Here is a 192,048-nt window from a genome sequence, read left to right as displayed (position 1 = left end):
GAAGAGAAACCCCGCGTCGCTACGCTCCGATGGGTGGCAGCCTTGCTCCGGTCCGAGTGGCAGGCTTCACGTGGAATGGGTGGCAACCTTCAGCGGTTTACGCACTCACTCATAAAGGCAAGGTTTGCCTTCCGACAGTCCAGTGCGTTGCCGCTGTGGACACGTACCTTCTGTCCTGGCTTTGCTCCCATGACGGCCCGCTGGAGGGTGACCAGCGTTTCATGTCCTAGCTCATTGATATGAGACCGACGGGCGTAAACTCGTCCATATCCATTGCTGTTCCTGCACCACGTCTGTCCGTAATCCCTTTTGATTCTCGGCCAATCCTCAGGGTCGACCATTGCGGTTTGTCCTCCAGTCAGAGGAATGAGCACAACAGGATTTCCAAGGAATTGCCCTTCAGTAACAGGCCTATGTTTTGTGCGGGGATTTGGTTTCATATATGGCTCCTAGAAGTAGTTGACCACCACCCCGACGAACGAGACCGCCTGAGAAGTCGGCTGACGCCTCCTGAGGCTGTCTGACGGCCACACAGAGGCGCATCAGCCGAAGACGGCCAATGGGTCGGGGTAGTCGGTTTAGGTTTCAGTTCGGGCGCTTCTCGGCCCTTTGTCGGAAGGTAGCGGTGAGCTACTGGCTATCGTTGGAGGTGCTGACGGGGCGGACTGGATGGAGGGGGCACTGGGTAACGCGACAGTCTGTTACCTGCTGTCGCCACGTTCCGGGCTCTCCGGGGTCATAAAGACACCCTGCACATGTGGCATTGATGTTCCCCCGTAAGCCAGGCTTGGACTGTTCACGGTGGATAATGTCTTGTCTCGTCCGGCGTCCCTTGGGAGTTCTGCTCATCGTGGCTGCTCTCCTTTCGTGGTCTCGGTCTTTTTTCCCTTGGATCCGCAGTGACGGCAAAGCGCCAGGAGTTCACCATCGGCGGATGTGTCAGCGTCCTTCACGGCCAAAAGGCCCAAGGCTCGGGCAATCACGCTGATGCTGTACTGAATTCCTGAGCTATCCCTCAGGCGCTCCTGGATCGTCTTCATTGCTTCGTAGGTTTTGGGACAGTACGACACCGGGTACACAACGCGCTGCCGGTGCAAACGCACATTTTTGGTAATGGACATGGGCCTAGTAGATTCAGCCTCTCGTTGGTTGAGCATCTGGTCTCCGTTGTTTGTAAGGTGATAGAAAAAACAGCTAATCAGAAACAGACCGGTTGAATCTCGCCGGTCTTCTCTACTGGGACCGACCCAAAGTAACTAGTTGATTCTCCGGAGGGTGTGAGGCGAGCCGGACACTGTTCCTCTTATTGGGGCTACCCAAACGATCCCTTATGTCCCAAGATCTCCAGAGGTGCTTGTCTGAGCGCAATCCTTACGCTGTCGTAGTAATTAGATAAAACACTATTAATTCAGAATAGGACGTGATTTCCTGCGGTCTCCCACAATGAATCAACGAAGGAGAACCAGTAGTGTTTTTGGAATTGCATTTTGGTCAATGGTTTGAGGTAGAGATTTCTGGCGGGCTGGCGGTGAGTTCCGTCTATCTGAAAGTGGGGCGGAAGGACTGGCATATCCTGCGGGAAGGGGCCAAACTCTCGTTGGACGGCTGAGCCCAAGAGCGGGGGCATTGCGCCCCCTCTGTCATGTCTACGCGCCTTTGACTGCACGGGCGATGGTTGACCGGGATACTCCGATGAAGCGCCCAATTTCAGTCCATGAATGCCCCTTATCTATCATGTCCCGGATGTTCTGGTGACGCTCTCGGTCTACAGGGCGACCTCGATACTTCCCTTTCGCTTTGGCCTTGGCGATCCCTTGGGCCTGTCGCCGCCTCCTGTCTGTGAAGTCCTTACGCGCGATGGCTGCCAGCATGTCCAGCATCATTCCGTTGATGGCTCCCATCATCCGGGTGGTCATTTCGTCATCGTTTTCGTTAGTCAGCATATGAGAGGTCGGTAGGTCCAGAGCAACTACTCGGACGCCTCTGTTTGAGATTTCCTGCCGAAGATAGTCCCAGTCACTGGCGTTGAGCCTGCTCAGTCTGTCCACTTGCTCAACGAGCAGAATGTCTCCTTTCTGGCAATCGGAGAGCAGCCGGAACAGTTCTGGTCTCTTGAGGCTAGCGCCGGATTCGTTCTCTACGTAATAGGAAGCAATCGTTAGACCCTGTTTCTCGGCAAACTCCTCCAGGTCGGCTCGGGCGCGGCTGGCGTCTTGTTCCTTCGTTGAGGCCCTGAGGTATGCGCGGACAAACATAGATACTACTCCTTCGGTTCGCTTTGGATGGTTTCATAATAGTGGTCTCGTTTGAGTTGTCAAACCCATTTATCGAACCATCTAAAACAACCAAGGAACGTGGTTTCGTTGACACATACCAGAAAAGAACCAGAGCAAACTACGAAACTATTGCTATGCTGAGTCGTGAAGTGAAATCAATTCAGACATTTAGGAGTCGAAGTCAAATGTTTGGAGCCCTGCGCCTACGACGCAAACCCGTAACACCCTCGGAGGACATCACTCTCGTTCTCTATCGTCTTGGTAAAAGGTCTATAAAACCCGGAGCGGCCACTAGCCTGATGCTCCCGACGTTGGTGGTATCGACCCAAATCAGTTTGGTTAAAGCCTATGGCCTACAGCCTGAAGCCGGGAGCGTATTTGAGATGCTCAATGAAGCTATGGATAACAAAGATGACGCTTCCGCGATTGAAGTGGGGGAGGCGTTAAAGCGGGAATTCTTGGATGCGAAGGGTACATACGAGCTAACTCATAAAGTCCTGACTGCTTACCAGCCATCGCTGGCCCAACACTTTCCCAAACCCACTTCGGGTAGACCTGGGGGCCTTAGGGCTTTCGCAAATGACCTTAACGCTGCACTGCCTTACTTTGTGCCACGGGCTGGTTGACCCACCCCGTGGGGGAAGCCAGATAATTCCCTAGTATCAAATACCCCCTCAAAAATCTCTGGCGAATTTTACAAAAGGGGCCCCGATGGGCACCTACTCGTGCTTCTCTTGCCTGAGGGGGGCGATCGGGAAAGAGAGTTTCTCGATAGCTTCAGAAAGAGTTTCTATAGAGGCTGTTGCCCTGTATCGACCCGCTGTCATTCCGTCGCTTTCATGTCCGACGACATCACCGACAATAGAGGGCGGAATGCCGTATTCGTTCTGGAGCCTAGTGGCTACCGTATGGCGGAAGCTGTGGAAGACCTCTTTGTGCTTTTCGGTTATACCCTGCTCCCGTAGAAACCGACCGAACCACTTTGAAGGGTTGTGGCCGAAGTTCGGAGCGCTGCTTGTTTTGGCCTCGGGGAAAAGCCGAGGCTGGCCTTTCTGTTTGGCTCGCTTTGCAAAGTCCACAAAGCCCAGCGTTATTAACTTGGAATGGATTGGCGTCATTCGTTCGCTGGCGGCAGTCTTTAGAGGACCAGCATGCGGCGTGAAGTGGATGCAGGGGATGTCATTGTGCGACGTAATATCCTGGGGCCGTAATTGGGCGAGTTCGGTGATACGGGCCCCGGTATAGAGGCCGAGGAGAGGGAGCCAGTATTGGTAGGCCTTAGTGAAGGCGTCTGGCCGGAATACATCAGGATGAAACAGCTTTTTTAACTGGTCGTCGGTAAAGGGGCTTCTTTCTGCTGACTTTCGCTTCTTGCCTCTCTCAGACAGGTTTTGAGCTGGATTCCGAGAGATATACTCAGAGTTTTCGCACCAGTTGAAGAAGGTGGACACGCGGGTGATGAACTTCTTTATGGTGTTTTCGCTGACCGTTTCCGGTGGGTTCATGGCGACGATTTCTAGTGCCGATTTGCCCTTGAATTCTTTCTTCTTGTTTCGGTTAGGCGGGAGCCGTTTGTAATTGCTGTAGGTCTCTACCGCAGAGGCACGGGAGACTTCCGAGCAGGGCACGTCTCCGTGAAGTTCTACAAAGCTACTCAGGGACGTACGGTATTCCTCAAGCGAGCGCGGCTGAACACCTTTGGCCTCGGCTTCTCTGAGGTATTCCTCGACAAGAGCGCTGAGCGGCTTTGCTGCGGCTTGCCTTTCCTGCTTTATGGCGGATTCCTTTGGCGCCGATGACTGCGGCCCAAGTGGTGGTCTGGGGGCGCCGCTCATTAAGGCCAACTGATAGTCGTTAAGAGTCAGTCCAATCTCCTGCATTCGACGGAGGAACAGCGAGAACGCAGGGCTGTCTTCCCTGTAGGTTACGCCCTCGTAGTCAAGAAACAGTCTGGCCACTCTTGCCTGAGCCTCTGTTCGATGCTCAAAGTAATCTGCCTTTGGGATGTCGAACGCTATCTCATGGGCCCTGACTCGATCCAGCTTTGCCTCTCGACTCATCGGCGGCAGAGTGGCCTCCGTCTCTTCGATTTCTTCGCGCACCTCCTGTGCCCACTTTGCAAGCAGACTTTCGATGTTGTCGCGAGATAACTTCATTAAATCAGGCTCTTGTACAACTGTTGAAACGAGACGCTCAAAGGATACCAGAAACACACGAGCGCGTTTCCTGGCCAAGGCCAAGCTACGTGTCTTGAGTGAGCGTTTAATTTCCCAACCGAAAAGAGGGCGCAGCGTTTGCGGTAAAGCGTACCTGAAATAGTAACCAGAGTTGCGGAGCTGTAGGTAATGGGGGGAGCTAGAACGAATCATGGCTTAGAGACCTTTGGGCCAATGGTTTGTACCACCAGTCCCTAAAATCATCTAAGCCATTGATTGTGTTGCAATTTGGTGGAGACGGCGGGAATTGAACCCGCGTCCGCCAGTGCTCTGCCTTGAGATCTACATGTTTAGTGTCCTTCTATTCGTTTAACCCTATGCGACCCGAAGGTCAGGGTGCACAGGGCGAGCTCTTTGGATCTTAGCCTTTAACCAGTGAGCTCTGGTTAAAGGAGCAGCCTGTTAAGCTATGACGTCCTGATATACCCGTTTACAGGCACCCGGGTCAGGACGACCAGCGGCTTACGCCGCCAGTGCGTAGTTGTCGTCGTTTGCGACTATTGCGTGCAGCTTTGGATTAACGAGATTCGCTGCCATCTCGACATGCACCCAAGGGTTCGCCACCGGCGTCGAAGCCATGTCGTCCCCTTGCTTTTAGTATATGGGGCCGAACCCACACACTTCAAGGTGTTTTACTTTTATCTATTCAGCCGGTGTTGTGCTCTCGCAGTATACGCTGCTTCTGGCGGTTCCAGTCCCGCTCTTTCTCCGTGGCCCGTTTGTCGAACAGCTTCTTGCCCTTCACCAGCGCGATTTCGCATTTGACCTTGTTCTTCTTCCAGTAAAGCGCCAGGGGAACGCAGGTATGGCCAGCCTGATTGACCTTGCCCATCAGCCTGGCAATTTCCTTGGCGTGCAGCAGCAGCTTGCGATTGCGGGTCGGGTCCGCAATCACATGGGTCGATGCCGTATTCAGCGGCGTAATCTGCGCGTTGAACAGAAAGGCCTCTCCATCCCGGAACAGAATATAGGCCTCGGTGATCTGGCCCTTGCCGGCACGCAGGGACTTGACCTCCCAGCCCAGTAACTGGACGCCGGCTTCAATGCGTTCCTCGATGTGGTATTCATGCCGGGCCTTCTTGTTGAGGGCAATGGTGCCCCCGGAATTCGCCGGTTTCTTTTTGCTCATGAAGTCTTTCCGTTGGACATTCGTGTCACTGGCATTTCGTCTGGTGGGTACGGAACACTATGATGGGGGCGATCCGGTCGCAGACAAGAGGCGAATTGTAACCCAGGTCCCGATATTGGGTCACCCGTCCGGGGAACGGCACCGGATTTCAGCTACAATTGGGGCACTTACCAGAACAGGGATTCGAATGCCGACACCGCTGAACACGACCTTGGGGCTCTGGAATGGGCGGAGCACCTTTTTCTGGGCTGCTGCCGCCGCCACCATCGGGCTGGGCAACCTGTGGTATTTTCCGTGGCTCGCCACCCACTTCGGGGGCGGCTATTTCGTTCTGATGTACCTGGCTTTCCTGCTGCTGGTTACCTTGCCATTGATTATGGCGGAAAGCGCCCTTGGGCGGCATTCCCGTCACAATATTGCTCTTGCCATGAGAACAGAGGCAGAGGCCCGCCGGCTATCGCCCCGTTGGCGCTGGGTGGGTCGTGTCAGTGTGTTGTCGGGGTTCCTGGTGCTCTCCATCACTCTGGTCATCGGGTCCATCTGCCTCGCCTATGTATTTTACGGGGCCTTGGGGCAGTTCGCCGGGGCAACACCGCGCTCCATGAGCCATGAGCTCGGTCAGCTGGTGGAGAGTCCCCATGAATACCAGGGGTTCATGGCCTGGCATCTGCTGTTTGTGGCGCTGGTAGGTGTGATCGCAATCAGGCCGGGCCTGGTTGAGCGCGCCTTTCGCTTGGTCATGCCGATTTTTCTCGTATTGCTGTCGGTGCTGCTGGTCTGGAGTTACGGGCAGGGTGTTGCCTCCGACTCACTGGACGCGGTGATGGGGTTCCGGTGGCAGGATGTTGGTTTTCAAAGTGTATGGTTTGCCCTGTCCCATGCCTTCTATACGTTGGGCATCGGACTGGGTGTGTGGACGGTACTTGGTGCGCTGATGGCGCCGGGGTCGCCCCTCAAGCGGTCTGTATTAGCGGTAGCGTTACTTGACACGGTTGTTGGTGTCGTGGCCGGGGTGGTGATCTATGGCATCGCTCAAACGATGGCAAATGTCAGTGATGCACGGGGATTCGAGCTCGTTTTCATTGCACTTCCGGTCGGCCTTGGCGGATTCGAGTATCATCAACTCCTTTCCACAGCGGTGTTTGCGGTGATTTTGCTCGTGGCGTGGAGCTCGGCGCTTGTGCTGGTCGAGGCCGTTGTCGCCTGGTTGAGGGAGTGGATGGTGTCGCCCCGGCCAGTGTCGGTCCTGCTGGTGTTGGTGTGTGCCTGGCTGGCGGGGCTGATTACCTTGTTCTCCTTCAATATCTGGTCCGACGTGCAGTTTGCCGGGCTGACCCCGTTCCGCTGGATTGAACTGATCACCAGTGGTTTGCTGATTCCACTGGTTGCTGCGGCACTTGCGGTTTTCCTGGGCTGGCAGGCGCCAGTGGCCTACCTGTCGGAGTTGCTGGGAGATACTCGGGAATGGCTTGCAGGCCTGTGGCATTTTGCCTTGCGTTACCTGTTGCCGCTGGTTGTGGTCGCCATTGGTCTGAGTTATTCGGTGGCATCGTTACAGCCGATGTGCAAGAACGCCAATATGATCTGGTGCGATCAGCCTGCTCACGAAGTGACCGGTGGCGACGAGAGTGGACGTGGTGGAGAGGTCGATAAAAGCCGCCCGGAACAGCGGGGCCCTGGCCGGGCGGAGGATTTTTGAACCGGTCAGGGCCGCAACGAAAGCTCAAATCAGATATTATGGAGGGCAGTGATCAGCGACAGGAACCCGACTATTCATGGCCCATAAGATCGATAGAAGTGCACTGGTAATGCACTCCGCGGAACGCATGTTCGCTCTGGTGGACGATATCGCGAGCTATCCGGATTTCCTTCCCTGGTGCGCCGGGTCGGAAATTCACGAGCGGACCGATGCCGAGGTGCTGGCGTCACTGGAGGTGGCCAAGGGGGGCGTAAAACATCGTCTGACCACCCGGAACCGGCTGGTGTCGCATGAGCGAATCGAGATGATGCTGGTAGACGGTCCCTTCAGGGATCTGGGAGGATGCTGGTATTTCAGGCCTCTTGACAGCAATGCCTGCAAGGTCATTCTGCAGCTGGATTTCGAGTTTTCGGGCCCGTTGGCCAGAATGACGTTTGGGCCGGTGTTTAATCAGGCGGCCAGCACCATGGTGGAGGCCTTCTGCCGCAGGGCGAATGAAATTTACGCACAAACCACGGTGGCGCGCTGATGTGGGTTGAAGTCGCCTACGCAACGCCGGAGCGTCAGGAGATTGTTCCGGTACAGGTAGAAGATGGGGCCAGCGTGCTGGATGCGGTTCGCCGCTCCGGTATTGAAACCCTGTTCCCGGGGCTCGATCCTGAAAACGTGGATATGGGCATATTCGGTAAGGTAGTAAAAGCACCGGCCGAGCACAGGTTGCGGGAGGGTGATCGTGTTGAGCTCTATCGCCCGCTCAAGATCGACCCCAAGCAGGCCCGGATGAACCGGGCCCGAAAGAAAAAGGATGCAGTCTGAGTCAGCTGGCAATCAGTAGGCGGGCTGTTCGTCCAGTAGCTGCTTCTCCAGGTGGGTGTAGGTATCCCCGTCGTAATGGACGACCACTTTCTGCTTGCGGATATCTCCGCCAGCTTCCTGGAAAGTGTAAACGTAGTACTCTACTGAAGTGTCTGCTGCGTTCAGCGTCAGGGGCGTTCCAAGAGCGGAATGCACCTGGGAGCGGGACATGCCGGGTTCAAGTTGGGCAATCGCCTCTTCGGTAACGATGTTCCCCTGCTGGACATTGATTTTGTAAACGCCAGGGAATACGCAGCCGGCAACCAGTGCCAGCAGCAGAACAGGTACAACTTTTTGAATCAGGTGCATCAGGGACGGATGTCCTTTTGGCCGGGAATGAAACGGTTTATCAGTCAAAATATGGCGGTATAATACCGGAAGCACTGAACACACCAAAGAGCGAAGAGCATTATGTCATCGGAAAACGCCGAACTGCGCAAAGTGGGGCTTAAGGTCACGCTGCCTCGGGTAAAGATCTTCAACATCCTGGAAACGGCAGAAGAACATCATCTGAGCGCTGAAGATGTCTACAAGAAGTTGCTGGATCAGGGCGACGATGTCGGGCTTGCAACGGTTTACCGGGTGCTGACCCAGTTTGAAGCGGCCGGTTTGGTGTTGCGGCATAATTTTGAAGGCGGTCACGCCGTCTTTGAAATGGCCGGGGATGACCACCACGATCACATGGTCTGCACACAGACCGGCGAGGTCATTGAGTTTGTGGATGAGGTGATTGAAGAGCGACAGAAAAAAATCGCCGAAGAACGTGGCTATGAAATTGTGGATCACAGTCTGATCCTGTACGTGAAGCCCAGAAAGAACTCCTGACAAGCTTCCTCCGCGCGGTCGTCTACCGGTCCGCGTCTCTGCGCATTCCCGGTAACGGGCCACTCGCACGCCCAAAAAAAGAGCGCCGGGGCGGCGCTCGAAAAGCTCTCTGGTGAGAAGGGAGTCGGTGAGAGCTGGTAAAACTCCGGTGGGTCCTTCAGTGGTGGGTGGCTTGCCCCTTGGTGTACATCTCCCGGGCGTGGGCCAGAGTCTGTTCCGTCATATCCACGCCGCCCAGCATACGCGCCACTTCGCTGATGCGCCCCTGATCATTGAGTATTTCGATCTTCGAGAAGGTAGCGTCCGCTTCGCTGAGCTTGCTGACGAACAGGTGCTCGTGACTTTGTGCAGCCACCTGCGGCAGATGGGTAACACAGATAATCTGACCGCTTTCTCCCAGTGTGCGGAGAAGTCGGCCAACGACTTCTGCCGTGCCGCCGCCAATGCCCACGTCCACCTCGTCGAACACCAGGGTTGGCGTGGTGGAGGTCTGGGCTACTACCACCTGGATTGCCAGGCTGATCCGCGACAGCTCACCGCCGGAAGCCACCTTCGCCAGGGGGCGTGCCGGCTGGCCGGGATTGGCACTGATCAGGAATTCAATGTCCTCATTGCCCGTTGCGCTGGGGCTCTCGTCCCGGGTGTCCAGCTGGCTGATGAACTGCATGGTGGGCATGCCCAGCTCCGTCAGTTCTTCCCCGACGCGCTGGTCCAGGGTGGCGGCGCCTTCGCGCCGGGCCTGTGACAGCTTGTCCGCGACGCTCTGGTAGGCCTTTCGGTAATTCTCCACGTCTGCTTCCAGTTGCTCCAGGCTGCTCCCGCTACCGTCCAGTTCGGCCAGCTCCTCCCCCAGGCGCTGGTGCAGTTGCGGTAACTCTTCCGGCTGGATGCGGTGCTTCCGCGCCAGCTGATAAATCGCACTGAGACGATCTTCCACTTCCTGCAGGCGCTCCGGGTCTGCCTCGTAATCCTCTACAAAGTGGACAAGATTGCTGCCCGCTTCGGATAGCTGGATCTGGGCCTCGTTCAGCATCTGAATGGTGTCGGCCAGTGCCGGTACTTCTACAGGTAACTGTTCAAGCTGCTGCAGGGCCTGGCGAACCATGTCGGCGGCACTGGTTTCATCCTCGGAACAGAGCATGGCGGCGTGGTGACTGTGCTGGCGTACGGTTTCCGCATGGCTGAGCTGTTCCTGTTCCTGCTCCAGCCGTGACTGTTCGTCTTCCTCCAGGGCCAGGCGGTCCAGCTCTTCCACCTGATAGCGCAATAATTGCAGGCGGGCTTCGGTCTCATCGGCGTTCTGCTGGCGGCTGATCAGACGTTCCCGGGCTTGATGCCACTGTTTCCAGGCGAGCCGGGTCTTGATGGCCAGGTCTTCAGAGCCGGAAAATTCGTCCAGCAGACGCCGGTGGGTATCCTTTTTCAGCAGCGACTGATGCTGGTGCTGGCTGTGGATGTCCATCAGGTGGGCACCCAGTTCTTTTAACTGGTTCAGGGGGCAGGGCTGTCCGTTGATATAGGCGCGGGAGCGACCATCCCGGCTAATCACGCGTCGCAGGATGCAGTCATTGCCATCATCCAGGTCCTGATCCTCCAGCCACTCCCGGGCCTGTGGGGTGCGGGCTATATCAAATGCGGCGGTAATATCCGCGCGCTTGGCGCCATGGCGTACAGCGCTGGCATCGCCACGGCCTCCCATGGCCAGCCCGAGCGCATCCAGTACGATGGACTTGCCGGCACCGGTCTCCCCGGTCAGCGCGGTCATGCCTTTCTGGAACTGGAGTTCTACCCTTTCAGCAATCGCGTAATTGGAAACCGTGAGTTGAGTCAGCATGTGGTGTCTCCCTGAGTCACAAATACTGTTCAAGAATACAGTACATGTGAATATATACAGTAAAAAAGCTGACTGCAAATTCAGGAAGTTCTTTTTGTGACGTTTTTGTGGTTGAAAGCGATTATTTGGGCCCCATATCGGTTGGCAAGTTTCCATCAATATTGGTCAATGGCGCGGCCAGCCGCGCATACAGAAACAAGCGGGAGTAGCTGATGAGCGCTGACGAGAATCGCAACGAAAAGGTCGATGAGGAGCTGAAAGCGGAGGAGCGTGCTGGTGAGCCCATCGCCGAGAACCAGGAAGGTGAGACCTCCGCTGCGGAAGAAGATGCTGATTCCATGGAGGCCCGCGTGCAGGAGCTGCAGGAACAGGTACTGAGAAGTCAGGCCGAGATGCAGAATGTGCGCCGGCGTGCGGAAATCGACGTTGAGAAAGCTCGCAAGTTCGCCCTGGAGCGGTTTGTAAAGGAGCTTCTGCCGGTTGCGGACAGTCTGGAAAAGGCCGTGGAAAGCACCGAGAACCAGCAGAGCTCTGATGAGGTGGTCACGTCCATTCGTGAGGGTGTGGAAATGACCCTGGATCTCTTCATGAAGAGTCTGGCCAAGTTCAACGTCCAGCCGCTCAACCCGGTGGGTGAGCCGTTCGACCCGCAAATGCATGAGGCCATGTCCATGGTGTCAGCACCGGATGCGGAGCCCAACTCCGTCGTTGCGGTCATGCAGAAGGGCTACACCCTTAATGAGCGCCTGGTTCGCCCGGCCATGGTGATGGTTGCCAAGGCCGAGGATGCGCCAAAAATCGACGAGCAGGCTTGAAAAGTCGACGTCGGAGCCAATATAGGCAGGTAACAGTCGAAATGCCGTTCCCATCCGGACCGGCAAGGAATCGGACAAACCCGGATCTGCCACATCCGGACTGAACAGCTAACTGGAGTGATTTCATGAGCAAGATTATCGGTATTGACCTGGGCACGACCAACTCCTGTGTTGCCATCATGGATGGTGACAAGGTCAAGGTTATCGAAAACGCCGAGGGCGATCGCACCACGCCTTCCATTATCGCCTACACCGAAGATGGCGAAACACTGGTTGGCCAGTCCGCAAAGCGTCAGGCGGTCACCAATCCCCACAACACCCTGTACGCCATCAAGCGTCTGATTGGCCGTCGCTTTGAAGACGATGTCGTGCAGAAAGACATCAAGATGGTGCCGTACAAGATCACCAATGCGGACAATGGTGATGCCTGGGTTGAGGTGAAAGGCGAGAAGATGGCGCCGCCGCAAGTCTCGGCGGAAGTCCTGAAGAAAATGAAGAAAACCGCCGAAGACTACCTCGGCGAGAAGGTGACCGAGGCGGTTATCACCGTACCGGCCTACTTCAACGACAGCCAGCGCCAGGCCACCAAGGATGCCGGCAAGATCGCCGGTCTGGAAGTGAAGCGGATCATCAACGAGCCCACCGCTGCCGCGCTGGCTTACGGTATGGACAAGCAAAGCGGTGACCGCACGGTAGCCGTTTATGACCTGGGTGGTGGTACCTTCGACCTGTCCATCATCGAGATTGCCGACGTGGACGGCGAGCACCAGTTCGAGGTTCTGGCCACCAACGGTGATACCTTCCTGGGCGGTGAGGACTTCGACCTGAAAATCATCGAATACCTCGCTGACCAGTTCAAGAAAGACAGCGGTATTGACCTGCGCGGTGACTCCCTGGCCATGCAGCGCCTGAAGGAAGCCGGTGAAAAGGCCAAGATCGAGCTGTCCAGCAGCCAGCAGACCGACGTTAACCTGCCGTACATTACGGCCGATGCGTCCGGTCCCAAGCACATGAACGTCAAGCTGACACGCGCCAAGCTGGAGTCGCTGGTGGAAGAGCTGGTGGAGCGCAGCCTCGAGCCCTGCAAGACGGCCCTGAAAGACGCCGGCCTGTCCGCCAATGAGGTGGACGAGGTTATCCTGGTGGGTGGTCAGACCCGCATGCCGATGGTTCAGGAAAAAGTGAAGAACTTCTTCGGCAAGGAAGCGCGGAAAGACGTCAACCCGGACGAAGCCGTGGCCATTGGTGCCGCCATCCAGGGTGCGGTGCTCTCCGGCGACGTCAAAGATGTGCTGCTGCTGGACGTGACTCCGCTGACCCTGGGTATCGAGACCATGGGCGGTGTCGCCACGCCGCTGATCGACAAGAACACCACGATCCCGACCAAGAAGTCCCAGACCTTCTCCACGGCTGAGGACAACCAGACCGCAGTGACCATCCATGTGGTTCAGGGTGAGCGCAAGCAGGCGTCCCAGAACAAGTCACTGGGCCGTTTCGACCTGGCGGACATTCCGCCGGCACCTCGTGGTGTGCCCCAGATTGAAGTCACCTTCGATATCGACGCCAACGGTATCCTGAACGTGTCTGCCAAGGACAAGGCTACCGGCAAGGAGCAGTCCATCGTGATCAAGGCTTCCTCTGGCCTTAACGATGATGAAATCGAGAAGATGGTCAGCGACGCGGAGGCCAATGCCGAGGAAGATCGCAAGTTCGAGGAACTGGTCCAGGCTCGCAACCAGGGCGACGCCATGGTGCACACCGTGCGCAAGACCCTGAACGACGCCGGTGACAAGGTTACCGACAGCGAGAAAGAAAACATCGAAGCCGCCATCAAGGAGCTCGAGGAAGCACTGGAAGGTTCCAACAAGGAAGACATCGAAGCCAAGACCCAGAAGCTGACCGAAGTGTCTGGCGAGCTGGCCCAGAAGATGTACGCTGACCAGGGCGAGCAGGCCCAGCAGGCTGGCGGGGAAGAGCAGGCCAGCGGCAGCTCCGACGACGCGGTTGATGCGGAGTTCGAGGAAGTGAAAGACGACGACAAGCGTTAAGCGATAACGTCGTTGCAGTAAGAGCGCGGGGGTACGCCCCCGCGTTTTCTGCGTTTCAGAGCAGCGGGTTTCTGCGTAGCCAGAAGCCGGAATCAGTTTGGAGGCAGTGCGTTGGATGACGTACTGGCTCCCGGCACAGACAGGATTTTCAACAGGGTTTTCCAGCATGGCCAAACGTGACTACTACGAAGTACTCGGGGTATCCCGGGATACGGACGAGAAGGAGATCAAGCGGGCCTATCGCAAGCTCGCCATGAAGTACCATCCGGACCGTAACCCGGACGACGCTGAAGCCGAGGCGAAGTTTAAGGAGGCCACGGAAGCCTACGACGTGCTGATGGACGCCAACAAGCGCGCTGCCTATGACCAGTTCGGCCATGCCGGTGTGGACAACCAGGCCGGTGGTGGCGGATTCGGTGGTGGCGGTGCCAGCTTCTCGGACATCTTCGGGGATGTGTTCGGTGACATCTTCGGTGGCGGCGGCCGCGGTCGCAGCAATCGGGGTGCCGACCTGCGCTACACCCTTGAGCTGGACCTGGAAGAGGCGGTCCATGGCACTACGGTCAAGATTCGCGTGCCAGGGCATGTCGAATGCGACCTTTGCGAAGGTAGTGGCGCCGCGAAAGGCTCGCGGGCCGAAACCTGTGGCACCTGCAAGGGTATGGGGCAGGTGCGCATGCAGCAGGGCTTCTTTACGGTGCAGCAGGCGTGTCCCACCTGCCGTGGCAGCGGTCAGATCATCAAGAACCCCTGCAGCAAGTGCCACGGCGCCGGTCGCCTGCAGGAGGAGAAGACCCTTTCGGTCAAGGTGCCGCCCGGCGTGGATACCGGTGACCGTATCCGGTTGTCCGGCGAAGGCGAGATGGGTATTGATGGTGGTCCGGCTGGTGACCTGTATGTCCAGGTTGCGGTGCGTGAACACTCCATCTTTACCCGTGATGGCCGCAATCTCTATTGTGAAGTGCCCATCAGCATTGTGGATGCCGCCATGGGTGGCGAACTGGAAGTGCCGACCCTGGATGGTCGCGTAAAACTCAAGATTCCGCCCGAAACCCAGACCGGCAAGCTGTTCCGGTTGCGTAACAAGGGGGTTACCCCGGTTCGTGGCGGTCCGGCGGGCGATCTGCTTTGCCGGGTGATGGTGGAGACACCGGTGAATCTCACCAAAAAACAGAAGGACCTGCTGGCGCAGTTCCAGGAAACCCTGGACGGTAATAACGGCAACAATCACGCGCCCCGGAAAACCTCCTGGTTTGAAGGTGTGAAGAGCTTCTTCGACGAAATGAAATTCTGAGGTCTGCCATGACACGGATTGCGGTAACCGGTGCGGCCGGGCGAATGGGTAAGGTGCTGATCGAGGCCATCGACGAGGCGGATGACCTTACCCTGGGCGCCGCCATTGTTCATCCTGAAAGCTCCCTGATAGGTGCGGATGCTGGTGAAATGGCGGGTATCGGCAGGAACGGTGTGGCCCTGGCCGGTAATCTGGGCGATGTTAAAGATGCCTTTGATCTGTTGATTGACTTCACCTTTCCGGATCTGACGCTGGAGAACCTGGAGTTCTGCAGTCAGAACGGCAAATCAGTCATTATCGGAACCACCGGCATGACGGATGCCGAAAAGGAGCAGGTGGCGATCGCGGCAGACAGGGTGCCCGTGGTGTTTGCGCCTAATATGAGCGTCGGTATCAATGTGATGCTTGACCTGTTGCACAAGGCCGCTTCGGTTCTCGGTGATGACTACGATGTGGAGATCATCGAAACCCATCACCGGCACAAGAAAGACGCGCCTTCCGGCACCGCGCTGCGGCTGGGTGAAGTGGTCGCTGATGCTCTCGGGCGTGACCTGAAAGAGTGCGCGGTCTACGGCCGGGAAGGCTTTACCGGAGAGCGCCCGCAAAAGGAAATCGGCTTTGAGACCATTCGCGGCGGTGATGTGGTGGGGGATCACACCGTGCTCTTTGCCACCATGGGTGAGCGTATCGAACTCACCCACAAGGCCAGCAGCCGCATGACCTTCGCCAAGGGCGCCATCCGCGCCACCCGCTGGCTGCAGGGAAAGCCAGCGGGGCTGTACGATATGCAGGATGTTCTGGGGCTTAAAGACTGATTTTTGCCACGGACACTCACAGACCCACACGGACAAGGATAAAAGCTTTCCTGTCCATTCTTTGTCCGTGAGAGTCTGTGAGTGTCCGTGGCTAATGGATTTTCCTTTTTTTCAGTTCTTCATTCCGTGTTATTCCGTGGCAAATAGTCCTTTTACATGGACACAGATCGGCGAATTTCCTACAATAAGGCGGTTTAACTGCACCAAGCGTAGCCTGAAGACACAGCCCGCCCGGAACAAAGGATGATTCCCGAGGGCGGATACAAAAGCGGGACGGGGCAACACCCCCTCTCGCTTTTTTGCGACCTGAATTTGCGCTTGCGTACCCGTTCGCCCAAACGAACCCGATTGAGGATACACGCCTTGAGTACACCAGCCATCCTTGCACTCGCAGACGGAAGCCTGTTTCACGGAGTCGCCATTGGCGCCGACGGCGAAACCAGTGGTGAGGTGGTTTTCAACACCGCCATGACCGGCTATCAGGAAATCCTCACGGATCCCTCTTACGCCCGTCAGATTGTCACGCTGACCTATCCTCATATTGGAAACACCGGTGTCAATGACGAGGATGTGGAGTCAGACCACATCCAGGCCGCTGGTCTTATCATTCGTGACCTGCCGCTGATGGCCAGCAACTGGCGCAGCCAGAGAACGCTGTCGGATTACCTGCGGGAAAGCGGCAAGATCGGCATTGCCGGCATTGACACCCGCCGCCTGACCCGAATCCTGCGGGACAAGGGTTCCCAGAACGGCGCCATTGTTGCCGGTGAGGATGCCACACCAGAGCGGGCGCTGGAGTTGGCAAAAGCATTCCCCGGACTGAAGGGCATGGACCTGGCCAAGGAAGTGTGCCGCAAGGACACCTGGACCTGGGATGAAACCGAGTGGGTCCTGGGCGAGGGATACGGCAAGCGCACGGAAAGCCGCTTCAAGGTGGTGGCCTGGGATTATGGGGTCAAGAAGAACATCCTGCGCATGCTGGCCAGCCGCGGTTGCGATCTGACCATTGTGCCGGCCGAGACGCCCGCCTCCGAGGTGCTGGCCATGAAGCCGGACGGTGTCTTCCTGTCCAACGGTCCCGGCGACCCGGAGCCCTGCGACTATGCCATCACCGCTATCCGCGAAGTGCTGGAAACCGATATCCCGGTGTTTGGTATCTGTCTGGGGCACCAATTGCTGGCGCTGGCCAGTGGCGCGAAAAGCCTGAAGATGGGCCATGGCCACCATGGGGCCAACCACCCGGTGCAGAATATCCAGGACGGCACGGTGATGATCACCAGTCAGAACCATGGGTTCGCGGTGGACGAGACCACCCTGCCGAACAATGTGGAAGCGACCCACAAGTCCCTGTTCGACGGCACGCTCCAGGGTATCCGACGTACCGACAAGCCGGCGTTCAGCTTCCAGGGTCACCCGGAGGCCAGCCCTGGCCCCCATGATGTGGCCCCGCTGTTTGACCAGTTTATCCGGCTGATGGAAGCACGTACCGCATAAGCGGACGCCCGACACAGCGTTGCCGAAAGGCCCTATGAATCTGAATTTTGCTGACAGGTTGACTGAGAAATGCCAAAGCGGACCGACATCAAGAGCATCCTGATCCTGGGCGCTGGCCCTATTGTGATTGGCCAGGCGTGTGAGTTTGACTATTCCGGTGCACAGGCCTGTAAGGCCCTGCGGGAAGAGGGGTACCGGGTGATCCTGGTGAACTCCAACCCCGCCACCATCATGACCGATCCGGCCATGGCCGATGCCACCTACATCGAGCCGATCACCTGGCGCACGGTCGAGAAGATTATCGAGAAGGAGCAGCCAGATGCCCTGCTTCCCACCATGGGCGGGCAGACCGCGCTGAACTGCGCCCTTGATCTGGAAAAGCACGGTATCCTGGATAAGCATGGCGTCGAGATGATCGGCGCCAATGCCGACACCATCGACAAGGCGGAAGACCGTGACCGGTTCGACAAGGCCATGCGGAAAATCGGCCTGGAATGCCCCAAGGCGACCATCGCCCACTCCATGGCGGAAGCGTGGGCCGTAGCTGACGAGATTGGCTTCCCGTGCATTATTCGTCCGTCGTTCACCATGGGTGGCTCCGGCGGCGGCATCGCCTATAACCGGGATGAGTTCGAAGAAATCTGTACCCGGGGGCTGGACCTGTCGCCGACAAACGAGCTGCTGATCGACGAGTCCCTGATCGGCTGGAAGGAATACGAGATGGAGGTCGTTCGTGACAAGAACGATAACTGCATCATCGTCTGCGCCATCGAGAACTTTGATGCCATGGGCGTGCATACCGGTGACTCGATCACCGTGGCACCGGCCCAGACCCTGACGGACAAGGAATATCAGATCATGCGGAACGCCTCCCTGGCGGTTCTGCGTGAAATCGGTGTGGAAACGGGCGGTTCCAACGTGCAGTTCGGTGTCAATCCGGATAACGGCCGCATGGTGGTTATCGAGATGAACCCGCGGGTGTCCCGTTCCTCCGCGTTGGCATCCAAGGCTACCGGTTTCCCGATCGCCAAGGTGGCGGCCAAGCTGGCAGTCGGTTACACCCTGGACGAGCTGCAGAACGACATTACCGGTGGTATCACGCCGGCGTCCTTTGAGCCCAGCATTGACTATGTCGTTACCAAGATTCCCCGGTTCACCTTTGAGAAGTTCCCCCAGGCCGATGCCCGCCTGACCACCCAGATGAAGTCCGTGGGTGAGGTGATGGCCATTGGCCGTACTTTCCAGGAGTCGGTGCAGAAGGCCATGCGTGGCCTGGAAGTGGGTTCAGAAGGTTTCGAGGAGAAGGTCGACCTGGACAGCACCAGTGGCCGCGAAACCCTGATCAAGGAGCTGAATGTGCCCGGGGCCGATCGCCTCTGGTTTATCGGCGAAGCCTTCCGTGCCGGCATGACCGTGGACGAAGTGTTCCGTCACACCAAGGTAGACCCCTGGTACCTGGTCCAGATTGAGGATCTGATCCGCGAGGAAGCGGCCCTGAAAACCGCCGGCAAAGCGGATATCGACCGGGACACCCTGTTCCGCCTCAAGCGCAAGGGCTTTTCGGACGGTCGCCTGGCCAAGCTGCTGGGTATCTCCGAGGTCTCCCTGCGCAAGCTTCGCCATGATCTGGACGTGCGCCCGGTGTACAAGCGCGTGGACACCTGTGCCGCCGAGTTCGCCTCCTCTACGGCCTACATGTACTCCACCTATGAGGAAGAATGCGAGGCTGAGCCGTCCGATCGTGAAAAGATCGTGGTGATCGGTGGCGGCCCTAACCGGATAGGGCAGGGTATCGAATTCGATTACTGCTGTGTTCATGCCGCCCTGGCCATGCGCGAGGATGGTTACGAAACCATCATGATCAACTGCAACCCCGAGACCGTGTCCACGGACTACGACACCAGCGACCGGCTCTATTTCGAGCCCATTACTCTGGAAGATGTGCTGGAGATCGTCTACAAGGAAAAGCCAAAGGGTGTCATCGTGCAGTATGGCGGCCAGACGCCCCTGAAGTTGTCCCGTGGTCTCGAGGCCGCCGGTGTGCCCATCATCGGTACCAGTCCGGATGCCATTGACCGGGCTGAAGACCGTGAGCGTTTCCAGCAGATGATCACCCGCCTGGGCCTGAAGCAACCGGAGAATGCCACCGTGCGCAGCCACGAGGAAGGTATTCTGGTGGCCCGCGAGATTGGCTATCCATTGGTGGTGCGTCCATCCTATGTGCTGGGTGGGCGTGCCATGGAAATCGTCTATAACGAAGAAGAGCTTGTGCGCTATATGCGCGATGCCGTGCTGGTCTCCAACGACAGTCCGGTGCTGCTGGACCACTTCCTTAACGCTGCCATCGAGGTCGACATTGATGCGATCAGCGACGGCCAGGACGTGGTTATCGGGGGCATCATGCAGCATATCGAACAGGCCGGCGTGCACTCCGGTGATTCTGCCTGTTCGCTGCCACCGTACACCCTGCCAAAAGACGTCCAGGACGAGATGCGGGACGCGGTCAGGAAGATGGCCCTCGAGCTCGACGTCATTGGTCTGATGAACGTACAGCTGGCCTGGCAGGATGGCGAAATCTATGTCATCGAAGTCAATCCACGGGCCTCCCGGACCGTGCCGTTTGTCTCCAAGGCTGTGGGCGTGTCTCTGGCCAAGGTGGCGGCCCGCTGCATGGCCGGTCGCAGTCTGAAGGAGCAGGGCTTCACCCAGGAGATCGTGCCGACTTACTTCTCGGTGAAAGAGTCGGTGTTCCCGTTCAACAAGTTCCCGGCGGTGGATCCCATCCTGGGCCCGGAAATGAAGTCCACCGGCGAAGTCATGGGTATTGGCGATAGCTTCGACGAAGCCTTTGCCAAGGCTGCCCTGGCCGCCGGTGAGCGACTGCCGGCCAAGGGTACGGCGTTCATCTCCGTGCGTGAGGTAGACAAGGCCGGTGTGCTCAGGCTGGCGAAAGACCTGGTGGAAGCGGGCTTCAGCCTGGTGGCTACTACGGGTACCGCAAAAGTGATCAGCGATGCCGGCCTTGAGGTCGATCGGGTCAACAAGGTGGGCGAGGGTCGCCCGCATATTGTCGATGCTATCAAGAACGGCAAGGTACAACTGATCATCAACACCACCGAGGGCCGCAAGGCCATCGCCGACTCGGCCCAGATCCGTCAGTCGGCGCTGCAGCACAAGGTGACCTATACGACCACGCTGGCGGGGGGTGAAGCCTTCTGTCGCGCTATCAAATTCGGACCCGAGCGGACGGTTCGCCGTCTGCAGGAACTGCATTCAGGAAAGTGACTATGACGACTCGAGTACCCATGACCATCAGTGGCGAAGCAAGCCTGAGGGAAGAGCTTCGGCAGCTCAAGTCCGTCGAGCGCCCCAAGGTGATCGAAGCCATCGCGGATGCCCGTGAGCACGGCGATCTCAAGGAAAACGCCGAGTATCACGCAGCCCGTGAACAGCAGGGCTTCATTGAAGGGCGTATCCAGGAAATCGAGAGCAAGCTTTCGGCTGCCCAGGTCATTGACGTGACCAGCATCGAGAACACCGGCAAGGTGATCTTTGGTACCACCGTGCACCTACTCAACGTGGAAACCGAGGAGCAGGTGACCTACAAGATCGTCGGTGAGGACGAGGCCGACATCAAAGGCGGCAAGATTTCCATCTCCTCACCCATAGCCCGGGCACTTGTGGGCAAGAGTGAGGGGGATGTTGTTGCCATACGCGTGCCTTCCGGCACCGTGGAGTACGAAATCGAGGAAGTAGAGCATATCTGAGGCCCCTAAAGCCCCTCTCCCTTGAGGGGAGAGGGGTTGGGGTGAGGGTGGAGACCGCAAACGTTGCAGCACGACGCTTTTCACCCTCTCCCTGGCCCTCTCCCCACAAGGGAGAGGGAAGGCATGTCGCGAGCAATGTGCAGGTTTCTTGTGAGGGTGGTGACATTGTCAATCCAGCAGCGTTTTGATCTTGAATTCTCTTCTTTCAATTACTCCTGTGCCGCCCCGGCGAGAGGGGTTTGACGTTTCCTGAATCCTGGGGCGGTGGTGTTTCGGACTTGTCATGCAGCAGCATCCCGATCTTCCGGTCGATGCCTTCCAGGGCATCGGCAATACGGCTCAGGGTATTGCTCATTTCGCCAGTGCCGCTGGCTGGTGTGGATGTAGGTGGCTCGAAATCCGCCGAGCTGGTACTGGTCGGAATGGGAGGCTTCTTCCCGGGGTCCGGCGCATCACCCATCAGGTCCTTGCGGATCTCCTTCAGGTCTCGCTGGTCCAGCACGTGCCGCTCTTCCGAGAAGGCGCACATCATCAAACCGTCGCAGAGCTTGTTGATCACCCTGGGGATGCCGCCACTCATGGTGAAGATCTCGTGCACCATGTCTTCGTCGAACAGGGGCGCGCCCTTGTGGCCAGCCACCAGCAGACGATAGTCGATGTACTCGCCGGTTTCTTTTTCCGACAGGCCGTCCAGGTGGAAAAACAGCTTTACACGCTGCGATAGCTGCTGGATTTTGTGGATGTGGTCCTTCAGCTCTGGCTGGCCGAGCAGAATTACCCGCATGGCGGGGCCGCCAAGTCCTTCCAGGCCGGCCAGCATGCGGATGTCTTCCAGATTTTCCTTGGTAAGGTTCTGGGCCTCGTCCACGGCCAGTACGACCGGCGTGCCCCGGTCAGCCATCATCTGCAGGTAGTCCATGATGCCAAACAGCATGGTCACCTTACTGTCCATTTCCGTCTTGATGCCCGCCTGGTGAACCAGTAGCCGGAAAAAATCGTCGGACTTCAGGTTGGTGTAGGACACATGCAGCAGTTTCAGGTTGCCGTCCAGGCTGCGGATGGTCTTCTTGAGCAGGGTGGTCTTGCCGGAGCCGATTTCGCCACTGATAACCACAAAGCCCTCGGGGCTCCAGATGGCGGAGTTCATGTACACGAACGCCCGGGAATGCTGCTGGCTCATGTAGACAAAATCGTCTTCCGGCGTCATCCGGAAGGGGTGGCGGCGTAATCTGAAGTGCTCGAGATACATGGTGCTCGTCCCTGGTGGTCGGTCAAGACGAAAGTGATCAGGCCAGTCGAATCATTTCGTTCTGGTGAAGTTTGATGCGGTCTGGCTTATATTCCTCGTAGCTCTGGCTTACCGTGCCAAAGCGGAAGTCCCCCAGCAAGCGCTCGAGACGACCGTAACATTTGTCCAGGTTGGTGTAATGACGGAAGCGCGAGAACCAACTGGCATTATCGTATCTGGGCTGGTCCGGGTCGATTTCCCAGGGATGTAGATAAAACATCTGGGGCTGGGTGTCGCCGGCGCTGGCCAGACGGAACAGGTGCCGGAACAAGGGGTAAGGGAACTGGCGGAAATAGCCGCCGCCAGCCGCCGGAATCGTCATGCGGAACAGCCTGGCCGTGGTCAGCGGGAACTCCCGCAGCGCCGTGCCATTACTGGTCTGGATGGTGTAGGGGGTCTTGGGGGAATCCGGTATGCCGTAACGATCATGATGGATCGGGAATATGCTGGAATCCCACGTGAAACCCAGCTCGGCCAGTATATCCAGAGCCCACAACGAATCCCGGGTAATGGAGTAGCTGGCGGCGCGGTAGCCGGTCACCGGCTGCTGGATGATGTCTTCCAGAATCGCCTTGGATTTTCGGGTTTCCTCGGTGAATACCGCCGGGGTCTGATCATAGACCAGCTGGTGGCTGTATCCATGGGAGGCGATCTCATGGCCATGATCGGCGAGCTTGCGAACCAGTTGAGGGTAGCGTTCCGCAACCCAGCCCAGCACAAAGAACGTGCACTTGACCTGTTGCAGGTCAAACAACTCCAGCAGGCGCTCGGTGTTGCGCTCAACGCGGGATGGCAGGTGTCCCCAGTCTTCCTGCGAGATCACCTTTGACAGTGCGGCAACATGGAAATAGTCTTCCACATCGACACTCAGTGCGTGAAGTGTCTTCCCCCTGGTGCCTTTCGCTCCGGGGTCTGACTGAAGTGGTTCCGTCATGGGAGGCTCCGTTCTCCGTGTCCCTGAATGCTTTTGTGGAATCTGTCCGGATTTCCGATCCGTTCAAATAGTAGCGTTAGCGTACCAGCTTGTCATCGCCAATGGGCCCGACATTACGAACATTGTCGCACGACAGTGTAAATAGTTGTAAAATTACGTTACGAATTGATACACGGCGTCTTGAGATTGTCACTGGTCGAGCGCAGAATGAATTTCAGGAAATAAAGCTCTCACGCGTCGTCTGACAGATTCGGTTTGCTGCGGGTCGACCGGTATGCGTTCACGTTTGCGGTGGCCCATCGAGTTTTATAGAGACGACAAGGATGTTCGGTGTGTCCTATATACGCATCAGAAAACACTATCTGCATGTTCCATACTTGGTGCTCGGCGCCCTGGAATTTGCCGTGCTCTTTGGCACGTTCTACCTGCTGGGGTTCGTGCTGGATCAGCTGGGCGCGAACGATGCTGATTTACGAACCGGTGCGGCTTCCGCGCTGTTGTTTGCCCTTGTCATGAGCTGTGGCACCCTCGCTATGGGTGTTTATTTCGCCATGGTGAGGGAAGGCTTTGCCTCCATGTTTTTCCGCACGCTGGTGGCGTTCTGCTTTCTCGGCGGCCTGGCCCTGACCATTCTCTACATGGTTCTTCCCAACGTCAGTCCCGGCAGCGACAAGCTTTTCTGGGCTGTACTGCTCGCTATTTTGCTGGTGACCATAATCAGGCAGTTGTTCCTGAAGGTGGTGGATTCCGACCAGCTGGCTCGCAGGGTCGTGATTTTCGGCGGCGGCGAGTTTGCAGAATCGCTGATGTCCGACTATCAGAATAACCTCAAGGCGTCAGGGATTCGCATCATGGGTTGCATTCCCGACTCCGCGAATCCGAGGGTGGACAGTCGGCACCATCTGCCGGCGCCTACCGATTTTTTCAAATTCTGTCAGCAGAACCGCATTTCGGAGATCGTGATTGCCCAGCAGGAGCGCCGCAAGAGTGAAGGTGGGCAGTTGCCGGTTGATGCGTTTATGGAGTGCAAGCTGCGCGGGATCGAGGTCACCGATGCGGTAGCCTTTTACGAAAGGGAACTGAAAAAGGCGCGCCTGGAACTGCTGCACCCTTCCTGGATTCTGCTGTCTGATGGCTTTAAGGCTTCCAAATCACGGGACTTCACCAAGCGGGCGGTGGACTTGCTGATCAGTCTCGCGCTGGCAGTGCTGCTGGCTCCAGTCATGATATTGACCGCGCTGGCCGTTGTACTTGAGAGTGGCTGGCCTATTCTCTATAGCCAGGACCGGGTCGGCGCGCGGGGAAAGGTATTCCGGATCTACAAGTTCCGCAGTATGCGTCAGGACGCGGAGAAAGATGGCAAGGCCCGCTGGGCTTCCGCTAACGACAGTCGAGTGACTAAAGTGGGGGCCTTTATCCGGAATACCCGTCTGGATGAGCTGCCCCAGCTGTGGAACGTGATCAAGGGGGAGATGAGCTTTGTCGGCCCCCGACCGGAAAGGCCTGAATTTGTCGAGCAGTTGAAAGAACAGGTGCCTTTCTACAATACCCGGCATTATGTGAAGCCGGGGCTTATGGGGTGGGCCCAGCTGAATTACCCGTATGGAGCGTCGATCGAAGACGCCCGGGGCAAGCTGGAATACGACCTGTATTATTCGAAAAACCACAGCATCGTGATGGATCTGCTGATTATGATTCAGACCGTTGAGGTGGTTCTACTGGGCAAAGGGGTGCGATAAACGATATGGATACCACGCGGATCAATACGCTGCATACTGTGATTCTGGTTATGCTGGTCAGCTTTCTGACGGCTTGTGCCGGCGTACCGGAAGGCGGTAACAACCCACCGGTAACCACGACGGAACCGGAGCCTTATCGCATTGGTGTCGGTGACACTGTGTCAGTTCATGTCTGGCGGAACCCGGAGCTGACCCAGACAATTGTAGTGCGGCCCGACGGCAATATTTCCATGCCGCTGATGGGTGATGTGGTCGCCGAAGGGCTGAAACCGGAAGAGCTGGCGGATGAAATCAGCGCCGGGTTGAGCGAGGTCATCCGCAGCCCGGAGGTCACGGTGATGGTCAACAGCCCGGTGAGTGCGGAATACCGGAACCGGGTACGCATTACCGGGCAGGTCGGGCAGCCCATTTCGGTGGCTTACCGTCAGGGCATGACCGTGCTTGACCTGGTTCTGGAAGCGGGCGGCCTGACGCCGTTTGCGGCCGGTGATCGCGCCGTCATACACCGCCATACCGGTGAAGAATACGAGAGCTTTGCCCTGGATCTGGAGTCGATCCTGGAGGATGGCGATATGCGAACCAACTACACCGTCCAGCCTGGTGATGTGGTCAGTGTGCCCCGCAAGACCCTGCTGCGCGGAGAGCTCTGATGGACTGGCGGTACATTCTCGATATGATCAATGCGGTAAAGCTTGAGCTTTACCGCTATCGGGTGCTGGCCGCCATCATCTTCATGTGTGTGACGGCCGGCGTACTCGGCCTGGGCTATGTGACGCCAAAGACCTACACATCCGAAGCGCTGTTGTATGCGGATTCTTCAACCATTCTGAAACCCCTGCTGCATGGCAGCGCCGAAGTGACGCCCATTGACCGGATCAACGAGGCCCGGGAGATGCTGCAGAGCCGCTCCTATCTGGAGCAGGTGGCGTTTGACGCCGGCCTGCTCAATGGGGGCGAGGATGACGTCCAGAAAAACAGTGTGATCAACAGACTTCGCAATGCCCTCAATATGAGGGTGTCCAACCGCAACTTCATCGAACTCAGTTACAGCAGTGGCAGTCCGGATCAGTCCTTCCGCCTGCTCAGTTCGGCCCTGAATCGCTTTGTCGAGCGCACATCCAGCAAGAAGCGTTCAGAAAGCGCCGGTGCCTACGAGTTCATCGACGCTCAGGTGAAAACCTACAAACGGCAGCTGGAGGAAGCCGAGGAACGCCTGAAGGAGTTCCGGGCCAACAACCAGGATGGCACCCAATCCAATGTACAGTCCCGAATTGAGCGCCTGCGTAGTGATATCGAAAACCTGAAGCTGGAAATCCAGCAGAGTGAGCAGGAGGTTGAACTGACCACCGCCCAGCTCAAGGAGGAGCAACCTTACCGGTCTGTGAGCACGGGCGGCAGCATGTCAGAGGTTGATCGGAAGATTGCACAGCTGGAGGACACACTGTCTGAGTTGAGGCTGAAGTATCACGATACCCATCCGGACATTGTCTCTGTGAAGGGTCAGTTGGAGGACCTGCGGGCGCGTAAGGCCAGCGGGGATGTGGGGCGGCGCAGTGGCGGTTCCAGTGAAGTGATTGAAAACCCGGTTTATGAGCAGTTGCGACTCAAGCTCACGGAGGCACAGACCGATCTTGAGGTTCAGCGCAAGCGACTCACCTCCCTTGAGCGGATGCTGGAAGAGACGTTTGAGCGTGCCGAGCGGGTGGCAGAAAACCAGGCCGAACTGTCTGAACTCACCCGTGATTACGATGTGACCAAGGGCGTGTATGAAGACATGCTGCAGCGTCGTGAGAAGGCACGCCTGTCCATGACCCTCGACGCGCAGGGAGAGGGCGTCAGCTACCGCATTCAGGAACCGGCTTCCTATCCAACGCAATGGGATGGCCTGCAGTTGTATGAGGTAGGGATGGCCGGCCCTTTCCTGGGCGGCACCATGGTGCTGGGGCTGCTGGTCGCCCTGGTCATGTTCGATAACCGGGTTCGTTCAAGCCGAACACTGCTGACGCAACTTCCGGACAACATTCCGGTGCTGGCCTCAATCCCCCACTATTCCAGCACCTGGAAGGAGCGCCTGCTACGCAAGGACATGATATGGGTCGCCGGTCTACTGGTCCTGTTCATGGGCGTCTATCTGGCCATACTGGTGTTCAGTATTCTGGGTGTGACGCCGGCACAGATCATTGACACATTAACCGGGTCCGGCATCGGTCAGGGTGGTTAGATTTCATGGATAGCAACAAGCTCTATAATGCGCTGTTAAAGACCCAGGAACGCCACCGGGCGGAACGGGCAGCCCATGCCAGGCCTGATGATTCAGGCGATGTCGCTGAAGAAGCCACCCAGGAAAGTGTCGCCAATGATGCTACGCCAGACTTTGTGTATGCACGGCGTGAGAGTCCTGTTGAGCCTGCCGGTGAACGGCCCTTCTCGGAACCCGGCACCGACTGGACACTGGTGGAGGAGCGCGAGGCGAAACACACACCGTCCGTTTACGACTCGTCGGTATCCCTGGACCTGATCAACAATCCCCGCCCATGGACGCTGGAAGACCTGAGGGAGCGCAAGATCATCTACCCGGGCATGGCCAATAAGGCCATTCTCGATGCTTTCCGGGAAGTGAGGATCAAGCTGAGGGACCAGGCCGGCGCCGTCAATTTCTCGGTTCTGGTGTCTTCCATCGGCAAGGAGGACAACTCGGTAATGACCGCGTTTAACCTGGCAGCTACGTTTGCCATGGATGCGCAGAGTTCGGCCCTGCTGGTGGACTGCAACCCCTGGGACAGCGACCTTGATCACCTGGTGTCCTCCCCCGTCAATCTGGGGGTCACCGATTTTGTGGCGGACAAGTCTCTCAAGGTGCGGGACATCATCTATCCCAGTGGGTTGGATCGTCTCAGTGTTGTGCCCGCGGGAACAAAGTCGGCTGCCGCCGTGGAGCTGTTCTCCGCCGTCAGGATGCGGGATCTCATGGGGGAGCTGAAAAGCCGGTATCCGGACCGTTTCCTCATCATCAATGCGCCGCCCCTCAAGGCCAGTACCGAAGCGCAGATACTGGTGCGGTACGCCAATCAGGTTGTGCTGAGCGTGCCCTTCGGCACGGTAACGCCGGATGACATCGTCAGTTCGGTCGAAACGCTCGGGTCGGAGAAGTTCTCCGGCCTGATATTCCAGCAATGAGGTGGGCCATGGAAGACGCTTTTGCCACCAGACGGTGTGCAGGCCATGTTGTCATCCCGCTGGTGCTGTTGATGGCGCCGGCACAGGCACTCCATGCCGCAGAGAGCAGCTACACGGCCACAACGACCCTGTTTTCCGACCTGACTCATTCGGAGTATGAATCGGACAGTGATACCCGCGCGGGTGCCGGAATCCGGGGAGACATCGGCGCCGACCTGACCTCCGGCGCTCATAGCCTGATCGGTCGCTACGGAGCGACCCTTGAGACCAAGCGTGGTAGAGGGAGCAGGGGTGATGACGACAATTTCTCGCTTCGCGGCTCCTCCCGCTATAACTATTTTCAGCCAGGTAGTCGTTTTGACTTCAATGCCGGGCATTCGGTGCGCTCCGTGCGCAATGACACCGGCTTCCGTCTGGATGATTCCAGTTACGATACCCAGAACGCCCTCAATGCCGGGGCGGGCATCAACTTCTACCCTGGCGAGGTCACCACCTTTCGTATTGCCGGTCAGGGCGGGAGAACCTGGCAAGACGGCGACGGGCCGGATAGCGAGTCCGTCAGCGCCGATGCTACCCTCAGCCGCCAGGTATCAGAGCAGAGCTCGGTATTCCTGATAGCCAGCCGAACCTGGGAAGAGGAAGAAGACGCCGACGAGATCATCCTGGATTCGGCATCGGTTGGCATGGAGTCACGGTTGCATAACGGTACTTTCAGCCTGTCGGCCGGGGTATCCAGGGCCGAGAGTGACGACTTCGAGAACGACGCGGTCATCGGTTCTCTCGCGCGCACTTGGGATACCTCCCTCACCAACACCCGCTTCAGTTACGACCGGACCCAGAGCAGTAATATTCTGGACCAGTCTTTCGATTTCGTGATTCCGGAGCTGGGTATCGAGGATGAATTTTCAATCCGTTACCAGGGTGTCACCGTGCGGGATCAGCTGTCGCTGACCCACAATACCCGTCGCATCTGTGACCTGTGCACCATCAATCTGATTGCGCAGCTCGCCAAAGAAGAAGAGGTGACGAACGAACAGGAAACCTGGGAATACCTGGCGGGAGCCGGACTTTCACTGGCCGTAACGGAGCGTAAATCTGTCGATTTTGACTACCTGTGGCAGGGCGATGCGTTAGACGAACGGGGAACCATAGACGACGAGTTGCACCGGTTCATCGTCACCTACCGGCATGAGTTGACTGAGCTGGCATCCTGGGGAACCTCCTTTGAAGCCGCAATGACCCGGGGCTTTACCGATGAAGAACGCTATCAGGCAAAGCTGTTCCTTACTCTGGGTTGGGACGGAATGAATCGAGACGGAACCGGGCAGGGGCGGTAGCCAAAGAAGCATCACCAGAACAAGAACAGGGAAGACGCTGTGTTTGAGAACCGCAAAACCATAGATCTGCCCTCGGATATGCCACCCCAGCTCATGGTGGTGATTGATACCGAGGAAGAATTTGACTGGAACGCCGACCCGGACCCGAAATCCACCGCCGTAACGGCCATGGACCATATCCACCGTGCCCAGGACATTTTCAACGAGTACGGTATCGTGCCCTGCTACGTGGTGGATTATTCCATTGCGAGCCAGGAGCGCAGCGTCGCCCCCCTGAAGTCGTTTCTGAGCGCCGGGCAGTGCGAGATTGGCGCCCACCTGCATCCCTGGGTGAACCCCCCGGTGGAGGAAACCCTGTCACGTTCCAACATGTATCCGGGCAACCTGCCCGAGGCCCTTGAACGCCGCAAACTGACGGAGTTGCGGGACACCATCACCGACGCCTTTGGCGCCCGCCCCCAGATCTACAAGGCGGGGCGTTACGGCTATGGCCCCAATACCACGGCAATCCTCAACGACCTGGGGTTCGATATTGACCTGTCGGTGTGCCCACCCCTGGACGCACGGGGTGATGGCGGGCCGGACTACCGGTATTACGATGCCTGGCCATTCTGGTACGGGCCTGACTCGGGTCGGTTGCTGGAGCTGCCGGTTACCGGCGGTTTCGTGGGCGTAGCGGGCAGGCTGTCGCCCCCGGTATTCGATCTGGCCATGGCTTTCCGCAAGCTCAAGGCGCCCGGCATACTGTCACGGCTTGGTATTGTGGACCGGTTAATGTTGTCGCCGGAAGGCTTCCGGCCGGCGGAGCATATCAAGCTGACCCGTGACCTTTACCGCCGAGGCGTCCGCACTTTCACCTGGAGCTTTCACAGCCCCAGCGTGGTTCCGGGCCACACCAGTTATGTGCAGGATGAGCAGCAGCTGAGAGCCTTCCTCGACTCGTTCCGGCAATTCTTTGATTTCTTTTTTAACGAATTGGGTGGTGAAGCATCGTCTCCCACCCGGCTAAAGACGCTGATGGAGAAGTTTGCATGAAAGTGCTTGGTATTTCGCCACTGGACAAGGACTCAACGGTCTCAATTGTAGAAGATGGCCAGATCCTGTTTGCCGCTGGCGAGGAGCGTTTCTCCCGGGTGAAGCAGCAGGACGGTTTCCCGCAGCTTGCCTTGGAAAAGGCCCTGGAATACACGGGCAGCAAGATGAGCGATTTTGATCTGGTGTGCTACCCGTTCCTGACCTGGGAGAACGAGGCCAAGCTTTTCAACAAGAATCTGGAGGACGAGCGCGAATTTATCAGGCGTTTCGAGCCCGCCGACCTGAACCGTCAGATCAAGGATGCCCTGGGCCGGGTGCCGGATCGTAACGAGCCAATTCATGGGCTTGAGCATCCAAACACCATTATGGAAAAGGGCTTCCTGCACAGCTCCTATTACTCCATGGCCGGGGCCCAGCGGCTCGCCTCCAACAATGCGGCCCTGAAAGGCTCCCGTCATTGGGGGGAGGAGGCAACCGAATCCTTCCGCAAGTGGGAAAAGGCGCTGGAGAGCGGACTGCAGCAGATGGGATGGGACAAACCCGTCAAGCGGATGGATCACCACCTGTCCCACGCCGCTAACAGCTATCTGGCCAGCGGTTTTGACCGGGCACTCTGTATCACACTGGATGGCTATGGTTCGGGGCTGGCCGGTTCCGCCAGCGAAGCCCGGGACGGCAAGATCCACCGTCTCCATGGCATCAGCTACCCCAACTCCCTGGGCACGCTGTATGAACACGTAACCTCCAGCCTCGGCTTCAAACCCAGCCGGCATGAGGGCAAGATTGTTGGGCTGGCGTCCTATGGCGACCCGGCCATTCTGGGCGATATCCTGCTTGGCAGGATCGAGCAGAAGCCGGGGGATTACCAGATCTATGAAGCCAACAATGTATTTTTCTCCCGTTATCTGGCTTCCAAGTTCCCGAAAATCGACGTGGCAGCGGCCTATCAGTATGCCCTGGAAGTGGTAGCCACCAACTACGTCCGGTACTGGGTGGAAAAAACCGGCATCGACACGGTGGTCCTGTCTGGCGGTGTCACCGCCAACGTCAAGCTGAACCAGCGCATCTTCGAGATTGAAGGCGTCAACAACATCTTTGTCTACCCCAACATGGGTGATGGCGGCTGTGGCACCGGCGCGGCGCTTTACCACGGTTGGCCGGGGGGCGTGAAAGAGTCCATTACCAGCACCTACCTGGGCCCTGACTACAGCGAACAGGAAATCGAGGCAGCGCTGCAGGCGGAAGGCCTGTCGTATACCCGCCCCAATAACCTGGCGGCGGATGTGGCCGCCCTGATCCATGGTGGTGATGTTGTTGCCCGCTTCGATGGCCGCATGGAATACGGCCCCCGGGCCCTGGGCAACCGGTCGATCCTCTACCACGCCAGCGAGCCGGAAGTGAATCAGTGGCTGAACAAGCGCCTGGGCCGCACGGAGTTCATGCCGTTTGCACCGGTCACCCTCTACGAGGCCCGTGAGAAGTGCTACCACGGCATTCGTGGTGCCGAGCACAGTGCCGAGTTCATGACGGTTACCTTCGACTGCACCGACTTCATGCGGGAAAACTGCCCCGCAGCGGTGCATGTGGACGGCACGGCGAGGCCGCAACTGATTCGCCGTGAAGTGAACCCCGGCTATTACGATATCCTCAAGGAATACGAGAAAATCAGCGGTGTTCCCAGCCTGATCAATACCAGCTTCAACATGCATGAAGAGCCGATCGTGAATACACCGGAAGATGCGGTCAGGGCCTTTGTCCAGGGGGCGCTGGATTATCTGGCCATCGGCCCCTTCCTGGTCAAGCAGCCGAACCCGGCACACTGACCTATTTTTTACGGCGGGCGGAGCAGGACGCTGATGACAGCAGGCAAGCTGGAGGTTAGCCAACAGGCGGTCACTGACCCGGAACAGCTTCGGGCGGAGTGGGAGGACCTGGAGAGCCGGTCCGCGCCCACCGTATTCCTGTCGTGGCAATGGCTGGGGCACTGGCTTGACGTATATAAGCCTGACGCGACGGTACTGCGCGTTACGGAAGACGGTCGGTTGATAGGGCTGGGCATGGTGGTAGGCTCCGATGAGCGCCGCCATGGACTGCTGCGGTCCCGTTGCCTGCGGCTGCACCAAACCGGGCGCAAGGTGCTTGACCAGATCTGGATTGAGTACAATCGCTTCCTGGCGGAGCACGGTCGTGACCGGGACGTGTCGGCGGCCTGCCTGACCTTCCTTGAACGCCAATACGATGCCTGGGACGAGTTCGTGGTGGGCGCCATAGATGCCGATGAGGCGGAGTTCTACGCCCGGACCATGGGTCTACATAAACACATCCGGTGGCAGGCCCCGTGTTATGGCGTGGACCTTGATCAGCTTCGGCGCAGTGGCAAACATTACCTGGATTCCCTGTCACGCAACACCCGGTACCAGATCAACCGGGCCCATCGACTGTATGAGGAGCGGGGGCCGGTAGAACTGGTGCGACCAGACAATGTGGATGAAGCGCTTGCCGTGTTCGACAGCATAGGCCCTCGCCACCTGGAGCGGTGGGGCAGTGGACCGGATCAGAGCGGTTTCGCCAACCCCGACTTTGTTCGCTTCCATCGTTCGCTGATCCGCAGCCAGTGGGCCGAGGGTGGCGTGGATCTGGTATCGGTAAGGGCCGGGGACGATGTGATTGCCTCGTTCTACAATCTGCTTCACAACCAGGTGGTGTACTTCTATCTCGGTGGCATGATGCTGGAGACCGACAACAAGCTGAAACCGGGGCTGCTCGGGCACAGTCTGTGCATCGAGGATTACCGTCAGCACGGTTTTCACTACTACGACTTCATGGGGGGCGACGAGCGTTACAAGTCGAACCTTGGCCAATGCCACCGACAGCTCGTTCAGGTCGCCCTGCAAAGGCCCCGATTCAAGCTGAAGCTGGAGAATGCCCTGCGGGACGCAAAACACCACTGGCTGGGTGAGCCGGGGGCCGACTATGGGCGTTGAGGAGCGGTTTATGTCGAGGACAGACGATGTCGACGTAGTCTCGACAGGTCTCAGGGAGGCCCGTGCGGCTGGCTGGGACGACTATGTCAGTCGCCACCCGGAAGGAACCGGGTACCATCAGTTGGCCTGGCTTGAGAGCATTGCGTCGGCCTACGGACACCGGGTCTGGTGCCTGATGGCCATGTCGCCCGGCGGGAACCTGTCCGGGGTGATGCCGGTATGCGAGTTCCGGGTGCCACTGACGGGGGCGCGTTGGATATCATTGCCCTATTGTGACCTGGGCGGGCCCCTCGCCAGCAGTGAGACGGCTGCATCGGCCCTGAGGGAACGTGCGCTGGATCTGGTGAAACGATACAGCGGCAAAGGATTGTGCCTGCGTCTACCGGGAGGGGCGGTTGACCCCCAGTCAGAATCAAACCTGGCCAAGGTGAGCATGCTGTGTGAGTTGCCCGACAGCAGTGAGGCCCTGTTTCGCAGTTACAAGCCCAAGCTCCGGAGCCAGATCCGCAAGGCCGAGAAGAACGGCCTTCGAGCCGAGGTTACCTCAGGGAAAGAGGCTGTCTGGCTGTTCTACCAGGTGTTTGCCGATAACATGCATCGCCTGGGGTCACCGGTCCATAGCCTGCGCTGGTTTCAGGATTTGCAGCAAGCATTCGGGGACCGGCTCAAGGTTGGCCTGGTGTATTTCGAGGAAAAGGTTATCGGCGCCGGTATTATCCTGGTCAATGGCGCCAGGGCCAGCATCCCCTGGGCATCCACACTGGCGGAATTTAATCGCCTGGCGCCGAACATGCTTCTGTACTGGACGCTGCTTGCCCATGTAACAGATGCCGGTTGCCGGATATTCGATTTCGGCCGCTCCACCCCCGGAGAGGGCACCTATCGCTTCAAGAAGCAATGGGGCGCGGTGCCCCATGAGCTGCAATGGCTGGATTTGAGCCCTGACGGCGAACCGATGACCCAAAAAGTGGCATCGGGACAAGAGAGCAAGCTGAGGGCAATGGTCGAATCGGCCTGGCAGCGGTTACCGCTATCCGTGGCTAACCTGCTGGGGCCGCAGGTAAGGAAGTACATCAGTTTATGATCACGCTGCTGATACTGGTCACCCTGGTTTGCCTGCTGGTCCCCGCTTATGTCTATGCGGGGTACCCCTGTGCCTTGTGGTTGCTGACCCTGGGGCGTACAGGGGCAACCCATCGAGTCTGGGAAACCCATCCTCACGTGGCATTGATCATTTCGTGCTACAACGAGGCCCCCGTTATCCGTGACAAGCTCGAGAATGCCCTTAAGCTGGATTACCCCAAGGACAAACTCACCATTGTGGTGGTATCCGACGGCTCCGATGATGGCACCGACGATATTGTCCAGGAGTATGCTCTGGTGGGGGTGAAGCTGATCCGCCAGGAGGGGCGGCTGGGCAAGACCATGGGGCTAAACCTGGCAATGGAGCAGTTGTCCTCGGATGTCACGGTGTTCAGTGACGCCAATGCCCTCTACGCACCAGACGCCATCAGCAAACTGGTGCGTAACTTCGCCGATGAGCAGGTGGGTTACGTGGTGGGAGCTGCCCTGTATACGGACCAGGGCTCCGGCGCCAGTGCCCATAACGAGAACCTCTACTGGCGATACGAGCTGGCCATCAAGGCTATGGAGTCGCGGCTGCACTCCGTGGTGGGGGGCGACGGCGCCATCTATGCCATCCGCTCGCACCTGTGGCAGCCTCTGGACCAGAAAGACATCAACGACTTCGTCAATCCCCTGCAGATAATCGCGAAAGGCTACCGGGGCATCTTCGAGCCTGAAGCCCGCTGTTACGAGGAAACCGCAGGCGATTTCGGCCGGGAAATCGCCCGCAAGGAACGGATCGTTAACCGCAGCATCCGTGGCCTGATGCGGGTCAAGGCCACCATGAACCCGCTCAGGGTGGGCATCTTCGCGTGGGAAGTGATATCCCACAAGCTGCTGAGGTGGTTGATCCCTCTGTTCCTGCTGATTGGCGCCGTCGGCAGCCTGTTACTGGCCTTGGCGGGCTACGGTTTTTTTCAACTGGTCGCCGCCGGCGTTCTTTTGTTGCTGGCATTGGCCGGGGCGGGGCACCTGGCTACTGACAAGAATGCTTTGCCGGTGTGGATCTCGGTGCCCTATTACTTCGTTATGGTGAACCTGTATTCCCTGAGAGGGATAGCAAAAGCGGTTCGCGGTGAGACACAGGTGACCTGGAGCAGTGCCAGGCCGGGGCAGGACTGATGTCGAAGATTGCGCTGTTGTTCCTGATGGTGTTTGCGGCTGGGGTTGTGGCCACGTTTTTCTACAGCGGGGCATCTGCCTTTCTTGTCTATCAGCTGGTGTATTTTCTGAACCCGGACAGTCGGTGGTGGTCGGCCGAAATCCCAGGTTTGAGTTATTCATTTATCAGCGCTGTTCTCATGCTGGTGGCAGTGGGGTTGAAGTTTCGCCAGTACTCAGAATTGAGTCCGTGGCGAGAGCAGCCGATTTTCAAGTGGGCAATAGGTATCGTCATTCTGTACTACCTGGTGGGGCTCATCGCAATCAGACCGGAAGTTCATTTTAGCGTTACGTTCAACTACCTGAAGCTCGTCATTATCGTCATGGTTGCCTACAAGCTGGTGAACACGCGCACCTTGCTGGATTTCGCGCTTTGGGCATATGTCATCGGAGCGACCTACATTGGTTACCTGGCGACTAGTTATGGCAGAGGAAGCGGAGGTCGGGTAGAGGGTATCGGCATGGTCGACTCGCCAGACGCCAACGACACAGCTGCGGCCCTGGTGCCTGCCGGGGCGATATTGCTCTACTTTTTCTGGATGGGCAACAAGAAGGTCAAACTGGCCTGTATTTTCTGCGGTGCTCTCATCGCAAACGGTCTGGTGCTGATCAACAGTCGTGGTGCGTTTCTGGGTATTGCCAGTAGCGCCGGCCTTTACCTGATTTATATGACCTTCTCGAAATACCGGCGGAAGGGGCAGCGAGCCGTAGCAATTTTCACGGTGATACTGGGGATCAGCGGTGGCCTCTACGTCGCTGACGACACCTTCTGGGAACGCATGTCCACGTTGAAGAATGTCGAGGATCAGGAGACCAGTGGCTCCAGCCGGGTCAATTTCTGGATTGCAGCGCTGGACATGTCGGCTGAGCACCCATTCGGGCTTGGCGTGGACGGGTTCAATATGCTTGCTGAGCTATACGTACCGCAGGAATATCTCTCTGGCACGGTGTACAAGAGTGTCCACAGCATGTGGATGCAGGGGCTGACAGAGGTGGGCTGGCTTGGCCTGATCTTCCTCTTGGCCATGCTGCTCTCCCTGTGGCGGCTGAGCCGGCGGGCCAAGCAATGGGTTCTGGATCAGGGCGAAAACGAGGCGTATTTCAAGTTGTTGGCCCTGGAATGTGCTCTGTTCGGGTACCTGGTGGCAGGCAGCTTTATTAACCGGTTCCGGGCGGAAATTCTCTACTGGATGATTGTCTTCCTGGCTATCGGTATCAATGTGTATTTTCTGCAGAAAGTCCGCGGGCAGAAGCAAGCCCGTGGTATTGCTGTTGGCAGGCGGGGCCGGTCTCTGCGGAATAGTAAGGGAGTATCAGTTTGAAATCGCCACTCAGAGTATTGCAGTTTATTACGCCGGCCGGTTTCTACGGCGCGGAGCGCTGGGTATTGGCCCTTGCGAGAAATGTTGATGCCGAGGCGGTTGTGTGCGATCTGGCGGTAACCCGGGAGGGGCCTGAACAAGACCTCACCCTCGCGGAATTCTATCCCACGGATCAGGGCCAGCAGATCCATTACCTGGAGATGAGTGGCCGCTTCGACTTCCGGGCCATAAGGCAACTTTGCAAGGTTATACGCGACCGCAACATCGATGTTATCCATACCCACGGCTATAAGTCCGACATTATGGGGTTGATCGCCGCTCGTCGCTCGGGGATCGCATGTATCAGTACGCCTCACGGTTTTCCGGGCAATACCGGCTGGAAAATGGGCGCATTCATTCGGATGGGAACTCACAGCCTACGTTATTTCGATCGCGTAGTTCCTCTCTCTGAAGAGTTGATGTCGGATGTGGAACGATTTGGTGTGCCATTGGCTAAGACGTGTTTTGTGCGCAATGGGGTCGACCTGACAGAGATCGACGACGCTCTGGAGACCAGAGAAAAGGCAAGAATGTCTGAAAATAGTCGGACGGTCGGCTTTATTGGCCAAATGATCCCTCGTAAGGGACTCGCAGATCTGTTGGCCATATTCGATGGATTGTTCCGCAACGATGCAAGTCTGTCTTTGCGGCTGGTAGGCGATGGCAACCAGCGAGCATACCTTGAAGATATAGCCAGCTCCCTGAACAGCCGGGAAGCGATCTCTTTCCTGGGGTTCCGTAGTGACAGGCTTGAATTGTTGGCGAGTATGGATGTGTTCGTCATGACCTCCTCTCTGGAGGGCATTCCACGCTGCCTCATGGAAGCCATGGCGGTTGGGGTGCCGGTAGTGGCCTATGATATCCCAGGCGTAGATCAGTTGGTCACCCATGGTGAAACCGGCATGCTGGCTCCACTCGGAGATAAGGTTGCCCTGCAACGTTGTTGTCAGCAAGTGCTGGAAGACCAGAACCTGGCCAACACATTAGCCGTTAATGGTCGCCGGCTGGTTGAAGAAAAATACTCAGCCGCCCGCATGGCCAGGGAGTACGAAAGCCTGTTCAACGAACTGGTGTCAGGTTCCGGTAAGTCGCTTGCCGGGTCCGGGCAGGTGAGCTGATTATGTGTGGTATTGCAGGTTTCCTGAGAACGCCAGTCACACCCCAGCGGGAAGCCCATCAGGCCTGGGCAGAAGCGATGGGGCAGGCCATCATACACCGGGGGCCCGATGCCGGTGATACCTGGCTGGACGACCATATTGCCCTGTCGCACCGCCGGCTCAGCATTCTTGATCTGAGTGAGGCCGGAAACCAGCCTATGGTCTCTGCCAGCGGGCGCTATGTCATCGCGTTCAATGGCGAGATCTACAATTATCAGGCGCTAAAAGCGGATCTGGAGCAACAGGGGCAGACCTTCCGGACCCGTACGGATACCGAAGTCCTGCTGACCCTGTACGAGCTTCATGGGCCGGATTGTCTGGCTTTCCTGAATGGGATGTTTGCCATTGCCATCTGGGATCGTCAGACACACCAGCTCTTCCTGGCCCGGGATCGCCTGGGCAAAAAACCCCTGTACTACTACGAATGTGACGGCCAATTTGCCTTTGCGTCCGAGATCAAGGCCCTGTTACCGGCGCCTTTTGTCCGAAAAGACATTCGCCATGATGCCATCCGGGACTACTTCGCCTACCAGTACATACCGGACCCCAAGACCATCTACCGGCATGTCTACAAGTTACCGCCGGGTTTCTGGATGCTCATCGACGGCAGTCGCGCTAAACAGTCCCGATACTGGGATGTCAGCTTCGCGGATCAGTCATCCAGGTCCGAGACGGAACTCGCTGAGGGGCTGCATGAACTGATTGATGATGCCGTAAGACTGCGCATGGTCAGCGATGTTCCCCTGGGGGCCTTCCTCAGTGGTGGGGTGGATTCCAGCGCTGTGGTCGGCCTGATGGCAGGACACTCGGATCGGCCGGTGACAACCTGTTCCATTGGATTCGATTCCAGCCGGTTTGATGAAGTGCAATGGGCCCGGCAGGTGGCTGAACAGTTCGGCACGGACCATCACGAATTCACGGTTCGTGAAAACGTGGCGGACAGCCTTGAGGATATTGCGCGCTACTTCGACGAGCCCTTCGCCGATCCTTCGTTTGTGCCGACTTATTTTGTCTCGCAACTGGCTCGCCAGAAAGTCACTGTAGCGCTGGCCGGCGATGGCGGCGATGAAAACTTTGCAGGGTACAGCAAGTACAATACGGATCAGACAGAAAACAGGTTGCGTTCACTCTTCCCTGGCCCGCTTCGTCGGGCTTTGTTTCCGGCTCTGGCCAGAATGGGGTCTGGCTTACCTGGCCCGTTCCGAAAAGCTGGCTCGCTGCTGGATACCCTGTCGGTGGAAGCCGATGAGGGCTTTTATCGCACCAACTGTTTCTTCCGACCCGCGCTCTGGGATGAGCTGGCCATCGGTGAACTCGAACGGGAAACCCGCAGTTACGACCCAGGTGAGCAGACCCGCGAACTGTATCGGCGCGCGGATGCCGGCGATCACCTCTCCCGGATACTCTACACCGATATCAAGAGCTACCTGCCCGGCGATATTCTGGTCAAGGTCGATCGTATGAGCATGGCCAATTCGCTGGAAACCCGTGCTCCGCTGCTTGATTACCGGGTAGTGGAATACGCCGCCAGCATCCCGTCAGCGCTCAAGCTATGTGGTACGGAGAAAAAGCACATCCTGAAAAAGGCATTTGATAGGATGTTGACGGAAGACATCCTGTATCGGAAGAAAATGGGCTTCTCCGTGCCGCTTGCACAGTGGTTATGCCAGGAACTGAAACCGTTGGCCGCCCGGATGTTCACGGCCACCGACAGCGTGTTGGCCAACTGGTTCGACATGGGCGGCATCCAGCGACTCTGGCAGAGCCATCTTGGCGGGAATTACCGCTATACACAGGAACTCTGGAGCCTGCTGTCGTTCGGGTTGTGGTGCCAGCAATGGATGGAGTCATGAGATGACTGGGAATGTACGTCGTTCGGCAGTAAATCTGGTTGTCATCCTGATGCTGGTTCTGGGGCTGGTACTGCTCGGCCTTAACCTTTACGGCCTGACCCAGCCGCTTCGCAAGCCTGGTCTTGGGGTTGCAGATCAAGAGCTGTTGCGGTTCGTACCAGACCAGGTCTGGGACTACGAGACCAGTCTGTCTGCTATTGACGCATTGGCCGGCGCTGAAGGTGATATGTCGCTGGCGGAGCAGGCCAATGACGTCGTTCACCAGAGTCTTGTGCATGTGAAGTGGACTGATGTAGACCCGGTGGCTTACCGGCAACTGGTGCCGCCCTGGGAAAACGTATTCCTCTGGGCGGTTGGCAGATTCTCCGGCCTGCCCCAATTCGAGCGTTACCATTACGCCGACTATCGCCGAAGTATCGAGCGGGGCATCGGCATTTGCGGTGACGCGTCTATCGTATTATCCAGCGTGCTCGAGCGGTACAGCGTGGAGAGCGACATCATTTCGTTCCGCGGACATGTGATTGTTGAATACGAAAACCCGCAAGGGCAGAAACGGCTGCTGGACCCCGACTTTGGCGTGGTGATCGACCGGTCGCTGGATGAGCTTAAAGCTGATCCGGAGGTTGTCGGCCCGATCTATCTTGAAGCTGGATACGGCGCTCAGGAAGTCGATGACCTGGTATCCATCTATTCCGGCGACTATGCAATATTCGACGACGCCTACGGGTTTATGTCCAGGCGCTATCTGTTCGAAAAGACCACCTATATCCTTAAGTGGGCGTTGCCGCCGCTTTTGATTCTGCCCGCTATTGCTCTCTGGTTCTGGCGCCGTCGGCGGGGAAGCGCCAGGCGATGACAGTAAATGAAACACCATTACCTGCGATCCGGGTATTACACGTGACCTTCAACATGGCGTTCGGTGGTACCGAAGCGGTCATCCGTGAGCTGACCGCCTGGGATGATGGCGGGCGCATCCACCACCAGGTGGTCTGTATCGACGGTATCGTTGGTGCCATTGGCGAGCAGTTGCGTGAGCGTGGCACGAAAGTGGATTCTGTTTTGCGTCGCCCGGGCTTTGATACCCGGTTGATTGGCTCCCTGCGGGCGATGATCCGCGCGGAACACATCGATATCGTCCACTGCCATCAGTACACCCCCTGGGTGTACGGCTGCCTGGCGAGTATTGGCACCTCCGCCAGGGTGGTCTTCACGGAGCATGGTCGATTTCACCCGGACCGATATCGCTACAAGGCCATCATCATCAACCGGATTCTCGCCGCTATGACCCGACAGATTGTGGCCATATCCGCTGCGACGCGAGAGGCTCTGGTCCGCTATGAATTCCTGCCGCGCCGGCGCATTGACGTGATCTATAACGGCATCAATGCATTGGAGGTGGATGAGCAAGAGGTCTGGCAGTTGCGGGACGAGCTTGACCTGTCGCCTGATCTGTTTGTTTTGGGCACCGTCGCACGCCTGGACCCTGTAAAGAACCAGGCGATGATGCTGGAGGCGTTCGCAAAGGTGAATCGTAGGCATCCTGACACCAGGCTGGTCATCGTCGGAGACGGGCCGGAACGGGAATCGCTGGAGCAGAAGGCATCAGCTCTGGGTATTAAAGATGTGGTGATCTTTACCGGGTTTTCCACCACGCCGGGCCTTTATCTCGCGTTGATGGATCTGTTTCTTCTGTCTTCAGACACCGAGGGAACGTCCATGACCCTGTTGGAAGCCATGAGCCTGGGGCTGCCGGTCGTGGCAACCGGGGCCGGAGGCACGCCGGAAATTGTCGAGCACGGTGTTACCGGGCTGCTAACACCCGTGGGCGACCGTGATGCATTCGCCGGCAGTATCGAGATCCTGTTGGCGAACCCGGACCAGATAGAGGAAAAAGGCCAAGCGGGGCGAGCGAAGTTCGTCCAACAGTATTCTGTGGAATCCATGGCGGTAGAGTATATGGATCGCTATCTGAGGACGCTTGCCAGGCCACTTCTCCCTAAGAGAGGGGCCAATGTCTAGAATACGAAAGGCGTTACTCCACTCATCAATATCGCAATACGGCGTCAAGCTGATCGGCCTGGTGACCATGATGGTCGTTGCCCGGCTGCTCACACCCGAGGAGCTGGGCGTGTTTGCTATCGCCAGCGGGATCGTCATGTTACTGAGCGAGTTCAAACTGCTTGGGGCTGCAGACTATCTGATCCGGGAAAGGGAGTTATCGGAAGACAAGATCCGTCGTGCGCTGGGCCTGACAATCCTTATTTCATGGGGGCTCGGCATAGTCATTATCTTGTCTGGCCCCTGGGTAGGCGACTTTTACAACATCCCCTCCCTGGATACGCTTTTTTATATCCTCTCTATCAGCCTGTTCCTGGGGCCATTCATGAGCATACCAGTGGCCCTGGCAAACCGGGAATTCAACTTCCGGATCGTACTTCACATAAACTTTGCTGGCGCTATTGTCTCGTTGGTGGCAACGGTGGTCCTGATCCAGTTGGGCTTTGGTTATTACTCACTGGCCTGGGCAATTGTTGTTCGCATTACCGTCGAGCTTCTGATTGTCGTCGCCAGTCCAACCGTTCCCGTCTACTGGCGCCCGGAATTCCGAAGTATCCGGGATATTGCCGCCTTTGGTGTGTTTACCTCCACCGCAAATATGGTCAAGAGGGCCATTAAGACGGTTCCGGACATGGTCATTGGCAAGATGGGCACCACGACACAGGTAGGTTTGTTCTCCAGGGGGCTGGGGTTCGTGGACTTTCTGGCCAGTACATTGTTTATGGGTGTATCACCGGTCGTACTGCCTTTTCTTTCAGAAACACGGCGTGAAGGGGGCGATGTCATCCATGCATATACCCGGGCATCGCTGCTTCTGGGAGCGATGGTGTGGCCGGTACTGGCGGTCGCTGCCATCGCAAGTCTGCCTACCATTCGCCTGTTTTTTGGTTCTCAATGGGATGAGGCGGCTCCGGTGGCATCCTTTATGGCAATCTGGATGATCCTGAGAACCACTCATAATCTTTCCAGTAACCTTCTGGTGGCAACGGGCCATGAGAGGATTACCCTTCTGAAAGAGACCATCTTGCTATTACTGGCCATACCCCTCGTGATTGTCACGTTCCCACTTGGCCTTAAAGCTATTGCTATGGGGTTCGTGGGCTTGGGAGTTGTTGAGGTGCTGCTGATTAGCTGGATCCTGAAGTGGGCTCTGGGCCTGCAGGTATTACATTTTTATCGGCAGTTAATTCCGAATGTGGTGGTGTCTGTTACATGTGGGCTGGCAACCTGGGGATTGTCGTTTCTGGTGTCATTCGACGCCGAATCGCCGTGGCTGCCCGTGGGCGCTATTGCGTTGTGCCTTCCCGTAGTCTGGCTCGGCAGCCTCTTTATCGTCAGGCATCCGTTGGCTGATGAGTTGCTGATGCTAGTCCGCCGCCCCAGTCACCGAACGCAATAACCCAGTACAGGTATCAGGCGAGTACACGCCAAGACAGGTTGAAGGAGCTATGAGAAAAGTTCTGCTGATTTCTGAAATTTTTCCCCCTGTCCATGGCGGCAGCGGTCGATGGTTCTGGGAGATCTACCGGCGCTTCCCTGTGGGTACGATAGAAGTTCTCACCAACGACGTGAGCGGCGGCAGCGATACTGACAAGGGCTTTCCGCACCCCGTACACCGGCTCGCCGGAATGGCTGCCCCATCCTGGGGAGTCCGCTCTCTGGAAGGACTGAAATACTACTACCGCCTCTGGAAGAAGCTTGATGCTCTGGTTCGTGAGGGGGAGATCGCCCAGGTTCATTGTGGCCGGGTCATACCGGAGGGCATGCCGGCGCTTTTCAACAAATTTCGCCGGGGAGTCCCTTACACCTGCTATGTCCATGGAGAAGATGTGGAAGTGGCGCGAACAAGTCGGGAGATTACGCTGTTGACCCGCCTGGTCTTGCGGCATGCAGAGCGAATCGTGGCCAATAGTGAAAATACCGCGAACATCCTCAGGAAATGGTGGGATATTCAGGACCATCGCCTGATCGTCATGACGCCCGGGGTTGATGTAGAGCGATTTGTTCCAACGGACTCAACCCGACCTGATCATTGGTCAGGTCAGAGCGTCATTCTGACTGTCGGGCGACTTCAGCAAAGGAAAGGCCAGGATATGATGATCCAGGCATTACCGGTGATAAGAGAGGCGATACCCAATGTCCTTTACTGTGTGGTTGGCGGTGGAGCAGAGGAAGGTCGTCTGCGCGAACTGACAGCGTCACTTGGAATAACCGATCATGTCGAGTTTGCCGGCGAAATGACTGACGATCAGATGCTGGCATGTTACCAGGGTTGTGATTTGTTCGCGTTACCCAACCGAAGGGTGCACAACGACGATGAAGGGTTCGGCATGGTGCTATTGGAAGCACAGAGCTGCGGCAAACCTGTATTGGCAGGGAATGCCGGGGGTACCCGGGAAACACTGACCGAGGAGACGGGGGTTATTGTCGACTGTACCAGTCCCGAGCCATTGGCAAGTGCCGTTATTGAGCTTTTGCAGGATGATAAGAGACTGGGGCGGATGGGGTTGGCTGGCCGCGAGCATGCGGCCCAGCGGTTCTCATGGAAAGGGCTGGCAGAGCAGGCCATGGCTAGACTGGCCTGATTGCTCCGTAAATTATGTGTTGAATATTCACCAGAGGGAATGCGTTGTGGGTGAAACGATCTCAGTGGCAATGCCGGTGTTTAACCGTGCCGAATGGATAGGGCAGACTCTGGATCATATATTCAACCAGACTGTGCCTGTTGATGAGGTTGTTCTGTGTGATGATGGATCGACCGACGATCTTGATGCAGCGCTGGCACCCTTCCGGGACCGTGTTACTCTGTTGCGAATTGAAAACAGTGGCCCCGCCATTGCCAGGAAAACCGCTATCGAACACGCAACTGGCGACTGGATTGCCTTGTGTGACAGTGATGACTTCTGGGAAAGCCATCATATTGAAAACTTCGTGAACGCCCATCGTACCTATCCCGAGAGTGATCTTTATTTTTCCAACTTTAGACAGTCGGACCAGCCAGGCATAACCAAATTTCAGCAGGCTCCTGCAGGATGGTTGAAGGATCTTTCGAAGTGCCCCGACCATCAGGGTGCCGCCTATATTTTATGCCGCCATCCCTTTCTTCAATCATTGCTTGAGTTCCAGGCGTGCTTCCAGTCTTGTCTGATCTTCCGAAAGTCGCTCTATACTGACATCGGCGGTATCAAACCATATGTCTCCCGGTGGCGCTCTGAAGACTTCCATCTAACGGCCAGAATGGCTGCGCGAGCGTTCGCGGTCACCAATACGGAAGCGACGGTACTAATCAATAAACACCCTGATAACTTCTCTTCAGAGTACATCCGAAACCTGGAGGGGGAAGTGAATATTCTTACAGATATCATGGACCAGAGACTGGTTCCCCAATCCTCGCTGAAAATCATCGCTAACACGATAATCAACTATAAGCGAAGACTATTTCGAGCATATTACTGGTCTGGACAGTATGGGGAAGCAGTGAATATCTCCCGGCGGATTTCCTTTGGTCATCTAAACTTGCGAGATTATGTGCGTCTAACGTATTCGTATGTCCTAAGCACATGGAAGAGATCATGAAAGAAAATCTCCCACTGGCCGCAAATAAAATCAGCCTAGAGCCGAAGCCTTTTTTTAGCATTATAATGCCCTGCTTTAACTCTGAGGCCTTCCTGGAACAGAGCATTCAATCGGTGCTGGCTCAAAGTGAGAAAGACTTTGAGCTGATTATAGTTGACGACGGGTCGACGGATAATTCAGTCGATATCGTTCAGGAACTCGCTGCCACTGACACCCGGATACGGTTGTCGAAAAACCAGGGCAAGTCAGGTGCATCCGGTGCTAGAAACAGAGCGGCGGATTTGGCACGAGGGGAATGGCTTTGCTTTCTGGATAGTGATGATAAGTATACAACGTTCGCTTTAGGCCAAAGAAAGAAAGCGATTTCGAAGCTACCCGAGTGTCAGTTTTTTAGTTCGAATTTTTTTATATGGTGGGCCGCTGACAAAAAGGTGCTGCCACAAACCGTTAACAACCCATCGTGGTTCCAGTACTTTCAAGGTGGCAAGGAATCTGGCGTTAAAATATTGGATCAGGATGTTGTTCCTGTCTTTATAAAACACCCATTAGCATGGACCGGTGGGGTAACCATCACTAAGTCGCTATTTGAAAGGCTTGGTGGCTTCGATGAGGAATTGATAAGGGGAGAAGATGATCATTTGTGGATCAGGGCGTCGAGGGTAAGTTCATTGGTAGGCCTTATCGAAAGAGCCGATGCTTATTATCGGCAACGTCCAGGCAGCCTATCTCTGGGAAGTGCCTCACTGTCACCCTATACTTTGAAAATGATCAAGAAGTTAATGGATGACCCTCTGTTTGATGACTACAGACTTTTGCTAAAAGAAAAACTCGACCTTGAGGCATACTTGTTATCACTACACTTTCGGGAGTGCGGAGACAGGTTGTCGGCCTTGAGATTTGCGCTCGAAAGCTGGCTGGCTTCGTCGTTTTCTTATAGAAGATTTCGAAACCTAATCGGGGCGGCATTGCTTCGATAGTCACGAAAAGTCAATCTGAGAGGGTTAAATGTCTATATTTTATTATGATGGATTTTCGAGAGATGGAAGTGGCTCAAATTTTGGAGATGATATTAATCCGTTTTTAATGGCCAGGTTGCTCGATCATAGGATCGTAGAAAATAAAAATTTATGTGTGATGGGTGTGGGGACTTTGTTAAATGATGAAAATATAAAGAATCTGAGTAGGTTCTCCAAGAAGATAGTATTCTCTACGGGTGCAGGATATGGCGGTCTCACTTTAGAGCTTGATTCAACCTGGGATGTAGTGTGTGTGAGGGGTGAAGGGACAGCTCGTACTCTTGGAGTCGATTATGAAAAAGCCATCTGTGACGGAGCAGTACTTCTATCGAACTATTTTGATGTTGTGCCAGAATCCTGTAGAGTAAGAAAAGTCACCTTTATTCCCCACATTAAAACTCATCGATTAGCCGGTAAGGTCTTGTGTCAGGTTGCGGAAAGCCTTGGTATAAATTATCTGTCCCCCGATATTAACCAAATTGATTTTATTGAGCAGGTTTCCCAGTCCAGGCGTGTTATAACGGAAGCAATGCACGGTGCTATACTTGCAGACACTATGAGAGTGCCTTGGCTTCCTGTTCATTTCTTTGAACATAATCAGTTTAAATGGGAGGACTGGTTTCGGTCTGTTAGTCTTGACTACTATACTAATGCCATCAATTTTTCGATCTGGAACCCACCAGGAAGTGTAATAAAAAGGGCTATTAAGGCCCCCTATCAAGGCTTAAAAGCCTGGGGAGTGTCCGAAAGAATGAAAGAATGGTTGACGACAGGTGAGTTTGTCCTTAGCAAAGACAGTGTGCTTTATGAGAAAAAGCGACAATTAGGTGAAAGGGTTGATTATATAAATGAAAAGTACGCCGTTAGTTAGCGTTATAATGCCGGCTTTCAATTCCGAGTGCTATATTGGGGCCAGTGTCGAGTCGGTTTTATCGCAAGATTTTGATAATTTTGAACTGATCATCGTTGACGATGGCTCTACCGACAAGACAAAGTTAGTAATAGATGAGGTCATTGGAGATGATTCTCGAGTTCGCGTGCTGTCCAATGGTGGCTCAAAAGGTGTCAGTGGTGCAAGAAACACTGGAATCGCTGAGGCTAAAGGAGATTGGATAGCGTTTCTTGATAGCGATGATCTTTGGTGCAAAGAATCATTGAGACGGCGGGTTCAGACTGCTGAGCGGTATGGAGATTGCGAAGTAATTACTTCCGACTACAATATATGGTATCCTGGTGAGATTGGTCGAGAGTACCCCATAAGTTGTCATAATAGTGTTTGGAGAAAATATTTATCTGAAGCCAACTCCAGCGGGGCTTGTCTGGTCTTTCGAAAACCTGTTGAGGTCTTTATAGAGTCCACTCTAACGCATACTTCTGTGATCATGGTTAAATCAAGTTTATTGAGGTCGTTGGGAGGATTTGATGAGTCTTTGAAAACCTATGAAGATGTGTTTCTCTGGTTAAAACTGGCAGCATATTCAAGAGGCATCGTTTATATTCCATTTGTTGGTGCTAAATACCGTCAAAGGGATGGTAGCTTGACACATTCTGGTGAGCCCGAGGCTAAAGCTGCAGCTGTTGTGTTTGGAAAGTTGCTGAGAGACCCCGCTTTCTACGAATATAGAGAAGTCCTTCAAAAAAATATTAACCATCATTTGTTGCTTAGCACTTATTGGTATCGGAATAATGGGCATAAAATCAAGGCAATAATGTCTGCACTGCATAGCGTGTTTAACAACCCCGGGGATCGGCGTGCGCTGAGGAACTTGTTGGCAAGCCTTCTTCTTCGTTGATTTGGTTGTATAATCCAATGATGTTTCGGTAAGAGCTGCGGGCAGGGAATTGTACGATATGGCTCAAATAAAGTATCTGGCTCAGTTAGACGGGCTTCGTGCATTAGCTGTACTGGCAGTCATCGTGTTCCACTCGCGGGCCGACTGGTTACCGGGTGGATATGTGGGCGTCGATGTGTTCTTCTTCCTGTCAGGCTTCCTGATTACCCAGATTGTCGTCCGGAGCCTCACTTCGGGCAAGTTCTCCTACCTGGACTTCATCGCTGGACGTTTACGGCGATTGTTTCCTGCCTACGCAGTCATGGTCTGCGCCTGTCTTCTGGTGGCGCCATTGATTCTCTTGCCCGGGGAGTTTGAGCGCCTTGCCGAAACGGCCCTGGCATCGCTACTGTTCCTTTCCAATATCTTCTTTTACCAGAACCTAGGGTATTTCGACGCGGCTGCGGAGCATCAGTTGCTTCTCCACACATGGTCCCTGGCGGTAGAGTGGCAGTTCTACTTGGCCTTCCCCTTGGTGCTTTGGGCTGCACATCGGCTTTCCGGTCGTGTTGTTCCGGCGCTTGTCGTATTGGCAATCGCCAGTCTGATGTTCAATCTCGTGGTGACGCCGGTTAACTCCCAGTTCACGTTTTTTATGTTCCCTCCCAGGGCCTGGGAACTGATCGCTGGCGGTTTGCTGGGGCTCGCATACATGAACCGAAAGCTGATGGGCCGTGAGCGAACAGGCTGGACAGTGGCCGGTGTATTGCTTCTGGCCGCTTCTGTGGCTTTGTTTGATGAGACCACGCTCTTTCCGGGGATTGCCGCAACCCTCCCGACCCTCGCAACCGGCATCCTGGTGTTCAATACCGTCAGGGGAGAAGGTGGGCTGCTTACGTCGCTGTTGTCTTCCAGGCTCCTTGTCCTGATTGGGCAAATGTCCTATTCCCTTTATCTATGGCACTGGCCAGTGCTGTTGTATGCGCGTTTCTACTTTGGTGACCATCTTGCCGTATCCCAGCTCCTGCTCTGCTGGACCATAACGATCGGGCTTTCCTACCTTTCATGGCGATGGGTTGAGTCAGCCCTGCGCCGGCATCGCTGGTGGTCGCTGCAATGGCGGGCCTATGCCGGTGCCGTGGCCATGTCTCTCCCGGTTGCGGTGGGTGCCGGTATGGTGATGCTGAACGACGGTTATGGGCGCCGGTTGCCGGATCAAGCGCGCGAGCTGGTCAACATCGTAAAATGGCCGGATGTAGGGCGGTGTTCAACGGACTACAAAGAGGACCAGTATCACGACTGTACGCTTGGATCAGGATTGGAGCCGGCGACAATCCTTATATGGGGCGACTCTCATGCACAAACGCTAATCTGGGCAGTGACCGAAATCGCTGAACAACGAGATATCAACATCCGTCATGTAACAAAGGGCGGTTGCCCTCCTGTTTTCTATGGGGTCGTGCCCTCAACAGGGATTGATAAGGATGCATGCCTGAGTGCCCAGAAGGCTGCCTGGAGGATTATCGATTCTGACCCGAGCGTTTCTACCGTGCTGATATCAGCGCGGTGGCCTCTCTACGAAGGAGCCTCAATGATGACGGCAGAGACGCAACCGGTAAAACGTTTCGAAGGCGCTCTCTCAGAGACAATAAATGCACTGCTGCAGCGGGATCTCAATGTTATTTTGGTTGATAGCTTGCCGGAACCGGGATTCGACGTTTCCAACGTCCTGGCAAGAAGGGCTCTGCTTGAGCAATCAGTACCTGACAGTTTTCAGGATCAACGGCCACCTTTTAAAAGCCTGGATTTCATCAAGAGCATCAGTGACTCGAGGTTTTCCGTATTGCGGTTGAACAACGTCCTCTGCAGCGCGGGCCATTGCCCGATTTCGGAAGGCGGAGAAGTTCTCTACTTCGATGGCGATCATCTTGCCAGAGCCGGCGCCAGTAAGCTTGCTGCCCCCATTGAGAACGCACTTTTCCCTGATCGGATTGAGGCAGGCATCAGTGAAGCTTTGCCTGCCCGGGAATAGTTTGTCTCTCTCAGAACCCTGTGCATTGAGAGGTTATCTATAAGAACAAACCCATCTAAAGCGCGACTCGCTGTGTACCGAATTTATGCCAAGCTTCAGTATATGGATGGCTCTTGCGGTTTTTCGGTTCCCGATGGAGGTTACAACTATGTTCAAAGCGGGCTTGGTCATATCAGTAATGGGGGGAGCGCTCATCGTTTCGGGATGTGCAACCCGGCCTGCTGATGAACCGTTGGATGACCTGGATCCAACAGCCGCCGGACCCGGTGCCGGGGAAATCATTGTTGATAATGAGGATGCATCTTTTTTTATTGACGGGCCCTGGGTGACGTCGACCTCAACAGGGGGCTATCTTGGTGACAGCTACCATGTGATTGCCAGAGGGACAGGAGAGAACTCGGCTGTATGGAATCTGGAAACTATCGCGACATACGATATATATGCCAGGTGGACTGCATACTCGAACCGGGCCAGTAATGCTGAATATCTTATACATTATATTGATGATACGAGGTCATCTGCCATCGATGTCGTTACCGTAAATCAACGTACAGACGGTGGGCAGTGGGTAAAGCTGGGCACCTACCGTCTGTCTTCGCTCACCGGTCGTGTGGAACTTACCGATGCAGCTAACGGATACGTGGTAGCGGATGCCATCCGTTTTGTACCGGTAGAGGCTGTTGAAACCGTGGATACGGACGGTGATGGCATGGGTGACGCTTTTGAGCAGCAATATGGTCTTAATGTAAACGATCCATCTGACGCGCTTGAGGATCTTGACGGTGATGGACTGACAAACCTTGAGGAGCACGACCTGGGAACCGACCCGACGTTCTGGGATACAGATGGCGATGGCATCGGCGATAGCTATGAAGTCAGTTATGGGCTGGATCCGCTTGTCGATGATGCATCGCTGGACGCCGATGGTGACGGGTTCACCAATCTGGAAGAGTTTGATGCCGGCTCAGGAGCAAATGATGCCGCAAGTGTGCCGGGGGCCGGGCCTTTGATCACATGGAATGCGCCGATCGAACGTCTCGACGGCTCACAGCTTGACGCGGGTGCCATCGCTTATTACGAGGTTGAGTATCGGCCGATTATGGAAGAGGCTGGGGTGATTGTCGACGACGCCTCTGGATACTTTGAGATGGTCGGGGCGAGTATAGCTCCCTCTTCACACACACCGGGTTATCTGGGCGAAGGCTATCACCCGATTCCGGAAGGTGCAGGAAACGTTTATGCTCGCTGGAATTTTTTTGAACTGCAGCCCGGAATTACCTACCAGGTTGAGTCACGATGGTCAGCGGCCCGGAACCGTTCAACCAATGCTAAATACCGGGTGCGTTTTGCGGGTGATGCTGGCGAGCAGATCGTTGAAGGCGCGCCGGTTGACCAGACTCAAAATGGTGGCCAATGGGTAGAAGTGGCAGAGTTCACGCCAACCGACGGCAATGCAGCCGTGGAGCTGCCCAGCTCTCCAGACGGCTATGTGATTGCCGATGCGGTTCGTCTGACACCTGACCCTGAGGCCCTTAGTGCGGTGTTGTCCGTGGAACCGGTGAACCCGACGCCCGGATCCGAACAAAGCATCAGGCTTGAACAGGAGCTGCAAGGCGGCCAATGGGTGTTTAGAGTGCGGGCGGTAGATGAGAAAGGTGTCGCCAGTGAGTACAGCGAGCCTTTGAGTGTGTCATTTCCGTAAGGCTGAGTTTTAATGATTCGTGACTTGGAACCGCTATAATGCGCGACCTTAATACGATTTTGATTTCAGAAGGAATGGGTATGAATCTTTATCGCAGTTTACTAGTTCGGTTCGGTATTGCTTTTTTCTTTTGTGGGCCACTAACTGCTGGCGCAGAAGTGATATTTCAAGAAGACTTTGATTCTCAGTCCGATTTTACAAGTACGATGCATACTTTGGAAAAGGCCCAAAGAGTGACAACTGGCCATATCCTACCTGAGGGGTGGAACGCGCTCTATCAAGGAACGCAGTGGTCGCCTGAAACCGGTTACCCGGATAATCACGCCTCATTGGAAATACTGGCTCGAAATGCCGATAAAGCCTATGGTGGCCAAGGCAAGTCAGCAGTAATGTGGCGTGAATCTTATTCACTGGGGTGGAGAAACTGGGCCTCTGATAGTCAGCTCATGAAATATCTGGAAGCCGGTTATGACGAGCTCTATGTTGAGTTCGACATCAGTTTTTCCGAGAACTTTTACGGTCGAAATAACGCTTCAAACTACGCATCAAAGCTGTTCAGGATCGGGAGCTGGACCGGTGAAGGTAGTGAGTTTAATGGTGCCGCAGGAGAACTAGGGCCGGTAGTCATCTGGGATTATAAGCGTGATGCCTATGGTCTTCGTAACGTTATTTCCTTTCGGGGAGGGCCTTACGGAGAATATTATTATTTTAAAGATCAGTATGCTACAGATGTTTCATGGAGTTTTTCCTCTGACTTGCGAGGAATGGCAGTGGGAGGGGGAGATCCCGAACTTTACGCGGTGGATGGTGAAACGCCACTGGTTTCCATGAAGGCTTCGAGCGTCACCCATGATGATGTTTTTGGACCTCCTGGAAAGTGGACCAAAGTGGCATTCTACGTAAAGTTGAACTCCCAGCCCGGCATAGCCGATGGTGTTTTTCGTCAATGGATAAATGGTGAAAGAATAGTCAACAAAGAAAATGTGCCTTGGATATTAGCTAACGACCAAAACAAGATGGCGAAATGGAACTATTTTGCGATTGGTGGGAACGACTATTTTCAACCCTATGATAACTCAGTCAGGTTTGAGGACTGGTATGCGTTTGATAATGTTGTAGTGTTGAACAACATGCCCGGAAGCGTTCCGGTAGGGGATGAAGCTCCAGAAACTGGCGCAGGCGGGAGCGTTGCTCCCTCCAGTGATATGGCACCAGCGCCACCGTCAAACCTTTCAGTCCAGTGAAGTTGGAGTGAGCATCAATTGATTCGGCGCTTGGTCAGTTGATGCTTAATTTGATTTTCCTTTGTTACGGATTAACGGCTTTAAAAGTCCAATCGATCTTGCGACGAGGTAAAGAAAGTCCAAGAAAGCGATCCCTAGGCTATCTTTAAGAGACCGGGGCGTGAATCTTGTCAGAAATAATCGTTTTAATGATAGCGTCATGCTGAGTGCTGCCATAGACGTCAAGCCAAGGACTGCGAACTGAATCTGACTTGAAAGGATGCCAAATAAACTCGTGAAAGAGCTCAATATAAAAAAGACTATGATCCAGAAAGTGTAGTCTCTTATGGAAGATTTAATAAACAGAAGATAGTTCTCCGAGTGCCAGACCTGCCTTCTTAAAAAATCCCCTATTGTCTGAGGGTTTCCTAGATGGACTACCGAAAGGTCCTGGCTTATATTTACGGTCTTGCCTTGTCGACGAAACTTATCTGATAAATCAGAATCCTCGCCGGACGTCATTTCTTCGTTAAATCCGCCGACTGATTTAAAGTCGACCGAGCGGACAAAGATACACCCGCCAAGCAGGTCTGGTTGTATTCTTGGATGGTTTGGGTTTTCAAGTAGCCATAAACGTTCCACCCAATTAGCGTGTTCTCTCGTTTTGTAGGGGCCTCCAAAAATACAATTCTTATTTTCCGACAACCGCCTAATGCCTCGATACACCCAATCACGGTCAACAAGGCAGTCGGCATCAACAAATATTATGATGTCCGAAGTAGACTCTTTTACGCCCCGATTGCGGACAGCCCCTACATTGCCATTTGTGAGAGTCAGCACTTTATCGGCGTATCTATGGGCTATCTGAGGGGTACGGTCTGATGATGCATTGTCGACAACAATGATTTCAATCAGGTTGCTAGGGTAATCCGATTGGCGTAATGATATCAACGTTTGTTCTATGTATTGTTCTTCATTGAATGCGGGGATTACTATTGATACAGACGGTAGCATTTCCATCGAATTGACTGTGCCTTATATTTTTCCGGTGAGCTTTTTGATAATAAATTGTGTTTTGAGTTTCCGGTTTCCTTTGAAGAAATCTCTAAAAAACTTAATCAACTTTCTCTTTTGTTCGCCCCTCATGTCTCGACCAAGGTCGTATAGTTTGAGAGTATTGTTAAGCTCAACTGGTGATCCGGATGGGACTGGACGACCGCCGTCTTCAGAAATTGTGACTGGCCAAATGCGACAAGTCGTGATCTCGGTTTTGCTCAGCTCTATGTCCAGTATTCCTGATTTAAGCAATCGCCAATCCCAGAAAAGATCAAATACAAAGTTGCCTAGGGAGGGGGCTGCAACAAAATTGCCATTCTTCCACAACTCATAGAAAAGGTGAGGATGGGACCCAATCACACCCCTGACCCCGGCTTTGTAAAGCTCATTAATAATTCTTTTTTGGTACGCTAAAGTGCCAGTAGATGACTCGAGGCCCCAATGCAACATAACGAAGAGGTGGTCTACGGAACTCACGCCTTCTCTGGTTCGGTCGAAAAATTTATCGTCCAGCTTTTGATAGCATTTTTGTGAAATATCAGTATTGTCTGGTACGTCGGAGGCGGCTAGAAAGCCTACAGTTTGTGAGCCGATTATTACTTTAGTCAATTCTTGGTTATTGATACCAATGGGCGCTATTCCTAAACGTCTTAGATTTATAACTGTTTCTTCAAATCCCTCAGCTCCATGTTGTACGGTGTGGTTGTTCGCTAGTTGTAAAATGCTAAATCCAGCTTCTGAAAGGTAATTCGCGTGTTTGGGAGCCGCCCTAAGCACAGCACTTTCCACCAGTCCAGGTATGTACCCGTGATCGGTAATCGATGCTTCGAGGTTGCCGGCTACCAGATCCGCTTGTGATAGAATGTCCTTCACGCCGGAAAATATATCGGAATTATCTAGATAGCTTCTGGGGCCGTGTCCGAATGCCGTGTAGTATTCGCCTAGATTAATATCACCTACGAACATTATTCTCATAGCTAGCTCTTACCGTCTAATTGCTGCACGACACTGCGGAATTTGCCATTCTTGCCTCTTGGAATGCTGTCGACTAGCTGGATGGTTAATTTCAATTGTGACGCGGTTCTGTCTTGAAAATTTCTAGTCAGGGTGTCTAGTTGGGTGTTTGAAGGAGCGCTTTCGAATACTGCTTTAATCGTACAATGATCGGGAGACGATTGGATTATCTGGGCCTCAATCAGCCCTTGCACCCCTTTGAAAATGTGATCAAGGCGGCCTAGGCATCGTCCATCTGGCATCTTTATATAGTCGTCAACTCTTCCGGTGACTTGTTTAATCGTATGGCATGTTGGGCTGGTTGAGGAGCGTTTGATGGCTACGCCTGAGTCACCGATTTCATACCTCAATAAAGGCATGATCTTATTGGACAGAGTATTAGCTATTAGTCTTCCATCGAAAGCCGGTTCATTATTGATGTCCACTATTTCGGTTATGCCGATGATAGGGTTGAGACGGTAGTCATGGCCGTTCTCCTGTCCCGCAAAAAGGACATACTCTGCCGTGCCATAATAATCATATACCGGACAATTAAATACTGTCTCAATTTTTTCTCTTTGCCAGGATAATAGTGTTTCGGAATTAGTTATTATCACCGTTGGGGTGAAGCTAGGGCGGGTGTCTGTCTTTTGGTAATGGGACGCCAAGTCGGAGATTGCCGATGGGTAGCCAATGATCTCCCTCGGCCTCAGGTGGTTCAAGGCATCCTTGTACCAAGGGAATGTGCCGTCATTAAGGTGATAGCTAGAGAAGAGAGTCTGATTCTCAGCTCTATTGTAACGGGCAAATGGTGGCTTCATTCTGTCGGCCCGCTGGATCATTCTACCCGCGAACGTCGCTCTAGGAGCACCAAAGGGGACGCCATGAAATTCTTCATGGTCAACGACAAGCGCCATGGCCAGCTTATAGGTGTATTCATCAACCTCTAGGGCCAGCGGAGTTCCGGTGCTGCCACTGGTGTGCTGAACGATATAGGGTCGGCCCTCGGTCGATCGAAAAGAGTCGATGTTTTTCCTCAGTGTTGCTTTGGTCAATATAGGAAGTTTTTGGACGTCCTTTATGTTCGTAAAGTCGTTCTCGTGGAGACCATACTCGGCGAATAAGCGTTGGTAATATGGCACTGTGTGTCGGCAGTGAGTGATCATGTTGTGCAGTTGTTCTGCCTGCCATGCCTCAGTTTCCTGTTGACTCCAGGTTCTTGAATGTCTCAGGAGCTCGCGAATGTCTTCGAAAACACCAGCGTAGCGCTTCCGATAAAGCCTATAGCCGTAGGCAGAAACCAGCACGTTTTGCAGCCATACTGGTGAACTGTTGTAGATTTGTTCCTGAAGCGACGCCATCAGTGCAGTTCCTCTGGTACTGTTGAGGTCTTTTGCTCTGTAAACCTTTTACGAATCAGTCGGGCCGGGTTGCCGGCGACGATGACACCGGATCCCACCGAGCTGGTTACGACGCTACCTGCGGCAACGATGCTATGGTCCCCGGTCGGAGCCATGACAACGGCCGAATTTCCGATCCAGCAATCAGCGCCAATGGCGATTTTTTCAAATTCTCCGCCTTGTTCCTGTATTGGCGTGTCGGTGTCATTGAACGAATGCTGCCGACTACCACTGAGAATATGAACACCACTCCCAATCAGCGTATTTTCCCCAATCCGGCACATACCAATATTGCACTGCGGCCCGATATAGACCCCCCGGCCAATACTGGTATCGCGATGGGACAGGATGGTCAGGAAACCGACCGAGATCTCATCGGATGTGTCCGGGCAGGCCAGTCTGTAAAAGGCGGCGCGCAGGTAGACGCCGGCCTTGCCGGGGATCAGGCTGAGCAGTTGTGAAAAAGAAGTAAAACATTTGTCGGAACCACTCAGGGTGCAGATGGCCAGAAACAGTCCAAACAGCGGCAGGGCCAGCCCCAGGAACAGCCGTTTTACAGATCGCTTGATTGCCTTGCGCAGGTTCATTATCGGTCGAGCCTCGCTTCCAGCCAGGCCTTTTCCCGCCGGGGACGAAAATGGAGTAAGCCCTTCATCAGGCGGGCAACGATCTGGCCCACAAGGCTCCCCCAGCCCAGGAGAGGGGCTTGGTAAGTGGTGCTGGAACGACTCTGTTCTGCATGGCGTTGCTCTTTATCGGGCACTTCCAGGTGCTGGGGGCCGTAGTTCTGCAGCAGTATGATCTGCAACCGGGTCAGGCTGCGTTCGGGGCTGGTTTGAAGTGCTGTTGTTACATAATCCAGCCATTCCCGGGCTTTGGCCTGATAGTCCGGCGCTTTATGGGGATCCTCCTGGGCTGCCTGGAACATCAGCATGGCTTTGCGGACATCCTGTGCTGTCCAGGTATCGTTGGCGAACTCCAGCTCTGACGTGTCCGACAGGAAGGGCCTTTCATGGTTAAGCATCCATTCCGTATAGTGGAGGAAGCTGTCCCTGGCGTAGCGCCATTGGCTGTCTCGCGCGCCGATTTCTTCCTTGATGTGAAGATATCGGGCGATGCTTGCCAGTAGAATCAGGTACGACCACCCGATCTCGGTATCCAGAAGATCCCGCTTCTCTATGTCGTCAGCGGGATGAATGGTTTGTCGTATGACGGACTCGGCCCGTGTCAGCCACCCATTCGACGGCTCCAGCAGGTGGGCATCCAGAAGAGCGGTAATATAGTTACCGGTGCCCCGTGTAAACGGAAAACGGTGGGGAGATACCTGATCGCCCCGAAGCATGGCTCTGAGCTTTGGTAGCTCCTGTTTTTTCAACGCCAGGACTTCGGCCAGCAGCCCGCGCTGGCCCTGATGCAGGGTTTCCATCCAGTTCGTCAGTTTCAGCACGGCGTCCCGGGATGCGGGATTGCCCGTCAGCCAGTAGTGGTAAAGGTGCCCGGTAGTGTAACAATGCTCCGCCGCCGGGCCACCACCAAGTTGGCCGGGTGTCGAGCTGGAGTTGTTGTGGCGCGTGAAGGTCCGGTGCGTACAGGTATGGGCGTCCAGGTAATGGTCGGTATGCCAGAACAGGCCGTTGTTGTACTCAGCCCGGTCTTCGTCGGTGTGATAGATGTCTATATCCACCACGTGGCGGGCCAGGTCGTCCATCAGCTCAAACCAGCGGGTATCACCCGAGTAGGCGAACTGCCGGGCAAACCCGTAGATGCCGTCGTACTGGTTGTTGTAATGGGTGTTAAACGGCGTTTCTCCGGGTTCCTGGTAAAGGGTTTCATGATCCGCAAACAGGTCGCCAAAGTTACGCCAGCCAAACTCGTCGATGACTTCGCGCTTGGCGAAGAAATTGGATGCACCTTCCAGTCCTTCCTGTATCAGATTATCCAGCGCCGTCGTGGTCTGGTCGGCGCGGAACCACTGGAATGCCGCAGTGCGTTCGTAATGTTCGGCCGACAGCACCGGAACCAGGGGAGAGTGGGTCCATTGCAGGTCGCTCAGGGTTTTGCCCAGGCCTAGAACGATGCGAAGCGTTTTTCGCTCGCCGCCTTGCAGTTCATAGGGTTCCGGTGCGTATGCAGGGAACAGGAAGGCCTTGTGAGAGTTTCGGCCGATCTCAAGGGCGCTCGGAAAGTTCTGCCAGAAGTGGGGCATACTGGTGGTCACGAACTTACCATTGGCCAGTTCAGCCTGCATGACTGGCGCGGCCCTGTCACCGCTTTCGAGGGTGTTTTCTCCCTGGCGCAGTCGGTACCCACGATAGCGTGGCAGGGTCTGGCCCTGGGCGTTGACGTGGTTGCGGGAGCTCCAGTGCTCGCCACCGCTGGATTCCTGGTGGAGAACGACCAGTGAGTCCGGGGGCAATTGCTTTGTGGGGGTACCCGGCGCCAGGGACAGGTCAACGCCACGGATGGGCTGGCCGGTGGTCTCCAGGAACATCGCCGTGAAATGAATCGAGCCCGGGTCGCCCAGATCCCAGAGGCCACCGGGGTGTCGCGCCCGCTTCGGGTTGTGGATGGTATTGTCCACCAGGCAGAGGCCATCCGGGTAAAGGGTCACCTGGCAGTTAAAACGGACCAGCCTTGTGCCACTGGCATCCAGCCACCAACCACTTGAGGCGACACAGCATGAGACGGCCCCGTTTGAGATAACGGACCAGCTACCGTCCATGGAGGCTGTACAGCGGGTGGAACCATTATCCTCCAGGTGGAGCGCGTGTTCGCTAAGGAGCGTCCCATTGCCAGCGCAAACCTTCCAGGCTGGCGCGGTCTGATCAAGAACAATGATGTTGTCCTCGAACGCGATCTTCAGGGCATGGTCTTCCGAGGAAATATCGGCGGCGGGCCTGGAGTGGTCGCCACTGTCTTTTACGACAAACAGCTCCAGCGGTGATCCGGGCTGGGCCTGGGGTGAAATCTGCGTCTCTATACAAGCCCAGCGGATGGATTCGTCTGGCCACTTGGCCAGCGATGAAAACTGGGCCGGTAAGGTGTTTCCTTCAGCGCTCTGAAGCGCAAGATCGGATACGTCGGAAATGATGCCGCCCGGAAGCGGAACGCCGAAACGAAGGGGCTCACCGGTTCTTGGGAGGCTCAATCTTTCCCTGAGCTTGATCTTGATTGGTTCCATAGCGGGTAGATACTGCTCAATTCCATCTGGTACGTCAGGATAGCGTGTCCGCAGCACAACATAAAGCCACAGACACGCCGAAAAGACCCTGTTTTACAATCACCCATGCGGTTTTATGCAGGCTCTGGTTCAGCCCGCTTTCATCACGCCGACAAGCTTCCGCTTGACGCGCTGTGCAATGCCCGGATCGGTGGATGGGAACAGCTCCGAACCGGACTGGCAATCCTGCAGATAACGCTCCAGCCATTCCTTGTTAAGGGTGTTGGATTGCTTCTCCGTGGCTTCCTGCGCGGGAAACTGATCCGGTGAGACCTCGACGCCCATGAAATCCGCAACGCGCTGGATGGCTGCGTGGGGATCGCTGCGCACTTCCTCAAAACTCATGTGGATGTAACGGCATCCCCGTGACGCCAGAACATAGCGCCAGGCAGCGTTGTCTCTCAGGGTTTCCCTTAGGCAGTGGTCGATATCCTCGAAATCGTATTGCGGGTCGGTAGTGGTGGCCTGCATACCCGCGAACCATACGCCGGTCTGTCTCGCAATGGAGTAGGAAACCGCCTGCTTGAGATGATTATTCCGGGTGAGAATGACGAAATGAGGGTTCGGGAAATCCTTCAGCACCTGGTCAATCCCGCCCACGACGTCGAGGTGCGAGTAATGCAGCTTCATGCTGAATACGCCGTTGGGTGACGTCCGGAGTGCTTTCAGATTCTGGAAAATCGCCCTGGTGTCCTCCTCTTCGAACCGTTGCTTCCATTTGCGCAGGTTCCTGTGATTGGCATATTCCAGGGGGAAGCCGAACGCTCCCGTCTCATAGAGCTGATAGCCCAGCATGTGGCTGCCGCATCTGGGGGTTGAGGCCACCACCAGGGTTTTTTCAATCGGTGTATTGGCAGGGAAGTCATGCTGTTCGGAAAACTGGTCCTCGTGAAGGTGTCTCTGCATGGTCCGTCATCCTCGTCTGTTGAGATTCCTTGGTCTTTATATTCCATAGGCGGCCATCCTGAGGTGAGAGTGCCCTGGGCCGAAGTCTTGCTCAGCTCGAACGAGCCCTGATCATTGTCCTCATGGTGTGATGGAGCTGTTGCCACTCCTCGCTCCTTCGCAGCAGCCCATAGCCAGTGAGCCAGGACAGGGCTGCAGTGGATACTATAAAAAACGAGCCGGTTATAAGGAATGCCACCACAGCATGCATGTCCGCCGTATCAATACGGAAGGCAAGCCAGCCAGCCGCAGCACTACTGGTGATGGCGGGGAAGCACAGCCAGGCCACTCTGAGGATGCTGAAGCCTACCCAGCTCCTGAGTATTGCCAGAAGCGCAACGGTTGTGAAGACGGCAAGCACGCCTCTCGCCCAGGCCATATTCTCGAGCCCGGCCCGCCCGAAATAAAACAGAATAGCGATGATCATCGAGGTGGATACCAGGTCGAAAAAGAAAAGGGCGCGCACACGGCCCATGGCAATAACGGCATCACTGAGCAGTGCGAACAGGCAGAAAGTGAAGAAAAACAGGGAAAAGGGCCTCAGTAACGGGCCGTATTCTGTCCATTGCTCACCCAGAAGAGTCAGAACAATGAGTTCCGGGAACAGGAAAATATACAGGGCCAGTGGCGTCAGCACCGAAATCATCAACGCAAGGCTCAGCTGAACCCGGTAGGCCAGTGCCTCGGGGCGGGATTTTACCTCGGCAATCGCCGCCAGGAGCGGCTCGCTCATGGGAATGATGGCTGACAAGGCCGGCAGCAGACTCACTTCCCGAACCAGGTTATAACCCCCCAGTTGTGTTGTACCGAAGAACCGCGAGACCAGCAGGTTATCAATCTGCGACCGGGTAAAGCCTATCAGTCCCCGCATCAGCAGCCACTGCGAAAATCCCCATTGCTGGCGAAACCGGCTGAGCGTCCAGCGGGGCCGATGCTGGTCCACCCGGTAGGAGCCTGCCGCCAGTATGGCGGCTGACACCAGGTTGCCTGTGATAATCGCCCAGTGGCTGGGCTCGATGAAGGCAATGGTGATAACGGTGATGAATGACAGCCCTTTCTGCCAGAGGGTCAGGCGGAATAGGGGGCGGTAGTTGATCTCCCGAGCCAGTCGCATCATGCCCGGCGTTTTCAGGGCCCGGATCGGCAACGCCAGGGAGGCCACCGCAAGGGCCCAGGTCAGGGCTGGTTCCTCGAACCAGGCAGCCAGGGCGGGCGCGCTGCCGATGACCAGTACGGCGATGCCGGACTTGATCAGTATGTCCATGCTCCACGCGGTGTTGAGGTCTTCATCGTCCAGGGTTTGCTTCTGGACGATGTATTGCTGGTTGCCGGTCTCCACCAGCAGTTCAAAGAACTGCAGGGCAATGGTGACCAGGGCGATAATGCCGAAATGTTCCGGGGCCAGCAGCCGGGCGAGGATCAGCGTACTGATGATACCCAGGCCCCGCTGGACAAGCTGAATGCTCAGTAGCAGGCCGGCGCTTTTCAGTACCTTGAGGCTGGCCGACATTTCAGTGGGGAGGCTCCAGGGTTGTCGTGTTCATCAGGTTCAGAACCCGCTCGATGGCGCTGTCGCAACTGCGCGGGCTGCAGGGGCTTTGTGCGGTAACCAGTGCGAAGCGGTTCTCTCCAGCCAGGGTGGCGGGTATCTGTAGTAACTTGGCTGAGCGGTAACTGTCCGTGGTGTAAGTGCCGACATGATAGCGCTCCCCCACGGCGACCTGCCGCCTGCCGAGCAGGTTCTGATATATTCGCACGCCGTTGTCTGCGTTCCTTTCGGTCAGGAACCATTGCTCCCCATCCACTCTTGGTGGCAGATAGGGTACCAGCTTTTCGTCGCGGCCAGCTTTCAATGCCTGGGCGACGGATATCCAGCCGCCCGGGCCGATACGCCATACCTGATGTTCGAGGTTTTCCGGCAGCGACAGTGAGACCGGTAGCTGTTCAGCCTCGGATGGCGTTCCCTGGGGTAGCGTGACCGCCCAGGGTTCCGAGCTGCCGGCGCGGGAATGTGCCAGGCTGATACCCACCGGGCCCAGAAGGAAGGCAGCGACCACAACGGCAAACCCCTTTTTGCCCGGCAGCCGTGGGCCGGGGCCTTCCGGTGGCCCCTGGCGGCGTCTGACCGGTGCGAGCAGCATAACCGGGATGATAAAAGCCGCGTAAATCAACCAGCCGAAGGTTTCATGGTCTTCCACCAGGCTGCTTTCCATGTTGCTCTGGTAGGCGATGACCACCAGGGCGGTTATTCGTACCCAGTTGACAAGCAGGGCGACGACGGCGCCGGTGGCAATGGCGGCCAGCCAGCCTTTCCAGCGAAAATCATTCAGAATGGCGGTGATCATGGCCAGCAGGATGGAAATGGCAAAATACCGGATGCCCGAGCAGCCATCGGCAATAACCAGTCGTCCGTAAGGCAGCGAGATATGGGCTCCCTCGATCAGCGCGGTGATGCCAAGGGCGGATACGGCGCGTGTAACGACAGCGGTTGCCAGTGACACCAGCAGCGGGACGAAATCAGACCATACAGGTAGCGAGAGGCTGAACAGCAGTACGTAGGGCAGATAACGCAGTGCCGGTGAGAATCCCATCAGGGCCCATGACAGTGAGAGCAGGCCGGCCGGCAGCATCAGGTAGGTCAGCGTGTCGATGCGCACGAGCTCCAGCAGGGCCCACAGTGCTACGACGATAATCAGGGCAAAGCTGCCAATGATCGAATAGCCGGAGGAGGCGTTTGCGGGCTGGCGCGGGGGGTGGATCAGCAGTAAACCGATAAAAATGAGGAACGTCGGCAGCCCGTGGGCCAGCACCTGTTCCCACTTCAGCCATTCGCCGACCAGGCGTAGCCAGGTTGGCCAGAACAGCACGATGCCAATGGCCGTGACAATCAGGTAGGGCCTTGAGTGGGGTATCTGGTCTAGCGTCTTCCGTAACATCATCTGCCCAACTGCAATCTGATGGTTATGTTGATCCAAGCCCCTCTAACTCTATCGAAAAATTGCGTATGTTGCTGATCATTTTGAGTGACGTGAGAGAAGGGTCTGATTCAAGTGCCAGGCATGGCACTCCGGGCGTTCCTGAGGGCTGTCAGTAAATTTTACATGTCGCAAAAGAAAAGCCGGGCAAGCCCGGCTTTTCATTGCTTCCATGCAGCCCGAATGGGCTTGAATCAGGCGCTGCGGCGACGTGCTGCGCCGAGGCCTACCAGGCCAAGGCCCAGGAGAGCCAGGGTGCCGGGTTCGGGCACTGGCATAACCGATTCAACCATGACTACTAGATCATTGAAGTCCTGATCGGAATTGGCGTAGAGGAGGTCTTCCCAAGCCAGGATGAACTCATTGTCGGTCCACAAACCGCCTGCAAAACCGGCAATCTGTACATCGTCTGTGTTCGTGCCTTGATAGGCTACCATCTGGTCCGATCCGTCTGTATTCAGGCTGCTGTCTGAATAGAAGACTGGCTCATTCGCGGGGTTGGTTTCGGAACCAAGGTAATAGCCGAAATTCGTGGTAGAGAAGGTACCCGAACTTACGCCGTTAACACGAACCGTTCCGTCAAGCAGGAATGACAGGGTGACTTGAGAATTCGCCGCGTCACTGTCAGCCCCGGAAAAAAGCTCGACGTAGTTGCTGTGGTTGTTTCGCTCGTAAATGCCGAAGGTGTTGCTTGCACTATTTCCGGCGATTTCGATCACGAATGTCGACACACTGCCGCCAGTTGCTGTGATGTCCCAGTAACTATCCAGGCCATCATCCAGGTAATCGTTGTAGACATCTACAGAGGAGGGGCCGCCTGTCGTAATGCCATCCAGAACAGACTGCAGGTTCGGGTTGCCTGGGTCATCGCTGGTGGCGCTGACCAGGGAAGCCTGTGCTGAAAAGGCTGCAGCTGACAGGCCGGCCAGCAAGGCTAGTGATTTGAGTTTCATCGTAATTCTCCGGTTGTTTTGCTCTAAATCCATGTAGTGCTCATGCAACCAGGCTGTCTCCGAGAGATCCTTGGCTTTCCGTCCCACCCTCGCGAATGGTTTGGCTCTTCACCGGGTTGAGATCCCGGACTGCAATTCAACATGCTATTATCGTGCCCACTTCAATAATGTATATAAAACAAATAGATGGGTGTGGCGCTGTTGGTGAGATGTAAATTTTGCCGACATTGGATGCGTGAATTCACATCACGCTTGTGCGGTCGATACCTGGCGTGGCAATGAAAGTGTAAGCGTAGCGCGGGATGACAGGTTTGTAGCGGGATCGGCGGGTGTCAAAGATATCGACACCCGCTCGTGTGAGGGGGAGGAACTACTGGTCGTTGGCCTGTTTGATCGAGTCCAGGTGTTGCTGGATTTCGGCATTCTCCGGTGCCAGTGCCAGCGCTTTTTCCATGGCGGTCAATGCTTCCTGATTTCGCCCCGCCAGATGAAGAATCCAGCCGTAGGTATCAAGGATTGCGGCATTGTCGGGTGCCAGCTCGTTAGCCCGGGAGGCCAGGGATATGGCCCGTTGCTGATCCTCTTCCCGTAGCAGCCATGCCAGATTGTTCATGGCTATGGCGTTGTCGGGGCGCTGTTCCAGGGCGGCTTCGTAGCTGGCAATGGCGGCCTGCACGTCACCGTTGGACATCTGATATTCGGCCAGGGTCAGTTGTGCCGTGGTGCTCGATGGGGCCGCGGAAACCCAGGCCTGGGCGAGTTCTCCAACACGCTCCGGTGAGTGCTGTTTGGCGAGGCTGTTCAGAGTCGGCATCAGCTCCAGGCTTTTGGTCTCCTCCCATCGTTTCAACAGGTAGTCAAACGCGGCTTTTTCGCCCTCGGTGGCAGTAATCAGCCTTGCCCTGGTCAGGTCGATGGAGGGCTGCTCGCCAAAGGAGCTTTCCAGTTCTTCCAGGCCGGCCAGGGCCTCCTCGTGATTGCCCTCGGCTGCGGAAACACGTATCGGGATCAACGCGAACGCCAGGCTGTCCGGGCGCAGGGACGCTGCTTCCGCCGCCTTGGCTCGAGCTGTTGGCCAGTCTTCCTGCCTGGCGGCCTGTTCCGCCTCTGCTACCAGCAGTTGGCCCCGTACGATCCGGCTCTGCTCCGTTTGGGCGTCCTCAGGGACGCGGTCGAGGATCTGGCGGGTGTCGGTCAGTCGCCCCTGTTGAAGTCGGATCTGGGCTGCAAGTGTGTGGGCATTGGCGGCCAGGCCATCAGTCCCCGCTGCGATTTCATTCAACCAGGTTGCTACCTCGTCGGGCGTACGGCCACGGGCGTAGATTCGGCCGGCAGCCTGCAGAAGGCCTACATTGGCTGGTTGCAGGCGAGCGGCACGCATCAGTGTGTCGACTGCCTTGTCGTTTTGGCCCTGATCCTGATAGATGGCGCTAAGGGCAATCAGCGCCAGGACATTTTCCGGTTCCCCGCTGGTCTGTTTTTCCAGACGGGTTTGTGCCGATTCCGTGTCGCCCAATCGATGTTCGGTCATGGCCGCCAGAGTGACGGCGCGAGGATTATCGGCAAAGCCATTGATCAGCGACTCGGCAACTTCCCCGGCCTCGCTCTCGCGGTCGGTGCTCAGCAACAGTGACAGGTAATATTGCGTGACCGACCAGTCGGTCGGTGTTTCGGTGAAGGCAACCCGCATCTGCGCCAGGGCCTGCTCCGCGTTATCTTCCGTCATGTAGTGGCGGGCCAGGGCAAGGCGCAGGCGCGAGCGGGAGCGGTCCAGTTCCAGTGCCTTGCTCAGGCTGGCGACACCCGCGTCCTTCTGGCCAGGCAGCGACAGGGCAAGAAGCCCATGCATGGCCAGCAGGTCGGTATCTTTGGGGCGTGCCTCGATGGCCCGGGACAGGGTATTGAGGGCCTCCTCGCGCTTGCCGGTATCAATCTGCGCAATGGTCGCTGCCCGGAGCAGGGCAGTAGGCGTGGTTTCGGCATCCACGTTTTCCACCAGCAGCGACTGGGCGTCGTCAGAGCGTCCCTGGTGAAGGCTGAGGGCGCCCAGCATCATGGCAACCCGCTCATTGTCCGGGTTTTGCTGAAGTAATTCCTCGAGGGTGGTGCGGGCGGTATCCAGCTCTCCGCGGTTGATGGCCTCGATGGCGGCTTCCGCGCGCTCCCGGGTGTCCGAGCTGGTGTTGTCAGCCAGGATCTTGTTGTAAACCTGCGCTTCGGTGATGCGTCCCTGTTCTGTCAGGCTGCGGGAGAGCAGGGTAAGGATCTGTCGCCTGATTGGCAGGAAAATATCGGAGGTGGGCAGGCTGCCCGTTGCCTCGGTGAGTGCCTCGGTGCTCTCGTTTACGGCGCCCATGCGGTAATGGGCAAGGCCGGTGAGGTAGAGGATTCTGGCATTGTTGCCGTGCTCGTCCGACCAGCCGGTCAGTTCATTGATGGCGGCATTGGGTTCATTCTCCGCAAGCAGGGCCCTGGCCAGGGCGGCGGTGATGTCCGGATTGGCCGGGTCTTTCTTGCGCAATTCCCGCAACTCCCGGATGGCCTCTTCATTATTGCCGGCCAGGCTTTTGCTCTCTGCCAATAGTAGTTGGTATTGCAGCTTTTCTGCGTCGGAATCGGGGGAGAAACCATCCAGTGCCTCGCGGGCGGAAAGGTGCTTGTTCTGGAGGATGTAACCCCGGGCGAGGGGAATGGCAACCTGCTGGCGATGGTCCTCCAGCCAGGGTTCCAGCAACTCTGTGGATTGTTCGCCAGCGCCAATGTCATTGTAGATACTGGCCAGTATCACGACATGCTCGACGTTGCCGGGATCCTTCTGTACGGCGTTGCGAACCTCCAACATGGCCGAGCGGTACTGCCCCTGATCGGAGTAGGTCTCGGCCCTGGAAATGTGGCCGGCGGCCTCGGAGCTGGATTCGTCCGAGCTGCTGCAGCCCGCGGCCAACAGGACCAGGGATGAAGCGACGGAGGTGGCAAGGAGCCGGAGTGCATTGTTCATTGTTTCGGTCCTTCGAAGAAAAGCTGATTGGTTTTTAACCGTATCCTAGCGCCTTCGTAATCTTTTGGACAGGCAGTTTTTTTGGCGCAGGACAGGTTGTTTCAGGTCGCTGACGGCATCAGGGCCGGGTTAGCCGTTTCGAGCGAGGTTGCTCAGCTTGGCGTTGGGCTGTTTGGCCCTGCGCATGACAATGGCAATCTTGCCAATGGTCTGGACCAGTTCCGCACCTGACCGGGAGCAGAGTTCCGCAATGGCTTCACCGCGGGCGTCGCGATCGTTACTGGCCACCTTGACCTTGATCAGTTCGTGGTCGTCCAGCGCGCGGTCGAGTTCCTGCATCAGGCCTTCTGTCAGGCCCTTGTCGCCAATGATGATGATCGGCTTGAGGTTGTGGGCGATTGCCCGGTATTCGCGACGCTGGGCAGCGGAAAGGCTCATGGTGATGAAATCTCTTGATGGGTGTGATTGAAAGATCGTGTAGCGAAAGCGCTGTAGGTCGGGAGAAATTGTTGCTCCGGGACCGTATAATAAGGAAATGATAACAGACAACCCCGCCATTGGGAGAGACACCTGTCTGAAGGGTGTCCATAAGAGGAGGCACGTTGGCACGTTCGAAATCCAGTGACCGCTGGCTCAAGGAACATTTTGACGATGTATGGGTCAAGAAGTCACAGCAGGATGGCTACCGGTCCCGGGCAAGCTACAAGCTTGTGGAGCTGGATCAGAAGGATCGCCTGTTCCGGCCTGGCCAGACAGTTGTGGACCTGGGGGCTGCTCCCGGCGGATGGACGCAGGTTGCTGTGGAAAGGGTTGGTGACAAGGGTGTTGTCGTTGCCAGCGACATTCTGCCCATGGACCCGGTGGCCGGCGTGGCGTTTGTTCAGGGGGATTTTACCGAGCAGTCGGTATTCGATGAACTGATGGCCATACTGGATGGGCGCCCGGTGGATGTTGTGATTTCCGATATGGCCCCCAACATGAGTGGTAACCCTGCAACGGATATTCCCCGCGCGATGGCGCTGGTGGAGTTGGCGTTGGATATGGCAAAGCAGGTATTGCGCCCGGGCGGCGTGTTCGTCGCCAAGGTATTCCAGGGGGAGGGCTTTGACGCGTTGCTGGCGGATATGAGGGAATCCTTCTCCTCCGTTGTCAGCCGCAAGCCGGACTCATCCCGCGCCCGGTCCCGTGAGATCTACCAGGTGTGCAGGGGTTTTCGCGGATGACCGGTTTCTGGTGGTAGGGCGTACAATTAGTGTAAGGTTACTGATAACAGGCTGCTGTGGGTCTTCCCCCCGGTTGCCCTGCAATTCACAGGTGATGACCCTTGAACGATATGGCTAAAAATCTGGTTTTGTGGCTGATTATTGCAGCCGTACTGCTGATGGTGTTTCAGAATTTCTCTCCGACCACCACGCAACAGCAGGTAAATTATACCGAATTCGTCCAGATGGTGGAGCAGGGCCAGGTGCGCCAGGTGACCATCGACGGGTTGACCATTCAGGGGCAGCGCAGCGACGGCTCCCGGTTCGAGACGGTGCGTCCGCCGATTCCGGACAACCGGCTGATGGACGACCTGTTCCAGCATGACGTGGAAATTATCGGCAAGGAGCCCGAGCGTCAGAGTCTGTGGACTCAGTTGCTGGTGGCAGCCTTCCCGATCCTGATCATCATTGCCCTGTTCGTGTTCTTCATGCGTCAGATGCAGGGCGGCGGTGGCGGCAAGGGCCCCATGTCCTTCGGCAAGTCCAAGGCCCGCCTGATGAGTGAAGACCAGATCAAGACGACCTTCGGTGACGTTGCCGGTTGCGACGAAGCCAAGGAAGACGTCAAGGAGCTGGTGGACTTCCTGCGGGATCCCAGCAAGTTCCAGCGTCTGGGTGGCCGGATTCCCAAGGGTGTGCTGATGGTGGGCCCTCCGGGTACCGGTAAGACCCTGCTCGCCAAGGCGATTGCCGGCGAGGCCAAGGTGCCCTTCTTTACGATTTCCGGTTCCGACTTCGTGGAAATGTTCGTGGGTGTTGGCGCCTCCCGGGTGCGGGACATGTTCGAGCAGGCCAAGAAGCAGAGCCCGTGCATCATCTTTATTGACGAGATTGATGCCGTCGGTCGCCATCGTGGTGCCGGCATGGGTGGCGGTCACGACGAGCGCGAGCAGACCCTGAACCAGCTTCTGGTGGAAATGGACGGCTTTGAGGGCAACGAAGGCGTTATCGTCATCGCGGCCACCAACCGTCCGGACGTGCTGGACCCGGCGCTGCTGCGCCCCGGTCGTTTTGACCGCCAGGTGGTAGTGAGCCTGCCCGACATCATCGGCCGTGAGCAGATCCTCAAGGTGCACATGAAGAAGGTGCCGCTGGCGGATGGTATCGAACCGGGCGTTATTGCCCGCGGCACGCCCGGCTTCTCCGGTGCTGACCTGGCCAACCTGGTGAACGAGGCTGCCCTGTTTGCGGCCCGTCGCAACCAGCGCCTGGTGACCATGGAAGAGCTGGAGCTGGCCAAGGACAAGATCATGATGGGCGCCGAGCGCAAGTCCATGGTCATGAACGAAAAGGAAAAGCTCAATACGGCTTACCACGAGTCTGGCCATGCCATCGTGGGGCGGCTGATGCCCGAGCATGATCCGGTCTACAAGGTGAGTATTATTCCCCGTGGCCGTGCCCTGGGTGTGACCATGTTCCTGCCGGAAGAGGACAAGTACAGCCACTCCAAGCGGTTCCTGATCAGCTCGATCTGCAGTCTGTTTGGTGGTCGTATCGCCGAGGAGCTGACCCTGGGCTTTGAGGGAGTCACCACTGGTGCATCCAACGACATCGAGCGCGCCACGCAGCTGGCCCGTAACATGGTGACCAAGTGGGGGCTGTCCGAGAAACTGGGACCGCTGCAGTACGACACCGAAAGCGAGGAGCCCTTCCTGGGCCGCAGTGCCGGGCAGAGCCATACGGTCTATTCACCGGAAACCGCGCAGCGTATTGATGAGGAAGTACGCAACATCATCGACACCTGTTATGAAAAGGCCAAGCAGATTCTGGTGGAAAACCGGGAAAAGCTGGACCTGATGGCGGAAGCGCTGATGAAGTACGAAACCATCGACCGCTTCCAGATCGATGACATTATGGAAGGCCGTCCACCCCGCCCGCCCAAGGGTTGGGGCGATGATGGCCGGCCCGGTGGCGGAGTGACCGTCGATCAGCCGGAAACCGGCACTCTGTCGGACAACGATGGCAGGGACAGTGATGGCGCCGGGCACCCGGCTGGCGAGCACTGATCCGGGTTGCCGGTCAGCCCAAAAAAGGAACGCCGTCCCCCGGGGCGGCGTTTTTGTTTCTATAGAGTGCGCAAAATCTGGCGCATGCTTACCAGGACACGACTTTTTCAGGCAGGTTTGTAATGCATATATCATTTGCGGGGCGTGAGCTCGATATGGCACGTAGCCAGGTTATGGGCATTCTGAACGTGACGCCGGACTCCTTCTCTGATGGTGGTCAGTACAACTCCGTCGACATGGCAGTTCAGCGGGCCCGGCAGATGGTGTCGGATGGCGCGGTGTTCGTGGACGTGGGAGGGGAGTCCACCCGCCCGGGCGCTGCCCCCGTATCCGAGCAGGAAGAGCTCGATCGCGTCTGTCCGGTCGTGGAGGCCATTGCCCGGGATGTGGATGCAGTGATCTCCGTGGATACCAGTACGCCATCGGTGATGCGGGAGGCCGCACGGCTGGGTGCCGGGCTGATCAACGATGTCAGGGCGCTGGAGCGGGAGGGCGCTGTCAGCGCGGCGATTGAAACCGGGCTGCCGGTCTGCCTGATGCATATGCAGGGGGCTCCCGATACCATGCAGGCCAACCCGGAATACCGGCACGTGATCAGGGATGTTGCCACCTATCTCATGGACCGGGTGCGGGATTGTGAGTTGGCGGGACTCCCGGCGGAAAAGGTTTTGTTGGACCCGGGGTTTGGTTTCGGCAAAACACTGGAGCACAATCTGCAACTGCTGGCGGCACTGGAGCAGTTGAAAGTGCTGGGTTACCCTTTGCTGGTGGGTATGTCGCGAAAGACCATGCTTGGTGACATTACCGGGCGTGAGGTCAGTGAGCGCTTGCCCGCAAGCCTGGCCGCCGCCACAATAGCGGCCCTCAAAGGCGCTTCGGTGATACGTGTCCATGATGTGCGTGAAACCGTGGATGCGGTGAAGGTGGTTGAGGCAATGCGGGCGCAGGGCTAATAAAACAGTTCTTTACAGGAGCAGTATTCGATGACGGACAGCAAGTCGCCGGTGGAGCGCAAGTACTTTGGCACCGATGGAATTCGCGGGCGTGTAGGGCAGGCGCCGATTACCCCTGATTTCATGTTGCGGCTTGGCTGGGCAGCCGGGCAGGCTTTCCGGCAGGACGGTCAGCCTAATAGTGTGATAATCGGCAAGGACACCCGGCTTTCAGGCTATATGTTCGAGTCCGCCCTGGAGGCCGGTTTGTCCGCGGCCGGGGTCGACGTAAAGTTGCTGGGGCCAATGCCAACACCCGCCATTGCCTACCTGACCCGCACCTTCCGCGCCTGCGCCGGAATTGTCATCAGTGCTTCCCACAATCCCCATTACGATAACGGCATCAAGTTTTTCTCTGGCGACGGCACCAAGCTGGATGACAGTCTCGAGGCGGAGATAGAGCGCTGGCTGGAGCTTCCCGTGTCCGTTTGCGAGTCCGCCGACCTGGGCAAGGCTTCAAGAGTGGATGATGCGCCTGGTCGTTATGTGGAGTTCTGCAAGAGCACCGTTCCCAATGAGTTCTCGTTGGAGGGCATGCACATCGTGCTGGATTGTGCCCATGGTGCCACTTACCACGTGGCCCCCAAGGTGTTCCGGGAGCTGGGAGCCCGGGTCTCCGTGATCGGGGGTGATCCCGATGGTCTGAACATTAACCTGGGCGTGGGTTCCACTCATCTCGAGGCGCTCAGGGAGGCAGTTCTGCAGCAGGGTGCGGACCTTGGGATAGCGTTCGACGGTGACGGTGACCGCGTGTTGATGGTCGATCGTGACGGCACCGGCATTGACGGCGACGAGCTGATCTACATCATTGCCGCCCAGCGTAAACGGGCTGGCACACTCCATGGTGGCGTGGTGGGTACCCTGATGACCAACCTGGGGGTCGAGCTGGCGTTACAGGATCAGGGCATTCCCTTCGAGCGGGCCAAGGTTGGTGACCGATACGTGATGGAGCGGCTCCTGCAGCGTGGCTGGCTGTTGGGTGGCGAGGGTTCCGGGCATCTGGTGATTCGCGATTGCACCACCACCGGTGACGGTATTGTCTCGGCGCTTCAGGTGTTGCTGGCATGCTGGCGTGCGGATCAGCCCATCAGTGAGTTGCGCCGGGGTATGACCAAGTTGCCCCAGACCATGATCAATGTGCGGGTAGATGAGCGTTTCGACCCCATGTCCCGGGAGGATATTGTGAACGCGGTGCGGCGCGCTGAAGATCATCTGGGGGCTGCCGGACGGATTCTGATGCGAGCGTCCGGCACCGAGCCGCTGATCCGTGTGATGGCGGAAGGGGAGGATGCCGTTGCCATTGAGCGGATTGCCGAGGAGCTGGCAGAGGTGGTGCGTCACTCCCGGGCTTGATTTTCTATAGCCACGGTAGGGCGCAAAAAGGTCCCTCTTGAACCGTCCCGGACGCTGCTGTATAGTTCGCGCTCGTTTCTGGACGGCCCTCAACTTTGATGATGGATTGTCATGCGAAAGCAGATCGTTGCCGCTAACTGGAAAATGAACGGCTCAAGTGAGCTGGTTCACCAGCTGGTGCCGGCCGTCAAAGAATCGGTGGCATCGCTTGATAATGCTGTCGAGGTTGTTATTATGCCTCCCTCGCTTTTTGTGAGTGGAGTCAAGGCTGAGCTTGCGGGCTCGCCGGTTGCCTTCGGCGTGCAGAACGTCGGCCGCTGGAAAAGCGGTGCCTATACCGGCGAACTGTCAGCCGGGATGGCCGCAGATGTAGGCTGTCACTATGCCCTGGTAGGGCATTCCGAGCGTCGGCAGCTGTTTGGCGAGACCGACGAGATCGTTGCCGAAAAGGTGGCGAGGGTTCTCGAAAGCGGTCTGACCGTGATGCTCTGTGTAGGGGAAGCCCTGGAAGAGCGGGAAGCCGGAAACGCCGAGGCTGTAGTCTGCCGGCAGGTCGAGTCGGCCCTGGTCGGGCTGGATGCAGCGAAAGCGCAATACGTCGTGGTGGCCTATGAGCCGGTCTGGGCGATTGGTACGGGCAAGACTGCCACGGCTGACGACGCACAGACGATGCACAAGGCATTGCGAGCCAGGCTCTCCGATATGGGGTTGCCGGCAAATGAGATGTCGCTGCTTTACGGCGGCAGTGTAAAGCCGGATAATGCGGGCGCGCTTTTTGCCCAGCCGGATATTGATGGAGGCCTGATTGGCGGGGCTTCCCTGAAAGCAGACGATTTTATCGAGATTTGTCGGGCGGCAGTGGCGTAAGACCGGGCAGAATCACATGAATACTTCAGTCATCCGATGACTGTGCATGGTTACAGAGAGCAGATATGGACTGGATGGAAACACTGGTTGTCGTCGTGCACGTCGTGATTGCCGTGGCACTGGTCGGTCTGATCCTTATCCAGCAGGGCAAGGGTGCGGACGCAGGTGCTGCCTTTGGCGGTGGCGGGGCGTCCCAGACAGTGTTCGGGAGTCAGGGTAGCGGTAACTTCCTGACCCGGGTCACCAGCATTCTTGCTCTGGTGTTCTTTGTGACAAGTTTTTCGCTGGCGATTTTCGCCAAGCAGCGCGCTGAAGTGGCCGGTCAGGCTGGTGTTCCCGTAGTGGAGCAGGTCCAGGAATCGGAGTCAGCAGGGCAGGCTGCCGGGGAAGAGGGCGAGAGCCCGAGCCTCAGCGAGGAAGAGAGCGGTGATGGCAATGCTATCCCCGAGCTCGAGTGAGTTTTTGCCGAAGTGGTGGAACTGGTAGACACGCTATCTTGAGGGGGTAGTGGCGTAAGCCGTGCCGGTTCGAGTCCGGCCTTCGGCACCATACACAGAAACGGCTTGGAGTCGTGTACCCCAAGCCGTTTTTTTTGGTCAGTCCTTGACCATGATCGCACGGGTCCTTATACTCCGGCGATTATTGAAGCGGTCTGACGCGATGTGTTTTTTGTTCACGTCAGGTCGTGGTGACAGGCCAGGTGTCTGTCGGCGGAATACCGCTGCGGTTTCCGCGATTACTTGCAACAAAAAGCCCCACAGGCAGGTAGTTCCGGTGCAAGCGTGCACGGGCTGTCTGAGCAGGCGGGGCTTTTTGATTAAGGGGCCTGGCGTGTCGGGCCCTGGTGCATGAAAAGGGCTGCCAGACAGCCCTTTTTTTGTTTTTGTGGTCTGTAAATTGTCATCGCCCGGGACCTGCGGGCGGATTATTAGGGAGTCTCAACGGACTTGTCTGCAAAGCTGAACAAACTTGATGAAATCCTCCGTCCGGTGGTGGAGGGGCTCGGTTACGAACTCTGGGGCATTGAATTTCGCTCCCAGGGTCGTCATTCGATACTGAGACTGTTTATTGATGACCAGAACGATGGCATCAGTGTGGAAGACTGCGAAAAGGTCAGTCGGCAGGTCAGCGGTGTTCTGGACGTCGAGGATCCGATTCAGAACGAGTACACCCTCGAAGTATCGTCGCCGGGAATGGACCGCCCCCTGTTCCGTCTGGAACAGTTTGAAGACTGGGCGGGGCATCATGTCAGCATCCGGCTGCGCATGGCCTTCGAGGGTCGCCGCAAGTTTCAGGGTGTCCTCAAGGGTATTGAAGGCACAGACGTGGTGGTTGTGGTGGACGACCACGAATACCTGCTGCCGTTCGAGAGTATTGATAAAGCCAATATTGTGCCGGTTTTCGAGTAAGGCCGGATGACTGCAAGTCTGAGAATTTTAAGGGCAGGGCATTTCAATGAGTAAAGAAATCCTGATGGTGGTTGAGGCCGTTTCCAACGAAAAGGGCGTCGAGAAAGACGTTATTTTCGAAGCCATCGAGCTGGCACTGGCAACCGCGGCCAAGAAGCGCTTCGACGATGAAGAGGCCGATATTCGTGTGGCCATTGATCGCCGCACCGGAGAATACGAAACCTTCCGCCGCTGGCTGGTGGTGGACAATGATGCCGTTCCCGCACTTGGCACCGAGCTGACGCTGCAGGAAGCGGAGGAAATTGACACCAACCTCAAGCCCGGTGATATCCACGAAGAGAAGGTCGAATCCGAGAGCTTCGGCCGCATCGGCGCCCAGGCAGCGAAGCAGATCATCTTCCAGAAGGTCCGCGAAGCCGAGCGTATGCGCATCGTGGACAGCTACCGCGACCGTGTTGGCGAGCTGATTTCCGGCACCGTCAAGAAGGTGACCCGCGACAACGTCATCATCGATCTTGGCCAGAACGCCGAGGCGCTCCTGCCCCGGGACGAGCTGATTCCCCGCGAAACCTTCCGCATGGGTGACCGTGTGCGTTCCCTGCTGCAGGATATCCGCACCGATCATCGTGGCCCGCAACTGATGCTCAGTCGTACTGACCCGCAGATGCTGATCGAGCTGTTCCGCATCGAGGTGCCGGAAATTGCCGAAGACCTGATTGAAATCCGTGGTGCTGCCCGTGACCCGGGTTCCCGTGCCAAGATTGCCGTCAAGACCAATGACCGTCGGATTGATCCGGTAGGCGCCTGCGTGGGCATGCGTGGCTCCCGGGTGCAGGCGGTATCCAACGAGCTGGCGGGCGAGCGCGTTGACATCGTGCTGTGGGATGACAATCCCGCGCAACTGGTGATTAATGCCATGGCGCCGGCGGAAGTCGCCTCCATCGTCATGGACGAGGATAACCACACCATGGAGGTTGCTGTAGCCGAGGATAACCTGGCTCAGGCCATTGGTCGCAACGGCCAGAACGTCCGCCTGGCCAGTGAGCTGACCGGCTGGACCCTGAACGTGATGACCGAGGAAGAGGCCGGTGAGCGCCAGGAGCAGGAACACAACCGCCTGCTCAACCACTTCATGGAGAACCTGGATGTGGACGACGAGTTTGCCGGCGTCCTCATAGAAGAAGGCTTTACCTCCCTCGAGGAAGTCGCCTATGTTCCCATGGAAGAGATGCTGGCGATGGAAGGCTTTGATGAGGATACCGTCACCGAGCTTCGTCGCCGTGCCAAGGATGTTCTGTTGAACAAGGCCCTGGCCAGTGAAGAGGCCCTGGAGGGCAACGAACCGCAGGAGGATCTTCTGGAAATGGACGGCATGGACCGTACCCTGGCATTCAAGCTGGCGGGTATGGGCGTACGTTCCATGGAGGACCTCGCCGAGCAGTCTGTTGATGATCTGCTCGAAATCGAAGGTATGGATGAAGAGCGTGCTGGTCAGTTGATCATGACGGCGCGTGCCCCCTGGTTTGAAGACCAGGCTTAATCGGGAGGAGGACCAGTATGGCAGAAGTAACCGTTAAACAACTGGCCGATGATGTAGGCGCTCCCGTGGATCGTTTGCTGCGTCAGATCGTGGAAGCCGGCCTTAAGGCCCGTTCCGAAAATGACTCCGTGACCAGCGATGAGAAGCAGCAGTTGCTGGCCTATCTGCGCAAGAACCACGGCGAGGCCGAGGCTGAACCTAAAAAGATTACCCTCAAGCGCAAAACCACCACTACCCTGAAAACCGGTAGTGGCGCGCGTGGTGGCAAGACCGTCAATGTTGAGGTCCGTAAGCGTCGCACTTATATGAAGCGTGCCGAACTGCAGCCTGAACCGGAGCAGCCGTCGGCTCCGCCGGCCGAGGAGAAGCCGGAACCGGCACCTCAGTCAGCGGCCGAGCAGGCGCCTGCCGAGGAGCAGAAGCCCGCGGCCGAAACCACACCGGCCACTGAAGGTACGCCGGAAACCGGTCCGATTGCCGTTGGTCAGGAAGACGCTCAGGAAGAGACCAACAAGGCAGTCAAGCCGGAGAATACCGCAGCGGAAGAAGACATGCCGATGCCGCCGCCTGATCCTGAAACCGCAAAGGATAAGGAGCGCAAGGCCAAGAAGAAGAAAAAGGAAGTCCGCGAACGTTCCGACGAGGCGGATGAAGGCAAGCCGAAGAAGAAGTCCGCGGGTCATCGCGGACCTCGCAGTCGCCCGGTCGACGAGCCCATCGTGATCTCGGAAGACGAGGAAGACACCACGCTGCGCAAGCCGCTGCGGGCGAAAAAGAAACCCAAAGACAAAAGGCATGGCTTCGAGAAGCCAACCAAACCGATGGTCAGAGAAGTCGAAATTCCCGAAACGATTACCGTTGGTGATCTCGCTCAGCGCATGGCCGTCAAGGCAGCCGATGTGATCAAGACCCTGATGGGTATGGGCGTGATGGCTACTATTAACCAGGCCCTGGATCAGGAAACCGCTGTACTGGTAACCCAGGAGCTCGGCCACAAGCCCAGAACCGTGAGCGAGGATGCCTTCGAGGAAGAGGTGATCAGCGAGATCACCGCTGAGAGCGAAGGTGAGAAGACCCGCCGCGCGCCTGTGGTGAGTGTCATGGGGCACGTTGACCATGGCAAGACGTCGCTGCTCGACTATATCCGTCGCACCAAGGTTGCGTCCGGCGAATCCGGTGGTATTACCCAGCATATCGGTGCCTACCATGTGGAAACCGACCACGGCATGGTGTCGTTCCTGGATACGCCGGGTCACGCGGCGTTTACCGCCATGCGTGCCCGCGGCGCCCAGTGTACCGACATCGTTATCCTGGTTGTGGCCGCCGATGATGGCGTAATGCCGCAGACCAAGGAAGCCGTGGACCACGCCCGTTCCGCCGGTGTGCCCCTGGTGATTGCCATCAACAAGATGGACAAGGAAGAGGCCGATCCGGACCGTATCAAGAACGAGCTGGCCGGTATGGACGTGATTCCGGAAGACTGGGGTGGCGACGTGCAGTTCGTGCCCGTGTCTGCCCACACCGGTGATGGCATCGATAACCTGCTGGAAGCGGTACTGCTGCAGGCCGAGATCCTTGAGCTGGAAGCCGTCGAGGACGCACCGGCCAAGGGTGTTGTGGTGGAATCATCCCTGGAGCGGGGCCGTGGTTCTGTCGCCACGGTGCTGGTCCAGAACGGCACCCTGCGCCAGGGCGAGATGGTTGTTGCCGGTGCCTGGTACGGTAAGGTGCGTGCCATGACCGACGAAGCCGGCAAGCAGGTCAAGCAGGCGGGGCCGTCTATCCCCGTGGAGATCCTGGGCCTGAACGGTACCCCGGATGCCGGTGACGAGTTCTTTGTCGTGGCCGATGAGCGCAAGGCGAAAGAGCTGGCCGAGTTCCGCCAGAGCCGTGAGCGTGAGCAGCGGCTGCACCGTCAGCAGGCGGCCAAGCTGGAGAACCTGTTCGAGAATATGGGCAAGGACGAGGTCAAAACCCTCAATGTGGTCCTCAAGACTGACGTTCGTGGCTCCCTGGAAGCGATCAGCAAGGCGCTGATGGACCTGGGTAACGACGAAGTCCAGGTCAAGATTGTGTCCTCCGGTGTGGGTGGTATCGCGGAAACCGATGTCAGCCTGGCAGTGGCCTCCAATGCCGTGGTGTTCGGTTTCAACGTTCGTGCGGATACCTCGGCCAAGCGCCTGGTGGAGCAGGAAGGTGTCGACCTGCGCTACTACAGCATCATCTACAACCTGATTGATGACGTGAAAGCGGCCCTGACCGGTATGCTGGCGCCGGAGTATCGTGAAGACATCATCGGTATCGCCGACGTCCGCGAGGTCTTCCGCTCGCCGAAGTTCGGCCAGGTGGCCGGCTGTATGGTGGTGGAAGGTACCGTCTACCGGAACAAGCCGATCCGCGTACTGCGTGACAACGTGGTGATCTTTGAGGGCGAGCTGGAATCCCTGCGTCGCTACAAGGATGACGTGCCGGAAGTTCGCAACGGTATGGAATGTGGTATCGGTGTGAAAGGCTACGACGTGAAAGTGGGCGACCAGATCGAGGTGTTTGATCGGGTTCGTGTTGAACGCAAGCTGGAATCCACAGGTTCATAATGCCGAAAGAGTTCAGTCGTCTTGACCGCATTGGTGACCAGATCCAGCGTGAGCTGTCACAGATTATCATGCGGGAGGTCAAGGACCCCCGCGTGGGCATGGTCACCATCAATGCGGTGCGCGTCAGTAAGGACCTCGGCTATGCCGATATTTACGTGTCCATGCTGAGTACCGAGGAGCTGACAGAGGAGTCCGGCGAAGTGCAGGATTCCCTGAAGGTGCTGCGCAATGCCTCCGGTTTTCTCCGGGGGCAACTCGGTCGTGCCATGAAGCTGCGGGTCATCCCCCAGCTTCGTTTCCATTTTGACACCCTCCAGGGCCAGAGTCGCCGTATCGACAGCCTGATCGACCAGGCTGTGGGCAAGAAGCCCGCGGTGCGTCAGGACGACGACAGCGATCGGGAGTCCTGAGGCTTGGCTCGCAGACGCAAAGGCCGTAACGTCAATGGCATCCTGGTGATCGACAAGCCGCCGGGTGTCACTTCCAATGGTATTCTCCAGCAGGTCAAGCGCCTCTACGGGGCGGCGAAAGCCGGCCACACAGGCGCCCTTGACCCGTTGGCGACCGGTGTGTTGCCCTTGTGTTTCGGAGAGGCTACCAAGTTCTCCCAACTGATGCTGGACAGCGACAAGGCCTACATTGCTACCGCCAGGCTTGGTATCCGCACGGAAACCGCCGACAGTGAGGGCGCCGTGGTCTCCGAAAGGCCGGTGCCGGAAGGGCTGACAGAGGCCGATGTCGAGGCGGTACTGGAGCGTTTCCGCGGCGATATCGAGCAAGTCCCTTCCATGTACTCGGCTCTCAAGCACAAGGGGCGGCCACTGTACGAGTATGCCCGTGAGGGCATCGAGGTGGAGCGACCCGCACGACCGGTCACCATCTATGAGCTGACACTGCTGGCGGTTCGCCCGAACGAGCTGGATCTGGCGGTAAAGTGCACCAAGGGCACCTATATCCGCAACCTGGCGGAGGACATCGGCGAGGCTCTGGGATGTGGTGCCCATATCACAGCGCTCCGGCGTACCCTGGCATCGGGGTTCTCGCTGGATGATGCCCATCAGGTGGCGGATCTGGAGCAGAAACGGGAACAGGGCGAATCCCTGGATGGCCTGCTGGTGGCGCCGGATGCGGCGCTGACCATGTTCCCGGAGCTGGTCCTGGAAGGGCAAAATTTACAGTCGATATTGAACGGACAACCCGTTAGAATATCGGGTCAAACCTTGACCGGTCCGGTCCGGCTGTACGGTGAAAACCGTTTTGTCGGGCTCGGTGAAGGTCAGCCGGAAGGCGCGGATGCAACCCTGGTTGTGCCCCGTCGTCTGGTCTCAAGCAGTTGATGGGGTAACAGCCATCGCTGCCTAGCCGGGCTGCAGAGATGCGCGGTTCGGCCGGATGATTTCAGGCATCGCACATAATGAGGTGATTTATGGCACTTTCAGCCGAGGAAAAAGCACAGATCGTCAAGGACTACCAGCAAGCAGGCAGCGACACAGGTTCCCCTGAAGTTCAGGTGGCCCTGCTCAGTGCCAACATCGACAAGCTGCAGGACCATTTCAAGGCCAACAAGCAGGATCACCATTCCCGCCGCGGTCTGATTCGTATGGTTAACCAGCGTCGTAAGCTGCTGGACTATCTCAAGCGCAAGAACGCCGACCGTTACCTGGAGCTGATCCAGCGCCTTGGTCTGCGTCGCTAAGCTAGCAGCCTGTCAGACGACCTGCCGGCCGACGCCTTCCTGGTGTCGGCCTGTGCTCCGGTGGCTGGGGCTGGTTACGGCCAGTGCCTGTCATCGGGGTATGCCTTTTTCCACCCGAACCGGTACCAGAACCGGTTGTTACGTCACTACCGAAGTGCTACTGCTGTCATGACCGAGAGCGCAGATAGCAGGTTGTTGAAAGGCCCGCCGGCATGGTCCCGGGTTTTTGCAACAGCCTGTTCGCTTTCAGGTAGCAGGGTTCCGGAAACGCGTAATTCTGGTCTGGTGCAAGCAGATTCCAACAGACATCAGGAGTTATTGTGATTCCAGAAGCAACCAAGAAATCCTTTGAGCTGGGCGGCAAGACCGTCACCCTCGAAACGGGTCGTATTGCCCGTCAGGCCACCGGCTCCGTGCTGGTGACCATCGATGACATTTCCGTGCTGGGTACCGTGGTTGGCGCCAAAGAGGCCAAGCCGGGTCAGCCGTTCTTTCCGCTGACCGTCAACTACTTCGAGAAGACCTACGCTGTAGGCAAGATCCCGGGTGGTTTCTTCAAGCGGGAGGGCCGTCCCTCCGAGAAGGAAACCCTGACTTCCCGCCTGATCGATCGCCCCATTCGTCCGCTGTTCCCCAACGGGTACATGAACGAAACTCAGGTGATCCTCACGGTCATGTCTTCCAGCAAGACCCAGGATCCGGACATTGCCGCCATGCTGGCAGCCTCTGCCGCCCTGTCGATTTCCGGCATTCCTTTTGATGGCCCGATCGGCGCTTCCCGCGTTGGCTTCACCCACGAGCGTGGCTATTTCCTGAACCCGACCTTTGAAGAGCTGGAATCCTCCCAGCTGGACATGGTCGTTGCCGGCACAGAAGATGCCGTGCTGATGGTCGAGTCCGAGGCCAAGGGCCTCAACGAGGACCAGATGCTGGGCGGCGTACTCTTCGCCCACCAGGAAATGCAGTCTGCGGTTACCGCCATCAAGGAGTTTGCCGCACAGGTTGGCAAGCCACGCTGGGAATGGCAGCCGGCGGCTGAAAACACCGACCTTCTCAACGCCATCCAGGATGGCTTCGGCAGCGCCATTGCTGACGCCTACGCCATCCGCGACAAGATGGAGCGTTACGCCAAGCTCAAGGAAGTGAAGGACGCCGCCGTCGAGAAACTGGCTGGTGAAGAGGAAGGCCAGCCGGCTGAAGACGAAGTGAAGAAGTACTTCGGCAAGGTCGAGAAGAACGTGGTTCGCCAGCAGGTTATTGAAGGCAAGCCCCGTATTGACGGCCGCGACAACAAGACCGTTCGCCCCATCAGCATCGAAGTGGGCGTGCTGCCCAGCACCCACGGCTCGGCGCTGTTCACCCGTGGCGAAACCCAGGCCATCGTGACCACCACCCTGGGTACCGCCCGGGACATGCAGATCATTGATGCCCTGGAAGGTGAGCGTAAGGACCCGTTCCTGTTCCACTACAACTTCCCTCCATACTCCGTGGGCGAAGCTGGCCGTGTGGGTACCCCGGGTCGTCGTGAGGTTGGCCATGGTCGTCTCGCCAAGCGTGGCGTAGCGGCTGTCATGCCGACCATTGAGGAGTTCCCGTACACCATTCGTGCCGTGTCCGAGATCACCGAGTCCAACGGTTCCAGTTCCATGGCATCCGTCTGTGGTTCCTCCCTGGCACTGATGGATGCCGGTGTGCCGATCAAGGCGCCTGTAGCAGGTATAGCCATGGGTCTGGTCAAGGAAGGTGAGCAGTTCGCCGTTCTGACCGACATCCTGGGTGACGAGGATCACCTGGGCGACATGGACTTCAAGGTAGCTGGTACCTCCGAGGGCATTACCGCCCTGCAGATGGATATCAAGATCCAGGGTATTACCGACGAGATCATGGAAATTGCTCTGGAGCAGGCTCACGAAGCCCGTCTGCATATCCTGGGTGAAATGGCCAAGGTCATCGCCAAGCCCCGTGCCGAGCTGTCCGAGCGTGCCCCGAGCATCACCACCATCAAGATTCATCCGGACAAGATCCGCGATGTGATCGGCAAGGGCGGCGCCACCATTCGTTCCATCTGTGACGAGACCGGTGCCTCCATCGATCTGGACGACGATGGCAACGTGAAGATCTACGCCGATACCCAGATTGCTGCCCAGGCGGCGGTCAACCGGGTCAAGGAAATCACTGCCGAGATCGAAGTGGGTGCCATCTACCGTGGCAAGGTCGAGCGCATCATGGAATTCGGTGCCTTCGTCAACATCCTGCCCGGCAAGGACGGCCTGGTGCACATCTCACAGATTTCCGACCAGCGTGTCGAGAACGTCACCGACGTGCTCAGCGAAGGTCAGGTGGTCACCGTCAAGGTGCTGGATGTGGACAACCGTGGCCGCGTCAAGCTGTCCATGAAGGAAGTGAAAGAGGGCGAGCAGCCCACTGACTTCGGCTAAGCACGATCGAAGTCAGAAAAAGCCGCCCCGGGAGACCGGGGCGGCTTTTTTGTGTCTGGGAGGACCACGAACCATCCGCCCATAAAAAAGGCAGCCCGCGGGCTGCCTGTTCGCTGGATGCGAGGGTGTGGCCTTATCAGCCGTTGCCCTTGCGCATCTGCTCGTACTCGTCCTCGAAGAAGAACTTCTCTTCGCCGAACGCCGGTTCCAGCTCATGCAGCCAGGTGGCGGTGTCGCTGTACTTGGCGAAGAAGGGGCGCTGTACCCAGTCCGGGTTGCGGCCCTGCAGGAAGCGCAGTACGAACACCTTCTCGCCCTTGATCTCGGCGATGCCCTGGATCTCCACCTTACCGGGGCCAGCACTCATGGACGGTCCGCGGGCGGTACGGCCGAGGCCGGAGACCTGCTTCATGGCTTCCCGGTAGACCTCGTAGGCCTTTGCCAGGGGCACCTCGAAGTAGTTCTTGGCACCGGTGTCCCGCTCCACAAACATGTAGTAGGGGATGATGCCCAGCTGGACCTGCTTCTTCCACAGCTTGGCCCAGGCGTCGGCATCGTCGTTGACGTGCTTGATCAGCGGGCCCTGAGCGCGGATTTCAGCGCCGGTGGCACGGATGCGGCGGATGGCCTCTTCCGAGATCTCGGTGGTGATCTCCTGCCAGTGGTTGTAGTGGGCCATCAGGGCCACGTGTTTGCCGGCGTCTACCAATCTGGCGAACAGCTCGATCAGCTCGTCGGCGTCCTTGTCGGTAACAAACCGGTACGGCCAGAAGGTCAGTGCCTTGGTGCCGATGCGAATGGTCTGGATATGATCGAACTCCGGCTGCAGCAGCGGTTCCAGGTACTGCACCAGGTTCCTGGTTTTCATCACCATGGGATCGCCGCCGGTCATCAGCAGGTCACTGACCTCGGTGTGCTGTGCCAGGTAGCCGTGCAACTGATCGGCATCACTGCTCGCAATCTTCAGGTCCTTGTCACCCACAAACTGGGCCCAGCGGAAGCAGAAGGTGCAGTACGAGTGGCAGGTCTGGCCCTGTGCCGGGAAGAACAGCACCGTTTCCCGGTACTTGTGCTGCAACCCTTCCAAAGGCACCCCGTCCAGGGTGGGCAGGTTCATTTCCATCTGGCCGGCGGGATGCGGATTCAGTTCATCGCGGATTTCCTTGGCGACTTTCTGGATCAGCTTCTTGTCGGCGCCTTCCCGGTGCAATTCGGCCATGCGCTCGAAGTGCTCGTCCTTCAGCATGCCCTTCTGGGGGAATACCAGCTGGTACAGGGGATCATTGGGCACCTGGTCCCAGTTGATCAGTTCGTTGATGACGTACTCGTTCACACGGAAGGGCAGCACGCTGGCTACCACTTTCATTTCGAAAAGAGTCTCTTCAGGGAGATTCTGGATAACGTCGATCTTGTCGAGTTGACGGTCGGTGTAGACCTGGAAACGACGCTCTTCGAACTCGACGGCCGGTATCCGGTTTGGAAAGGTGACGATGGAATTCATGAATCGCCCTCTGTCTGGTGAAATTGCCAGTGGCTGACCGGATGGTATCAACCACCACTGCTCAAAAATCAGGCAGGCGAGTATACCGGAAAGGAAGAACATTTTCAGGTCTAATCAAAAAAATGAGCGAAAGCGGGTCGGGCGTCGTTGTTAATACCGCTCCTTTGTGAGGGATGGCGGCATTTTGGATCATAATCGGCGTAGTTGATGGCGTTTGTGCCCTGAATCCCCACCAACATCAATCGCAGGCAGATATTTAGTGCCTAAAGCTTTCTCTGGGCCGTTTATGGACGCCGAATAAACGATTGTTAAGGGGGCTGACGGGTTCGTCTTTGGTCGAGTTGTGATGGTGGTCGCAAGTTGGCAACATGCCTTCTATAGTATTGACTGTCCTCTGAAAATTTCCGGGCCACAGTGGCTCCGGGTGATTCGCCACAAGCTTGCGGCCGGAGAAGACGGCTAACCTGATCTATGATTTGTGGTGACAGTTTCCCCCAGGCGGGCGTGATTCAGCGCCGGCACCAGTTTGGCGGCACCCAGGCCGCACCATCATAGAAACGGAGGGTTCGATGTACCAGGACGAAGACCCCACTGAAACCAGCGAATGGCTGGATGCGCTGGAATCCCTGATTGAGTACGAGGGTGTGGAGCGCGCCAAGTATATCCTGGAGCGTCTTTCAGAACGGGCCAGCCGGGAAGGCACCGAGCTGCCATATTCGATCACCACCCCGTTCCGGAACACGATTCCTTTGCGGGACGAGGCCCGCATGCCGGGCGACCTGTTCATGGAGCGGCGGATCCGCTCGCTGATCCGCTGGAACGCGCTGGCGATGGTGCTCCGGGCCAACAAGCGCCCCGGTGAACTCGGCGGTCACGTATCGACGTTTTCCTCTGCGGCCACGCTTTATGATGTGGGCTTCAATTACTTTTTCCATGCCGGTGATGAAAACCGTGGCGCGGACCTTGTGTACTTCCAGGGGCACGCCTCACCAGGCGTCTACGCCCGCTCCTATCTGGAAGGGCGCTTTGATGAGAAGCAACTGGACAAGTACCGCGAGGAAGTCGGCGGTGAAGGGCTCTCCTCCTACCCCCACCCCTGGCTGATGCCGGATTACTGGCAGTTTCCCACGGTGTCCATGGGGCTTGGGCCAATCCAGGCCATTTACCAGGCCCACGTCATGAAATACCTGCACAGCCGCGAGCTGATCGACATGGGCGATCGCAAGGTGTGGTGCTTCGTGGGCGACGGTGAGTGTGATGAACCCGAGACACTTGGTTCCATTTCCAAGGCCGGCCGTGAGAAGCTCGACAATCTGGTGTTCGTGGTCAACTGCAACCTGCAACGCCTGGATGGGCCGGTAAGGGGCAACGGCAAGATTATCCAGGAACTGGAAGGCATCTTCCGGGGCGCTGACTGGAACGTTATCAAGGTGGTCTGGGGTCGCATGTGGGACCCGCTGTTCGAGAAAGACGAAGACGGCGTGATGCAGAAAGCCATGGACGAACTGGTGGACGGCGAGCTGCAGAACTACATCAGCCAGGGGCCGGCATACACCCGCAAGGAGTTCTTCGGAAAATACCCGGAACTGTCGAAACTGGCGGAAGACCTCACGGATGAGGATATCAAGAAGCTCAACCGTGGTGGTCACGACCCTTACAAGGTGTATGCCGCATACCAGCGGGCCGCCAGGGAAGCGAACGGCAAGCCGACGGTGATCCTGGCCCATACCATCAAGGGCTATGGTTTCGGCGCCGCCGGGGAAGGGCAGAACACAGCCCACTCCCTGAAGAAGCTGGACAAGGATGCACTCAAGGCCTTCCGCGACCGCTTCGGTATTCCCCTGAAAGACGACGAACTGGAGGATGTGCCTTACTACCGGCCAGCACCGGACAGTCCTGAACTGGTCTACATGAACAAGCGCCGGCAGGAACTGGGTGGATTCTACCCCAGACGTCGCAAGGACACGCAGCCCCTGAAGGTGCCCGAACTGGACGTGTTCAAAACCGTTCTGGAGGGCTCTGGCGACCGGGAAGTGTCCAGCACCATGACTTTTGTGCGCCTGCTGAATGCCCTGGTGAAGGACAAGCGGGTGGGCAAGCGGGTTGTGCCCATCGTTCCTGATGAGGCCCGCACCTTTGGCATGGAAGGCATGTTCCGTCAATTGGGCATTTATACCGCCGAAGGCCAGAAGTACGTGCCCGAGGACCGGGACCAGATCATGTACTACCGTGAGGACAAGAAAGGGCAGATCCTCCAGGAAGGCATCAGTGAAGCCGGCTCCATGGCCGCCTGGATGGCTGCTGCCACCTCCTACAGCCATAATGACTTCCCGCTGATACCGTTCTACATCTTCTACTCCATGTTCGGCTACCAGCGGGTCGGCGACCTGGTCTGGGCCTCTGGTGACATGCAGGCCCGGGGCTTCCTTATCGGTGGCACGGCCGGGCGCACCACCCTCAACGGCGAAGGTCTGCAGCATCAGGACGGCCACAGTCATGTGCTGTTCAACGTGGTGCCCAACTGCCGCAGCTACGACCCCGCCTTCGGCTACGAAATGGCTGTGGTGATCCAGCGCGGTATCAAGGAAATGTTCGAGGACAACCGCAACGTCTTCTACTACCTCACCATCGAGAACGAGAACTACCACCAGCCCGCCATGCCCAAGACCAAAGGGCTGGCGGATCAGATCATCAAGGGGATGTACAAGCTCGAGTCGGTGGAAACCAAGGGCCGCAAGAAGGGGCCCCGGGTCCAGCTGCTGGGTTCCGGCGCCATCCTCAACGAGGTCCGGGCCGCAGCGCAGTTATTGAAAGACGACTGGGGTGTGGCCAGTGACGTGTGGAGTGTGACCAGCTACAACGAGCTGGCCCGTGACGGCATGCATGTGGAACGGTGGAACCACCTGCACCCGGATGACACCCAGAAGAAACCCTACGTCACCCAGTGCCTGGAAAAACAGCAGGGGCCGGTGGTGTCGTCCACTGACTATATCAAGCTGCACTCGGAACAGCTTCGGGCGTACATCCCCAAGACCTACATGACTCTTGGTACTGATGGCTTCGGCCGCAGCGATACCCGCGAGCGTCTGCGTCACTTCTTCGAGATCGACCGTTACTATGTGACCGTCAACGCCCTCTCCGCACTGGCAAAAGACGGCGAACTCAAGAGCGACCAGGTGTTGGAGGCCATGCGCAAGTACGGCATCGACCGCAACAAACCCAACCCGGTGGGCAGCTGAGGAGGCCGCAATGAGTGAGCAGGACATCAAGGTTCCCGATCTCGGCGGCGCGGACGAAGTCGAGGTTATCGAAGTACTGGTCAGCAAGGGGGATACGGTCGAGGAAGAAGATCCCATCCTGACTGTGGAGTCGGACAAGGCCTCCGTGGAGCTACCGGCTCCCTACGCCGGCAAGATCACCAAACTCTCTGTAAAGGTGGGCGACAAGCTCAGCGAGGGCGATGTGGTGGGTTCCATCGACACCGATGGTGCCGGTGGTGGTGAGGATGAGGACGACAGCGAGGAAGAGAAGGACAAGGCTGACAAGGGAAAAGACGCTGATAAGGAGTCTGAGGAGAAAGAAGCCACGTCCGATGAAGACCAGGATGATAAGAAGGAAGAAAAGGACAGCGACGCCGGCAAACAGAAATCATCCGGCAAGAAGGGAGGCGGCAGCCGCAAGGAAACGGTCAAGGTGCCGGCCCTGGACGGTTTCGAGGATGTGCCGGTCATCGACATCAACGTCAGTGAGGGGGATGAGGTCGACGAAGAGGACCCGCTGGTCACCGTGGAATCCGACAAGGCCACCATGGAGCTTCCGTCACCCTACGCCGGCAAGATCGGCAAGATCCTGGTGAAGGAGGGGGACAAGCTCTCCGAGGGTGATGACCTTCTGGAAATGACCGTGCAGGAAGACGGTGGCGATGACGGGGAGGAAGAGACCGAGGCCGATACGGGCGGCAAATCAGGTAGCGAAAAGGACGATAAAGCCTCGAAGGTAAAGCGCGAGGGCAAGTCCGAAAAAGACGACAAGGACGCGGAAGCATCGACCTCCGAAGACAGCCAGGGCGACAGCACCTATCAGGTGCCGTCACCGGGCGCCCGGGTTCACGCTGGACCGGCGGTGCGCAAGGTGGCCCGGGAGCTGGGCGCCGATCTGACCAAGGTCAAACCCTCCGGCCCGAAGGACCGCATTCTCAAGGAGGATGTGGAAGGCTATATCCGCCAGAACCTGAAGAAAGCCCAGGAGGGCGGTTCGGTGGAGGGCGCCGGTATTCCCGGTATCAAGCTGCCGGACTTCAGTCAGTTTGGCGAGGTGGAACGGGAGTCCATGTCCCGCATGATGACGGCGACCGCCACCAATATGCAGAAGAGCTGGCTCAACGTACCCCACGTTACCCAGTTCGATGACGCCGACATCACCGAGATGGAGGCCTTTCGCAAGGGCCAGAAGCAGGCCGGCGAGAAGAAAGGGGTCAAACTCACGCCATTGCCCTTCATCCTCAAGGCCTGTGCCGCGGCGCTGGCGGAACTACCCCAGTTCAACGTGTCCCTGGATATGGCGCGCAAGGAAGTGGTGCGCAAGAAGTATATTCATATCGGCATTGCCGTGGACACCCCCCACGGCCTGATGGTGCCGGTGATCCGGGATGTGGACCAGAAGGGCTTGTGGCAGCTGGCGGAGGAAGCCCAGGAACTGGCGGACAAGGCCCGGGAGAAGAAGCTCAAGCCCGCGGAAATGCAGGGTTCCTGTTTCTCCATCACCAGTCTGGGGGGTATCGGCGGCACAGCTTTCACACCCATCGTGAACACCCCGGAGGTGGCTATCCTGGGCGTCTCGAAGGCGTCCATGAAACCGGTATGGGACGGCGAGGCCTTCCAGCCCCGGCTGATGCTGCCGCTGTCACTGTCCTATGACCACCGGGCAGTGAACGGCGCCGATGCGGCCCGGTTTACCAACCTGCTGGCGCGGTTGCTCGGGGATATTCGGCAGTTGTTGCTGTAGCAACGCAAAACCCTGGCGGCGAGCATTCCCTCTCCCTTGAAGGGAGAGGGCCAGGGTGAGGGCGGTCGAACAGCGAAGTCGTCGGCCCCACCCTCACCCCAACCCCTCTCCCCTCAAGGGAGAGGGGCTTCTTAACGAAAACACCCCCGGAAAGGGGGCGTTGGTTTCAGGCAGGATAATCAGAAGCTGTACTGTGATGCGAACATGATACGCTGGGCATCTTCGCTGCCGCCACCTTCCAGCTCCGACTGGAAGTAGCCATACTCAACGCCCAGCATGACGTTCTCAATGGGATGCCACTGATAGTTGACGAAGGCGTTGTCGTTGGTTTCAACCCGGGCGTTGGCTGAGCCGGAACCAAGATCGCTCTCGTAGTCATCCCAGTCCATCTTGACCAGGCCATAGCCAGCATTCAGTGTGCCTGCGCCGACATCCATGGATGCGCCAATAGTGCCCCCATAGCCCTGGATGGTTTCCAGGCTGTCGCCATCCCGGTACGCATCCTGGCCACCGAAGCCGCTGTCACCTGAGCGATACAGATAGCCGTTGGCGCCCTCGGTTGCGTTGAGTACAGCGTGCAGGGTGAAGGCATCCGTAATGGAAACATCCGTAGCGACATAGCCGGCCATGCCGACGGCGTCATCATCGTCACCGCCGCTGCCCTCGTCATAGGACAGATACTGCAGCAGTGCGCCTGCACTGAACATGACACTGGGGGTCAGAGCGCTCTCGTAGCGAGCGGTAGCCACAGGGAGGGTTTGCTTCTCGTCGCCGCCCACGCTCTGGAAATTCGGATCTTCCAGGGAGAATGACCAGGGGCCATTGGTGTACCGGACCTGCGCAGCCCGGTCCTGAATGCCAGCAAGGCCGGCCAGGCCGTCAAAGTCCAGGGTGGGGGTCCAGCCGACGAAGCTGGTGTAGTTGGACCAGTTGCGACCAGCCATCCAGTTGCCATATTCACCGTAGGCTCGCAGCAGGCGGAACTCGCCACCACGGAAATCGCCCTCCACGGTGACGCTCATGCCATTTTCATGGGTAGCCGTGACACCGAGCCGGGACTGCTGGGCGTCGGCATCAAAGTGACCGTCTCTACCATTATCATTATCAAAGAGGTAAGGGAAATGACCGGCCTGGGTATCAAGGCCGATGTCCTGATCAATGTCGTATACCGCATTCAGTCGAGCGTAGCCGTACACGTCGAGCATGACGTCACCGGCCTCAAACTCGACGGCGGCGGCCTGGCTCGATGCGAAGCCCAGCGCTACTGCAGCAGACGTCAAGCCAATAGCTCTGGCGAGTACATTCTTCTTCATGTTCGTCCTCTCTCTGTTGCGTTATGGGTGGTTGTTGATGTTCCCTCGCGATTCTTATGAACACTGCAATAACGTGGCAAATAAGTAACGAAACTGCAATGTCAATAGGCGATTATCGAGCGTTTTTTAATCAAATTATCGGAAGTGATCTTAATTATATGTATTGTATGGCTACAGTACGCGGGTTGCTTACGACTTACGTATAGTATTGGCATGGCAACCCGAAACCCTGCAGAGGGCATTCTGAATTCCACCACCTTCGCCTTCCTGGATCTGGAGACCACAGGCGGATCTGCTGGCCATGATCGCATTACCGAAATCGGCATTCGCTTCTGGCGTAATGGCGAGGTGGTGGATGAGTGGCAGACCCTGCTCAATCCCCGCATGCGCATCCCGCCCTTTATCGAACGCCTGACTGGCATTAGCAACGACATGGTGGCAGACGCGCCCGAGTTTGCCGAGGTGGCGGATGAGCTGGAAGCGCGACTGAAGGGCACCATATTCGTCGCCCATAACGCCCGCTTTGACTATGGTTTCGTCAAGGCCGAATTCCGCCGCCTGGCTCGCCCCTTTGCCGCCAGGGTGCTGTGCACCGTCAAGCTCTCCCGGCGCCTCTACCCGCAAGACAAACGCCATAACATGGACGCCCTGATCCAGCGCCACGGCCTGGGCGCCGTGCAGCGACATCGGGCCATGGGTGACGTTGCCGCGATGATGGAATTCTTCAGCCATGCCCTGTGGGAGCACGGCGCGGACAGTGTGAACGAGGCTGTCCGGACCCTGCTGCAACGCCCCAGCGTGCCCTCCCACATGCCGCCGGATGTGCTCGATGAGGTGCCGGCGGTGCCCGGCGTCTACCGTTTCTATGGCGAGAACGAGGTGCTGCTGTACGTAGGCAAGAGCACCAACATTGCCCAGCGGGTGGCCTCCCACTTTTCCGGTGATCACAACTCTGGCAAGGGCATCCGGTTGTCGGAAAGCATGCGTCGCCTGGAGTGGACCGAGACCGCCGGTGAACTGGGGGCATTACTACTGGAACTGAAGCAGATCAAGACTTTGCACCCCATGTACAACCGCCGCTCCCGGCCTGCCAAGACCCTATGGAGCATCGAACTCACCGCAAACGACCAGGGCTATCTGCAGGCCAGGCTTGTCCGGCAGATCGAACCCCATCGCCTTGGCGACTATTACGGCCTGTTTCGCAGCAAGCGGGATGCCCAGCGTGCCCTCACCGGCATCGCCGGCAAGAACGAGCTCTGCAACAAGCTGCTGGATCTGGAGCCGGCGGAGCAGAGCGGCCCCTGCTTCCAGCGCACCCTGGGCCGCTGCAAGGGCGCCTGTGAGCGTATCGAAGACGTAACCCGCTATAACCTGCGGGTGCAGATCGCCTTCCACAGCCTGCGCCTGAAAACCTGGCCCTGGCCTGGCCCGGTAGGCGTGGTGGAGCATAATCCCGGCACCGGTCGTACCGATATCCTGATCATCTACAACTGGATGCATGTCGCGACGGTGCATTCCGAGGAAGAGCTTGACGACCTCAGTCTTCGCGGCACTGCCGTCACCTTTGACATGGATTCCTACAAGTTGGTGGTCAAGGCGCTTTCCGGAAAAGGGATCGGCGGGCTGAAGATTCTGGAACTACCCCCTGTCGGCACACCCGATATCCTGAGCCTGGGCAACGATATGTCCTGAGTTTTCCAGACCCTCCCTCTCTGGCGTATGATAAAGCACTATACGCCGGTGCACTGTCAGTAAAATACCGGTTTCAGGAAGGTCAGAGAGGACAATATGAACAGCAGAGAACCCGTCACCCGCGAACTCTTCAACGACGTCATGGTCCCCAATTATGCCCCCGGCGCCATGATACCCGTGCGAGGTGAGGGCTCTCGAGTCTGGGACCAGGACGACCGTGAGTACGTTGACTTCGCCGGTGGCATCGCCGTTAACAGCCTCGGTCATGCTCATCCCGGACTGATCGGTGCATTACAGGAGCAGGCGGAAAAGCTCTGGCACGTCTCCAACGTGCTCACCAACGAACCGGCCCTGCGCCTGGCCCGCACCCTGTGCGAACTTACCTTTGCTGAACGGGTCTTCTTCGCCAACTCCGGCGGCGAAGCCAACGAGGCCGCGTTCAAACTCGCCCGCCGATACAGCTGGCAGCACCATGGCCCGGAGAAGCACGAGATTATCTCGTTCACCAACTCCTTCCACGGTCGCACCCTGTTCACCGTCAGCGTGGGCGGCCAGGCCAAATATCTGGAAGGCTTCGAGCCCGCCCCCGGTGGCATCCACCACGCCACCTACAATGACCTGAACTCGGTCAAAGAGCTGATCTCGACAGAGAAAACCTGCGCCGTGGTGGTGGAGCCGATCCAGGGCGAGGGCGGCGTTATGCCCGCCGAGCCGGAGTTCCTTGAGGGCCTTCGCAAGCTCTGCGACGAACACGATGCCCTGCTGGTATTCGACGAAGTTCAGAGCGGTGCCGGCCGCACCGGCCACCTCTATGCCTACCAGCACTACGGCGTTACCCCGGACATCCTCACCAGCGCCAAGGGCCTGGGCGGCGGATTCCCGGTGGCGGCCATGCTGACTACCGCCAAAGTCGCCGACAGTCTGGGTGTTGGCACCCACGGAAGCACCTACGGCGGCAACCCGCTGGCTTGTGCTGTGGCCCAGAAAGTGATCGACACCATCAGCCAGCCGGAAATCCTCAAGGGTGTGAAAGCCCGTTCCGAGAAGCTGCGCAAGGGCATGATGGCCATCGGTGAGAAATACGACATCTTCAGCCACATTCGCGGCGAGGGCCTGCTGCTGGGCTGTGTGTTGACCGATCCATGGAAAGGCAAGGCCAAGGACTTCCTGGCGGCAGCCCAGGCGGAAGGACTGATGATTTTGGTGGCCGGCGCCGACGTCATCCGCCTTGCCCCGTCCCTGATTATTCCGGATCAGGATATTGAGGAAGGGCTGGAGCGGTTTGAGAAAGCAGTGGCTAAGCTGACAAAGTAGGTCCACCTCCAAGGCGAATAGCACGATATTTCGGTGGGCGGTCTGGGGCGGTTTTCCGGGACCTTCGAAAACAGGGGTGGAACGCGTAAGCGTTTCACGGGCTGGCCAAGGATGGCCAGCACTGGACCTTTAATGCGACGCAGGAGCAATAAGCATTAAAGGTTTTCGAAGAGCCTACAGGGACGTATTCACGGCGTGTCCCGGAAAACCGCACCAGATTGCCCTCCCTGCACCCAAAATCGCAGTCCTGGTGAAGAGGGTCCGTCATGCTGATCATCCGGCCACTAAAAGATAGCGATCTCGATGACCTTTATGAGATGGCCGCCTCGGCCGGCAACGGCCTGACCACGCTCCCCCCGGACCGCAAACTCCTCCAGAGCAAAATCGAAAAAGCCAGGGCCTCCTTCGAAGGTCGCTGCGCACCCGGCGCCGGCCTCTACCTGTTTGCCCTCGAAGACACCGAACAACAACGCTGCGTCGGCATCAGCGGCATCCAGGCCCGGGTCGGGCTCGATGAAGTCTTCTACAACTACCGCCTCAGCATCACCGTCAGCGACAGCCGCGAACTCGACGTCCACGTACGCACGCCGACCCTCTACCTCACCAACGACATGACCGACGCCACCGAAATCGGCTCCCTGCTGCTGGCGGGCAGCCACCGGGGCGGTGGCAACGGCCTGTTACTGTCCCGCTGCCGGTTCCTGTTTCTCGACGAATTCCGCGAGTATTTTTCCGACAAGATCTTCGCCGAAATGCGCGGTGTCTCCGACGACCAGGGCCAGAGCCCCCTGTGGGAGGCCCTGGGAAGACGTTTTTTCGACATGGAATTTGTCGAAGCCGACCGCCTCTCCGCCCGGGGCAACAAATCCTTCATCGCCGAACTCATGCCCCGTTTCCCCATCTACCTGTCGCTGTTGCCTGACAGCGCGAGCGACGTCATCGGCAAAGTCCACACCAATACCGAGCCTGCCCTGAATATGCTTCAGGCCGAAGGTTTCAACTTCAACGGCCTGGTGGACATCTTCGATGGCGGCCCGGTGGTCGAGGCCTTCCTCCACAACATTCGCACGATACGCCAGAGTATCCTGCGACCGGTAAAGCGGGTAGACCGTCCACTACTGGACAACCTGCCCGCCGGAGACAAAGTCATGGTTTCCAACCGATCCTTCGAGGATTTCCGAGTTGGCGCACTCCCCCGCAGCGCCATCCGGGATGACGAGGTACAGATACCGGGGCCCATCATGGAGGCCCTGAATGTGGCGGAAGGGGACCAGGTACGCATTGCACCCTTGAAAGAAGCGTTGTTCTGACCAATAACTGAAGTATCCCATCGCGGCCTGGATCAGTCTGCGAGCGCGATGGAATACCACTACTGCCTTCTTTCTGGCTCTGGGAGATAGTTATGAGTCTCACGTTAACCGGCGAACTGTTTATCAACGGCCTCTGGGTTGAAGGCCATGGCGATGAGCTGGAGTCGTTGCACCCGGTTACAGGGGACACGGTCTGGGAAGGCTCTGGAGCCGGGATGGATGACGTGGATGCGGCGGTTACCGAGGCGAGACAGGCCTTTCCGGCCTGGGCCCGGCAACCGGCGGGCGAGCGCGAGGCTATCGTCCGTCGCTTTGGTGACCTGTTGGAAGCGCATCGTGAGGAACTGGCCGACCAGATCGGCAAGGAAACCGGCAAGCCCCTGTGGGAATCCCGCACCGAAGTGACTGCCATGATTGGCAAGATCGATATTGCCGTACGCGCCCGGGACGAGCGCGCCGGCTTCCGGGAGAGCGATGTACCCGGTGGTCGGGCGGTGCTGCGCCACAAACCTCATGGCGTGGTGTCCGTGTTCGGCCCCTATAACTTCCCGGGGCACTTACCCAATGGGCACATTGTGCCGGCGTTGCTGGCAGGCAATACGGTCATCTTCAAGCCCAGCGAGCTGGCGCCAGGCGTGGCGGAGATGACAGTGCGACTATGGCATATGGCCGGTTTGCCCGATGGCGTTCTGAACCTGGTTCAGGGCGAGGCGGATACGGGCCGGGCCCTGGCGGGTCACAAGCAGATCGATGGTCTGTTCTTTACCGGCAGTTCCACGGTAGGTCACCTGCTGCATGAGCAATTTGGCGGTCAGCCCCACAAGATCCTGGCGTTGGAGATGGGGGGCAATAACCCTCTGATTGTGCAGGATGTGAAGGATACCCGGGCGGCGGTTCATCATGCCTTGCAGTCAGCGTTCCTGTCTGCGGGGCAGCGGTGTACCTGTGCCCGTCGCCTGCTGGTGCCCAAGGGGCGCGACGGGGATGCATTTCTGGAGAAATTGGTGGAAGCGGCCAAGGATATTACGGTCGGCCAGTACGATGAGGACCCGCAGCCGTTCATGGGGGCGGTCATATCTCCCGGGGCGGCGACCCGCCTGATGGAAACCTGGCAGAAGCTGCGAGCGGCCGGTGGCCAGTCATTGCTGGATATGACTCATAGAGAGGGCACCGGAGTACTGTCGCCGGGCATTGTGGATCTGACCGGGGTGGATGCGCCGGACGAGGAATACTTCGGGCCGCTGCTGAGTGTGTATCGCTACGACGATTTCGATGAGGCCCTGGCACTGGCCAATGACACGCGGTTTGGCCTCGCGGCGGGTATTCTGACCGATAAGCGGGAGCTGTATGACCGCTTGCTGGAGGAAGCCCGAGCCGGCATCGTGAACTGGAACCGGCCACTGACCGGTGCCAGCAGCGCGGCGCCTTTTGGTGGCGTGGGGGATTCCGGTAACCACCGGCCCAGTGCTTACTACGCTGCTGATTATTGTGCGTGGCCGATGGCGTCACTGGAGTCTGAGAAGGTGTCTTTGCCTGAGGAACTGGCGCCTGGATTGAAGCTTTAACGGATCGATCGCGAGCCTGCCGACATTGGAGGCAGGCAGATCAATCCGGTAAAAGCTTTCGGGACACGCCGTAAATACGTCCATGTAGGCTCTTCAAAAACGTCCCTGTTTTTGAAGGTCCCGAAACCTTCCCCCGGATTGCTCTGCCCAGACTGCTCAGTTGCCTGCAAATGTCGAGGGTCCCGCGATTTAGCCCCCTCTCCCCTCAAGGGAGAGGGAATTGATACGGCGAGATTGGCGTAGCCTTAACTCCATTGGGAGCAAAGGGAAACTCGCCTGAGTTCGTATAGCTTGCTTCCTGATACGCGAGATACCTATGGAAACGTATAACCCAACCCCCAACCAGTCACTCCACCCCGGTGTCTGTCGGGAACTGAACCTGGACGGCCTGGTAGGTCCCACCCACAACTACGCCGGCCTTGCCCGGGGCAACCTGGCTTCCGATGCCAATGCCAATCAGGTATCCAATCCGAAAGAGGCGGCCTTGCAGGGGCTGGCCAAAATGAAAGCGCTGGCGGACCGGGGTCTGCTGCAGGGGGTTCTGCCGCCCCAGGAGCGACCACATATGCCGACGCTGCGGCGGCTGGGTTTTCGGGGCACCGACAAGGCCATGCTGGCACAGGTCGCAAAGGAGTCGCCAGAGCTGCTATCGGCAGTGAGTTCGGCATCATCCATGTGGACGGCGAATGCGGCTACCGTGTCGCCGGCGGCGGACACGCCGGACCATCGGGTGCATTTCACCGCAGCCAATCTGGGTTCGAGTTTTCACCGGTCTCTGGAGGGGGCGGAAACCTCCCGTATCCTGAAGTCGATTTTCACCGACGATGCCTGGTTTGCCCATCATCCGCCTCTGCCATCGGTACCCCAGTTCGGGGATGAGGGCGCGGCGAATCACACTCGCCTTTGTGGCGGGCATGGTAAACCGGGAGTGGAACTGTTTGTCTACGGGCAGATGGCGTTCGACAGCCGCGCTGCGCGCCCCCAGCGATACCCGGCGCGGCAGACACTGGAAGCATCACAGGCAGTTTCCCGCCTGCATGGTCTGAAACCGGAGCGGGTGGCGTTTGCCCAGCAGAACCCGGCCGCGATAGATGCGGGAGTGTTTCACAATGACGTGATCGCAGTGGGTAATGAGAACCTGCTGTTCTACCACGAACTGGCGTTTCTCAATGAAGAACCCCTGATGGCCGAGTTACGTGAGAAGCTGGGCGATACGCCCCTGGAGACGATTCGCGTAACCAACGATCAGGTTCCGCTGGCGGATGCGGTGTCGTCCTACCTGTTCAACAGCCAACTGCTGTCAGTCGGTAATGGCATGTTGCTGGTGGTGCCGGCCGAGTGCCGGGAGACGGCCTCGGTCAACCGGTACCTGGATGCGCTGCTGGCAGCTGACAACCCGATAACGGCCATTGAGACCTTCGACCTGCGCCAGTCCATGCGCAACGGTGGCGGCCCGGCCTGCCTGAGGTTACGGGTGGCGTTGTCGGAGGATGCGGTGGCCGCCATGAATCAGGGGGTGCTGCTGACGGATGCGTTATATGAGCGCCTGACGGCCTGGGTGCAGGGGCATTATCGCGAGGAGCTTTCCGTCGCGGATCTGGCAGATCCGGCGTTGCTGGAGGAAAGTCGTCATGCGCTGGATGAGTTGACCGGGATTCTGGGGCTGGGGTCGATCTACGATTTCCAGCATGAAATATAGTCTTGCCTAACTGAGGATTGAGGTTTTCCAGCAGTTCGCGGCGAAAATTCCCTCTCCCCTACGCGGGAGAGGGCCAGGGTGAGGGGGCATTTCAGAAAGGCATCCGGTGTTCCCTACCCAGATCTTCGCCGGACCATCAGCCCGACACGATGCCCCACCGGAACCCTGGGGTTTGGGAAGATGATCGCCTCGGGCTCCGGGCCGACCCGGTATTCGGTGATGTCGTCTTCCCAGATCAGAGTTCCCGGGGGGTACTCGGTAAAGTTGGCCTCCTCGTCAGGGATATGGAACCGGAAGTGGTCGCCGGTATTCAGGATTTCGTGGACCACTACAAAGATATCAGGCGGCTGAGTGCCCGTGGTCACGGGCGCTGGCTCGTTGCGGATCAGTCTTGTCAGGGCCGCCTCCAGGTCCGCAATCCGGCTCAGGTCGTTGTGACCGAAAGGATGCACCTTACCCAGTTCCAGCGTGAAGCTTTCCGCATCCAGTTGCTCTGAACTGAACGACGAGAAGGTGGTGCCGTGCCCGTGCTGTAGCAGCAGGGTGCCGATGCCCGCCTCGGTCAGGAAAGCCAGTTCCGTCTCCGGCACCTGTCTACCCTCCAGGAACGGATAGAGGGCAAACTTCTCCCGACGGGACGGCCGGATGGCGGTGTGCAGGTCATAGTGCCGAAAGGGTCCTTTGTGCTGCTCCCTGAAGGATCGACAGGCTCCCTCCAGCTGAGCGGCGCGCCGGGTTTCGTGGCAGTCCGGGTAATCCTGCCACGCGCCACAGAACAGCCGGTTCAGGTTGTGGTCCATAAACCGTTCTGCTGCCACCATGGCGGGTGGGTTGCCCAGTATCAGTAATAGGGGAATAGCAGGTCTGATACGCCCGGTTACTATGCTGTCCACCAGAGCATTCAGCAGTTCGATCGGCGCGGTTTCATTGCCGTGGATGCCGGCGGAAAGAATCAGGGCCGGTGTTTCAGGCGACCCGTATGCCGGGTGGTAGCAGAGCAGCCCGGTGTCCTGTCGATGCAGCTGGCCGCCATCCGTCATGGTCACCGACATGTCGCCACAGGGTTGCTCACCAAGGGCCAGGGTGTGGTCAAGCCAGCTGTCGTGGCCGTCGAAGAGGGCCTGAGCCAGGGGCATGGCTCAGCCCCCCGCGGGTTGCTGGTGTCTGAGCAGGTGGTTCTCCAGCTTGCGGAAGGCGAACACCAGCGCGAAGGTCAGGGCCATGTAGATCAACGCCACACCGATAAATGCTTCGAATGGTGCGTAATGCCGTGAGTAGATATTCCTCGCGGCGCCGGTGAGATCCACAATGGTCACCACGCTGGCGATGGCGCTGGCGTGGAGCATGAAGATCACCTCGTTGGAATAGGCCTGCACGGCGCGGCGGGCGGCGCTGGGAATCACAATCCGGCGCAGGCGCAGGAACCAGCTCATGCCGTAGGCCTTGGCGGCTTCGATCTCGCCCTGGGGCGTGGCGGCAATGGCGCCCCGGAAGATTTCCGTGGTGTAGGCGGCGGTGTTCAGGGTGAAGGCCAGCAGGGCCGGGTAGAAGGGCTCCCGGAAAATGCTCCACCAGAAAGTGTCCTGAATGCCCGGTACCTGGGCGATGCCGTAATAGATAATGTACAGCTGGATCAGCAACGGGGTACCGCGGAACAGATAGGTATAGAGCCATATCGGCTTGTTGACCCACCAGCGCGGGCTGTTGCGGAGGATGGCCAGTGGTACGGCTACGACCAGGCCGATAACCAGCGACAGGAAGACCAGCTGAACGGTGTTGACCAGCCCCTGCCAGTAATCCAGAAACGTCATGGTGTTGAAAACGTCGTTGCCGTCCAGCCAGGTGGTGATGAACTCCGGCATATCAGCCTTCCCCCTGAGCGACGCCGACGTTGGCCCGCCGGTCCAGCCATTTGATAAACAGTTCCGACACCGCAGTCAGGGCCAGGTAGACGGCGGCTACCGGAATAAAGAACAGGAAGGGTGACCGTTCCGCCTTGGCGGCTTCCTCCGCCACCCGCACCATGTCGGTCAGCCCGATAATGGACACCAGCGCTGTGGTTTTCAGCAGCACCTGCCAGTTATTGCCAATGCCCGGCAGGGCGTGGCGCATCATTTGCGGCACCATCACCCGGCGGAACGTATGCCACCGGGTGAAACCATAGGCCCGGGCCGCCTCGATCTGGCCGGTTTCCACGGCCAGGAAGGCGCCGCGGAAAGTCTCTGCCATGTAGGCACCGAAAATCAGGCCGATGGTGAGGACTCCGGAAACGAACGGGTCGAACTGCACAAACCAGTCGATGCCGTAGCTCTCGTAAAGCCTGTCGGAAATACTGTTGACCATTACCTGACCGCCGTAATACAGCAGCATCATCATTACCAGGTCGGGAACACCCCGTACCACCGTGGTGTAGGTACTGGCCAGACCGCGGGCAAAGCGATTGCGGGAGAGTTTGGCAGAGGCACTCAGCAGGCCCAGGAACAGAGCCAGCAACAGTGATAGCAGTGCCAGTTCAACGGTAACCACGGCGCCTTCGGCAAGTCTGGGGCCGTAACCTTTGAGATCAATCATCGGGAAATCCGGTGTGGGGCGGCCAGCTATCCGGAACTGGCCGCCCTGCGAGGACCGTCAGGTCACATCTTGATGTCGTAGGCGAAGTACTTTTCCATGATGGCGTCGTACGTGCCGTCTTCCTTGAGGGTAGCCAGGGCCTTGTTGACCATCTCGGCCAGCTCCTTGTCACGCTTGCGCATGGCAACGCCCACGCCTTCGCCCAGCTTGACCGGCTCGCCCACTTCCTTGAAACCGTCCTTGCTGAGGATGGTCTGCTCACCTACCGGGTAGTCCACAAAGACCACGTCCAGACGCTGGCCTTCCAGGTCCAGCACCATATCGTCGGCGGTGGTGTAGCGTTTGATGGTCACCACGCCACCCATGTTCTCGGTGACGTAGGTGTCCATGGTGGTGCCACGCTGCACGCCTACGGTCTTGCCCTCCATTGCGTCCATGTCGGTGACATCGGTATCGAAATCCTCACGGGCGAACCAGCCGCCGGGAGTGTTGTAGTACGGCTCGGAGAACAGCACCCGCTCGGCGCGCTCCGGGGTGATGGACATGGAGGACATGATGGCGTCGAACTTGCGTGCCTGCAGTCCCGGAATCATGCCGTCCCAGGCCTGGATAACGAACTCACAGTTGGCGTCGAGTTCTTCGCACATGGCCTCGGCAAGCTCTACTTCGAAGCCGGTGAGGTTGCCCTCGTCGTCACGGTATTCGAAGGGCTCGTAGGGTACGTCGAAGGCGATGCGAATCTCTTTCCAGTCCTTGGCCTGTACCGTTCCGGCCATCATGGCCAGGGCGCATCCCGCTGCAACAATCAGTTTATTCATTGAGTTTCTCCAGTGTGTTGCGATTTCCAGGTTTTGGGGGCAGTACTCAGGTTTCAGAACCGGGGCGCAAGAAATTGCTGTATGCGCTCCGAATCCGGGTTGTCGAAGACTTTTTCGGGAGATCCCTGTTCTTCGATCACACCCTGATGCAAAAACAGGACCTGGGATGATACGTCCCGGGCGAATGCCATCTCGTGGGTGACCACGATCATGGTGCGGCCTTCCTCGGCCAGGCCCTGCATGACTTTCAACACCTCGCCCACCAGTTCAGGATCGAGGGCAGACGTCGGTTCGTCAAACAGCATGACCTCCGGCTCCATGGCCAGGGCGCGGGCAATGGCCGCGCGCTGCTGCTGGCCGCCGGACATCTGGGCCGGGTAGTAGTCCTTGCGTTCGTAGATGCCCACTTTATGAAGATAGGCCTCAGCGCGCTCGATTGCCTCCTTTCTGGGCACTTTCAATACGTGCACCGGCGCTTCAATCACATTCTCGAGAATGGTCATGTGCGACCACAGATTAAAACTCTGGAACACCATGGAAAGGCGCGCGCGTATCTGCTCAACCTGTTTGTTATCAGCAGGCACCCGTTCGCCCTTGCGGTCGGTTTTGAAGCGGATCGGGTCACCATGCACAATAATGTCGCCGGAGGTAGGCGTTTCCAGCAAATTGATGCAGCGCAGGAAGGTGCTCTTGCCAGAGCCGGAACTGCCGATCAGTGACACCACATCCCCTTTGCGGGTTTCCAGGGAAATGCCCTTGAGCACCTCGTTCTGGTCAAAGGTCTTGTGAATGTCCCTGCAGATCAGGGGGGCGTCGTCCGCCATGGCCATGCTCCGGCAATTTGTGACAATGTCATGATGCGTGAAAAATACACGAAACTGGCGGCATCATGAACAGAAAATAATCTGAAGCTCGAAAAGTCGCACTTTTTACGGATTGCGACACCGAAAATCAATAGGGACTGTCAGGAGGGTAGCCGTTTCAGTCAACCAAAGTCTGGTGGTGATACCCGAAAGCCTTCCCTATGATGGTTGAAAGTACGGGATAACCCCCTCCACAGGCTATCAGCAGGGTGGATCATGTCAGTGGCAGAACAACAACGGCAAGTCGCCGCCCCCGGCCCGCTCGACGGGCGCACCGAATTTCCAACGGTCGACCGTGAGGCGCTGGCGGCGCAGTTCCGGCGCTTCCTGAAGCCGGACTCGGTGATTACCGACGACGAAACCATTCGCCCCTATGAGTGCGATGGCCTTTCCATGTACTGCGAAATGCCGCAGATGGTGCTGCTGCCGGAAACCGTGGAGCAGGTGCAGCAGATCATGCGACTCTGTCACCAGCAGGAAGTGCCGGTGGTGGCCAGGGGAGCGGGTACAGGTCTGAGTGCCGGCGCCATGCCCCATTCCGGCGGTATTGTCTTGTCCCTGGCGAAGTTCAGTCGCATTCTCCATATTGATCCGCTGGCCCGCTCCGCCCGGCTTCAGCCCGGCGTTCGCAACCTGGCCATCAGCGAGGCGGCTGCGAGGCACGGGCTCTACTATGGCCCCGACCCGTCTTCCCAGATTGCCTGCACTATCGGCGGCAATGTTGCCGAGAACTCTGGCGGTGTTCATTGCCTTAAGTACGGTCTTACCGTCCACAACCTGTTGAGTGTGGAGGTGGTGACCGCCGAAGGTGAGAGAGTGACCATAGGCAGCGACGGTTATGACAGCTGCGGTATGGACCTCCTGGCCCTGATGACGGGTTCTGAGGGGTTACTGGGTATCGTTACCGAAGTGCAGGTGAAGCTGCTGCCCAAACCGGAAGTGGCCCAGGTGGTCATGGCCGGGTTTGATACCGTACAGGCCGCTGGCGAGGCCGTGGCCGGTATTATTGGCCGGGGCATCATTCCGGGTGGCCTGGAGATGATGGACGGCTTTGCCATCCAGGCGGCGGAGGATTTCGCCGGCGCAGGTTATCCCACTGACGCAGCGGCCCTGCTGCTGTGCGAAGTGGATGGCACTCAGGAAGAAGTACACGACCATATTCACCAGGCTGAGGTGTTGTTCCGGAAACTGGGCGCCACCTCGGTTCGCACCTCCGGCTCCGAGGACGAGCGGGCATTGCTCTGGAAAGGGCGCAAGTCGGCGTTTCCGGCGGTGGGGCGCATTTCCCCGGACTACTACTGCATGGATGGAACCATTCCCCGCAGCCAGCTGGCCCATGTGCTGACTGAGATGGAGCGGTTGTCCGTGCACTACGGTTTGCGGGTCGCCAATGTCTTCCACGCCGGCGATGGCAACCTTCACCCGTTGATTCTGTTTGACGCCAACGTGGAGGGGGAGTTCGAACGTACCGAGGCCTTCGGGGGCGATATCCTCAACCTCTGCGTTGACGTCGGCGGCAGCATCACCGGCGAACATGGCGTGGGCATGGAAAAGATCCGCCAGATGCCCAACCAGTTCGGCAACCCGGAGGTCAGCCAGTTTCACGCCATCAAGAACGCCTTCGATACCCGGGGCATCCTTAACCCGGGTAAGGGCGTACCCACCCTGCGCCAGTGCCAGGAGTACCGGGCCATCGGCCCACTGCGCCAGCCGTCAGCGGCCCCGAGCCAGGAGGCCGGACATGGGTGATATCAGCCAGCAATTGGTGGAGCAGGTACGGCAGGCAGTGGACACTGGCGAGTCGCTGGCCATCACCGGCGGTGGCAGCAAGCCATTCCTGGGGCGTGGACTGCGGGGTGAACCGCTGCGCCTGGCGGACCACGCCGGCATCGTAAACTATGAGCCGGTGGAACTGGTACTGACGGCGCGGGCAGGCACCCGGCTTGCGGATATTGATGCCACCCTGGCGGAACACGGCCAGAGGCTGGCGTTTGAACCACCCCGGTTTGGCGAAACCGATACCATCGGTGGCACCCTGGCGGCCAACCTCTCGGGCCCGGGCCGCCCCTGGCAGGGATCGATACGGGACCATGTCCTGGGGTTGCGCCTGATCAATGGCCAGGGTGAACACATGAGATTTGGTGGGCAGGTGATGAAGAACGTGGCCGGTTATGACGCTTCGCGGCTGCAGGCCGGGGCGCTGGGTACACTGGGGGTGATCACCGAAGTCTCACTGAAGGTACTGCCGCTGCCGGCTGTGGAGCAGACCCTGATGCAGCCGATGGACCATCATGCAGCGCTGGCACTTATGAATCGCCTGGCCGGCCAATCCAAGCCGCTGTCGGCTGCATGCTGGTACCAGGGCCAGCTGTATCTGCGGCTGTCCGGGTCCCGTCCGGCGGTGGAGGCCACCTCGAAAGCCTGGCGCGCGGACAGTGGCGGTGAGATGGGGGAACTCGACGACGGCGACATTTTCTGGCGCCAGCTCCGTGACCAGCAATTGCCATTCTTCGATGGTCAGGCACCGCTGTGGCGGTTGTCGGTCAACCCCACCGCCACCCTCGAAGGGGTGGATGACCATGCCCTGATCGACTGGGGTGGTGCACAGCGCTGGAGTCGCCAGCCGGAAAGCCTGTCCGGTATGGCTGAAAAGGCTGCCAGCGCTGGCGGCCAGGCGGCCCTCTTCCGTCACGGTGACCGGAGTGGCGAAGTCATGCACCCGCAACCGGCGCCGCTGCGGAGTATCCAGAAGCGATTGAAAGCCTCCTTCGACCCGAAAGGGCTGTTCAACCCTCAACATCTTTATAGCTGGTTGTAACCATGCAAACGAACCTCGTTCAGGAATTTGCCGCACAACCGGAAGGCCAGGAAGCGGAAGCCATACTGCGCAGCTGCGTCCATTGCGGTTTCTGTACCGCCACCTGCCCGACCTACCAGGAGCTGGGCGATGAGCGGGACGGCCCCCGGGGCCGCATCTACCTGATGAAAATGTTCCTGGAGGGCCAGGAAACCACCGGTAAGACCCGGGAACATCTGGACCGCTGCCTCAGCTGCCGCGCCTGCGAAACCACCTGCCCGTCTGGCGTGCAATACGGCCGCTTGCTGGATATCAGCCGGGGGCTGATGGAGGAACGGCAGGAACGACCGCTTCGGGAGCGTTGGTTGCGTCAGGGCTTGATCCGGGTGCTGCCGCACCGCCGCCTGTTCGGCATCCTGTTACGGCTTGGCCAGCTCAGTCGCCCGTTGGTCCCCGGTGCCCTGCGCCGCAAGATCCCGCGCCGTCGGCAGGCCCGCCCCTGGCCCACGGGCAGCCATGACCGCAAGGTGTTGGCACTGGCCGGGTGTGTGCAGCCTTCGGCCACGCCCAATACCAATGCCGCGGCGGCCCGGGTGCTGGACCGTCTGGGCATTACCCTGATGGAAGCGCCGCAGGCTGGTTGTTGCGGTGCCGTCAGTTATCACCTGGGCGAGCACGAGGATGGTCTGGCCTATATGCGCCGGAACATCGATGCCTGGTGGCCAGCCATCGAGAGCGGCGCGGAAGCCTTAGTCATGACCGCCTCGGGCTGCGGAGCCATGGTGCAGGACTACGGCCATCTGCTGAAGGACGACCCGGCCTATGCGGACAAGGCCCGCACGGTCAGCGAATTAACCATGGATCTGGGCGCCTTCCTGCTGGAGCAGGATCTGGGCAAACTCGGGGGGCGCGAGGGTCAGGGCAGGGTGGCCTTCCACTGTCCCTGCACGCTTCAGCACGCCATGCAGCAGAGCGGTGTGGTGGAACAGGTGTTGGCAAAAGCGGGTGTTGACCTGGCGGATACGACCGACAAGCATCTTTGCTGCGGGTCCGCAGGCACCTATTCGGTGCTGCAGCCGGAACTCAGCCAGCGCCTGCTGACCAACAAGCTCGCCGCGCTCACCGTCGACCACCCCGATGAGATCGTAACCGCCAATGCAGGTTGCCAACTGCACCTGGAAAGCCGGTCACCGGTCCCGGTCCGGCACTGGATTGAATTGCTGGACACAGAGTAGTGACATTTAGGCAATCTCTCCGATGGGTCGATAAGTCTGTGCTACCTTGAGAGAGACTGAAAGCAAAAAACGTTGTTCATCAACCGAGGAGGCTACCATGGAAGCCCAATCCCAGGATGTGAAAAAGCAGAATGCCGAGTATGAACAGGTCAAGGCAGACCTGCGGACCTTGAGGGAAGACATGGCCAAGCTGAGCAAGAGCGTCGCCGATGGTCAGAAGAACAACTTCAACAATTTCCGCGACGAGGTTCGCAGGGAAAGCCAGGAAGCCATGGACTATGCTCGTGGCGCCGGCGAGAAAGCCATGCATGACGTTGAGGAGCGCATCAGCGAACGCCCCTTTCTGACGGTCATTATCCTGTTTCTTGCAGGGCTGGTGGTTGGCAAGCTGCTTGACCGGTAACCATGTTCTCAAAGCACGAAGTTGAAGGGCTCGCCCGCAAGGCCATTGCCGCCCTGATCGGGGTCTTGCTGGCGTTTGCCTTGCTGTCGGCCCTGCTTGTCGCCGGCATCGTACTGTTGTTGTGGGCCGCCACTGCGGCCCTGACGCCGCTGGTGGGCGAGGCCGGGGCGCTGGGCATATCCGGCGCCAGCTGCTTTGTGCTGCTGGGGCTGTTTTTCTGGCGCCTGCTGGCCGCCAGGGCAACCTCAGAAAGTGATGGCCAGGGCGAAGGGGGCATGACCATGCGCGAGAGGCTGGAGCAGGCCATTCGCGAGAATCCGCTTGAGGCCGCTCTCGGGGCGTTTGCCCTGGGCATATTCGGTCAGGCGGACGCCCGTTTCCGGGCCATGGTCTTGCAAAGCGGCATGGCGTTCATGCGGCAGGCACAGGCTGATAGCGGTGAACGCGGCCAGAAAGAGGCAGCTGCCAATGACGAGGCAGAGACAGCAGGCGGGAGTCCGACAGGAAGCGAGCCCTGATCTGTCAGCCAGCCAGCAGGCCGGCGTAGGCACAATAGAGGAAGGCGCCGGATCCGGTCAGGATCATAAGCCAGGCGGGGATGATCATATCGCTACGTTTTACCATTGTCAGAAATCTCTCTTGTTGTTTTTGATATTTGGCAACAAACCCAGCATAGACCAAAAGTCCGTATTGATCTAAGTCAAAAGGCTTAATTAAAAAATCAGGGTGAGCGAAATGTGATCAGCGTCGCCCTGGTCAGACCGGGGAACCAGGCGCAACCACCCATGGTTGTTCCCACCCCGTAACCCGCAAGCACAGGAACGTGTGATGACGCCAGGATGGCACGGGGCGCTGTGGATAGCAGTGGTCCTTTCTTTTCTTCACCCCGTCAATGCATTGCCTGCTGGTATCTACAGCTGGAAGGACGCCGATGGCGTGGTTCATTTTTCGGATCGTGAACCCGATAACGGTGGTGCTCGGCAGGTCGAGCCTGCTGTCCCGGTGCTGGTGCCAATGAACGAGAATCTTGAGGCGGCGGAGGCAATCACCGAAACGGTCAGACTACCGGAGCCCGCCAATGGTGGCAGGTCTTCCTCCGGCGCCGAAAGGCAGAAAAAGAAACGCCGGTGCGACAAGTACCGCCGGCAGCTGGACAACATTCAGAGCCAGCTGCGAGCCGGTTATTCCAACGCCCAGGGCAACCGGCTACGGGAACGGCGTCGCTCACTCAGCCGCAAGCTGAGCCGGGAGTGTATCCTGGGGTAGGCTGAATGTTCAGCGGCTTTGTTCGTCGCTTCCGATGCTCTGGATAACCGGAAAGAAAGAGGACCTGTGGGGGTTATCCTCTTCGGGAAACAGAATTCCATCCACAAAATCGAGTGATTGTGTCATCACTTCTTCAGTTCCAGGTAGCTGGTGCCCCGCGCCGATCAGCAGCTTGAGCTTGGCCGCAGGGCTGCCGGTAACAGCGTTGACCCGGATCGCCATGCGCGCCGACTGGTCAAAGGGCGTCACCTGGTCGTTGGTGCCATGTATCAGCAGTATTGGCGGATATTCATCATGGATCTGCGCCACCGGGCTGGCTTCCAGGGCGAGGTCACTCTGGTAGGCGGGGTAGCCCATGAGGGCGTCGGCAGCGGGCTGACCAAGGGGGGCCATGGCGGTAATGTCAGCCACCCCAGCCCAGGACACCACGCCCTGGACGTCTGAAGACTGGTGATCATACCCCATGTCGGGATCTTCCGCCGCCGCATCCCCATTGGTGGCGGCCAGCATCTGCGCCAGGTGGCCACCGGCAGCCCTCCCCATGACCACAATACGCTCGGCGTTCAGCTCATGCTCTTCTGCATTGGCTCGCAGATACCGGATCGCGGCTTTCGCATCGTGGAGCTGGGCGGGCCAATGGGCCTCATCGGCCAGGCGGTAGCCCACATCCACCAGTGCGTATCCCTGATAGATGGCCCAGTAAGCCGGCGCGTTGGCGGCAGAGCGCCTGCTGCCGGATTGCCAATCGCCGCCGTGGAAATGCACGATGGTCCGGTACGGGGGCTCGCCCTCGAAAGGATAGATAATATTGAGTCGCTGCCGGGGGCTTTCCTGGTCCCGGGTATACGACAGGTCCTGTTCAACCTTCCAGAACTGGTCCAGGTCAATGTGTGCCTCTGTCTCTGGCAGGGTCTGGCTCTGGTCATCCGCGGGCTGGCGTCTGGCCATGCGCTCGAGGGCCTGGCGGAAATCAGCCAGCAGTTCCGGCGAGGCCTGGCCGGACACCGTCAACTCTACCGGCGGGATACCGGTTGCCATCGCGGGGCCGGTAAAAAGTCCGTGAAGCATCAGTACAACGGCGGGGGCGATCCTGAACGTCAAGGGTGGCTCCTGTCTTTCTTTACAAATTACCCGGATGGGCGCTGACCCGTCAGATACTGTGTTGTTCCTGCATCCGGGCTTCCTGGTTCAGCTGTTCCAGTTCCCGGTTCAATTCCCGGGACCACCGTTGAAGCTGCTCCTTCAGATGTCCGAAAGACTGGTCGGACAGCTCTGACAGTTGTTCCTGGATCCGGGCCAGCTCCTTGCTGACCTCGGCGATGGAATCGGGTTCGTTCCTGTCGAGGGCTTCCTGTTGTTGTTTCAGGTCTTTCTGAGCTTCTTCCAGGGTGTTGCGTTCTTCCTCGCTGGCGGACGGGTTCTGCTCCAGTGCGTCGTCCAGTGAGCGGGACAACTCGTCCATGCGGCGTTCCAGGTTTTCCCCGTAACGTTCGATCAGGGCGGTCATTTCTTCGCGGGTTTCGTCGGAGTAGGCGGACAGTTCGTCCACCAGGCGATCGAATTCCCGGTTGGCTTTTGCCGATTCGTCAGCCAGCCGGGAACGAAGTTTATCGCCCAGTTCCCGGACGCTGCCCATCAGGCCACCAATCCGCACATCAGTGCCGATTTCGTCCCCGGTCTGGTGATAATCCACCTGCCACTGGTCGTTGATGCGGACCAGGTGGGTGGTGGTTTCCAGTTCCTCGCCGTTCATCCCCGGCATGTTGGTGAATACCGTATCGATGCTTGCCTCCTGGCCGTCCACTGTTACCCGTCCCCAGGAGGTTTCTGCTCCTTCCCAGTCCAGTGAATATCCATCAAAGCCGCTTTCGTCCACCAGCGTGGACAGCTCTGCAGCGGTTTCGGCGTCGCTCTCAAGCACCGCCTCCCAGAACGCCTGAGTGACTTCCTGGGGTGTTTCCGGGCCACCGCAACCGGTCAGTGTGAATGCCAGTAAAAACGTCGTCGGGGCAACCAGGTGATATAGTTTCATGTGTGTTCCGATATGGTGTCGAAAAATTTGACGAGCTCAGATAGTAACCCCGGGCCACGTCCTATGGAAATCGGTGGCTTCGATTTTGGGCCATGCTGGCCGGTACCCCTTCCTGAACCAGGAAATCCACCACTGCCCCCCAATCCCGATCCTGGACTTCTTCGGTCAGCCAATAGCGGTAACCATTGCCGTCCTGATAACGGGCGGCCATCCACGGGCGTTGTTTTTCCCAGCCAAACTCGAGCTCTGTCAGCCCCGCCAGGGGAACGGTGTCCGGCAGGGTGTCCCTGAACAGGAACAGTGTGTCGGTGCCAACGCCAACCGCGGGCCTGTCCTGGTCCGGAAAGGTTTTGCTGTGGGTGTAATCCGGATATTTCCGGGCCAGCCTTGCCTGCTGGCGCCTTAAAATGGCGCTACCGATGATCCCGGCCACGGTAATAATACCTATCCAGATGGCGATAGGTGTCGTGATCCCGATAACCAGGTTTCTCAGAAAAATCCAGGTATCGCCGTCTGCCAGTTCCCACTGAACGGTGAGGGCCCGAGTCATGTTGACGAGGACGAATGCCAATATGGCGATGGCAAAGGTCAGGCTGAGTAGCCTTGTCAGTGCGGCTTTCATAGCTTCCCTGTCGTGATCCGTTCCATTCCTGCGGCAATGATAACCCTGTGAGTCAGAAAACGCATTCAGATGTGTGGTGTCGGGGCGTCGCGCCATACTGACGGCAATTATGTCGCTTCGATGTCCATAATCTGGCGTCCACATTTTTGACTGCCGGAGGCATCCACACACGCTAAAATATTGATAATCAGTTGACGGCCCGATCCTTGCTTAGCTCATGGAGTTATCAGCAGAACAAATAGAGAAGGACACTCCATGTTTCGCAAGTTTATCTCGGCCCTGGCCTTAATTACCTCCTCCCTGGCTGCAAACGCCGGCCTGTTGCACTATGACCTGAATTTCGAGTCATACGATTCCGAGCACTCCGTGAAAGGAACCGGTTTCCTGCTTGCTGACACCGAACTTAATGCTGTCATCGGGGGGCAGCTGGCCAGTGACGAGTTTGTTTTCTCCTGGTCTGACGCTTCCCCCCAGGTGCTGACCCGGGTGGGTGACTACTATGGTGGCGATGTAGTCAGCGCTGGCCTGTACAACGGTGTCAACGAGAATACCGGTGAGCTTGGTACCCTGGACCTCATGTTCCTTCTGTGGCCACCGGTCGAGGGGGATGCTTTCGCTGACAAGCTGGATCACCATTTTCCGGAAGATATCTGGTCAACGATTCATGTGCCGTCTGTCCTGCGTGGAGAAGGTCACTGGCTTAACTCACCTGTCGATACCCACATTACGCTAAGTGAGCCGGTGAATATGCTGTACGACGTGGCTGGCCCCTCCTCTTTCACGCTGATGGTTATTGGTGGTCTGCTCATCGGGATGCGTCGGTTCCGGGCGACTGCCTGATAGACGATGTATCCCATGTGACGTTACGGCTCCCTGGCCAGCAAACGTTCGCGCCGGTATGGTAACGTCTCATACCGGCGTTTTGCGTTCTGGAAGTCGAGCGAGGGGCTATGGATTATATTGGGCCTATCAGTAGCGCCATTATGGCGATTGTCTGGATTGTCTATTTCCAGGTTTTCTTTATTCAGTACAAGCGTAATAACCGTCCCTACCTTGTCATTCATCACGCCCAGAACGAAAACCCCGATGCGCTCTGCCTTCTCGTTAATATGGGCAAGGAAACGGTGCATGTGCAATGTGTTCAGGTCGTGATTTTTACCCGGACAGGTGAAGAGCGAGTTATGACTGTTACCGAGTACCGCCGCGTCGGGGCGGACGACCGCAGTATCCATCAGGTGTTGCGTCAGGGGCCTCTGAGGCCGGGAGGCTATCTGGTGCTTGGCTCGTTCCGCAATATTATTCTGGGGCGTCGTAGCGAAGATGATGATGCTGCCCACCTTTTCGAGGACATCACCAATATTGAGCTTCGCGCCGCCGTCATGCACGGCCCCAGCTGGTCGCCGGTGGGTGTACGTCGGCATTTCGTGTTGGAGCATAGTGCGGGAGGAACCCAGATATTTCCGCGTAATATTTACAGTGAGCAGCTTACCAGACGCAAGGATCGTCCAGAGGTCCGGCGGTGGGTAGAGAGCGAACTCCGGCCTGAGCGTGAGGGGCATGGCGAATCGGAAAACTCCGACCAGACTCGGTAGTCGGCCGGTCAGCTTGCAGGACAAACGCTCACATTGCCTGACATAATGTCATATTGTTTCCGCTGATCAGATGTTTCCATGACTGACTTGCCCGATCCCAAGACGGCCCGTGAACTCAAGGGTAGTACCGGCCTTCGTCGCATCATTAATGCGGCTGGTTATTCCATGCAGGGCTTTCGGACCGCTTTCCGCACAGAGCCGGCGTTCCGTCAGCTGGTATTGTTGAATCTTGTGCTGTTGCCAATAGCCTGTTGGGTGGATGTATCGCCTGCCGAGCGTGCCCTCCTGCTGATGACTCCGCTGTTGTCCCTGACCATCGAATTACTCAACTCGTCCATTGAGCACGTCGTGGATCGTATTTCCCTGGAACTGCATCCCTTGTCCAAATCGGCCAAGGACATGGGCAGCGCAGCGCAGTTCCTGGGGCTGGTCATTATTGCGGTCTGCTGGGGTGTCATCCTGATCTGATGTCATGCGCCTGATACTGAGCAGAAAGGGGTTTGACAGCTCCGCCGGAGGGTGTCCCAACCCGGTGTTTCCGGACGGCTCAGCCCTGTCGCTACCAATTCCCGACAGCCAGTCGCCGATACGCTATGAGCACGTCAAGCACAAGGGCGAATCGATCGGCAAGCTGGTTGAGGATCTGACCGCCGGCAAGGTCAGTCGCCATGACGGTGCCCATCTTGATCCTGATCTGGTGCATGCTGCCTATGAGCGTAGCCCTGACTGGAAGCCCATTCTGGGCCAGCACGGCCAGGCCCAGTCGCATCTTATGAAGCAGGGCGTGGGCGAGGGCGACCTGTTCCTTTTCTTTGCGGTTTTCCGTTCCGTCGAGTACCTGAAGGGGGGCTGGCGGTTCGTGCCCGGTACCCGCCCCTTTCACGGTCTGTGGGGGTGGCTCCAGGTGGCGGAGGTGGTGCCCCTGGATGGACGCAGGGAGCCGCCGGGGTGGACGACCTATCATTCCCACCACTACGGCACTCGCGGTGTGCACAACACCCTCTATCTTTCCGGTGAGGATGCTTCCCTACGGAGCACCGGCAGTTCATTGGCCGGGGCAGGGGTGTTCCGGCAGATGTTACCGGAGCATCGGCTTACCCATCCGGCGGCAACAAGGCTTACCGAGTGGCTGTTGCCTGCGGCTTTCTATCCTTCAGGTGAGCGCCCACCGCTGAGTTACCATCACAACCGGGAGCGCTGGCATAGGTGTGGTGACTACACCTGCAGCCTGCGCAGTGCGGCGCGGGGGCAGGAGTTCGTTCTCGATCTGGACCTTTATCCCGAATTGGTGCCGTGGGTCGTCGGCCTGCTCCAGGCGTGAGGTTCCAGAGGGATTGATAGGTAGAACGCGATATTGCGATTTTTGGCAAAATAAGGTTAGCTGTCTACCTTTTGGGAGGTGGCCCTTGTCGCAATTTCGCTTGGCATTGTTACTTGGAATGACAGTGGCCCTGGGCCCGTTGGCGCTTGATGCCTACCTGCCCGCGTTTCCGGACATTGCCGCCAATCTCGGTGTGGAGCTGGGCGACGTGGGTCTTACCCTGAGTGCGTATGTCGGTGCTCTTGGCCTGGCGCAACTGGTGGGTGGCCCCCTGTCGGATCGCTACGGTCGCCAGCTTATCCTGCTCGGCGGCCTGCTGGTCTTCGGCGTTGCTGCGTTCATGGTGTCCCGGGCCAGTACCCTGGACAGCATGCTGCTGTGGCGGGTGATCCAGGGTATCGGAGGGGCATTCTGCGCCGTATCGGTCCCGGCCATCGTGCGCGACACGACCCACGGCCAGGACGCGGCACGACTGTTTGGGCTGATCGGTCTGATCATGTTTATTGCTCCAGCCGCGGCGCCATCCATCGGGGCGCTATTGTTGTCGATGGGTGACTGGCATGCGATTTTCCTGATGCTGACCGGGTATGCGGTGTTCCTGGGGATTGTTCTCAAGCTGCTTCTGTTCCGTCGGCTGCCGACTCATCAACCGACCAACACGCCCATCAGTAGCCTGGTGACCAACTACGGCAGGGTGCTCAGGCACCGGACCACCATGCGGTTCGTAGGCATCCAGGTGTTGTGCTTCAGTGCCATGCTGGTGTTTATTACCCATGCATCGTTTATCTACCAGGAGTGGTTCGGGCTTTCGAACGGGCATTTCTCCGCCTTGTTTGCTGCCAACGTGGGCATGATGGCCCTGCTGAACGTGCTCAACCGACGGTTGCTGTTGTCGTTCTCCTCCACGGCGTTGCTTCGTATCGGGGTAATGGTGCAGTTCGCCGGCATGGTGGGGCTGGTCCTGTGCGCCGTGTTGGCGGCCCCCTACTGGGCGGTAGCGGCCTGTATTATTGTGGCCGTGGGCTGCATGGGCGCGATTATCCCCAACAATATGGCCAATGCCCTCGAGTATTTTCCCCATTTGGGGGGCACGGCCTCGGCGCTTTTGGGGGCCACCCAGTTCACCGGTGCCGGCCTTGTCAGCGCCCTGTCCGCCGCTTACGCCGGCGATGCCCTGGTGCCCATCACCCTGACCATGGCAACCTGTTCACTGGGGGCGGTGGCCCTCGCTGCGGGTGCGCCCAGGGCAGTGGCTCGCGAGGCCGCCAACTCCCCTGTTGAACCAGAAGCTGAGCCGGACCTAGCGCATCGTTAATAGGCTGTGTGTCGGTCAGGTCCGCTTGAAGCTGGCCAGGGCTACGGCGGCAGTAACAAAAAGGCCACCAAATACCCGGTTCATTTGCTGTTGGCGTCGTGCTGTCGTCATGAACCGGAACAACTGGCTGGCCAGCAGGGCGTAGCCAAGCATTACCAGGCAATCCACCAGAATCAGCGTCATCCCCATGGTGGCCAGTTGCGGGCCGTGGGGCTCGCTGGCCACCAGAAACTGCGGGAAAAGCGCTACCAGAAACACCGTGGCTTTGGGGTTGGTCAGGTTAACCAGTGCCGCATTCCAGAATCGCTTGTGTCCGCTTACGGGCTGATGATCGTCCGACATGGATTCCATCACCGGCTCACGCCACTTGGAAATGCCCAGCCACACAAGGTAGCCGACCCCCAGCCATTTAATGGCCGACAATGCGATGGTTGATGAGGCGACAATAGCGCCAAGGCCGGCCCCGACAAGCAGAATCTGGGCGCCGTAACCAAGCTGCAGCCCGAGTATGGCTGGCATGGACCGCCGCACGCCGTAACGCATGCCGTTACTCATGGTGTTGATCGCCCCCGCTCCCGGGGAAAGGCTGATCAGCACGGCCGCAACCAGAAAGGTGAGCCAGAGTGTGAGTGACATAACTTACGCCCCTGAAAAATACATACAGTCACATCGAAAAAACCACGAAGGCAAGCGCGCAGCGAGGGACCTTCGAATCGGCTGTTGTGTCCGGGCAGCCGTTGTGAGTGATATTCCCTACGCCAGGTACGGTGCAGTATTCATCGAACCTGATAGACTAACGATCTCATAAAATGCCAGAAGGAGGCACCATCATGGCCAAAAAACGGGCCAGACCCACACAGGAAAGCGCCATCAAGCGCGACCTGAAAACCCCGAAGTACCAGATGCGCGTGGTTGAGGACAAAACGAAGTACAAGCGCCAGCGGAACAAGAACCTACGGTCCGAGGATTTCCGCAAGGCTGCCTGAGAGGTGGTTTTACGGAAATCCTTGGCGGGGCTGTCCCTCCCCGGATCACAAAAAAGCAGGAATGAAAAATATTGAAGGATCTTGAACAACACAAGAAGATCGCCGTTCTGATCGACGCTGACAACGCCCAGTTGTCGAAACTACCCCTGATCATCGAAGAACTCTCCTCTCACGGGCATGTGGTTGTAAAGCGCGCGTACGGCGACTGGTCCGTAGACAGCCTCAAAAACTGGAAAACCATTCTCAATGAGCTGGCCATCCAGCCGGTACAGCAGTTTGCCTATACCAAAGGCAAGAATGCCACCGATGCCTCCATGATCATCGACGCCATGGATCTGCTTTACTCCTCGAAGTTTGATGCATTTGCTCTGGTCTCCAGTGACAGTGACTTCACCAAGCTGGCTTCCCGGCTGAGGGAAGCCGAGATATACGTGTTCGGCTTTGGTGAAAAGAAGACCCCGGTTTCGTTCCGCAGTGCCTGCGATGATTTCCTGTTCACGGAAAATCTTGAGTACCCGGAAGAAGTGGTGCCCGAAGAAGAGGTGGCCAAAACCGAAACGGAAACCCGCAACAGGAAACCGGAGAAGGTTCCCGAGGAAGTGGCCCTGCTCAAACGCGCTTGGGAACAAACCCAGGACGATCAGGGCTGGGCGACTTTCTCTGCAGCGGGCTCCTTCCTCAAGCGTACCCGCCCGGATTTCGATCCCAGAACCTATGGTGCAAAGAAGTTCTCTGATCTGCTGGTCGCCAGGTCCGATTATTTTGCGGTTAAAAAAGGTGCGAACGGGCAGGGGTATCGGGCGTACAAGCCGGTTGATCAGAAGTAGGCGTGTGCCAGAAACAACAAAGCCCGCACAAGGCGGGCTTCGTATGAAGTCTAATGGTGCCCGGAGGCGGAATCGAACGGGGCGTCCCCACGCCACCGACACGGGGATTTTCAATCCGGTGTGTTAGCGACACATAGAGCCACAACACCGCACAATCAGTTACTTACGTAAATTGATCGCCACAGCAGGCCACTGAAAACCACTTTGGTGTGGACGTCGTGTGGACGCAAAGGCGTCGACACTTTTAGGCCTGTTTTCGCTTTACAGGCCGATCCGAGTTCGCTATTTTCGAAGTTCTAATCAAGTGCTGTTTGCCACTTTTGTCAACAGCACTCCCACCAGTTCGAGTGACTCGCCTGGTTCCTTGGATACCGGTTTTCCGGTTTCAAGGCACTTTCAAGAGGCCAGTCATTCCGTGTCAAAGCAAAGAAAATCACTTCGTAAACCGCGCTATCAGGCATTTGTTGCTCAAGATGAATGTTGCTATTACTGCGATCATTCCATGTGGATCGGGTCCGACCATGAATTCGTTGTGGTTCATGGTATTTCTCACAGGCAAGCCCGTCACTTCAGGTGTACTGGCGAACATCTAATTCCGCACTCTGAAGATGGTGATAGTGGTAGTGGAAATATTGTAGCCGCCTGTGAGTTCTGTAACCGTCGGAGACACTGCAGGAAGCGTGTGCCTGATCCGATAACGTATAGGAAATTTGTTCAGAAGCGGGTATCTGTAGGCCGCTGGAATAGGTATCTATTGGCTTCTGGGCGTGCTGTCTACCGTTCTGGTCGCGGGAATTGAACCCGATGCCTCAGCTTTTTGAAGCAACACAGAAAACCACTATGTTTCTTAAAACAATTGGTTACGAAAACTCACCCCCACAGCTTACCGCACAAAACCACAGCGCCGTGGACACCTTGGTTCCTGATCTGACCTCGTATATACTTTGTATATACAAAAGAGCGAGAGGGAAGGGATGGCGCTCAAGTGTTCATCGGCAGTTAAGCGTAAGCTGGCAGAAAAGCATAGCGTCAGTCTGGAAGAGGTCCAGCAGTGTTTCGCGAACCGCGAGGGCGGTTTGTTGGAGGATATGCGGGAAGATCACAAAACCGATCCACCAACCCAGTGGTTCATTGCCGAAACGGACTACGGTCGGCGCCTGAAAGTGGTTTTCATGCTAAAGGATGGCGACATCATATTAAAAACGGCGTACCTCGCGAACGACATAGAAGAAGACATATACAGGCGGTACGCCCACTAGGAGCACACCAGCAGTCGCGAAAGAAGAATCAGAAAGGCGATCGCGACGAGGAGGCAAGTATGGCTAAGAAGATTCAAGGTACCCCTGAAGCATGGGAAGACGGCTCATTGGGTCGTGAAGAGGAGTTTGTCCGCGTTTCCAAGGCTGTGGACGACGCGGCACTGAATGAAGCTGCGGGGTTGCAGCCAATTTCCATCCGTCTGCAAAAGTCCCTGATCGAGGACTTCAAGATGATTGCGGAAATCAACGGCATTGGCTATCAGCCATTGATTCGCCAGGTGCTGAAGCGTTTTGCCGACGCCGAGAAGAAGCGTATTCTCCGTGAAAAATCCGCTGAAATGCGCTCCCTGGGTGATGACGATCATAGTCATGATCCAGACAACGGCGAGGGCAAAATGGCCTTCGGCTGATCGTGTACGCCGTCAACAAACGTTGTGTGACAACCCCTCTACGGAGGGGTTTTCTTTTCCGGTGTGAGTCCTGACACCGGCTAATGAGTAAGCTAAGCTTCCAGCCAGGTTTCAAAGGAGTGAATGATGTCCTGGTTCAAAATCTTCTCTGCTGTCGTCGTCGCTAATATCGTATCCTGGGTAATCGTCTCCATCATTGGCCTGGTCTTCTGGGTCTACGTGCTTGGACAAACCGCAGATGCCGTAAGCCAAGCATTGCGAGACGTAGAGATCCCTTCTGTCAGATTCGATTCCCCAAGCACAAATAGCTCTACCGGCACCAGCCAAGAGGCTCAGCGCCGACAAGAGGAAATTCAGGAACAGTTGCAGCAAGCGGCGGCTGATCGAGCCCGGCGGGAAAGAGAGGAAAGGGATCGTCAAGGCCGCATTGCCGCCCAGCGAAGGACGTGCAACTACTGGACGCAAGAGCTGAGGGAGGATGGGGATGCTGACAGCCGGGAGTATCAAAAGCTTGCCTGTGATCGGCTTCAGAGAATGATCAGGTCACAATAATACCTATAAATAGACCTGAAGATCATGTAGCCAGCCAAGAGTAGCTTCTGCGGAAACCCCAGAGAGCTAACGTGGTAGCCAGCTTGATACTGAGAGCTACTCGCTATAGAAGAAGGTGCCGTGTCGAAATCAGATAGTGATAACAGATCAAACCAGCTTAATCCCAAAAACGCTGGGCTTAACGGTGAAACGACAATTCCGGTGAGGCAATCGGTTTTTCTGGAGTCTGCTTGAATATTGCTTACAAACAGGAAGTCCAGAAACAACAAAGCCCGCACAAGGCGGGCTAAGTCATTGAATTATTGGTGCCCGGAGGCGGAATCGAACCACCGACACGGGGATTTTCAATCCCCTGCTCTACCGACTGAGCTATCCGGGCAACTTGGCTTTTCGTTTATTCGGTGCTTGCCTGACACCGGCAGGCTGCCGCCTGCTTCCCCTGCTCATTCCGGCCGCAAATCGCAGATTTGCGTCGTTCGACTGCGCACCAAGCTTCGCTTGGTAAACGCTTGCCTCACCCAACTGAGCTATCCGGGCGTTGCTGCACTTGCCGTGCAACGGGGCGCTATTAAACCGGTTTAGGATGGTTGAGTCAAGGCCGCCAGGGAAAAAATTCCCGGGGGTGTTCTGGTTGGCTAAACCTTGATCAACAAACGTTATTTCTCCGGGGGTACGTAGCCTTCGGCCTTGTCGAACGGCTCGTTGTTGAAGAAGCGTTCCATCTGCGCCTGCAGGTATTTGCGGGTGTTCGGGTCCATCAGGCTGAGGTGCTTTTCGTTGATCAGCATGGTCTGCTGGGCCTGCCACTCTTCCCAGGCCTGTTTGGAGATGTTCTCGTAGATATCCTGGCCTTTGGCGCCCGGCATGGGCGGGAACTGGAGGCCTTCCATTTCTTTCTGGTATTTACGGCAGAACACGGTGCGGCTCATGGGGGCTCCTGTGGTTATATGGATGTCTCAACTGCCCGGATGATAACAGATCAGAGCAGGGCAGCCTGTTCCGGGGTACTCAGGAGAGTGCGGATGGGCGCAGGCAGGCCAAGGTCGAGCGCTGTCTCCCGGTGCAGCCAGCGCTGGTCGGCATCGTCCCCGACTTTGCTGGCATCGGCGACCTGGAGCCGGGCCGGCTGGATGTGCAGGTGGTAGTGGCTGAAGGTGTGGCGAAAGCCGCCGATCAGGTCCGGTTCGCTGCAGTCGAGCCCGAACTGGCGCTCGCAGGCCTCCTGAAGTTCGTCCGGGCCGAAGGCCGGGTCCAGTTCTGGCAGGCTCCACAAGCCACCCCAGATGCCACTGGGTGGCCGGCGCTCCAGCAGGATGCGGCCGTGGTGGTCTTCCAGGATGAGCATCCAGGTAGTTTTTTCCGGTTTTTTCTTTTTTGGCTTACGACCAGGATAGAGGTGAACCTCGCCGTTGGCGTAGGCTGTGCAACCATCGCTTACCGGACAATGCTCGCAGTCCGGGCGGCTGCGGGTGCAGACCAGTGCACCCAGATCCATGATGGCCTGGGTATAGTCCCGTGCCCGTGTAGCCGGCGTGTGTTCCTCGGCACGGCGCCAGAGGGCGTTCAGCGTGGCGGTCTGTCCGGGCCAGCCGGAGATGGCATGATAGCGTGCCAGAACCCGCTTTACGTTGCCGTCCAGTATGGTCGCACGGCGGTCCCATGCCTGGGCAATAATGGCGGCGGCTGTGGAGCGGCCTATGCCTGGCAGGGCTTCCAGCTGGTCCTGTTCCCGGGGGAAGTCGCCATCATGATCTTCCATGACGTGGATGGCTGCCTTTTGCAGGTTGCGGGCGCGGGCGTAATACCCCAGGCCGGACCAGTGCCCCAGCACGTCATCCACCGGTGCTTCCGCCAGGTCCCGGACGGTGGGGAACCGCTCCATAAACGCCCGGAAATAGAGGATGACGGTGGTCACCTGGGTCTGCTGGAGCATGATCTCCGACACCCAGACCCGGTAGGCATTGCGGTCGAGGTGCCACGGCAGATCATGCCTGCCGTGGCGGTCGTACCACTGCAGCAAGCGGTCGGCGAACTGATCACTCATCGCGGTTGAACAGGCCGCGAAGGGCATCTTTCACTTTCTCACCATCCTCGCCCTGCAGGCGCTCTTCAATTTTCTCCCGGGCTTTCTCTTCGACTTTCTCGCGGGCGCGGTCGGCTTCTTCCCGAACCTTGGCCCGGGCTGCGTTTGCGGCGATGTCCTTGAGGGTGTCGCGGAAGCGGGAACCGTCGAAGGAGCACAGGGCAGACGGATCCTCGGTGAAGTTACCACGGCATTCCACCGGAATAATCACGTTCTCAACGTATTCGGTCACCCGGCAGGCCTCGTCACGGTGGATCTCACCGACAATGCGCAGACCGGCTTCGTAGTCGATCTCCGAGAGCGCCATATTGACGGTGCCGTTGCCTTCCAGGCGCATCCCGGCCAGGGCCGCGACAAGGTTGGTGTTATTGAGGGTGTTGCCGTTGATCTGAAGGGTGCCCTTCATGTCGTTGAAGGGCGTTGTCTGCCCCCAGTCCGAGGTGGTCAGTTCCTCCTGGTTAACCAGTGCAATGCCCCGGCACGCCATGCGGGTCAGGTTCATGCGGGTAAACTGGCCTTCCTTCAGGTTGAAGGTGACTTCGCCATCCGCACTCTCGCGCAGTATCGACAGGCGGTTGCCACGGGTGCTGGCGTTAATGTTGATGTTCGCTGCGCCGGCCAGCATGTCCATTTCCGCCAGGTCCTGCAGCAGCGGTTGGGTTTCAACGTTGGAAACCTGGGCCCGCAGGCGCCAGGCCGGGTCGTCGGTGCGTGCGTCGATGTTGATGTCGGACTGGAAGCCCCCGCTGTAGAGGTTGCCGCTGAAGTCACTGAGACTCAGCTGCCCACCGGACGCGTCGATGGACGTGTTGATCTCGGTGATGGTCAGGTTGCTGATGATCAGCTCGTCCAGGCCAAGATCAATATCCAGATCAAGGCCGCGCAGTGTTTCCAGGGGTAGTAGGTCGCCCTCGGTGCCGGCTGATGCTGGCGCGCCACCAGAGGCCTCCTGGCCGCCTTCATCTTTCTCGGCGGGCGGCGGCAGATAGCGGTCGGCATTCAGGGCGTCGCCATCCAGCTGGAAGGACAGGGCGCCGCTTTCGAGATTGTATCGTGCCCCGCCAGTGAAGGTGGTGTCGTCCAGTATGAATTTCAGCTCCGAAAGCTCTGCCACCCCGGGAGGGCCGGTCAGCCTGGTGCTGAATGCCAGCTGGTTGAGCACTTCCGGGTCGGTGGTGTTGATGTCTTCCGCCCCCAGGGTATTCATCAGCTCCCGTAGCGAGAACTCTGCCACTTCAAGGTCGCCGGTGACTTTGGGTTGTGTACCAAAGCCTTCCACGTCCAGGTTGGTGGTGAGTTCCACGTTGGCGAGGGTGGCCCGGAAGTCTTCCAGGCTGGCGGTTTCGTTTTCAAGGTTGGCGGCGGCACTACCGGTAATGCGTGCCTGAAGGGTTTTGTCACCAAACGCTTCGCCAGACAGACCGAACTTGGCATCCAGCCCATTGACCGAGAACTGGTTGAGGGCCTCGTTGGCGGTCAGGCGCATAGTGATATCGCCATCCACGCCCATGTCTGGCTGGCTGGTATTGACCAGGAAGCCCACTTCCATCGGGAACTCGGAGCCCAGGGCAATCTGGCTGGCAAGCACCCGGAAGTTCTGGAGCACAATGGACTGGCCGGTGGCCAGGTCTTCGTATTGAATGCTGGCATCGGTGATCCGGACTTCCTCCACTGCGAACGCAAGCACGTCGCTGGCGGGCTCGCCGCTCTCTTCGGTTTGCTCTTCGGCTGCGTCCGCGGCGGCTTCATCCGCCGTTGGTGTCTCGCCCTCGGGAAGAACACGGGTCCAGTTGCCGGTGCCGTCTTCGGCCAGGGTGAGGCGGGCATCAAGGCCATCCAGAACAAAGGTATGTACCTGCGGCGACATGCTGATCAGCGACCAGAAATCGACCTCGGCTACCAGCTGGCGGAGGGCGACAAAGCGTTCTCCCTCAAGGGTGGCTTCCACCTCGTTCAGTTCCAGGCCGAGGGGGAAGAGGGACCAGCTGATGTCACCGGATAACTCCAGGTCCAGGTTTGTCTTCTGTTCCACTACCCGCTCAATCTGCGGCTTGTAGGTGTTCGGGTCGATAGCGAAGATCGCGATCACGACAGCGGCAACAGCCAGCACGATCAGGCCGATAAGGGTGAGAACAATGTAACGAACAGCTTTCATGACTGGTGTCCCGTTGGGTCAATTCGTTGATCTACTGAGCCACTGAGAGCCTTGAGAGCAAGGCGCGGTGGCGAAGGTCTGGTGGTTCCAAATCGAGCCGGCGCAACGCAGCTATCGAGGCTCTCAGTGGCTCCCGAAGGGCGCGACGCTGGGGCCTCTGGCCGGTGTTGCCAGCCCTCGATGTGGAACCAACCACCACACCTTCGGACTCGCGCCTTGGCCAGAAGCCCCAGCGTCACGCAGTAGGTCAACGAATTGACCCAACGGGACACTAGGATCCTTTCTGGTTACGACCGGTTCCAGGTGACTGATGTCCCGCTCGGGCGGCCCACCTTCCTAGCCTAACGCACAGATTACAAAATAAAAGCGCCCCAAGTATGACAAAATGGCAGGGTTTCGCCACAATAGAGGGCTTCCCGGTGCCCTACAAAACCAATGGCCGGAAGACCGATGACTGGAGGAGACAGGCGTGGCTTTTACCGTATCCATTGAAATGAATCGAGAGATCGAGCTGGCCGCTTCCTACGATGAGGCTTTTGCGCTGCTGTCCGACGTGCCGCGTTCCGTTAGCCACTTCCCCAAGGTTGATAAACTGGTGGACCTGGGTGACAACACCTATCGCTGGGAAATGGACAAGATCGGCATAGATAAGTACTCCATCCAGACTGCGTACGCCTGCAAGTATCAGTCGGACCAGGACGCCGGCAAAGTCACCTGGGAGCCCGTGAAAGGTGAGGGCAATGGCCTGGTTCGCGGCAGCTGGACGCTGACTACCGTGGATGACAATACCACCCGCGCCCGGTTCCATACCTCAGCGGAGCTGACATTGCCGCTGCCAGGGCTGCTCAAGCTTGCCATCAGCCCGGTGGTGAAGCACGAGTTCAATGGGCTGGTGGACACCTATATGAACAACCTGAAGAAAGCTTTCTGAAGGCTATCATCTCAATAGTCGACTCGGCAGGACGCGACGGCTGCAAATGGGTATAATTGCGACCGCATTCACTGCCAGTTACGTCAAATTCCGGAGTTCCCATGGCCGATCGAAAGGCACGGGTAGAGCGCAATACCCTTGAAACCCAGATAACCGTCGAGATTGACCTGGACGGTACCGGCAAATCCAGTTTCGACACTGGGGTGCCCTTCCTGGAACACATGATGGACCAGATTGCCCGTCATGGCCTGGTTGATCTGACGATCAAATCCACCGGTGATCTCCATATCGACGACCACCACACCGTGGAAGATATCGGCATCACCCTGGGCCAGGCCTTCAAACAGGCGGTTGGGGACAAGAAAGGCATCCGCCGTTATGGCCATGCTTACGTGCCGCTGGATGAAGCCCTGTCGCGGGTGGTCATCGACCTGTCCGGCCGTCCGGGCTTGTTGATGGATGTACCCTATACCCGGGCGTCCGTCGGGGGCTTCGACGTCGACCTGTTCGGGGAGTTCTTCCAGGGCTTCGTCAATCACTCCATGGTGACGCTGCACATTGATAACCTGAAGGGCAAGAACACCCACCACCAGATCGAAACCGTGTTCAAGGCCTTCGGTCGCGCCCTGCGTATGGCCATTGAAATGGACGAGCGCATGGCTGGCATTACACCGTCTACCAAGGGGTCGCTCTGAGCGTCCCCTTCTGATTCCAGGATTGTTCCTTCGATGAATACCGTTGCCATAATTGACTACGGCATGGGCAACCTTCATTCCGCCCGCAAGGCCGTGGAGCACGTAGCACCGGACGCCACCGTACTGGTTACCGACAACGCCGACCAGATTCGTGAGGCTGACCGGGTCATCCTCCCCGGCGTTGGTGCGATTCGCGACTGCATGGCAGAGATCCGCCGTCTGGGTGTTGATACACTTGTCCGCGAGGTATCCGCTGATCGTCCTTTCCTGGGCATCTGTGTTGGCATGCAGGCCATTATGTCCCGCAGCGAGGAAAACGGCGGCGTTGACTGCATCAACCTGTTCGACTCCCAGGTCCGCTTCTTCGGCGAAAACCTCACCGAGAACGGCGAGCGGCTGAAGGTGCCGCACATGGGTTGGAACCAGGTCTGGCAAACCCAGGATCATCCGCTGTGGCACGGCATTGACGACGGCGACCGCTTCTATTTCGTCCATAGCTACTACGTTGAGTCGGCCGGCAACGACGATATCGCCGGTCGCACCCACTATGGCGTCGACCTTGCTGCGGCTGTGGCGAGAGATAATATTTTTGCGGCGCAGTTCCACCCGGAGAAAAGTGCCCGGGCTGGGCTGCAGCTTTTGAAAAACTTTACCGGCTGGTCTGGAAAGAACTGATCTCGCTTTGAGCGGTCAGCTCGAAGGTAGTGATCCGGTGGGTGGTATCCCTTTCCGGGACCTTCAAAAACATGGACGTTTTTGAAGAGCCTACAGGGATGTATCCACGGCGTGTCCCGGAAAGGGATGCCACCTGCCGGAGCACGGGCGACCAGCTCCCAAGGCGAAGAGGCCAGTGCCAAAGGATACTAAACCGATGCTAATCATCCCCGCTATCGACCTCAAAGACGGCAAATGCGTACGCCTGCGCCAGGGCCGTATGGACGAATCCACCCAATACGGTGACGACCCGGTCGACATGGCCGACCGTTGGGTCAACGCCGGCGCCCGCCGCCTCCACCTGGTTGACCTGAATGGCGCCTTCGCCGGCGAGCCTGTGAATGGCGAGATCGTCCGCGCCATTGCCACCAAATACCCGAACCTGCCGATCCAGATTGGTGGTGGCATCCGCTCCGCCGAAACCATCGAAGCCTACCTCAAGGCCGGGGTTCAGTGGGTCATTATTGGTACCAAGGCTGTAAAAGAGCCCGATTTCGTCACCGACATGTGTAAGCAGTTCCCCGGCCACATCATTGTCGGTCTCGATGCGAAAGATGGCCGCGTGGCCACCGACGGCTGGGCCGAAGTCTCCGAAGTCATGGCCACCGACCTGGCCAAGCGCTTCGCCAACGACGGCGTCGAAGCCATCGTCTATACCGATATCAGCCGCGACGGCATGATGCAGGGCGTCAACGTGGAAGCCACGGCTGCGCTGGCGGAAGAGGGCGGCATCCCCGTTATCGCCTCCGGTGGGGTCACCAACATGGACGACCTCAAGCGCCTGGCCACCGTGGCTGACAAGGGTATCCTGGGAGCCATCACCGGACGTGCCATCTACGAAGGCACCCTGGATGTATCCGAAGCCCAGGCCTACTGCGACAGCCTGAAACCGGCCTGAGGAGAGCCAGTGTCCCTTAACAGAAGTTTGTCGACTGTCAGAGCCCGCCATGCCCCTCAGGCCAAGGCGCGGCTCGCCGGTAAGGGTGGTTCCCTTGCCAAGAGACGCAACACCGGCCAGAGGGGCATGGCGGGCTCCCGCAGGGCGGGTCTGTGCGAGCGTTGTGCGTCGTTGCACTCACTTGAATTGGCTAAGGCCAGTCCTGCACTCGTGCGCTTAGCTCAACGCTCGCACAGGCCCGCTGACAATCGACAAACTTCTGTTAAGGGACACTAATATGGCATTGGCAAAACGCATCATTCCCTGCCTGGACGTGGACAAGGGCCGAGTGGTCAAAGGCGTCAACTTCGTCGACATCCGCGACGCCGGCGATCCGGTAGAAGTGGCCCGCAAGTACAACGAACAGGGTGCCGACGAGATTACCTTCCTGGACATCACCGCCAGCCACGAAAGCCGCGACACCACCTATGAAACCGTGGAGCGGATGGCTGCAGAAGTCTTTATCCCTCTGACGGTGGGTGGCGGTGTACGTACCGTTGATGACATCAGAAAGTTGCTCAATGCCGGCGCTGACAAGGTCTCTATCAACACCGCTGCCGTATTTAATCCTGAGTTCGTCCGGGAAGCCGCTGAACGTTTCGGCAGTCAGTGCATCGTGGTTGCCATCGATGCCAAGCGAGTTAGCGGTGAAGATGAGGAGCCGCGCTGGGAAATCTTTACCCATGGTGGCCGCAAGCCGACCGGCCTGGACGCCGTGGAATGGGCCCGCAAGATGGTCGCCATGGGTGCTGGCGAGCTACTGCTGACAAGCATGGACCGGGATGGTACCAAGGTCGGCTTTGACCTGGGGCTGACCCGCGCGATCAGTGATGCTGTGGTGGTGCCAGTCATTGCCTCAGGGGGAGTCGGGGAGCTCCAGCATCTGGCCGACGGGGTGACGGAAGGCGGTGCCGATGCGGTGCTGGCGGCCTCCATCTTCCACTTCGGGCAGCACACCATTCCCGAGGCCAAAGCCTTTATGAAGGCGCAGGGAATCGAAGTCCGTGAGTGATGTTTTTTGCCACGAAATCCACGGAAACCACTAAATAAAGATTGATTGCCACGGACGCTCACAGACCCACACGGACGGCCCTGATCGGGCGATAAAGACAAAGAGAAATCAGAAGTTTTTGTCCGTGAGAGTCAGTGAGTGTCCGTGGCAAAAGAATTTTCAATCTTTCCTTTTCGTGGGTTTAGTGGATTTCGTGGCTAGTCTTTTATAATTCCGTGTGCTTCCGTGTCTTCCGTGGCCAATCATCTTTGGGGCGATCTTACCGACCAGCAGCCAACAGCCAGTCAGTCTTCGGCGTTACGGGCCATCGCCGGTGAAATCTCCCGCTTTTCCCCTTCCGCAAACATCCGCTGGTGGCCATTGCGCATCGCCCAGACCGCACTGACGGTGGCCACGGCGATGCCCTGTTCATCCAACTCTGGCAATGCCTTTTCAAGGTAGTCGACAGTGACTGTATGCGGGTGGCCAATGGCAATGGCGGTGCCATTTTCCCTGGCCTTGCGGATCAGTTGCCGGAACTGCTGATGCACATAGTCTTCGGTTTGTTCGTGGTCCAGGAATACATCCCTTGTCAGGGTGGGTACCTGCTTCTCTTCCGCCACCTGGCCGGCCACTGTGGTGGCAATGGTCCGGCTGTCCACGAAATACAGGGGGTAGTGTTCCAGTTCTTCCATGATCCAGGCCATTGGCTCTGGCATCTGCGTCAGCAGGCTACCCATGTGGTTGTTGACGCCTTTCACGTGGGGAATGGCTCGCAGGGCCTTGCGCAGGGTTGTGGTCAGGGTCGCCCTGTCCATGGTGGTGGTGAGGCCTCCGGCACCCAGACTCAGGTGGCGGGTGTTGTCCATGGGGGCATGCAACATCACTTCCTTACGGTGGCGATGGGCACTGGTGGCAAGTTCCGTGGTGTATCGACGGTAGGGAAGGAAAGCCAGGGTCAGCGGTTGCTCAAGCTGGATCAGGCGCTTGCCTTCAACCGCATTGGCGCCCATATCATCAATGATGATCGCAATGGTCGGCTGTACACCTTCTCCGGCAGGGCGGGCCGGAGAAGGTGGTGGATCGCCCCATGCCCCCACAGGGGCGGTGATCAGTATGGCGAGGGTGGCGATTGTGGCGCCCAGTTTCACTCCTTGCCGGCTCCCTGTCTGCGGTCCTGCTTGCTGAGAATGCCCATACCCTTGAGCAGGTTCAGGGCTGAGCGGAGCTGGTAATCACGGTCCACTTCGGAGTTACGTTGCACGTCCCGGTCTTCCGGACGGATATCCCCCTCGCCATTCTCCAGGTGCCCGCTCAGGCTGGCCTCGCTGAAGAATGGGCCTCCCTCCAGTTCCGTCAGGGTGGCCGGGCGCACGACGATATCCGGTTCGATGCCGCGGGCCTGGATGGAGCGGCCATCTGGTGTGTAGTAGCGTGCCGTGGTCATCTTGATGGCGTGGGTCTCGTCCAGTGGGATCACAGTCTGCACCGAGCCCTTGCCGAAGGAGCGCGTGCCCATAACCACGGCCCGTTCATGATCCTGCAGGGCACCTGCCAGGATTTCCGAGGCGGATGCGGAACCGCCATTGATCAGGACCACCACGGGCGTGCCGTTGGACACGTCGCCCGCCTTGGCGTTGAATCGTAGCCGGGAGCTCTGGATACGGCCCTCGGTGTAGACAATCAGACCCTCGTCGAGCAGGGCATCGGATGTAGCGACGGCGGCCTGCAGGATGCCGCCGGGGTTGTTACGCACATCAATGATGAGCCCATCCAGGTCGCCGCCATGGTCCGCCATCAGGTTTTCGATGGCGTCTACAAACTGCTCGCCGGTCTCATCCTGGAACTGGGTAATGCGTACATAGCCATAGCCGGGCTCCAGCATGCGAGACTTGACGCTGGTGACCTTGATGACTGCACGCTCCACGTCGATTTCGATAGGCGCGCTTTCACCGTCCCGCATGATGGTCAGGGTCAGAACGGTACCCGGTTCCCCCCTCATGCGAGTGACGGCGTCCTGCAGGGGCATGCCCTTCACCGGCTCGTCGCCCAGTTTGATGATCAGGTCGCCGGCCTGTACCCCGGCCCGCTGGGCAGGGGTGTCGTCGATAGGTGCGATCACCTTGATGAAGCCGTCTTCCATACCGACTTCAATCCCCAGGCCACCGAATTCGCCGGTGGTGGTTTCCTCCAGCTCCGTATACGCCTCGGGGGCCAGGTAGGCGGAGTGAGGGTCCAGGCCGGAAAGCATGCCCTCAATGGCGCTTTCCAGCAGTTCCTGATCAGACACATCTTCCACGTAGGCGTCCTTGATGCGGCTGAACACTTCCGTGAACTTGCGCAGGTCATCCAGTGGCAGTGCCCCTTCCTCGCTACCGGAACTGCCGGTGTGGGGCGAGACTGTCTCGGCCGGCTGCGATTCCTGGGCGGTTGCGGTCACGCCGTAGAGGCAGGTAAGTGCCAGCAAACCGCCAAGGAAAGTGGTTTTACAGCTTTGGATAACCCGTTTCATTCAATGTTCCTGTTCGGATTCATTAATACAGCTGCCAGTATGGCTTCCCCCAGACCTTTTGTCAGCCATGGGCTGGCAACCGTTGCAGGCTTATTACCGGCGTTGCAGCCAGCGTATGGGGTTCTGGGGTTTGCCGTTGTGACGCAGTTCAAAATATACCGCCGGGTCCTGTGTGCCGCCGGTGCGTCCGGCCAGGGCGATGGTTTCCCCGGCGCGCACCCAGTCGCCGGGGCTGGCCAGCAGACTGGAGCTGTGGCCATACAGGGTCATGTAGCCTTCGCCATGGTCGACAATGGTCAGCATGCCAAAACCCCGTAGCCAGTTGGCGAACACCACACGGCCATAGTGAACCGAACGTACTTCTGCTTCTTCACCGGTGTTGAGCAGTATGCCGTTGCGGCGCAGGTGTCCCTGGGCCATGGAGCCGCCAAAGGCGGCAACCAGCCTGCCCTGGTCGACGGGCCAGTCCAGCTTCCCCTGGCGCTTGTTGAAAGGTTGGGATTCCGTGGGGGAAGGAATGCTGGCGATGGCTTCCTCCACTTCCTGCAGAAGCTTTTCCAGCCGGTCCCGATCTGCTTCCAGGGTGCTGCGCTCATCACGCCGCTCACTGATATCCTGCTTCAGTGCTGCCAGGGCCTGTTCGCGGTTTGCCTTCTGGGTCTTCAGGGACTGCTGGCGCTCGCTGACCTGCTCTTCGAGCCGGATGACCTCAGCCTGGGCCTGGAGTTTCTGCTGGCGGGTGGCCTTGAGCTCGCTCAGGGTTTCCTTGAAGGTTTCCAGGCGCCGGAGGTTGTCGCCACTGAGATACTCGTAATAGGTCATGGTGCGGGCGATTTCTTCCGGATCCGCCTCGTTTAGCAGAACCTTGATGGCGGGCGCTTTGCCTTCCATCCACGCCCCCCGGAGTTGTTGCTTGAGGGCCGAACGCTGCTGTTGCAGGTTGCTGTCCAGCTCCTTTTCTGCCTGTTCCAGTTGTTCCAGTTCCTGGGCCTGCTGCCGTCGTTGGGCCTGGAGTTCACGGCGCTCCCGGGTCAGGCGGCTGATGTCACGCTCGGCGTTGGCCAGGGTCCGCTCCAGCTCGCTGCGGTCCTCTTCGGCCTCGTCCAGCCAGCGGTCGATCTCGGCAATATCTTCCTTGAGGGCTTCCACCTGTGCGGGAGTAACCTGGTCCTGGGCATGGCCAGTCGTGCCAGCGGCCAGCAGAAATGCCACAAGCACCAGCCGGATTCGCGCGGCGGCGCCTGTGGTGTTCTGCTGTCTGGCATTCCCGGCCATGGCGTGGGGCATAGGGAAGGCGATCAGCCCTGGCTGATATCGACCAGGCTGTGGCCGGTCATTTCCCCGGGCTGCTCCAGTCCCATCAGGGCCAGCAGGGACGGGGCGATATCGCTCAGGCTGCCATCATCCTTCAGCGTGACCTGGCGGTTGCCAACGTAGACCAGCGGCACCGGGCCGATGGTGTGGGCCGTGTGAACCTGGCCGGAGGCCGGGTCGGTCATCTGCTCGCAGTTGCCATGGTCGGCGGTGATCAGGGCTTCGCCCCCCACCTCGTCCAGGGCGTCCGCGATGCGGGCGACACACTGGTCAATGCATTCGGCCGCCTTGATGGCTGCATCCAGTTTGCCGGTATGGCCCACCATGTCACCGTTGGCGTAGTTGCAGACCACCAGGTCGTACTTGCCGCTCCTGATGGCCTCCACCAGTTTGTCGGTCACCTCGGGTGCGCTCATTTCCGGTTGCAGGTCGTAGGTGGCTACCTTGGGCGAGGGCACCAGGATGCGATCCTCGCCTTCGAAGGGGGGCTCAAGGCCGCCGTTGAAGAAGAAGGTCACATGGGCGTACTTCTCGGTCTCCGCGATTCGCAGCTGGGTCTTGCCCAGATTGGAGACATATTCGCCCAGGCCGTTCTTGAGCTGCTCCGGCGGGTAGGCGCAGGACGTATCGATGTCAGCCGCGTACTCGGTAAGCATCACGAAGTCCGCCAGCTTCGGGTGTTTGCGGCGCTCGAAGCCGTCGAAGTCGTCTTCCACGAAGGCGCGGGTCATTTCGCGGGCCCGGTCGGCGCGGAAATTCATGAACAGCACGGTGTCGCCGTCATTGATGGTCGCCTCGTCCTCGCCGGCGCCCTGGATTCGCGTCGCTTTGACGAACTCGTCGTTCTCCCCGCGCTCATAGGCTTCGTCAATGGCGGTCAGTGGGTCTGGTGCGGTGAAATCGGCTTCCCCCAGGGTCAGCAGATTATAGGCTTCCTCAACACGGTCCCAGCGGTTGTCACGGTCCATGGCGAAGTAGCGGCCGACAATGGATGCCACGCGGCCAATGCCGAGGGACTTCATCTTTGTTGCGGCCTTTTCCAGCGACGGGCGGGCACTGCGGGGTGGCATGTCGCGACCGTCCAGGAAGGCGTGGATATAGACCCGTTTGGCGCCCTTGCTGGCGGCCAGTTCGGCTGCCGCGAGGATGTGGTCCTCATGGGCGTGTACACCGCCCGGTGACATCAGCCCCATCAGGTGGATGGCGCCATCGTTGGTTACCGCCTTGTCGATAGCGGCACACAGCACCGGGTTCTCGCCAAAGGTGCCGTCTTCCAGATCCTTGTCGATGCGAGTCAGGCTCTGGTACACCACCCGGCCGGCGCCGAGATTCATATGGCCGACTTCCGAGTTGCCCATCTGCCCCTGGGGCAGCCCAACAAACATCCCTGACGTGTTGATCAGCGTTTTGGGGCATTGTGCCCAGGCCTTGTCCCAGAACGGGGTGTTGGCTTTGCTGATGGCGTTGTCTTCGGCCGGGTCGCGGTGACCCCAGCCGTCCAGTATGATCAGTGCCGTCGTCTTGCGAGTGCTGGTCATTAATCTGTCCGGTGTGGTTGTGGGTGCCCTGGGCTGGTCTGCGAACTCCGGCAAGGACCTGTGCCAGCGGCTCCCGGGAATTTGAAGGTGGATTCTAACCCGAATAGGGTGTGCCGGGCTATGGAGGCCGCCTTCTGTCCCCGGCAGAGGGTGTGTATAATCCGCCCAAATTATTATTTCGGGACAGGTTCATGGAACGGTTGTTTGAGTTCGTTGTTAATCACTACATTCTGGTATCCATTTTTGTCGCCCTGCTGCTGGCGCTGTTCCTGCTGGAAAGCCGGCGCGGGGGCAAAAAGGTATCAGCTCAGGAAGCTGTGAACCTGATCAACCGGGATGAGGCCGTGGTGGTGGACATTCGGGAGCGTAAGGAATTCAATGAGGGGCGCATTACCGGCTCCATTCACATTCCCCTGAGTGCCATCAAGGAACGCGCCGGTGAGCTGAAGAAGCACCAGGACAAGACTGTTATCGTGGTCGACAAGATGGGCCAGCACGCCGCCATGGCTGTGAAGCAGTTGAATGCCGAAGGCTACCCCAATGTGGTTCGCCTCAATGGTGGCATCGGTGACTGGAAGGCCTCGAGCCTTCCCCTGGTGAAGAAATAACAAGCCTCCGAGCACCAACAAAAGGTGCCAGGACCTGTTCAGAGGCTAAATAACTCTTACTGAATTCAAAAGGAAAGATCATGGCTGAGAACAATCAGCAGGCCGCTGGCAGCGGCGAGAACGCGAACCAGAACCAGCCGCAGTTTGCACTGCAGCGTATCTATGTGAAAGACCTGTCGTTCGAGTCCCCGAATGCTCCGGACATGTTCCAGCAGCAGTGGAAACCGTCCGTCAACATGGACCTGAACACCTCCCACAACAAGATCAGCGAAACCCAGTACGAAGTGGTGCTGTCGATCACCCTGACGGCCAAGGTGGAAGAGAAGGTCGCCTACATTGTTGAAATCCAGCAGGCCGGTGTGTTCCTGCTGAACGGCTTCCCGGAACAACAGGTGCCGCCGATGCTGGGCGCCTACTGCCCGAACCTGCTATTCCCCTATGCCCGCGAAACCATCGACAATATTGTTACCAAGGGCAGCTTCCCGGCCCTGATGCTGGCGCCGGTGAACTTCGATGCCATCTTCGCCCAGGCAGTGAAGCGCAAGCAGCAGGAACAAGAGCAGCAGCAAGGTGCCGAGGCGCCGGAAGGTCAGCAGACTCACTGAGCCCTGGCCCTTCAGAACCAGAAAAACCGGCTTCGGCCGGTTTTTGTGTGTGTGTGGGGTAACCTGGAGAGTCTTACAATGTCGCGCCGTCAAACCCCAACTGGCGCCAGGCCTCGTAGAGCACCACAGCGGCGGAATTGGACAGGTTCAGGCTGCGGCTGTGGGGCAGCATGGGTACCCGTAGCCGGTGGTTCGCCTCCAGGCCGTTCCGCACGTCTTCCGGCAAGCCCCGGGTCTCCGGGCCGAACATCAGGTAGTCGCCCGCTTCGAAACTCACTTCATGGTACGGTTGGCTGCCCTTGGTGGTCAGGCCGAACAGCCGTTGGGGCTGCTCCGCCTCCAGGAAGGCCCCATAGCTGGCATGGACCTTGACGCTGGCGTACTCGCTATAGTCCAGCCCGGCCCGCCGCATCTGTTTGTCTTCCAGGGTAAAACCCAGGGGCTCAATCAGGTGCAGCTGGCAGCCGGTGTTGGCGCAGAGCCGGATGATATTGCCCGTATTGGGCGGTATCTCCGGCTCATAGAGCACGATGTGAAACATTAACGCTCTACGGCGAGCGCCACGCCCATGCCGCCACCAATGCAGAGGGTCGCCAGGCCTTTCTTCACGTCACGGCGCTGCATTTCATGCAGCAGGCCCACCAGGATACGGCAGCCGGAAGCACCGATGGGGTGACCCAGGGCGATGGCGCCGCCATTCACGTTCACCTTGCTGGTATCCCAGCCCAGGTCCCGGTTGACGGAAATGGCCTGGGCAGCGAACGCTTCGTTGGCCTCGACCAGATCCAGGTCGTCCACAGTCCAGCCGGCACGCTTGAGGCAGCGCTGGCTGGCGGGGATCGGGCCGGTGCCCATGATGCTCGGGTCGACACCGGCATTGGCGTAGCCCTTGATCACCGCCAGCGGCGTCAGGCCCAGTTCCTTGGCCTTGGCTGCACTGCACACCAGCACGGCGGCAGCGCCGTCGTTCAGTGAAGAGGCATTGCCGGCGGTCACGGTGCCGTCTTTCTTGAAGGCGGGCTTGAGCTTGCCCAGACCTTCGGCGGTGGTACCGTCACGGGGACCTTCGTCCTGGTCTACGACAATCGGGTCACCCTTGCGCTGGGGGATGGTGATGGGAACAATCTGACCATCAAAATAGCCAGCGGCGCGGGCGGCAGCGGCTTTCTGCTGTGAAGCCGCAGCAAACTCGTCCTGTTCTTCGCGGCTGATGCCGTACTTCTCCACGATGTTCTCGGCGGTCACGCCCATGTGGTAGTCGTTGAAGGCGTCCATCAGGCCGTCGTTGACCATGGTGTCGATCATGGTCCAGTTACCCATGCGCTGGCCATTACGGCTGTTGGGTACCACGTGGGGCGACTGGCTCATGCTCTCCTGGCCGCCGGCGAGGATCATGTCGGCATCGCCACACTGGATCGCCTGCACCGCCATATGCACGGCCTTGAGGCCGGAGCCGCAGACCTTGTTGATGGTCATGGCAGGCACCGAGGCGGGAATGCCGGCGTTGATGGCAGACTGGCGGGCCGGGTTCTGGCCGCAACCGGCCGTCAGAACCTGCCCGAGAATCACTTCATTGATCTGGTCGGCGGCTACGCCGGTCTCTTCCAGCAGGGCCTTGATCACGGCGGTCCCGAGTTGGTCAGCTTTCAGGCTGGACAGTCCGCCACCGAAGGTTCCGATGGCGGTGCGTTTTGCGGCTGCTATGACTACGTCTTGCATTTTTGGGGGTCTCCGTTTTTTGATGTCTGCCCGCCCTTGATTGCTGAGCTTGGGGGGCGCGGTACCCGGCAGGGGGCCTTTCTCCGCCGCAATTCACGGCCCGTCCCTGGGCCGACCTTGCTCCGCGCCATCCATGGCGCTGCTACGAAAGGCCCCCTGCCGGATACCGATCGATCACTGTGCTATACGCTTCTAGATAAGCACTGAATTCTATCTGAATTACTCAAGCCGTCCTAATTGAAGCCGGCCATGGACTAGCGGATACCCGGTAGTTGGATAGAGGTGTTGGGTAATTGGCTTTTCGGAACAGCGCCATGGATGGCGCGGAGCAAGGTGGGGCCAGGGATGGCCCCTGAATTGCGGTGGAGAAAAGCCAATTACCCAATACCTCAAACTCCCGAACTTGCAGGCTTGAAACGAGAGTACTAACCGAATAAACGGCCAATTATCCGAAACCGCTCCCGCCCAATAGCCTCACCCAGTTCCTTGCCTTTGAAACCCTGCGCCATCAATGACCGGGCGTCCACTGAGCGGGCTTCTTCCATTGCCTGTTCCAGCTTGTTGCGGGTATCCGGATCCAGTCCATCCGGCAGGCAGGCCAGTGTTTCCAGCAACAGGCCAAACCGCTCAGGCCGCCTCCAGGCATCCGCCTGATTGAACAATTCAAGCACCCGTTCCGATGTCAGCGACGGTTCGCGGGTAACCGGCGCCAGTTCCACCACCAGTCTCGACAGGTCCCGGCAATCATTAGGCGCCTTCAGGGCGGCGGCCCGGTCCAATACCTGCGCCGGGGATAATGGATGGAGCAGGGCAGCGCATCGGCATTCCGTGGCCAGATCCTGGTCGGCAGCACTGGCCAGGGCAGCCATCGCAGTTTCGAACGCTGCCTCGTCGTCCGCCAGTTCAGGGATCAGATCGCGAAGAGCACCGCACTTCCTGAGCACCTCAAAGAAGGTCACCGGCGTGACTTCGTGGAGGGCACGCTGGACCTCCTGCCACACACGTTCAGGGACCAGATCCCGAACCTCGCCGTCTGCCACCATGCTTCGCATCAGGGCCATGGTATCGTCGGCTACCCGGAACCCCAGATGATGGAAGCGCGCCGCAAACCGTGCCGCCCGCAGGATACGTAGCGGGTCCTCCGCGAACGCTTCCGACACATGGCGTAGCTGGCGGTTTTCAAGATCCTGCTGACCGTTGAAGGGGTCAACCACGGAGCCGTCGTCAGCCATGGCCATGGCATTGATGGTCAGGTCCCGGCGTTTGAGGTCGTCCTCCAGGGTCACATCCGGTGCGCTGTAAACCGAAAAGCCGTGGTAACCCCGCCCCTGTTTGCGCTCGGTGCGGGCCAGGGCATATTCCTCGTGGGATTGCGGGTGCAGGAACACCGGGAAATCCGCACCTACCTGCTTGTAGCCCTGCGCCAACATCTCATCCGGTGTGGCACCCACCACCACCCAGTCCCGGTCCTTGACCGGAAGGTTCAGCAATTTATCCCGGACTGCGCCGCCGACCAGATAGATGTTCATGAAGCAAGAGGTCCGTTGTTGATGGATTCAGTAAACCCGTGATTATGAGGGCGGGGCGACAAACAGGCAAAAGAAAGCCCGCAGTGAATGCCGGCTTGCAGAGACGGGAAAGTGGTGTGCCCGAAAAGCCACTCCCGGTTCTCTGGACCTGTGCCAACATCGGCGCCACTGATCAGATCGGTACTGTCTCTGCATGTAAGCGGAGACGGGCGGCGAGCGATTGCCGCTGATGGTGACTCAGTAAGCAAGAGCGAACAGGTAAAGTCCTCTGAATCATATGCTTGTGGAAGGTGGCCTGATTTTTTCATGGAGCAGCACAGAATTGCGTGTGCGGACAACTGGAGTCACCCCATGAAGTTACCCTGTATTGCCCTCTTGCTGATCGTGGCGCTGTCCGGCTGTGCCCGGTACAACCAGAACGAAGGGCAGTCACGGAACGTTTCCGGCGACTACGAACCGATTGTGGTTCGTGTCAGCGGATTCGGGACCTATGAAAACGTGGCCACCGACCGGCCCAATCCCCGCAAGCGCCTGATGGCAAGGCGGGCCTCCCAGCTGGATGCCTATCGCAACCTGGCCGAGCGGGTGTATGGCACGGTGATCTACGGCAGCTCTACGGTCAGTGACTTTGTGTCTCACAACGACATGTTCCGCACCTACGTCGACAGCTATATTCGCGGTGCCAAGCTGGTGGATATCACCGAACACAGCGACGGCGTTATAGAAACCGTGATGGAGGTAAAGCTGGAGCGCCGCTTCCGCGAGTGTGTCTCCCGGGTGAGTGACCGGGACGTCGCCGCAACCTGTCCGGCCCCTCTGCCCCAGGGGAAGGGTGCCACCGGCGATGTGGTGAGTAACGGCTCCGACTCCCTCTATTACCTGGATTGATGGCGACCAAGATGACACTGATGATCCGCATATTCGCACTGATTGCGCTGCTGGGGGCCAGCCTTGCAGCTGGCGCCACCATGCTCGAAGGCACCGGCATTGCCACTATACGCGGGGGTGACCTGGAAGCGGCCCGTGCCGAAGCCCGCGAAGCCGCGGTGCGGGATGTGGCTTTGCAGCGGGACGTCCGCGTCAGCAGCAAGGAGACGGTCCTCAACGGCCGGATTACTGACTCGCAGCTTACCGTATCTTCCCGGGCGCAGATCACCAATGTTCAGGTTGTGGATGAGCGGCAGATAGGCAACAGCCTTCGCGTTACGGTTCGTGCCCAGGTCTCTGACCGGGCCGACAGTTGTATGGCGGGTGAGGCATCGGATCTGAAAAAGCGGGTGGCGGTTACCGGCTTCACGATACAGCAACCGGAACAGGCCCGGTTGGGTCGTCTTGAGGACGCCGGCCAGATGTTGCCGCACATGCTGCAGGCGGGGCTCCAGGCCGAGGGTAACCTGCAGGTACTGCGGGCGTCTTCAACCCAGCTGTATCCGGATGTGGCCAATGCACCCACCACCAGGCATTTTGATAACCGGCTGACCAACGTGATCAATGTGGCCCGGGAAATGGGCGCCCAGTTTGTGGTGGCCGGGGTCATCCGCGATATCGGCGTGGAAAATCCCGCCGCCTGGAATACCTCGGTGCTTCACAAGATCGGCCGCGGTCTCGGCGCCACCAATACCGAGCGTCGTTTTATTGCGGATATGATGATTTTCGACGGTTTCAGTGGCTCCCCGGTCTACCAGAAGCGATTCCAGACCCGCGGTCGCTGGGATGCCGGCAAGGGCAAGTCCTCCGGTTTCGGCTCGGCTGGTTTCCTGGAAACGGCCTATGGCCAGGCAGTGAACAATCTGATTGGTCAGATGCGTGACGATATCCAGGGCGCACTGGCCTGCCAGCCGTTCATGACCCGCATTACCCGGGTGGACGGGCAGAAGGTCACCCTCGCCTCCGGCGCTACCGCGGGCCTGAGACCGGGGGATACCCTGGCCCTGTATCGCAGCTATTCCCACTTTGACAGCCCCGACGCTACGCCGGAGCTGCTGGAAGCGGATATCAAGGTGACCCTGGACAACGTGTTTCCGGAGTATGCCAACGGACTGATCCCCCAGTACGGCTCTCTGGAGAATATTCAGCGGGGCGACATCGCTATTATCTGGTAAGTTGACCGGAAGCCAATTCAGAACTTTGGGGCGCCCCGGGGTGGGGGAGGTCTTTCAGAGCAGGGCCAGGGATGGCCCGGTAGCAAGGTCGGTCCATGGATGGGCCGTGAATTGCGGCGGCGAAAGACCTCCCCCACCCCGGGGCGCCATGCACCCGAATTCAATGCACGCTCGCGCCTTTCTTCGGTTTGTCCCCGAAACACACCTGATACACATCGTTATAGTGCTTGGCGAAGTGCACCGTCAGACCTTCCCGCAGATACTCAGGCAGCTCCTCATAGTCACCGCGGTTGGCCTCCGGCAAAATCAGTGTGCCTAGCTTCTGTCGCCGGGCGGCAATCACCTTCTCACGGATCCCGCCCACGGGCAGCACCTGGCCGGTCAGCGTCAGTTCGCCGGTCATGGCGATGTTCTGCACGGGCGTCTCCTTGCGGGCAATGGACAATAGTGCTGTGGCCATGGTCACGCCGGCGCTGGGGCCGTCCTTGGGTGTCGCACCTTCCGGCACGTGCAGATGCACGAAAGACTTGTCAAAGAACGTCGGGTCCGCTTTCAGTCGTTTCAGGTTGGAGGACACGTAGCTGTAGGCGATGTCCGCCGACTCCTTCATCACGTCACCGAGCTGGCCGGTCATCCGGAACCCCCGCTGGTTGGTGTGGATGCGGGACGCCTCAATGCTCAGCGTGGCGCCACCCATGGCGGTCCAGGCAAGACCGGTGACCACGCCGACACCCTTGAGGGCTTTCTCCTTGCGGAAGGCCGGCTGGCCCAGGAACTTCTCAAGATCCGAAACGCCCACCCGCACCGGCTTGTCCGGCTCGTCCAGCAGCTTCACGATGCCCTTGCGGATGATCTTGTGCAGCTGCTTTTCCAGACTCCTGACACCGGCCTCACGGGCGTAGCCCTCAATCACCTGACGCAGGGCGGCATCGGTAATGTTGAGTTGCTTCTTCAGCAGACCAGCGCGCTTGAGCAGCCGGGGCAGCAGGTGATGCTTGGCAATGGCCAGCTTTTCCTCGGTGATGTAGCCGGACAGGCGGATGGTATCCATCCGGTCGAGCAATGGCCGGGGAATGGTATCCAACTGGTTGGCGGTACAGATGAACAGCACCTTGGAGAGATCCAGGCGCACGTCCAGGTAGTGGTCGAGGAATTCGTTGTTCTGCTCCGGGTCCAGGGTTTCCAGCAGGGCGGACGCCGGGTCGCCCTGGAAGGATGAGCCGATCTTGTCGATCTCGTCCAGCATGATCACCGGGTTGGACACCTTGGCATCCTTCAGCGCCTGCACGAACTTGCCGGGCATGGCGCCTATATAGGTGCGCCGGTGGCCCTTGATCTCGGCTTCATCCCGCATGCCACCCAGGCTGAAGCGGTAGAACTCCCGGCCCAGGGCTTCCGCCACCGAACGGCCGATGGAGGTCTTGCCGACACCGGGCGGGCCCACCAGCAGCAGGATGGAGCCGGAGATTTCGCCCTTGAAAGTGCCTTCTGCCAGGAATTCAACGATCCGGTCTTTCACATCATTGAGGCCGTCATGGTCCCGGTCCAGCACCGTGCGGGCATGGCTCAGGTCAAAGTGATCCTCCGACGTGATACCCCAGGGCACCTGGGTGATCCAGTCCAGGTAGTTGCGGGTGACACCGTATTCCGGTGAGCCCTGCTCCAGCACCTGCAGTTTCTGTACTTCTTCGTCAAACCTGGCCTGTACGTCCTCGTTGGGCTCCAGCTTCGCCATGCGGGCCCGGAAGCGCTCAATGTCTGCCGTCTTGTCATCCTTGGCCACACCCAGTTCACGCTGGATAACCTTGAGCTGCTCCCGCAGGAAAAACTCCCGCTGGTGCTTCTGCACCTTGTCGTTCACTTCCTCGTTGATTTCCGCCTGCAGGCGCGCCACTTCCTGCTCCTTGCGCATCAGCACCAGCACTTTCTCCATGCGGTGCAGCAGCGGGACCGTGTCCAGCACATCCTGCAGCTCACCGCCCGGGGCGCTGGTCATGGAGGCGCCAAAGTCGGCCAGGGGAGAGCTGTCGTCCGGCCCGAATCGGGACAGGTATTGTTTGACGTCTTCACCGTACAGCGGGTTGGAGCGAAGCAGCTCCTTGATGGCGCTGATGATGGCCAGGGTGTAGGCCTTGAGTTCGTCGGAGGGCTCGTCCGGTTCCTCCGGATACTCCACCTCCACCAGATAGGGCGGTTTGCGACGCAGCCACTGGGTGATGCGGAAACGGGTCAGGCCCTGGGCAATGAACTGGACCTTGCCGCTTTCCTGCTGCACGTGGTGAACGCGTACCGCGCAACCCATGGTTTTCAGCTCATCACTGGCGGGGATGCTGCGTTCCGGGTCTGGATCTTCCACAAAGCAGATGCCCATCATGTGGTGGTCGGTATCGCCCACCCGCTTCAGGGTTTCCTGCCAGGGGTCCTGGTTGACCATGACCGGCTGCACCTGGGCCGGAAAGAACGGCCGGTTGGACACCGGAATGACGTACATTCGCCGCGGGCGGGCCTCGCCGGGCAGGACCAGGCTCTTGCCGGTGTGTTCATCGCGGCCAATGTATTCGGTGATATCTTCTTCCGGCATCTCGTTGTGCTGGTCGTCGGCCATAATGATCCTCATCTCCACGATTATGAAGTGCAGGGCGGTTAAAAGGCGCCCGGCCTGATGACAGGTACTCTGTGCTATGTAGCGGCAAGGGCCGGGAATTCAAGGCCGGTGGCATCCGCGCAACGCCGGGACACCGGACCTGGGCGACCGCGTTGGCTTGAATTCATCACCAATGGCACCATGTAGGTACCATCTTCGCGACCAACCATTTACCGGATCAGACAGGACACGACCCATGAGCAACTCGCCCTTTATCTTTGAAGCCACCCTGGAAAATTTTCAGGAAAAGGTGATGGATGCCTCCCAGTCCACCCCGATCCTGGTGGATGTGTGGGCGGAATGGTGCGCGCCCTGCAAGCAGATTATGCCGATCCTGGAAAAGCTGGTGGATGAGTACAACGGCGGTTTCCTGCTGGCCAAGGTCAACGCCGACCAGCAGGAACAGCTGACGGCCAGCCTGGGGGTTCGCAGCCTGCCGACGGTCATCCTGGTGAAGAATGGCCAGGCGGTGGATGGATTCAACAGCGCCCTGCCGGAGGGTGAGGTGCGCAAGATCCTCGATCAGCACGTGGAAAAGGCCGAGGAGCAGGAAACCCCCTACGACAAGGCCCATCGGCTGTGGGAAGAGGGTGATCTGGACGGTGCCCTGGCGATTTTCAGTCAGCTCAACCAGCAGAACCCAGACGACCTGAACGTGTTGATCGACCTGGCCCAGATCAAGGCGGAGCAGGGTGACCTGGACACCGCCGAGCAAGTGCTGGAAAGCCTGCCGCCGGAAGAAAAACTGCAGTCCAAGGCCAAGCAGCTCGCAGCGCGGCTCAAGATCCTGCGCCAGGCCGGCGAATTGCCGCCCATTAAAGACCTGGAAATGGCCCTGGAGCAGGACCCGAAAGACCCGGATGCCCTGCACCAGCTGTCCATGCAATACGCCCTCAATGACCGCAACGCCGAAGCCATGGACCTGTTGATCCGCCTGATGCAGAGCAATCCCGACTACAAGGACGGCATCGCCAAGACCTCACTGGTGGAACTGTTCGAAAAGCTGGGGAATAACAACCCGGATGTGCGCACCTACCGGCGTAAGCTGTATACGTTGATGCACTGAGGGGGCTCGGCAGGCAGCCGGCCTCTTCTGCAAGCCAGAGTCGACAGGGAGACGTACAACATGAGGGCAGGGCGGAGAGGTCCTGCCCTCATGACGTTGACTCAGTCCCTGGTATTCCATGACCTTGAAGCTGCCACCCCAACCAGACCGGTGTGAGTTGTGCGAGAGACCCATCGCGAGGCTCACCCGTCACCATCTGATCCCCAAGCGCCTGCATCGCAAGAAACGGTTTCAGAGACAGTTTGACCGTGAAGACATGATTACCCGGACGCTCTGGGTGTGCCGGCCCTGCCACAATGCTATCCACGGTGCAGCGTCCGAACAGGAGCTGGGTGAGCGCTACAACACCCGTGAGGCATTGCTGGAGCTGCACGAGCTGGCGCGATTCGTGGAATGGCTGCGGGATAAGCCGGCGGGTTTTGTCCCTCGCAAGGGGCGATGAGCTGCGGCCCGGTGTGTCTCGGTCGTCTTCCTGCCTGTCCCTGCATGTGTCACTGAACTGAAAGCTGAATGTCATAAATCAGTGGCCGGCGAACAGGTTTCGCGATAAAATCATCGGTTCCAATGGTTCTCCGGTCCGGGCTCCCCTGGCGATATGCTCGCGGGGTGACGCTTTTCAGGATGAGTGACAACGGGCAGCTGGATCTGCAGACCTGAGCCAATGCGGAACATATTCGCGCCACACGATTGGCGCCCAGCCCCTCAAGCCCAGTCCAGTTTTCCAGATGAACTATCAGTCCCGTTTCCGTCAGCTGTCCCTGCTGTTGCTCAAGTGTTTTCTTTTTTCATTCAGCATCCTGCTGGTTTCGCGTTACCTGTTTTTTACGCATATACAGGGCGTGTTACCGGACCAGGGGATTGATGATGATATCCGGCGGGCGTTCTTCGTCGGTGGGCGTTTTGATGCCAAGGTCACGGCGATCGCCTATTCACCCCTGCTGTTAAGCGGCTTGATTGCGGCGGCTTTCCAAGGTGCCTACCAGCGCTGGCTAAAGTTCGCCGTAGGCTATCACGCGGTCGTGGCGGCGCTCTACGTGGTCGGCTGTATCTGTAATCACTATTACTATATTACCTACGGCAGCTATGTGGACCTGTTTGTCTTCGGGTTGTGGGAGGATGACTCCAGCGCCGTGCTGGTCAACATCTGGCAGGATTACCCGGTGATTCGCGGTTTTCTTTTGGCCTTCACCATTGGACTGCTGGCCTACGTGACTTCCCGTTGGTTTCTGCATAGTCCTTTAGGGCGAATCAACCCCCGGCCTTACTGGCACTGGAGCGTCACATCGCTGGCCGTGGTTGCCGTTTTCCTGTCGACCTTTGCGACCGCACGCGGGACCCTGGACAACCACCCGCTGAAGCGCTATCACGCCAGTGTTTCTCAGTACAAACCACTGAACATGATGACCCCCAATGTGTTCATGGCCCTGGACTGGGCGGTGTCAGACTATAACGAACAGCGAACCTTCGAGCCGATTTCGGCGGGCAAGTTAACGGCCCAGATGGAGAGAGTACTCGGTCAGCCGACCCCTGTTTACCACACGCCGGAAAACGAATTCCTCCAGCAGAACCCACCCCATGTGGTGGTGGTCATGATGGAAGGGATGGGCATGAATATCATGGTGGAAGACAACCCGCCGCAAAACGACCTGCTGGGAAGTCTTCGGCCGCATTTCAGTGAAGGCTTTCTGTTCAAACGCTTCCTGGCGGGGACGTCCGGTACCATCGACGGCATCGTCATGACGCTGTTTCACAGTCCGGTCGCGACCATCAGTCATTCGTCGGTGCAGAATACGGCCTTGCCAGGCTCAGCGGTTCTGCCATACAGACGGGCCGGTTATGAGGTCGCTTTCCTTTATGGCGGCAATGGAATGTGGCGTAACCTGGCCAATTACCTGCCGGTTCAGGGGTTTGACCGAGTCTACGACGAAAACGATATCATCGAGGCATTTCCGGAAGCGGCGCAGTTCTCGGGTACCTGGGGCGTGCCTGACGGCTTCCTGTTCCAGTACGCAAGCAAGGTGATGGAAGAGGCGCAAAAGCCGACCCTGCTTTTCATCATGACTGTTACCAACCATTCGCCCTACAAGGTACCAGCCAACTATCAGGTGGGGCCGACTCAGATCAGTGACCGGTTCGCCGCCCGGGCGGAATATGAGGGTGAAAAGGCACGGGTGCTGCTTGAGACGTTCCAGTATGCGGCGGATGCTCTGGGCCAGTTTATGGCCTGGATCAAACAGTCAGAGACACTGAGTGATCGAACCATCGTTGCTGTCACCGGGGACCACCGAGTGCGCAGCATGAATACCGATGAGCCTACGGAATTTGGCCTGACCTATGCCGTGCCCTTCATGCTCCACGTGCCACAGCGGGTGCTTGAGCACGTTCCCCACCATTATGATCCGATGCGGATTGGTTCGCATCGGGATATTTTCCCCACGCTGTATCACTTCAGCCTGTCTGATGAGGATTACATCACCCTCGGGGGGGAAAACATGCTGGCGCGGGGCGGGGTCCGTAATATGGGGTTCAACCTCAAGCGAAGTATTAATGAGCATGGTGCGTTCAGTAACAGCGGCTCCACTCTTTATTATCCCTGGGACGACGGGGACCCTCTTTTCAATAAGGGAGAGCCGGAGCAAAAGCTGCCGTTCGACGGTCACTGGGGAGAGGAATATCTTCGCTTGCAGGAGTACTACCTCCGCTCCCAGGTGCTACCCATGACCGAAGAGTCAGAAGGGTAGACAAGCATCGACTGCACGCCGACAGCCCTGCCAGGCTTTCAGAACAGAACTGGCAGGGCCGGCCCTCACCGCAGCATCGGTTTCAGGTACCGCCCGGTATGGGAGCGCTTGTTCTTCGCCACCTCTTCCGGTGTGCCTTCGGCAATGATTTCACCCCCGCCAGAGCCGCCCTCAGGTCCGAGGTCGATGATCCAGTCCGCGGTCTTGATAACGTCCAGGTTGTGTTCGATCACCACCACGGTGTTGCCATGGTCCCGCAGTCGCTGCAATACCGTCAGCAATTGCTGGATGTCATAGAAATGCAGGCCGGTGGTGGGCTCGTCGAGGATGTACAGGGTCTTGCCGGTATCCCGCTTGGACAGCTCCCGTGAGAGCTTGACCCGCTGGGCCTCGCCGCCGGACAGGGTGATCGCGCTCTGGCCCAGGCGGATGTAGGACAGGCCCACGTCCATCAGGGTCTGCAGCTTGCGGGCGAGGAACGGCACCGGGTCGAAGAACTCCCGGGCTTCCTCCACGGTCATCTCCAGCACTTCGTGGATGTTCTTGCCCTTGTAGCGTACTTCCAGGGTTTCCCGGTTATAGCGCTTGCCCTTGCACACATCGCAGGGCACGTAGATGTCCGGCAGGAAGTGCATTTCCACCTTGATCATGCCGTCGCCCTGGCAGGCCTCACAGCGGCCACCCTTGACGTTGAAGCTGAAGCGGCCAGGCTTGTAGCCCCGGCTGCGGGCTTCCTGGGTGCCCGCAAACAGTTCCCGCACCGGCGTGAAGATGCCGGTGTAGGTCGCCGGGTTTGAACGCGGCGTGCGGCCGATGGGGCTCTGGTCGATGTCGATCACCTTGTCCAGGTGGTCCAGGCCTTTAAGACTCTTGTAGGGGCTGTGGGTCAGGCTGGTGGCCTTGTTCAGCTTGGCCGCAGCCACCGGGTATAGGGTGCTGTTGATCAGGCTGGACTTGCCGGAGCCGGACACGCCGGTGATGCAGGTCATCACCCCCAGAGGCAGCTCCAGGGTGACGTCCTTCAGGTTGTTGCCGGTGGCGCCGGACAGGGTCAGGGTCTTGCCGTTGCCCTCGTTGCGGGTGGCCGGGATCGCGATTTCCCGGGCGCCGCTGAGGTACTGCCCGGTAAGAGAGTTCTCGTTGGCAATGATGTCCGCCGGCGTACCCTGGGCGACAATGTGTCCGCCGTGGACACCGGCGCCGGGGCCCACGTCCAGGACGTGGTCGGCCGCGCGGATGGCGTCCTCGTCGTGTTCCACCACAATCACCGTATTACCAAGGTCCCGCAGGTGGGTGAGGGTGGCCAGCAACCGGTCGTTGTCCCGCTGGTGCAGGCCGATGGATGGCTCATCGAGGATATACATGACGCCAACAAGGCCGGCGCCGATCTGGCTGGCCAGGCGGATACGCTGGGCTTCGCCGCCGGACAGGGTGTCGGCGCTGCGCTCCAGGGTGAGGTATTCCAGACCCACGTTGACCAGGAACTGCAGCCGCTCACGCACTTCCTTGAGGATTTTCTCGGCGATTTCGCCCCGGCGACCGGGCAGGGCCAGGTCATGGAAGTAGCTGTGGGCGTCTCCCACCGGCATGTGGGTGATGTCCGGCAGGTTGTGCTCATCGATAAAGACATGGCGGGCACCGCGGCGAAGCCTTGAACCGCCGCAGTCCTTGCAGGGCTGGGTGCTCAGGTGGCGGGCCAGCTCCTCGCGCATGCTCTGGGATTCGGTTTCCCGGTAGCGACGCTCCAGGTTGGGCAGCACCCCCTCGAAGGGATGCTCCTTCTGCATGATATGCCCCCGGGAGTTCACGTAGCTGAAGGGAATCTCCTCCTTGCCGGAACCGTGGAGCACCACCTTCTGGAAGTCTTCCGGAAGATTGGCAAAGGCGGTGTCCATATCGATGCCATAGTGCTCGGCGACACTGGAGAGCATCTGGAAATAGTACACTGCACGGCGGTCCCAGCCACGGATCGCGCCCGCCGCCAGGGTGGCGGCCGGGTTGTAGACCACTTTCTCCGGGTCGAAGAACTGGCGCACACCAAGGCCGTCACAGGTGGGGCAGGCACCGGCGGGATTGTTGAAGGAGAAAATCTTCGGTTCCAGTTCGCTCAGGGAATAGCCGCACTGGGTACAGGCGTAACGGGCCGAGAAGGTAATGTCGTCGGCCTTGCCGTCCATATCCGTCACCAGGGCAATGCCGTCAGCCAGATCCAGGGCGGTCTCGAAGCTTTCCGCCAGGCGCTGTTCCAGCCCTTCCTTTACCTTGAAGCGATCCACCACCACGTCGATGGCGTGTTTCTTTTTCTTGTCCAGGGGCGGCACGTCGTCGATGTCGTAGACGTAGCCGTCCACCCGCAGGCGGATAAACCCCTGGCTACGCATGGTGTCGATCACCTGCAGGTGCTCGCCCTTGCGGTCGCGGATGACCGGTGCCACCACCATCAGCTTGCTGCCTTCGGGCATGGCCAGCACCTGGTCCACCATCTGGCTCACGGTCTGGGCTTCCAGGGGCTGGCCGTGGTCCGGGCAGCGTGGCTCGCCGGCCCGGGCGAACAGCAGACGCAGGTAATCGTAGATCTCGGTGATGGTACCCACGGTGGAGCGGGGGTTATGGGAGGTGGACTTCTGCTCGATGGAAATGGCTGGCGAAAGACCCTCGATATGGTCCATGTCGGGCTTTTCCATCATCGACAGGAACTGCCGCGCATAGGTGGACAGCGATTCCACGTAACGGCGCTGGCCTTCTGCGTAAAGAGTGTCGAATGCCAGGGAGGACTTGCCCGAGCCAGAGAGCCCGGTAATGACAATCAGTTTGTCCCGGGGCAGCTCCACATCAATATTCTTCAGGTTGTGCGTACGTGCGCCTTTGACCTGGATGTACTCCATAATGCTCCTCTGGCAGTCAGCGAGTCGGGGATAAGAAGGGTAATACGCCAGTATACTGGGTTCAGGTCTGTGGCCAAGCGTCGGGTTTGCCTGAGCGTGGTTACCAGGTCAGTGTTTCCCGCGACGCGGGCGCATCGTCCGGTTCCACGAGTATGTCCGGTGGCAGTTCTTCCAGGGTGGTTGGGGTCTCGCTGGGGGTGTCCGACAGATCCACAATAATCTCCACCCGCCGGTTAAGTGCGCGGTTTTCCGGCGAATCGTTGGGCCGCCGCGGGTCCGTGGAGGCCAGCCCCATAACGCGGAAACGCTGCTCGTCCAGCGGCCCGGCCTCGATCAGGGCGTTGGCGACCGCTGCCGCCCGGTCTGCCGACAGGTTCCAGTTGGATTCATAGCGATCGCTGCGGTTAACGGGCACATCGTCGGTGTGGCCTTCTACCGTGAGATCGCCGGGAATGTCCGTCAGTACCTTGCTCATTCGGTAGAGCAGATCGACCATGGCGTAGGTCAGTTTCGCGGAACCCGAGGGGAAAGAGCCTCGCTCCTCGATGCGCATGACGATCTGTCGTTTACCCGGGTCGACCTTTACGTCCAGTTGGCCGGCAGTGATCTCCTGTTCAAGAACCTCTTCCAGACTCCGGGCATAGGCCATCGCCGCATCGGCTGCCTCGCCGGCTGTCTGCTGCCCGGGGTCAGTGCCGGGTTCCCGGTCGAGAAATGGTTCCACTTCAGGGGTGCTCTGCCTTATTTCGTCCAGGTCGGTCGGCTCGGGCTTACCGGGCGTGAAGTGCTGGAAAACCGGGCTGGTGCCCTGGGGGATATCCACCGAGGGAATTTCCCTCTGCACGCCAAATGCCTTCGACATTTCTTGGGCAATCTGCTTGAACTTCATGGCGTCGATCTCCGAGAAGGAGAGTAGCAACACGAAAAAGCACATCAACAGCGACATCAGATCCGCGAAGGTCACCACCCAGGCGGGTATTCCCGGTGTTTCCTCTTCGGGCAGGTCGTCCATCGTGCTCAGGCTCCGTTCTCGGCGGTTTCGCGTTTGGACGGCGGCAGGTAGCTGGAGAGCAATTGTTCGATGACTCGCGGGTTCTGGCCATTCTGGATGGCCACCAGGGCGTCCGAAATCAGGGACTGCATCCGGGCCTCCTCGGTCAGGCGCAGCTCCAGCTTGTCAGCGATGGGGTTGGCGATCATGGTGGCGATCATGGCACCGTAGAGTGTTGTCAGCAGGGCCACGGCCATGGCGGGGCCGATACTCTTCGGGTCTTCCATGTTTGACAGCATCTGCACCAGCCCGACGATGGTGCCAATCATCCCCATAGCGGGTGCGACATCCCCCAGGGCCCGGAAGACCTTGGTGCCAAAGCGGTTGCGTTCCATGGTCAGCAGCCGCTCCTTGCGGAGCAGGTCGTTGATGGTGTCTGCGGACTGGCCATCCACAAGGTGCTGGATGCCCTGTTGCAGATACTCCGAGCTTGCTTCCCGGCCTTCCAGGTTCAGCACGCCCTGCTTGCGGGCGACGTTGGCAATATCCACCAGTTCCTCAATCAGATCCTGGGTGTCCGGCAGTTTGAACTTGAAGGCCCGCCCGGCCGCCTTCAGCGCGCCAAAGTACTGACTGAAGCTGAACTTGGCGAGTACAACGGCCAGGCTGCCAAGGATCACAATCAGAAACGAGGGAACGTTCAGGAAGACCCCGGGGGACGCGCCAAAAATGATGGCCGCACCAATGATGACGGCGCCCCCGACGAGGCCAATTAACGTTGCTAGATCCACTGGGTACTACCTGACCGGGAAAATGTGAGCGAATTGTAATCAGAGTTCTTCCCCGTGAACAGGTTTACGGCGAAACCCGGGTAAAGCTTAGGAACCGAGTCACACACCCGCAATGTTTCTGGCATGCCGGCTCATGACCGGATGCGCAAAATTTCCGGGCTCATCTGATAGACTGGCGCCTTTCATTCTCATGCTGCAGACATCTCGATGAACAATTCCGAACGCCAAGCGGTCGCCGCGCTTGCTTCCGTCTATTCCATGCGCATGCTGGGCCTGTTTATGGTCCTGCCGGTCTTCGCCCTGCTGGGGCCGGAGCTGACCGGGGCCACCCCGGCACTGATCGGACTGGCTATCGGCATCTACGGCCTCAGTCAGGCCAGCCTGCAGATACCCTTTGGCGCGCTTTCGGACCGGCTGGGGCGCAAGCGGCTTATCTATATCGGCCTGATCATATTTGCCGCCGGCAGCCTGTTGGCGGCGGCATCGGACCATATTGTCGGCGTGATCGCCGGTCGCGCGTTGCAGGGTGCCGGCGCCATCGCCAGCGTGCTGATGGCCCTGGTCAGCGATCTTACCCGTGCCGAACAGCGCACCAAGGCCATGGCCAGCATTGGCGTGACCATCGGGCTTTCGTTCTCACTGTCGCTGATCCTGGGGCCATTGCTTGGCCGGTTTGCAGGCCTTGCCGGTATTTTCTACCTGACGGCCATACTGGCCCTGGCGGCGATCATCGTGGTCTGGAAGCTGGTGCCGGATCCTCCCGTCATGGTGACCAGCGGTGAGCATCTGCCGGCCCGGGCCATGCTAGGGCAGGTGTTGCGGGATCAGCGGCTGCTGCGGCTGGACTTCGGGATCTTTGCCCTGCACCTGGCGCTGACAGCGCTCTTTATCCAGGTGCCGGTGTTACTGTCGGACCAGCTGGGCCTGGCGATGGACTCCATGTGGTGGTTCTACCTCACGGTGATGATTACGTCCTTCTTTGCCATGGTGCCGTTCATTATCATTGGCGAAAAGAAGCAGCAGATGAAAGTGGTGCTGTCTGGTGCCGTTGCCATGCTGCTGCTGGCGAGCCTGGTATTGTGGCAGTGGTCATCCACTCTTACCGCAGCCTGGTTCGGGCTGTTCTTCTTTTTTATGGCGTTCAACCTGCTGGAAGCCAGCCTGCCGTCGCTGATCAGCAAGGAGTCTCCATCGGGGGCCAAGGGTACCGCCATGGGGGTCTATTCCACGTCGCAGTTCTTCGGGGCTTTCCTGGGAGGGGCCGCAGGCGGTGTGCTGGCGGGTTGGGCCGGTGCTGACGGCGTGTTCGGGCTGATGGCCATCGTATTGCTGGCCTGGCTGGTGGTGGCTGGTACCATGCCGGCCCCGCGTTATCGGGATCGGGACGAGGATGGTTTCGTGGTAGAGTTGCAGGAAACCGATGCTGGCGACGAGTCGTCACAGATGAACAATGACAGAGCAGGGGTGAATCATGGCACGAGGTGTTAACAAGGTCATTCTGATCGGGAACCTGGGGCAGGACCCGGAGACCCGTTACACGCCCAACGGCAACGCAGTGGTCAATCTGAACCTGGCCACCGATGAAAGTTACAAGGACCGGCAGACCGGCCAGCTGGTGCCCAAGACCGAATGGCACCGGATCGTCATGTTCGGCAAGATTGCCGAAGTGGCCGGCCAGTACCTTCGCAAGGGCTCCAAGGTCTATATCGAAGGCAAGCTGCAGACCCGCAAGTGGCAGGGGCAGGACGGTCAGGACCGTTACACCACGGAAGTGGTGGTGGATATCAATGGCCAGATGCAGATGCTGGACAGCCGGGGCGGTGGCGACAACGCAAGCCAGGGCGCGCCCCAGGGGCGTCCGCAGTCACAGCCGCAGCAGCCGGCGGCTCAGAACAGCCAGCAAGGCAACTACGGGGCACCGGCCGGCAACAATCAGGGTGGTGGTTACAGTCAGCCTGGTGGTGGCCAGGGCAGCATGCCGGAACCGGTGGATGACTTTGATGACGATATTCCGTTCTGATAATCGTCAATACAGAGCCAAATCAATGGCGCATGCATTAATGTGTACACAAAGCCTTCATATGTGAAGGCTTTTTTGTAACCGAGTTGCAAAAGGCTGTGAAATAATACAATAAGTCATATTTTTAGGGGTTATTCTTTAACTAGAATGTTATCCACAGTGAGACGAATTCCAACAACGACGAATAAGGCTGTGCGTGCCCCTGGTTAACCGATTCGTAAATCTTTTTCGATCATCCGCCAACCGCTCAAGGCTTTCCCTGGAAATCCGTCCGGATGGTATCGCCTGGGCGAGTGGCTCGCTGACCGGGTTTGTCGAATGCACACCGGCAAAACGGCTGCCGGTTCTACAGGGCATCGTTTCTGACAATCGCCTGGCGGGAGCAGATACCACCATGGTACTCCCCCTGGACCAGTACCAGGTGTTCCAGCTGGAGCGGCCCGCGGGCGTTGACGAGGCGGAGCTGGGCGACGCGCTCAAGTGGAAGCTCAAGGATTTCCTGGATTTCGCTCCTTCAGAAGCCGTCAGTGACGTGTTCCCGTTTCCGGAAGATGCCGCCCGGGGCCGTGGTGAGCTGGTGAATGTGGTGGCCGTACGCCGCACGCTGATTGCCGAGCTGGTGGCCCTGGCAGAGGACGCCGACCTGAATCTCCAGCGTATCGATATTGCCGAGCTGGCCCTGCGCCGGCTGGTGAGCCGTCTTGACGACTCCGGCCGGGGTGCCGCGCTGGTGCACCTCAGAGACCGGTACGGCCATATGGTGGTCTGCAAGGGCGACACCCTGTACCTGTCACGGCGGCTGGATGTGGCGGCCGATGAATTGCGGGATGTGTCCAGCCAGGAAACCGCAGTACAGTCCCTGGCGCTGGAGATGCAACGCTCGTTGGACTATTACGAAAGTCAGCTGGGGCAGGTGCCGCCGCCGGTGATCAATCTGGTGGCCCGGGACAGTATGCTGCCACTGACCTCCATGCTGGGCTCTTATCTGGCGGCCAGTTGCCGTGATCTCGACTGGTCCGCTCTGGGCCTGGAGGAGGAGCTGGACAGCCGCTGCCTGGTGGCCTGGAGTTCAGGGCTCAGTCTGTCGGAGGATGCTTCGTGATTCAGCAGGTGAATCTGTACAAGCCAGAGTTCCGCCCCAGCCAACAACACATGACCGCAGCCAGAGTGGCCATGCTGGCGGTCGTGTTGCTGGTGTTGGTGCTGGTAGCCGGCGGCTGGTTCCATTACCGGGCAGCCGGCCTGGAGCAAAGCCTGCAGGCGGAACGGGCCGGCAACGAACAGATTCAGCAATCCATTGAACGCATGAGCAGTGACATTGAGGGCCGTCGTCCCGACCCGCAACTGGAGCTGGCGGTGGCGAGGGTGACTGACACCCTGTCCCGGCGGCAACGGCTGCTGGAGCGGGTCGAACGACTGGCCAACAACCGCTCCGACGGCTTTGCCGCGCCCATGGCGGCCCTGGCAAGGCAGGTGCCCCAGGACCTGTGGCTCACCGGGCTGACGCTGCAGCAGGATCAGGTGTCCCTGCAGGGGCGTACCCGAACAGGCAGCCTGGTGCCGGTGTATCTCGAGCGGCTGGGGGAAGAGCCCGCCTTCACTGGCCAGGTATTCGGCCGGTTCGAGCTGACCCGGTCTGACGATCATCCCTGGATCGAGTTCCGGGTGGCCACCCGCCGTGATCAGGAGGCCGGTCGATGAGCAACGCGAACAATCCCTGGAACCGGGTCTCTGCCTGGTATGACGAGCGCCCGGTGCGCGAGCGGGGGCTGATCCTGGCCACCGTGGCGGTACTGGTGTTGCTGGCGGGCTGGCAGTTCTGGATTGAGCCGGCGCTGGTGACGGCCGAGCGCCATGAAGCCGAGCTGGCGGATGTGCGCTCGGAGCAGGCCCAACTGCTCGCGACCCAGGCAGATCTTGAGCGGCAGCTGTCTCAGGATCCGTCGGCGCAACTACGGCAGACACTGGAGGCCCGGGAACGTCGCCTTGACCGGATTGATCAACAGATTACCGAAACCACCGGGCAGCTCATTCCGCCCCGGGACATGGTGGTGATGCTGCAGGATATGCTGGCCACGGAAAAAGGTTTGTCGCTGGAGGCTGTTCAGCTATTGGCGCCCCGGCCGATATATGCTCAGGAGCCGTCTGAAACGCAGGATGACGCCGAGCCCGAAGCGCTGCTGTATGCCCACGAAGTCGATATCGTGGTTGCCGGCGGCTACCTTGAAACCATGAAATACCTGGAGCGCCTGGAAGCGATGGATGAGCGCCTTGGCTGGGTCATGGTGGAGTACGAGGCGGCCGAGTGGCCTGAGGGTTCGGCCCGGATCCGGGTGCGTACGCTGAGTCTTGAGCCGGCCTGGCTGGGGGTGTGATGTGCCGCGTTTGCTGATGCTGATGTTTTTGCTGATCGGGCCTGTGGCCGCCATGGCGCTGCAGGATCCGACCAGGCCACCTGGCCCGCAGGCTGCTCCGGCGCCAGCGATGCCGTCAAAGCAGTTTGCGCTGTCCTCGATCCTGTATGGGGCGGAACGGCGGGTGGCAATAATCAATGGAGTGCCAAGGAGTGAAGGCGACACGTTCGATGGGGTTCGCCTGCGGCGGATATACCCTGGTCGGATTGAGCTGGTGGTGCAGGGGCAGGTGCGCGAAGTGCGCCTGGCGGCGCCACCGTCGATCCGGACTTCCAAGTAACCGGACTGCGAGTGGCTATGACACTGACAAGACACGCTACCCTGGCGTTGCTGGCACTGACGCTGACAGCTTGTGCCGGTAATCCGTCGATGAGAACCGGGCAGGCGACTTCCACCGAATCGGCCCGTGCCATTGACGAGGCTATGGAAAAGGCGGAGCAGCAGGCCAGGGCCGACGACGCCGCGGAAGAGGCGCGCCGATCCAGTGCGCCAGCCCTGCCGGAGGATGTCAGTGCCGCATTGTTACCTTCCCTGGCCGAGCCGGAGCAGGCGGAGCAGCGTTTTGACGTCAATGCCCGGGGGGTGGAGGCCAGGAACTTCTTTGAGGCGCTGGTCGAAGGTACCGACTACAACGTGGTGGTGCACCCCGGTGTCAGTGCCACCGTCGACCTGCGGCTGAACGATGTCACCGTGCCCGAGGTTATGGACATCGCCCGGGATATGTACGGGCTCTCAATCCAGCGCAAGGGCCGGCTATTCCAGGTGAATGCCGACAAGGTGCAGACCCGCCTGTTTCCCATCAACTACCTCGATTTCAAACGCAGTGGCGGCTCTGAGACCCGGGTCAGCTCGGGCCAGGTGAGTACGGCCCGCAGCAATGGTGATTCCGGTGGTGGCAGTGATAGTGGTGCCAACAGTGATTCCGGCAGTAGCCGCAACCTGGTGGGTACCCGCATTTCCACGGAAACCGAGTCCGACTTCTGGAAGGACCTGTCCCAGGCCCTGACCATGATTGTCGGCTCCGGTGAAAACCACCAGGTGATCACCAACCCCGGAGCCGGTCTGGTGATGGTGCGTGCCAATGGCGAAACCCTGCGCCAGGTGCAGGACTACCTGGAGCGCACCGAGCTCATCATGCAGCGCCAGGTCGTGCTTGAGGCCAAGATACTGGAAGTGGCCCTGAACGAGGGATATCAGCAGGGCATCAACTGGTCTGATGTGCAGAGTTCCGCCGGTCGCGAAGATTATTTTACCGCCCAGTCCCTGAGCGGCCAGACGATTCGTCCTTCCAATATTGGCGGGCTGTTCTCCGCGGCGGTCAGCGCCGGGGACTTCAGTGGTCTGATCCAGTTGCTGGGTGAACAGGGTAATGTGCAGACCCTCTCCAGCCCGCGTATTGCCACGGTGAACAACCAGAAGGCGGTGATCAAGGTAGGCACCGATGAGTTCTTCGTCACGGATATCGATTTTGACGAAGATAACAATTCTCTGAACCCCTCCAACAGCACAAGCACCTCGGTGGAACTGACGCCGTTCTTCTCTGGCATCTCCCTGGACGTCACTCCCCAGATCGCCGAGGATGGTTCGGTCACCCTGCATGTGCATCCCTCCGTGAGCGAGGTGGACGATCAGCAGAAAGTAATCACTATTGGCGACCGGGATGTGACCCTGCCACTGGCACTGAGCACCGTCCGTGAGACCGACAGCGTCATCCGTGCCGAGAGCGGCCAGATTGTGGTGATCGGCGGCCTGATCCAGAACATCAGTGAGGACGACAATGCCGCGGTTCCGTTCTTCAGCGACATTCCCATACTGGGGGAGGCCTTCCGCCAGCGTAACTTCCAGTCCCGCAAGAGCGAACTGGTGATACTGATCCGACCGATTGTGGTGGGAGCGGAAACCATGAGTGCCGATATCTCTGCCAGCCGTGAGCGCATGCAGGTGCTGAAGGAGCTGCTGCAGTCTGCCGAATCCCCGAAGCCCGAACCGGAGGGCGGGCCACGCTGATATGTACGAAGCCCACTTCGGACTGCAGGAAGCACCGTTTGCATTGACGCCCAACACCCGCTACTTTCTGCGGGCGCCCAGCCATGGTGATGCGCTGGAACTGCTGGTCGTGGCCCTGCGTCACCGCGAGGGCTTCATCAAGATCACCGGTGAGGTGGGCACGGGCAAGACCCTGCTGTGCCGGCTGCTACTGAATGAGCTGGATGGCGAGGCCCATACCGCCTACATCCCCAATCCTCACCTGGCTCCGGAGGCCCTCTACGAAGCCGTGGCCGAAGAGCTGGGTGCGGACCTGCAGCCCGGGGCCAATACCCATCAGGTACTCAAGTCCCTCAACGAGCGGCTGATTGCCCTGGCCATGGAACAGAAGCCTGCGGTACTGGTCATCGATGAAGCCCAGGCCATGCCCGAGGCCACCATCGAAGCCTTGCGGCTGCTCACCAACCTGGAAACGGAAAGCACCCGCCTGCTGCAGGTGGTGCTGTTTGGACAGCCAGAGCTGGATACCCTGCTAAGCCGGGAAAGCCTGCGCCAGCTCAAGCAACGCATCACCTTCCACTACCGGATTGAGCCCCTGGACCGGGAGTCCGTCGCCCAGTATCTGAGGCACCGGCTGGCCCTGGCCGGGTACAACGGTGCCGATGTATTCCGGCCCGGTGCCCTGAAAGTGATTACCCGTGCCTCCGGTGGCATCCCCCGGCTGGTTAACGTCCTTGCCCACAAGGCCATGCTGGTGGCCTGGGGCCGGGGTGACCGGCAGGTAGAGCGGGGGCATGTGCTCAGTGCCGTGAAAGACACCGAAAGTGCCCGTCCGCCGGGCCTGCTGGCGAGGTGGTTATGAGTCTGCTGAACGATGCACTCAAGGCCGCCGAACAACGGCAGGACAAGCCCGCGCCGTCGCCCTATATCGGCCACTCCACCTCTGCTCCGGCGCAGCGGAGCAACGCCGGCAAGGTCGTGGCGGTCATTGGTGTCACCGCGATCCTGGGGGCGGGTGCCTATTTTTACCTGTCTCCGGCAACGCCGCCCGCAACACCGGTAGCCAGCCAGCAGGAAGACTCGCAGGCCCGTGAAACAGCTGTCGATGCCGAAGTCGCAAATACCTCCACTGAAGCCGCAACGGTTGACGTGCCTTCGTCATCGAGCCTCACTGCGCGAAAGTCTGTCGACGAGCCGGAAGCCGTTGAGGTAAGCGAGACAGACATCGATCAGGGGCCCGCTGACATTGTCATGCTGAGCTCACAGGAAGTGCAGCCAGAGCCGACGGAAGTCTTGCCCCCGGTAACACCCGAACCAGAGCAACCCTCTGCCGTCGAAGCAACGGCAGCGCCCGAGGTGGCAGAGCCCGCCCCCGTTCAGAGAGGTCCGCAGCCGCCGGCGCAGACAACGAAGACGGCGAAGACCACCACAACAGCCCCCGCTGAGTCGGAAGCCCGCACCACCTCATCGTCCGATCAGGCCAGTGAAGAGCCAGCCGCACAGCAACCAACGGCGGCCTCTGATATCAAACACACCCGCCAGACGCCCGCACAGCAGGACCTGGCGGCAAGCAAGGACATCCGCAAGCTGGTCTCCAGTGGCGACCTGGCGGCGGCGGAAGCGGCGCTGACGGAGCTTGCCGACACGCAGACAGCCCCACAAAGTCGCTACGTTTTTGCCCGGGGTGTGCTGGCCCGGGGCAATGTGGACCGGGCGCTCGCGTGGGTGCCGGAGGATCTGGCGGCCCGCCATCCGGACCTGCGGCTGATCCGCGCCCGGGCGATACTGGCCGGGGGTGACCTGGACCAGGCCGTGGCCACGCTCCGCTCCGGTGTGCCACCGGTGAAGGACAATGTGGAATATCGGGTAACCCTGGCCACGCTGCTTCAGCAACAGGGGCAGAGCGATCAAGCGGCAAACCACTGGGCCGAGCTGATCGCCTGGGACAACGGTCAGGCCCCCTGGTGGGTGGGGCTGGCGATTGCACTCGAGGGCCGGGGTGATGTGCCCGGAGCTCGCCGCGCCTATCAACAGGCGGCTGCCCTGCCGGGGCTGGCACCATCGCTGGCAGACTATGTGCGTCAGCGTCTTCAGACACTGGGAGCCGGGTGATCATGGCTGAGCCGAAACGCAAAATCCGGATAGGTGACCTGCTCGTCCAGAACGAGGTGATCACCGATCAGCAACTCCAGACCGCCCTCAAGGAGCAGAAAAACTCCGGGCGCAAGCTGGGCCGTACGCTGATCGATCTGGGCTATGTGGAAGAGGACAGCCTGCTCAATATCCTCTCCCGTCAGCTGGAGGTGCCTTTCGTCCAGCTGCGCAACTACCAGTTTGACCAGAATCTGGTCAAAAAGCTGCCGGAGGCCCTGGCGCGGCGGTTCCGTTCCATTGTATTGGCGGAGCAGGGCGGCGAGCTGCTGGTGGGCATGGCCGACCCGCTGGATATCTTTGCCTACGACGAGCTGGTGCGGGTGCTCAAACAGCCGGTCAAGCAGGCGGTGGTCCGGGAGAGCGAACTGCTCAGCACCCTGGACCTGGTGTACCGGCGCACTGAGGAAATCGCCTCCCTGGCGGAAGAGCTGGAAGACGAACTGGGCGACGATGCCTTTGACCTGGCGGATCTTTCCGCTGAGTCGGAGAGCGAGGAAGCCCCGGCGGTCAAACTCCTCAAGACCCTGTTCGAGGACGCCGTCCAGGCCCGCAGTTCCGATATCCATATCGAGCCCGACGAAACCGTGGTGCGTATACGCCAGCGGGTGGACGGTGTGCTGCAGGAACAGGTGATGAAGGAAAAGCGGGTCAACGCCGCCCTGGTCCTGCGCCTCAAGCTGATGGCCGGCCTCAACATTTCAGAGAAACGCCTGCCCCAGGACGGCCGCTTCAACATACGGGTCAAGGGCAGCAGTATCGACGTGCGGGTGTCCACCATGCCGGTGCAGTACGGCGAGTCGGTGGTCATGCGTTTGCTGGACCAGAGCAGTGGCACCCTGGACCTCAACGTGACCGGTATGCCGGACAACCTGCTGAAGAACTTCCGCCGGATGATCCACAAGCCCCATGGCATGATCCTGGTGACCGGCCCTACCGGTAGCGGTAAGACCACCACGCTCTATGGTGCGCTGACTGAACTGAACCGCCCCGAGGTAAAGATCATCACCGCCGAGGACCCGGTGGAATACCGCCTGCCGCGGATTACCCAGGTACAGGTAAACCCCCGTATCGGCCTGCATTTCGCCAGCGTACTTCGCGCAGCCTTGCGGCAGGATCCGGATGTCATCCTGGTGGGTGAGATGCGGGACCAGGAAACCGTGGAAATCGGTCTGCGGGCGGCCATGACCGGTCACCTGGTGCTGTCCACACTGCATACGAACGACTCCATTTCCAGTGCCATGCGCCTGATCGACATGGGCGCGGAACCCTTCCTGGTGGCCAGTTCGCTGCTGGGCATCGTGGCCCAGCGACTGGTGCGCAAGGTGTGCGACAACTGTCGTGAACCCTACGAGCCCAGCGAGCAGGAAAAGATCTGGCTGGACTCCTTCAATCTGGATCCACTGGACCTGGAAGCTGGCTTCGTCCATGGCCGCGGTTGCTACCAGTGCAGCAATACCGGTTACAAGGGCCGTATCGGTGTCTACGAGATGCTGGAGATGAACGAGCCCATGCTGGATGCCCTGCGCCGGCAGGATGTATCCGGCTTTACCCGGGCGGCCCGCGAGAGCCATCTTTATCGCCCGCTGGGGGCGTGCGCGATGGACTATGCCCTGCGTGGCATTACCAGCCTGCCGGAAGTCGCGCGGGTAGCGGCCACTTCCGAGGCAGATGTGTCCCTGGATGAGACCGACGCGGCACTCGCCGACAAAGCCGTGCGGGATGCCGCAGAAGGGGCGGAGGAGAGCTGATGCAGTTCCGGTATCGTGGCAAGGACAGCGCCGGCGCCCTGCAGCAAGGCAGCCTGGCGGCACCGACGGCGGATGCGGCCGCCGGTGAACTCATGCGCCGGGGCATTACTCCCCTGGCCATTGAGGAGCAGCAGGAGACCACCTCGCTATCGGAACGGTTTGACCGGATGCCGTTGTTCCGTCGCCGGGTCACCCTGGACGAACTCATCGTCTTCTGCCGGCAGATGTACGCCCTGACCAAGGCGGGCATACCGCTGATCCGTACCATGCGGGGCCTGGCCGAAACCACCCGGTCGCCGGTGCTGGCTGAGACCCTGGAAGACGTGACGGATCGCCTGGAGGGCGGCGCCAACATGGCCACGGCCATGCAGGCTCACCCCAAGGTATTTTCCGACCTGTTCATCGCCATGATTCACGTGGGCGAGAACACCGGTATGCTGGACGACGCCTTCAAGCGCCTGTCCGACATCCTGGAACTGGAGCGGGACACAAAGCGCCGCCTCAAGCAGGCCATCCGTTACCCCATGTTTGTGGTGATCGCGCTGTTTGCGGCCCTGATGGTGGTGAACTTCCTGGTCATTCCCAAGTTCTCGGCGGTATTCAACAAGCTGGGGGCAGACCTGCCGTTTCTGACCCAGGTACTGGTGGGCACCTCCAACTTCCTGCTGAATTACTGGTTCATCGTGCTGTTCTTCATCGCCGCCGCCGGGCTGCTGATACGCCAGTGGAAGCAGACCGAGCAGGGCCGCCAGACCTGGGATCGCTACAAACTCAGGCTTCCCATTATGGGCCCCCTGCTGGAACTGATAACCCTGAGCCGGTTCTCGCGAAACTTTGCCACCATGCTGGCTGCCGGCATGCCCGTCACCCACGCCCTGTCAGTGGTGTCCGATGCCACCGACAATGCCTGGATCGCCATCCATATCCGGGAAATGCGGCATGGTATTGAGCGGGGCGAGAGCCTGCTTCGCACGGCCCGCAACAGCGGCATGTTCACGCCGCTGATCCTGCAGATGATTGCCGTCGGCGAGGAAACCGGTGCGGTGGACGAGATGCTGTACAACGTGGCGGACTTCTACGACGAGGATGTGGATTTCGGCCTCAAGCGCCTGGCGGAGTCCATCGAGCCGATACTGATCGTTGCCATGGGGGTACTGGTCCTGATCCTGGCCCTGGGCGTTTTCCTGCCCATCTGGGACCTGGGGGCGGCCGCCATGGGGCGGGGATAAGGCTGTATGGGCGCCGAAGGCCGGGTGCTGGCCGACAACCACCGGCGCTTCCGGTGGCTGGTGGCGTTCAGCATCCTGGCGTTTGCGGTGTGGTTCTTGCTGGATGCCCTGGAAGAGACAGCGGAAAGGGCAGAGCGGCAATCGGTCAAGCTGATGCTGAACCAGGTTCGCAGCGCCCTGGTGGTGCGAGGCGCCGAGGCCATGCTGGCCCGGGACGAGGCCCTGGAGTCGTTGCAGGGGCTCAATCCCTTGCGCCTGTTACGGTGGGAGGATGAAAAGCCCCGCACCGAAGAAAAATGTAAGGCACTGGCGCCGGATGAACGGGGCTGGTGTTTCGACAGCGAACGGCAATGGCTGGTTTACCAGCCCGGCCAGGCGCTGGACGTTGACGGCCGCTGGAGGGAGGCGGGCGAGCCGTTTGCGTGGCAGGTCCAGGTGGATTACGCCACAACTGTCAAACAAGGAAAAAACAACGAGAAACGCGCCACTGGTCTCAAACTGGTGGAGGTTGATGGCGATCAAATAAGCGAAACTTACTAGAACACACTAAAGTGCATGCATGAGAGAATCATTAAAATATCGCAATATTGCGGGGAGCGACAGATGAGCAGTAAGCAAAAACAAAAGGGTTTCACCCTGATTGAACTGGTGGTGGTCATTGCCATTCTGGCAATCCTTGCGGCATTCGCTTTGCCAAGATTTGCGCAGCTTTCCGAGCAGGCCCATAACTCCAGTATTCAGGGCACTGCTGGTGCGTTGAGTGCTGGTGTGGCTCTGGTTAAAGCTCAGTGGGTAACCAATGGGAGCACCACTGCCGATACTGATGGTGTAGAGGGTTTCGGCGAGGGTGATGTCGCAGCCACAGGTGATGGTTGGCCTGACCCGAACAATACAGGAGGTTGCGCTGCCTTATGGGAAGCCTTACTTCAGGCCAATGCCCCCAGCATAGCAACATCCGGTACGGCCACCGAGTATACAGCCTCTTTTACAGACCCGGTCTGTACCTATGAATACAACCCGAACGAAGCTGGCGACACCATCACTTATGATTACTCAAGTGGTGAAGTGGAAGTGAACTTCAACTGATTTTTTCAAGAGAATTAAGGGCTATTGAAGCCTGGGAGTAAGATATGAAAGCAATGAATATGAGAAAGTCAGCAGGCTTTACCTTAATCGAGCTGGTTATGGTAATTGTTATTCTTGGTATCTTGGCTGCATTTGCTTTACCGAGGTTTGCAGATTTGGGTGGGGAAGCACGTGCATCCACAGTCGAGGGTGCGTACGGCGCCATCAAATCAGCATCGGCGATTGCGCATTCAAAGGCATTGGCCGTTGGTAATGATCCTGCCTCAGTCGCGCTTGAGGGGGGATCGATCAACATGATCAATGGTTACCCACAAGCGCTGGACGCAGGCAATGGTGGTATCTTGGATGCAGCTCAAATTACCACCGGCACTAATGGTGATTTCAACGTAGGTGCTTCTTCCAGTGCCGGATCCGGTGCTGGAGCCGTAATTGTAATTCAGGCAAAAGGCGCCCCAACCACAGGGACCGGAAGTTGTCAGGTAAGTTACACGGCGCCAGCAGCGAACAATACACCCACCATTACAGTCGACGTTAGTAACTGCTAAAAGTAGTTTCTATATTGCTAACCCTTTATAAATTATTAGAGGGTTACATTGATATTAATTGACTTGCATCGATAAGCGAGGTCTTTATGAGCAGCATGCTTGTGACACGAAAGCAAAAAGGTTTCACCCTGATAGAACTTGTTATGGTTATCGTTATTCTTGGCATTCTGGCGGCGTTTGCATTGCCGCGTTTTGCCGATTTGGGTGGCGAAGCTAGGCGCTCGAGTCTTGAGGGCGCGCGTGGTGCTGTTAAATCAGCGTCCGCAATTGCTCATTCTGCTTGGTTGGCTAACGATCAGACTGGCCCCGTCGTGCTGGAGGGCGCATCCATCGACATGAGTACAGCTGGCTATCCGTTGGCAAACCCGAGCACAAACGATGGCATTATAGAGGCAGCGCAACTCGATGCTAATGACTACACGCTTGACAACACAACTGACACCACTGAACTTGAAGTTACTATAGGTACTTGTTCATTCACTTATGATGAAAGCGACGGTTCGGTATCGACCATTACCGATTCGGATACGACTGATGACGGTTGTTAGTGCTGGTAAATGATCGGGTGATTTGAAAAAAACCTGCTTCACATGACCATGATTCGCTATAAGGAACATAAAATGTGGCGTAATCCTAGTGCTGCGGGCTTTACGCTTGTGGAGCTGGTCATGGTCATTATCCTGATCGGCGTAATATCGGCGCTCGGGTTAGGTCTCTTTGCTCGGAGCTCCACCTTTTCCCCCCTGCTGGCCACCCAGCAACTGGAGTCCGCCACGCTGCTTGCCCAACAGGCAGCGCTGGCGGGTAACGCCGGTCAGGACTCCCTCTCGGTGAGTTCCGGGTCCGGTGAGTTTTTGTTTACCGTTGGCTCCCGTGAACCATTCCGTATTGCGTCAGGCAACACGTCCCTGTCGGTAAACGGGGCAACCTTTCCTATTACGTTTGATCACTTCGGGCGCCCGGAAACCTCGGGCAATTCCGTGCAGTTCACCTTTTCCGGCGAACCCACCTACCAGGTTTGCCTCAGTGCACTCGGCGCGGTCTACCGGGGAGGCTGCTGATGCGCTCCCATCATGGTGCCACCCTGGTGGAACTGGTGATGACCATTGTCATTATCAGCGTCGCCATTGCTGGCGTGGTGGGGGCCTTTTCCCTGATTGCCGGACGCAGTGCTGACCCGCTCAATCAGACCCGGGCCGTGGCCCTGGCCCAGCGCTATATGGATGAGATACTGGCCCGACCATTCGATGAAGCTGCCCCCGCCGGCCAGCGCTATGGCGGTGGTTGCCGGAAAACCGTGGACAGCAGCCGGGACCGCGACAGTTACCGGGACGTTGACGACTTTGATGCGATTACCGGCGAAACGCCTTCGGAGTACTGGGTATCCAGCGGTGGCGCGGTGGATGGGTATGAGCAGTTTTCGGTGACCGTAAACGTCGACTGTGTGGCGGATCCGTCTGCTGAGCTGGGTGCCTCAGTGGAGGCCAAGCGGGTCGAAATCCTCATTGATGACCCGTCCGGTAACCGCTACGTGTTCTCGGCCTACAGGGTGAACTACTGATGGTTCGCAACCGCGGCTTCACTCTGGTCGAGCTGATCATGGTGATCGTGTTGCTGGCCATCGTGGCCACCATTTCAGTGCAGTTTGTGGCGCTGTCAACACAGGGCGCCATTGATACCGGAGAACGACAACAACGGGCCCTGAAAGCGGTGGTGGTCAGCGAGCAGATCACCCGTATGCTGAGGGAAGCCTTCCCGCTGTCGGTTCGACCGGTGGGGTCCGGGTGTATCGAGTGGCTTCCAATTGCTGGCGCCACCACGTACGTGGCGCTGCCGGCAGGGAACGCCACAACCCTTGAAGTGATCCCGTTTCGGCGGGAGCCCTCCGGTAGCGCTCTCAGGATTATCGTTTATGGTTACGGCACGCCCACATCGGATTTCTATACCAGCCCGGTAAGCAGCCCCGGGCCGATTTCCCCGGAAATTGATGCCATTGATAACGCTTTTCCGGCTGAGATCGAGTTGGTCTCGGACCACCGCTTCCGTGAACGCTCGCCATCCAGGAGGCTGTTTGTGGTGGGGCAGCCGCAGACCTTGTGCCCTGAGGCCGGCCAGATTGCACTTTACCGGCAATATGACATTGGACAGCCCTATACCGCTGGGCGTCGCGATGTGCTGACGGCGAACCTGGTGGGAACCACCTCTTTTACCTATACCCCGCCGTCGTTACGACGTGCCGCCGTGGTCAGTTTTTCATTTGAACTGGATAGTGCCCAGAGCAATGAGACCCTGAAGGTGACCCAGGAGGTTCAGATCCGCAATGTGCCATGAAAAGTCGTTGTCTGCACACCGGGGAGCAGGTCTCCCGGTCGCCCTTTTTATTATCACGGTGCTTTCATTGCTCGTGCTGGGTATGGCTCAGCTACAGCAGACGTCGGGCGAAGCGGTGAGCCTGCAGATACAGTCCCAGAGAGCGCTGTTCGCGGCTGAGAGTGGTGCCCAGGTGGCGGTGGCGCAGGTGCTGGACAGCAACAGTTGCAGTCTCGCATCCTCCGGCATCAGTTTTTCGGGATCGGGGTTGTCCGGGTGCTCAGCCGCGTTGTCATGTGATGCGATCCCGGTTCCGGCGACGGGTCCGGCCAGCTCGCCCGTCTTCGTGGTGACCAGTACCGGCCAGTGTGGCAGTGGCCTGGAGCAGGCCGAGCGTGTTGTGGAGGTTGTTGTCCAATGAGTGGTTCCACAGGAATGGCCCGCATGGTGGTTCGAGCAGTCTTGGTACTGACGATGGTGCTGCTGTCTGCCAGGGTCTGGGCGGAGTGTACTGCCGAGTATGTGGGGTTGGCATCCATCAATGAGATTTCTGACAAGGAACAGTTTATTGAGGTCAAGATTCTCAGCTCGTCCATCGATGCGTCCGTGTATTCCCAATGGTCGCTGGATTTCTGTGCAACGGATGGCAAGAATAAACCCACGGTGGAATGCGCGTTTGATTTGCCGCTTTCTGGTGCCGGAATCGATATCTCCGGCCTGCCATGGCTGGTTCGGACAGGGCTGGGAGGTGCAGCGGTCGACCTTGCGGGAATGGACGTTCGCCTGAAGGATGCTGCAGGCCGCACTATCGATTACGTAAAGGTCGGGCCAGGCGCTGGAGATGCGCGGATACCGGACCCGGACTGTAACGCTGACGACCTGCCTTATGACAGCTATCTACCCCCGGTCAGCGGGCAGGCCGGGCAGTTCGCAAAACGGTTGCCTGATGGTACCGGCGACTGGTTTATGGCCACCGGTGCGTCGGACGGTAAAAGCACCGACAGCACCACGAACGATGAGGACGCCACCGGACCGGCAATTAATGTCTATGGCGATGGGGTATTCGCCGGTGATACCGCCGTATTCACGGTGAGCTTGCCGGACGGTGTGTTGGCTTCGGAAGATATACAGATTCAGTACCAGACAGAAGATCAGAGCGCAGTGGCGCCAGGGGATTACCAGGCGCAGTCCGGCACCGTGACTCTCGTCACCGGGGCAAACAGCGTCGATATCGAGGTTGCTACCAACGCGGATGCCGATCACGCCACAGAGCGCTTTTATCTCAGGATTACCGGAGTTTCCTATGGCATTCCTGAATCAACCATTGCCATTGGAGAGATCTGGCCTGCTGCCACCGGATTATGGCAGTTTGAGCAGACGACGGAAGATAGCTCAGGAAATGGGTTGGATGGCGATGTCAACGGCTGGTTTAGTTACTCGGATAATATGCCAGCCATCCAAGGTGCAGTGGGGACCTGTCATTATGGCGTACTCTCCAATGAAACCCTTGAATACGGGCGATTCTCAGTGTCAGACAACAGCCTGCTGGATCTCTCTGAGTCATTGACCATCGCCGCATGGGTCCGACGAGATGAAAGCGGCAGTGGGTATATTCTGTCGAAAGGAAGTAATTATCAGTGGTTCGCAGATGCTGACGGTCGGCTTTACTGGCTGTGGCAGGGTCACTCCCTGGTTTCCGGCACCGGGGTTCTGCCCAGGGGGGCATGGGCTCATATTGCCGTGACCTACAAGAGCGGCGAGCAGATTCTTTACGTCAATGGCGAGGCTGTCGACAGCGATACGGTTTCCGGGGGACTCCCGACCAATTCAAGCCCGCTCATACTCGGCCGAGACGCTTTCTTTAACCTGATCGGTACTGGTTCGCGGTTCGACGGAGCCGTAGACGAATTGCACATATACAGCAGTGCCTTGCCGTCGGCGGCTATACGTGCCGTTTTTGAACTCACTTACCCTTGCGGGGGAGTGGCCGTTCTGGATCGGCTGGAGGTGACGGCACCGACTTCGGCGAGTGTGTGCGCGCCCCTGAATGTTCGGCTGACCGCCTATGACACCAGCGGAAACGTCTTCGAGCAATACGATGGCTCTGTCGCCTTGCAGACAAGCAGTAACCATGGTCGCTGGAGTCCGGGCGGCTCCAGGGGAACATTGTCACCGGCTCCGGACACCAGTGATGATGGCCAGGCCGTCTACCAGTTTGTGACTGCGGATAACGGCGATGTGACCCTGACCTTCTCCAACACTCACGCCGACCAACTGACCTTTACCGCCATTGATCAGGCTACCGGTATCAGTGTAACGAGCGATCCGGTAACGTTCGCCGAAAATGCACTGTACATTGAGAAGTGGAACGATGACTTTGGTTACGACCTCATTGCAGGTCGTAAACACCCTTACAAGGTCAGTATGCTGAAGCAGGATCCGGACCCTGATCCGGCTAGCGAGAACTGCGGCGTAGCTGCAGACTACGATGGCACGTACAGCCTGAAGGCGTGGCTGGTTCGGGAGGAAGACGATCCCGTCGGAGCTGAGCCATTGTTGGCATCCAGTTCAGACTCTGTGTTGCTGAAAGATTCGGAGGCATCGGCGGGTAACCTCGAGGTGATCTTTGCCAGCGGTACGGCCAAGATCTCCCTTACGGCTTCTGATGTAGGCCATTACACTCTGAACCTCCGGGATGAGAGCAGTGGCTTTGTTCAGGCTGCGGACGGCACGCCTCTTTCCATTGTCTCAGTTTCTGCTTCAGCCCCATGGACAGCCCGACCTTTTGCCATTGCCATGGAGATACCAGGGAACCCCGGCGCACAGGATGCGACGGGCCCCTCGTTCCAGGCTGCCGGAGAAGTGTTCACCCTGAGGGTGGGTGGCGCTCTTTATGACAGTGCAGACGACACCAATGGCGATGGCGTCGCCGATGCTGGCGCCAATCTTATGGATAACGGTTTTGCGGCCTCTTTTGGTCAGGAAGGGGAATCGGTGGTGCTGGCAGCCGACCTGCTGGCACCGGCTACCGGAACCAACCCCGGGCTGGGCGGCCCGACGCTGGAGGCATCGGACTACAGTGGTGGGGTGGCAGCCCCGACGGACTTCTTTTTTTCGGAAGTTGGCATTATCGACGTATCCGGCGACATCGGAGATGGCAATTACCTGGGCGCCGGCAGTGCACGCACGGCAAGAATGGAGGGTACCACTGGTCCGGTGGGGCGGTTTATACCACACCACTTAACCGTCAGCGTGGACGACGACGGTGTTATTGAAGCGGTATGCGGTGCTGCCGGAGGTTTCACCTACAGTGGGCAGGACAGCGGCTGGTCCCTGGAGCCGACCGTCGAGGTGATACCCAAAAACCAGGCCGGGGCCCAGACCCGGAACTATCTTGTGGGCGGGTTCATGCGTCTGCTGCCAGATGGCGTTTCCAGGACCTGGCCAACCCAGGACGAGTCAGCCCTGCTGAGCGATGGGGTAACACCCTATCCGGTAACGGTTGTAGACAGTATCGGGGAGATCCTTCCAAGGTCTGATGGCGATCCCATACTTTATCGGTACGCCGGTGATGACATAATCCGTTACAGCAAGTCGCCGGATGCCCTGATCGCGCCGTTTATACCCTCATTGACGTTTGAAATCGACGGGGTGGTTGATGAGGACGGAGCAACGGCTCTGGAGACTGGCCCGAACAGCAGTGTGCCCCTCGTGCTGCCACCAGCGAGCGATGGTGAGGTCGTTTATGGCCGCAGAGTAATGGAAAACGTTTATGGTCCCGAGACCGCGGAAGAGCTGCTGATGCCAGTCTCAATGGAGTACTGGACCGGCACCGGTTTTGCTGTGAACGACAGTGACAACTGCACAGATTGGAACGTGGATTCTTCACTGGAAGATAATGAGCAATACCACACCCTGGCCAGCCGGGGAGATACCGGAACCTTCAGTAACGGGCTGGCGGATCCACTGGTTCTGGAACCCTCGGGCACCCCGGGTGAAGAGCGCCTGACGTGGCTCGTTCCCGTCTGGCAACAGCACGACTGGAATGGTGACAATGCACTCCAGGACCCGTCCGCCCTCGCCACCTTCGGCGTCTACCGCGGCCACGACCGCATCATCTACTGGCGCGAAGTCGAGAACTGATTCGCGGTTACTGTAGCGGGGTGAACAAGCTCAGTGCTCGTCCACCTCCTCATGCTCCATGCCCAGCTCGTTGATCTTCCGCGTCAGGGTGTTACGGCCCCAGCCCAGCAGGATAGAAGCGTCACGCCGCCGGCCGCCGGTGTGTTTGAGGGCGGTTTCGATCATGATCTTCTCGAACTCCGGCACTGCCGTGTCCAGGATGCCCTTCTTGCCCCGGCGTAGCTCCTGCTCGGCCCAGTTACGCAGGCCTTCCTGCCAGGTCTGGCCGGTGGCCGGGGTTTCCGCCTGTTGCATCAGCTCCGGGGGCAGGTCGTCGATGTGCACCTCGCGGCCACTGGCCATCACCGTCAGCCAGCGGCAGGTGTTCTCCAACTGGCGCACGTTGCCCGGCCAGGGCAGGGTGGTGAGGTATTCCTCGGATTCCGGGCGCAGCACCTTGGGTTCTACCGCGAGTTCCTTGGCTGCCCGTTTCAGGAAGTGCTGCATCAGGCGGGGGATATCCTCCCGGCGTTCCGCCAGCTTGGGCAGGTGTACCCGGATCACGTTGAGCCGGTGGAACAGATCTTCCCGGAACTTGCCGGCCTCCACCAGTTTTTCCAGGTCCTGGTGGGTGGCGGCGATGATGCGCACATCCACCTTGATGGGCGTGGTACCGCCCACCCGGTAGAACTCGCCATCCGCCAGTACCCGCAGTAGCCGGGTCTGGGTATCTGCCGGCATATCGCCGATCTCGTCCAGGAACAGGGTGCCGCCGTTGGACTGCTCGAAGCGGCCCTGGCGGGCGGCTGCGGCGCCGGTAAAGGCGCCCTTTTCGTGGCCGAACAATTCGGATTCGATCAGGTCCTTGGGTATGGCCGCCATGTTCAGGGCGATAAAAGGATGGGTGGCGCGGGGGCTGTGGTTATGCAGCGCCTGGGCCACCAGTTCCTTGCCGGTACCGCTCTCGCCGTTGATCAATACCGTGATGTTGGAGTGGGAGAGCCGGCCGATGGCCCGGAAGACCTCCTGCATGGCCGGCGCTTCGCCGATGATTTCCGCATTGCGGTGGGGCGATTCGGTACTGGGTTCGGAGTTGGCCCGGCGTTCATGGCTGTGGGCAACAGCACGTTTTGCCAGGGCTACCGCGTCGTCCACGTCAAACGGTTTGGGCAGGTACTCGAAGGCCCCACTCTGGTAGCTGGTGACCGCGCTCTCCAGGTCGGAGTGGGCGGTCATGATGATCACCGGCACATCCGGGTGAGACTCGGCTACCCGGGACAGCAGGGCGATGCCATCAATGCCGGGCATACGGATATCACTGATAATGGCATCCGGCTCCTCGTGCTCGAGGCGCATCATGACATTGTCACCATTCTCGAACACCCGGGGCGCCATTCCGGCCTGGGTCAGGGCGCGTTCCAGCACCCAGCGTATGCTGCGGTCATCATCAATGATCCAGACGTTTGCCGGTTGACTCATCGCGTGGTCTCCTCCAGCGGCAGAAAGATAATAAAGTCGGTCGAGCCAGGTTCACTATCGCATTCCACCAGGCCATGGTGCTGCCCGATGATGCTCTGGGTAATGGACAGCCCCAGGCCGGTGCCATTGGCACGACCACTGATCATGGGATAGAAAATGTTCTGCAACAGGTCCGGGGCGATACCCGGGCCGTTGTCTATGATGTCCACCCGGCACACCAGGCGATGGCGTTTCTGGCCAATGGTGAACTGGCGCAATACCCGGGTGCGGAACGTAATGGTGGGTGGCTCGGTGCTACAGGGCTGGTCCCGGTAATCAAAGGCCGCTTCCATGGCATTGCGGGCGATGTTGAGGAAGGCCTGGATCAGCTGCTCCTTGTCGCCCGGGAATTCCGGCAGGCTGACGTCGTAGTCGCGACGGAAGTTCAGCCGGCCCCGGCTCTCGGCCTCCAGCAGGGTGCGTACCCGTTCAAGCACTTCGTGGATATTGGTGGGTGCCAGCTTGAGTGCCCGGTTCGGCCCGAGCATGCGGTCCACAAGGCTTCGCAGCCGGTCGGCCTCATCAATGATCACCTGGGTATACTCTTTCTGGCTGTCATCCGACAGCTCCCGGTCAAGCAGCTGGGCGGCACCGCGAATGCCACCAAGAGGGTTCTTGATCTCGTGTGCCATGCCCCTTACCAGGATGCGGGTGGTCTCCTGCTGGGTCAGCAGGTCTTCTTCCCGGCTGATGCGAAGCAGGCGGTCCCGGGGCTGGATCTCCAGCAGCAGGTGATTACCGTCCGTACCGAAGGGGGCCACCGAGTAATCCACGGTCAGTCGGGCCCCCGTCGCCAACAGGAATTCGGCTTCCCGTCGGGTATAGGTCTGCCCTGTCTCCACCGCAGCCTGAAGCGTATCCAGGGACTGGTTGGTTTCCAGTAGCAGGCCTGCGAGTTTGACCCGATGTACCCGGGCGATGCTGGTTTCCAGCAGGCTTTCGGCGGCCAGGTTCAGGTAGTCGATGCGCAGGTCGCTGTCCACAACGATCACTGCGGTGGTGAGGCTGTCGAGTATGGTCTTGTATTCCGTAACGGCTGACATGAAACTCCCTCGGTTGATGGCCTGGCTGCTGCAAGAACCGATCCAGAATCGAGACTGAGTCGCGATTTTTTCCATGGATGCGCTATTTGCGGGCAGGAAGGCCCTCAGCCCGGACTTTCTTCGCCATAGCCTGGTGCGAGCGGTGTAAGCGTGTCGCGAATCGAGGCTGAAAACGCCCCTTGCCGGAACAGAGTATGGCTGCTAATCGGTGCGCATGCACCAATATAGCGCGCATGCGGGAGGAAGGACAGGGCCCGGCGACAGTCGGCGAGGCCCTGGGCAGAATGCCAGAATCAGTTGAGTACCGAGGGGCGGTGGACGGTGAAGCTGATCTTGTCGCCGGTGTAGATGCGTTCGCCATTCGGGCCGATGACGTTGACGCCGGCATTGTGAGTGCCCCTGAACACGTTGTTGACGGTCACGGAGCCGGATCGGGTCTGTCCCACCGGCGTGCCGTCCATGGTGATTTCGAACTGGTGCCCCTGGCGCAGGGCCGGCGTGCTGGTAACCCGGAATTCCACGTTGCCACTACCGCTATGGAAAGCCTCGTCGTTCGCCGGTGAGGTGAAGCTGACGGATTCATAGGCTTCCTGGTCGCCTATGCTCTCGTCTTCTTCGGCCAGCTGCTTCTTCACCGTCTCCGGCTTGGGCATGGTGACCGTGGTGACCGGCTTGACGTCCACCCGCTCGGCGTTGTCTCCCGGCTCATCGGTAAAGGTGACGTTGCCGTTGGCGTCCACCTGGCGGTAGACCTCGGCCTGGGCGGGTACGGCGATCAGTGCTGACGTAAGGGCAGCAATCAGGAACAGAGCTTTCATGGGCAGAACCTTGTGATGGACCATGACCGGATTATCGGCAGAGCGTGCAGGCAATGCAATCTACCATGCGTCGCCTCAGGTTACGGTGAGGTAAAAGTCACAAAAAAGCCCCGCCGAAGCGGGGCTTTGTCACTGCTGTGAAGCGGTTGCGGGGCTTTTGGCACACCCCGCTGCTATTACCGCTTAGACAGAGTAGTACAGCTCGAATTCCACCGGGTGGGTGGTCATGTTCAGACGCTCGACTTCACCGCGCTTCAGGTCGATGTAGCCGGCAATCATGTCTTCAGTGAACACGCCGCCACGGGTCAGGAACTCGTGGTCTTCCTGCAGGCAGTCCAGGGCTTCCTGGAAAGTCTCGGCCACGGTCGGAATGTTCAGGGCCTCTTCCTTGGGCAGGTCGTACAGATCCTTGTCCATGGCGTCGCCCGGGTGGATCTTGTTCTGGATACCGTCAAGGCCAGCCATCATCAGGGCGGCGAAGGCCAGGTACGGGTTGGCGGACGCATCCGGGAAGCGAACTTCGATACGACGGCCCTTGGGGCTGCTTACGTACGGAATCCGGATGGAAGCGGAACGGTTACGGGCGGAGTAGGCCAGCATGACCGGAGCTTCAAAGCCTGGTACCAGACGCTTGTAGCTGTTGGTGGAGCTGTTGGTGAAGGCGTTGATGGCCTTGGAGTGCTTGATGATGCCGCCAATGTAGTACAGCGCCATTTCGCTCAGGCCGGCGTAGCCGTCACCAGCGAACAGGTTCTTGCCGTCCTTGTTCAGGGACATGTGTACGTGCATGCCGGAACCGTTGTCGCCGACCACCGGCTTGGGCATGAAGGTGGCGGTCTTGCCGTAGGCGTGGGCCACGTTGTGTACGCAGTACTTGAGGATCTGAACCTCGTCAGCCTTGCGGGTCAGGGTATTGGCGCCAACACCGATCTCGCACTGGCCGGCAGTACCCACTTCGTGGTGGTGAACTTCAATTTCCAGGCCCATGGACTCCATGGCGGCACACATGGCGCCACGCAGGTCATGCAGGCTGTCTACCGGGGGAACCGGGAAGTAGCCGCCTTTAACACCCGGACGGTGACCGATGTTGTTGCGCTCGAAGTCTTCACCGGAAACCCAGGCGGCTTCCTCGGAGTAGAGTTCGTACATGGCGCCTTGCATATCGACTTTCCACTTGGCGGAATCGAATACGAAGAATTCCGGTTCCGGGCCAAACAGGGCGCCGTCGGCTACACCGGTGGACTTGAGGTATTCCTCGGCACGCTTGGCCACGGAGCGGGGGTCACGCTCATAGCCCTGCATGGTGGTCGGTTCCACGATGTCACAGGTGATGTTGAGGGTGGTTTCCTCGGTGAACGGATCCAGTACGGAGGTCTCGTCGTCCGGCATCAGGATCATGTCGGACTCGTTAATGCCCTTCCAGCCGGAAATTGAAGAACCATCGAACATCTTGCCGTCGCTGAAGAAGTCATCATCAACTTCGGTGGCGGGCAGGGTGACGTGCTGCTCTTTGCCGCGGCTGTCAGTGAATCGCATGTCGACCCATTTGACTTCGTGTTCTTTGATCAGATCAATCGTTTTGGCCATTGTGCTCTTACTCCGTAAGTTAACCCGGGTTGCGGGTGATTTCGGTGTTCGTTGTGCCGGATCGTTCAGCGTTGCTGCGGTCCGATCGATGATATCAGCGATGCTGGCAGCTCTGATACGAGGCTGCATCGCCCTGATAGTCGGCTGCCGAAAATGAATGCAAACGGCTTGCCAGTTTCTTTCTGGCGCGCCAGAACAGCGCAACCACGGCTTCCCGGGAGTGCGGAGACGCTCTCCACTGGGGCAGACCCTGTATAAAAGGCAGCTTGGGCGCACTAAAATAGTGCAAAAATGCGTTACCGTGATCGTTTGTGGTGCGTCTGGCGCCGGAGTGCACTGAAACAGAATAGGCGTTTTTCTTCATATTAACGACACCCTGTTTCCGATATACTTCGCGCGCCTGCCAACCGCAGGATACCGGCCTCATTGCCGGTGACAAGTATTCATTTTCCGGATTTGAGACGGCATGTGGGCGACCGACAGGTCGGCACTGGTGTCCCGTCTGGCTAGTTCGTTAGTTTTGAGTGAATTAGCCAGACGGAGCACTGAACCCTCTCAGGTCGTCTGACATGCCTCAGGAACCTGTTGTGATTGATAAGCTAAGAAATGTTGCCATTATTGCCCACGTTGACCACGGGAAGACCACCCTGGTAGATCAGTTGTTGCGCCAGTCCGGCACCCTTGACCGTAAGGAGCTCGAAAGCGAGCGGGTCATGGACTCCAACGACCAGGAAAAGGAACGTGGTATTACCATTCTGGCCAAGAACACGGCCCTGAAGTGGCACGACTACGACATCAATATCGTGGACACCCCGGGCCACGCCGACTTCGGTGGCGAAGTCGAGCGCGTCATGAGCATGGTCGACAGTGTGTTGCTGGTGGTGGATTCCATCGACGGCCCCATGCCGCAAACCCGGTTTGTTACCCAGAAAGCCTTTGCGGCCGGCCTGCGCCCCATTGTTGTGGTCAACAAGATTGACCGCCCCGGCGCACGCCCGGACTGGGTGGTGGACCAGGTGTTCGACCTGTTCGACAATCTCGGTGCGACCGACGAGCAGCTGGATTTCCCGATTGTCTTTGCCAGCGCCCTAAACGGCATTGCCGGCATGGAGCACGAAGCGCTGGACGACAACATGGACGCGGTCTTCCAGGCCATTGTCGACCATGTGCCGGCACCCGATGTGGATCCCGACGGCACCTTCCAGATGCAGATTTCCCAGCTTGATTACAACAGCTTCCTGGGTGTTATCGGTATCGGCCGTATCGCGCGCGGCAAGGTGAAAACCAATACCCCGGTTACCGCCATCGACACCGACGGCAAGAAGCGTAACGGTCGTATCCTCAAGATTATGGGGCATTCCGGCCTGCACCGTGTCGAGGTGGATGAGGCCCAGGCGGGCGACATTGTCTGTATCAGCGGTCTGGATGAGCTGTTCATTTCCGACACCCTGTGTGACCAGAACAATGTGGAAGCGCTGCCTCCGCTGACCGTGGACGAGCCCACGGTCTCCATGACCTTCCAGGTGAACGACTCTCCGTTTGCCGGCAAGGAGGGCAAGTACGTCACCAGCCGTAATATCAAGGAGCGTCTGGAAAAAGAGCTGCTGCATAACGTTGCGTTGCGGGTTGAGGATGGCGAGTCGGCGGACAAGTTCAAGGTATCCGGCCGTGGTGAACTGCACCTGTCCGTGCTGATTGAAAACATGCGCCGTGAAAATTTCGAGCTGGCGGTAGGTCGCCCGGAAGTCGTGATTCGTGAAATCGACGGCGTAAAGCAGGAGCCCTACGAAAACGTTATCGTCGATATCGAAGAGCAGCACCAGGGGCCGGTGATGGAACAGCTGGGCCTGCGCAAGGGTGACATGACCAACATGATCCCGGATGGCAAAGGCCGTATGCGTGTGGAATACGTGATTCCGGCCCGTGGTCTGATCGGCTTCCGGAACACCTTCCTGACCATGACTTCCGGTACCGGTATCCTGACGTCCACCTTCAGTCACTACGGCCCGCTGAAAGAGGGTGCCATGGGCAGCCGTCAGAACGGTGTACTGATCTCCATGGCGAAGGGCACGGCCATGACCTACTCGCTGGAAACCCTGCAGAGTCGTGGCAAGCTTTTCCTGGCGCCTGGTGACGAGATTTACGAAGGCCAGTTGTGTGGCATTCACAGTCGTGACAACGACATCGTGGTCAACCCCACCAAGGCCAAGAAGCTCGACAATATGCGGGCTTCCGGCAAGGATGAGGTTATTGCCCTGGTGCCGCCGATCAGGCATACCCTGGAGCAGGCGCTGGAGTTCATCGACGACGACGAGCTGGTGGAAGTAACGCCCAAGTCGATCCGTCTGCGCAAGAAGCTGCTGACCGAGAACGATCGTAAGCGTGCTGGCAAGAAGAGCTAAAGCCAGGGTTATTTCGAGGTTACGACGTACATCCCCTCTCTCTTGAGGGGAGAGGGCCAGGGTGAGGGTGAAAGGCGGCCGGGCTCTAGAGTCGGCTGCTCCCCCCCCTCACCCCAACCCCTCTCCCTCCGGGGGAGAGGGGCTTTTACACATGAACTTACCCGCCAATCTCAGCTAGACTCTTTTTATCGCCAAAAGGAGCCCGCAATGCTGACCCTCTACCCTGAAATCGAACCCTACGCCCGTCACAGGCTTGCGGTGGATCCGCCCCATGAGCTTTACCTGGAAGAGTCCGGCAACCCCGAGGGGGTTCCCGTCATCGTCGTCCATGGTGGCCCTGGTGGCGGCTGCGAAGAATGGTATCGCCGGTTCTTCGATGCGGAACGTTTTCGTATCATCCTACTGGACCAGCGGGGCGCCGGCCGTTCGACGCCGCTGGCCGAACTGGAGGGCAACACCACCCAGGCGCTGGTGGAGGATCTGGAGCGGGTGCGATCATTTCTCGGCATTGACCGCTGGATGCTGTTCGGGGGCAGTTGGGGTTCCACCCTCAGCCTTGCCTATGCGCAGGACCATCCGGACAGGGTGCTGGGGCTGGTGCTGAGGGGAATCTTCCTGTGCCGCCCCGAGGACATACACTGGTTTTACCAGCACGGGGCCGGGCGGGTATTTCCCGACTACTGGCACGACTATGTGGCCACTATCCCGGAGGTGGAGAGGGCCGACATGGTGTCGGCCTATTACCGGCGCCTGACCAGTGACAATGAGCTGGAACAGATCCAGGCGGCCAAGGCCTGGTCAGTGTGGGAGGGGCGGTGCGCCACCCTGCACCCCAATCCCCGGGTCGTGGAGCACTTTGCCCACCCCCATACCGCCATTGCGCTGGCCCGTATCGAGTGCCACTACTTCATGAACAATGCCTTTCTGAAGCCGGGGCAGTTGCTGGTCAACGCCCACCGGCTGGCGGATATTCCCGGTGTTATCGTCCATGGCCGCTATGACATGGTTTGCCCTCTGGACAACGCCTTTGCCCTCAGTGAGGTCTGGCCCCAGGCTGAACTTCGCATCATTCGGGACGCTGGTCATTCGGCGTCAGAACCGCCCATTATTGATGCGTTAATGCGTGCGGTGGAAACCGTGTCACGGCAGGCGGAGCCGCGCCTGGCCTGACCGATACCAACGGTTGCCCCGGTGATGTCGGAAATTACAGATAAAAAAACGGATGTCCGCAGGTTACCCGACTTGCACCCGGGTTACTCCGTCGATAGAATCCGATCCGTCTTCAAACTAACCTGGTTTCAGGGATGTTATGAAAGGATTGATCCAGAGGGTAACCGGGGCCAGTGTGTCGGTGGATGGCGAGACCATTGCCCGCATTGATCGCGGCCTGTTGCTGTTACTCGGGGTCGAGAAAAAGGATACTGAAGGGGAAGTGGATGCCCTGCTTCGCAAGATTGCCCGTTACCGGGTCTTCCCTGATGACCAGGGGCGAATGAACCGCAGTCTGGAGGATTGCGGTGGTTCCCTGCTGGTGGTTCCCCAGTTTACGCTTGCTGCCGATACCGCGTCCGGTACCCGTCCGGGGTTTTCCGATGCGGCTGCGCCTGAAGCAGCGAATGATCTTGTGACTGAGTTTGTTCGTCGGGCCGTTGAAAGGCTTGGGGAAAGCCGGGTAGGGCAGGGCCGCTTCGGGGCCGATATGAAGGTATCGCTGGTTAATGACGGGCCGGTGACATTTTTGTTGACGGTTTGAATAAAACTGTCACACAAGGCTGATAGGTTGACAGTCAGCAAATCCGGCAGGCGCGCCCACCGATGGTGCGCGCAAGCAGGCTCGATCTGGCTGGCGCTCTTAAACGGTGCTCAAGGCGTCCTGTAAATAGAGTGGATTAAGTGGCTACGGTTGCACAACTTACTGATTAGTAAGTTTTGTAAGGGTTCTGGCCCTGATTTTGATCCCTCGGACGTAGCGTGAGTTATAACCCCAATGGGGTAAAGACAAAAAAGACCTGAAAAATTAAGGTTAATGATTTGCAATTGTCTTGTTGATGTATTAAAACAGTGCTACTTAAGGCAAAGCTTCAAAAAAGTTTTGTAAGTGATTGACTGTGAAGGATCCCCATAAGAAGAGATCTGACGTCATTGCCCCGTTTCCACAGCCAGATGGCTACCGGTTGCGGGTGTACTGAGACTGATAGGCGGGTCAGGCCCGTCGCTAAAAACCTGAGTTAACTCAAAAGGAAGATGCAAGATGAAAAAGACACTTATCGCTTCAGCGATTGCCGCCGCTACCTTCTCCGGCTCCGTGCTGGCGCAGGAAAGCAACCTGCCGACCGTTTACGGTAACATCCAGTACGCCGGTGTATACAGTGACATCAAGGATGGCCCAAATGGTTTGGAGCATCGTGACAACGGTTCCACCCTGGGTTTCACCCATGACCACATGATCACTCCGGATCTGGAAGGTTTCTTCAAGATCGAGATGGATCGCCTGGGCGCTGACGACATCGACTCTCGCGACAGCTTCCGTATCGACGAAGCTTACATCGGTGTACGTGGTGACAACCTCGGTCAGCTGTGGATCGGTAGTGACGACTCCACTTATGAGCGTGCTGTTACCGTTATCTCTGAGTATTACGAAGCGGCTGATCTGAGCATTGGCGCTCCTTACACTACCGGCGAAGGCGATCTGGTTCAGTACATGTCCCCGTCTTTCGGTGGCCTGTCTCTGTGGGCAGCCGTAGAAGTTAACGGCAAATCAGACAGCCAAAACACCACAGGCGACAACGAGTTCCCGTACCAGCTGGCAGCGGTTTACACTACTGGCATGTTCGAGCTGGCAGCCGCCATTGACTCCAACGATAACAGCGTGGGTGACAACGAGAACACCTACGGTGTTCGTGGTACCGCCAACCTGGATGCGCTGTCCCTGACAGCTGAATTCCATACTCGCGACGAGGCCTACGACCTGTATGGTGTTCAGGGTATCTACACCCTGGGTGCCAATCGCTTCGCGCTGTCTTACGAGCGTGCTGAAGACGATAACTCCAGCGACGCGATGGACACCATCACGCTGCAGGCCCTGCATAACCTGTCTGACAACATGTATGTGTATGTTGAAGGCTACCTGGGTGGCGGTGACGACGTATATGGCTACAATGCAATCGACACTGACGGCGATGGTGAAAATGATGCCTTTGCTGACTACAGTGACGAAGCTTCTGTTGCAGCCGTTGGTGCAGTCTACTACTTCTGATCAGCTAATCAGCTGACTAAAGAAGCAGTAAAGAAAAAACCGGCAGCCTTCGGGCTGCCGGTTTTTTCGTTTATGGTGTCAGGAAAATCCACTGGCCCGAAACAACAGGTGGAGCACTCATGGCAGAAGAACTGGAAATCAAGCTCAGTCTCACCCCGGACGCCCTCAGCCAGGCGGAGAATTGGCTGTCGGTCCAGGCAGGTGTCAGCAAGGGTCCTGAGAAGACGTTGGTGAACCGTTACTACGACACCCCGGCCGGCGACCTCAACCGCCAGAAAGTGGCGCTGAGGGTGCGTCAGGCCGGCGACGAGTTCATCCAGACCCTGAAAACCCAGGGTGAATTTGTGGATGGCGCCCATCGTCGCCAGGAGTGGGAATGGCCGCTGATGGGCACCGACCTGAATATCGGCCTGATTGCCGATACGCCGGTGGGTCAGGATGTGAACCTGGCGGACCTGAAGCCGGTCTTCGAGACCAACTTTGTCCGCCGTATCCTGATGCTGGAAAGTGCAGAGGCCATCGTCGAATGCGCCCTCGATCAGGGCAGTGTGCTGGCCGGAGAGCAGCGCAGGGACCTCTGTGAGCTTGAGCTTGAACTAAAACAGGGCAATTCAGCAGTGCTGCTGGACTGGGCCCGGGCGTTGACGGCGACGGTGCCGGTCTTCCTGAACCTGATCAGCAAGGCGGAGCAGGGGTATGCCCTGGCGGGGTTGCATCAGCCGGTGCCGCTGGGGGACGAAGAACCAACGGTCAACAAGGTACTACACGGCCTGTCCCGCGCCTGGCTGTCAGGCTCGGCGGATACATCATTGCTTCAGGACCTGACGAGTCTGCAGGAAAAGGAAATTTTGCCTGAGGCGCTGGTTGGCGATCTGGCATGGTTGAAGGAGCGTCTGGATGCGGGTGATACCGTGGCTGAACTGGCGGCAGGTTCGACCAGACTGGGCCAACTCCAACTGGCGCTGCTTGAATACTAGGAAAGATCCAGCACCATCGAGGCAATGGTGAAGTAGATCAGCACCCCGCTGACGTCCGCGATGGTGGTGATCAGCGGCATGCTGGCCGTGGCCGGGTCGAACTTCAGCTTGTCCAGCAGGAACGGCAGCAGCATGCCGATGGTGCTGCCAATAAGCACCACCACGATCATCGAGATGGCGACGACCGTCGCAATCTGCGGCCCTGCCTTGTAAAGCCCCACCACAGACACAGCCGCCGCCATGGTCAGCCCCAGGCCGGTTGCCACCAGCAGGTCCTTGCCCAGCAGCATGCCCCAGTCCCTGGCGGTGACGTCGCCGGTGGCAAGGCCCCGCACCATCAGGGTAGCCGACTGGGCCCCGGCATTACCGCCGCTGGCGATCAGAAGGGGCATGAAGAACAGCAGTGCGATATGGCTGGAGATGGTGTTCTGGAAATGGTCGATGCTGGCGCCGGTGAATATGTTGGCAAACACCAGGATAACCAGCCACTGAACCCGGGAGCGATACAGGGAAAAAGGCGATGCCGTCTTGAGGCCGGTTTCCAGGCGGCCGACGGTCGCACCCTTGTGCATGTCCTCGGTGGCCTCGGCCTCGGCCACGTCCATGGCATCATCGTAGGTGACAATGCCCACCAGACGGTTGTCGTCGTCAATGATCGGCAGGGCCAGCAGGTCGTAACGGGAAATCAGCCGCGCGACTTCTTCCTGCTCGGTGTGGGTGTGGGTGGACACCAGGCCGGTGGCCATCAGCGAATCCACCATGGCGCCGGGAGCGCTGGTGATCAGGTTGCGCAGGGATATGACCCCGATCAGCCGGTGATCGTTGTCGACCACATAGGCCTGGTAGATGGTTTCCTTGTCCGGCGCGGTGTTGCGCAGCAGCGCCAGGGCCGATGCCACGGTCATTCCCGAGCTGACCACGGCGTAGTCGGACGTCATCAGCGCCCCGGCCGTGCCTTCCTCAAAGCTGGCCAGGCGGCGCAGGTCTTCCCGCTCCCGGCTGGCCAGGGACTGGAACAGCGCGTGTTGCTGGTTTTCGTCAAGGATGTTGAAGAAGTCGGCCCGCTCGTCCGCCGACATGTTGGTGGCGATGCCTGCCAGTTCCCGGTTCGGAATGAGCCGGGCAAATATGCGCTGCTTCTCCGGGCCGATATAGCCGAAGATCTTGGCCTGCTGATCCACCGGCAGGCTCTGTAACAGGCTCAGGCCGGTCTCGTTTTCCTCATCGCTGGTGTGCTCGATGAAATCCGCCAGGTCGGCCGCGTTGAACGACGAGACGGCCGCCCGGATTTCATCCGGCTGGCCGGTTTCCAGAGCTTCGTAAAGCGGTTGGAAAAACTCGGAATCAAGGAATGACACGCTGCAGCCTCTTTTCAATGCCGGTAGGCGATTAGCTGTTCGGGCAGCCTGAAGTCCGAGAGGCTGCTAGTGTTCTTCGTGCATCGCCTGCCATTTGGCGAGGAACTGGCGGTATCGTTCCAGCGCTTCCTCCACAACGGAAAGGTCGGGGGTGTCGATAGACTTGACCAGCACAATCAACCCCTGGCCTTTGATTTCCAGCTGGGCTTCTGGATGACAGACGACGTTGTTATTGTCGTCGATGTACGCCAGCGCAGTGCCGATACCATGGCGAATCAGCGCGCTGACTATATCAGACCAGGTCAGGTCGTCCAGTGTCAGATTGTACCTATGTGGATGATCCTGCTCATAATTGAACATGTCCTCCAGGACGGCTTCGGTGCCCGGAGAGACCACCGCCCGCACCATGATCTCCGGATAGGTGCGCACCGGTCGTATGGTTGAACGGACTCCGATGGCCCGGAAGCGCTGGCGGTTCGCGTCCCGCACACATTCAGCCGTGGTCTTGCCGGCGAGGTTCAGTTCGCTCAGGCGGTGGGCGATATCAAAGGTATAGCTGTCGGAGGAGGGGTCCGTCTCGTCCAGGGCCAGCAGCAGGATATGCCGGGCCTGACCGGCGTGGGCTGCCTTCAGGTCTTCCTCGCTGGCGCCGGTGCCATGGTAATGAACCAGGCCGATATCCTTCAGTTCCGGGGGCAGGCCACTGGGGTATTCCCGCGTCAGCAGCATGATGGGAATACTTTCATAGCCGGGTACGGCCCGGAGCTGGGTGGCAACCCGCATGAAGTATTGCTCGCCACCGCGTCTGGGGGTGTTGATGATCAGTACGTGATTTTTCATGTCGAATCTCCAGCGGCCGGTCAGAATGCGTTCACGGCGGTAGAAACGGTATTCAATATAGTCACTGATAATCAGTGTCAGCAGTGTAATGGCGGAGACGTACATCAGCACCACGGTGCTGATGCGACCCAACGCGGTCACGGGGGCAAAGTCGCCGTAACCTACCGTGGCAAGTGTGGTCATGGCCAGCCAGAAACTTTCCGCCAGGGACAGTGGCTCAGCGGCCCAGAGGATCAGGGCATGTAAGGTAATCAGTCCGGCCAGCAGCATGAACAGCCGTTTCATGCGATTGCGGATAATACCCGACATGGGCAGGTGGGCAAGCTGGTGTTCCGGATTCAGTGAGCGGCGGTATGGCAGCATCTACGGTAGTCGTGTCTGGAAAGGGTGTCTGCGCGCTGAACGGTTGCCGGGCAGCTTTCGCCAATCAGCACTTGTTCAGTGGCTCGCAACGTATAGAGTAGTTGGAATATAACAGAGATACAGGGGTTTGCGTTATGACAGAACCGTGGAGCGGCCTTCCTCCGGCACTGGCGGACGAGGTATCGGGCGCCTGGGATCATGTGTTCCCTGAGGGGGTGCCAGCCTGGGCGAACGAGGCAGTGGGCATGGGGCAGGAGGCGCTGGCCGGGGCCATGGCGCGCAGCCTGTTCCTGCGGGAAAACCTGCAGCGCCACGGTGAGCTGATTCGGGAAGCGGTGGAGGCACAGCCGCTGTCAGAGCCAACTACTGCCGAAAGTCTACGGCAACGGTGGCAGGCCTATCTGGAAGGGGTGACCGATGAACCCTCCCTGCATCGGGCCCTGAGACGTTTTCGCCGGGAAAGCCAGTTCCGCATGATCTGGCGGGATGCGCTGAAACAGGCGGATTATCACGAGACGGTGGCCGCCGCCAGCGACTTTGCCGATATCGGTATCCAGGCGGCGCTGGACTGGCTCTACCCACAGGCCTGCGAGGAGCTGGGCACCCCCTATGGCCCCGATCCGGTCACCGGTGAGGATGCACCGCAGCCGATGGTTGTCCTGGGCATGGGCAAGCTTGGCGGGCACGAACTCAATATTTCCTCCGACATCGACCTGATCTTTGCGTTTCCCGGTAAGGGCGAGACCCGGGGCGGCCGCCGCTCCATCGACAACCAGCAGTTTTTTATAAGGCTGGGGCAGAAACTGATCCAGGCCCTGGACCAGATCACCGCCGATGGTTTCGTGTTCCGGGTGGACATGCGCCTGCGCCCCTATGGCCAGAGCGGCGCCCTGGCGCTGAGCTTCGCCGCCCTGGAAACCTACTACCAGGACCAGGGGCGTGAGTGGGAGCGCTATGCCATGGTGAAGGCCCGGGTGGTGGCGGGTGATCCCCGGGCGGGGCAGGTGCTGATGGAGAGCCTGCGGCCCTTTGTCTACCGCAAGTACATCGACTTCAGTGCCTTCGAGTCCCTGCGCTCCATGAAGGCCATGATCAACCGGGAGGTGCGTCGCCAGGGCCTGGAGAACAACATCAAGCTGGGCAGCGGCGGTATCCGCGAGATTGAGTTCGTGGTGCAGGCCTTCCAGCTGATTCGAGGTGGCCGTGACCGGGAACTGCAGCAGCGCGAGCTACTGAGAATTCTGCAGGAGCTGGAAGAGCTGGAACAGCTACCTTCACCGGTAGTAAAAGAGTTGCGTGAGGCTTACGTGTTCCTGCGCAACCTGGAGCATGCCCTGCAAGGCATGGAGGACAAGCAGACCCAACTGTTGCCGGATGACGAGCTGGGTCAGGCCCGGGTGGCGCTGATCATGGGCTATGACAGTTGGGACGACTGCCTGCAGGCCCTGAACGGGCACCGGGAACGGGTGGCCCACCACTTCTCCGATATCATTGCCCTCGACGACGATGACGAGGAATCGTCGGATCTGGACGAAGGCTGGCAGGAACTCTGGCTGGCGGAAATGGACGAGGAGGGCGCCGGGCAGTGGCTTGCCGAGCACGGTTTCGAGTCGCCCCAGGCCAGTCTCGGTGAGTTGGCCGACCTGCGCTCCAGCCGCACTGTCCAGACCCTGCAGACCCAGGGACGTCAGCGACTGAACCAGTTCATGCCAGTGATGCTGGAGGCCCTTTGTCATGTGGATCAGCCATCGCAAACCCTGTCCCGGGTGCTGCAGCTGGTGGAGTCCATACTGAGGCGCACCGCCTATATGGTGTTATTGCTGGAAAACCCGGGTGCGCGCACCCAGCTGGTGTGGCTGTGCAGCGAAAGCCCCTGGATTGCCCGGCAGCTGGCGGAAACACCCCTGCTGCTGGACGAGCTGCTGAATGCCGAGAGCCTCTATCATCCGCCCGCGAAGGAAGAACTGGAGGACGACCTGCGCCAGCAGATGCTGCGTATTCCATTCGAGGACCTGGAAGAGCAGATGGAGTCACTGCGGCATTTCAAGAAGGCCCACATCCTGCGGGTGGCAGCGTCGGAGCTGCGTGGCACCCTGCCGCTGATGAAAGTGAGCGATTACCTCACCTGGATTGCCGAAGTGGTGCTGGACCACGTGGTCGACGTGGCGTTCGCCAATCTGGTCAGCCGTCATGGCTATCCCCGGCGGTCGGATGGTTCCGCCTGTGACAAGGACTTTGCCATCATTGGCTATGGCAAGCTCGGGGGGCTTGAGCTGGGCTACACGTCGGACCTGGATCTGGTGTTTGTGCACGACGCCGACCCGGAGCAATCCACCGATGGCAACAAGCCTATCGATAACGCCGTATTCTATACCCGCCTGGGTCAGCGCATTGTCCATATCCTCAATACCCAGACCCCCTCAGGCCAGCTCTATGAGGTGGACATGCGCCTGCGCCCGTCCGGCAATTCCGGCCTGCTGGTCAGCACCCTGACGGCCTTCGAGAAGTACCAGCGAAACGATGCCTGGACCTGGGAACACCAGGCCCTGGCCCGGGCCCGAGGTGTGGCCGGATGCCCTCCAACGCTGCAGGCCTTTGAACGCTTGCGCCACGATATCCTGTGCCAGCATCGCGACCCTGCCGGGCTGCGCAAGGAAGTCGTCGATATGCGGGAGAAAATGCGGTCCAGTCTGGGCACCCCTGAATCGAAGCGATCCGAGGTGTTCCACATCAAGCATGACGCCGGCGGCCTGATCGACATAGAATTTCTGGTGCAGTACCTGATGCTGGCCCATAGCGAAGCCCATCCGGAGCTGACCCAGTGGTCCGACAACATTCGCCAGATGGAAGAGCTGGGTCGTGTCGGCGTGCTGCCGGTGGAGGATGCTGGCAAGCTGCGGGAAACCTTTATTACCCTGCGTTCCACCATTCACCGCCGGGCGTTGCAGAACCTGAACAGCCAGGTGGCCGGCGATGCGTTTCCACAGGAACGGGAGTACGTGAAGCGGATGTGGCAGCGTGTAATGGCTGATGACTGATATAGGTAGCATGCTACACTTCGTTTCCCGGTTTATTCCTGATAAACTGCCGTTTTTCCGAAAAACGTTTTCCAGGAGCAACAATAATGTCAATGGCTGATCGTGATGGCCTGATCTGGCTGGATGGTGAGATGGTTCCCTGGCGGGATGCCAAAACCCACGTCCTCACCCATACCCTCCACTATGGCCTGGGCTGTTTCGAAGGTGTGCGTGCCTACAGCACCGACAAGGGAGCGGCTATTTTCCGGCTGAAGGAACATACCGATCGCCTGTTCCGCTCGGCGCACATTCTGAACCTGACCATGCCGTTCACCAAGGAACAGCTGAACGACGCCCAGTGTCGCGCCGTGAGGGAAAACAACCTGGACGAGGCCTACATTCGTCCCATGGTATTCCTGGGGTCCGAGGGCATGGGCCTGCGTGCCGACAACCTGCAGGTACACGTCATGGTGGCAGCCTGGAGCTGGCCGTCGTACATGTCGCCAGAGGCCAAGGAGTTGGGCATCAAGGTGCGCACGTCGTCCTACACCCGGCACCACGTCAACATCACCATGTGTAAGGCCAAGGCCAACGGCAACTATATCAACTCCATGCTGGCGTTGAATGAAGCCATCTCCGGCGGCGCCGAAGAGGCCCTGCTGCTGGACAACGAGGGTTACGTGGCCGAAGGCTCCGGTGAGAACATCTTTATCTACCGCGACGGTGTACTGCACACGCCGGAGCTTACCTCATGCCTGGAAGGCATTACCCGCCAGACCATCCTCGACTTCTGCCGGGATGAAGGCATTCCGGTGAAAGAGCGTCGTATCACCCGCGATGAGGTCTACATTGCCGAGGAAGCCTTCTTTACCGGCACGGCCGCCGAGGTGCTACCCATCCGCGAGCTGGACGGCCGGATTATCGGCGAGGGTAAGCGTGGGCCGCTGACCGAAAAACTGCAGAGCAAATACTTTGACGCGGTCAAGGGCAAGCTGCCTGAACACAGCGAGTGGCTGACGCACGTTAGCGGCTGAATACCGCGGAGTCACAGCAGCCGCCGTCAGCTGCAGGCCAGCACGGCGGCTTCGTTGCCCTTAACCTGATTCGACAGGAGCACCTTCATGGCAGACGTTATCAAGGTTCCCGTATCCTTTGGTGAGGTGCTGGACAAGATCACCATCCTCGAAATCAAATCCGAGCGCATCAAGGACGAGGCGAAGGTTCGCAACGTGCGCCTGGAACTGGATGAACTGACCAGCACCTGGAACCAGGCGGTGCCGGATCAGTCCGCCATCGGCGATTTGCGTGAGCAGCTCAAGTCCGTCAATGAGCAGCTCTGGGAGATCGAGGACGACATCCGTGACCAGGAGGCGGCCCAGGACTTCGGCCCCCGCTTCATCGAACTGGCCCGCGCCGTTTACGTCACCAACGACAAGCGGGCAGCCATCAAGAAAGACGTCAACCTGGCCCTGGGTTCCCGCTTCGTGGAAGAAAAGTCCTACCAGGACTATACCGCCCGCCAGTGACCACCTGGCCAGCCCCCCCTTGCCCTTGCTGGGTGGGGGGGCTTTCCAGCCTGACATTCCCCCGTCCGCCAACCTGATCCCGGTCAACTCTCGCACTTCCCTGGCCTTGTAATTTCTCCATTTGCGTCAACTATAAGAGACAGTAAACGTTTCTTAACGCGAGGGGTTACATGGACTTCAAGGACTACTATGCCGCGCTCGGGGTAAGTGAGTCTGCCACCCCGGAAGAGATCAAGAAGGCCTACCGCAAACTGGCCCGGAAGTATCATCCGGATGTCAGCAAGGAAGAAGACGCAGACACCAAGTTCAAGGAAGTGGGCGAAGCCTACGAAGTACTCAAGGATCCGGAAAAGCGGGCCGAGTACGACCAGTTGCGCAAGTATGGCGCCAGGGGGGATGGCTCGTTCGAGCCGCCACCCGGCTGGCAGAGTGCGTCCGGCTTTGGCGGTGGGGGCTACACTGAAGCAGATGCCGGGCAGTTCAGCGACTTCTTCGAGGAGATCTTTGGTGGCGGTCGTGGCTTCGGTGGCGGCTTCCGTCAGCAGACCATGCGCAGCCGTGGGGAGGATGTCCATGCCCGCCTGCCGCTGTTCCTGGAGGAAGCGTTCAATGGTTGTGAAAAGCATGTGCAGTTCGCTGTCCATGAGCTGGATGATCACGGTCGTGTGGTTGCCCGTCAGAAAACCCTGAAAGTGAAGATTCCCGCAGGCATGAGGGAAGGCCAGCACATCCGCCTCAAGGGGCAGGGCTCGCCGGGCATCGGGGGCGGCGCCAACGGTGACCTCTTCATTGAGGTGGAGCTGGCACCCCACCCGCACTTCACCGTGGAGGGCCGCGACCTGCTGATTACCGTTCCGGTGGCGCCATGGGAAGCGGCCCTGGGGGCCAGCGTGACCGTGCCTACCCTGGGCGGTAAAGTGAACCTCAAGGTACCGAAAGGGTCCAACAGTGGTCGTAAACTGCGCCTGAAGGGCAAGGGCTTGCCCGGCAAGCACCCCGGGGACCAGATCGTGGTGCTCCAGGTGGTCATGCCCGAGCAGCACAGTGACGAGGCTCAGTCACTGTATGAGAAGCTCGCCAAGGCGGAGAGCCACTTCAACCCACGCAGTAAACTGCACGTGTGACAGGGGGCAGGATGAACACCACAGAGACCATTGTCAGCGTCGAACTGGAAGATCTGGATGGCACCTTTACCTTGCGGGAGTTCTGCGAGCGGGGGGAGTGTCATGCGGAATTCATTATCAAGCTGGTGAGCTACGGCATCATCTCGCCTGTGGAGGAAGCCGATGATGCCCGTGACTGGGCGTTCGATCTGCAGGCCCTGGCCCGTCTCCGCAAGGCCCAGCGCCTGCAGCGGGACCTGAAAATCAACCTGCCGGGGCTGGCCATGTCGCTGGACCTGCTGGACGAGTTGAGAGAGACCCGTCGGGAAGTGGACCGGCTCCACCGCCTGATGAATCAGTTCATCACTGACTGACTTCTTTCGCCACGGAAAGATACAGAAACGATTTCTTTGCCACGGAATCCACGGAAGAACATATATGGTCTCCTCCCATTTGCAAGGCCTCAGACGTTGATGAGGGACAGGTTGCTGCCATATATCCGGCCTGTTGACGA

At 58.4% G+C, this 192,048-nt stretch carries 165 protein-coding genes, 2 tRNA genes, 1 other RNA gene and 1 riboswitch; of the genes, 116 read left to right on the top strand and 52 right to left on the bottom strand.

The features are described from left to right. Nucleotides 1–1,468: 1,468 nt before the first annotated feature. The gene (locus ACFOZ5_RS05750; RefSeq protein ID WP_379886063.1) at nucleotides 1,469–1,609 is read left to right on the top strand and encodes a hypothetical protein; all 141 of its coding nucleotides are present in this window, start codon (nucleotides 1,469–1,471) and stop codon (nucleotides 1,607–1,609) included. Between the two features lie 37 nt (nucleotides 1,610–1,646). Here the strand turns inward: ACFOZ5_RS05750 and ACFOZ5_RS05745 are convergent, their stop codons facing one another. From ACFOZ5_RS05745 to smpB, 4 genes are all read right to left on the bottom strand, one after another. Beyond that, nucleotides 1,647–2,255: a recombinase family protein gene (locus ACFOZ5_RS05745; protein ID WP_379886061.1), complete on the bottom strand. Its 609-nt coding sequence runs from the start codon at nucleotides 2,253–2,255 to the stop codon at nucleotides 1,647–1,649. A gap of 740 nt (nucleotides 2,256–2,995) precedes the next feature. Further along, entirely contained in the window at nucleotides 2,996–4,645 is a 1,650-nt protein-coding gene (locus ACFOZ5_RS05740; protein ID WP_379886060.1) for a tyrosine-type recombinase/integrase, read from the bottom strand. 76 nt (nucleotides 4,646–4,721) lie between these two features. Next, nucleotides 4,722–5,080: a transfer-messenger RNA gene (gene ssrA, locus ACFOZ5_RS05735) on the bottom strand. Between the two features lie 58 nt (nucleotides 5,081–5,138). Then, complete coding sequence (gene smpB / locus ACFOZ5_RS05730) at nucleotides 5,139–5,621, bottom strand: SsrA-binding protein SmpB (RefSeq protein ID WP_379886059.1); 483 nt, start codon at nucleotides 5,619–5,621, stop codon at nucleotides 5,139–5,141. Nucleotides 5,622–5,808: 187 nt separating this feature from the next. On the opposite strand from smpB, the gene ACFOZ5_RS05725 reads away from it, so the two are divergent. The 3 genes from ACFOZ5_RS05725 (at nucleotide 5,809) to ACFOZ5_RS05715 (ending at nucleotide 8,136) form a co-directional block, all read left to right on the top strand. Continuing rightward, a complete protein-coding gene (locus ACFOZ5_RS05725; protein WP_379886058.1) occupies nucleotides 5,809–7,320 on the top strand; it encodes a sodium-dependent transporter in 1,512 nt (503 codons plus the stop codon). 76 nt (nucleotides 7,321–7,396) lie between these two features. Next, the gene (locus ACFOZ5_RS05720) at nucleotides 7,397–7,849 is read left to right on the top strand and encodes a type II toxin-antitoxin system RatA family toxin (RefSeq protein WP_379886057.1); all 453 of its coding nucleotides are present in this window, start codon (nucleotides 7,397–7,399) and stop codon (nucleotides 7,847–7,849) included. Next, the gene (locus ACFOZ5_RS05715; RefSeq protein WP_379886055.1) at nucleotides 7,849–8,136 is read left to right on the top strand and encodes an RnfH family protein; all 288 of its coding nucleotides are present in this window, start codon (nucleotides 7,849–7,851) and stop codon (nucleotides 8,134–8,136) included. Before ACFOZ5_RS05720 ends, ACFOZ5_RS05715 begins: the two co-directional genes overlap by 1 nt. 12 nt (nucleotides 8,137–8,148) lie before the next feature. Here ACFOZ5_RS05715 and ACFOZ5_RS05710 read toward each other — a convergent pair whose 3' ends face one another. Beyond that, a complete protein-coding gene (locus ACFOZ5_RS05710; protein ID WP_379886066.1) occupies nucleotides 8,149–8,475 on the bottom strand; it encodes an outer membrane protein assembly factor BamE in 327 nt (108 codons plus the stop codon). A 111-nt stretch (nucleotides 8,476–8,586) separates the two neighbouring features. Here ACFOZ5_RS05710 and fur point away from each other — a divergent pair, with 111 nt between their 5' ends. After that, the gene (gene fur / locus ACFOZ5_RS05705; RefSeq protein ID WP_379886054.1) at nucleotides 8,587–9,000 is read left to right on the top strand and encodes a ferric iron uptake transcriptional regulator; all 414 of its coding nucleotides are present in this window, start codon (nucleotides 8,587–8,589) and stop codon (nucleotides 8,998–9,000) included. Between the two features lie 157 nt (nucleotides 9,001–9,157). Here the strand turns inward: fur and recN are convergent, their stop codons facing one another. After that, nucleotides 9,158–10,834, bottom strand: coding sequence for a DNA repair protein RecN (gene recN / locus ACFOZ5_RS05700; RefSeq protein ID WP_379886053.1), 1,677 nt, complete (start codon nucleotides 10,832–10,834; stop codon nucleotides 9,158–9,160). Nucleotides 10,835–11,046: 212 nt separating this feature from the next. Between recN and grpE the strand changes: the two genes are divergently transcribed. The 7 genes from grpE to greA all read left to right on the top strand — a co-directional run bounded on the left by grpE (nucleotide 11,047) and on the right by greA (nucleotide 21,067). Beyond that, the gene (grpE, locus tag ACFOZ5_RS05695) at nucleotides 11,047–11,649 is read left to right on the top strand and encodes a nucleotide exchange factor GrpE (RefSeq protein ID WP_379886052.1); all 603 of its coding nucleotides are present in this window, start codon (nucleotides 11,047–11,049) and stop codon (nucleotides 11,647–11,649) included. Between the two features lie 125 nt (nucleotides 11,650–11,774). Further along, the gene (dnaK, locus tag ACFOZ5_RS05690; protein WP_379886050.1) at nucleotides 11,775–13,697 is read left to right on the top strand and encodes a molecular chaperone DnaK; all 1,923 of its coding nucleotides are present in this window, start codon (nucleotides 11,775–11,777) and stop codon (nucleotides 13,695–13,697) included. Nucleotides 13,698–13,863: 166 nt separating this feature from the next. Beyond that, the gene (gene dnaJ / locus ACFOZ5_RS05685) at nucleotides 13,864–14,991 is read left to right on the top strand and encodes a molecular chaperone DnaJ (RefSeq protein WP_379886049.1); all 1,128 of its coding nucleotides are present in this window, start codon (nucleotides 13,864–13,866) and stop codon (nucleotides 14,989–14,991) included. Nucleotides 14,992–14,999: 8 nt separating this feature from the next. Beyond that, the gene (gene dapB / locus ACFOZ5_RS05680; protein WP_379886048.1) at nucleotides 15,000–15,806 is read left to right on the top strand and encodes a 4-hydroxy-tetrahydrodipicolinate reductase; all 807 of its coding nucleotides are present in this window, start codon (nucleotides 15,000–15,002) and stop codon (nucleotides 15,804–15,806) included. Between the two features lie 363 nt (nucleotides 15,807–16,169). Further along, nucleotides 16,170–17,300, top strand: coding sequence for a glutamine-hydrolyzing carbamoyl-phosphate synthase small subunit (gene carA / locus ACFOZ5_RS05675; RefSeq protein ID WP_379886047.1), 1,131 nt, complete (start codon nucleotides 16,170–16,172; stop codon nucleotides 17,298–17,300). Between the two features lie 69 nt (nucleotides 17,301–17,369). Then, a complete protein-coding gene (gene carB / locus ACFOZ5_RS05670) occupies nucleotides 17,370–20,585 on the top strand; it encodes a carbamoyl-phosphate synthase large subunit (protein WP_379886046.1) in 3,216 nt (1,071 codons plus the stop codon). Nucleotides 20,586–20,587: 2 nt separating this feature from the next. Continuing rightward, a complete protein-coding gene (greA, locus tag ACFOZ5_RS05665) occupies nucleotides 20,588–21,067 on the top strand; it encodes a transcription elongation factor GreA (RefSeq protein WP_379886045.1) in 480 nt (159 codons plus the stop codon). 205 nt (nucleotides 21,068–21,272) lie between these two features. On the opposite strand, the gene ACFOZ5_RS05660 is transcribed toward greA, so the two are convergent. Then, the gene (locus ACFOZ5_RS05660) at nucleotides 21,273–22,316 is read right to left on the bottom strand and encodes an ExeA family protein (protein ID WP_379886044.1); all 1,044 of its coding nucleotides are present in this window, start codon (nucleotides 22,314–22,316) and stop codon (nucleotides 21,273–21,275) included. Nucleotides 22,317–22,353: 37 nt separating this feature from the next. Further along, nucleotides 22,354–23,289 carry an XrtA system polysaccharide deacetylase gene (locus tag ACFOZ5_RS05655; RefSeq protein ID WP_379886043.1) on the bottom strand — a complete coding sequence of 312 codons (936 nt, stop codon included), beginning with the start codon at nucleotides 23,287–23,289 and terminating at the stop codon, nucleotides 22,354–22,356. 323 nt (nucleotides 23,290–23,612) lie between these two features. On the opposite strand from ACFOZ5_RS05655, the gene ACFOZ5_RS05650 reads away from it, so the two are divergent. The 24 genes from ACFOZ5_RS05650 to ACFOZ5_RS05535 all read left to right on the top strand — a co-directional run bounded on the left by ACFOZ5_RS05650 (nucleotide 23,613) and on the right by ACFOZ5_RS05535 (nucleotide 53,618). Further along, on the top strand, nucleotides 23,613–25,028 hold the full coding sequence (locus ACFOZ5_RS05650) for a TIGR03013 family XrtA/PEP-CTERM system glycosyltransferase (protein ID WP_379886042.1): 1,416 nt from the start codon (nucleotides 23,613–23,615) through the stop codon (nucleotides 25,026–25,028). A 5-nt stretch (nucleotides 25,029–25,033) separates the two neighbouring features. After that, the gene (locus ACFOZ5_RS05645) at nucleotides 25,034–25,678 is read left to right on the top strand and encodes an XrtA/PEP-CTERM system exopolysaccharide export protein (protein ID WP_379886041.1); all 645 of its coding nucleotides are present in this window, start codon (nucleotides 25,034–25,036) and stop codon (nucleotides 25,676–25,678) included. After that, nucleotides 25,678–27,249, top strand: coding sequence for an XrtA system polysaccharide chain length determinant (locus ACFOZ5_RS05640; protein ID WP_379886040.1), 1,572 nt, complete (start codon nucleotides 25,678–25,680; stop codon nucleotides 27,247–27,249). The genes ACFOZ5_RS05645 and ACFOZ5_RS05640 overlap by 1 nt, the downstream gene beginning before the upstream one ends. Before the next feature lie 5 nt (nucleotides 27,250–27,254). Continuing rightward, on the top strand, nucleotides 27,255–28,205 hold the full coding sequence (locus ACFOZ5_RS05635) for a polysaccharide biosynthesis protein (protein ID WP_379886039.1): 951 nt from the start codon (nucleotides 27,255–27,257) through the stop codon (nucleotides 28,203–28,205). 8 nt (nucleotides 28,206–28,213) lie between these two features. Beyond that, nucleotides 28,214–29,542, top strand: a complete 1,329-nt coding sequence (locus ACFOZ5_RS05630; protein WP_379886038.1) for a hypothetical protein — start codon at nucleotides 28,214–28,216, stop codon at nucleotides 29,540–29,542. A 39-nt stretch (nucleotides 29,543–29,581) separates the two neighbouring features. Next, a complete protein-coding gene (locus tag ACFOZ5_RS05625) occupies nucleotides 29,582–30,577 on the top strand; it encodes a polysaccharide deacetylase family protein (RefSeq protein ID WP_379886037.1) in 996 nt (331 codons plus the stop codon). Then, nucleotides 30,574–32,400, top strand: coding sequence for a carbamoyltransferase family protein (locus ACFOZ5_RS05620; RefSeq protein WP_379886036.1), 1,827 nt, complete (start codon nucleotides 30,574–30,576; stop codon nucleotides 32,398–32,400). The genes ACFOZ5_RS05625 and ACFOZ5_RS05620 overlap by 4 nt, the downstream gene beginning before the upstream one ends. Before the next feature lie 33 nt (nucleotides 32,401–32,433). Then, nucleotides 32,434–33,561, top strand: coding sequence for a GNAT family N-acetyltransferase (locus tag ACFOZ5_RS05615; protein ID WP_379886035.1), 1,128 nt, complete (start codon nucleotides 32,434–32,436; stop codon nucleotides 33,559–33,561). Between the two features lie 10 nt (nucleotides 33,562–33,571). Beyond that, the gene (locus ACFOZ5_RS05610) at nucleotides 33,572–34,645 is read left to right on the top strand and encodes a FemAB family XrtA/PEP-CTERM system-associated protein (RefSeq protein ID WP_379886034.1); all 1,074 of its coding nucleotides are present in this window, start codon (nucleotides 33,572–33,574) and stop codon (nucleotides 34,643–34,645) included. Continuing rightward, nucleotides 34,642–35,808, top strand: a complete 1,167-nt coding sequence (locus tag ACFOZ5_RS05605) for a glycosyltransferase family 2 protein (RefSeq protein WP_379886033.1) — start codon at nucleotides 34,642–34,644, stop codon at nucleotides 35,806–35,808. The genes ACFOZ5_RS05610 and ACFOZ5_RS05605 overlap by 4 nt, the downstream gene beginning before the upstream one ends. Beyond that, nucleotides 35,808–37,169, top strand: a complete 1,362-nt coding sequence (locus tag ACFOZ5_RS05600; RefSeq protein ID WP_379886032.1) for an O-antigen ligase family protein — start codon at nucleotides 35,808–35,810, stop codon at nucleotides 37,167–37,169. The genes ACFOZ5_RS05605 and ACFOZ5_RS05600 overlap by 1 nt, the downstream gene beginning before the upstream one ends. Further along, nucleotides 37,166–38,326 carry a glycosyltransferase gene (locus ACFOZ5_RS05595; RefSeq protein ID WP_379886031.1) on the top strand — a complete coding sequence of 387 codons (1,161 nt, stop codon included), beginning with the start codon at nucleotides 37,166–37,168 and terminating at the stop codon, nucleotides 38,324–38,326. The genes ACFOZ5_RS05600 and ACFOZ5_RS05595 overlap by 4 nt, the downstream gene beginning before the upstream one ends. A 2-nt stretch (nucleotides 38,327–38,328) precedes the next feature. Next, a complete protein-coding gene (asnB, locus tag ACFOZ5_RS05590) occupies nucleotides 38,329–40,218 on the top strand; it encodes an asparagine synthase (glutamine-hydrolyzing) (RefSeq protein ID WP_379886030.1) in 1,890 nt (629 codons plus the stop codon). 1 nt (nucleotide 40,219) lies between these two features. After that, on the top strand, nucleotides 40,220–41,074 hold the full coding sequence (locus tag ACFOZ5_RS05585; RefSeq protein WP_379886029.1) for a hypothetical protein: 855 nt from the start codon (nucleotides 40,220–40,222) through the stop codon (nucleotides 41,072–41,074). After that, nucleotides 41,071–42,237: a glycosyltransferase family 4 protein gene (locus tag ACFOZ5_RS05580; RefSeq protein ID WP_379886028.1), complete on the top strand. Its 1,167-nt coding sequence runs from the start codon at nucleotides 41,071–41,073 to the stop codon at nucleotides 42,235–42,237. The genes ACFOZ5_RS05585 and ACFOZ5_RS05580 overlap by 4 nt, the downstream gene beginning before the upstream one ends. After that, the gene (locus ACFOZ5_RS05575) at nucleotides 42,230–43,675 is read left to right on the top strand and encodes an oligosaccharide flippase family protein (RefSeq protein WP_379886027.1); all 1,446 of its coding nucleotides are present in this window, start codon (nucleotides 42,230–42,232) and stop codon (nucleotides 43,673–43,675) included. The genes ACFOZ5_RS05580 and ACFOZ5_RS05575 overlap by 8 nt, the downstream gene beginning before the upstream one ends. Before the next feature lie 49 nt (nucleotides 43,676–43,724). After that, complete coding sequence (locus ACFOZ5_RS05570; RefSeq protein ID WP_379886026.1) at nucleotides 43,725–44,861, top strand: glycosyltransferase family 4 protein; 1,137 nt, start codon at nucleotides 43,725–43,727, stop codon at nucleotides 44,859–44,861. Between the two features lie 46 nt (nucleotides 44,862–44,907). Further along, entirely contained in the window at nucleotides 44,908–45,852 is a 945-nt protein-coding gene (locus tag ACFOZ5_RS05565; RefSeq protein ID WP_379886025.1) for a glycosyltransferase family 2 protein, read from the top strand. Continuing rightward, nucleotides 45,849–46,829, top strand: coding sequence for a glycosyltransferase family 2 protein (locus tag ACFOZ5_RS05560; protein WP_379886024.1), 981 nt, complete (start codon nucleotides 45,849–45,851; stop codon nucleotides 46,827–46,829). The genes ACFOZ5_RS05565 and ACFOZ5_RS05560 overlap by 4 nt, the downstream gene beginning before the upstream one ends. Before the next feature lie 28 nt (nucleotides 46,830–46,857). Beyond that, nucleotides 46,858–47,739 (top strand): polysaccharide pyruvyl transferase family protein, encoded by an 882-nt coding sequence (locus tag ACFOZ5_RS05555; RefSeq protein ID WP_379886023.1) that lies wholly within the window; start codon nucleotides 46,858–46,860, stop codon nucleotides 47,737–47,739. Further along, complete coding sequence (locus ACFOZ5_RS05550; protein WP_379886022.1) at nucleotides 47,717–48,661, top strand: glycosyltransferase family 2 protein; 945 nt, start codon at nucleotides 47,717–47,719, stop codon at nucleotides 48,659–48,661. The genes ACFOZ5_RS05555 and ACFOZ5_RS05550 overlap by 23 nt, the downstream gene beginning before the upstream one ends. A gap of 58 nt (nucleotides 48,662–48,719) precedes the next feature. Further along, on the top strand, nucleotides 48,720–50,672 hold the full coding sequence (locus tag ACFOZ5_RS05545; RefSeq protein ID WP_379886021.1) for an acyltransferase family protein: 1,953 nt from the start codon (nucleotides 48,720–48,722) through the stop codon (nucleotides 50,670–50,672). Nucleotides 50,673–50,820: 148 nt separating this feature from the next. Continuing rightward, nucleotides 50,821–52,374, top strand: a complete 1,554-nt coding sequence (locus ACFOZ5_RS05540; RefSeq protein ID WP_379886020.1) for a golvesin C-terminal-like domain-containing protein — start codon at nucleotides 50,821–50,823, stop codon at nucleotides 52,372–52,374. 38 nt (nucleotides 52,375–52,412) lie between these two features. Beyond that, nucleotides 52,413–53,618: a hypothetical protein gene (locus tag ACFOZ5_RS05535; protein WP_379886019.1), complete on the top strand. Its 1,206-nt coding sequence runs from the start codon at nucleotides 52,413–52,415 to the stop codon at nucleotides 53,616–53,618. Between the two features lie 45 nt (nucleotides 53,619–53,663). Here the strand turns inward: ACFOZ5_RS05535 and ACFOZ5_RS05530 are convergent, their stop codons facing one another. The 11 genes from ACFOZ5_RS05530 to yhbY all read right to left on the bottom strand — a co-directional run bounded on the left by ACFOZ5_RS05530 (nucleotide 53,664) and on the right by yhbY (nucleotide 68,575). Beyond that, nucleotides 53,664–54,617: a glycosyltransferase gene (locus ACFOZ5_RS05530; RefSeq protein ID WP_379886018.1), complete on the bottom strand. Its 954-nt coding sequence runs from the start codon at nucleotides 54,615–54,617 to the stop codon at nucleotides 53,664–53,666. 15 nt (nucleotides 54,618–54,632) lie between these two features. Beyond that, complete coding sequence (locus ACFOZ5_RS05525) at nucleotides 54,633–55,628, bottom strand: CapA family protein (RefSeq protein WP_379886017.1); 996 nt, start codon at nucleotides 55,626–55,628, stop codon at nucleotides 54,633–54,635. A 2-nt stretch (nucleotides 55,629–55,630) separates the two neighbouring features. Next, a complete protein-coding gene (locus tag ACFOZ5_RS05520) occupies nucleotides 55,631–57,007 on the bottom strand; it encodes a phenylacetate--CoA ligase family protein (RefSeq protein WP_379886016.1) in 1,377 nt (458 codons plus the stop codon). Continuing rightward, the gene (locus ACFOZ5_RS05515; RefSeq protein WP_379886015.1) at nucleotides 57,007–57,633 is read right to left on the bottom strand and encodes an acyltransferase; all 627 of its coding nucleotides are present in this window, start codon (nucleotides 57,631–57,633) and stop codon (nucleotides 57,007–57,009) included. The genes ACFOZ5_RS05520 and ACFOZ5_RS05515 overlap by 1 nt, the downstream gene beginning before the upstream one ends. After that, nucleotides 57,633–60,227: an RIFT barrel domain-containing protein gene (locus ACFOZ5_RS05510; RefSeq protein ID WP_379886014.1), complete on the bottom strand. Its 2,595-nt coding sequence runs from the start codon at nucleotides 60,225–60,227 to the stop codon at nucleotides 57,633–57,635. Before ACFOZ5_RS05510 ends, ACFOZ5_RS05515 begins: the two co-directional genes overlap by 1 nt. Nucleotides 60,228–60,356: 129 nt before the next feature. Further along, entirely contained in the window at nucleotides 60,357–61,172 is an 816-nt protein-coding gene (locus tag ACFOZ5_RS05505; protein ID WP_379886013.1) for a Stf0 family sulfotransferase, read from the bottom strand. Between the two features lie 91 nt (nucleotides 61,173–61,263). Further along, a complete protein-coding gene (locus tag ACFOZ5_RS05500; RefSeq protein ID WP_379886012.1) occupies nucleotides 61,264–62,721 on the bottom strand; it encodes a lipopolysaccharide biosynthesis protein in 1,458 nt (485 codons plus the stop codon). A gap of 1 nt (nucleotide 62,722) precedes the next feature. Further along, complete coding sequence (locus tag ACFOZ5_RS05495; RefSeq protein ID WP_379886011.1) at nucleotides 62,723–64,150, bottom strand: exosortase/archaeosortase family protein; 1,428 nt, start codon at nucleotides 64,148–64,150, stop codon at nucleotides 62,723–62,725. A 230-nt stretch (nucleotides 64,151–64,380) separates the two neighbouring features. Next, entirely contained in the window at nucleotides 64,381–65,139 is a 759-nt protein-coding gene (locus ACFOZ5_RS05490; RefSeq protein ID WP_379886010.1) for a DUF4114 domain-containing protein, read from the bottom strand. A gap of 40 nt (nucleotides 65,140–65,179) precedes the next feature. Beyond that, nucleotides 65,180–65,254: riboswitch (cyclic di-GMP riboswitch) on the bottom strand. A gap of 255 nt (nucleotides 65,255–65,509) precedes the next feature. Beyond that, nucleotides 65,510–68,137, bottom strand: a complete 2,628-nt coding sequence (locus ACFOZ5_RS05485) for a tetratricopeptide repeat protein (protein ID WP_379886009.1) — start codon at nucleotides 68,135–68,137, stop codon at nucleotides 65,510–65,512. A gap of 129 nt (nucleotides 68,138–68,266) precedes the next feature. Continuing rightward, nucleotides 68,267–68,575 carry a ribosome assembly RNA-binding protein YhbY gene (gene yhbY / locus ACFOZ5_RS05480; protein ID WP_379886008.1) on the bottom strand — a complete coding sequence of 103 codons (309 nt, stop codon included), beginning with the start codon at nucleotides 68,573–68,575 and terminating at the stop codon, nucleotides 68,267–68,269. Between the two features lie 164 nt (nucleotides 68,576–68,739). Between yhbY and rlmE the strand changes: the two genes are divergently transcribed. From rlmE to pnp, 14 genes are all read left to right on the top strand, one after another. Further along, the gene (rlmE, locus tag ACFOZ5_RS05475; protein WP_379886007.1) at nucleotides 68,740–69,360 is read left to right on the top strand and encodes a 23S rRNA (uridine(2552)-2'-O)-methyltransferase RlmE; all 621 of its coding nucleotides are present in this window, start codon (nucleotides 68,740–68,742) and stop codon (nucleotides 69,358–69,360) included. Between the two features lie 101 nt (nucleotides 69,361–69,461). Further along, the gene (gene ftsH, locus ACFOZ5_RS05470) at nucleotides 69,462–71,405 is read left to right on the top strand and encodes an ATP-dependent zinc metalloprotease FtsH (protein WP_379886006.1); all 1,944 of its coding nucleotides are present in this window, start codon (nucleotides 69,462–69,464) and stop codon (nucleotides 71,403–71,405) included. 122 nt (nucleotides 71,406–71,527) lie between these two features. Beyond that, nucleotides 71,528–72,358: a dihydropteroate synthase gene (gene folP / locus ACFOZ5_RS05465; RefSeq protein WP_379886005.1), complete on the top strand. Its 831-nt coding sequence runs from the start codon at nucleotides 71,528–71,530 to the stop codon at nucleotides 72,356–72,358. A 30-nt stretch (nucleotides 72,359–72,388) separates the two neighbouring features. Continuing rightward, a complete protein-coding gene (gene glmM, locus ACFOZ5_RS05460; RefSeq protein WP_379886004.1) occupies nucleotides 72,389–73,750 on the top strand; it encodes a phosphoglucosamine mutase in 1,362 nt (453 codons plus the stop codon). A gap of 111 nt (nucleotides 73,751–73,861) precedes the next feature. Then, nucleotides 73,862–74,617 (top strand): triose-phosphate isomerase, encoded by a 756-nt coding sequence (gene tpiA, locus ACFOZ5_RS05455; protein WP_379886003.1) that lies wholly within the window; start codon nucleotides 73,862–73,864, stop codon nucleotides 74,615–74,617. Between the two features lie 65 nt (nucleotides 74,618–74,682). Continuing rightward, complete coding sequence (gene secG, locus ACFOZ5_RS05450) at nucleotides 74,683–75,075, top strand: preprotein translocase subunit SecG (RefSeq protein ID WP_379886002.1); 393 nt, start codon at nucleotides 74,683–74,685, stop codon at nucleotides 75,073–75,075. A gap of 6 nt (nucleotides 75,076–75,081) precedes the next feature. Then, a tRNA-Leu gene (locus ACFOZ5_RS05445) sits at nucleotides 75,082–75,166 on the top strand. Nucleotides 75,167–75,564: 398 nt separating this feature from the next. Then, on the top strand, nucleotides 75,565–76,026 hold the full coding sequence (gene rimP / locus ACFOZ5_RS05440) for a ribosome maturation factor RimP (RefSeq protein ID WP_379886001.1): 462 nt from the start codon (nucleotides 75,565–75,567) through the stop codon (nucleotides 76,024–76,026). Between the two features lie 46 nt (nucleotides 76,027–76,072). Further along, nucleotides 76,073–77,566, top strand: coding sequence for a transcription termination factor NusA (gene nusA / locus ACFOZ5_RS05435; RefSeq protein ID WP_379886000.1), 1,494 nt, complete (start codon nucleotides 76,073–76,075; stop codon nucleotides 77,564–77,566). A 17-nt stretch (nucleotides 77,567–77,583) separates the two neighbouring features. Beyond that, entirely contained in the window at nucleotides 77,584–80,160 is a 2,577-nt protein-coding gene (gene infB, locus ACFOZ5_RS05430) for a translation initiation factor IF-2 (protein ID WP_379885999.1), read from the top strand. Next, nucleotides 80,160–80,570: a 30S ribosome-binding factor RbfA gene (rbfA, locus tag ACFOZ5_RS05425; RefSeq protein WP_379885998.1), complete on the top strand. Its 411-nt coding sequence runs from the start codon at nucleotides 80,160–80,162 to the stop codon at nucleotides 80,568–80,570. The genes infB and rbfA overlap by 1 nt, the downstream gene beginning before the upstream one ends. A gap of 3 nt (nucleotides 80,571–80,573) precedes the next feature. Beyond that, on the top strand, nucleotides 80,574–81,497 hold the full coding sequence (gene truB, locus ACFOZ5_RS05420; RefSeq protein WP_379885997.1) for a tRNA pseudouridine(55) synthase TruB: 924 nt from the start codon (nucleotides 80,574–80,576) through the stop codon (nucleotides 81,495–81,497). A gap of 89 nt (nucleotides 81,498–81,586) precedes the next feature. Next, nucleotides 81,587–81,856, top strand: coding sequence for a 30S ribosomal protein S15 (gene rpsO, locus ACFOZ5_RS05415; RefSeq protein WP_379885996.1), 270 nt, complete (start codon nucleotides 81,587–81,589; stop codon nucleotides 81,854–81,856). A 320-nt stretch (nucleotides 81,857–82,176) separates the two neighbouring features. After that, entirely contained in the window at nucleotides 82,177–84,294 is a 2,118-nt protein-coding gene (gene pnp, locus ACFOZ5_RS05410; RefSeq protein ID WP_379885995.1) for a polyribonucleotide nucleotidyltransferase, read from the top strand. Nucleotides 84,295–84,430: 136 nt separating this feature from the next. Here the strand turns inward: pnp and ACFOZ5_RS05405 are convergent, their stop codons facing one another. Then, the gene (locus ACFOZ5_RS05405) at nucleotides 84,431–85,795 is read right to left on the bottom strand and encodes a KamA family radical SAM protein (RefSeq protein ID WP_379885994.1); all 1,365 of its coding nucleotides are present in this window, start codon (nucleotides 85,793–85,795) and stop codon (nucleotides 84,431–84,433) included. Between the two features lie 569 nt (nucleotides 85,796–86,364). Here ACFOZ5_RS05405 and aceE point away from each other — a divergent pair. Together aceE and aceF are read left to right on the top strand one after the other, a co-directional pair. Then, on the top strand, nucleotides 86,365–89,034 hold the full coding sequence (aceE, locus tag ACFOZ5_RS05400) for a pyruvate dehydrogenase (acetyl-transferring), homodimeric type (RefSeq protein ID WP_379885993.1): 2,670 nt from the start codon (nucleotides 86,365–86,367) through the stop codon (nucleotides 89,032–89,034). A gap of 10 nt (nucleotides 89,035–89,044) precedes the next feature. After that, nucleotides 89,045–90,799 carry a dihydrolipoyllysine-residue acetyltransferase gene (aceF, locus tag ACFOZ5_RS05395; protein WP_379885992.1) on the top strand — a complete coding sequence of 585 codons (1,755 nt, stop codon included), beginning with the start codon at nucleotides 89,045–89,047 and terminating at the stop codon, nucleotides 90,797–90,799. 179 nt (nucleotides 90,800–90,978) lie between these two features. Here the strand turns inward: aceF and ACFOZ5_RS05390 are convergent, their stop codons facing one another. Next, the gene (locus ACFOZ5_RS05390) at nucleotides 90,979–92,112 is read right to left on the bottom strand and encodes a hypothetical protein (RefSeq protein WP_379885991.1); all 1,134 of its coding nucleotides are present in this window, start codon (nucleotides 92,110–92,112) and stop codon (nucleotides 90,979–90,981) included. A 213-nt stretch (nucleotides 92,113–92,325) separates the two neighbouring features. Here ACFOZ5_RS05390 and ACFOZ5_RS05385 point away from each other — a divergent pair, with 213 nt between their 5' ends. From ACFOZ5_RS05385 to astB, 5 genes are all read left to right on the top strand, one after another. Continuing rightward, nucleotides 92,326–93,804, top strand: coding sequence for an exonuclease domain-containing protein (locus ACFOZ5_RS05385; RefSeq protein ID WP_379885990.1), 1,479 nt, complete (start codon nucleotides 92,326–92,328; stop codon nucleotides 93,802–93,804). Nucleotides 93,805–93,900: 96 nt separating this feature from the next. Then, nucleotides 93,901–95,118 carry an aspartate aminotransferase family protein gene (locus ACFOZ5_RS05380; protein ID WP_379885989.1) on the top strand — a complete coding sequence of 406 codons (1,218 nt, stop codon included), beginning with the start codon at nucleotides 93,901–93,903 and terminating at the stop codon, nucleotides 95,116–95,118. 266 nt (nucleotides 95,119–95,384) lie between these two features. Then, the gene (gene astA, locus ACFOZ5_RS05375; protein WP_379885988.1) at nucleotides 95,385–96,428 is read left to right on the top strand and encodes an arginine N-succinyltransferase; all 1,044 of its coding nucleotides are present in this window, start codon (nucleotides 95,385–95,387) and stop codon (nucleotides 96,426–96,428) included. 92 nt (nucleotides 96,429–96,520) lie between these two features. Continuing rightward, nucleotides 96,521–97,993, top strand: a complete 1,473-nt coding sequence (gene astD, locus ACFOZ5_RS05370; RefSeq protein WP_379885987.1) for a succinylglutamate-semialdehyde dehydrogenase — start codon at nucleotides 96,521–96,523, stop codon at nucleotides 97,991–97,993. Between the two features lie 316 nt (nucleotides 97,994–98,309). After that, nucleotides 98,310–99,692 carry an N-succinylarginine dihydrolase gene (astB, locus tag ACFOZ5_RS05365; protein ID WP_379885986.1) on the top strand — a complete coding sequence of 461 codons (1,383 nt, stop codon included), beginning with the start codon at nucleotides 98,310–98,312 and terminating at the stop codon, nucleotides 99,690–99,692. A gap of 113 nt (nucleotides 99,693–99,805) precedes the next feature. Here the strand turns inward: astB and astE are convergent, their stop codons facing one another. From astE to ACFOZ5_RS05340, 5 genes are all read right to left on the bottom strand, one after another. Beyond that, nucleotides 99,806–100,828, bottom strand: a complete 1,023-nt coding sequence (astE, locus tag ACFOZ5_RS05360; protein WP_379885985.1) for a succinylglutamate desuccinylase — start codon at nucleotides 100,826–100,828, stop codon at nucleotides 99,806–99,808. Between the two features lie 3 nt (nucleotides 100,829–100,831). After that, nucleotides 100,832–101,554 carry an ABC transporter permease gene (locus ACFOZ5_RS05355; protein WP_379885984.1) on the bottom strand — a complete coding sequence of 241 codons (723 nt, stop codon included), beginning with the start codon at nucleotides 101,552–101,554 and terminating at the stop codon, nucleotides 100,832–100,834. A 1-nt stretch (nucleotide 101,555) separates the two neighbouring features. Continuing rightward, nucleotides 101,556–102,263 carry an ABC transporter permease gene (locus ACFOZ5_RS05350; RefSeq protein WP_379885983.1) on the bottom strand — a complete coding sequence of 236 codons (708 nt, stop codon included), beginning with the start codon at nucleotides 102,261–102,263 and terminating at the stop codon, nucleotides 101,556–101,558. Between the two features lie 62 nt (nucleotides 102,264–102,325). After that, entirely contained in the window at nucleotides 102,326–103,081 is a 756-nt protein-coding gene (locus ACFOZ5_RS05345; protein ID WP_379885982.1) for a transporter substrate-binding domain-containing protein, read from the bottom strand. A gap of 53 nt (nucleotides 103,082–103,134) precedes the next feature. Beyond that, on the bottom strand, nucleotides 103,135–103,905 hold the full coding sequence (locus ACFOZ5_RS05340) for an ABC transporter ATP-binding protein (RefSeq protein WP_379885981.1): 771 nt from the start codon (nucleotides 103,903–103,905) through the stop codon (nucleotides 103,135–103,137). A gap of 255 nt (nucleotides 103,906–104,160) precedes the next feature. Here ACFOZ5_RS05340 and ACFOZ5_RS05335 point away from each other — a divergent pair, with 255 nt between their 5' ends. The 6 genes from ACFOZ5_RS05335 (at nucleotide 104,161) to ACFOZ5_RS05310 (ending at nucleotide 109,645) form a co-directional block, all read left to right on the top strand. Beyond that, entirely contained in the window at nucleotides 104,161–105,693 is a 1,533-nt protein-coding gene (locus ACFOZ5_RS05335; RefSeq protein WP_379885980.1) for an FAD-linked oxidase C-terminal domain-containing protein, read from the top strand. Further along, nucleotides 105,686–106,762, top strand: a complete 1,077-nt coding sequence (glcE, locus tag ACFOZ5_RS05330) for a glycolate oxidase subunit GlcE (RefSeq protein ID WP_379885979.1) — start codon at nucleotides 105,686–105,688, stop codon at nucleotides 106,760–106,762. The genes ACFOZ5_RS05335 and glcE overlap by 8 nt, the downstream gene beginning before the upstream one ends. A 2-nt stretch (nucleotides 106,763–106,764) precedes the next feature. After that, nucleotides 106,765–107,976, top strand: a complete 1,212-nt coding sequence (gene glcF, locus ACFOZ5_RS05325) for a glycolate oxidase subunit GlcF (protein WP_379885978.1) — start codon at nucleotides 106,765–106,767, stop codon at nucleotides 107,974–107,976. Nucleotides 107,977–108,073: 97 nt separating this feature from the next. Then, nucleotides 108,074–108,379: a DUF883 family protein gene (locus ACFOZ5_RS05320; RefSeq protein ID WP_379885977.1), complete on the top strand. Its 306-nt coding sequence runs from the start codon at nucleotides 108,074–108,076 to the stop codon at nucleotides 108,377–108,379. Between the two features lie 2 nt (nucleotides 108,380–108,381). Further along, nucleotides 108,382–108,897 (top strand): hypothetical protein, encoded by a 516-nt coding sequence (locus ACFOZ5_RS05315; protein ID WP_379885976.1) that lies wholly within the window; start codon nucleotides 108,382–108,384, stop codon nucleotides 108,895–108,897. A gap of 310 nt (nucleotides 108,898–109,207) precedes the next feature. Continuing rightward, entirely contained in the window at nucleotides 109,208–109,645 is a 438-nt protein-coding gene (locus tag ACFOZ5_RS05310) for a DUF4124 domain-containing protein (protein WP_379885975.1), read from the top strand. Between the two features lie 9 nt (nucleotides 109,646–109,654). Here the strand turns inward: ACFOZ5_RS05310 and ACFOZ5_RS05305 are convergent, their stop codons facing one another. From ACFOZ5_RS05305 to ACFOZ5_RS05295, 3 genes are all read right to left on the bottom strand, one after another. Next, a complete protein-coding gene (locus ACFOZ5_RS05305) occupies nucleotides 109,655–110,746 on the bottom strand; it encodes an alpha/beta hydrolase fold domain-containing protein (RefSeq protein ID WP_379885974.1) in 1,092 nt (363 codons plus the stop codon). A gap of 49 nt (nucleotides 110,747–110,795) precedes the next feature. Next, complete coding sequence (locus tag ACFOZ5_RS05300) at nucleotides 110,796–111,677, bottom strand: hypothetical protein (RefSeq protein WP_379885973.1); 882 nt, start codon at nucleotides 111,675–111,677, stop codon at nucleotides 110,796–110,798. A 61-nt stretch (nucleotides 111,678–111,738) separates the two neighbouring features. Continuing rightward, a complete protein-coding gene (locus tag ACFOZ5_RS05295) occupies nucleotides 111,739–112,299 on the bottom strand; it encodes a hypothetical protein (protein WP_379885972.1) in 561 nt (186 codons plus the stop codon). A 255-nt stretch (nucleotides 112,300–112,554) separates the two neighbouring features. Between ACFOZ5_RS05295 and ACFOZ5_RS05290 the strand changes: the two genes are divergently transcribed. From ACFOZ5_RS05290 to ACFOZ5_RS05270, 5 genes are all read left to right on the top strand, one after another. Beyond that, the gene (locus ACFOZ5_RS05290; RefSeq protein ID WP_379885971.1) at nucleotides 112,555–113,139 is read left to right on the top strand and encodes a hypothetical protein; all 585 of its coding nucleotides are present in this window, start codon (nucleotides 112,555–112,557) and stop codon (nucleotides 113,137–113,139) included. A 143-nt stretch (nucleotides 113,140–113,282) separates the two neighbouring features. After that, nucleotides 113,283–113,891 (top strand): hypothetical protein, encoded by a 609-nt coding sequence (locus ACFOZ5_RS05285; protein WP_379885970.1) that lies wholly within the window; start codon nucleotides 113,283–113,285, stop codon nucleotides 113,889–113,891. Nucleotides 113,892–113,969: 78 nt separating this feature from the next. Continuing rightward, nucleotides 113,970–114,359, top strand: coding sequence for a diacylglycerol kinase (locus ACFOZ5_RS05280; RefSeq protein ID WP_379885969.1), 390 nt, complete (start codon nucleotides 113,970–113,972; stop codon nucleotides 114,357–114,359). Nucleotides 114,360–114,363: 4 nt separating this feature from the next. After that, a complete protein-coding gene (locus ACFOZ5_RS05275; protein ID WP_379885968.1) occupies nucleotides 114,364–115,212 on the top strand; it encodes an Nmad3 family putative nucleotide modification protein in 849 nt (282 codons plus the stop codon). An 85-nt stretch (nucleotides 115,213–115,297) separates the two neighbouring features. Then, nucleotides 115,298–116,527: a multidrug effflux MFS transporter gene (locus tag ACFOZ5_RS05270; protein ID WP_379885967.1), complete on the top strand. Its 1,230-nt coding sequence runs from the start codon at nucleotides 115,298–115,300 to the stop codon at nucleotides 116,525–116,527. Nucleotides 116,528–116,542: 15 nt separating this feature from the next. On the opposite strand, the gene rhtB is transcribed toward ACFOZ5_RS05270, so the two are convergent. Beyond that, nucleotides 116,543–117,163, bottom strand: a complete 621-nt coding sequence (gene rhtB, locus ACFOZ5_RS05265; protein WP_379885966.1) for a homoserine/homoserine lactone efflux protein — start codon at nucleotides 117,161–117,163, stop codon at nucleotides 116,543–116,545. Between the two features lie 194 nt (nucleotides 117,164–117,357). Here rhtB and ACFOZ5_RS05260 point away from each other — a divergent pair, with 194 nt between their 5' ends. The 6 genes from ACFOZ5_RS05260 (at nucleotide 117,358) to ACFOZ5_RS05235 (ending at nucleotide 120,561) form a co-directional block, all read left to right on the top strand. Next, nucleotides 117,358–117,513: a hypothetical protein gene (locus ACFOZ5_RS05260; protein WP_379885965.1), complete on the top strand. Its 156-nt coding sequence runs from the start codon at nucleotides 117,358–117,360 to the stop codon at nucleotides 117,511–117,513. 71 nt (nucleotides 117,514–117,584) lie between these two features. After that, on the top strand, nucleotides 117,585–118,340 hold the full coding sequence (locus ACFOZ5_RS05255) for an NYN domain-containing protein (protein WP_379885964.1): 756 nt from the start codon (nucleotides 117,585–117,587) through the stop codon (nucleotides 118,338–118,340). Between the two features lie 502 nt (nucleotides 118,341–118,842). Further along, the gene (locus tag ACFOZ5_RS05250; protein ID WP_379886065.1) at nucleotides 118,843–119,139 is read left to right on the top strand and encodes an HNH endonuclease; all 297 of its coding nucleotides are present in this window, start codon (nucleotides 118,843–118,845) and stop codon (nucleotides 119,137–119,139) included. A 175-nt stretch (nucleotides 119,140–119,314) separates the two neighbouring features. Beyond that, nucleotides 119,315–119,599 carry an ADP-ribosyl-(dinitrogen reductase) hydrolase gene (locus ACFOZ5_RS05245; protein ID WP_379885963.1) on the top strand — a complete coding sequence of 95 codons (285 nt, stop codon included), beginning with the start codon at nucleotides 119,315–119,317 and terminating at the stop codon, nucleotides 119,597–119,599. A 59-nt stretch (nucleotides 119,600–119,658) separates the two neighbouring features. Then, on the top strand, nucleotides 119,659–120,009 hold the full coding sequence (locus ACFOZ5_RS05240) for a hypothetical protein (RefSeq protein WP_379885962.1): 351 nt from the start codon (nucleotides 119,659–119,661) through the stop codon (nucleotides 120,007–120,009). Between the two features lie 126 nt (nucleotides 120,010–120,135). Continuing rightward, complete coding sequence (locus ACFOZ5_RS05235) at nucleotides 120,136–120,561, top strand: hypothetical protein (protein WP_379885961.1); 426 nt, start codon at nucleotides 120,136–120,138, stop codon at nucleotides 120,559–120,561. A gap of 303 nt (nucleotides 120,562–120,864) precedes the next feature. Here the strand turns inward: ACFOZ5_RS05235 and ACFOZ5_RS05230 are convergent. From ACFOZ5_RS05230 to ACFOZ5_RS05215, 4 genes are all read right to left on the bottom strand, one after another. Further along, nucleotides 120,865–120,940 (bottom strand) — tRNA-Phe (locus ACFOZ5_RS05230). Between the two features lie 277 nt (nucleotides 120,941–121,217). Then, a complete protein-coding gene (locus tag ACFOZ5_RS05225) occupies nucleotides 121,218–121,490 on the bottom strand; it encodes an oxidative damage protection protein (RefSeq protein WP_189577599.1) in 273 nt (90 codons plus the stop codon). Between the two features lie 50 nt (nucleotides 121,491–121,540). After that, nucleotides 121,541–122,605: an A/G-specific adenine glycosylase gene (mutY, locus tag ACFOZ5_RS05220; RefSeq protein ID WP_379885960.1), complete on the bottom strand. Its 1,065-nt coding sequence runs from the start codon at nucleotides 122,603–122,605 to the stop codon at nucleotides 121,541–121,543. Next, entirely contained in the window at nucleotides 122,598–124,799 is a 2,202-nt protein-coding gene (locus ACFOZ5_RS05215) for an AsmA family protein (RefSeq protein WP_379885959.1), read from the bottom strand. The genes mutY and ACFOZ5_RS05215 overlap by 8 nt, the downstream gene beginning before the upstream one ends. Nucleotides 124,800–125,268: 469 nt before the next feature. Between ACFOZ5_RS05215 and ACFOZ5_RS05210 the strand changes: the two genes are divergently transcribed. The 5 genes from ACFOZ5_RS05210 (at nucleotide 125,269) to hisF (ending at nucleotide 129,088) form a co-directional block, all read left to right on the top strand. Then, the gene (locus ACFOZ5_RS05210; protein WP_379885958.1) at nucleotides 125,269–125,730 is read left to right on the top strand and encodes an SRPBCC family protein; all 462 of its coding nucleotides are present in this window, start codon (nucleotides 125,269–125,271) and stop codon (nucleotides 125,728–125,730) included. 101 nt (nucleotides 125,731–125,831) lie between these two features. Further along, nucleotides 125,832–126,425, top strand: a complete 594-nt coding sequence (gene hisB, locus ACFOZ5_RS05205; RefSeq protein WP_379885957.1) for an imidazoleglycerol-phosphate dehydratase HisB — start codon at nucleotides 125,832–125,834, stop codon at nucleotides 126,423–126,425. Between the two features lie 33 nt (nucleotides 126,426–126,458). After that, a complete protein-coding gene (gene hisH / locus ACFOZ5_RS05200) occupies nucleotides 126,459–127,100 on the top strand; it encodes an imidazole glycerol phosphate synthase subunit HisH (protein ID WP_379885956.1) in 642 nt (213 codons plus the stop codon). Between the two features lie 196 nt (nucleotides 127,101–127,296). Further along, entirely contained in the window at nucleotides 127,297–128,037 is a 741-nt protein-coding gene (hisA, locus tag ACFOZ5_RS05195; RefSeq protein ID WP_379885955.1) for a 1-(5-phosphoribosyl)-5-[(5-phosphoribosylamino)methylideneamino]imidazole-4-carboxamide isomerase, read from the top strand. Nucleotides 128,038–128,314: 277 nt separating this feature from the next. Next, complete coding sequence (gene hisF, locus ACFOZ5_RS05190; RefSeq protein WP_379885954.1) at nucleotides 128,315–129,088, top strand: imidazole glycerol phosphate synthase subunit HisF; 774 nt, start codon at nucleotides 128,315–128,317, stop codon at nucleotides 129,086–129,088. Between the two features lie 284 nt (nucleotides 129,089–129,372). On the opposite strand, the gene ACFOZ5_RS05185 is transcribed toward hisF, so the two are convergent. The 4 genes from ACFOZ5_RS05185 to gpmI form a co-directional block, all read right to left on the bottom strand. Then, nucleotides 129,373–130,218 (bottom strand): divergent polysaccharide deacetylase family protein, encoded by an 846-nt coding sequence (locus ACFOZ5_RS05185; protein WP_379885953.1) that lies wholly within the window; start codon nucleotides 130,216–130,218, stop codon nucleotides 129,373–129,375. After that, a complete protein-coding gene (locus tag ACFOZ5_RS05180; RefSeq protein WP_379885952.1) occupies nucleotides 130,215–131,579 on the bottom strand; it encodes a S41 family peptidase in 1,365 nt (454 codons plus the stop codon). Before ACFOZ5_RS05180 ends, ACFOZ5_RS05185 begins: the two co-directional genes overlap by 4 nt. 93 nt (nucleotides 131,580–131,672) lie before the next feature. Further along, nucleotides 131,673–132,866: a murein hydrolase activator EnvC family protein gene (locus tag ACFOZ5_RS05175; protein WP_379885951.1), complete on the bottom strand. Its 1,194-nt coding sequence runs from the start codon at nucleotides 132,864–132,866 to the stop codon at nucleotides 131,673–131,675. 11 nt (nucleotides 132,867–132,877) lie between these two features. After that, the gene (gene gpmI, locus ACFOZ5_RS05170; RefSeq protein ID WP_379885950.1) at nucleotides 132,878–134,431 is read right to left on the bottom strand and encodes a 2,3-bisphosphoglycerate-independent phosphoglycerate mutase; all 1,554 of its coding nucleotides are present in this window, start codon (nucleotides 134,429–134,431) and stop codon (nucleotides 132,878–132,880) included. Nucleotides 134,432–134,622: 191 nt separating this feature from the next. Between gpmI and ACFOZ5_RS05165 the strand changes: the two genes are divergently transcribed. Beyond that, nucleotides 134,623–135,039, top strand: coding sequence for a rhodanese-like domain-containing protein (locus tag ACFOZ5_RS05165; protein WP_379885949.1), 417 nt, complete (start codon nucleotides 134,623–134,625; stop codon nucleotides 135,037–135,039). Nucleotides 135,040–135,119: 80 nt separating this feature from the next. Further along, the gene (secB, locus tag ACFOZ5_RS05160; protein ID WP_379885948.1) at nucleotides 135,120–135,644 is read left to right on the top strand and encodes a protein-export chaperone SecB; all 525 of its coding nucleotides are present in this window, start codon (nucleotides 135,120–135,122) and stop codon (nucleotides 135,642–135,644) included. 73 nt (nucleotides 135,645–135,717) lie between these two features. Here secB and trmL read toward each other — a convergent pair whose 3' ends face one another. The 3 genes from trmL to ACFOZ5_RS05145 all read right to left on the bottom strand — a co-directional run bounded on the left by trmL (nucleotide 135,718) and on the right by ACFOZ5_RS05145 (nucleotide 138,892). Beyond that, nucleotides 135,718–136,185, bottom strand: coding sequence for a tRNA (uridine(34)/cytosine(34)/5-carboxymethylaminomethyluridine(34)-2'-O)-methyltransferase TrmL (trmL, locus tag ACFOZ5_RS05155; RefSeq protein WP_379885947.1), 468 nt, complete (start codon nucleotides 136,183–136,185; stop codon nucleotides 135,718–135,720). Further along, entirely contained in the window at nucleotides 136,185–137,363 is a 1,179-nt protein-coding gene (locus ACFOZ5_RS05150; RefSeq protein ID WP_379885946.1) for an acetyl-CoA C-acetyltransferase, read from the bottom strand. Before ACFOZ5_RS05150 ends, trmL begins: the two co-directional genes overlap by 1 nt. A 425-nt stretch (nucleotides 137,364–137,788) precedes the next feature. Then, the gene (locus tag ACFOZ5_RS05145) at nucleotides 137,789–138,892 is read right to left on the bottom strand and encodes a multifunctional CCA tRNA nucleotidyl transferase/2'3'-cyclic phosphodiesterase/2'nucleotidase/phosphatase (protein ID WP_379885945.1); all 1,104 of its coding nucleotides are present in this window, start codon (nucleotides 138,890–138,892) and stop codon (nucleotides 137,789–137,791) included. A 351-nt stretch (nucleotides 138,893–139,243) separates the two neighbouring features. On the opposite strand from ACFOZ5_RS05145, the gene ACFOZ5_RS05140 reads away from it, so the two are divergent. Both ACFOZ5_RS05140 and ACFOZ5_RS05135 read left to right on the top strand, forming a co-directional pair. Beyond that, nucleotides 139,244–139,780, top strand: coding sequence for an LPP20 family lipoprotein (locus ACFOZ5_RS05140; RefSeq protein ID WP_379885944.1), 537 nt, complete (start codon nucleotides 139,244–139,246; stop codon nucleotides 139,778–139,780). 11 nt (nucleotides 139,781–139,791) lie between these two features. Next, entirely contained in the window at nucleotides 139,792–140,994 is a 1,203-nt protein-coding gene (locus ACFOZ5_RS05135) for a flagellar assembly protein T N-terminal domain-containing protein (RefSeq protein WP_379885943.1), read from the top strand. 160 nt (nucleotides 140,995–141,154) lie between these two features. Here the strand turns inward: ACFOZ5_RS05135 and lon are convergent, their stop codons facing one another. Next, complete coding sequence (gene lon / locus ACFOZ5_RS05130) at nucleotides 141,155–143,575, bottom strand: endopeptidase La (protein WP_379886064.1); 2,421 nt, start codon at nucleotides 143,573–143,575, stop codon at nucleotides 141,155–141,157. Between the two features lie 259 nt (nucleotides 143,576–143,834). Here lon and ACFOZ5_RS05125 point away from each other — a divergent pair, with 259 nt between their 5' ends. The 3 genes from ACFOZ5_RS05125 (at nucleotide 143,835) to ACFOZ5_RS05115 (ending at nucleotide 147,445) form a co-directional block, all read left to right on the top strand. After that, nucleotides 143,835–144,704: a tetratricopeptide repeat protein gene (locus ACFOZ5_RS05125; RefSeq protein ID WP_379885942.1), complete on the top strand. Its 870-nt coding sequence runs from the start codon at nucleotides 143,835–143,837 to the stop codon at nucleotides 144,702–144,704. 118 nt (nucleotides 144,705–144,822) lie between these two features. Next, nucleotides 144,823–145,146: a hypothetical protein gene (locus tag ACFOZ5_RS05120; protein ID WP_379885941.1), complete on the top strand. Its 324-nt coding sequence runs from the start codon at nucleotides 144,823–144,825 to the stop codon at nucleotides 145,144–145,146. Between the two features lie 283 nt (nucleotides 145,147–145,429). Further along, on the top strand, nucleotides 145,430–147,445 hold the full coding sequence (locus ACFOZ5_RS05115) for an LTA synthase family protein (RefSeq protein ID WP_379885940.1): 2,016 nt from the start codon (nucleotides 145,430–145,432) through the stop codon (nucleotides 147,443–147,445). A gap of 65 nt (nucleotides 147,446–147,510) precedes the next feature. Here the strand turns inward: ACFOZ5_RS05115 and uvrA are convergent, their stop codons facing one another. The 3 genes from uvrA to pomA form a co-directional block, all read right to left on the bottom strand. Continuing rightward, on the bottom strand, nucleotides 147,511–150,330 hold the full coding sequence (uvrA, locus tag ACFOZ5_RS05110; protein WP_379885939.1) for an excinuclease ABC subunit UvrA: 2,820 nt from the start codon (nucleotides 150,328–150,330) through the stop codon (nucleotides 147,511–147,513). Nucleotides 150,331–150,430: 100 nt separating this feature from the next. Then, a complete protein-coding gene (locus ACFOZ5_RS05105; RefSeq protein WP_379885938.1) occupies nucleotides 150,431–151,342 on the bottom strand; it encodes a MotB family protein in 912 nt (303 codons plus the stop codon). Nucleotides 151,343–151,347: 5 nt separating this feature from the next. Then, nucleotides 151,348–152,112 (bottom strand): flagellar motor protein PomA, encoded by a 765-nt coding sequence (gene pomA, locus ACFOZ5_RS05100; protein WP_379885937.1) that lies wholly within the window; start codon nucleotides 152,110–152,112, stop codon nucleotides 151,348–151,350. Between the two features lie 207 nt (nucleotides 152,113–152,319). Here pomA and ACFOZ5_RS05095 point away from each other — a divergent pair, with 207 nt between their 5' ends. The 20 genes from ACFOZ5_RS05095 to ACFOZ5_RS05000 all read left to right on the top strand — a co-directional run bounded on the left by ACFOZ5_RS05095 (nucleotide 152,320) and on the right by ACFOZ5_RS05000 (nucleotide 171,747). Further along, the gene (locus tag ACFOZ5_RS05095) at nucleotides 152,320–153,600 is read left to right on the top strand and encodes an MFS transporter (RefSeq protein WP_379885936.1); all 1,281 of its coding nucleotides are present in this window, start codon (nucleotides 152,320–152,322) and stop codon (nucleotides 153,598–153,600) included. After that, a complete protein-coding gene (gene ssb, locus ACFOZ5_RS05090; RefSeq protein ID WP_379885935.1) occupies nucleotides 153,584–154,132 on the top strand; it encodes a single-stranded DNA-binding protein in 549 nt (182 codons plus the stop codon). The genes ACFOZ5_RS05095 and ssb overlap by 17 nt, the downstream gene beginning before the upstream one ends. A 196-nt stretch (nucleotides 154,133–154,328) precedes the next feature. Next, the gene (locus ACFOZ5_RS05085; RefSeq protein ID WP_379885934.1) at nucleotides 154,329–155,234 is read left to right on the top strand and encodes a biogenesis protein MshI; all 906 of its coding nucleotides are present in this window, start codon (nucleotides 154,329–154,331) and stop codon (nucleotides 155,232–155,234) included. After that, nucleotides 155,231–155,833, top strand: a complete 603-nt coding sequence (locus tag ACFOZ5_RS05080) for a PilN domain-containing protein (protein ID WP_379885933.1) — start codon at nucleotides 155,231–155,233, stop codon at nucleotides 155,831–155,833. Before ACFOZ5_RS05085 ends, ACFOZ5_RS05080 begins: the two co-directional genes overlap by 4 nt. After that, nucleotides 155,830–156,507 (top strand): type II secretion system protein GspM, encoded by a 678-nt coding sequence (gene gspM, locus ACFOZ5_RS05075; RefSeq protein ID WP_379885932.1) that lies wholly within the window; start codon nucleotides 155,830–155,832, stop codon nucleotides 156,505–156,507. Before ACFOZ5_RS05080 ends, gspM begins: the two co-directional genes overlap by 4 nt. A gap of 1 nt (nucleotide 156,508) precedes the next feature. Further along, complete coding sequence (locus ACFOZ5_RS05070) at nucleotides 156,509–156,826, top strand: hypothetical protein (RefSeq protein ID WP_379885931.1); 318 nt, start codon at nucleotides 156,509–156,511, stop codon at nucleotides 156,824–156,826. A 17-nt stretch (nucleotides 156,827–156,843) separates the two neighbouring features. Continuing rightward, on the top strand, nucleotides 156,844–158,553 hold the full coding sequence (gene mshL, locus ACFOZ5_RS05065; protein ID WP_379885930.1) for a pilus (MSHA type) biogenesis protein MshL: 1,710 nt from the start codon (nucleotides 156,844–156,846) through the stop codon (nucleotides 158,551–158,553). 1 nt (nucleotide 158,554) lies between these two features. Then, nucleotides 158,555–159,394: an ExeA family protein gene (locus tag ACFOZ5_RS05060; RefSeq protein ID WP_379885929.1), complete on the top strand. Its 840-nt coding sequence runs from the start codon at nucleotides 158,555–158,557 to the stop codon at nucleotides 159,392–159,394. Beyond that, nucleotides 159,391–160,644: a tetratricopeptide repeat protein gene (locus tag ACFOZ5_RS05055; protein WP_379885928.1), complete on the top strand. Its 1,254-nt coding sequence runs from the start codon at nucleotides 159,391–159,393 to the stop codon at nucleotides 160,642–160,644. The genes ACFOZ5_RS05060 and ACFOZ5_RS05055 overlap by 4 nt, the downstream gene beginning before the upstream one ends. Nucleotides 160,645–160,646: 2 nt before the next feature. After that, nucleotides 160,647–162,434, top strand: a complete 1,788-nt coding sequence (locus ACFOZ5_RS05050; protein WP_379885927.1) for a GspE/PulE family protein — start codon at nucleotides 160,647–160,649, stop codon at nucleotides 162,432–162,434. Then, on the top strand, nucleotides 162,434–163,663 hold the full coding sequence (locus tag ACFOZ5_RS05045; protein ID WP_379885926.1) for a type II secretion system F family protein: 1,230 nt from the start codon (nucleotides 162,434–162,436) through the stop codon (nucleotides 163,661–163,663). The genes ACFOZ5_RS05050 and ACFOZ5_RS05045 overlap by 1 nt, the downstream gene beginning before the upstream one ends. 6 nt (nucleotides 163,664–163,669) lie before the next feature. Continuing rightward, nucleotides 163,670–164,203 (top strand): hypothetical protein, encoded by a 534-nt coding sequence (locus ACFOZ5_RS05040; RefSeq protein WP_379885925.1) that lies wholly within the window; start codon nucleotides 163,670–163,672, stop codon nucleotides 164,201–164,203. A gap of 63 nt (nucleotides 164,204–164,266) precedes the next feature. After that, nucleotides 164,267–164,749 (top strand): prepilin-type N-terminal cleavage/methylation domain-containing protein, encoded by a 483-nt coding sequence (locus ACFOZ5_RS05035; RefSeq protein ID WP_379885924.1) that lies wholly within the window; start codon nucleotides 164,267–164,269, stop codon nucleotides 164,747–164,749. Between the two features lie 44 nt (nucleotides 164,750–164,793). After that, nucleotides 164,794–165,294 carry a type II secretion system protein gene (locus ACFOZ5_RS05030; RefSeq protein WP_379885923.1) on the top strand — a complete coding sequence of 167 codons (501 nt, stop codon included), beginning with the start codon at nucleotides 164,794–164,796 and terminating at the stop codon, nucleotides 165,292–165,294. A gap of 86 nt (nucleotides 165,295–165,380) precedes the next feature. Next, the gene (locus ACFOZ5_RS05025) at nucleotides 165,381–165,842 is read left to right on the top strand and encodes a type II secretion system protein (RefSeq protein WP_379885922.1); all 462 of its coding nucleotides are present in this window, start codon (nucleotides 165,381–165,383) and stop codon (nucleotides 165,840–165,842) included. 72 nt (nucleotides 165,843–165,914) lie between these two features. Continuing rightward, nucleotides 165,915–166,355, top strand: coding sequence for a Tfp pilus assembly protein FimT/FimU (locus ACFOZ5_RS05020; protein ID WP_379885921.1), 441 nt, complete (start codon nucleotides 165,915–165,917; stop codon nucleotides 166,353–166,355). Beyond that, nucleotides 166,355–166,855 (top strand): type IV pilus modification PilV family protein, encoded by a 501-nt coding sequence (locus tag ACFOZ5_RS05015; protein ID WP_379885920.1) that lies wholly within the window; start codon nucleotides 166,355–166,357, stop codon nucleotides 166,853–166,855. Before ACFOZ5_RS05020 ends, ACFOZ5_RS05015 begins: the two co-directional genes overlap by 1 nt. Next, nucleotides 166,855–167,625, top strand: coding sequence for a PulJ/GspJ family protein (locus ACFOZ5_RS05010; protein ID WP_379885919.1), 771 nt, complete (start codon nucleotides 166,855–166,857; stop codon nucleotides 167,623–167,625). The genes ACFOZ5_RS05015 and ACFOZ5_RS05010 overlap by 1 nt, the downstream gene beginning before the upstream one ends. 82 nt (nucleotides 167,626–167,707) lie before the next feature. Continuing rightward, entirely contained in the window at nucleotides 167,708–168,025 is a 318-nt protein-coding gene (locus ACFOZ5_RS05005) for a hypothetical protein (protein ID WP_379885918.1), read from the top strand. Beyond that, the gene (locus tag ACFOZ5_RS05000; RefSeq protein WP_379885917.1) at nucleotides 168,022–171,747 is read left to right on the top strand and encodes a DUF6701 domain-containing protein; all 3,726 of its coding nucleotides are present in this window, start codon (nucleotides 168,022–168,024) and stop codon (nucleotides 171,745–171,747) included. The genes ACFOZ5_RS05005 and ACFOZ5_RS05000 overlap by 4 nt, the downstream gene beginning before the upstream one ends. Before the next feature lie 30 nt (nucleotides 171,748–171,777). Here ACFOZ5_RS05000 and ntrC read toward each other — a convergent pair whose 3' ends face one another. The 5 genes from ntrC to ACFOZ5_RS04975 all read right to left on the bottom strand — a co-directional run bounded on the left by ntrC (nucleotide 171,778) and on the right by ACFOZ5_RS04975 (nucleotide 177,056). Continuing rightward, nucleotides 171,778–173,205 carry a nitrogen regulation protein NR(I) gene (gene ntrC, locus ACFOZ5_RS04995; RefSeq protein ID WP_379885916.1) on the bottom strand — a complete coding sequence of 476 codons (1,428 nt, stop codon included), beginning with the start codon at nucleotides 173,203–173,205 and terminating at the stop codon, nucleotides 171,778–171,780. Further along, nucleotides 173,202–174,287, bottom strand: a complete 1,086-nt coding sequence (gene glnL / locus ACFOZ5_RS04990) for a nitrogen regulation protein NR(II) (protein WP_379885915.1) — start codon at nucleotides 174,285–174,287, stop codon at nucleotides 173,202–173,204. Before glnL ends, ntrC begins: the two co-directional genes overlap by 4 nt. Nucleotides 174,288–174,580: 293 nt before the next feature. Next, entirely contained in the window at nucleotides 174,581–175,105 is a 525-nt protein-coding gene (locus ACFOZ5_RS04985) for a DUF4124 domain-containing protein (protein WP_379885914.1), read from the bottom strand. Nucleotides 175,106–175,288: 183 nt separating this feature from the next. Further along, nucleotides 175,289–176,692 carry a glutamate--ammonia ligase gene (glnA, locus tag ACFOZ5_RS04980; protein ID WP_379885913.1) on the bottom strand — a complete coding sequence of 468 codons (1,404 nt, stop codon included), beginning with the start codon at nucleotides 176,690–176,692 and terminating at the stop codon, nucleotides 175,289–175,291. Nucleotides 176,693–176,786: 94 nt separating this feature from the next. After that, a complete protein-coding gene (locus ACFOZ5_RS04975) occupies nucleotides 176,787–177,056 on the bottom strand; it encodes a hypothetical protein (RefSeq protein WP_379885912.1) in 270 nt (89 codons plus the stop codon). A 223-nt stretch (nucleotides 177,057–177,279) separates the two neighbouring features. On the opposite strand from ACFOZ5_RS04975, the gene typA reads away from it, so the two are divergent. The 5 genes from typA to ACFOZ5_RS04950 all read left to right on the top strand — a co-directional run bounded on the left by typA (nucleotide 177,280) and on the right by ACFOZ5_RS04950 (nucleotide 183,327). Beyond that, complete coding sequence (gene typA, locus ACFOZ5_RS04970) at nucleotides 177,280–179,094, top strand: translational GTPase TypA (RefSeq protein WP_379885911.1); 1,815 nt, start codon at nucleotides 177,280–177,282, stop codon at nucleotides 179,092–179,094. A gap of 207 nt (nucleotides 179,095–179,301) precedes the next feature. Next, the gene (pip, locus tag ACFOZ5_RS04965; RefSeq protein WP_379885910.1) at nucleotides 179,302–180,264 is read left to right on the top strand and encodes a prolyl aminopeptidase; all 963 of its coding nucleotides are present in this window, start codon (nucleotides 179,302–179,304) and stop codon (nucleotides 180,262–180,264) included. Nucleotides 180,265–180,403: 139 nt separating this feature from the next. Then, nucleotides 180,404–180,847, top strand: a complete 444-nt coding sequence (gene dtd / locus ACFOZ5_RS04960) for a D-aminoacyl-tRNA deacylase (RefSeq protein ID WP_379885909.1) — start codon at nucleotides 180,404–180,406, stop codon at nucleotides 180,845–180,847. A gap of 498 nt (nucleotides 180,848–181,345) precedes the next feature. After that, nucleotides 181,346–182,350 carry a porin gene (locus ACFOZ5_RS04955; protein ID WP_379885908.1) on the top strand — a complete coding sequence of 335 codons (1,005 nt, stop codon included), beginning with the start codon at nucleotides 181,346–181,348 and terminating at the stop codon, nucleotides 182,348–182,350. 119 nt (nucleotides 182,351–182,469) lie between these two features. Further along, the gene (locus ACFOZ5_RS04950) at nucleotides 182,470–183,327 is read left to right on the top strand and encodes a CYTH domain-containing protein (protein ID WP_379885907.1); all 858 of its coding nucleotides are present in this window, start codon (nucleotides 182,470–182,472) and stop codon (nucleotides 183,325–183,327) included. Here ACFOZ5_RS04950 and mgtE read toward each other — a convergent pair. After that, a complete protein-coding gene (gene mgtE, locus ACFOZ5_RS04945; protein WP_379885906.1) occupies nucleotides 183,324–184,685 on the bottom strand; it encodes a magnesium transporter in 1,362 nt (453 codons plus the stop codon). The genes ACFOZ5_RS04950 and mgtE overlap by 4 nt on opposite strands. Nucleotides 184,686–184,751: 66 nt before the next feature. Beyond that, entirely contained in the window at nucleotides 184,752–185,888 is a 1,137-nt protein-coding gene (locus ACFOZ5_RS04940) for an ion channel (protein ID WP_379885905.1), read from the bottom strand. Between the two features lie 134 nt (nucleotides 185,889–186,022). Between ACFOZ5_RS04940 and glnE the strand changes: the two genes are divergently transcribed. The 5 genes from glnE (at nucleotide 186,023) to ACFOZ5_RS04915 (ending at nucleotide 191,908) form a co-directional block, all read left to right on the top strand. After that, on the top strand, nucleotides 186,023–188,926 hold the full coding sequence (gene glnE / locus ACFOZ5_RS04935; RefSeq protein ID WP_379885904.1) for a bifunctional [glutamate--ammonia ligase]-adenylyl-L-tyrosine phosphorylase/[glutamate--ammonia-ligase] adenylyltransferase: 2,904 nt from the start codon (nucleotides 186,023–186,025) through the stop codon (nucleotides 188,924–188,926). 86 nt (nucleotides 188,927–189,012) lie between these two features. Continuing rightward, a complete protein-coding gene (locus ACFOZ5_RS04930) occupies nucleotides 189,013–189,939 on the top strand; it encodes a branched-chain amino acid transaminase (protein ID WP_379885903.1) in 927 nt (308 codons plus the stop codon). 87 nt (nucleotides 189,940–190,026) lie between these two features. Beyond that, nucleotides 190,027–190,431, top strand: coding sequence for a DUF6165 family protein (locus ACFOZ5_RS04925; protein WP_379885902.1), 405 nt, complete (start codon nucleotides 190,027–190,029; stop codon nucleotides 190,429–190,431). A gap of 170 nt (nucleotides 190,432–190,601) precedes the next feature. Next, nucleotides 190,602–191,555 (top strand): DnaJ C-terminal domain-containing protein, encoded by a 954-nt coding sequence (locus ACFOZ5_RS04920; RefSeq protein WP_379885900.1) that lies wholly within the window; start codon nucleotides 190,602–190,604, stop codon nucleotides 191,553–191,555. 11 nt (nucleotides 191,556–191,566) lie between these two features. Beyond that, on the top strand, nucleotides 191,567–191,908 hold the full coding sequence (locus ACFOZ5_RS04915; protein WP_379885898.1) for a chaperone modulator CbpM: 342 nt from the start codon (nucleotides 191,567–191,569) through the stop codon (nucleotides 191,906–191,908). Nucleotides 191,909–192,048: the final 140 nt, after the last annotated feature.

This window comes from Marinobacter lacisalsi (assembly GCF_042651045.1).
Classification (GTDB): Bacteria; Pseudomonadota; Gammaproteobacteria; order Pseudomonadales; family Oleiphilaceae; genus Marinobacter; species Marinobacter lacisalsi.
The sequence above is the reverse complement of the archived record's forward strand: the minus strand, read 5'-3'. Positions and strand labels throughout refer to the sequence as shown.

What these genes read in the sequence shown, in the direction of transcription:
- ACFOZ5_RS05140 (WP_379885944.1), top strand. Translation starts at nt 139,244, where the DNA reads ATGAAGTTACCCTGTATTGCCCTCTTGCTGATCGTGGCGCTGTCCGGC.
- ACFOZ5_RS05000 (WP_379885917.1), top strand. Translation starts at nt 168,022, where the DNA reads ATGAGTGGTTCCACAGGAATGGCCCGCATGGTGGTTCGAGCAGTCTTG.
- ACFOZ5_RS04940 (WP_379885905.1), bottom strand. Translation starts at nt 185,888, where the DNA reads ATGCTGCCATACCGCCGCTCACTGAATCCGGAACACCAGCTTGCCCAC.
- mshL (WP_379885930.1), top strand. Translation starts at nt 156,844, where the DNA reads ATGACACTGACAAGACACGCTACCCTGGCGTTGCTGGCACTGACGCTG.
- ACFOZ5_RS05055 (WP_379885928.1), top strand. Translation starts at nt 159,391, where the DNA reads ATGAGTCTGCTGAACGATGCACTCAAGGCCGCCGAACAACGGCAGGAC.
- ACFOZ5_RS05495 (WP_379886011.1), bottom strand. Translation starts at nt 64,150, where the DNA reads ATGATGTTACGGAAGACGCTAGACCAGATACCCCACTCAAGGCCCTAC.
- rhtB (WP_379885966.1), bottom strand. Translation starts at nt 117,163, where the DNA reads ATGTCACTCACACTCTGGCTCACCTTTCTGGTTGCGGCCGTGCTGATC.
- ACFOZ5_RS04955 (WP_379885908.1), top strand. Translation starts at nt 181,346, where the DNA reads ATGAAAAAGACACTTATCGCTTCAGCGATTGCCGCCGCTACCTTCTCC.
- recN (WP_379886053.1), bottom strand. Translation starts at nt 10,834, where the DNA reads ATGCTGACTCAACTCACGGTTTCCAATTACGCGATTGCTGAAAGGGTA.
- rpsO (WP_379885996.1), top strand. Translation starts at nt 81,587, where the DNA reads ATGGCACTTTCAGCCGAGGAAAAAGCACAGATCGTCAAGGACTACCAG.
- ACFOZ5_RS05405 (WP_379885994.1), bottom strand. Translation starts at nt 85,795, where the DNA reads ATGAATTCCATCGTCACCTTTCCAAACCGGATACCGGCCGTCGAGTTC.
- ACFOZ5_RS05025 (WP_379885922.1), top strand. Translation starts at nt 165,381, where the DNA reads ATGAGCAGCATGCTTGTGACACGAAAGCAAAAAGGTTTCACCCTGATA.
- ACFOZ5_RS05485 (WP_379886009.1), bottom strand. Translation starts at nt 68,137, where the DNA reads ATGAACAATGCACTCCGGCTCCTTGCCACCTCCGTCGCTTCATCCCTG.
- ACFOZ5_RS05640 (WP_379886040.1), top strand. Translation starts at nt 25,678, where the DNA reads ATGGACTGGCGGTACATTCTCGATATGATCAATGCGGTAAAGCTTGAG.
- ACFOZ5_RS04985 (WP_379885914.1), bottom strand. Translation starts at nt 175,105, where the DNA reads ATGAAAGCTCTGTTCCTGATTGCTGCCCTTACGTCAGCACTGATCGCC.
- ACFOZ5_RS05490 (WP_379886010.1), bottom strand. Translation starts at nt 65,139, where the DNA reads ATGAAACTCAAATCACTAGCCTTGCTGGCCGGCCTGTCAGCTGCAGCC.
- dapB (WP_379886048.1), top strand. Translation starts at nt 15,000, where the DNA reads ATGACACGGATTGCGGTAACCGGTGCGGCCGGGCGAATGGGTAAGGTG.
- ACFOZ5_RS05540 (WP_379886020.1), top strand. Translation starts at nt 50,821, where the DNA reads ATGTTCAAAGCGGGCTTGGTCATATCAGTAATGGGGGGAGCGCTCATC.
- ACFOZ5_RS05605 (WP_379886033.1), top strand. Translation starts at nt 34,642, where the DNA reads ATGATCACGCTGCTGATACTGGTCACCCTGGTTTGCCTGCTGGTCCCC.
- astD (WP_379885987.1), top strand. Translation starts at nt 96,521, where the DNA reads ATGAGTCTCACGTTAACCGGCGAACTGTTTATCAACGGCCTCTGGGTT.
- ACFOZ5_RS04915 (WP_379885898.1), top strand. Translation starts at nt 191,567, where the DNA reads ATGAACACCACAGAGACCATTGTCAGCGTCGAACTGGAAGATCTGGAT.
- ACFOZ5_RS04950 (WP_379885907.1), top strand. Translation starts at nt 182,470, where the DNA reads ATGGCAGAAGAACTGGAAATCAAGCTCAGTCTCACCCCGGACGCCCTC.
- ACFOZ5_RS05630 (WP_379886038.1), top strand. Translation starts at nt 28,214, where the DNA reads ATGGAAGACGCTTTTGCCACCAGACGGTGTGCAGGCCATGTTGTCATC.
- ACFOZ5_RS05115 (WP_379885940.1), top strand. Translation starts at nt 145,430, where the DNA reads ATGAACTATCAGTCCCGTTTCCGTCAGCTGTCCCTGCTGTTGCTCAAG.
- ACFOZ5_RS05560 (WP_379886024.1), top strand. Translation starts at nt 45,849, where the DNA reads ATGAAAGAAAATCTCCCACTGGCCGCAAATAAAATCAGCCTAGAGCCG.
- ACFOZ5_RS05135 (WP_379885943.1), top strand. Translation starts at nt 139,792, where the DNA reads ATGACACTGATGATCCGCATATTCGCACTGATTGCGCTGCTGGGGGCC.
- ACFOZ5_RS05660 (WP_379886044.1), bottom strand. Translation starts at nt 22,316, where the DNA reads ATGTATCTCGAGCACTTCAGATTACGCCGCCACCCCTTCCGGATGACG.
- glnE (WP_379885904.1), top strand. Translation starts at nt 186,023, where the DNA reads ATGACAGAACCGTGGAGCGGCCTTCCTCCGGCACTGGCGGACGAGGTA.
- ACFOZ5_RS05355 (WP_379885984.1), bottom strand. Translation starts at nt 101,554, where the DNA reads ATGCCGGAGTTCATCACCACCTGGCTGGACGGCAACGACGTTTTCAAC.
- trmL (WP_379885947.1), bottom strand. Translation starts at nt 136,185, where the DNA reads ATGTTTCACATCGTGCTCTATGAGCCGGAGATACCGCCCAATACGGGC.
- dnaK (WP_379886050.1), top strand. Translation starts at nt 11,775, where the DNA reads ATGAGCAAGATTATCGGTATTGACCTGGGCACGACCAACTCCTGTGTT.
- ACFOZ5_RS05245 (WP_379885963.1), top strand. Translation starts at nt 119,315, where the DNA reads ATGGCGCTCAAGTGTTCATCGGCAGTTAAGCGTAAGCTGGCAGAAAAG.
- ACFOZ5_RS05575 (WP_379886027.1), top strand. Translation starts at nt 42,230, where the DNA reads ATGTCTAGAATACGAAAGGCGTTACTCCACTCATCAATATCGCAATAC.
- hisF (WP_379885954.1), top strand. Translation starts at nt 128,315, where the DNA reads ATGGCATTGGCAAAACGCATCATTCCCTGCCTGGACGTGGACAAGGGC.
- ACFOZ5_RS05530 (WP_379886018.1), bottom strand. Translation starts at nt 54,617, where the DNA reads ATGGAAATGCTACCGTCTGTATCAATAGTAATCCCCGCATTCAATGAA.
- ACFOZ5_RS05235 (WP_379885961.1), top strand. Translation starts at nt 120,136, where the DNA reads ATGTCCTGGTTCAAAATCTTCTCTGCTGTCGTCGTCGCTAATATCGTA.
- ACFOZ5_RS05240 (WP_379885962.1), top strand. Translation starts at nt 119,659, where the DNA reads ATGGCTAAGAAGATTCAAGGTACCCCTGAAGCATGGGAAGACGGCTCA.
- carB (WP_379886046.1), top strand. Translation starts at nt 17,370, where the DNA reads ATGCCAAAGCGGACCGACATCAAGAGCATCCTGATCCTGGGCGCTGGC.
- ACFOZ5_RS05610 (WP_379886034.1), top strand. Translation starts at nt 33,572, where the DNA reads ATGTCGAGGACAGACGATGTCGACGTAGTCTCGACAGGTCTCAGGGAG.
- ACFOZ5_RS05215 (WP_379885959.1), bottom strand. Translation starts at nt 124,799, where the DNA reads ATGAAAGCTGTTCGTTACATTGTTCTCACCCTTATCGGCCTGATCGTG.
- ACFOZ5_RS05020 (WP_379885921.1), top strand. Translation starts at nt 165,915, where the DNA reads ATGTGGCGTAATCCTAGTGCTGCGGGCTTTACGCTTGTGGAGCTGGTC.
- ACFOZ5_RS05180 (WP_379885952.1), bottom strand. Translation starts at nt 131,579, where the DNA reads ATGAAACGGGTTATCCAAAGCTGTAAAACCACTTTCCTTGGCGGTTTG.
- lon (WP_379886064.1), bottom strand. Translation starts at nt 143,575, where the DNA reads ATGCCGGAAGAAGATATCACCGAATACATTGGCCGCGATGAACACACC.
- ssb (WP_379885935.1), top strand. Translation starts at nt 153,584, where the DNA reads ATGGCACGAGGTGTTAACAAGGTCATTCTGATCGGGAACCTGGGGCAG.
- ACFOZ5_RS04975 (WP_379885912.1), bottom strand. Translation starts at nt 177,056, where the DNA reads ATGAAGAAAAACGCCTATTCTGTTTCAGTGCACTCCGGCGCCAGACGC.
- ACFOZ5_RS05175 (WP_379885951.1), bottom strand. Translation starts at nt 132,866, where the DNA reads ATGCCCCACGCCATGGCCGGGAATGCCAGACAGCAGAACACCACAGGC.
- ACFOZ5_RS05250 (WP_379886065.1), top strand. Translation starts at nt 118,843, where the DNA reads ATGTGGATCGGGTCCGACCATGAATTCGTTGTGGTTCATGGTATTTCT.
- ACFOZ5_RS05105 (WP_379885938.1), bottom strand. Translation starts at nt 151,342, where the DNA reads ATGGACGACCTGCCCGAAGAGGAAACACCGGGAATACCCGCCTGGGTG.
- ACFOZ5_RS05740 (WP_379886060.1), bottom strand. Translation starts at nt 4,645, where the DNA reads ATGATTCGTTCTAGCTCCCCCCATTACCTACAGCTCCGCAACTCTGGT.
- ACFOZ5_RS05060 (WP_379885929.1), top strand. Translation starts at nt 158,555, where the DNA reads ATGTACGAAGCCCACTTCGGACTGCAGGAAGCACCGTTTGCATTGACG.
- yhbY (WP_379886008.1), bottom strand. Translation starts at nt 68,575, where the DNA reads ATGAGCCTTTCCGCTGCCCAGCGTCGCGAATACCGGGCAATCGCCCAC.
- ACFOZ5_RS05385 (WP_379885990.1), top strand. Translation starts at nt 92,326, where the DNA reads ATGGCAACCCGAAACCCTGCAGAGGGCATTCTGAATTCCACCACCTTC.
- nusA (WP_379886000.1), top strand. Translation starts at nt 76,073, where the DNA reads ATGAGTAAAGAAATCCTGATGGTGGTTGAGGCCGTTTCCAACGAAAAG.
- ACFOZ5_RS05045 (WP_379885926.1), top strand. Translation starts at nt 162,434, where the DNA reads ATGCAGTTCCGGTATCGTGGCAAGGACAGCGCCGGCGCCCTGCAGCAA.
- ACFOZ5_RS05550 (WP_379886022.1), top strand. Translation starts at nt 47,717, where the DNA reads ATGAAAAGTACGCCGTTAGTTAGCGTTATAATGCCGGCTTTCAATTCC.
- greA (WP_379886045.1), top strand. Translation starts at nt 20,588, where the DNA reads ATGACGACTCGAGTACCCATGACCATCAGTGGCGAAGCAAGCCTGAGG.
- ACFOZ5_RS05380 (WP_379885989.1), top strand. Translation starts at nt 93,901, where the DNA reads ATGAACAGCAGAGAACCCGTCACCCGCGAACTCTTCAACGACGTCATG.
- ACFOZ5_RS05745 (WP_379886061.1), bottom strand. Translation starts at nt 2,255, where the DNA reads ATGTTTGTCCGCGCATACCTCAGGGCCTCAACGAAGGAACAAGACGCC.
- ACFOZ5_RS05320 (WP_379885977.1), top strand. Translation starts at nt 108,074, where the DNA reads ATGGAAGCCCAATCCCAGGATGTGAAAAAGCAGAATGCCGAGTATGAA.
- ACFOZ5_RS04920 (WP_379885900.1), top strand. Translation starts at nt 190,602, where the DNA reads ATGGACTTCAAGGACTACTATGCCGCGCTCGGGGTAAGTGAGTCTGCC.
- ACFOZ5_RS05315 (WP_379885976.1), top strand. Translation starts at nt 108,382, where the DNA reads ATGTTCTCAAAGCACGAAGTTGAAGGGCTCGCCCGCAAGGCCATTGCC.
- ACFOZ5_RS05715 (WP_379886055.1), top strand. Translation starts at nt 7,849, where the DNA reads ATGTGGGTTGAAGTCGCCTACGCAACGCCGGAGCGTCAGGAGATTGTT.
- ACFOZ5_RS05335 (WP_379885980.1), top strand. Translation starts at nt 104,161, where the DNA reads ATGTCAGTGGCAGAACAACAACGGCAAGTCGCCGCCCCCGGCCCGCTC.
- glnL (WP_379885915.1), bottom strand. Translation starts at nt 174,287, where the DNA reads ATGTCAGCCGTTACGGAATACAAGACCATACTCGACAGCCTCACCACC.
- ACFOZ5_RS05500 (WP_379886012.1), bottom strand. Translation starts at nt 62,721, where the DNA reads ATGTCGGCCAGCCTCAAGGTACTGAAAAGCGCCGGCCTGCTACTGAGC.
- ACFOZ5_RS05120 (WP_379885941.1), top strand. Translation starts at nt 144,823, where the DNA reads ATGACCTTGAAGCTGCCACCCCAACCAGACCGGTGTGAGTTGTGCGAG.
- tpiA (WP_379886003.1), top strand. Translation starts at nt 73,862, where the DNA reads ATGCGAAAGCAGATCGTTGCCGCTAACTGGAAAATGAACGGCTCAAGT.
- aceF (WP_379885992.1), top strand. Translation starts at nt 89,045, where the DNA reads ATGAGTGAGCAGGACATCAAGGTTCCCGATCTCGGCGGCGCGGACGAA.
- ACFOZ5_RS05585 (WP_379886029.1), top strand. Translation starts at nt 40,220, where the DNA reads ATGACTGGGAATGTACGTCGTTCGGCAGTAAATCTGGTTGTCATCCTG.
- ACFOZ5_RS05725 (WP_379886058.1), top strand. Translation starts at nt 5,809, where the DNA reads ATGCCGACACCGCTGAACACGACCTTGGGGCTCTGGAATGGGCGGAGC.
- ACFOZ5_RS05030 (WP_379885923.1), top strand. Translation starts at nt 164,794, where the DNA reads ATGAAAGCAATGAATATGAGAAAGTCAGCAGGCTTTACCTTAATCGAG.
- ACFOZ5_RS05145 (WP_379885945.1), bottom strand. Translation starts at nt 138,892, where the DNA reads ATGAACATCTATCTGGTCGGCGGCGCAGTCCGGGATAAATTGCTGAAC.
- mutY (WP_379885960.1), bottom strand. Translation starts at nt 122,605, where the DNA reads ATGAGTGATCAGTTCGCCGACCGCTTGCTGCAGTGGTACGACCGCCAC.
- dtd (WP_379885909.1), top strand. Translation starts at nt 180,404, where the DNA reads ATGAAAGGATTGATCCAGAGGGTAACCGGGGCCAGTGTGTCGGTGGAT.
- ACFOZ5_RS05280 (WP_379885969.1), top strand. Translation starts at nt 113,970, where the DNA reads ATGACTGACTTGCCCGATCCCAAGACGGCCCGTGAACTCAAGGGTAGT.
- ACFOZ5_RS05390 (WP_379885991.1), bottom strand. Translation starts at nt 92,112, where the DNA reads ATGAAGAAGAATGTACTCGCCAGAGCTATTGGCTTGACGTCTGCTGCA.
- gpmI (WP_379885950.1), bottom strand. Translation starts at nt 134,431, where the DNA reads ATGACCAGCACTCGCAAGACGACGGCACTGATCATACTGGACGGCTGG.
- asnB (WP_379886030.1), top strand. Translation starts at nt 38,329, where the DNA reads ATGTGTGGTATTGCAGGTTTCCTGAGAACGCCAGTCACACCCCAGCGG.
- smpB (WP_379886059.1), bottom strand. Translation starts at nt 5,621, where the DNA reads ATGAGCAAAAAGAAACCGGCGAATTCCGGGGGCACCATTGCCCTCAAC.
- glcE (WP_379885979.1), top strand. Translation starts at nt 105,686, where the DNA reads ATGGGTGATATCAGCCAGCAATTGGTGGAGCAGGTACGGCAGGCAGTG.
- astE (WP_379885985.1), bottom strand. Translation starts at nt 100,828, where the DNA reads ATGCCCCTGGCTCAGGCCCTCTTCGACGGCCACGACAGCTGGCTTGAC.
- ACFOZ5_RS05165 (WP_379885949.1), top strand. Translation starts at nt 134,623, where the DNA reads ATGGAACGGTTGTTTGAGTTCGTTGTTAATCACTACATTCTGGTATCC.
- folP (WP_379886005.1), top strand. Translation starts at nt 71,528, where the DNA reads ATGCATATATCATTTGCGGGGCGTGAGCTCGATATGGCACGTAGCCAG.
- dnaJ (WP_379886049.1), top strand. Translation starts at nt 13,864, where the DNA reads ATGGCCAAACGTGACTACTACGAAGTACTCGGGGTATCCCGGGATACG.
- ACFOZ5_RS05275 (WP_379885968.1), top strand. Translation starts at nt 114,364, where the DNA reads ATGCGCCTGATACTGAGCAGAAAGGGGTTTGACAGCTCCGCCGGAGGG.
- pip (WP_379885910.1), top strand. Translation starts at nt 179,302, where the DNA reads ATGCTGACCCTCTACCCTGAAATCGAACCCTACGCCCGTCACAGGCTT.
- ACFOZ5_RS05295 (WP_379885972.1), bottom strand. Translation starts at nt 112,299, where the DNA reads ATGAAAGCCGCACTGACAAGGCTACTCAGCCTGACCTTTGCCATCGCC.
- glnA (WP_379885913.1), bottom strand. Translation starts at nt 176,692, where the DNA reads ATGGCCAAAACGATTGATCTGATCAAAGAACACGAAGTCAAATGGGTC.
- hisB (WP_379885957.1), top strand. Translation starts at nt 125,832, where the DNA reads ATGGCCGATCGAAAGGCACGGGTAGAGCGCAATACCCTTGAAACCCAG.
- ACFOZ5_RS05645 (WP_379886041.1), top strand. Translation starts at nt 25,034, where the DNA reads ATGGATACCACGCGGATCAATACGCTGCATACTGTGATTCTGGTTATG.
- glmM (WP_379886004.1), top strand. Translation starts at nt 72,389, where the DNA reads ATGACGGACAGCAAGTCGCCGGTGGAGCGCAAGTACTTTGGCACCGAT.
- ACFOZ5_RS05600 (WP_379886032.1), top strand. Translation starts at nt 35,808, where the DNA reads ATGTCGAAGATTGCGCTGTTGTTCCTGATGGTGTTTGCGGCTGGGGTT.
- ACFOZ5_RS05040 (WP_379885925.1), top strand. Translation starts at nt 163,670, where the DNA reads ATGGGCGCCGAAGGCCGGGTGCTGGCCGACAACCACCGGCGCTTCCGG.
- ACFOZ5_RS05345 (WP_379885982.1), bottom strand. Translation starts at nt 103,081, where the DNA reads ATGAATAAACTGATTGTTGCAGCGGGATGCGCCCTGGCCATGATGGCC.
- ACFOZ5_RS05125 (WP_379885942.1), top strand. Translation starts at nt 143,835, where the DNA reads ATGAGCAACTCGCCCTTTATCTTTGAAGCCACCCTGGAAAATTTTCAG.
- ACFOZ5_RS05260 (WP_379885965.1), top strand. Translation starts at nt 117,358, where the DNA reads ATGGCCAAAAAACGGGCCAGACCCACACAGGAAAGCGCCATCAAGCGC.
- fur (WP_379886054.1), top strand. Translation starts at nt 8,587, where the DNA reads ATGTCATCGGAAAACGCCGAACTGCGCAAAGTGGGGCTTAAGGTCACG.
- ACFOZ5_RS05555 (WP_379886023.1), top strand. Translation starts at nt 46,858, where the DNA reads ATGTCTATATTTTATTATGATGGATTTTCGAGAGATGGAAGTGGCTCA.
- ACFOZ5_RS05720 (WP_379886057.1), top strand. Translation starts at nt 7,397, where the DNA reads ATGGCCCATAAGATCGATAGAAGTGCACTGGTAATGCACTCCGCGGAA.
- ACFOZ5_RS05300 (WP_379885973.1), bottom strand. Translation starts at nt 111,677, where the DNA reads ATGAAACTATATCACCTGGTTGCCCCGACGACGTTTTTACTGGCATTC.
- grpE (WP_379886052.1), top strand. Translation starts at nt 11,047, where the DNA reads ATGAGCGCTGACGAGAATCGCAACGAAAAGGTCGATGAGGAGCTGAAA.
- ACFOZ5_RS05515 (WP_379886015.1), bottom strand. Translation starts at nt 57,633, where the DNA reads ATGAACCTGCGCAAGGCAATCAAGCGATCTGTAAAACGGCTGTTCCTG.
- ACFOZ5_RS05570 (WP_379886026.1), top strand. Translation starts at nt 43,725, where the DNA reads ATGAGAAAAGTTCTGCTGATTTCTGAAATTTTTCCCCCTGTCCATGGC.
- ACFOZ5_RS05005 (WP_379885918.1), top strand. Translation starts at nt 167,708, where the DNA reads ATGGCTCAGCTACAGCAGACGTCGGGCGAAGCGGTGAGCCTGCAGATA.
- ACFOZ5_RS05340 (WP_379885981.1), bottom strand. Translation starts at nt 103,905, where the DNA reads ATGGCGGACGACGCCCCCCTGATCTGCAGGGACATTCACAAGACCTTT.
- ACFOZ5_RS05290 (WP_379885971.1), top strand. Translation starts at nt 112,555, where the DNA reads ATGTTTCGCAAGTTTATCTCGGCCCTGGCCTTAATTACCTCCTCCCTG.
- ACFOZ5_RS05010 (WP_379885919.1), top strand. Translation starts at nt 166,855, where the DNA reads ATGGTTCGCAACCGCGGCTTCACTCTGGTCGAGCTGATCATGGTGATC.
- ACFOZ5_RS05615 (WP_379886035.1), top strand. Translation starts at nt 32,434, where the DNA reads ATGACAGCAGGCAAGCTGGAGGTTAGCCAACAGGCGGTCACTGACCCG.
- ACFOZ5_RS05525 (WP_379886017.1), bottom strand. Translation starts at nt 55,628, where the DNA reads ATGAGAATAATGTTCGTAGGTGATATTAATCTAGGCGAATACTACACG.
- secB (WP_379885948.1), top strand. Translation starts at nt 135,120, where the DNA reads ATGGCTGAGAACAATCAGCAGGCCGCTGGCAGCGGCGAGAACGCGAAC.
- ACFOZ5_RS05095 (WP_379885936.1), top strand. Translation starts at nt 152,320, where the DNA reads ATGAACAATTCCGAACGCCAAGCGGTCGCCGCGCTTGCTTCCGTCTAT.
- hisA (WP_379885955.1), top strand. Translation starts at nt 127,297, where the DNA reads ATGCTAATCATCCCCGCTATCGACCTCAAAGACGGCAAATGCGTACGC.
- ACFOZ5_RS05015 (WP_379885920.1), top strand. Translation starts at nt 166,355, where the DNA reads ATGCGCTCCCATCATGGTGCCACCCTGGTGGAACTGGTGATGACCATT.
- ACFOZ5_RS05050 (WP_379885927.1), top strand. Translation starts at nt 160,647, where the DNA reads ATGGCTGAGCCGAAACGCAAAATCCGGATAGGTGACCTGCTCGTCCAG.
- glcF (WP_379885978.1), top strand. Translation starts at nt 106,765, where the DNA reads ATGCAAACGAACCTCGTTCAGGAATTTGCCGCACAACCGGAAGGCCAG.
- astB (WP_379885986.1), top strand. Translation starts at nt 98,310, where the DNA reads ATGGAAACGTATAACCCAACCCCCAACCAGTCACTCCACCCCGGTGTC.
- astA (WP_379885988.1), top strand. Translation starts at nt 95,385, where the DNA reads ATGCTGATCATCCGGCCACTAAAAGATAGCGATCTCGATGACCTTTAT.
- ACFOZ5_RS04925 (WP_379885902.1), top strand. Translation starts at nt 190,027, where the DNA reads ATGGCAGACGTTATCAAGGTTCCCGTATCCTTTGGTGAGGTGCTGGAC.
- ACFOZ5_RS05310 (WP_379885975.1), top strand. Translation starts at nt 109,208, where the DNA reads ATGACGCCAGGATGGCACGGGGCGCTGTGGATAGCAGTGGTCCTTTCT.
- ACFOZ5_RS05520 (WP_379886016.1), bottom strand. Translation starts at nt 57,007, where the DNA reads ATGGCGTCGCTTCAGGAACAAATCTACAACAGTTCACCAGTATGGCTG.
- ACFOZ5_RS05535 (WP_379886019.1), top strand. Translation starts at nt 52,413, where the DNA reads ATGCGCGACCTTAATACGATTTTGATTTCAGAAGGAATGGGTATGAAT.
- secG (WP_379886002.1), top strand. Translation starts at nt 74,683, where the DNA reads ATGGACTGGATGGAAACACTGGTTGTCGTCGTGCACGTCGTGATTGCC.
- aceE (WP_379885993.1), top strand. Translation starts at nt 86,365, where the DNA reads ATGTACCAGGACGAAGACCCCACTGAAACCAGCGAATGGCTGGATGCG.
- ACFOZ5_RS05545 (WP_379886021.1), top strand. Translation starts at nt 48,720, where the DNA reads ATGGCTCAAATAAAGTATCTGGCTCAGTTAGACGGGCTTCGTGCATTA.
- ACFOZ5_RS05035 (WP_379885924.1), top strand. Translation starts at nt 164,267, where the DNA reads ATGAGCAGTAAGCAAAAACAAAAGGGTTTCACCCTGATTGAACTGGTG.
- ACFOZ5_RS05635 (WP_379886039.1), top strand. Translation starts at nt 27,255, where the DNA reads ATGGATAGCAACAAGCTCTATAATGCGCTGTTAAAGACCCAGGAACGC.
- ACFOZ5_RS05650 (WP_379886042.1), top strand. Translation starts at nt 23,613, where the DNA reads ATGTTCGGTGTGTCCTATATACGCATCAGAAAACACTATCTGCATGTT.
- ntrC (WP_379885916.1), bottom strand. Translation starts at nt 173,205, where the DNA reads ATGAGTCAACCGGCAAACGTCTGGATCATTGATGATGACCGCAGCATA.
- hisH (WP_379885956.1), top strand. Translation starts at nt 126,459, where the DNA reads ATGAATACCGTTGCCATAATTGACTACGGCATGGGCAACCTTCATTCC.
- ACFOZ5_RS05510 (WP_379886014.1), bottom strand. Translation starts at nt 60,227, where the DNA reads ATGGAACCAATCAAGATCAAGCTCAGGGAAAGATTGAGCCTCCCAAGA.
- ACFOZ5_RS05350 (WP_379885983.1), bottom strand. Translation starts at nt 102,263, where the DNA reads ATGATTGATCTCAAAGGTTACGGCCCCAGACTTGCCGAAGGCGCCGTG.
- ACFOZ5_RS04930 (WP_379885903.1), top strand. Translation starts at nt 189,013, where the DNA reads ATGTCAATGGCTGATCGTGATGGCCTGATCTGGCTGGATGGTGAGATG.
- ACFOZ5_RS05580 (WP_379886028.1), top strand. Translation starts at nt 41,071, where the DNA reads ATGACAGTAAATGAAACACCATTACCTGCGATCCGGGTATTACACGTG.
- ACFOZ5_RS05225 (WP_189577599.1), bottom strand. Translation starts at nt 121,490, where the DNA reads ATGAGCCGCACCGTGTTCTGCCGTAAATACCAGAAAGAAATGGAAGGC.
- infB (WP_379885999.1), top strand. Translation starts at nt 77,584, where the DNA reads ATGGCAGAAGTAACCGTTAAACAACTGGCCGATGATGTAGGCGCTCCC.
- uvrA (WP_379885939.1), bottom strand. Translation starts at nt 150,330, where the DNA reads ATGGAGTACATCCAGGTCAAAGGCGCACGTACGCACAACCTGAAGAAT.
- ACFOZ5_RS05505 (WP_379886013.1), bottom strand. Translation starts at nt 61,172, where the DNA reads ATGCAGAGACACCTTCACGAGGACCAGTTTTCCGAACAGCATGACTTC.
- ACFOZ5_RS05150 (WP_379885946.1), bottom strand. Translation starts at nt 137,363, where the DNA reads ATGCAAGACGTAGTCATAGCAGCCGCAAAACGCACCGCCATCGGAACC.
- rbfA (WP_379885998.1), top strand. Translation starts at nt 80,160, where the DNA reads ATGCCGAAAGAGTTCAGTCGTCTTGACCGCATTGGTGACCAGATCCAG.
- ACFOZ5_RS05655 (WP_379886043.1), bottom strand. Translation starts at nt 23,289, where the DNA reads ATGACGGAACCACTTCAGTCAGACCCCGGAGCGAAAGGCACCAGGGGG.
- ACFOZ5_RS05285 (WP_379885970.1), top strand. Translation starts at nt 113,283, where the DNA reads ATGGCGATTGTCTGGATTGTCTATTTCCAGGTTTTCTTTATTCAGTAC.
- ACFOZ5_RS05620 (WP_379886036.1), top strand. Translation starts at nt 30,574, where the DNA reads ATGAAAGTGCTTGGTATTTCGCCACTGGACAAGGACTCAACGGTCTCA.
- gspM (WP_379885932.1), top strand. Translation starts at nt 155,830, where the DNA reads ATGAGCAACGCGAACAATCCCTGGAACCGGGTCTCTGCCTGGTATGAC.